Below are 230,686 nucleotides of genomic sequence, written 5' to 3'. Positions count from 1 at the left end.
TATCGCCGGCTTTATCGGCAAATACGAAGTTCTGGGCCGGGCAGGTATAGGTAGTGAGGGCAGCCAGGTAATCCTCGTAATTACGGGCCTTATTTAGCCTGTTAAAGGCAGCCAGTTCATTAGAAGGGTCCAGTGCTTTCCAGCGCATGGCCAGAAACGTTTGCCCCACCGTTTTATCGGGGAAAGTGTTGTCAAAGAGTACCGGGCCAAAAACGGTGTAGGCAACGGTATCATGTATGGTAGCACCGCCTCTTACTTTGATGTCTTCCACACGCAGATCGGCCTTGCGATAGCTACCATTGTACAAATATTCTGAGATGCCGTTGCGGAACTGCATACGGTAGAAATCTTTTACATCTTCTTCTCCGTTGGTAACACCCCAGGCAATGTGGTCGTTAAAACCAATGATGACGCCGGGAGCGCCGGGGAGTGAGGCCCCATACACATTCATAGCAGGTGTATGTATCTGTACTTCATACCAGAGAGAGGGCAGTGATAATCCCAGGTGCGGATCACTGCAGAGGATGGGAGCGCCTGAGCGGGTTTTGCTGCCGGCTACGGCCCAGTTATTACTGCCGTTGGCCGGGTCAGGCTTATCCATTTTAAATTTCATGAAAGCAGCATCTGCAGCCACTATGCTGTCTGGCGGCGCAGTGGCCTTTGCAGAAGCAGCGGCAAAGGCGGTGCCTTTGGGTATGATCGGGTCGGTGGCGTCATGAAAGTCCGGGTAGAGCAGGTTGAAGTCGGCCATAGAAAACAGGCGACGTGCATTGGTATATTCCAGGTCATCACAGAATCCTGCCAGGTCATGCGCCATGTATTTCAGCAACAGCGCGGATTTGATCACATCCCAATGCTCTGGCTTATAGTCCAGGATCTTATATTCTACCGGGTAGGTGGCAGGCGTAAGCGTGGCGATGTAGGCGTTGATTCCCGCGGCATACGCAGTTACGGCTGTTTTAGTATCCGGGTCGGCCATCATTTGTTTAACGGTGCCTTCTGCAGCATACACCATTCCCAGGCGGCGTTGTCTGCGGTCATACTGCACCAGTTTAGGTCCCAGTATTTCAGATAAACGGCCAGCGGCGGCATAGGTCTGTAATTCCATTTGCCATAGCCTGTCACGGGCGGTTACATATCCCTGCACGTAATATGCATCTGCTTCATTTTCCGCGAAAATATGCGGCACCATACGATCATCATACCATACTTCCGTTTTGCCGCTTAATCCTGGCAATACCAGTTTCTCCTTAGGAAATTCACCTATCGGCTCTGCATTCTGCCAGAAGCCCGTCTGCGGACTTAACAGGTTTCCCAGTGGTGGTATTTGTCCCAGCTTATGGCTGAAAGCGTAAGAAAGTGATAAGGTAATGGCGGCGGTAACAATTGCGGGAATGATTCTCATATTACGTATCGGATGTAATATGTAAAATACATCAAATTTGATTCAAAACCGCTTATGCCTGCAATACTTTTATCAGCCGGTCTACTTCTGTTGCGGTATTAAAACTATGCAGTACAATACGCAGCCGCTCAGATCCTTTAGGTACCGTAGGATGCAGTATAGGCCGCACATCCAGCCCTGCCGACTGCAACGCGCCGGCTATTTTCCGGGTATGGTCATTACCTCTCGTAAGCACGGCCTGTATAGGTGTGTTTCCCGCCAGTAATTCAACATGATGCAGGCCGGTCTGGAATTGCCGGATCAGTGCCGATAATTTCTCTCTTTCTGCCTGCATATAGGGGAATGCGGCATAACCGGCCTCTATAGCTGCCAGTGCCGCCGGCGGGAGTGCTGTTGTATATATAAAGGATCGGGAGAAGTTGATCAGGTAGTCGCGTAATGTCTCCGATCCAAGTACCACGGCACCATGACAACCGACTGCTTTTCCGAAAGTATGTATGCGTGCAAAACAGGCCCCGGTCAACTCCAGCTGCTGTACCAGCCCTTCTCCCCTGTTTCCGATGATGCCGGTAGCATGGGCCTCATCTACTATCAGATGTGCGCCATATTGCCCGCAAAGTGCTGCAATGGCTGCCAGCGGCGCCAGGTCTCCATCCATAGAATACACTGATTCTACGGCAACAAATATATTCCCGGTCGCATTCTTCAGTTTTTTCTCCAGGTCAGTGATATCGCTGTGCAGAAAAGAAAAAGACTGCGCCGCGGATAACCGCACCCCATCGCGGATAGAAGCATGTATCAGCTGATCGTAGATGATGGTATCCCCTTTCCGGCCCAGACAGGAAAATACACCGAGATTGGCATCATAGCCGGAATTATATATCAGCCCTGCATCTGCCTGGTGAAAGTTGGCCAGATCTTTTTCTACAGACATTACCCACTCATAATTACCCGCCAGCAACCTGGATCCGGCGCTGCCATGGGCAGGATGCCTTTCTTCCATGAGGGTATGAATATAGGCACGTACTTCCGCATTCCTGGCGAGTCCCAGGTAGTCGTTGGAACAAAAATCCACTTTATCTCCCGGCAAACGTAATTCCCGGAAAGCCTGCTGCTCCCTGCGTTCATCCAACAACCGCGTTAAAAAAGAGGTACTGTCCTGCATCATAGATCTGTCTTTAGCGATGCACAATTTAAACTTTGCCGTTATCTTCGCAAAAAAGCTACCAGCTAACTGTTATTTTCAAATGAGCAAAGTATCAATACTCGGACTAAAATTGCCTACTGACCCCCGATGGGTTAACCTGGCAGCTATTTCATTGCAGGACATTCTCACGGACCACGCCTATTGCGAGCAAAAGGCGGCATCTTCTGCCATTTCGCTGATTCAGCGCAACCCGGAAAGAACAAGAATGGTGGAAGAACTGGCACCCATTGTTACAGAAGAATGGGGCCACTTCCGGCAAGTACTTGCTGAAATGAAAAAACGAGGCTTGTCACTCGGCCGGCAACGAAAAGATGAATACGTAAACGCCCTGATGGATAACCGCGTAAAAGGTGGCCATGCAGATGACAGCTTCCTCGACGCACTCCTCATATTCGCATTAATTGAAGCCCGCAGTTGCGAACGCTTTCGCCTGTTGAGTGAAGGTTTGGAAGATGAATACATGCGCGAATTCTATCGCAAATTCATGATCTCAGAAGCAGGTCACTATCGACTGTTTATTGATCTCGCCAACGAATATTTTCCGGAAGATAAAGTCAGGAACCGCTGGCAGGAATGGCTGAAGATGGAAGCAGAAATACTACAAAATATTGACGTACGCGGAGACAGAATGCATTGAGACAGCTATTAGCTGTTAGCTTTTAGCTGTTAGAAAATGCAGCAAAGATCATTATGTGTTAATCTCCGCTGCATTTTCTAACAGCTAAAAGCTAACGGCTAACAGCTAAAAGTTGAACCCCATATTTACATAGAACTTAAGTTGTCCCGACTGATCGCTATACATCACAGTGGCTTCAATAGGACCTAAACGGCTGCTGTAACCCGCTCCCAGCCCATAACCGCTGAGGTATTTGTAACGGTTTCCTCCAGTTAATTCACCATCGTAAATCGCAGCGCCTATTCGTGGTATTGCAAATAAATTCCGGATAAATTCATATTGCCACGCCACCTGTACTGCTCCTATTTTCGGAGTGATCACCTCTCCTTCGTACAACCCCACGAAAGGCACCTGGTTGCGCGCCACGTTACTCATACCACCCACTACATAACCATTCACCACCGACTCATTATAATGCAGATTATAACCAACATTACCATCCAGCTCCAGAGCCGATTTGCGCCCTATCGGGATATAATACTTCATGTTCAGAATAAACCGCTGATAGTTATTGAAACGAACACCTAAACTATCCAGGTTCTGCTCTACTCCACCAAAACTTACTTTAATACCTGAATGCTGGTTGTAAATTAATCCGGCCTCAAAATCCAGCAACAACCCCTTGGTAGGATATATTTTCTGATTCAGGGAATTAATGCCGTAAGATAAATAAGTATTCAGCTGATTGGTACTGCCGCGTACATCCTGAAAATTGGAAAACTGCGGTTTGAATTTGATGTACTCCCAGCGCGTACCCGCACCAATAGACATATTCCGGCTAATCGTGTACTGCATATCCATATTCGCATTGGCATATTTGCTCCGATAGGGCTGCAGCCTGTTGAAATCATCGTCATAAAAAGTAAGTCCATTATTTTCATAATAGGTACTTAACCCAAATCCAAAATTACGGCTGCGTCCCAGGTACTTGAAGTATTCAGCTTCCAGGCGGGGATTTTCGCTGATGGCCACCGTTACAAACGAACGGGAATTGGGAACAATGAAATTCCGTTGCGTCAAATTCACAATCGCATTGGCGCCGGTGAAAGTGTTATAGTTCAGCGCCACCTTCACATAGGTGAGCGGATTTTCTTCCACCGTAATATCCATCCTGCTTTTACCATATCCTTCCGGCACCAGGTTGTAGGTAATCAGTTTATAAAATCGGGTACCATAAACCTTCAGGATAGCATTTCTCAACTGTGCAGGTGTATAGCATCCATTGGGCTTCAGGTGTAATCGTTGTAAAAAAAATTTCTGATCAGAATGCACCAGCCCACTTACGTGTATGCTGCTAAGTTCTATGTCTGTAGGAAATGGTAATCGGTTAACCACAAATGGTCCCTCCGGATACAATGCGTTCAGTGAATCGGCCAGGTGTTTAAAAACAGGATACAACTCCCTGCCCTTGCTCCGTCCGGCTTCAATAATTGAATCCACACTTCCGAAACTCGCAGCAGAATAGTTTTCCAGCTCCTTGTTCATCGGTATATAAATATCACAATGTTTGATCGCTTTTTTAAAGTCGTCTGCATCCTTATAAAAACCAAGCTGGTAAAGAATATCGAAAGGCGTCAACAGTTGATCTGCCTTGCGTAGGCCACCACTCACATTGGCGCCAATCACAATGTCGGCCCCCATATCTTTGGCCGTGATCACAGGGAAGTTACGCACTACACCACCGTCTACCAGTTTACGATCACCGATTTTTACAGCAGTAAAAACAGATGGAATGGCCATACTGGCGCGGAGACTGGTCACAATCTCCCCGCTGTCGAGCGTTACAATTTCGCCGGTGGCCACATCAGTGGCAATACATTTGAAAGGGATATTAAAGTCCTGGAAGTTTTTCACATCCTTTACCGGCCAGCAGAGATTGGCCAGCTCCAGCCACAACGCTTCTCCGGAAATAACGCCGGAAGCCAGTTTGGGCTTGCCGTATTCGAAAGGAATTTCAATGATGTATTTGTTGTACTCTCTTTTTTCTTCGTAGGAGATGTCGGTGAGCACCGGCTGGTTGGAAAACAAACTATTCCAGTTGAGTTTGCGGGCAGCGGTTTCAATTTGTTTACCCGAATACCCCATGGCATACAGGCCACCTACAATGCTGCCCATACTGGTGCCGGTAACCAGGTCTACTTTGAGTCCTGCACTATCAATAGCTTCCAGGATACCAATATGCGCCAATCCGCGTGCACCGCCACCGCTGAGTGTCACGCCTATTTTTGGTCTGTTACTGATGGTTTGCTGAGCCTCCACTGTATAGTGGCAAATGATAGTAGCTAACAACAATAAACCTATAATCCTGCTGATGTATACGGATAGTCCCTGCTTCATTTTAAATAATTGGCCCTTATTAAAGATAAGGCTTTATCTACATTAAAGGATTAGGCGCTCCGGAGATTTTTAGACAGACATTTGTTCTCATTGTAAATATTTGCTATCTTATTCCCCTTAAAAGCGGAAGGCGGAAAGCAGAACGCAAAAAAGCGGGTTGCATCCGTTGGGCTAAACCCTACCGGCTACAAGCGAACAGCTAAAAACACGTTATTATTAATGCGCCAAGGCTCAGTGCCGAAAGCCAAAATCTTACAATTAAAAACAAAACGCAGTCTAAAAGCTAACAGCTTAAAGCTAACAGCTATAACGCTACATTTATGAAAAACTCGCTCCCCTCGCAAAACATCTGGCAGGTAATCATGGCCTCGTCGGCAGGCACGCTCATTGAATGGTACGATTTCTACATCTTTGGCAGTTTATCCGCCATCATTGCGGAAAAGTTCTTTCCTCCCAGCAACCCACAACTCGCCTACATTGCTACATTGGCCACTTTTGCAGTAGGATTTATTGTACGCCCTTTTGGCGCCATTGTATTTGGCCGCCTGGGAGATATGGTAGGACGTAAATACACGTTCCTCCTCACACTCCTCATTATGGGCGGATCCACTTTCGCTATTGGCCTTATTCCCAGCTATCATACCATTGGTATACTGGCCCCCATATTAGTACTGATACTCCGGTTGGCCCAGGGCCTTGCCCTCGGTGGTGAATACGGCGGCGCAGCTACCTATGTGGCGGAACACTCGCCAGACAACCGCCGTGGCTATTATACCAGCTTTATACAAACAACCGCTACGCTCGGACTTTTTGTGTCTCTGGGTGTGATCCTGCTTACCCGCATGCTCATGACGCCGGAAGATTTCAACAACTACGGCTGGCGTATTCCTTTCCTGCTCTCTGTGCTGTTGGTGATCATGTCGTATTACATACGGATACGCCTGCACGAATCGCCCCTCTTTGCACAAATGAAGAAAGAAGGGAAAACATCCACCAATCCCATTAAAGAAAGCTTTGCCAATAAAGAAAACCTGAAACTCGTGCTGATTGCATTGTTTGGCGCCGCCATGGGACAGGGTGTGGTATGGTACACCGGTCAGTTCTATGCGCTCTCCTTTCTGCAGAAAACCATGAACATAGAATTTGTGCAATCCAATATTATCATTGCCATTGCACTCCTCCTGGGTACACCGTTCTTCATTTACTTCGGCTCCCTGTCTGATCGCATCGGACGTAAAAAGATCATGCTCACCGGCATGCTGCTGGCGGCACTGGCCTACTACCCGATCTACCAGGTGATGGATAACATCGGCAATATTAAACTGAAACAGGAACAGACAGATCTGTTTAAAATTGAAAGCAACTTCGCTAAAAACGAGGCAGGGCAAATGGTCAGCAAAACCACCCGTGTACACAGCTACACCGATGGCAGCACCCTGAAAGAAACCGGCGATAAAAAAGAACTGACCGTAAGCCGGCTTAACATCACCTACCTGGTGTTACTTATCTTTATACAGGTACTTTTTGTAACCATGGTATACGCACCTATCGCGGCTTTCCTGGTAGAACTGTTTCCTACACGCATCCGGTATACTTCGATGTCACTCCCCTACCATATTGGTAATGGTGTATTTGGTGGCTTGTTGCCCACCATTTCCACCATTCTGGTCACCCAAACCGGTAACCACCTGGCAGGACTGATCTATCCGATCAGCATCGCAGTAATCTGCTTTATTGTAGGTATTATTTATCTGAAAGATAAAAGAGGTATTCCGCTGTAAGCTGAAAGCAACACATAAAAAGAGAGAGGCGGTACCCATAATGGATACCGCCTCTCTCTTTTATACGTTATCTGCTATTTAAAATGTGCCAGCAAGTCGTCGAGCTTCAGCTCCGGATGCTCCGCCATCAACTGTTTCACCCTTGCGGCGTAGGTATGTAAAAACTGTTGGTGCTGACTGCTTTCCCGGTTAAAGGGCCGGTGATGCGCGGCACGGTTGATGTCTGCGATCTGGTGCAGCAACCCCTGACTACCTTCGCTGATACAGGCTTTAATCACCTGTTCCCATACATAATTGATGGCCAGTTCATTCGGATGTACCAGGTCTTCTTTATAAAAACGATAATCGCGTAAATCATCTATCACCAGCTCATAGGCCGGGAAATAAAAGAGGCGGTTAAATTTATTAACAAGATGGTGCACTGCCTGCAGTAATACCGCTTTGCTGAGGTTATTTTCCACTACCCCATCCCGGATATATCGCACCGGGCTAACGGTGAAGAGTATATTAATTTTCTTATTACGGAAAAATAAACGGTGCATCACGTTGTCCAGCGCCGTCACTACTTCATCTACCGTCAGCAGGCGTTTGTAAAAATTTCCGGCCGGCACTTTATGGCAGTTACCCACCAGGCGGCTGTTTTCTTTTAACACATATGCATGTGCAGATCCCAGCGTTAGTATCAGCCAGTCGGCCTGATCGATAGACTGCACCGCTGCTGCCTGCATACGGTTGATATTCTCAAGGGCAGCTTCGGGCGTAAGGCCAGAAAAACGGCTATGATGATCCCAGCTGTTCCAGGAATCGTTATGTTGAAATAAGTCTTCCCGGGTATATACTTTCCCATCCAGGTAACTGGTCAATGCCCCGGTAATACTCAGTGGATTATATAAAATGCCATGTGGATTAATGAGGGTGTTAAACCGGTGTTCCTGCAACTTTTCGCCTATTTCTTCCGCAAAACAGGAACCCATCAGCAACAACTCCTGCTTATATTGAATAGCAGTGGAGAGTGGAGCTACCGGAAAACTCAAATGAAATTGCATGTATTACAGTTAATCTTTAAAAACGGCATCTGCCACTCGCTGTGCACCGCGTAATGCTGTCATATCCAGGGTGAGCGGCTCTTTCCGCTGATGACAGAAAGCAATCAGGTTTTCAGTGGCCAGGTTACCTACCAGTTCATCTTTCGCCATCGGACAACCGCCAATACCTTTAATGGAGCTATCAAAGCGCTTGCAACCCTGTTCGTAGGCTGCCCGTACTTTTTCTTCCCAGTTGTAGGGCGCTGCGTGAAAATGTGCGCCGAATTCCACATCCGGATAAGCGGGAATCAGGTGTTTAAACAAACCGGTAATGGTGGCTGGTTCTGCTACTCCTACTGTATCAGCGAGGGAGATAATGCCTATTTCCATCTTCACCATTTCTTCTACCCATTGCAATACAATTTCATGGCTGTACGGATCTCCGTAAGGATTACCGAACCCCATAGAAATGTATACTACCAGTTCTTTCCTGTTTTTAATACAGAGTTCCTGCATGGAGTGTACCTGTTCCAGTGACTCTGCAATGGTTTTATTCGTATTTCTTAACTGAAATGTTTCTGAAATCGAGAAAGGAAAACCCAGGTAATTGATTTCATCAAATACCACGGCTTCTTCCGCGCCGCGCATATTTGCTACAATTGCCAGCAACTTGCTTTTAGTGCCGGATAACTGCAGCCGGGGTAATACGTCTTTCGTATCGGCCATTTGCGGAATGGCTTTGGGAGATACAAAACTTCCAAAATCAATCGTATCAAAACCAACTTTTAACAAAGCATCCAGGTACTTCACCTTCTCATCAGTGCTGATCATCCGGTGCCATCCCTGCATCGCATCACGCGGGCATTCAATTAATTTTAGCATAACAAACCATTTGCGGAAGTACGCGGGTTATTTCTTACCCAGGGTAATACTGAGTAAGAAATAAATCCGCATAGTCCTTATATATTTACTGTTCTTTGTTTCAGTGCTTCGTAAAGAATAATTCCTGCGGCCACCGATACGTTAAATGATTCGAAGTTACCGGCCATGGGTATACGAAACAGTACATCGGAAGCTTTAATCAGTGCAGGGTATACGCCTTTATCTTCCGATCCCATAATAATGGCTACCGGCTCTTTCAGATCGCAGTCGTACAATTTGATGTCGGTTTCCATTTCACTCGCCAGTACTTTAATACCGTTGAGGTGCAGGGTATCAATGGCTTTATTCAGGCTGTTAACGCGGCAAACGGAAATCTTTTCCAGGGCGCCTGCGGAGGATTTTACGGCTTCTTCATTCAGTGCGGCAATACCTTTATCGGGGATAATGATGGCCTGCGCGCCGCAACACACCGCGCTGCGGGCAATGGCGCCTATATTACGTACATCTGTAATACCATCCAGGATCAGGAACAGGGGTGTTTCTCCCTGGTCTATCACATGAGATATTACATCCTGTAAATCCAGGTAGGTAACATTCCCCGCAATGCCTACCACTCCCTGGTGGTTGGCCTGGGTAAGCCCGTTGAGCTTTTCTACCGGTACATAGTTGACCGGAATATTATTCGCCAGGGCCATTTCCCGTATTTGCGGGATGATTTCGCCCGTGGCAGTGCGCAGCATAAAAATGCGCTCAATGGACTTGCCGGAGCTCAAAGCCTCCAGCATCGGCTGCCGGCCAATAATCATGGTAGATTGCTTTGGCCGCTGCGTTGCATATTTTTTAGGGCCGCTTTGCCCTTCTCTTCTTTCACCCTTGAAAGCGTTAAATTTCCTTTCCATGTGCTGCAAAGGTAACGCGTTTATTTGTTTAATAAGCCTTCATAGCCCATGAGCTTCACTTTTTGTATAGCCGCTACCGATAAGGAATCAGTGATTTCAAAATCTTTTACCATACGATAGGCTTCTTCAAAAGGCACTTTTTTAACAAATAACTGCTCCGTATCTTCCGGTTCCGCCTCCCGCTGCTCCAGCCCTCTGGCCAGAAATACCACTCCCTCTTCGTCAGAAACGGAGTTGGACAGGTCCATTCTCGTAATGACTTCCCAATGTGTGGCCACCAGCCCGGTTTCTTCCAGCAATTCCCTTTTGGCACTGTCCAGCGGATCTTCTCCCAATGGGCCGCCGCCTTCCGGGATTTCCCAGCTAAACCGCTGCAATGGGAAACGATACTGCCCTACCAGGTAAATATTCATCTCCTCATCCAGTGCTACCACCCCTATGGCCTGGTTTTTAAAATGTACCACGCCATAAATGCCGGCACCACCCACAGGATTCAGTCCTTCATGATGCCATACGCTGATCCAGTTATTATCGTATCTCGTTTCCCTGGAATGAATGGTCCAGGGGTTCTTCGTTGTGTCCATATAGAATAAAATTACGAATTAAGAATTACGAATAACAGATTTGTGGGTAGATAGCCAAATGTTAATCATCTGCTGTTGTCTATCCACAAATCTGTCATTCGTAATTTCTAATTCGTAATTCCTTTAGAGTGACTTATAATAGTAATAAGAATTTGTATCCTTTATGAACCCTTCTTTTTCATAAAGTGCCTGTGCAATTGTGTTGGCAATATAGGTCTGCAACATCAGCCAGGCGGCGCCCGTTTTTTTGCCGTGTGCGGTAGCAGCATCTATCAGGGCTTTGCCGGCACCTTTACCACGATGTTCTTCCAGCACATATAAATCATTCAATAACCAACCTCTTTTCATACCCAAAGAAGTAAATATCGGGTACAGTTGTGTGAAGCCGACAATTTCATCTCCTTCCAGCACCACGAATATTTCGCTGTCTTTTTTTTCAATTCTTTCGGTAATAAAAGCGAGTGCTCCCTTGAAATCCGGGGCCTGATCGTAATAACTGCGGTAAGCCTCAAACAATACCGCCACTTCATTGGTATGTAACTCCGTTGCCTGAATAACTTCCATAAGATAATATTTTATTGAATGCCTGCTCAATTTAACTCATTTCCCCAACAAAAGAAAAGATGCTCTGTCCGGTGAAAACCGGGGTGAACATCTGACTATTAACTTCTACCTTAAAAAATATAGCTATTACTATTTTGTAGTCATGGCAAGACTTTTCTTATTCTTATTGATGGCATTATTTACCAGGTATACGCCGCCGATGGTGATCAATGAACAGATCCCTGTCAGCCACGTAAGTTGCTCATGTAAAATCAACCAGCCCAGCAACACCGCTACCACGGGATTGATGTAAGCATAGATGGATACCTGCGCCGGCGGCAGATTGTTCAGCGCAAATACATAGGCAGAATAGGAAAATACGGATCCTACCAATACCAGGTACAGCAGGCTTTCCCACAGCTCTGTCGTGAACGTACTTACTTCTATATGTTGTCCCAGGAAGAAAGTAGCTACTATCAACATAATGATGCCGCTAAAAAACATCTGGAAGCCGGCACCATACAGGTAATTTACGCCCAGCGCCCATTTGGCAGTAAGTACGGAGCCCAGTGCCCAGAATATACAGGACCCAAAGGCGATGAGGATACCAAACTGGAAATCCGGATTCATCAGGCTGGACAGATAATTATAAAAGATGCCCGCCACGCCGCCAAAGCCAAGGATCATTCCAATGATCAGCTGTAAGCTGAGCCGCGTACGCTGCACCAGGAAATAGCTGGCAATGGTGATCCAGATAGGAATGGTGGCTGCAATGATCGCCCCTAATCCGCTGGGAATATATTTCATGGCCCAGGTGAGTAAACCATTACCGCCACAAAGCATCAGCGTGCCTATGATAAACAACTTCGACAACACCATCTTCTCCGGTAACTTATATCCCTTCAGTAAAAAGAAGCCTGTAATTAAAAATCCGGCTGCTCCCTGTCTTATGCCTGCCAGCATCACGCCATGCATGTGCCTCACCCCTACACTGGAAGCCAGATAAGTGGTTCCCCAGAAAATACTTACAATGGCAAGCGCGATGTAAGCATTTTTATTTTGTTTACGCATAAGTATATTTATTCACTATTTTTTCTGCGAGCACTTTCATGGCGTCATACACCATGGTTACATCTTTCCCGCTGGTTCTCCAGTTTACCAGCGCAGCGCGTATGGCTTGCCGCCCATCGTATACCGTAGCCGTCATACACACTACCCCGGATGCATTCAGGATCTCCAGGTACTCTTCCACTGCCGCTGCTTCTTCTGCTGCGGCTACATTCAGGGTAAAACAAACTACACAGAGTCTTACCGGCGCCAGTAGCACAAAATTCGGATCATCGCTGAGCAAAGTCCCCAGCTGTCTGGCCAGCGTAATATTATTTTCTACCATCCAGCGGTAGCCTTCTTTGCCGTAGGCCATCAATGAAAACCATGCCGGTAAGGCGCGCTGCCGCCGCGAGTTTTCAGGAATGTGGTTAATGAAGTTGAATTGTGCCGCCGGGTCACCGAGATAGGCAGCACCGGCATTCTGAAATACCATCGTTTGCAATTGCGGATGCCGGCAAAAAATCATCGCAGCATCGTAGGGAACATTCAACCACTTATGTGCATCAATGGTGATACTGTCTGCCTGCTCCCATCCATTCAACAAATGTTTCCATTGATCACTGCAAGCGGCAAAGCCACCAAAAGCAGCATCCACATGCAACCAGAAGCCATACTCATCACGCAGCTTCACCAACTCGGCGATGTCGTCAAAATCTACCGTATTCACCGTGCCGGCATTGGCTACATAAATAAAAGGGCCCTTGTTCTCCTGCAAATACTTTTTTAATGCCGGTATGTCCACACATTCGCGAGACTCGGGCACGGCTATACGTACCAGGTTATTCCGTCCCAATCCCAGCATAGACATGGCCTTGCTGATACTGGAATGCGGGGTACCGGACAATACTTTCAATCCGGATAATGCCGCCATACCATCAGCTGCAATATCCACCCCCAGCTGTTGTCCCAGCCACTGCCGGCCCACAGCAAGTCCAGTAAAGTTGGACATAGTGGCGCCGGTAACAAAGCAGCCCAGGAACTCATCCGGCAATCCAAACAATTCTTTTAATAAAGCAATGGTTTCCGTTTCTATGTAAAAAGCAACTGAACTTTTATCTGATGAATTCAAATCCATAGCAGAAGTCAGCCAATCCCCCATCAGGGAAGCAGGCGTTACTCCTCCTGTTACAAAGCCCCAGTAACGTGGCCCCGCAGCAGCGGTAATACCATGACCATACCGTTGCCGGAACATTTCCAATGCAGCGCCCCCACCGATTCCCGCATCAGGAATCGACACCTCACAATTAATCTCTACCTGTTTATCAGCTGCCAGCTTATCTATAGAGGATAAAAACCTACTGCTAAAGTCTTTGGTTAACTGTAATAGCTGATCTGTATGTTTCAGATCGTCCTGCAATTTCAAATCCATGGTTACACGATGTTGATATGTTATCGATTGTAATTCAGGGTCAAAATTGAGACAATTATTGGTGTTAAAACAGATGCAGTTTTGTAAATTTTGAGGATATCAGATTGGGGACATTTTTCTGACGTGGAAAAAACAGTACGACTAGAGCAACCCGGTGAACAAGTCTACTCTTTCATGTTCTATCAGCCAGCGTTTACGCCAGATACCGCCGGCATAGCCGGTCAGCGTGCCATTGGCGCCTATCACCCGGTGACAGGGCACAATGATAGCCAGCCTGTTTTTTCCATTGGTGGTACCTACCGCACGAATACTTTTAGGATTATGAATCCGGCGGGCCAGCTGCTGATAAGAAATCGTTTGTCCGAATGGAATAGCTAACAGCTGTTGCCACACAGACTGCTGAAATTCGGTGCCTTCCTGTGAAAGCGGGAGGTCAAATACTTTACGGTCGCCAGCAAAGTATTCATACAGCTGCTGTGCACAATCGAGCAATAATGCAGGTGCCTGCGGAAAATCAACCGCCGGCTCCTCCGTGAAAGATACCGCATTAATAAATTGAGCAGTTCCGCTGATTAATAGCGGACCAACGGGGGTGTCTATACGTAGATGATATACTCCTTCTTCCATGCTAATAATCTATTGGGGTAATAAAGACCTCCACAAATAAAAAGTGGCATATGCCGCATGCTCCTTCCATGGCCGGGTGTATTCCTGTAATGCAGTCATGGAAGGTTTGCTTTCCAAATCTAATCTATTTTTTATAGCATTCTGCAAACCAACATCTTCCAACAGCACAGATTGTGGGAAACGACGGTATTTCATCAGCGCATAATTGGCCGACCAATTCCCAATTCCTTTGATGGCTACCAGCCTTTCCAATGCGGCCTCATAACTCATGGCATCCAGCACCGCTTCGGTCAGGTAACCATTTGCCATTTGCTTAGCCGTTTCTACCAGGTACAATGCCTTGCTACGGGAAAACTGCATCGGCGCCAATTCCTCAGGCGCCAAAGCCGCTATCACCGCCGGATGCGGATATAAATAAAAATCAGTATCGTTTACCACGGCATGATAACCAAAGTTGGTAATAAAACGTTGACGGAGTGTATAAGCAAAAGCGAGGTTGATCTGTTGACCTATGATAGGCCAGCTGATAGCTTCAAACAGATCGGGCATCCCTATCAGCCGCAGGCCATGGTATTCCTGCGCCAATCCCTTTAACAGCGGGTCTGTTTCCGTATAATCGTAAAAAGATTGCAGGCTGGCATCCAGGTGCAACCAGTGCGTAATAAATTTCTTAATGGGTTCTTCTGCTACAGCTACTCCCAATGGCGCCAGTACCGTCACTTCCAGGTGATCGGGTTTCCGGCCGGGTGCAATTTCCACCACCACTGGTTCCCCTTCTGATAACAGCATCCGCTGCACTTTTCCATTACGGATATAGTGTAAACATTCCCTGTCTGATCTTCCCAGGAAGCGCAGACACTCCTCAAAAGAAAAGTGCTGCGCCTCACGAATGGGAATTAATATTTTCTGCAAAGCCATACACAAAATTAAGCAATGCAAATCGGAGACAACTGCGATTTCTTGCTGTTTTTTGTCTTGCCCGCAATTATCCTATCGGCTGAGCCCTCGATGTAATGGCGATCCGGTTCCACGCATTGATCATCACAATGGCGAGTGTAATTTGTGCTACTTCTTCCGGTGTAAATACTGCCAGCGCAGCATTGTATACATCATCCGGTACATGGGTGGTGCTCACCAGTGTTACCGATTCAGTGAGGGCCAGCGCTGCACGTTCTTTGTCGGTATAGTAAGGCGCTTCATGCCAGGCATTCAACCCATAAATGCGTTGCTCGGTTTCCCCCATTTTGCGGGCATCTTTGGTGTGCATGTTCAAACAAAAAGCACAACCGTTGATCTGGGAGGCACGGATTTTTATGAGTTCAGATAACGTCTTATCGAGACCAATAGAATTAATAAAATCCTGTAACCCCAATAAGGCTTTCAACGCTCCCGGTACGAGCTTGTAAATGTCCATTCTTGCTTCCATAATAGTAGGTGTTTATTAAGTGAATGTTTTAATAGAAAAATTGTTCGCGGATGATCTTACCATCTTTTACATGATACACACATAGTTCGTTTCTCGTTCGCCGGCCGATGTTGACGATGGTAACATCCATCAGCAGCTGCAGCGCAAAATAGTCGTCTGCTACTATGGGCTCCGATATTTCCAGCAGATGCCGCTCCAGGATATTGTCCAGGAACAGCTGTTCTTTAGCCATGATAGCTGGCAGTCCTGTGGTAATACGGCCGTCGGGTTCTATGTTTACCGCATCCTCATGAAAAAGAGTGGCCTGCGCCTCCGGAAATTTCCACTCCCGGCAAAGTTGAGCCAATGTATAAGCGATCCGTTTAACAACTGTCATGATAGTGATTTGTGGATACAAAATAACAGCAAAAAACACCACCAAAACAGATACAGAATTATGAATATTAAAGCATAACAGATTACCTTTAGGGAGATGAAAAAGAATAACGGGTTTATATACCTGAAACTGGCGGAAAAAATTCAGCAAATGATCAGCGGCGGCGTATATACCGTAGGTGACAAGCTTCCTTCTGTGCGGTCGTTACACCAGGAACACGGTATCAGCATCAGTACTGCGTTACAGGTATACACCCACCTGGAAAAAAAGGGCTGGGTGGAAGCAAGAGAAAAATCAGGATACTTTGTTCATTATGCACATAATATCCGGCCAAAACTACCACCGGTATCAGATCCGCTGCCCAAGGCGGGCAAAGTACAGATCAACGAAAAGCTGGCCATGTTCCGGAAAACAAGCCAGTCGCAGAAAACCATTTCATTGATAGGCGCCTCCCCGGATACCTCCCTGCTGCCTTCTGTGAAGCTAAAGAAAGCGCTCCAGCTCTGTGCCCGCGAGCTCGATACTTCGTATATCCCTTATGGTGATATCACCGGCCACGAGCCTTTCCGGCGCCACATAGCCAGACACTGTCTCAACTGGGGACGTGCAGTATCTCCTAATGAAATCATCGTCACCAATGGCGCTATTGAAGCAGCAGTACTCTGCTTGCGTGCAGTGGCCAAAGCTGGCGATACCATTGCCATAGAATCACCTACCTTTTTCGGCCTGCTGCTGGGCATTGAAAGCCTGGGTATGAAAGCACTGGAAATACCTACCGACCCGGTGACCGGCGTTAGCCTGGATAAACTCGAAGATGCCTTTAAACAAAAGAAAGTACAGGCCTGCCTGTTCGTCACCAACTACAATAATCCCCTGGGCAGCTGTATGCCTGATAACAATAAAGAACAACTGGCAAAACTATTACAGCAATACCAGGTACCCTTAATAGAAGACGATGTATATGGAGATCTGCATTTTGCGCCGGAACGGCCCAGAACAGTTAAATCGTATGATGAAGAAGGACTGGTGCTGTATTGTTCTTCCTGGTCCAAATCCATTGCTGCCGGTTTGCGCATTGGCTGGGTGATTGGAGGACGCTACCATGAAAAAATTGCGCAACTTAAATTCATGACCTCCGCCAGCACAGGCTTGTTACCACAACTGGTGCTGACAAAATTCCTGGATCAGCAACGACTGGATCTTCATCTTAAATCACTGCGACAGGCACTCAACATGCAAACCATGCAGATCACGAAGGCCATACAGGAATATTTTCCGGGAGAGACACAACTGACCCGCCCCAACGGAGGCATCAGTTTATGGGTCGTGCTACCCCCTAAAGTCAATACCTGGCAGCTCCATGAAGCAGCGGTGTCACAAGGCATTACCTTCACACCCGGCTCCCTGTTTTCCAGCCAGGACCGGTATCATAACTGTATCCGGCTTACTAATTCCAACCCCTGGAATGATGACCAGGAATGGGCAGTTCAGACACTCGGTCGCCTTATTGGCAAACAGCTAAAATGACTTCTCCCGAAAAAAAATAAAATAAAAACAGATGCCAAATTTGTACTTTTGACCAGATCAGATTTGCATTGCCATGATAAAAACCGCCGATCACCTGTACCTGCAGGTAGCTGATAACATAGAACAGCTCATAGAAAAAGATGTGATGAAAATAGGGGAAAAACTACCTTCTGTGCGCATGCTCAGCAAGCAGCAGGGGATCAGTTTAACCACCGCTTTCCAGGCATATTATCACCTGGAATCAAAGGGCCTCATTGAATCCAGACCTAAGTCCGGCTATTATATCCGATTCGCCTCCCGGCGCATGCCCGCTATGCCCAATACCTGCGCACCGGTAAAAAAAGCCAGTGAAGCAACGGTGAGTGATATGGTGATGGAAGTATTCAGTCACCACAGAAACCCCAACATCCTGAATTTTTCTGTGGCTACTCCACCGCCAGAGCTGCTGCCTGCCGCTAAAATGGCGAAAGCCGTGGTACATGCACTCCGCAACCTGCCCAATAACGGGATCGGCTATGAAGAGTTGCAGGGCAATGCGCTGTTACGCGGCCAAATTGCGCGGATGTCATTAGCCTGGGGCGGCGCTTTTACAGCAGATGATGTGGTAACAACCAGCGGTTGTATGGATGCACTCACTTTGTGCCTCACGGCCGTTACACAACCCGGCGATACCATTGCGATCGAAAGTCCCGCTTATTACGGCTCCATGCAGCTGGCGGAAAGCCTGGGGCTGAGAGTGCTGGAAGTGCCTACTCACCCTATTTATGGAGTAGACCTCGAGTACCTCGACAAAGCCATTCCCCGTCATAAAATCAAAGCCTGCCTTTTTGTAACCAACTACAACAACCCGCTGGGTTCCTGTATGCCAGACAAAAATAAAAAGGTGCTGGTAGACATGATGGTGAAATACGATATTGCCCTGATAGAAGATGATATATACGGAGACCTTTATTTCTCCAAACAACGTCCTGCCAACTGCAAAACATTTGATAAATACGGGCATGTATTACTCTGCAATTCTTTTTCCAAATCACTGGCGCCGGGCTATCGCGTAGGATGGACGATGCCTGGAAAATACAAGGAAAAGGTATTGCTGATGAAACAAAATCACTCCATTGCATGTGCTTCGCTGCCACAGGCGGCGGTAGGACATTTCCTGGAAATTGGCCGCTACGAATTTCACCTGCGCAATTTGCGGAAAATGCTGCATACCCAATGTTTACGGTACTCTCAGGCGATCAACGAATATTTTCCGGAAGGTACCCGCATCTCCAGACCGCAGGGAGGTTGTGTACTGTGGATAGAGCTGGACGAATCCATCAATACATTTGAATTGTTCCAGCAGGCCCTGAAACATAAGATCAGCTTCTGTCCCGGCAGAATTTTTTCGCTACAGAACAAATACAATAACTGTTTACGTATCAGTTTTGGTAATGCCTGGAGCAAACAGGTAGATGATGGATTAAAAACATTGGGGAAACTGATCAAAAAAATGAGTGCATAAAATAAAAGGACCGGAATATGATTATTCCGGCCGCTGCTTTACCTACAACTTATATTTTATGTTTTAAAAAGTTGCTGCCAGATACCTGTATAGCAAGCGGCATCCGGCAGGCAACCAATGGGATTAACATCCTAAACAACCGTTAACTGTAAATCAACAAAGAAATTCTTTTTGAGGTCCTTGCTGCTGGTGCAGCATTTACACAATGCTGCACACGGCAACGCCCAGGATCATTTATCAACCAATCAACGGATGTACCATAAGTCCACCGTCTACATTATATTCTCCGCCTGTAATAAATGAGGCTTCATCGGAAGCCAGGAAGGTGACCATGTTGGCGATATCTTCCGCTTTGCCTAACCGGCCTAAGGGAGTGATATTGCCCAGATGTGTTTTAAAAACATCCGGCATACCTACCTTTTCCAGTAACGGCGTGGCGATGATGCCAGGGTTCACGGTGTTTACCCGTATTTTCCGGCTGGCCAGCTCTCTCGATAAAGTTCTGCCCAATGAATTCAATGCTGCTTTGCTGGCAGATACTACGGCTGCATTTGGCGTGCCTGAATAAGCATTCAGGGCCGACAGCAGCGTAATAGAACCTCCATCGTTAATGAGCGGTAATAAGTGCTGTATGGTGAAAAAGGCGCCTTTGAAATTAACGTTCATTAATTCATCGTATAAGTCTGTTGTAACCGTTTCAAACGGTGCCAGTTTCGCCACACCCGCATTTATAAACAAGGCATCAATTTTTCCAAAACGTCCCTGTATATATTCCGCTAACCGCTTCGCATCATTCAAATCCGACTGATCTGCCTTAAAACCTTCTGCAGGGTGCCCGAGTGCATGTACGGCATCCCGTACTGCATCAGGATTACGACCTGTTATCAATACCTTTGCTCCCTTTGCTAAAAAAGATGTGGCTGTTGCGAAACCTATACCGCTGTTACCTCCTGTGATAACAACTATTTTATCCTTCAATGATGACATGAATAATCTGTTTTGAGAAATTAGGCGATTAATGGATGTACGCTAAGGCCGCCATCTACATTGTATTCTGCGCCGGTGATAAAAGAGGCATCGTCTGACGCCAGGAAGGATACCAGTTTGGCGATTTCCTCAGGACGACCAATTCTGCCTACTGGTAACTTTTGTGCCAGGTGTTCTGCATTAATGGCCTCTTTTGGCACCCCTGCTTTTTCCAGGATAGGTGTATCTACCGGTCCGGGATTTACTATATTCACCCTGATCTTTCTGCCGGATAATTCTCTAGATAAAGTACGGCCCAGTGAGTTCAAACCCGCTTTGCTCGCGCTGTACACCGCTGCTCCCGGCATACCGGAATGTGCGTTTACAGATGATAAAAGGATAATGGTGCCTCCATCGTTAATTAACGGGAGTAAGTGCTGTACCGTAAAAAATGCGCCCTTCAGATTAATGTCCATTATCCTGTCGAAGTCTGCTTCAGTTACATCTGCCACATTCGCAAATGCACCAATACCAGCGTTTACAAACAGGATATCTATCTTACCATAACGGTCACGCACATACTCCGCCAATTTTTTTGAGTCTTCTATCTTTCCCTGGTCCGCAATAAAACTATCTACGTCCTTTCCAAGTGTAGCCACTGCCTGCTGTATGGCATCCGGCTTACGCCCTGTGATTAATACCTTTGCGCCTTTCGCCAAAAAATCTGCTGCTGTTGCATATCCTATACCGCTGTTACCGCCCGTGATGACAGCGGTTTTGTGTTGTAATAGTTCCATCCTATTGATTTATTTAAGTTTATCAATGTAATAACTCCAAAAAAAAGAGAAAATCTTCTCTATCAATTCATTAATTTAAACATTTCAATGTATTAACCTATAAAAAAAGCCGTTGGTAAACCCGCCCGGTAGTCCCTCAGCTTAATTGTAAAAAGAACATCGACAATTGCTTCATCATCTCTTTATTGAGCGTTAATTCCACAATTCTGCCATTTTTTGAAGAATTCAGCACACCACTTTCAACCAGGATCTTCACATGGTGCGATACAGTGGGTTGCGATAAACACGTAAACTCACATACATCACCACAAATCAGCTTGCCCTTCTTAACAACCTCCATTAAAATAGATAATCGGTGCTTGTCGGCGATGGCATTTGCTGCTTTTTCTATAACTGCTAAATCCATAGAACAAAAGTAATACTATTTTCCAAATATCGAAATATTTCAATGAATTTTTTTTTGAAGCTCGCTTTTTCGCCCCTCTTTCCGGTAAGCCAACGGCGTTACCCCGTAATATTTCTTAAACAAACGGCTTAGGTGGCTTTCATCCGTAAACCCCGGCTCATCGGCGATTTCCCCAATGGTAAGGTCGCTGTAAGACACCCGTAACTGCACCAGGCCCAGCTTATAATAAATAATGAACTGCTGCCGGCTCTCCCCCGGCTGCTTTTTAAAGAACTCCCCGATATAGTTCTGGGAAAGATTGAATTTTGACGAAAGGACCTCCTCCCTCAGCATCTCCCGTTCTCCGACATATTCCCGGTAATAATTCAAAAGGCGTGTACAAATTCCGGGCTTCCATAACCTGCAAAATTACAGTAATCCCCCCGGATTATACCTGTTGCGTCCCATTCACCACCAATAACTTTGTACCATAAAAAATATACAGATGAAATTACTGGAATCAATTAGCGCAGCATCACTACCTCTTGCCAACAGAGTAGTGATGGCGCCTATGAGCAGAAGAAGAGCTACCAACGGTGTGCCACATGATATTGTAGCAACTTATTACAGTCAACGTGCCAGTGCAGGACTGGTGATTGCAGAAAGCACCGTGATCAGTGCCAATGGTATGGGATACGCCGATCTGCCAGCCATCTACAATGATGCACAAATAGCCGGATGGAAAAAAGTAACGGATGCAGTACATGCAAAAAACGGAAAAATATTTCTGCAGCTGGTACATTGCGGTAGATTGGGTCACCCGCTCAATCTCCCTGGTGGTGGCCCATTGGTGGCTCCCTCCGCAGTAACAGCAACAGGCAGTGTAGACACCGCGCAGGGACCGCAGCTCATGCCAACGCCGGAAGCGATGAGCACTGCTGCTGTGGAAGAAATGATTGCATTACATGTACAGGCCACAAAAAATGCGTTGACAGCAGGCTTCGATGGTGTTGAAATACACGCCGCGCATGGTTATCTTATTGAACAGTTTATGCATCCACTTACCAACCAACGTTTTGATAAATATGGCGGCAGTATAGAAAAGCGTAGCCGCTTTGTATTAGACATCGTAAAAGGCTGCATAGAAGTCGCTGGCCCCGACCGGGTAGGCATCCGTTTTTCTCCTTTTGCGGCATTGAATGGCCTGACATTATATAAAGAAGAAATTGCCACACATCTGTACCTGACCTCAAAACTAAACAGCATGGATATACGATATATTCATCTCTCTGATCAGTCAACAAATGGCAGTGTACCTATCCCCGGAAATTACATCAGTTTGGTACGACAACAGTTTAATAATTGGTTAATTTTAGGTGGTGGTTTCACCGCCGACCGCGCAGAAAAAACACTGCAACGCAACGAAGCAGATCTTATTGCATTCGGAAGGCCATTTATCTCCAATCCTGATCTGGTGGAGCGTTTCAGAGATCAATATCCATTAGCCGCGGCAGACAAAAGTACTTTCTATGAAGGTGGCCCCTCCGGACTCATTGACTATCCCTTCATGACGACTTTACAATAGTTGTACTCCGCATATTTTTATATTATCTTTATAGCTTACATGTGTTGGACAGCCAACAGCCGTATAATCAAATATGCCAAACAAACTATTGCTATGAAAGCCATGAAAAATCAACTTTTATTACCTATCGCGCTTTTTACTTTCGCGGCCTGCCATGAAAGTAAAATACCGGAAGAAAAAATGGAGACTGCCGCTGCGCCACCACAACCAACCGTATCCGCGGCAGGCGCTGAAAAAATTTCGCATCCTTGCGCTATTCTTTATTCACCTGATAGTGCCCAACTGGCAAAACTAAAAAAAGAAAACGGGGAAGAAGCTTTTTTTACCATCGCCGATGACAACTCCAACTACATGGCCGATGCACGTATTTTCCTGGAAGGGAAAGGTGTAAAAATAATGGAACCTACCGGCGGCAAAATGCACTTTCTGTCTAAAACCGGCAATGCTACCACCATTGACTTAAGCGATCCTAAATATAACTGGGAAGCATGGATATATGATGGTAACAAACTCAGTAAAATAGATTTGACGGATATCGAAAATGAGTATAAAAAATATATGAGGTAAGCTTTTAGCCATTAGCTGTTAGCTGTTAGTAAATGCAGCGGAGATTATCATTTGTTGATCTTTGCTGCATTTACTAACAGCTAACAGCTAATGGCTAAAAGCTTACCGCCTCCGGCGGTTTGCCTGAAAATATAAATCGGTGATCTTTATTGGTAACACTTACCAGCTTCTCCTTTGATATCAAAAATGCTTCGCGGTTAAATTGTAACCTGCCTAATCCTTCTCCCGGTGCAATGTGCAGCTTGTTCACATCCGGCGGCAATGGATAATCAAAAAATGCCGTATCATACATACTGTGCAATATATTCAAATGCCGGTAAGAAGGTTGATCCAGCAACACCTCAAATCCATCCTTGGTTTCTTTCACTGCTGGCATCGCGTCCATAGCGGGATGCGCAGAAAAATCAAAAACAAGATAAGGTACATGCTGATAGTTAAATGCAAACACCAGCAATATTTTCCCGGACGCCACCTTGGTATCCTGCGATGCCTGAATAATATATTTCGGCGCCGGTTTATCTGAAGTCAGATAAAGCGTATCGTGCTCCTGTTGCCAGGTACCTTTTGTAAACTGGTCCACCGCGCCATAGCTGATAGAATAAATAAAGCGGTGATTCTCAAACAAACAAAACTCTTCTGCTACTTCCATCTGGTTGGCACTATAGCAGCCGATGGTTAAGGTATTGCTTTTACTCATATCAACATTTTGTGCAAAGATCCGCACTGCCGGTAATAGCAGCAATGCCAGCAGCAACAGGTTGCCATATGCCATGTATGTTTTACCGCGCATCATTTTGCAGTTGCGATTTACTATACTCCCGTGTAAAATCATCTGCACGGAAAAGCTTGGATACCCATGCCTGCGACACATTATCAGACACCGATACTGATTTCGGGAATGGCGTTACTACATCATACCACCAGCTATTGATGATATATGTGGAACTATCAACCTGGAAAGGACCTTTAATTTCATTCCCATTCCAGATGATAACACGCTTAGGAATATTATCCGGCCCCTTGTCTGCCGCATAAGACTGGGTCCACAACACATATTTTGCGCCCAGTGGATTGATCAGTCCTCCTTTTCCAGGTTGATTGTCTTTAATCGTAAACGGCATGGGCATACCGTTACCAACCGCCACCTCGTGATTGCCGGGTTTAATCTTTACTCTCCGGTATTCATGCGGCGCAAGCTCCAGCTTAATATTCCCATCTAATACAACTTTCAGTGGCTCATTAGTGGGATTGTCGATGTAATATTTTTTCCCGGTATCAAATACATCACAGGCACATAAGGATGCTGCTAGCAAAATAGCCAGGAGGGCTATCTTTCTGTATTTATGCTTCATGCTATTCTTGTTTTAACCGCAGCTTGCGAAGAAACTGCTTGATGCCGGCAATGAGTGCAACTGCACCTATCACTGCTATCACAGCCGGAAACAGCCAGGTACCAGCCATATCGTAGCAAAGTTTTTCAATACTGGTCATTCGCATACTGCCACCACTCGCCTCCCAGGCTACCATTTCCCGGTAGCGCATAATCGCAAAGGTAAAAAGTGCGCCACTGATAATGATCGTCCATATCAGCGTGGGCCAGGGGCTTTTAGACATGCTGTTAACGTATTCATAATCGCTGTCATGATGCGTTACTTTTTTCCGGGGTTGTTGTTCTTGTTCCATCAGGTATGTTTATTTATCAGGTCGAACAATTTTGGAGATCCTGCCGGGTGAATCATCTTCCTTATGCGGTACTATGGAAAAGAAATTATACTGCTTCAGGCTTTGAAGAGAAATGGTGACAGGTGTTTCACTGAACGAAGTCGTTTCTTTTTTCAGATCATTCCAGAAGCCGGATTCAAATTCGTTGATAAAGTGGTCGGGGGTACTCACCCTGCTGGCATTGCCCTGCACGAGAACGATGTTATCGCCATCTATTTTAATGACTTTAAACAGTGCATACACATTATTGGTAGTAGTGGCGCTGTTTTCATTGCGTACCAGGGTACCACCCGTGCTGGCGTAAAAAATATCACCGGGGTGCGGGTCGGCTACGTAAGTTGCCAACTCTTTGTCGCTGGTCGACTTTCTATGTTTGGCGAACTGGGCAACCACCGCCAGCACAAGAATGAAAGCTGGAATCACGATCATACCTCTCCACATGCGAAGGGGTGTTTTGGTCGTTGCCTTCAACTCTTTATATTTCGCTGTAATTTCGGGCGTCCACTTGGCTGCCGGGATTCTTTCTCCGTTATCACAAAATGCTACACCATATTTCAGAGAAGGCATCATAGGTCCTACAAACCATACGTATCGCTGCAATACAGCGATGGTAACACCATCGCCGCCACTATTGGGTAAAGGGCATGCTAATCCCGGATAATGTTTTCGGGTATGTTCTACGGATCTGATCTGGTAAACAATAAACATAAGTGTGCGGGTTTGTTTGTTACGGTTTTTCTATATAGTTCCACCCGGTAAGGCTACATTACATTCAAGGCCGGGCTTAAAGGGTACTACCAATCAATTGCAATATTCAGGAATTGTTAACGAACCAGCAACTATTCCCCCATCATTTTTTTAATAGGCATATGCATCCCATACTGCCTTAGCTACTTTTGCAATGGTAGCATCCCGTTCCTGCTCAGTAGCTTCGGCGTCTGACACAAATACGGTAATGGCTATATGATTTCCATTCGGCAGGGTAATAATGCCCACATCATTGTGTGCGGCTGTCTGCCCATTGATTGTCCAGGCTGTACCGGTTTTATGTGCCACCACGGTACCGGCGGGTAATAATCCTTTCAGTCTTTTAGCGCCGGGGCCGGAAGTCGTCATCAGGTGCAGTAAATAGTTCCTGCTGCTGTCTGACAATACCGGTGTGCTGTAAAACTTCTCTAATAGCTGCGTCATGGCCATTGGTGTGCACCAGTTTTTATACTGTACCATCGGCAGCTCCTTTTGTACCTGCGCTTCTTCTGTAGTAGCGATATTGATCTGTTTTACACCCAATCCGTGAATATATCCGTTGACCTTTGCCGGACCTCCCAGTAACTTAAAAAAGATATCACAGGCACTGCCATCGCTTTCACAGATGTTATATTCCAACAGCTCTTTGATGGTTAATGTGACGTTACCTTCCGGATATTTTTCCCGGATGGGACTATGCCCGGAAGTAGTCAGGTCTGATTTGAGGATTTTCACGGGTTGATCGAGGCGCATTTTGTGCGCATCTACCTGCTGCAAAATAGCAATGGCTACCGGGAACTTGTACACACTCTGCATCGGAAACCGTTCATCGCGGTTAAACGATATCGTATCTTTTGTTCCCAGTACCCGGGCGTATACCCCAACCTTTCCTGATATATTTCCGGCAATAGTGGCAATTTGTTGCCGGAGGGATTGCTGTGCGGAAGCCGCAGGAAGAAAACCACCAAAACAAGCCACCATGGCCCATGTAAATATTGAATTCCTTTTCATCATATGGTCATTAATAAATATATACTCCCTAATATAAAGCATAATTCAGCAGTCGACTTCAATTTTACATTTAGAATTTCATCTTCTTAATATTATTTTAGGCTCCAAATACAGACGAAATTGAGCAAACCGATACTTGTTATAAAATTTGGGACGGCATCCATCACCCATCAGAACGGTGACCTGGATGAAACGGTGATTGCCGGCATTGCACGGCAGGTGGCAGCTTTACATGCAGATCATCATATTGTGTTGGTATCATCCGGAGCAGTAGCTGCCGGGAAACAGTTTTTGCGCCATTACAATGGCACCATCAGCGAGCGTAAAGCCGCTGCAGCTGTGGGTAATCCGCTGCTACTGAATAAATACAGCCGTTACTTTGCACCCTATAATATTGCCGTGGCACAGAGTCTGTGCGAACGACAGCACTTTTCCGACCGGGACCAGTTCCTCCAGCTAAAGCGCACCTATGAAGAGTTGTGGGCCAGCAATATCATTCCTATTGCCAACGAAAACGATGTGGTGAGCAGCCTGGAGCTCAAGTTCTCCGACAACGATGAACTGGCCACCCTCATTGCAGTAGGCTTTGGCGCCTCCCTGTTGTTGTTCAGCACCTCCGTAGCGGGTGTATTGGACAGATCCGGCCAGGTAGTACCACAGATAGATGTGATTGACAAAGCAGCCCTGGGCTTGGCCGATAAAGAAAAATCCAGTCTTGGCCTGGGTGGCATGGTCTCCAAGCTCACCTTTGCCCGCCTGGCCACCAGGATGGGTATCAGGGTAGTGATATTTGGTATCCGTACGGAAGATGGTATACTCAATGCCATTGCAGGCAAAACAGGTACCTTATGCCTCCCGCAGCCCTGCAGCATGCCTGCCCGCAAGAAATGGCTGGCCAGTGGCAGCCTCGTAACCGGCAGAATACAAATAGATGCCGGTGCACAGCAAGCCCTGGAAAAGCGACATAGCCTGCTGGCTGTAGGCGTGCAATCCGTACTCGAAAAATTTGAATGCGGGGAAGTCATAGAAATCGTGAATGAAGATAATATCGCCATCGCCGTAGGCAGAGCGAAAATATCTTCTGATGTACTCGATACCAAACACAAAGCACAGAACACCGAAGTGGCCCACGCCGATGATATTGTGCTGCTGTAGTGTATCATGCTCCCCGGGAATTTTTCCCCGGCTTTAAAAAGTAAATAATATCATGGAGACTATACAACCCTTACTGGAAAAGGCGCAACAGGCAGGCGTATCTATACGTACCTTGCCTGATGCACAAAAAGAGGCCCTGCTGCGCCGACTGGCGGCAGTGATCCTGATACAGTCAGAAAACATTACCGCCGAAAACAAAAAAGACCTGGACCGTATGCCGGATGAAGATCCGAAAAAAGACAGGCTCCTGCTCACCGCCGCACGTATCCGTGATCTGGCCTCCAGCCTGGAAGATATTGCAAGCCTGCCGGATCCCGCCAATGTACTGGTCCTGGAAAGGAAGCTGGACAATGGTTTACTGGTACAAAAGAAAACCGTTCCACTCGGCGTAGTAGGGGTGATTTATGAATCGAGACCAAATGTAACCGTAGATGTGGCGGCGCTTTGTATCCGCTCCGGCAACGTTTGTGTGCTGCGCGGTGGCACCGATGCCTTTCATACCAACACCATCCTGGTACAACTGATACAGGAGGTATTAAAGGAGTTTAAGGTAGATGAACATGTGGTGCAACTGCTGCCTACAGACCGTAACCTGGTGACGGAAATGCTGACAGCCGTAAAATATATCGACATCATTATTCCCCGTGGCTCTGAACAACTGATAGAATTTGTACGGGCCAATTCCAGGGTACCGGTGATTGAAACCGGTGCAGGAGTATGTCATACCTACGTGGAAAAAACAGCTGACCTCTCCAAGGCAGCCAACATTGTTACCAATGCCAAAGTATCCCGCCCTTCTGTATGTAATGCGCTGGACACGGTACTGGTAGATGAAGCCGTGGCAGCGGATTTCCTCGCATTGCTGGCGCCACAGCTGCTGCCCTACGCGGTAGACGTATATGCGGACCCGTTAGCCTTTAAACTGCTGCAACAAAATAATTATCCGCATCTTTTTGTTGCGCAACCTGAAGATTTCGGTCGCGAGTTTTTATCCCTTAAATGTTCGGTAAAAATAGTGTCCGGTACATCGGAAGCACTGTCACATATACAAACCTATTCTTCCCGTCACTCAGAGGCGATCATTTCCCGCGATACGGCGGTGAGTGAACGTTTCCTCAACGAAGTAGATGCGGCGGCGGTATACGTGAACGCCTCTACGCGATTCACTGATGGAGGTGTATTTGGCCTGGGCGCAGAAATAGGTATTTCCACCCAGAAACTGCATGCCCGTGGCCCTTTTGCACTCGAGAAACTGGTAACGGAAAAGTGGTTTGTGCATGGCGATGGACAGACACGATGAAGCTGAAAGCAGAAAGCAGAAAGCGATTGTAGCGGATATATAAGCAGGCATTTGTAATTAACTATCCGCCTATATATCCGCTACAATCGCTTTTTGCTTTATGCTTACGCAATAGTAATCTGCTCATTCAAATACACATCCTGAATAGCATTCAGCAAAGCCGCTCCTTCTGCCATAGGGCGCTGGAAGGCTTTACGGCCGGAAATCAGCCCCATGCCACCTGCCCTCTTATTAATAACAGCAGTGCGTACAGCTTCTGCCAGATCAGCATCCCCTTCAGAAGCGCCACCGGAATTAATCAATCCCATACGTCCCATATAACAATTGGCTACCTGGTAGCGGCAAAGGTCAATAGGATTGTCGGAAGTCAGCTCGGTGTAAATGCGTTCATCCAGTTTACCATAGGAAGAGGTACCTGTATTCAGGGCTTTATAGCCACCATTGACTACCGGCAGTTTCTGTTTGATAATATCTGCCTGAATGGTAACGCCGAGGTGGTTGGCCTGCCCTGTAAGATCAGCAGACAAATGATAATCCACATCTTTCTTAAACGCATCATTCCGAAGGTAGCACCAGAGAATGGTTGCCATGCCCAGTTCATGCGCTCTTTCAAATGCCTGGGATACTTCTACGATCTGCCGGTCCGACTGCTCAGAACCGAAATAAATGGTAGCTCCTACTGCCACAGCGCCTATGTTCCAGGCTTCTTCTACTGTACCATACATCACCTGGTCGGCCCGGTTGGGATAGGTGAGCAATTCATTATGATTGAGTTTTACAATAAAGGGAATACGATGCGCATAGTTGCGCGATACAGAAGATAACACGCCAAAAGTGGAAGCCACGGCATTACAACCGCCTTCTACCGCCAGCTTGACAATATTTTCCGGATCGAAATACGCGGGGTATTTCGCGAAAGATGCGCCGGCACTGTGTTCTACACCCTGATCTACCGGTAGTATAGACATGTAGCCAGTACCTGCCAGCCGCCCATGGTTAAACAACTGTCCCAAACTACGCAATACCTGCGGGTTACGACTGGAGGGCTGGTAAATTTTATTCACCGTATCAGGCCCTGGCAGATGCAACAGGTCTTTGCTGATAGTTTTACTTTGATGTTGCAGCAGCGTATCACTTTCTTTTCCTAATAATTCGCTGATTTTTTCCAAGGATAACATAAGCATKACTTTTTTGGTACAACTAATTTAAGGATTTAATACCGCACTGACCGGAACATGAAAAGTTAATATCTTAATAAGGTGTTGGTCCCTTAGGGCGCGGTTTGTCTTCCCGCTCTTCCGTTACCATTTCTGTGCCTTCAAATGCACCACCGGAACCATCATGGATAATGGGCTCTTCTTTTATCACTTCTTCTTTTGTGACCGGCTTTTCTTCGTTGGGTTTAATACTCTTTTCCATAATAACAAATGTAATGATAACTTACAAAACAGTAATTGATGACCGGACGAAAAAATAATCAGAATTTGACTTTCACAATAAATACTATAACTTTGAAAGCAGTGACTATACAATACTATGTCACTAAACTACGAACACCCAAGAAAACAGACAGGCACCCGGCAAGATAACCTCAGAAGATCATTAGTGTTAAAAGGATCAGACATTTAAAGCTATAGCGTAAACCTACAACAATAAGCATCTTTCATTCACGTTTAAAGACCGGCCTGACCTTATCGCTACTAAAACACTGTTACGGAAAATGGATTTATTGAAAAAGATTCCTGGTATTTCACGATTAATTAATGCAGGTACTTCTTATGCAGAAAACAATGAAGAACGAAAAGGCGTTGTCATAGTCAACTGCCTTAGCTTAAGCACGGCTGCACTGGTGTTGTCTATCGGACTCACGTTTGTTTACCTGCTCAAATCAAACCTCATCCTCATTCCTGTAATACTGGAATTCCTGGCCTTTTCCAGTCTTATTTATTTCAACCATATCGGCAAAATAAAACAGGTACGTGTAGCCATATACGTTTTACAGTGTATCTGTGCTACTTACTTCGGTATGATCCTTGGACCCGTTATCGAAATACAATTACTGATTGTTTTCCTGATCATGGCTTCTTACCTGATCACAGACAGTACTCGTATGCGGCGGATCTACCTGGGCGTATCCATTGCCATGCTGGCGTTAACCGAAATCAACTTCTACTATAGCATCATTCCATATATCCACCTGTCTACCAATGTAAGCTTCCTTTTCCGCTGGCTGGCAATGACAGGTATCCTGACGTTAATTCTGCAGGTGATCAATTTTTATGACCTGAAGAACAAATCGTATCAACAGCAACTGGAAAAATCTGATCAGTCCAAATCCATATTTGTAAAACAGATCAGTCATGAAATTCGTACGCCCCTTAACGGTATATTTGGTATTGTACAGTTATTAAAAGAAGATATTGCCCAACATCCGGAAGATGAGCGGCTTAGCACCTATGTCAATGATCTGATAGAAGCCTGTTATGATGCCCGGTTAATTGTAAATAATGTACTTGATCTGGCAGAAATAGAAAGAGGAAAAATGCACAACCTGCATGCAACTTCATTTGAGTTGGAAGCGTTGCTAAACAAAATCATCAACGTACACAAGTATGTAGCGGCCTCCAGGGAGGTGACCATTACACTGGATATTGATCCGGAGTTGCCGGGTGTAATTGTGGGTGACGAAGTGAAGATCAAGCAGATACTGAATAACCTGCTTTCCAATGCCATTAAATTTACAGAAAGAAAAACCACTATCCAGGTAAAAGCGGCAAAGCAACAGAACAAGTGGTTGCTATCAGTGCTGGATAACGGAAAAGGTATCAGCGAAGAAAAGCTGGAAAAAATCTTTGAGCCTTTCGTCAAAACGGAGGACAGGGAAATTGAAAGTACAGGGCTGGGATTGTACATTACCCATCAACTGGCCGAACTGTTGAAAGGCAGTATTTCCGTAAAAAGCAGCCGTAAAAACGGTACGGAGTTTATCTTGTCCCTTCCGTTACAGACGGGTACACTGGTAAAAGAAAAGCCACCGGTAGCCAATGTTGACCTGCATGGACTGAAAGCGCTGGTGATAGAAGATAACCTGATGTCACAAAAGATACTGGTGAAGTTATTGGAGGGCATGGGGGCCAACACCGCAGCGGCACCCGACGGACAAAAAGGATTAGCAATAGCAAAGGATTTTCTGCCGGATATTATTTTTGTAGATGCCAATATGCCGGTAATGAATGGAGATGAAACAATTGTAGGTTTGCGTAAAGATCCACGTTTTTTGAAGACGTTGATTATTGCGGTAACGGCTGATGGGTTTAGCGAGGACGGACAAACAATGATCCGGGCAGGTGCTAATGAGCTTATCCCAAAACCTATTGCTTTTGCGGAAGTAAGGGCTTTGCTGCATAAGCATTTAGCCTCCTACCCGGTAATAGAACATTAATCGTTATCTTTTACTTTATAACGTAGCGTGTCTTTCTCATACCAGGACTTATGTCCTGCTATCAGCATTCCAAGATGATAGATAAAATTCTCCACCATCGGCTTAAAATCGCCGAAATGGGCGGGGAGGTTATCTCTCAGCCGGATAAACTCCGCTACATCCTGATCATGAATAGCAATGGCTTTCATATAAGCCTGCTCCAGTGTTATCTTTTCCTCTGCTTCGATAACAAGTATCAGGTTCATCACATCTTTACCACGCTCTTTTTTTACACTGAAATAATCATTGCACCAGGCAAGGATGCGGCAAACCAATGCGGAAATACGTTGAATATGCGGATGATAAAAAATATCATCCGGCAATGCATCGCCTATCTGCAGTTCCACCAGGTCGATTAACGGATACACCAGTACGGCTTTTTCTCTTATGGCCATGTAATCCGCCACCGACGGATATTGCATGGTTGCTTTATAAGGTGCCTCTAACTGCATTCCTTCGAATCCGCGGTCAATGCTCTCCGTATAACGATTCATCCAGTAATCAGGCATTAATACCAGCATTTCGTTCCGTTGCAGTCTTAACTGGTTAAACAGTTCATTGTCCGATGCTTCCAGCGGATACCCCTTCAAAATAGCCGCAGCACGCTCTCTCAGCGCCTGCAGCTGGCTCATACTGCAATCTTCATAATAATCATCGTTTGACAATCCCCATAACAGAAAACGGCAGATGGGGGTGAGTTGCTGAAAATCTGCCACCGGGTACATGCGTGCACCCATATGTCCTACATTGGTTTCCCAATACTTGTACTTCTTTTGCTTGGTTTGGAAGTCGTAGGGCAAACTACCATACTCATTGGTGAGCCATTCTTTAGTCGCCACCTCTATACGGTCGGCGTGCTCATTTTTGAGGTCGGGGAAGGGATACTTTAATCTCGGAATAGACGAAATGATTGTCGACATAACAATTTGTTTTTAAAAGTGAATAAATAAATGAATAAGTGCGTGTTATCTAATATATAAATTACATCTAAAGCGTCTCGAATGGCTCATATTTTTGTCAATTTTAGCTAACGGATGTGAATAACTCACTATTAACCCAACAGTGATTTGTATATATTTGTCCCCCGGAATGACTAAAAGATTCAATATGACCCAGATCGCTATTATCCGTCACGGCACCACTTCCTGGAATAAAGCAGGCAAACTGCAAGGCCATTCAGACATCCCGCTGGATGAAGAAGGCGTGCAGCAGGCCATAAAACTGGGACAGCGGCTCACCGGCGAAACCTGGGACCTTGTTTACTCCAGTCACCTGATCCGTGCCCGGCAAACAGCTGCGATCATTGCGCAGGAATTAGGAATAGAAACGGTAACAGAAGACAAACGACTGGGCGAAGCAGGTGGCGGTCTCATCGAAGGCACCACCGAAGAAGAACGCGTCAGTAAATGGGGGACCTCCTGGAAACTCCTGGACCTGGGCATGGAAAACAATGCATCAGTAGTAGCACGTGGTCGTTCCTTTATGCAGGATCTGCTGATAGAAAATTCCGGTAAAAAAATACTGCTGATCAGTCACGGCAGCTTTATCCGCCAGTTACTGGATGCCTTGTTACCTGCTATGCATCCTACACCCGCCATGAAAAACACCTCTATCACAAGACTTCAATTCTCCGACGAAAACTGGCATTGCGAACTGTTTAACTGCGTGCGCCACCTCGAATAACACTACGACTTAAAAATTACGGATTGGAAAGAAAATTGTAAACGTGGATATCTACCCACAAATCCGCAATTCGTAATTTGTAATTCGTAATTCGTAATTACCTTTGCCGTTCATGAAGCTATTACTTATAGAAGATGAACCAGCTGTAGTATCTGTGATTACGCGCGGTCTTTCCGAAGCGGGCTACGAAGTGAGCGTGGCGCCGGATGGCAGCAGCGGCCTGCAAATGGCACTCAACAACCCATCATTCAGATTGATTATACTGGACGTAATGCTCCCGGGCATGAACGGTATAGAAGTGTGCCGCTCCCTGCGTCAGGCAAAACAGGAAGTGCCCATACTCATGCTCACCGCACTGGGCACCACAGAAAATATTGTGATGGGACTCGACAGCGGCGCAGATGACTACCTGGTAAAGCCATTTAAACTACAGGAGCTGGAAGCCCGCATCCGCAGCCTGCTACGGAGAAAAACAAATATCGATATACCCGTTACCGTTACATCAGCAGCCGTGCTCACCCTGGCAGATCTGGAACTGGACATGGACACCAAATCCGCCAGCAGACAGGGAAGAAACATTTCTCTCACCGCCACAGAATACCGGCTACTGGAGTTCCTGCTGAGGAATCCGAGGAAAGTACTATCCAGACTGGAAATACTGGAGCAGGTATGGGGCATCGAATTTAATATGAACACCAAAGTAGTGGATGTATATATTAACTATCTCCGGAAAAAAATTAATAAACATAACGCCACAGAACTGATACATACCGTAGTGGGACTGGGCTACATGATCCGGGAAAATAAGACCGATGAAGATACGCACTAAGATATTAATGGTATTTGCAGGTTTAACCATCTCCACTATCCTCATTATGAGTATACTGGTATACTATTTTGCCAACCAGCACTCCTTCGAGGATTTCTACAAACGCCTGGAAATACGTGCCTATCTTACTGCCAAAGCTACACTCCCCTATTACGAATCTGACTCCGTTATCTACAATGAAATACGGGAAGAACACCTGGAAAAACTACCTTCGGAAAAAGAATATTTCCTCCAGGTAGGTACCGATGGTACGGTACATAAAGATGAACACCTTTCCCTCCCTAACAGCTTCTATGAGCAGGTACGCCTTGAAAACAAGGCCACCTACCGGGAAGGCGACCGCTTCTATGAAGGGGTGCTATACAAAAGCAAACAGGGGCTGTATATTGTTATTGTATCAGCCATTAATAAATACAGTGTGGAATACCTGGGCTGGCTGCGCAAAATATTAATCATCTGCTCCGTTGCCTCCAGCGTAATACTGGTGGCAGCCGGTATTTTCTTCTCCAAATATATTCTGAAGCCGATACGGCATATGATGATACAAGTAAAAAGTATCAGTTCCCGCAACCTACACCTGCGGCTAAGCGTAGATGACAGTGGCGATGAAATCAATGACCTCGCCGGCACTTTTAATAATATGCTGGACCGACTGGAAACAGCCTTCGAAACACAAAACAATTTCGTCAGCAACGCTTCGCATGAGCTGAGCACCCCGCTCACCGCCATTATTGGTGAAGCCGAACTGGCACTCAATAAAGAACGGACACCGGAAAAATATATCTATTCCCTGGGAAACATTCTCCATGAAGCAGGCAGACTGGAACATATCACTAAAAGTCTCCTTCACCTGGCGCAAACAGGCTTTGATGGCAAAAAGCAGGACTGGAGCCTGATACGCAGCGATGAATTATTGTTCACCGTAAAACATACCATCGACAAACTACATCCCGGCAACCTGGTAGAAATAGATTATAGCCTGTTTCCGGAAGAAGAAGACAAATTGCAGATACCCGGAAATGAGCAACTGCTGGAGCTTGCGCTCAGTAACATTGTGATCAATGCCATAAAATATTCCAACAATCAACCGGTATCTATTGCACTGGCTGCCACTGAAAAGAAAAATATCATTATCGTCAAAGATCAGGGCATTGGTATTCCGCCGGAAGACCTGCCATACATCTTCTCCCCCTTTTTCCGTGCCTCCAATACCTCCCGCTTTAAGGGCTATGGTATTGGTTTGCCGCTGGCCATGAATATTATCCGTATGCATAAAGGAGATATCATTGTAAACAGCCAGGTAAACCACGGAACCGAGATCAGGGTGGAGTTGCCATTGTAGCGCCTGCTTTTCTTACCAAATTCTTACCACATTCTTACCACCTTTTAACGCCGCTCTTACTGGTTACTTATCTGGCAGCAATAATTTTGTTGTTATAAAAGATACCAGACATGAAAAATATACTCATACCAACAGACTTCTCTCTTCGCTCCCTCAGTTATGTGCACAGCATTGTAGCACAACATCCGTACGAGCAGGTTAATATTATATTAATGCATGCGCTGCAGATGCCTGACTCGTTGTTTGACCTTATTACGTATACCCGCAACAGCCGGCACCTGGAACTGATTTCAAACGACTTCCAGGATGGTTGTGAAATTATCCGTAATAAATATTCTTCTGCCATTAACCAGTTGAAGATTGAATTCTTCCATGGCAGTACCCGCGCAGCATTACGCAACTTCCTGCTGGCACAAAACATAGACCTGATCATTCAGCCTGCAGATCATGAATACAATGCACCTTCTAAAAGAAGTTATGATCCGGAAAAGCTGATCAGTAAATGTAATTATCCAAAGATGAAAATCCAGCTGCAACGCCGGAAGTTTGTGTCGGATAAATCCACCATATCAGCACTTTTGCTGGCCACAGAATAAAAGCAATTTTATGCTACTGAAAGAAAATATCCCCTTAAAATATGTATTTGGTAAGATCCGGTTTGAAATCCTGTTAGTGACTGTTTATTCACTAACGATTAACATTCTTTATTACCAATATGATTTCACCAACCTGGTGATTCCTATATCCGTACCCATGGTATTGGGTACCGTACTCTCGCTACTCCTTGCGTTCCGCTCTAATCAGGCATACGATCGCTGGTGGGAAGCAAGAACAATATGGGGCGCCATTGTAAACGACTCGCGTTCACTAACACGACAGGTTTTAAGCTTGATGGATGCAGCTTATCAATCGGAAGACCTGACAATTTTCCAGGAACGCTTTGTAAAGCGACAGGCAGCATGGTGCCATAGTTTGGGACAATCGTTACGAAAGACAGATCCGCTCAAAGGTGTAGACAGATTATTATCAAGACGGGAGCTTAGTTATGTGATGAAGTATGATAACGTACCGGCTGCCTTGTTGCTCTTACATGGAAAAGACCTGAAGTATGCATTGGAACAGGGATGGATTAATCAATATCAGCAGGTAGCGCTGGATCAGACACTATCCCGGCTCTGTGATGCCATGGGTAAATGCGAACGCATTAAAAATACCGTGTTCCCGGCTACTTACAGTTTGTATACACATTTCACCCTCATATTCTTTATACTGTTATTGCCGTTTGCCTTAATAGATGTGCTGGGCTTCATGGAAATACCTTTGGTAGTAGCCATCGCCTCATCATTCCTGCTCATTGAAAAAATGGCGATCAATTTGCAGGATCCATTTGAAAATAAACCTACAGATACACCGGTGACGACTATTGCCAGGAATATTGAAAAAGACCTCCGGCAAATGTTGCATGAGCAATATAGCCTACCGGAAGAGCCGGTGAAAACACCAGCTTACTACGTTCTTTAATGTTGATTTGTGTTTAAGGCTACTTCCTTCAAAAAGGGCCGTAATTTATAGCGTAAGACAACAGCTCCGGTATCCACCGGAGCTTTTTACATATTAGCCAGCTCCTTCCGGGAAAGCCATACCCATTTACGGATAGTACGGCGGATGTATCTTGGATGCAGATCTATTTCTTCGCGGGTATGCTCAAACTGTGCTTTTGCTTCTGCGGTTCTGCCCTGCTTTTTTAACAGCAGCCCGTAATAATACATGGCTTCCAGCGAATGATGTACCTGTATTACTTTCTGATAAGCTTCTTCCGCCCTGGCAGGTTGTCCTGTAGATTCCAGCGCGCGTGCATACAACAGCTCATCTTCTGCTTTACTCATTCTCACGCCTTTTGTGGCATTTACTTTATCGAAATTACTGATGCATGCTGCATAGTTGCCATTCAGAAAATGTAGCCGCGCCAGCTGCAGCAGAATGCCCGGGTCTTTGGTAAAAGCATTCGCACATTCCTGGGTCAGAGCAATGGCTTTATCGTATTGCTTTTGCTGCGCATAAGCATCTGCCAGTTGTAATTTATTGGTAACTGTATCGGATATACGTACTTTTCGCTCCCATTCTTTAATACGGCCATTCGGCCAGATAGTCCGCAACAGGCGCTCTCCGAATTCGCCACTGCTGATCTCCGGTAATATCTCCCTGAACAGGTAAACTGCTACCCCCACCAGTGGAATAAACACAATAAAATATAACCATTCTCTTCTGCCAGCTTTTAACGCATGTATCACACATACAATCTGCAAAATAATAACAAGATAATAATAGTTACTCCAGAAAGGGAACATAGTGCTGTCGGTAATCAGGGTTAAGAGAAACTGATTTGGCCGCAAAATAAGAAAATATCCTAATTTGCGGGATTGATTAAAAAAGTAGCCACTTTGAAGAAATTTTTTAAAATCGCAGGATATTCCCTGTTAACCATTTTCCTGCTGATAGGTGTATATCTGTTGTCGGCGTATACCCTTTCCCGTATGAGCACCAGCCGGGAAGCTGTTGATGATGCAGATATTACCATTTATATTCTCACTAACGGGGTACATACTGATCTTGTAGTACCTGTGCGTACCCCGCAAATGGACTGGAGCACGCGCATTCCTTTCCGGAATACCACCGCCAACGATACCACCGCCACCCTGCTGGCCTTTGGCTGGGGCGATAAAGGCTTCTATCTCGAAACACCCACCTGGAACGATCTGAAAGCCAGTACCGCATTTAAAGCGGCCTTTAACCTGAGTACTTCTGCTATTCATGCTACCTATTATCATGGTTTGCGTGAAAATGAAAGCTGTCACGCCATCATGATAAGTAAATCCCAATATGCCCGCCTGATTACTTATATCAACAATAGCTTCCGGACAGGAGCAGATGGAATGCCGGTGAATATCATCACAAAAGCAAATTATGATAACAACGATGCTTTCTATGAAGCCAAAGGCAGCTATAACCTTTTCCATACCTGCAATACCTGGGCAAACAGTGGTTTAAAAAGCTGCGGACAAAAAGCTTGCAGGTGGACGATTTTTGAAACCGGTATTTTTTATCAGTACAAAAAGTAATCGTTACTCAGGCATCGTAAAATATCTCAATTAACAGCGTTCCTTTTTCATCCCGCCATTTAATCCATCCCTGTGTAGTGTCTTTTTGGATCAGGAGCCAATCCCCTTCTATTTTAACGATTTCGTTCAGTGCATCCGTGCCGGTATCCACAGGTACCAGCTTTGCATGAATAGACGGCTTTTCCCGCATGGGGTTACTTTTAGCATCAAAGTCAACACAACAGGCATTTACAATATTCTCCTGCACGGATTGGGAGAAAAAGTTGCTATCCTTGCAGCTGATATATTTGATGATATTTTTCTCTTCATGAACAACTACCTTATATAAGCCATTTTCCTTTCCCAGGCAGCGGAATACAAGCAGCCAATTCTCGGGTTTCATGGCATAAGGGGCGATGGAACTATCTGAAAAATAGTCGTCATACACTGCTGTTTTCCAGATGGAGCCATCACTGTTCAGGAACTGTAAGTGCCTTACAGAATCACCCTTTAACCGGACGAAATCGCAGTGAGCAGCTGCTGACGGTGCGACAACATCTGGCATCGGAATCGTGGCTTTTTGTGGCTGGTGGGACTCCGTACAGGCTGTACATAGTAACAACCCCGCTAAAAAAAATCTCATCATTATATTTACTTTTCCAATATCCATATTGTAAGAACAATACAAAGTAACAGTATAATTAGTCCAATTAATTTATTTTGATATCCTTCGTCGTCCAATACTTCGGGGAATGACCTTTTGCGGCCTGTAAAGAGCCAGCGAATAAATGCACCCGGGATATTCAAAACATATGAGAGGATGATTTCTGCAATTATCTCCAGTATTATTTGCATAGGGTTAGTTTATTTTTTCTTGTAGCTCTCTTTTCCTGATCGTTATTCTACATTACTTTCCGGTAGCCATCATCTTACCATTCACATACTCCTCTTCTTTCCTTAATAATCCTCTACTATTATAATATCTCCATAACCCCGTCCTTATTGGTTCATAATGGGTGGCTGCCCTTGGCCCGCTACGAATGCCTGTCGCCGGATCTACTGCCCAGGCATCTACTGTATCCAATTTAACAGCATCCATATAGCTACCGCTAAAAACAATATTACCAGTGGATTTCGAGTAACGTTCCATATACATCGCTCCTTTGCAGCTTTTCAATAAAATCCTCAGGTAGTACGCTTCGCCTTCGCTGAGGGTAACAGTATCAGGGCTAAGCTCTAAACGCATTCCTTTACCAATGGCATCAATCATGATAAATTGCGTGCAATCTTTACCTTTAGTTTGCGCATTTAAAATATGGAAGCAAGAGAGCAAAATGATAAACAGTGATAACTTTTTGGATTTATTGGAATGCAGCATGAATAAATATCTATAGCCGATAAAAGTAATAATTATTTTTTCTGCATATGGGGTTTCCTCTTCAATCCCTCTCCTGTCGTGACTATGTAGATGCCAGTACTTATCATGTCTGAATGCACAGGCCAGCATTACCTGATGCGCTTCCTTCGTGCCTCCTGTCGACAACAATAGGTCTTTATTTTGCCTCTCCGGTACGGTAATATTTTCCCAAGGCAACTTATTAAAAAGCAACTGTTTTAAACGCTTACACATTACTCATTTATTAATATAATAATTATCCATTTTCTGATTTTATGGTTAAATAAACATTACTTATCTTAACATACGATTAACATCCAGCTTAGCTTACTTGATTAGATTTATCCTGCAACAAAGCATATCGATATGCATAGAACAAATGACACCCAAGCACAGATMCAAAGCGTTTTTTTGAAATATTAGATTGTTTAATGGATACTTTTTTCCATGTTTGTTTATATTCCCAGGAAGCCGTAATTCAAAATGTAACCCTCGTAATAATCGTTTATGAAACCTGATAACTATACACTGAAAGAAATATTGCTTACACCGGTATTTGCGGGCACAAAAGGCTTATTGAAAATAGAAGAAAAACGTCCCGTCATTGTTGCTAATGGAGTTGCCCTCCTGATGATTTCCCTGGTCATAGGCGTTGGATCCTATTTTTATATGCTGAAGAATTCTATATTTTTTCTCATTGGTGTGCCGCTTGAAGTTATCTGTTTTTCTACGGTGATCAGATTAAATTATTGCAGGCAGTACTTTCAGGCAACGTTATTCATGTTGGTCATAAATGTCATCTTTGTCACCTATTGGAGTATTGTACTGGGAGCTGGTATATCAACAGAGATGTTAATGATATTTATTTCACTTATTATATTCCATCTGAGTGGGTCATTATTTTTACATAAAGAGCGGGGACTGATATACGCTTGCCTGGCCGGATCAGGGCTATTAATGATTGGTGTATTGGTAAATGCCTCCTACCACCTGATTAAACCACTTAATTTAAATCCCGGTATAGCGCTTACGATGAGAAGCTATACTACTGTTGCGTTATTCCTGTTAATTGTATTTGTGATGTCTACTTATGTATCACAAATCAAATACCTGCTGATATCGGAAAGAAAGTTAAAAGAGATCTCTGAGAGAAAGAGCGTTTTCCTGAGAGAAACTTTCCATGAATTAAGAACTCCGCTGAACGCCATATTTGGTAATGCTCAATTGTTCCACAGAAGAAAAGATAAATACAGTGATTCGGAAAAACTGGAAATAGAGCAATTATTTGCATCCTGCTACCTGGCCAGAAACCTGATCAATAATGTACTTGACATGTCGCGTATAGATTCCGGCAAATTCTATAGTATCATCAAAGAGCCGGTTAATTTAAAGGAATGCATTGCACATTGTGTAACGATGAACAGTTACATTGCAGGCTCGAGAGGAATCGTCATTAAAAACTCATTTGATGATCAATTGCCTGCAGTTATTAATAGTGATCAACTAATTCTGACGAAGATTATTAATAATGTTTTATCCAATGCAGTAAAATTTGCTCCTGGCTATAGCAATGTAGTATTCAGCGCGCAGAAAAAGGACCAACGGATTATATTCAGCATTCAAAACAAGGGAGTCATTGACAGTAAAATCAGCAGCAAAATTTTCGATCCTTTTGTTTCCGGAAGAAATCAGTTCGTTGAAGGAACAGGACTTGGGTTGGGCATTACAAAGCACCTGGTAGAACTTTTTGCCGGAGCTATCCGGTTAGAAACAGACGAACCCAACCAGTTTACCACCATCATAATTGAAATACCTTTAGAAGTAAGCACCGAAAAAATCGCGCTTCAGGAACCCATTCAGTTCAGAAAAAACTGCTTCTCCGGCTCTTCTGTATTGATTATTGAAGATGAGCTTTTAAGTGCTACACTATTGACTAAAATACTGACAGAAATGGGGGCCAGCTTCACGCTGTGTGCTGATTGGGAAAGTGCTGCCGATGCCATTAAACTTGAGAAACCGGATGCTATTATTTCAGACTTAAATTTACCTGGCATGTGTGGCAAGGAATTGCTGCAACAGCTGCGTAACAGTCCTGAACTAAAAGGCATTCCTGTTTTAATTGTATCAGGAGATGCCTTTAGTTCAGTAAAAGAAGAAATGCTGACAGCAGGTGCAGATGCCTTCATCTCAAAACCTGTTCATTTCAAAGAATTGTATGTAGAATTATCGAAACACCTGCCTCAACATCATGCACTTTTATAACGACCGGTATCTATTACCGCCCAATCATCGTATCCTCTGACCATTCTGTACAAACCATCCAGATACAGGTCCAAACGGGTATTAATCCCTTTGCTCCAAAATGGAATCCTGCTAAGGCACTGGTCAAGCTTTTGCAGATACGCGGTATGATAATCTTCCACGTATTGAACCGCTGCCTCATAAGTCAGGTTCAATTCTCTTTGCGCAATAAAAATCAGATTAAACCCAATGGTATCAAGGTTTTTCTCACGTTCAGCGGAATGTAAATCATTCGAAAAACAGCCCAATAAATTCAGGATAAGCTCCACTTCTTTCACTACTTCATGCTCATAAACTTCAGCTGGCAATTTTAATCTTTCAAAAATAGCCACTAAAGGAAACATGATGTAAAAGCCACCAAAAGGTCGTATTTCAAAATACTTTGCTATTGATGGAACATAATTATTCAACTGCATGTCGATTTCAAAGAAACACTCGTTTAAATAATCAATCATATGCCGGCAAAGCTGACGATAAAGATAGGGGGTACTGATAGCGCGGAATCGCTCCATAACATTCACCAGTCCTAAACTCAGACTGTTATCTGATGGCTCCCGCTTGTCCTCTAAAATGTTGATGAACTCATGTAACATAGATTTCATTTCCATAGCGGCCTCCGCTCCAGCTGAACCTCTGTCACAGGTATCATCCACCGTGAATAACCAGGTGAGCAAATCACCTGCAAGACAAAGCTGATCAAATGTCGCATTGGGATACTCCCTCGCGGCTTGCAAACCAAACTGGGCTTTGGTGTACCAACCCATTGGCTTAAACTGTGGGGCCAGATCATAACGCTGTACCCACTTCAATGTGTTCAATTGTACTTCCTCGAAAAATGCATTAATTGCAGGTTGACCTGGTAATGTACAGGCATACGCATTCATTGACATAACTGTAGTTTTTAGTTGTTAGAAAAAAAGGGACTGATAAGTAATATTTCGGAATAGGAATGTTGCATTACATAAGTAGTGATAAAGCGCACTAATATATCTACGATATATTATATGTTACATACGTAAAAAATCGCCAGAAGGTGCAGTAATACGGGCATTTAATGCAATCAATTGGGTACAATCTAAATAAAGTTGGGTACAATTCAGCTAAAATGGACAAACTATTTTTCACGAACAAAGCGGCTGCCTTCGATGTTCTTAAAGGATTCCAGTCAATATTTACCGGCTGAAATACAAGGGTGAATTTCTACCGCACTTCCCTCCGGGTATCTCTTTAATCGAATACTATTTATTTATAATAGATAAACCATATGGAAAACTTAGTAAAAGAACAGCTGGACTATTTTAATAGCAATGTCACCAAACCCATTGAATTCAGGATCGCGCAATTAAATAAATTATACGACCTCCTGATCGCCAACGAAGCCATGTTCACCGCCGCTATTTATAAAGACTATAGCAAATCCCCGTTTGAAACATTTCAAACCGAATTCGCCGCTGTACTGGAAGAAATAAAGGTAGCCATCAAAGACCTGGATAAATGGGCTGCCATAAAACCCGTAGCCACCAACACCCGGAATCAGCCTGCCAACAGCTATATCATCCCTGAACCGCTGGGGGTAAGTCTTATTATTGGCCCCTGGAATTACCCCTACCAGTTGTCTCTGGCGCCCGTAGTGGCTGCCATGGCCGCAGGATGCACCATTGTGCTTAAACCCAGTGAACTGACAGTCAACTGCAGCGCCGCCATGGCCCAGATCATCAACACCCATTTTGAAGCCCGCTATTTTAAAGTGGTAGAAGGAGGAATACCGGAAACCACCGCGCTGCTGGAACAGCAATTTGATATTATTTTCTTTACCGGCAGCGTCCCCGTAGGAAAAATAGTATACCAGGCCGCCGCTAAACATCTTACGCCGGTAGTATTGGAACTCGGTGGCAAAAGTCCCGTCATCGTCATGCCCGACAGCGACCTCGATATATCGGTAAAAAGATTGGTCTGGGCCAAATACCTGAATGCCGGCCAAACCTGCATCTCTCCCGATTATGTATATGTCCATAAAAGTATAGCCGATAATTTCCTGGAAAAAGTAGCCAACGAAATAGCCAAATCTGACTATAAACTAACAAATGACAATTATGTAAACATCATTAACGAGCGCAACACCGCAAGGGTGGCAGCATTGATTAATCCAGATAAAATATACGTAGGTGGTAGTTACGATGTAAGTAAACGCTTTATTGAACCCACCGTACTACACCATATCACCTGGGAGGATAAAGTAATGCAGGACGAAATATTTGGCCCCATCATGGCTGTGATGACCTTTGAAGACCTGGACACCATCATAAAAGAAATCAAGGCACGCCCTAAGCCCCTGGCGCTATATTTATTTACGAAAGATGAAAACATCACCAAAAAAGTGCTCAGCGAAATATCCTTTGGCGGAGGCTGCGTAAATGAAGCCATCATGCATATCGCCAATGGCCACCTTCCCTTTGGTGGCGTAGGCGCCAGTGGCATCGGCAACTACCACGGCGAGGCCGGCTTCAGGGCATTTTCCCACTATAAAGGAATCCTCGACAAGGCCCTCGTAGCGGATCCCGAAACCAAATATTCTCCTCATACCCCTGAAAAACTACAACAGATGAGAGCAGGTATTTAAACCAGGGAAAGTATTACTTCAAAAAAATTATCTTTATCCATCCGGCAAAACCGGGTGGTCTGCTTTATGAAAAAACTACTGCCTGCCATCTTATTACTACTAAGCGCCCATGCCGCTTTCTGTAAAACATATCTTATTCATAGCGAAAAAGAATTCAACGATATCAGCCGGCAAATAAAAGCCGGAGATGATATAATGATTGCAAATGGTACCTATCCCCCCTGGGCCCTTGTCATTAATACCAACGGCAGCACCGACCAACCCGTTACCATTATGGCGGAAACAGCCGGTAAAGTAATATTCACCGGAGATGCAGCCCAGCCCATTTTCAAACTAACCGGCAGCTACACCATACTCAGTGGCATTACTTTCGTAGCCTGTAATATATTAAAGGCAGATAAACAGGCAGGCATACTCGCAGAATTGAACAACACCCAACACTGTCGTATCACTGCATGCGTATTCAGTCAGAATGTGGCTAAAGCTCAGTTTATGCCGTTAGTGGTTGTTTCGGGCCATGGCGAATACAACCAGGTAGACCACTGCACCTTTACCGGCAATATAGATAACCAGGAATTACAGGTGAAAATTACCAAAGACGCTTTTCCGGAATATACCCTGATAGAAAATAATGAATTCAGGGATAAAAATAAAGTCTCCTGGAAAGTAGTCAATGGAGGAGAATGCGTACAAATAGGCCAGGACCCGGTTTTACTGGGTACACTTCAACCCAAAAGCATGGTCCGCTATAACCACTTTATACGCTGTAGTGGCGAGGCGGAAGTGATCAGCAATAAGAGCAGCAATAATATATACCTCCTGAATTACTTCGAAGACTGCGATGGCGAATTAGTGATGCGGGGCGGACATGATTGCATCATCGACAGCAACATCATTAAAGGTGGCAATAGCGGTATTCGTGTAAACGGCACCGGGCATCAGATCTCCCATAACGAGATCAGTCACGTGAAAACAGGCATCCGGCTCATGTATGGTATGGCGGCCGGCAAAAGTGAAATAGGATTTTATATTGCCGCCAGCGACTGTGTAATTAAATTCAACCACATTGAAAATACCGTAACAGGTATTCTAATCGGGGATAGCAAGAACGCCGACTGGACCGGCAAATTTGATACCACCCGCTATCCTTCGAGGGTGATGCAGGATGTAGCACCTTATAACAATACCCTCTCGGATAATACTTTTATAGCAACACAAACGAACGTGGTCACACAGTAAGCCTATTTTACAATACGGTACCATAGATGCATTCGCGCTTAACAATGAGATTATATCGCGAACAAATGAGATGCTTTAATGAATTAGCGTAGACATAACGGGCTATTTTTGTCTCCACTCAATCATAAAGATGAAATTAAAATTTTTAACGGCAGTTATCATCACTGTTTTAAACGCGGCAGCGCCATCCATAGCACAGCAGGCACCCGCAAATATTCCGGGCGATTTTGCGGATCCGTCCATTATCCGGCAGGGGAATAACTATTACGCAATCGGTACTTCCAGTGAATGGGGCCCTCACTTCCCGATTTTTAAGTCCAAAAACCTGCAACAATGGGAACAAACAGGCTTTTTATTTGATACGCCTCCCTCCTGGACCGTTGCTTCCTTCTGGGCACCAGAGTATTTCTTTCACCACAATACCTACTACGTTTATTATACGGCTAAACGAAAAAGTGATGGCGTTTCCTGCATCGGCGTGGCCACATCTGCATTTCCCGATCATGGATTCAAAGATCATGGCGTGCTGATTGCATATGGCCATGAGTCTATCGATGCATTTGTATTCAACGACAGCGGACAACTATACATCACCTGGAAAGCTTATGGTCTGGATAAAAGACCTATTGAAATCCTGGGCAGCAAACTATCCGATGATGGACTTTCCCTCACCGGCGATCCTTTCACACTCCTCAAAGATGAGCAGCGCATGGGTATAGAAGGGCAAAGCATCCTGAAAAAAGATAAGTACTATTACCTCTTTTACTCCGCAGGCAATTGTTGTGGCGTATCCTGCACCTATAATGTACGTGTGGCCCGCGCCTTCTCTATCACAGGACCTTATGAGGATGATGCAGCCAACCCCGTGCTGTCGGACGGCCGCGACTGGAAATGCCCCGGTCATGGCACCTTTGTACAGGATACGAAAGGCAATTACCGGTATCTATATCATGCCTACAATAAAGCCAGTAATGTATTTACAGGGAGAGAAGGCATCATAGCGGCCCTATCCTGGGATGCCCAAAAGTGGCCGGTGTTCAGCCATATTTCCAGTTCCCTGAAAAGCCAGCCAAACACATCTTTCCATTATGATTTTTCAAAATCCACGAAAAAAATCTGCTGGCAATGGGACTTTAGAAACATGCAACCCGATTTCAAACAGGCAGATGGAAAGTTATACCTGTCCGGAAAATACAGCGGCAACAATCCTGCTGGCGTAGCACTTACGGTGCGACCATTCAGCGCATCCTATGAAATCAGTACGGCGATATTAAATAATAATCCCGCAGCCAAAGGGTTGATCATATATGGCGATGCCACAGCTGCCCTCGGCATTGCGGTACGGGAAGATAAAGTGGAATGCTGGATATCGAAAGATGGAAAAAGAACCGTGCTTAACGAACAGAAAATTCAACACACGCAACTGCCGGTATACCTGAAGATGATCGTATCCCCTGATTTTACCTGCAAGATGTACTGGAAACAAGGTACTAACTGGAATGAACTAACGCCGGACCAACAACCTTACCCCATCGGCTTTCTGCCGCAATGGGACCGCAGCCCGAGACCAGGTCTCAACTATATGGGCAGTGGAAAAGAGCATGCAGCATTCAGTTTCTTCGAGATCAAATATGCTACGCCATAACACCCGATATTCAACGATAGCTGGGGTTAATCAAACTGATTAGCTCCGGCTTACTCACCTTATACTCCAGCATCGTTGGTCCCTGCCCCAACACATAGTCGCCGAAATTAAACGTTACGAAGTCCTTGCTAACATTAAAGTCAATCCGGCTTACCCCATAAAATGCCCATGGGTCATCATTCTGCATATTACGACGCAAAGAGACAAATTCCTTATCCAGTAAGCTTATCATGAGACTGGAATCGCCACTGTTTTTTATATTAAAGTAGTCGTTAACCGAAATTACTTTCCTGGCTTGCTTGTCATAGTTAATGGATACCAGGTAACTAACAGGATGAACGGCACCGGCAGTAAACGTAGAAAACCCGAACCTGATGCTGACGATATAATTATCCTGATAAAAATTAACCGGGAACACAGAAAATTCATTGTGCTGCAATGATTCGTAGGCTGTTTCCGGATCCGGAGGATCTTCATGGGTTGTTCTGGTGACCGATTGTTTAAACGCAGTAAAGACTGTGTCAATGGCCTTGGTGAGCAATTGCCTGTAGGCAGCCATAGACTCATCGGTAGGATAGGCATACCTGATATCAACGACCAGATATAAAGAGCTGTCAGTATACCGCAAACTGTCTATACCGATACCTGCGGGGATCACTGTATCTGCCTCAATACCTCGATAATCAGATGCTTCTTCAATGCTATCCTGAATCTTGACAGTATCCCGTTTATCTTCTGACAACTTTTTCGCAGCAGGATGTTGGGTATTACAACCGAATAACCCAATAGAAATTGTTAATAAAAGAATATGTTTCATAGGTCGGTAGATGGGGTAAAAATATTGTTTTTTTATAGTATATTACAGCATACTATTCCCCGTTTCCTATATTCATCTTATGACATCCTCGCTAGCATATCATGACCAGGAACAGAAAATCCTTGCCGGATTGCAATCAGGTGGCCCGCAACGGCGCATTTATGAAGAACAATTGTATGACCAGTTCCATTATCTGATTGGAGAAGGCATGCGAAAATACAGTCTCCCTGAAGAGGAAAGTGCCAGCGCCTATTCTGACGCCATTATCAGTGTAATCGACAATATCATTCATGCCCGCTTTGAAGGCCGGTCTTCCCTAAAATCATACACCTACCAGATATTTCTTAATAAATGTGTTGACATAAAACGAAAAACAACGACTAATAAAGGGAGGGTACACCAAACTTACAGCATAGACTCACTGCTCACGATGTTGCCGGATAATGCCCGCAACATTGTACAGCAACTGATAGACAACAGCAACCGTTCCCTGTTACAAAAAAGCCTGGCAGACCTGGGTGAAAAGTGCAGGCAGCTATTGTTGCTGTTTGAAGATGGTTACAGTGATAAAGAAATTGCTACTGAATTGCAATATAATTCTGCTGATGTAGTAAAAGTAAGCAGGCGTAGGTGCATGGAAAAACTAAAAGAAAAAATGCTACCGCTCAACCGGTTTTATGAATGAAACATTGCACTATATTGACGATTATTTCTCCGGCGCTCTATCGGCCGCGGAGAAGCAGACGTTTGAACAACGCTGTGTTGCAGACCCCGACTTTGCAAAAGAAATCACATTTTACCTGAGTGCACGGGAGGCTTTACAGCAACAATTGTATGAACAAAAAAAACAATTGTTCACGGAGCGCCATGCACAACTGGTCAGCACAACCGCTACACCTGAAAAAAACCGTGGCAAACCATACTATTATATCACCGCTGCTGCCGCCGCCTGTCTTTTATTCCTGCTGGGATGGTTCTTTATTTTTAAAGCGCCTTCTCCCCGACAGCTCGCCGGACAATATATACAAACGGACCTGCAACAGTTGAGCGTTACTATGCATAGTGGCAGCGACAGTCTTCAAAGCGGTATAGCAGCTTATAATAACAAAGACTATGACGGTGCCGAAAAAATATTTCAATCACTTACCCAACAGGAAGCCATCGCCCCGGATGCTACCAGGTATCTGGGCCTTGTTTACCTGATCAGTAATAAATACGACAAAGCAGTGGCTACATTTGATACGTTAATAAAGTATCCATTGTATGCCAACCCGGGCCCATTTTACAAAGCCCTTGCACTCATGAGACGTAACAGCCCCGGAGACCAGCAGCAGGCAAAACTGTTGCTGGAAGAAGTACGAGACAGGAAATTGCCCGGCAACAAACAAGCCATTCAATGGCTTAAAAAAATGTAAACATGAAACCTCTTCAGTTGAACCCTATGCACCTGTGTTATGCAGGTCTGCTTTTCGTTTTACTACAAGCTTGTAATGGTGGCGCTAATCAGCAAAAATCAGACTCCACCAGGAAAGAACAAACGTATCCGGAGCAAAATAAAGCGACACCACCGCATAAAACTGATAGTCCTTATAAAGCTCCCGAATACAAACCGAACGAACTGGTGATCTACTTTAGAAAAACGCCTACACCGGCCGACATCATCGCACTCAAAACCCGTATTAACGCTTATATTGGCAACGGTTCAGACAGTATCCGGATTCAACGTTGTAATAGTTGTACGGCAGTAGTGGAATTATGGCAGGCCCCCGATATACACACATTTGTTCATGCTGACGGTGTAAAAGGCGGTGCCAGCACCGGCGGAGGCTCCAAAGGTGTGGGAGAAGATTCACTGGCTTATTACACCCAGAATTACCATGTAGACATCCCAATGGAACCATATACACCTGCCGATATCAAAAGGAAACTACCTCCGGCTGCCAATAACGGCGGCGATAACATTATCGTGGCTTTGCTGGATACCGGCGTAGATACTACCATCAGCTTTGCCAGCTACCTTTGGACCAACCCTGCTGTGGATCGAAACTGTTACACAGATGACCTCCATGGCTGGAATTTTGTGGACCACAACGCCAATATCCAGGATAATAATCCATCGGCTCACGGTACTATCATCAGCCAGTTTATCATCAATGAATTCCAACGGCGACCAGGTAATAACCTGCAGCTCATGGTGCTGAAAACACATGATAGCAATGGCAATGGCAATTTATTTGACATCATTTGTGCCCTGAATTATGCCGCCAGCAAACATGCTAACGTCATCAATGCGAGCTGGGGATTCTATAGTAACTATAGTTTTCCATCTCCCTACTACCCTATTGATTCCCTCATTACAAAAGATCTGGCAACACGCGGCATCCTGTTTATAACAGCCGCCGGCAACAGAATAGAGGCAGAAGATAATAAAGCCAAACTAAGTGGTATTAAGGAAACAGATTTAAGGGATCTGAAAGACCATCATTTTTTCCCAGCCTGCCTTGGTGGCACTAATAATAACATCCTGGTAGTAACTACCGTTAACGACACTACGGTAAGTCCTACGCAAAATTATTCGGACAGCCTGGTGGATCTGGGTGTGAAAGCAGATCTGGCAGCAGACGGCTTTTTGAAGTTCAAAGTACCCCTCACATTAAATGAGGCGTATATCTCCGGCTCTTCTTTCGCTACTGCTATCGCTACAGGTAAGATAGGCGCCATCTGCAAGCAAGCATTATACAAGAAAGATCTTACTAAAACATCATTCATCACCGCTCTTGGTACTGCCGTCCAAACAGCACCCAGGCTAATTGCTAAAAAACAGGTCCGTGAAGGACGATATATAAGACCCAGATAAAGTATGCGCGATGGCATGCATGTAATCATCACCAGAAAAATATTATACAGGCAACTGCTGATACTTTGCTGCCTGTTGAGCCCTTTCTATGCGTCTTCCCAATGCCCTGCACCGGCGGTGTTCATTGATCGTATTACTGCTATTGAACAGAATAATGATACCAGCAACGAAACAAAAATACAACAACTGGACTCGCTGCTAAAACTTTGCCGGCAATGTCATCCCGTCAAAGACAGCGTATATGCACGGATTGTACATCGCCTGGGAAATCTTTACCGCCTGCAGGGCGACTGGGTAAAAGCTATTCGCTATACCAGGGAGGCCATAGATGTTAACAGCCATAGTAAAGGTGCGCAACCATCCTTTCTGGCCAACAGCTATTTCAACCTCGGTTTGTTCTATAATACGTTGTACCTATACCCTGAGTCGCTTCATTATTTTGATAGCTGTATCCTCATTGGTGTAAAGTACCCGGAGAAAACAGCCATTGCCATGCTGGCATTTGAAAGAAAAGCTTTTTCACTTTACGGCACTGGAGACTATCAGAAAAGCATTGAAACCGCCGATATGGGCATAGAAGTAGCTGCACGCAAACAGGACACCCTGTCTGAAGTGGCATTGCTGGCGCAGAAAGCACAATCACAGGTGGCACTCAACGATACGGTAGCTGCCACACGAAACATCCGTAGCGCCTTACAAATATTACCTGCCAATGCTCCTCCTGAACACCAGGCCACCTGTTTTACCATCTATGCCGGTATCCTGGGCAAGGAAAAAAAATTCAAAGCCGCGATTGCTTTTTATCAACAGGCATTCCAGGTAAATCAACGGCTGGAGCGCTGGGACCAATGTGCCCTGAATATGCTGGACATGGGTTATCTGTGCAACGATGAAATGAAAGATGCAGTTGGGGCTATCCGCTATTACCAGCAAGGCATACAGCTGGCCGTAAAATCAGGCGACCCATATGTGCTGGCCGGCGTATATAATAACCTCGGCTCCGCCTACTGGCGGCTACATCAGTACCCAAAAGCACTGCGTTACTATCAGAAAGGACTGAATGCACTACCAGTGCATTTCACGGATACCACCCTGCAAAGCAATCCTGATGATCAAATGCTAAAAGGGATTGCCAACGATTATTATGTATCCACGCTGTTAGCCAATAAGGGAGAATCCTTGCTGGCAATGTACCACACCTCAAAAGACAGCATGTGGCTGCATGATGCCCTACGCGCATTTCTGGCCGCGGATAAAGCAGTTGACCTGATGCGCTGGAAACAATATGGCGATCCTTCCCGGTTATTCTGGCGAAACCAAACCCGGAAAATGTATGAACAGGCCATTGAAACCTGCTACCTGCTCCAGAACACTACCGCAGCGTTTCATTTCTTTGAAAAAAGCCGGGCCGTATTACTGAATGATAAACTAAATGAATTAGGCGCCAGGAAGTATTTGTCAACTGCAGACATTTCCAACGAACAAACATTGCGTATACATATTATCTCATTGCAGCAACAACTGGATTTGATCAAACCCAATACGCCTGCGTATCAGCAAACTTATACACAACTACTCAACGCCCGTGACGCATTGGAAAGAGCCATCAAAGACCTGGAAAAAAAATACCCCGCTTATTATCAATATAAATATGACACGGTAGTTTATACAGTATCGGATATACGAAAATATTTATCGGCTCATGGAAAATCACTGGCGGAATATTTCACCACAGACAGTTCCGTATATATGTTGTCTATTTCTGCCACTGAATGCAAACTGCTGAAAACAGTCTTTAACAGCCGGGATGTACTGGAGCTTATGCAACTATGCACCACTGCTTCTATGCGGGAACAGCAATACCAGCGCTATCACCTGCTGGCATATCAGCTATATAAACAACTGTTTAAACCATTACAACTCTCAGATAGCAGCATCATCATATCTCCGGATGAATACCTGCTTCCGTTTGAAGTACTACAATCAGACCCTGCTGACCCAATGAGCTTCCTGGTGAAACGTTATGCCTTCAGCTATACTTATGCCGCCCGTTCTTTAATGAAAATACCGCCGGAAAGTGCTGCAGGCAGCCATGGCTTCCTGGGTATTGCACCCGTAAACTATGCTCCGCACCTACAGCTGACCGCGCTTACAGGGGCAGACCTTTCTCTGCAAAACATCCGGCAATATTATCATACGCCGCTTTGCCTTTCAGCAGCAACCGCCACACGCCAGCAATTTCTCACTCATTTGCCCGGGAGTCGCATCGTACAACTGTATTCACATGCCAGTGCCGGCAACCAGGATAAAGAGCCAGTCCTATACCTCGCAGATTCTGCCCTTTACCTCTCAGAACTCCAGCTGGTGCAGGACTCCGTTACTGCCCTCATTATCCTGTCGGCCTGCGAAGCCGGCATCGGCCAGCATGCCAGAGGAGAAGGGGTACTAAGCCTGGCACGGGGCTTCACCCTTACCGGAATTCCTGCAATTATTACTACGCTGTGGCAGATTGACAATAAAGCCACTTACGAATTAACAGAGCAATTTCATCGCCTGCTGAGTCAGGGGCTACCCAAAGACATAGCCTTGCAGCGAGCCAAGCTGCAATTCCTGGCAGATCATGATAACAGTAACCAGCCCCCTTATTTCTGGGCTGCCAGCATCCTGCTGGGAGATACGACCCCTTTACAGGAACCATCCCATACAAAAGACACCCCCATCTCCCTTTTTATATCTGCCGGAATCCTCCTGCTCCTGTTTGCATACCTGTTATACCGGAAACTAAAATAAACCGCTTTCATTTGTTTCCCTCCCCCATTTACATCGCGACTAATAAGGTTAGATTATAATGATGTATGCATTCATATTATTCATCTAACAATAATAAAGTCATGAGACAACTATTATCCATATGGATATTATCGGCGGTACTGCTGATTACCACAGGCAGTTGTAAAAAAGATGCTGCCACGAAACCCGGAACTAAACCAACCTCCTTAAAAAATACCATATGGACCGGAGAATACCAGGACCCCAACAAACCTCCGTTTCCCTATAGTATGGAATTCACTACTGATAACACCGTAGTTCTTCGCAATGCTTATGGTGAACATACCGGTACCTACCGGTTTGAACCGCCCACCATTGTGCTTGATTTTCCTGATATGACGGCCACATTTAGTGCCCAGGTAGTAAACAGCGAGCGGTTCACTCAATTTAAAAACACCGCAGCACAGGACTGGCATTTCCTCAGCGGCACACTTAATAAAACCACCGGCCAAATATTAGATAATACCACCTGGATCGGCAACTATACACCCGGCGGAACTTATGGTGATTTTCAACTGGACTTAAAACCGCTTTTAAAAGCCAGCAAAGTATTTAAAACCAATCTGCAAAACGGTACCTATGTAAGAAAAGCAGGTACCCTGAATATTCAATGGACCGCGCCTAACAATACATACAGAGAGTTTTGTGTATTGTCTGCCGATACTATAAAAGGCTTGCTAGTGAGCGATGCCAATTGGAATACGTTTACACTCACCAAACACTAATTTTTTTCATCTCATTCAACACTATAAAACAATAGATATGAAAAAGCTCATCAAATCAATTTACCTGGTAGCCATCAGCTGCCTGTTAATATTTACCGGTTGTAAAAAAGGAGACGATGGACCAGCCGGAGCAACAGGCCCGGTGGGACCAGCCGGACCTGCAGGACCAGTGGGCACGGCCAATATCATCTATTCTTCCTGGATGGATACGAATCCCTGGACTAACTCCACTACCTCTCTTGGAGCGGGGAAAAAAACCTACTATTTTGATATCGCCGCACCTAAAATTACAGCCGATATTATTGACAAAGGAACGGTGTTAGTATATGTTAAGTTCATTTCTGATCCGGATGGCGTCGGGATCGCCAAATTACTGCCGAGTATTTATTATAACATAGGAGGAGCAGATATTCAATATCGCTTTCAATACGGTTTATTCCTCAATAAAATAAGAGTGATCTGCGATATAATACCAAATGGACTTCCTTCAAGCAATAACAAAATCAGGTACATTATTATTCCCGGTGGTGTACCCAATGCACGCACCGCCGATTATACCAAAATGAGTTATAGCGAAGTTTGCCAGCTTTATAATATAGGTGAGTGAACACCCAGCTAAAGGGCCGGTCATATTGAAGTATCTAAAAAGGGGCTACCTTTTTAGATACTTCAATATGACCGGCCCTCTGCAAATCACTCCGATCCAAAAACTTCTTCCTATCATTCCTCACTTTCTTTTTTTGAAAATAACATCATCAATAACCCAAATAACGCGAAGAGGGCCCCACACCATAGATTGAGACCTCCTTCTCCATGAAAAAACTGATATGCCAGTAGCAGACATCCGGCCAGAAAAAAGAAAAGACCGATGACAAAACGGAGGTCCAGGAATCTGTTCATATATTTCATTAATAGAAAATGATGTTCTTCATTACCTGGCAGTTGAAGCAGGCAAGATAGCCAGATCATCCCTGTAAGAGGTTAACAATTCTATCTAAAACATTAATTATATTTGCACAAATCCATTTTTATACACAAAATTCTATCAATAATATTACGATACAGGTCATGAAAGCGAGATTAATGGATACCGGTTTAGGTGCAGACAGGCAACTTCGTGTTAAGTATGTAGACAAATCCTACCTTGATTCCCACTTTCATTTTCATGATGCCTGCGAAATGGTATTGATTGAAGAGGGATATGGGAAGAGAATTGTAGGAGATCATGTAGATGATTTTGAAGAAGGAGACCTGGTACTCATGGGCCCTAATCTGCCGCATATCTGGCAGAACGACAATATCTTTTTCCAGCAGCACCGGCATTTGCGGGTCAAAGCCACGGTACTTTATTTCGCGCCTTCCATGGTATTGAACCTGGTAGCAGGTACAGAAGCAGCGCAGGCCGTAGAACGATTGTTCACCAACGCCTGTCGTGGCCTTCGCTTCAGAGGCCATGCACATGCCCTGCTGGTAAAAAAGATAGGCGCCATCGTAGCATCGGAAGGACTCAAAAAGATTTCCCACTTCCTGAATATGATAGACTTCCTTTCAGAATCGGCAGATTATGATTATCTCGCCAGCAATGCCTATCAAAATGCGCTCACCAGTAAGGATGCCGGCCGGTTTAATGATGTATATCAATATGTGATCACCAACTTCCACCAGGAAATTACCCTGGATACAATTGCCGGAATAGCCAAAATGTCTCCCACGGCTTTCTGCCGTTACTTCAAAGCGCGCACACAAAAGTCATTTGTGCACTTTTTACAGGAAATCCGTGTATCCCATGCATGCAAATTACTCCGGCAGAATGAACTCCCCATTATGCAGATATGCTTTGAAAGTGGCTACAATAACCTGGTCAACTTTAATAAGTGTTTCAGGAATATAACTTCCATGAGTCCTTCAGAATATAGAAAAAGTATTCAAAAGGGGAATAGCGATCAACACAACTAAATCAACCACGTTTTCTTATCTTAATGAAAAATTGAGGGAATGAATATATCTGCTACTTTGCTCTCACTTCAACAAGGAACAAACATACCATCTCTCCGGACACACTTTAAACGGGTGCCATTGGTAGCCATATGGTTGCTAACAGTTGTTTGTGCCACAGCAAAGCAGAGAGATGATTCCACCATAGTAAATACCCAGGTGCCTGTTAGTGACACCACCCATCTGAGCTTTGTAAAGCGTGCACAAAAAGCGGGGCTAAAACTCAACCAACAGTACATTAGTACGTTTGCCGAAGAAAGAATTGCGCTGAAGCAGGAGAAAATAATGGACGCGACAAAAAAGACGATGGAAAAGGCAAAGAGATATTTGCGGAGCGGAATCGACACAAGTGGTATCAGGACTGAGCTGGAAAATATTAAAAAATGGTCGGCCATTGCAGGCGATGGAATTTTCACCAACGGAGGAACCGCACATTCATACAGGAATCTCACTACTTCATATAATCTACTGCTCGTATTACAGAAAAAGCCACGAACTTAAAAAACGTAATCGATAAACATCATAGTGCCCTTGTCAACTTCCGGTACAATATAGATTCCCTTTCCACAGACCCTTCCATCGTTCAATTTCCTGATGATTCGGCAAGATTAATCAGTTACATCAAAAAAATTGCCATCCTGGCAAATGGTATCGGACCGGTGGATAGCTTGAGAGAACTGGTCTTGGCAGCTGGCTATTACTTATCCGCATATCTATCATCACAATAGGCGTATTGTTTGCTTTTGCCGCCGCAGGTATACCGATGGACAAGATCGCTATTATACTGGGCGCATTAGGCGTAGGTATTGGTTTTGGCCTTCAAACACTTGTAAACAATCTCGTGAGTGGGCTCATTATTGCTTTTGAGAAACCGGTAAACGTTGGGGATATTGTAGAAGTCAACGGGCAAACCGGTGCGATGAAATCCATTGGTTTCAGAAGCAGCATCATTGCCACCTGGGATGGACCCGATATGGTGATTCCCAACGGAGATCTCCTCAACTCCCGGCTGCTTAACTGGACGCTTGGAGGCAACAAACGGCGTATGACCCTGGTGGTGGGCGTGTCGTATAACACGGATCTGGAAAAAGCAAAAAGTATATTGATGGAGATTTTAAACACCGAAGAACGGATAATTCATGCACCGGCACCTATCGTGCTGTTCAAGGATTTTAACAACAGTTCCATTGATATCAACTTGTTTTTCTGGGTGCGTCACTTCAGAGACGGTGTCAGTACCAAAAGCGATGTTATTGCTGCTATCACTACAGCATTTAGAAAAAATAAAATAGAAATTCCGTTTCCTCAGCAGGATGTACATATTTTCAGAACAGATAATGAATCTGAAACGCAATAAACCGGATAAGCTGCGTTACTCAGGCAATAGAAGATCTTTCCCCTAGTTGCTGATCCATCAATGAATATAGGTCATTAGCCTGATACGGTTTTATAAGGCACTCATTAGCGCCTGCCTTTAAAATATCTTCTTTTTCCTGGGTAAATACCCTGCCGGTAACCACTATTACCGGTAACTTGCTGTATTGGGGGTCAGCACGAAGCAGCTGCAGCATCTCTACGGCGCCCATTACCGGCATATCGGAATCTGTTATCACCATATCAGGATGTTCTTCATGAATGATCCGCAATGCTTCCTTTCCATCTTCTGCGCATAACACCTCTGCCCCATTTTTCTTTACAGTGGATTTTAGAAGATACAGGCTCATAGGGTTATCTTCCACAACAAGTATCTTATACCCCTTGAAGTTATATTTATTTACAGGCCTGGAGATGACTTCTGCTTCTGAAATAACCAGCGGGAAATAAAATGAGAAAATGGTATTGGCATCATCGCATCTGGCTTCAATCTTTCCTCCCAATTTCTCCAGCAGGGACTTGGTGATAAACAGCCCTAATCCGGTACCTTCAATTCTATTGCGCTTCACGCCTGAAAAAGGTTTAAAGAGATTATCCAGTTCCTGGGGAGCAATAACGCCCGGATTGGTGATATCACAATAAATTCTATAATTTTCAGCGTATACTTTTATATGGATAGTGCCTTGTTTACAGGTATATTTAATAGCGTTGGAAAGCAGATTATTGAAAATCTTTGTGAGTGATAATTTATCGAAGCTGATATATTCGGGGAGATCATTCCCAAAATTCAACTGGATCTTCTTCTCCTCATAGTTGGCTGTTTCCTGGGGAATTTTAACCAGTTCGGAGATGCTACTTTTCAGGGGAATTTTCTCAAATAAATTATCGATTTCATATCCTGCTTCTATCTTGGAAAGATCCAGTACATCATTGACAATGCGTAGTGTCTGAAATGCGGCAGCATAGAGGCAGTCAATTCTTTTCAGGGTATCCGGATTCTGAATTGTTTCTTTATCCTCATAAAGTAACTGCGCCATACCAAATACAGCATTGAGCGGAGTTCTCAGCTCATGAGATGTTTCACGTACATAAATGCTTTTAGATAAATTTGCCTTCTCCAAGGCTTCATTCTTTATTGAAATGATGCGTAATAAGGCTCTGTAATAATCTTCGTAAAGTAAAATAACGATGGCATTCAAAGTAATGCCAATAGGAAATACCACTGCTCTGACAGAGAACTTATTATCCTTAACCATCTGGAAAGGATGAATAAAATCCAGTCGCTGGTTCAGTTCTATACCAATCAGTGAAATGGCGGTAATAGAAATACAGATAATTCTTTCATGCCTTTTTTCAAATAGCAGAAAAGATAAGCCTACCATGAAAAAGCCTACCTGTTGCACACCGGCATCACCATCCAGTTTTACGCCGAAGTAAACGATGGCGATGTTGTGAATTAAATAAAAAAGTAAAGCAGCTAAGGAGTAATGATGATTTCTGTTCAGGGCCACTACCCAGGCAAATACACCTGCTTCAATGAAACCGGCAAACACAATATTAATGTCAGGAATAAAACAAAAGTAAAAAAGTAAAGTTCCGGAGACAGCAAAGAAAGCCGTAATAAAAGAGATGATGTTAATCGTCTTCACATTTCGCTGCTGATGGTCTGAAAGTGCTGCTGTGACACCAATACTAAATACCGGCTTATTTAAAACGGTTTTGGCTACTTTAATGGCTTTTTCAAAATGTGGTGTAACGAAATCGATGAGGGAATTGGTGGGGGGCTGCATGGATTTAAATTTATGTATATAAAAAAAATCTACTCCTAACCGCCTAGGAGTAGATAAAGTAATAAAAAAAATCCATCTATCCTGTTAATACGATGTTAATAGAAACGGTTTAATGCTCTCAAACTGCTCTGCGTACCTATACGTTTTCTCTGACCAGAGTTTATTCCCCAGGATCATCTGCTTTAAATTATCCATGTAAAGCTGGTAATGGTAGCTATGCGTTTCTCCGAAATCGGGTGGCGTGTCACACAATGCTATAAATGCCTTCATTTCATCATTGTGGATCTGCGCTGCCATGTTGTAGGCATCTTTCAGGTTCTTCTTATACTCATCTTTAATCACCAGCACCAGGTTCATGTACTCGTTGTCCTGGTACTCCTTTGCGGCGGAATAATAATCATTTGCCCAGGCCATGATCCGGGTGGCGAGTTTCCTTAAGCGGAAGTTGTGTGGATGGCTATAAATATGATGAGGTAATATCACGCCGGCAGACAGTTCCACCCAGCCCATCAGTTGAAATAGCCCTACCAGGTCTTCCCGCAGAATCATGTAATAATCTACCGTGGGGTAGTGTCCGGTGGCATTGAAGTAAGAGCTGGCAATGATGGAATCAAAAAACTTCTTTACATCATGTATATAACGGTTCAGCCATTCCGGCGAAGAGATCGCCAGTAACTCAGCGCGCAATATTTCAAACTGGTGCAGCACATCATTCTCCGGCTTAATAGCATGGCCTTCCAGCGTTAAAATGGCTTCTTCGCAGTAGCCTTGAATTTCATGGGCATTTTTCCCAAATCCGTGTAAATCATCAAAAACAAAAAAAAGCAAAATGTGACGCCCCGCTGCTTCTAACATTTGCCGGGATGCCCGCGGGAAAAAAAGACAGGTCAATTCCCCGAATGCAGACTTTTTAAATGACTCCTTTAAGTTGTCCGGCAAGGAGCGGTATTCATCTGTCCATTCTTTTACTTTTGTTTCCATGTGGCCGGAGAAGCCGCCATCAATGGGTTCAAATGGGCAATAGAGGGGCTCAAGACTTAGTGCAGTCATGTCATTTACTGTTACCATAGTAAATTGGATTTTAAATTGGTTAGGAAAATAATAGTAAACTTCTGTTACTGAATTCTGAAGACGGTTGAGGATATAGTACTTCGCATATAATTCGAGTTCTGAAGTAATTTATTCCAATTCCTTGTCCATTTTAGCTTTTTTTTGATGGCACTTCACCTGAAAAGGCTTACCAATACGTAAATAAAATACATCTAAAAGAATACGTATATTTTTAATTGAATATGTAATAATTGTAATTTGCGGGCGGGTAATGGATGGGACGAGTGTGACGTAAATTAAATTACAAATAACCCGTGCATTTGATTTGCAGAAGGAATGCCCTGTAAAGAGAGGAAAAACTAAAATAAGCAAATGGAAAATACCCGCACACCAAATGAAATGCTGCAGCTCATTAAAGAATATATGAACACGCCGGGATATGTTCATTGCCCGGAGCCTATACCGATTGAAGAATCAACTTCCTATATCATTACGCAGCCTGTTCACGTACTGGTATCATTGGTGGAGCAGCTTATTGCCGCAAATGACATTGCATCAATGGAAATGATAGCAGAATTTTTCAGAGGAGAAGGGCATTTTTACGGGCATGTCCCACACGATGACACCTTGCTGGAATTGATGATGCGATATGCCATCACGCTTCCTGACCAACCGGGCATTTTTACTGATGCTAATTTCATCCGGTACCTAAAGACATTATATGATCTTATCTTTCATCAGGTACATTTCGATGATGAGTATCCGGAAGGTCTGCGGACGCTTTATTTCCAGATGAATCTCCGGATCATGGATACATCACTTATTCCGCTTAGTAATATTACCACGCAAGGAATGGATTGGTCTTACAGTCAGTGCATTTATTTTATCGAAATGAAATCCTGGTGTTACACAGAGCGGCAACCAGCATTTCTGGAGTTATGGGCGAAATACCAGGAACACCTGGCATTAAATAACGAGGCTATTGTAGCAGAAGATTGGCAGAAAAGCTATGATCATATTATGGAGATAGAAACGGAGGAAGAATAGCGCCATCCTCGCCAGCACATCAAATGCTGGCGGGACGTCCTATCGCCTTTTGAATGAATGGCACTACCGTCACATTCACCAGGTACTTTGCAATAAATACCGCCTGTTTAAGCTTGTTATCGCTAAACATACTCAGCATCGTCTTTAACGCGCCAGGCCGATGCATCCATCTGGTATTGAACATCGTGTCCTTTCCGATTTTAGCGAACCTGGTAAACATTTGCTTTTCATAATGGGCAATAGCCGCTCTGGTATCTGTGAAAGAAGAATCCGTGAGTGCCTCACTGAGTTGCAATGCATCTAACATGGCCATATTTACGCCTTCTCCTGCAAAGGGAGGCATCCAGTGAGCAGCATCGCCCAGGAGGGTAATATTCGGTTTGGCTTCCCATTTTTGATCTAAGGGCATGCAATATTGCGGACGTGGAATGAAAAGTGTGTCTTCACTTTCAAACAATTCCCACCACACATCGCTCCATTCAGCAAACTCCTTTTTAAACCACGCTAATACCTGTTTGTGATCTTTGAAGTCAATCCCACTGTTTTTAGCCCAGTGTTCTTCTGATTTAAAACTGAGGGCAAATCCAAAACTACCGTCTCCTTTTGAGCTAACGATCAGCGTCTTTTCATTACCATAGGCGAATATTTTCCCGCCTTTTAATAACTGGTGAATAACAGGGGCTGTTTTGGCGGCATCTTTAATAGCGCCTTCCAGCATGGTGATACCTACCCATAGTGGCTTGATATCCGTTACATAGTGCCTTATCTTTGAGTTGGCGCCGTCTGCACCAATAACCAGGTCCACAATGGCTGTATTCCCATTTGCCAACACTATTTTCCATTGATCCTGTATAGGGCTGACTGCCAGGATATGACTATCCCACTCAACGGTATCCGGCTGTAACGAATGGAGTAAAATTTCCCGCAACGGCCCGCGGTCTATTTCCGGGCGGTGCCCTTTGTCACCAAAATTCTCCGTGCGTCCTTCGCTATGCTGATCTGAGTAAATTTTCGCCTCATGATCTATCACTCTGACCATTTCTGCTCCCGGGCGATAACTGGCTTTAAATTCCTCCATCAAACCAGCTTTTGCCAAAGCGGCCAATCCTGATTCCGTATGCAGATCAAGGGCGCCACCCTGAATTCTTACGTCTTTATTAAGATCCCTTTCGTACACTTTTACATCTGCACCTTTAAGCTGTAAAAGGCGTGCTAACGTCAGGCCACCGGGCCCTCCGCCAATAATTGCTATCTTTTTCTGTTGAATGTTCATGCCTGATTTGTTTTGACAATACAAAACTACTCCTTAGGCAAGGCTGATAATAGTATAAATCGGCCGTTTGAGTTTTTGAATAACTCCTTAGGCACCACCCCGGAGAACTTCTTTATCTCTTTAATAAAATGAGTTTGGTCGGTAAAGTCCTGCTCTGGAAAAAGCCGGCCTTCTTTGATATGGTTCAATGATGCCCGGAAGCGTAAAATATTACAGAATGCTTTTAAAGAAATGCCGAATTGCCCATTAAAGTAACGGTTGATCTGTCTGCTGCTCCAAAATACCTTTTCCGATAATTCTTTTACCGATAAAGCACCATTGGAAGTATAGATCAGGTCAAATAAATTTTTCTTCCTGCTGTCGATCTCGGGTTTAATTAAGGTGAGCATTTTGGCAACAACCTTACCACATAAGCTGTCAAAATCAGCCAGATCTTCTTTTGTAATATCCCAGAAGTTATCCGGCAGGATCTGGGCGCCATTTAATGCAGCAGCCACTTTGAAATTAAGCAGGTATTCGATGGCCAATAATTTAAAGCTGATAGCAAACATCACCTGCTTGGCGGGAATGGCGTGCTGTCCCGGTTCGGTATCTAGCCCTCTCAGTATAGCACGAAAAGATTCTTCATCGGAGTAAGAAAAAATAATATCAAACCTTCCGTCAGGTAAAACAACAATCTCTTTTTGCTGCCCCGCAGCATTTTCTAGCATCCAAAAACTTTCCACAAAGTCAAACAGCGGTGGAGAAGGTTTTTGGATTTTGAAGATGATATTGGTTTCCAACAGTAATGATCTTTGTCTTTTATAAAGATAGACAAATAAGCGTGTCTGGAAATTTATTCCAGGCTACAGCAACCAGGAGAAGTGTACAACACTTTCTTCTTTTGTAAAGTTGGTCCGGCGGTAAAAGTCCAGGGCCGCATCATCATCACTGTGCGCCGGAACATACACTTCTTCAAAACCTCTTTCCTTACAGTATCCTGTTAAGAAACTGATAAGTGCCTTACCAATCCCTTTCCGCTGAAAATCGATCAAAACCGCCAGATCATATATATAGGCCAACGGCTTTTCAACATAATACTGATGAAGTGTATAGGCAGTCAATCCCCCCAGGACCGTATTGTTCGCAATGGCCACTGCCACCAAAAAATCTGGGTTGCCCAATATGCGCTCCAGATAATTCCTATCGGGCTTAACGAAAGCCGGCATTTCAAAAACTTCTTCAAAAACATTTAACAACGCCACAAAATCATCAACATCCTGATGCGATAGCATTTTAACGGTTATATTCATTTATTGTGATAATTTTAAAAGGACCCGGTGATAGTCAGATCCCAATTATATGCGTTAAATCCCATAAATGCAAAAAGGGATGATCATAAGATCATCCCTCTTGCGAATCGTCAGGGTTTATTAATGATTGCAGGGAGGATACGGGTTGCTCGCCGTTGCCTCCGGCCTGCATAGTTTATCATTTACATCAAAAGCAGAACCGGCAGCACAGGTGTAATCTCTTCTTTGGAATCCTCCTCCGGCCATTTTTATGCAGAAAATATAGTCATGACAATTATCCGGATTAGGGAACCTGCCACTCGCCGAACAGGTAAACTCGGATATCAAAGGAGTAAAGACAGCCGGACCTGCCACCGGCCTGGTGTCCAACGACAAAAATGTATTAACAAAAGCACTACTGGTAACCGGCATTAATACTGGTTGATCGGTTAAAGAAGGAGTAGATATTGCCGATTGCGCACTTGCTACAGTAGTAATGGCAAACATGATGACAGCGAATAATAGGGTGTGTTTTTTCATAATAGGTATTTTGTTTATTACTAAATGGAAAGCCGGTATAAGAATTACAAATTAAGAATTGCCACTGCGGCACAGTATCAGTAATCTGCTTAAAATATCGTAATTTATTGGCCGGCTATATTGAAAATATAAAAGCCCGATGCTATTTAGAACATTGAACAATACTCACTCATGGTAAAGAAAATTTTAATCCTGGCAACAGGAATACTGTTACAGTTACTTTCTTCGTTTGCTGCCAACACTGAAAACGGGAAGAACCAGGAAATCAACCTGATTCCCATCCCCGTTAAAGTTGAAAACCGGACTGGCTCTTTCAATATTACCTCCGCCACCAAACTGGTAGCTGACGCATCTCTGAAAGGTATTACCGATCTGTTTGCAGCAGTATTACACGCACCCACCGGGTATCAATTGCGCCAGGCAGAAAGTGATAACAGCGGCATCCATTTTACAATCAACAGTACCTACAACCAAACGCTGGGCAATGAAGGATATATACTGGATGTAACCCCCACCAGGATCGACATCTCAGCCAATAAACCCGCTGGTCTTTTTTATGCGATGCAATCACTGATACAATTGCTGCCCAAAGAGGTGGAAAGCAGCGTGAAGGTAGAACAGGAAGATTGGACCGTTCCCTGTGTAAAAATTACAGACTACCCCCGGTTCGGCTGGCGGGGACTGATGCTGGATGTAAGCCGTCATTATTTCCCGAAAGAATCGGTAAAGAAATACATAGATCAACTTGCTAAATACAAAATGAATGTTTTCCACTGGCATCTTACAGATGACCAGGGCTGGAGAATTGAAATTAAAAGTCTGCCTGAATTAACCGACATCGGAGCGTGGCGTGCACCAAGAATGGGTACCTGGTGGACACGTGCCCCCAGGGCTAAAAATGAACCGGCTAGCTATGGTGGCTTCTATACACAGGAAGATGTTAAGGAAATTGTGAAATATGCACAAGATAGGTTTGTAACCATTATACCGGAAATAGACGTGCCTGGCCATAGCTTAGCTGCTTTAGCTGCCTACCCTAACCTGTCCTGCACGGGAGGACCATTTAACGTTAATGTTGGCAATGTCTTTTATACGAAAGAAGACAACGCACTATGTCCGGGAAATGAACAAAGCTTTGCATTTATGGATAAGGTGCTAACGGAGCTGGCTACCCTATTTCCCGCACAATATATCCATATCGGAGGAGATGAATGCTATAAGGGCTTTTGGAAAAATTGTCCAAAGTGCAAAAAAAGAATGACGGACGAAAAACTCAAAACCGTTGAAGAACTCCAGAGCTATTTCATTAAACGCATGGAAAAGATGGTTATTTCCAAAGGAAAAAAAATGATCGGCTGGGATGAAATACTGGAAGGCGGACTGGCTCCTGAGGCGACTGTCATGTCGTGGCGTGGTATCCAGGGAGGCGTTAATGCCGCGAAAATGAATCATCCGGTTATCATGACACCCGATCACAATTGTTACCTGGATCTTTACCAGGGAGATCCTGCAGGCGAACCTCCTACCTATTCTATGCTCACCTTACGCACTTGTTATAACTTTGAGCCAGTTCCGGAGGAACTAACTGATCACTCTCTGATTCTGGGAGGACAGGGCAATCTGTGGACAGAATCTGTGCCCACCTACCGCCATGCAGAATACATGACCTGGCCCCGTGCGTTTGCTTTATCGGAAGTATTCTGGTCTCAAAAAACATCCAGGAACTGGGACAGCTTTATTCATCGCATGGAAGCTAACTTAGCCCGTTATGATGTGGCTAATGTGAACTATGCACGCTCTGTATATGACGCGGCCATCAGGCCCATAAAGAAATCGGCAGATAAACCCATGCAAATTACCCTCGTCAAAGAACTGGATGATCTGGATATTTACTATACATTTGATGGTACTTTTCCGGATCGCTTTTCTTCAAAATATACAGATACACTCGATATCCCAAAAGGGGCAGATACCTTTCGGATGATCACTTACCGCAACAACCAACCTGTTGGGAAAATGATTACTGCAAGTATTAAAGAGATAGAAAAACGATCAGGTTCAAAATAGTAAAACACACTCCATTTTATTTCATCCTAAACACTGGTAAGTATGTCGGAAAATCAAACAACTGCACCATCTAACGATCGTTCAAGAAGAGATTTTATCAGGCACGCTGCCATTGGCATAGGCACTTTTATAATTGGGATGTCCCGTCCCCTGTCTTCCTTTTCCGTGGGTGCCAGAGCGCCATTGGTCGCGGCTCCTGTTAAAGCCTTTTCAATTGATTTTAACTGGGGAGAAGGTGGGCTCAATAGCTTCGCCAAACCAGGCCTATGGGCTGATGCGGATCCGGAAGAACATGTAAACTGGTATGCCGGTTTAGGCTGCAATGTTATACAGTCATTTGCCGTTTCCTGTAACGGCTATGCATGGTATAAAGGTGGCATTGTACCTGAACAACCTGGGTTGAAATACGATTTTTTAACAGAACAGGTAAAACTGGCGCATCAAAAAAACATAAAGGTATTCGGATATTTCTGCGCAGGCGCCAATACAAAATGGGGACTGGATCATCCGGAGCTGAGTTATGGAATTCCTGCAGATCCCCATATTCCGTACACCACCACGTACATTGATTACCTCTGTGCTTCCATTGAAGACGCCATTAAAGTAACCGGCATAGATGGTATTTTTATCGACTGGTTATGGAATCCGGGAACTACAATGGAACCATACCCTCCTTTGAAATGGATGGACTGCGAGCAGGTAATGTACCAGGAGCTCATGCAGCAGCCATTTCCAGGAAAAGAGAAATTAACACCTGAAAATGTATTGCAATTTCGCCGTAAAGCCATTGACAGATGCTGGAAGAAAATTAAAGCAACCGCCAATAAAGCAAACCCCGAATGTATTATCTGGTTAACTTCCTGTCAGCTTACCAGCAGGGACATTGCCGGGTCTGACCTGCTAAAGGAAGTAGACTGGATATTGAATGAAGCCGGTGATATTAAAACGACAATAGCTGTGCGTAACACGCTGGGGAAGCATGCCCGTATGGTTACCTGCCTCGCTAAATGGAATACGCAGGATCCTTTAACCATTGTACCCGCCGCCATCAAACAACAGGTTGGCCTCTACGGTTTTGCCAAACCCATCATTGGAGCTATGATGCACCCGGTAGATTACTACCTGAAAACAGCTATTCATGATCTGAAAGATGACGAAAAAAACATCGCGGTGCTGGCGCGTAGTTATAATAACCTGCCATTTTCGTATGTTAAAAAATAAGGCATCACCTGAACAAAGGCCTTTCATGAAAAAGGCCAAACAACAATATGAAAAGCCTGTAGATGAGTCTGCAGGCTTTTCATATTGTTGTTTGGCCTGTAAATTAAAAGACATTTTAATCAATCTTTATGCTGTCAATTGCTTTCTCCATAGCATGTTCCTTTACTCCCGGCACTTTTAACCCTTCAGCACGGAATACCGTCAGATCCGTCATACCTAGAAAGCCAAGAAAAGCATTCAAATAAGGAGCAACAAAGTCGTTGGCTTTACCAGGTCCTTCTGAATAAACGCCACCGGAAGACATGGCCACATACACTTTTTTTCCTGTTACCTTTCCAACAGGACCATTTTCTCCATACCCAAAAGTGATTCCGGCCCTGGTAATATGATCAATCCAGGCCTTTAGCGATGTATGGATGGTAAAGTTGTACAGCGGCGCACCAATTACGATGATATCTGCTGCCATTAACTGTTTAACCACCTCGTCAGAAAAGCGAATGGATTCTTTTTCTTCTTCGGTCAGCTGATCTCCGGGAATAAAGAATGTACGAAGCACAGTGGGGTTAAGATGTGGAATGTCGATATCGACCAGGTTTAATTCTTCAAGTGTACTGCCAGGATACTTTTCCTGAATTTTTTCAATGATAGCCTGACCCAGCTTAATGCTGTACGATCCTTTACCTTGTAGGCTTGAGATTAAATGAAGGATGCGTTTCATAAAAATTACGTATTTAACAATATGACCAATTTTAAATTCCGAGATCACCCGATTTCCTTTTGTGTTACCAATGAAAGGTTTCTTTGGCTCGAATTATCAAAGGCAAAATTATGGCTGCCAGGTAGTCGGAAGTTCGGACTTACCTGAAGGGAAGCGGTTACATTGAGGTAATGTAATTACCTTTGGGGCTATGGAAATGATAATAAATGAGCCGCTTCCAGGCAAGGAAGAATGCGCAGGCTCGCTCAAAAACGTCCTCGATGCGTTGTATGTTCTTAATGGAAAATGGAGACTGGCTTTGATACTGTCTCTGGTGCAGTCATCAAAGCGCTTTAACGAGATTCAGCATGAACTCACTGGCATCTCCTCCAGGATATTAGCTAAAGAGCTAAAAGATCTGGAATTGAATGACTTTATCACACGAAAAGTATATCCGACTACCCCGGTAACTATCATTTATGAAGCCACCGGGTATAGCCGGACATTAAAAAATGTGATAGGTGAACTAAGTGCCTGGGGCGGACAGCACAGGGAAAAAATTAAGCAAAGCATGCGGAAACAATCCTTCCTGCATGTCTAATGCTTAAGTTCAGCTATACGTACTACTAAATCGGCCAACCGGTTAGAATATCCAAACTCGTTATCATACCAGCCCACCACCTTAACTAAATCGCCTACAATGGAGGTCAGTAAAGCATCGAAAGTGCAGGAGTAAGGACTATCAATAATATCTACAGATACAATAGGGGCCTCAGTATACTTCAGCACTCCTTTCATGAAAGTGTCAGCGGCTTCTTTAAACCTGGCATTAATTTCATCTACACTTTGGGGCTGTTTCTTCAGGATACAGGTAAAATCGGTAAGCGAACCATTTAAAACAGGCACACGTATACCTGCCCCTCCCATTTTGCCGGCTAAATGCGGGAATATAGTGGTGATTGCTTTGGCAGCGCCGGTAGATGTAGGGATTATAGATGCCGATGCTGCACGCGCTCTGCGAAGATCTCTATGTGGTGCATCGTGCAGGTTCTGATCTCCGGTCATGGAATGCACGGTGGTAATATAGGCGTCTACGATCCCCCAGTTATCATCCAACACTTTTACCATAGGCGCTACATTGTTAGTAGTACACGAGGCATTGGACAATACAGGTGAGGTAAGATCTATTAAATGATCGTTCACCCCCAATACTACGGTAGGAATATCTTTATCCGGCGATGGCGCTGATACAATCACCTGTTTGGCGCCCGCCTGCAAATGCTGTTCCGCAGCGGCTTTAGATGTGAATTTACCGGTAGATTCAATCACTATATCAATCCCCAGCTCGGCCCACGGTAACTTTAATGGATCACGCTCTGCTAAAACACGGATTGATTTTCCATCGATAATCAGCGCATCCGCAGTAGCACTTACTTCGCCTTTGTATGGTCCATGTACAGAATCATAAGTGTAAAGGTGTGCCAATGTTGGCGTATCCGCCAGGTCATTTATTGCTATTACTTCAATTCCTTTTTTTTGCAATAACATGCGCAAACTTATTCTGCCAATACGCCCAAAACCATTAATCGCTATCCTCATGTTGATGTAGTTATAGCCGGTAAAATTATCTGATAATGCGCAAATAACAAAAGTTAACCTCATTGTTATTGCAACTGGAATGAAATAAGTTGCCAATTCTTTAATTTTACCGGCTATATCTTCTATCGGATTAACACAACACTACCTTGCTTAAAGAATATTTCCCCTCAATAAACCTTTGCCGTTGAATAAAATAGCCGTTTTAAGCGTCCGGAAATGAAATACAGGTATATAAATACATATAACTGATAAAGCCGGGCAAACAGGCTATTTAATACTTTTCATATTATTTTACTTTCCAGGTTCATAGGTAAGTTGCACAACACCCGATTTAAAAACGTTGGTTTCAATCAGCCTTAAACTGATTCTTTTTTTCAAGTCTTCAAACAATGGTTTACCAGTTCCCAGAACTACCGGATGCACTGATACTTTATATATATCAATAAGACCGGAGCTTATAAATGTCTTGATAAGACTTGCCCCACCATATAGCCAAATATCTTTACCTCCTTGCTGCTTGATTTCCGAAACCTGCTTAACCAGGTCAGAACTTATAAATGTAGCATTGCCATCTTGCCTGGTTTGACTTGAAAAAACAAATTTATTTTTTGAATGTATTCCTTGCCACATCTGTTTTTCGGCGGGAGGGGTAGTTGTATCAGGTTGGAAATTCCCCCAGGCGTCATAGCTCACTCTACCGTAAAATATTGTATCGATACTTGATATAAAACCACCAAAATCCATGTCATCATCCATAATGCACCAATCAACTTCTCCATTGGGCCCTTCAATAAATCCATCTAAGGTTACAGCTAAATTCAAAATTATTTTTCTCATTTGAAATACTTTTTAGCAAAAATAAATATCAGATCATGTTTATCTTTTGGAAAAAAGCGACAAAATTAAAATTGAGAAGGAGTAAACCCTGTGTGTTGCTTTATATCATTGGTAAGATGTGCGTGATCATAAAACCCACATTCAAAAGCTATATCTGATAAGCTTTTCTTTTGGCTCACATCGCTAATCATAGAAAAAGCTGACTGGAAGCGAATAATCTTTACATATTCCTTAGGAGTTAAACCAATTTGAGTTTTAAAGACACGCTCTAATTGCCTGACAGTTGTAAAGTTTCGCTTAGAAATTTCATAAATGCTTAAATTTCCTTTAGAAATATGAATATCACTTAAGACAGACTGGAGCGACTGATTGATACTTCTTTTCCTATCCAAAAAATATCCGTTGAGATAAGCATTGGGGGCATTATTTATCTTTCCAATATCAAATGAATGCCGCAAATCAAATTCAAAAGTATGATTAGTCAACTCATTTTGCGGTGCATAGTTATAAAATGACGAAAACGATGCCGGCTTTAGACACACTCCTAATAGATGTGTGTTCCCATCAATAAAACTATCCTTGAAAGAAGTCATTGCTCCTACCACGTATGTTTTTCCATGTTCCATAGTAGCTAACCCATTATCCGTTTTACAGGGTCCTCCCAGATTTATAACTACACCGGGACATCCATCAGGAAAAATTCGTTCCCATTGGTTGTCGCTATCATCGCCTTTTAACTCCCAAAAAGAATGGATATAGGCTGCTAATTCTACACAAGGTTTAGCCTCATTATGCGTCATTACTAAAACTAATTTGGTCGTTTATAATCTATGCGATTCTTTCCTTTTTTTAAGGCAGGCCGGTATTTTCTTGTACAACAGCCGATAAATCTCCTGATTAACAAGTTACATATAACGGTTGGGATTTTCCACCATGTCGGTATTTCATCAGTAACTTGACTTTTGTGTTTAAAATGAAAAAGCGACACAAAATCCATTATTGAATTTTGTGTCGCTTTGCTGCGTATGTGTAAAAAACCTTTACAACAGCTGCTGTAACAGCCCTGATAACTTTCATTACCTGGGCTTTAAAGTTTATTTACACTACTTTATAGTAATTTTCCCTACGGCCACTTTAGACTTACTCAACGCCCTGTCAGTTTTTCCAACCAGGTACATATCATTTCCAATAATAACTCCTAACCGGGGCATAGCAGTAGGAATGTCACTGTTGGAGAAAAATACCTTTCTGTCAACTTTTCCGGAAGTTTCGTCAATATTCAAGACGAAACAATCAGATTTAGAAAAGCGGTAAACCGACTTTGCTTTCTGGCCAGCCTGGGTAACGGAAATGTTTTTGCGGTTATCATTAAACAGCAATTGAATACTTCCATTCGCCTGAAGAGCGCCAAAGCCGGAATAAAAAGGTCTGCCCTGATCCCTGAAGTAACTCATGGTGACTAATGTTCCCCCGGAAGGTCCATTTGCGGAACCCACTACTATTTCTTCACGTTGTTTTTTAGGTACTATCTGTAACCATCCAATGTTGCCAGAAGCATCTACCTTACACATCATCAGGTCGCCTGAGAGGTAGATGGAGCTGGTGGTTGATCTCCACTGACCAGGCATATTATTAACACCGGAAGAATAAACCTGGGAAGTGGTTACATAATGATCGTACCGTTCGGCAAGAATAACAAGTCCGTTGTCAGCAGTATAAAAGATTTTCCGGAATTGCATGTACTTCGAAAAACCTTCTCCTTCCTCCTGCATTTTCTTCAGTTCCTCTTTCTTCTTTTTATCTTCCTTACTGTCTTCCTTATCGTCATCCTCATCAGTGTTGTCCTGATCGCCTGATAACATCGAATTGTTAATTTGCTTATCGCTGGTTGATACTACTTTCCCGTCCGCCACATTGATCCTTTGCACCAGTAATCCATCGATCGTTTTACCTTTTTTTACGTTGCTGTAAAATGCCGCCAGAACCAGGTCTTTATTTTTCTCCTGCACTAATTTGGTGTTGGAGAGCCATTTTCCATTGATACCTGTATTGACCTCCGCTTTCTGCTTTCCTTTGTCGTTGTAAATACGAATATTGTAGTTCGTAAAGTCCAGGAATTTCTCTTTTTTCTTTTTGCCTTCCTCATACTCATACATACGCCCTACCAGTACCACGTTACGATCATTCGTATATAAGACATCTTCCAGTTGATATTTTTTGGGCTCAAACTCATTCCGGATGATAAGAGGTTTGGCCGTAGCTTTGAGCTGCTGATCCAGCTCCTGGATCTTGTATTCGTTTCTTTCCGTTCCTTCCAGACTGCTTACAATCAGAATTTTTGTGCTATCCACATTGTAGTCAATCTTGAAATTAACATCATCACTCTTCTCATTTAGTTGAAAGACGGTCACCGTTTTCCAGTCTCCGGTGAGTTCCCCGGAATTCTTATCCACTGCAGAAGCATAAATAGTAAGCGTTTTATCCCGCTTGCTATAATCAGATGCAAACAGGAACAACTTATCCTGACAGGCAAAAAACTGTTCAAATTCTTTACCTCTCAATTCCTTGTTAAAGTCGTTGCGATAAACTTCCGCTAAATTCTTATCCACCTTTACGAGTGTACCGGATTCTCTGAAGCTGGCGCCAACTACAAAGTAACTTTTCATGGCCATATGGCCCTCCTGAAGATAAGCGCCGGTGTTGTCTGCAAATATTACTTTCAGATCAGTACTGCCTTTACGAAGCTTAAATTCATCCCCCCAGTTAATAGCCGTTTTTTGGGCCAGGGCAACAACGCCAGGAACTGTTAAGCACAGGAATAGGAAAACACGTTTCATTAAAACTATTTTTGGTATAAGGATCACAATAGTAAAACAATAGTATTTATGAATGCACTTTTTTGTTTAATAATAAACTCCTAAATCGTTTCAAAATTGCGCGGAAATGTCGCTGTTAAAGGATCTACACCGAAAGTTGTCATGTACAACCAATTTTTCCATCATGTTACCTGGTTTACTACTCAGCATGCACTTCACCAGGTGCCCAGCTACGATGGCGGCCAGTAAAGGCCCGTGTATCGTCTTCCTCTCATTTATTAGTGCCCTGAGTTTTGTGCAATGATCTGATTCTCAGTTTTTTTATTGGAATCTCTTGCAAAAAGTAACCATACCCTCAAATTGAGGTATCCCTGATTGTTTCATTTTCATGACCGCCTGTACAGGAAAATGAACCATTTTCCCATTTCAACGTTATTCCTCATCTAACTCGTCACATAACTGCCACACACAAACTCAAAGTGCCATGTCCACGAAACTACTCGTATGGAACCTCCAGGGTTTTACCATGAATAAGATGTCTCCTCAACTAAATGACTGGGTGTCCCTTGGAACCGGAGCCAAAAGAGTTAAGTACCAATACTCCGCGCAAAAAGTAAAGTACATTCTCTCCAATGTCGGGAAATATAAGCCTGATATATTTGCAGTAATAGAAGTAATAAGCGGCCAGGGCCCCAGAGGTAGCCTGATTAATACGAATGGTGAATTGGGATGCATTGAGTTATTAAAGCAGCTGAAAGTAAAAGATCCAAACTGGTATTTAATACCTCCTTTAAGATTGGTGAACAAGGTACAGGTAGATGAGAAAGACGGGTATGCCGAATTGGTCAGTGAAAAAAGTTATACAGAAGGGATCGCCATATTTTTCCTGGGTAACAAACTTGATTTTGTAGGGCCGTATATCTGGCCCCTGACAGACCCGAAAAATATTAATCCGGATACCGTCGCCCAACCAATAGGGCCTGCAGGCCCCTACCCGGGCGACTGGCAGAAGGGGTTGCCGCCTAACAATCACTTCGCAGGCCAGTATAAATTTCTCGGTAAAGACCTCAAAGAAATACAATTTCCCTCCATATCTTCCCGGTGTCCATTCCTCGTACAATTCAGAGAACAGAACAAACCAAAAAGACTGATTACTTTAATTACCCTGCACTTCCCGCCTAATAATACTTCAACGGAGGCATTCGCTAAACTGACATCGTATATTAAGGAGTATAAAATGGCGAAAGATGAAATAATGTTGGTGGCAGGTGATTTCAACATTAAAAAATCCTACTTGTACGGCCAGGGATTTGTAGGAGACGCAGGGCTTTTGGCCATGTTCACGAAGAAGACTTTCCCCAACGGCAGTACGATGAACATGTCTGCAAAGGAAGCTACACCAACTTGCTACTTAAAGCCAAATGAGCTTTTAGATAATGTCCTTTTCAGGCCCGGCTCTAAAGAATTAATTCCGCTGATGACGCTGGATGCACAAATTGCAAATAGAGTGGAGGAGGACTCCCTCTTGACGACACCAATGAGTGAAATAATGGACATTGACGATGAAGAAGAACGGGATGAAGTTTTCAGACATCCCCTGAATTTTGGATATCTCGGCCCCAGCCCKGGCACCAGCGATCATCTTGCGCTGTATGTAGAAATTTGAAGCACCCTTTTCCTATCCTTTAAATGAATTCCATGTCGTTAACAAGCATTGCTCAAACGCTGTATGACGAAGCGGTAAAAACCGGCATGATTGTATTAGACGATTCCCTGCTCAACAGCGGCTCCGCATTTGCCACCCTTGTGCGGGATGATCTGTTGCGAAGGGAGGGTAATATCCTGTTACAGGCAAATCCCGCAGATATTCCACAGCATCCGGGCGGCAATAGTTTTAGTTTTCCGGTCGCATTGCCGGTCAATGTCACTGATTCCTTTCTACATCTCATCGCTAATACTGCTACCGTTGTTTTTACACAAGTAGATGATGCCTGCCAGGTACAGCTAACAGTGAACTTAACACAAACAACGGCTGGTAGCAGCAACTGGGTATTCAGTAATAGTTTTCCCAGGTTATTGGGATGGCCGTTTGATTTCATGTCATTCGTAAACCCTCAGTTTATTTTTATTTATGGCAGCTTCGATCTGTCGCCAGGCACTTTCCAGGGTCTTAATTTTTATGCCGGTTTTACTTTAACGAATGTACTCGGACCAGTTGCGCAGTTATTAACCATGTTTGGTAATGGTTCACCTCAAACATCCGTTTTCCAGGGATTGATCACACAAACTAAAAATGGTCCTTTATTTAATCTGAACGGCGCAATTGAAGATATTCCCCCGCTTAACCTGCAGGCACTAACGGTGTCTCAACCAGTTGTTACAATGGGCATGAGTTACGAAACAGGACCAGATAACCAGGTCGCTCCCTGGGGAGAAATAATGCTGGCTGCTAACACCACTTTTGGAGATGGAAATGATGTATTGGAAGCTACTTTCATCCTGGATTATGATACTTCCAACACGAATATTACGTTGCTGATAGCACCTGCCCCGGGCTCCCTGGCCACCAGCATCAATCAGATGGGTGAATGGATGGCAGGTAAGAACTGGGACAAATTTTTCGAAAAATATCCTGCGAATATACTGCAACCATATCTGCAAACCTTCGGCATCCAGTCTTATGCACTCGATGTCAGCCTGGGAGATTTCTCCGTGATGAGTACCAGTCTGGCAGTAGGCACCCTGAGCGCCTGGGAGATCATTCCCAATAAGCTCGTCATGGATAACTTTTCCGTGATGTGGTTACTGATTGATCCGTTTGGGGAGTTTAGTAACTCAAATATTGCATTGGTCGGCAACCTCACCCTGTATGGTCAGAATGGTAAAAAAATCCTTTTTAAAGGAGATATCGAACTACCCGGACTTCAGCTGGCAATGGGCCTTTACACAGACGAGGAAATGACAGCGGCCGACTGGCTGCAAACTATCATATCTGCCTTTGGCGGAGGCACCATATCACCTGCCATCACCCAGGCGCTCTCTATATTCTCCATGCAATCCATGTTTTTTAATATGGATGTGCCGAATAAAACAATGGAGTACAATTTGAATGGCGCCATCGCCGTAGGCAGTGCGGCTGTTAATTTTAAAGTAACATTGATGATCGATATCAGCGATGGAATTAAATACGACATCACCGTCACTTTTATCCTGAACGATCGTGAAATAATAGGGGAAATCACCAATGATAATGATAAAAAAGACATCATCATTTCATGCACCTGGAAAGACGAGGTAAACACCGTGGGTTTACAGGTCCTGGCCGATGCCCTTGGATTTGATAACCTGGAAATACCGGCTGCTCTTGCGCTGGAGCTGAAAGCAGTAACCTTGTCCTATAACATCAGTTCCGGCATCTTCGCCATCGCTGCCGATGCAGCCGCATATGGCAAAGCAGACCTGCTGATATTTAAACCGGTGGACAGTGATCAATTCGTCTTTTTCGGAGGACTGAATATCGACAGGACCATTGATCTTTCCAATATTCCATTAATAGGAAAACCCTTGTCGGCCATAGAACGGGTACAGGTAGAACGCATGCAGGTGATGATCACTTCTGCTATCATCACCCAAAAACAGGTAGATGAACTGAACGGCATTATCAGCGATTTATCACAGCATCTGGGCGGCGCGCTGCCCACCATTCCTTCACAGGGAATGGCGTCTACTGTGGATCTTGAAATGAGTATTAATGTAGGTGGTTATATCATCCCGGTAAGCACCGGTGTTGGCGGGCAATCGGATTCCGGCCAGCCGCCTTCGCAAACCACTACCACCGGCAAACCTACCGGCAACGCCACCGTACCCGTTACCACCACCCCTGCAAAACAATCGGATGGCACTACCTGGCTGAATATACAAAAGGCAGTAGGCCCGCTGATGTTCCGCCGCATAGGTATCAAATTCGCCGATCCGGTGTTATGGTTCCTCCTGGATGCATCCTTCGAAGCAGGTGGGTTAACCATCGACCTGAATGGCGCCGGCATTGGTTCTCCATTGGATAGTTTTAGTCCGGACTTTACCATCAACGGCATTGGCATTGACTATAAAACAGCCGGATTTGAACTGGGCGGTACGTTGATGAAAATACCACCCACCGGAGATGTGGAATGGCAGTTTGCCGGTGGCGCCATAGCCCGCATCGCCAACTTCTCCTTATCTGCGATGGGCAGTTATGCCAATGTATATACAGATAGTACCCATACCACCACCAAACCTTCTATGTTCCTGTTTGCACAGGTAACAGGAACGTTGGGTGGTGTGCCTGCATTCTTTGTTACGGGCTTAGCCGCCGGTTTTGGCTACAACTCCGCCCTGCGTATACCCGGCCTCGGTGAACTCAATAATTTCCCATTGGTAGCAGGCGCACAGAATCCGGCGAAGATAGGTGGCAACAACGCTTCACCGGATGCAGCATTGAGCATATTAATGGGAACAAACGGTGGTACCCCCTGGATTAATGATAACATCGGGCAATACTGGTTGGCCGCGGGCCTGCAATTTACTTCGTTTGAACTGGTCTTTACCAACGCATTACTGATAGCGCAATTCGGCAATCATTTTCAGTTTGCATTATTAGGACTCTCCCGTGCGAGATTTCCTATTACCGGTCCTGTTACCTACGGCTATGTCGAGTTACAGATAGAGGTTGTGGTAGATCCCACCGAAGGCGTCATCGCCTTATCGGCGGTGTTGAGTGCTAATTCTTATGTGCTGGATCCATCCTGTAAACTCACCGGCGGTTTTGCTTTTTATGCCTGGTTCTCCCCCAGTGATCACGCAGGCGACTTCGTCATTACGGTGGGTGGCTATCATCCTGCTTTCGATCCTCCCAACTATTATCCGGCCATTGCCCGCGTAGGTTTCAGTTGGGCGATGGATGCAACCATCAGTATTACCGGCGCCGCCTATTTTGCATTAACTCCTGCGGCAATCATGGCCGGCGGTGAACTAAGCGTCACCTTCCAGGACGGTGATCTGAAAGCATGGTTCAAAGCCTGGGCAAATTTGCTGATCTACTGGAACCCATTCCATTTCGATGTAGCCATTGGAATCACTGTAGGCGCTTCTTACCGCATGAATCTACTGTTCACCCATGTGACCGTAGAAGCTTCGCTGGGAGCCATGTTGCACCTGTATGGCCCTGAAACGGGAGGCACCGTCAGGGTCAACTGGACGGTCATCTCCTTTACTATTTCTTTTGGCGCAAACTCCAGTGGCAATCCAGGCCCTATCAGCTGGAACGATTTCCTCCAACAGCTGCCTGCCGGTAATAGTGTGTTAAAGATCCTCCCAATCAATGGACTTGCTGCCAATGGTAATACAGATCTCAACAGCGGCGCGGCCTGGGTGGTAAGACCTTCCGCATTCAGTTTTTCTATCTCTTCTGCCCTGCCTAACTCCAGTCTGACGCTGAACTCCAATGGTACTATCCTGCAACAGGGCGATAATATTAACATCCGCGCCATGCAGGATAACCGCAAAAACGGTAACCCTGCCCAGGGAAAGAATTTGCCTTCCATCCTGAACCTCATCGTCCGCAAGGAAGGAGTGGAACTCAACGTTCTCGATGAAGCCAGCGCATGGCAGATCACAGCCAGAGAAGAAAACCTGCCTCGGGCAATGTGGGGAGTAGGACCGCAGGATCAGATGCCGGAAAAAGATCAGCAGTTGTTGTACCATCAGCTCACCGGTTACCAGCTCAACGCGCCGCCCACAATTTTTGGCGCTTCACCGGGTCAGATCGATGCAGTGAAAAATCTGACGGATGTCATTTTAATCGCCGGCGTGATGCCCGTCAACACACAGGAACAACCAGTGGGTATCCCAGCGGAGAAGGAAGATAATACGATCTCCATCATCAGCCAGGATATCGCGTCCAAAGATACCACGGCTATACGCAATGCCTTGTTTGATACCCTGCAGCAATTAGGAATTGATGCAGGCACAAATGATAGTATGTTACAATACGCCACGGATGCACCCAGCATTTTTTCCGCCATTCCATTGATCATTAAAACCACCAGCTATGCATAAGGTAACCGATATCGATGGACTGGGATACCTGCAATTCTACGACAATGAATTACCGGGTTTACCCGCAGGGCATTACGAAGTAGAAGTCAGTATCTCCCTGCCTGCTGCAGATACCGATAACTATCAGCAATCCAATAAACAGGCATTTGATGTACAGGCGCCGCAATTCAGTATCGATACACAGGAGATCCATGCGATGTTTCCAGGCAATAATGCCAATGGAGATTTCAGCCAGGTGCTGCCGGTGATCAGCTTCCTGAACACCACCCTGCCCTGGGAGCGACTGATTACAAAAGACAATACCATTCCCTGGATGGCCTTACTGGTGTTCAGTGAAAATGAACTCAACATTAACCCGCAGACCAAGTCACCAGTGGTGACCACCACCGTAGCAGAATTACTGCGTCCCACAGACGGGATTTTAAAACCAATGATCGACCGCACCTTCTTATCCGATGATATATTATCCGGTGCGGTGAACACCATCATTATTTCTACCGCGGTATTTCAGGCAGTAACACCACGATTAAACGAGCTGTCTACCTTAGCACGCTGGAGCATCATTGATCCTACCAGTCAGGCGATCAATAATGAACAACTCAATAATAGTTTCGCAGAAGTGATGGCCAACAGGTTCCCGCAATCCAGTAATATCAGCGATGGCGCAGGCGCTATGAACTATGTACAGCTGGTTTCTCTGGAAGGCCTAACAGACTATCTGACAGACGATCCTGAGTGGCCGGTGCAAATAGCTGCGGTGCAGTTGGTAAGCCTGGCTTCCTGGAGTTTTACCAGTGCCGTGCAACCGGGCCAGACTTTCGCAGAATTGGCCACCGCGCTCATCACATCCGCCGGTGATAATCCAGATAATTTACTACTGCGCATTCCTGTTATGGAAGATGGGAGTGCTGCCGCCAATCGTATCAATGATGGATACACTGCTTTAAGTTACCAGACCATCACCGGCACGGCTAGTTTTTGCTGGTATCGTGGTCCGTTTACGCCATTCCCTGCAGTGCGTTTACCGGGTGATATCATCGGGTATCTGCAACCTGCCGCTGCTATGATCTACGATGAGCCCACGGGTATTTTCGATAACAGCTATAGCGCCGCATGGACCATAGGCAGGGCCATGGCATTGGCAGATCCCGTGTTGGTGGGTACCTTACAGCAGATGAGAAATAAGGTCATTCAACTGAATGCGCGGATCATTGAACGATCTTTCATGCCGCATTTGTCGCATATACGGGATGCCGCCGGTTTAATAATGCCGGGTATCTCCAGGAAGTTGTTCCTGGAAAAATTACCGCAGCTACAAAACGACCTGGCGCTCGCCTTTGATGCACCTTTAAAAACCGCTCCCCTATCTTCCAGAAATACAAATGCACTTTTCCCCGCTGCAACTATCCCTATTGATCCGGCAGAAAAATTTACCTGGTTCCTGCAGCAACCGTCCATACAGGAAGTAATCGCCGCACAACTGGAGGAAGAGATCACACCCGCCGCCGGTTGGCTGGCTAAGTTAGCATTACTGGAAGGCGTACCATTTAATCACCTGGTACCGGATCAGCGCATGTTACCGGTGGAAAGTGTCCGCTTCTTTTTTATAGATGACAACTGGATTGAAATGTTGCTGCAGGGCGCACTCAGCGCAGGCATCTTCAGTAAAACAGATCAGCAGATCCATCAATGGCTGGCGCCCATATTGCTGACACGCATAAAACAAAAAGCGGCTAAACGAAGAAAAGAATTATTGAAAGTAAAAACGGAAGATGATATGTCGCCCGCATTGCCTGTAGCTGGTATGATCCTCCGGTCCGCATTGCTGACCAGCTGGCCATCTATCCAGGTAGAAGCGACAAAAAAAGAGGAAAAAGTAGACATCGCGCGTATGGAAAATCTCGCCCCTAATATGCTCTTGCTGTTATGGAAAGATATACCGGAACAGGTAACCATCAGTCAACCTGATCAGGGATTAAGTTATGGAGTAGAAGATAACTGGAAGATCGCATTACGCAGTCTTGATAGCAGCAACTTAGGTGCGCCACTGCAGTTGCCTTTGTTCCCCGGAACAGGAGATCTCCGGCAGTTCATGCGCCCGGTAACCAACGATATCGGCAAACTGGTGCTGAACCTAGTGCCACAAAACGAAAATGATAATAGTTGCCTCATCCCGGCTTTGACAACCGCCCTGTCGCAAACCTCCTCCTTAACGTCTTCTCAATTCACCATCGAGATGGTGAAAACGCCGGAACAAATTATATTCAACGCATCCCTCACGGGTAAAAAAAATAACCATGAACTTTAATAACCCATTACTCGTGCCGATTGATGCAAAAGCATTCGTGGTAAACAGAAACGTATTATCCTTAACAGGCATCAATATTAAGCAATGGCAATACGCCTACCCTGCCCTGAAAACATATTCCTCACCGGAACCAAAAGCATTTACAGGAGGGGTGATCATACCACAAACCGGCATTGTGGTGCACTGGACCCTACCCGATATTATCAGGAATGGAACACAGGGAGATGATGGGACCATGAATTTTCCGCTGGTGCCCAATCGCTGGCTGGTGGTGCGTTATAGCGGCCCTCTGTCTAATCGTAAAACCACCGCATGGGTAGTGGAAAGTGATGCGCTGGGTAATAACGATCCAATCACCGGCGGTTCGCCATTTCTGAATCCAGACACAGATCAGATCGAAATAACTTTTGTGGGACAGGTAGTGCCGCTGGATGCCTATGAGGAAACATCTCCTCCTCCATCACTATTTCTCACCGCTGTTGCTCCCGGCAATAATATGTTTGCGTCTTATCAGCCTTATTGCTGGAATGTATTCAGCATTTTTGATCCATTGGATAATGTACCATCTACGGATGATATCAGTTATTTTGTGGGCGGATGGTATAGCGATCCCGCGGCAGATATCACCGGTAGCTGGCAGGATGGAAGCAGCTTTCAGACATTCATGGACGATGCCGGCTGGCAGTTGGCAATACCTGCTGATGAGGTGGCCAGCTGGAGCATCTACCAGGGATTTGTATGGGGCATTAAATGGGATATCAACGGACCTGCACCTACCAACATCCCGGACGGAAGTCAGGTGAAAGTGGCGATAGGCAATACCGCCGCCGATGCATTAGCTGCCATGATCAATCATCAAACCACTGATCAAACTTACACAAACCTCATCGATGCTTTCCAGCAGGCGCTATTGCCATTGTTAGATCAGCCCAATTCGTCCATTGAAATACAACAACAATTAAAAGCAGCTGCTTATGGATATACCTACGGCGGATATGGCTGGGATATTGTGAATGCTGCTACTTCCGGTGATATAGCCCCGGCGCTGGATCCGGCGGAAGCAATAAAGGAAGCGGAATGGCTGGCTGCTTTAAACCAGGCACAGGTAACATATGAGCAGGCACTTATTGTGTTGAATAACCTGCAGTATGATCTTTTTCAAACCTGGTGGAAATATAATTTTGCGGTCACCAACAAGCTGATCAACCCTTATCCACAAGGCACTTCCAAACAACAGTTCCAGGATGCACTGAACCCCAATCTCCCATCCAGTTTGATATCGAAGGTTTACCAGCAGTTGCAGGAGGTAGCACAATTGCAAACGGCCATTCCTTTTGGTGTTACGCAGGAAGAGCTGCAGGCCGCTATACTGAACTATGCGGCGGGCAAAGATCTGCCGGATACAAGAACGTTGAAACAATATGCAAAGCGCCCGTTTGCCCACGCATATGATCCGGTAGTATTGTTACAGGGGATAAAAAATGATTTGCCTTTGTCTCCCACAGAACCGCTGGTATGCCGCTTCATGAGCCAGCTCGTAACAGGCATCAGTTATAATGGCGAAGATATTACCGTGGAAATGCTGCAAAACACCATTCCCATTCCTCCAGATATCAATCGGGTACCGTCACAGATGGAAAATCTGTTGCAGGAATGTTTTTTCTTAGATCCCCTCAACGCTACTATGATCACACAGGCTGCGCTGGGTACCACTGATCCCGCTACTATTGACGCAGTGTACCAGGATATGCTGGACGGAAAAAATGTACTGGGCATTTGTCCTGATCTTTCTTTAACCGCCTGGACACAACCCTGGCAGCCATTGGTGATGTTATGGGATATCAATTGGTATCCCATCAACCACGATAATGGTGGACAGCCTTTATGGAGTTTTGATGGTAACGAGTATACCTGGGATGGAGAAGGTTTTGATCCGCTAAGTAAAACAGAAGAGTATCAGGGGATGATCTTCATGACCCCACAAGCCTCCTTTAATTTCCGCGCGCAATTGCAAAGAATGATCGATGAATATCCCAACAATGCTTATCTCCCTGAGCTGAATGATTTTATTTCCCAGGTAGATGGATGGGACTTTCTTTCCCAGTCTTTTGTGGGCCTTACACCTTATATGAAACTGCGTGTACCTACACCGAATGTATCACCCAGCGTAGACAAAAAGGAATATTTTGATCATATCACGATGCAGGATCTCGTTGGCAACAATGCCAACTATGTTCCTTTCCCTGGAAGCCCTCAGCCACCAAGGTTTGGCGACTTTGGCCCTTCCGGTTTTCAACCCTGGAGAGCAGGACAGTTCACCGTGCAACGCCTCTCTATTGTCGATAAATTTGGACAGATCTGTGATGTAACTACCTTGCAGAGCAGCCTGAAAACAGGCCCTATCCTGGCGCCGGCATTAACACCGCAACACGCAGTGTTACCCGATGAAAGTTATCGTTTTGGACAGTTGTCACCGCGACTGCTGCAACCTGCCAGGCTAAACCTGGATTTTGTGGCGGCAGATAGTGATGCGCATATCTTAGGACTCACGCCCGGTACTAATCCCATATGTGCATGGCTGCTGCATAATTTCCTGGATCAGAGTATTGCCTGTTATGATGCCCCGGGAAATATCATCGGCGCGGTGAGCCTGGTGTATAATGAACAGGCGCAGCGGGTGGTCCATTGGCAACCTGCGGTGGGCAGTATATATCAAACCATCACGGATCTGATCAATACACCTGCTTTGAATCACCTGGGCCTGATGCTGCAAAATATGCAACAGATAGGAGCAGCCGCCTTTACCGCTATGTTAGCCACACTGGATAAAGCAGCCATCAATATTGATGGAGCACATACTTCTACAGATACCAGCCTGATGTTATTAGCGGGAAAACCGGTGGCAATGGTGCGACTGCGGGTACAGTTTGAACTGAATGCCGTCATAGATACCGATCCATCCTGGCGCTTCACTTTTCAACCGGACATCAGCCTGGTGCCTACCTGGAAATTCAATGTCCGTTTGGGTGAAACGGTACAACGCACAGATGGATTGATCGGCTATTTTATTGGTGCCGGTTATGATGTTTTTTATACCGACAGTGTTCCGGGCGGAACACTGTCCGGTAGCTATATACAGGCCATTGGTAATGGTGATTCCCTGAAACTGTCTTTCGATGATGAGCCTGCGTTTCTCAGTCTGCTGATGGATCCGCGTACCCTCGTGCATGCTACCACTGGTATACTACCGGTAATCGATGTAGCTATTCCGCAGGAATTTGTTACGCCTGCATTTGCCAACATGGACCTTAGCTTTCACATAGGACCTTTATTGAGTGTACTGGTCAGTCCTGCTGTTCCGGCGCCTGATACAGATAATGCGGCCATTGTATTTCCGCCGCCCGCACTAAAGAAAGGCACCTGGAGCTGGCAGCAATTATCTGCTGATCAATGGCGCATGTATAACATAACACCGGCAGATGGCACTGCGCAGTTTAGTAACGTTCCACTTGTAATAAGGGAAGGCCTCCTGACTTTAAAGGGTGCGGTGACGAAGTGATACCTGATTTTTCACCTATAAAAAATATCGTCATGAAAGCACCCGACTTAAAAAGCACATTGCTTGATTACGCCATCAACACTACCCCTGATCCGTTGCAAGCCAGTCCCCAGAATGGTAACCCGGTGTATGCGGCACTCGTCCTGGTAGTATCCAACGGCAGTGACAGGGCTATAAGTTTAGACAGTTTAAGGGTAACCATCCCGCCGGAGCTGACAGATCACCTGGAATCAATCTTGTACAACGCTGATCCGCAGCGGGTCTGGAGTATTACCCCCGCCAGCCCGGGCGTATTCAACATTACACCCGTTTCCGGTAAACCGGTGACCATTACCACGGAGGGCATTGTGTTTCAATTTTTCAATATCCGCGTTAATGAACAGGTAGGTACGGTGCAAATCGGGATCACAGAACTAGCTGCTACGGACGAGGCAGGGTTAAAAGACCGTAATCTGAATATCCCCCTCACCAAATTCCCTTATGGTTTTTTCTTCAGCAACTTCACGCCACAGGTGCCTTTAGTGCAGGAGGATCAAACGGTCACGCTTACCTGGGAAGGCTCTAACCAGGCGAAATACATCATGTATTATAACGATAAAGAGGAAGATGTTACCAATGTACGCAAGTGGACTTCTCCGCCATTAACAGGTGATATTACTTTCCTGTTACGCGCAGTAGTGGTCTCCCAGGGAGAAACGGTGATAAAAGATCTCACTACTACCGTCATTGTTGCCAACCCGCAGATCCAGGCATCATCGCTGCAGGTAAATGGTCTTACCAATTTAATGGGAGGTGTAAAGCTGGGAACACCAACTGCTTCACTCACCGTATTAGGTCTCAGTAATCTAACAGGAGGAGCTGTCATTGGAAAGGATATCAATTCCCAGACATCCGTGAAAGGTTCACTGAACATAGGTTCAAATGGAAGCCTGAATGTTTACGGACCATTTTATTCGAACGTTATGGCAAGGTTCGACTCACTGACTGTAAGTAGGACTGCTTACATAAATGACCTGCGAATTACCGGCAGATCTGGCAATTGGAACATCATTGTGAATGAGGAGGATGCGCTGGTTTTTTCGTTCGGGGATAAACCTCTCTTAATGCTTTCCGGAAACGGGGTCATCACGTCAATGACATATGGCCCGGATAATAAGTTGCTAAAAACGCAGGTGCTCAATGGCTACAGTAGTGAAACGAATGCTACCAGGGTAGACGGTGAATAAATTGCACGCATTTTTTCATCTATAAAAAATATCGTCATGAAAACACCCGACTCAATAACCACATTGCTTGATTACGCCATTAACACTACGCCGGACCCGTTACAGGCCAGTCCTCAGAATGGTAATACGGTGTATGCGGCACTTATCCTGGTAGTATCCAACGGCGGTAACACCGCCGTTAGCCTGGAAAGCATACAGGTGACCATTCCACCGGATTTGACGGATAACCTGGAACCGATCCTGTACAATGCCGATCCGCAGCGGGTCTGGAGTATTACACCCGCCAGCCCGGGCGTATTCAATATTCTGCCCGTTTCTGGTAAGCCGGTGACTATCACTACGGAGGGCGTTGTGTTCCAGTTTTTCAATATTGCCGTTAGCCAGGTAGTAGGTACCGTGCAAATAGGTATCATTGAAACAGCTTCCTCTTCAGCTGCAGGATCAGACGACCGTTTTTTGAATATTCCCGTCACCAAATTCCCTTATGGCTTTTTCTTCAGCAACTTCACCCCGCAGATACCATTGGTACAGGATAATCAAACCGTTACACTTACCTGGGAAGGCTCCAGCCAGGCGAAATACGTGATGTATTACAACACTGAAGTGGAAGATGTTACCAATGTACGTAAGTGGACATCCAAACCCATTACGAATGATGTTACTTTCCTGTTACGTGCCATTGTGGTTTCCCAGGGAGAAACGGTGATAAAGGATCTTACCACTACCGTCATTGTTGCTAACCCGCAGATCCAGGCAGACACGCTGCAGGTGACCGGTAATGCGCAGTTGTTGGGAAATGTAAACCTGGGGGCACCAGGTACAACACTTAAAGTAACAGGTAACAGCAATCTGCCAGGGGATGTTACCATTGGAAAGGATATGGCTTCCCAGCTAACGTTGAATGCAAGAACAGTTGTAAATGGGGAAATCAATATTCTCGCACCATTAATTGTTGATGCCGCAACGAATTTTTTCTCATTAAAAGTAAGTAATAATATGGAAGTCCTGAATGCAACAATTTCCCATCTTACTGCTCCTAAGGTTTTAACTGATGTGCTTACGATAAGTGGTGCCTGGCAAATATCCATGGATAAGCAGAACGTTGCCTTGGTTTTTAGTTTGATGAATAGACCAATGGTGATTATTTCTCAGCACGGGGTTATTACGTCACTGACATATGGTCCGGATAATGAGTTGCTAAAAACGCAGGTGCTCAATGGTTAAGTAGCGGAACGGATGCTACCAGGGTGGGAAGGTGAATAAATAACACGCAATTTTTCACCTATAAAAAATATCATCATGAAAACACCCGACTCAACAACCACGTTGCTTGATTACGCCATTAACACTACGCCGGATCCGTTACAGGCCAGTCCTCCGGGTGGCAATACGGTGTATGCGGCACTTATCCTGGTAGTATCCAACAGCAGTAACGCCGCCGTTAGCCTGGAAAGCATACAGGTAACCATTCCACCGGATTTGACAGATCACCTGGAATCGATCTTGTACAATGCCGATCCGCAGCGGGTCTGGAGTATTACACCCGCCAGCCCGGGCGTATTCAATATTCTGCCCGTTTCTGGTAAGCCGGTGACTATCACTACGGAGGGCGTTGTGTTTCAGTTTTTCAACATCGCCGTTAGCCCGGTGGTGGGTACCGTACAAATAGGTATCATTGAAACAGCTTCTTCTTCAGTCGCAGGGTTAGACGACCGCTTTTTGAATATTCCCGTCACCAAATTTCCATACGGCTTTTTCTTCAGCAACTTCACGCCACAGATACCGCTGGTACAGGATAATCAAACGGTCACACTTACCTGGGAAGGTTCCAGCCAGGCGAAATACGTCCTGTATTACAACAATGAAGTGGTGGATGTTACCAACGTCCGTAAGTGGACAACTAAACCCATTACGAATGATGTTACATTCCTGTTACGCGCCGTATTGGTTTCCCTGGGAGAAACAGTGATAAAAGACCTTACCACCACTGTCATTGTTGCTACCCCGCAGATCCAGGCAGACACGCTGCAGGTAAGCGGTAATACGCAGTTGTTGGGAAATGTAAACCTGGGGGCCAACAGCAGTTCACAACTGAACGTTACAGGAGATGCTGTTATCAGTGGCAATGCGCAGTTGTCGGGAAATGCAAACCTGGGATCCGACAGTAGTTCCCGGCTGAACGTTAAAGGAGATACGGCTATCAGCGGCCGCCTGAATGCCAACAGCATTAATATCGCAGCAGACGGCCAGATCAATAACCTGAATGTCGAAAATATATTAACGGTAGATTATCTGGCAAAACTGAGATTGATTGACGCCGACACAGTTAATACCAACGCGCTGAAGGTGACGCAGTCTTTCATTACCAATATGGTTTGTGTGGGTCTGTGGTTTATTATTATGGATAATCAAGGTAACCTGGCATTTCAGTATTTGGCTGAAACTATTGTCTCCTTTTCATCGAACGGAAAAATCACTGTAACACCTTTCAATCCGTCCGATAGTACTGAAACTACTGCCGGAACGAAGAAAGATTAAAATGAAGAAGCGGCGGACAGCTTACTAACGCACCACAGGTACCAGTGAATCGTTTCAACGCTTCACAAGGATGTAAAGTAAAAAGCGATACAAAATCCAATCATGAATTTTGTATCGCTTTTTGCAGAAATTCAGAGGTCCGGTTGATTCCCTGATACCAATGTTAACGTTAATTCAACGCCAACCCAATCCGGGGGCCACATGCTCTAAAATAGAAGACAGTATATGTACATTGTAATCAACGCCTAATGTATTGGGTATCGTCAAAAGGATGGTATCTGCCTCCTGGATAGCTTCGTCCTCAGCTAACTCCTTTATGAGTTGATCTGGCTCTGCAGCATAGCTTCTTCCGAAAATGGCGCGTTTATCCGCTTCAATCATTCCGATTTTATCAACCTGATTGGTGTCCTTCCCAAAGAAATACCGATCCTGATCGTTTACCAATGCGAAAATAGACCGGCTCACCGAAACCCTCGGTTCACGATTGTGTCCCGCTTTTTTCCAGGCATCTTTGTACAACCTGATCTGCTCGGCTTGCTGTATATGGAAAGGTTTGCCGCTTTCATCAAACTTCAGCGTAGAACTTTGAAGGTACATTCCATTTTCAGCCGCCCAAACAGCCGTAGCATTAGAAGCGGCTCCCCACCAAATACGTTCCCGCAGTCCTTCGGAATATGGCTCCAGGCGTAGCAAGCCTGGTGGATTCGGAAACATCGGGTACGGATTAGGCTGGGCAAATCCAACACCCTTTAACTTATCCAGGAATTCCAACGCTTTGCGGCGTCCCATATCTGCGTCAGTTTCTCCTTCCGCCAGTTCATATCCAAAATAGCGCCACCCATCGATTACCTGTTCCGGCGACCCTCTGCTGATTCCCAATTGCAATCGCCCCTCCGAAATTAAATCCGCAGCTCCGGCATCTTCCACCATATACAGTGGATTTTCATAACGCATATCAATTACACCTGTTCCAATCTCTATTTTGCTTGTTTTGGCACCGATAGCCGAAAGCAAAGGAAATGGTGATGCCAACTGAGCGGCAAAATGATGCACACGAAAATAGGCGCCGTCTAAACCAATTTCTTCGGCAGCAACAGCCAAATCAATAGATTGAAGCAATGTGTCACTCCCTGTTCGGGTCTTATAGGCTGGATGGTCAGACCAATGCCCGAACGATAAAAATCCTATTTTCTTCATAACTTCTTTTTCGTACGGAAAAATAGTCCTTTATTATCTATTTTCTGGCTGCTAAAACAATTTCTTTCACAGGGTACCCCTTCAGGAATAAAATTAACAGTGCAGATATAAAACAAAAAGCCTTCAGATGTTATCTGAAGGCTTTCGTCTTTAAGTTACGGCCCGCTGCTATCACTGTTTCAGGTAATGAAGCGCTATACATCCTGATTTAAGCACCCGCGAGTCCGCTAGTGTTAAATGTAGCTGATGGGGAAGAATGGTACCATCTAACAACCGCCTCCCCTGACCCGCAATGACAGGATGAACAAGAAAATAATATTCATCCACCAGCCCAAGCCTTATCAATTCCCCAGGCAGACTCACACCACCAATTGAAATATTTTTTCCTGGTTCCTGCTTCAGTTGCAGGATTTCTGCTGCGAGGTGCTCACGAATAACCCTCGGGTTACCTTCAAAGTTGTCTGATGACCGGGAACAAACAACTTTCTCAATGGCGTCAAATGTTTGCGCAAATTCATTCATCGCTTTCGTCCCGGATTGTTTTTTTGCAAAGTCAGGCCAGAAAGGAACCATCAGCTCATACGTCTTACGTCCGTAGATGATCAGGTCAACATCCCGCATGAGGTCCGTGAAATACTCATGGATCTCTTCGCTGCCACTCATTTGGGTATGATCGCAGCAACCATCTGTAGTCAGATTGATACCATAGATTATATTTCTCATTGGATCGGTTTTAATCTTTGATTTTCCTATGCTGATTTGCTCAGATACAGGTCAAAAATAAAATAATGCATCCACCAAAATGAGGGCCATCCGCGACAAGAAAAGGGCCATTTAAGCCCAAAGCTGCGGCGTCATCTGATATAGATCATCTTACGATGATCCATCGCAACGGAGAGGGAGGGATTTTAATCGAACACCTGGTAGCATTTGGGGATAGTCTAAAATATCAGGCGCCTAAAAAGCCATGTTTTGTCGGAATTCACCCCCAAAGTTGTCGTTATCCCCCAGTGTCAAATCCTGAAACGGTTGTCATCTTTGTATGGTCAATAAGTTCAAACCAATTTAAATAACGTTTTATGAAAAAAGTATTTAAAAGATCTGATGTCCTCAAACAGGTATTAATAATTACTGCACTTTTTTTCACCGTATTTCAGTCTAACGGGCAACAGCTTTACCCTGCCGACAGTGGCTACGTACCTGTTAATGGCATTAAAGTTTATTACGAAGTATATGGTAAGGGCGAGCCTATCGTTTTACTGCACGGTGCCTTTATGACCATTGGAATGAACTGGGGACAATTAATACCTGAATTGTCAAAAACAAGAAAAGTAATTGCCATCGAATTACAGGGACATGGACACACACCGTTTTCAGACAGAAAATTAGACTATGCTACCCTGGCCAGTGATGTGGAAGGAGTAATGAATTACTTAAAAGTGGACAGTGCAGCCGTTACAGGTTATAGTTTTGGTGGCTGCGTGGCTTACCAGTTGGCCATACAAAGCCCTAAGCGGGTAACAAAATTAGTGATCATTTCATCTACTTATAAAACTAATGGCTGGATGCCCGAAGTAACTAATGCGTTTAAAAATATGAAGCCTGAATTATTTGCGAACAGTCCCATGAAAACAGCATATGATGCAGTAGCACCAGACAAAACAAAATGGACAAAGTTCCTGGAGCAGATGATTGCTTATAACCATGTAACATTCAACCTGGGTGAAACAAATATTGCGAAAATCGCTTCGCCTGTATTACTGATTTCGGGCGACAATGATGGCCTGGATAAAATTGAATTGATAAAAACATATCAGCTGCTGGGAGGTGCTATATGTGCTGATTTTGGAGCAATGCCAAAATCGCAACTGGCCATTGTTCCTGCACAGGGGCACGTTAGCCTGATGATGCAGACCAAAACAATATTGGGATATCTGGATAGTTTTTTAAAGTAACCATCATCATATCCTTTTTTCAATATGCTCTAAATGCCCATACACTCCCGTTTGCCATTCTCAAATCCCCATCTGACTATATAATGATGGGGGTTATTCTTCCTTAGAACATTAAGCGGAGGGGATATTATACTTATCCCTGTAGGCAATAGGTGTAAGATCGGTGATTTTCTTAAATGCATCCCGGAAACTCTGGGTATCGGTATATCCGACTGCCACCATTACCTCCGAAACAGACCTACGCCCTGTTTCCAAAAGTTTCTTAGCCGCTTCTATCTTGATGCGCTGTAGATACTCAGCAACCGTAAGATGGGTTGCCTTCAGGAACCTACGCTCAAAAGTTCTTTTTGCTATGTGATATTTTCCGGCCAGATCAGTAACGGTTATTTTGTCTGTAAAATTTTGTTCAATATAAGCCTGGATTTCCTTGATCAGTTCATCATCGTGCTTTTTAAACCCTTTAAACACTACAAACGGGGTTTGATTCACTTTGTTGATGTCCACTACGAAATGCTTGGCAACTTGTATGGCTGTCTGCCTGTCCGTAAACTTTTCTATAAGATATAAAAGCAGGCTCCAGTAGGCATTGTTGCCTCCACTTGAGTAAAGCCCTTTGTCAGCCGTAAAAATTTTATCCTCCACCAACTGAACTGCGGGGTAATAACTTCTAAATTCGTTCGCATAATCCCAGTGTGTGCTGCATTGCTTATTTTTAAGTATTCCACTAAAGGCCAGTAAAAATGCGCCTACACAAAAGCTGGCGACTTCTGCACCATTTTTATACTGATCGGCTATCCAGCCAGCATAATCCTTATTTAAATACGTTGCGCTAATCATATCGCCCGACATAGGCGGAATCACAATCAGATCATGTCGTTGCTCTTTATAAATCTGCCCATCCGGCCTGATGGTAAACAACCCATCGTTCAATTGCACATCCTCTCCCAGCCCAACCAGGGAAATCCTAAATAATTCAGGCTTCCCCATCTGTTTTAGTAAACTGTTGGTATACGTAAACACATCATGGGTATCGGTAATAGCTGCTAAAACCGCACGCTTTATTGTGAGTATAGATATCTGGATCATTCAGCAAAAATAGAAATTATAATTGTCGCATTCACCTTCTATAGTATGTCGCATTTACCCATCACCACCTTTGTGAAATGCATTTACCTTTGTTAAACAATTAAATCAATTAATTCTTTATTCATTATGATTGGCACGAATACCTACCTGCATTTTATGGGCAATGCCCAGGAAGCATTTAATTTTTACAAATCAGTTTTCGGTGGTGAATTCAAAAATATTCAGCATTATAAAAGCCTGGACAGCGGGAAAAAAATGTCGCCCGAAGACCGGGAAAAACTCATCCACATTACATTACAGATTTCAGATAATATCAGTATGATGGCCTCTGATGTACTGGATTCAATGGAAATGCCTTTTAATGCAGGAAACAATTTCCACATCTGTATGCATACGGAAAATGAACAGGAAGCCGATCGGTTGTTTGGGGCACTTTCTGCAGCAGGAAAAATAGACATGCCGTTAAACAAAACATTCTGGGGAGCCTACTTCGGAATGTGTCGTGATAAATTTGGCATTCAATGGATGATCAATTTCGACAATCAGCAGCCCAGATAGCGCTTTAAACAATTAAAATAAAAAATGCAAACACTAATGAAAATGATCATAAAAATAATAGTTGTCTTAATTGCCATTGTTGCTGTATCCCTGGTTATTGCCATGTTTTCCAAAAACAAGTATACATTAACGCGTGAAATTATCATCAACCGATCTACCGATACAGTTTTTGATTACATCAAATACTTAAAGAACCAACCTGAATACAACAAATGGTTGTTGCTGGACCCAAATACAAAAATTAACTATAAAGGTGAACCTGATGGATTCCCAGGTGCTATACTAACCTTTGAAAGCAGCAACAGTAAAACAGGTAAAGGTGAATTTGAAACTAAAAAAATAACAGCCGGCGAAAGGGTTGATTTTGAGATTCGCTTTCTGGCTTTTACAGCCAATGGATATATGGCCGTGAAAGCCCTGTCGCCAAATTCAACAAAACTGACCTGGGTATATAACAGTGGGATGAACTGGCCAGTTAATTTCCTGCTTCTGTTTATGGATATGGATAAAATTATCGGTACCGACATTGCAGAAAGCCTGAACAACATGAAACACCGGCTGGAATCGTAACATATTTTCAATATTCAAAAATTAGCTTTAATAGAAAAGGTCAGATGATATCTTCAGCAATAGATATCATCTGACCTTTTCCATTCATGGAATGAATCGAATACGCAGTATCATTATTTAATTCAAAGATCTGTATTCGTTAGGGGTATAACCTACACGGCTCTTGAATAAACGGCTAAAGTGCTGGGGATATTTAAAGCCTAATTCATAGGCGATCTCGTTGATCGTCTTACTGCTATCAAAGATCTTGTCCTTGGCAATATCAATGATTTTATTCTGAATGTATTCCTGTGCAGATTTGCCTGTTTCTTTTTTGATCAGGTCACCAAAATAATTTGCTGACAAATGAAGCTCATCTGCAAAGTAGGCGACCGAAGGCAGCCCAACATTATAAGGTTTTTCGGATACGAAATAGCCATTCAACGACGCTTCAAACTTCTCCAATATTCCCTTATTAACATTTTCCCGGGTGATAAACTGACGATCATAAAACCGGTCACAGTAGTTCAGGAACAGTTCAATATTGGAAGCTATCAATTTTTTACTATGCTTATCAACCGTTTGACTTAATTCATAATAAGGGCGACGTGGTGAAATGCCCCGCTAATACCCTTCACTGGCATGGAGCAAGCGCAGATTCAAAATTTGTACAGATCGCTATTACAGGCAGACAAAACGGGCCGACAGTTTGGCTGGAGCGTGTGAGTGACAACACTTATTATTCCGGACTGAAGTAATAATATTCGGATCAGGTTTTCAACCTGGGGAATATCTTTTTTCGATATTCTCTAAATGCTCATACACTCGTATTTGTCATTCTCAAATACCTACTGCACTATCTTTGAATATTATATAATGCTCCATACACTCCCTTTAGCCAATCTTCAATCTGCCCCGAAAACCCGTTCCCCGAATTGTGTTATATTTATAGTAATCAAAATAATCTCCCATGGCAAAACAAATGTCTGTCATTTCTTTTACGGGAAAACTCGGCAATCTCATAGGGTATAAGCGCAATGGCAACTACTTCCTGCGCTCCATGCCTCAAAGCGTGCAGCAAACGGCTGCTACCCGCCGCGCATCCCGGCGCTTTGGCATCGCCAGCAGGAAAGGCGCTTTTATCCGTAAAGCTTTCTACCCCAACCTGGATATCCATTGTGACTGTGCCCACATCAATCGACTCAACAGCGTGCTCATTGCTGCCGGCGATCATCACGAAGCCATCACAGGCTTCCGCTTCAATCAGCATACCGGAGTAGATCGTTTCTTTACGGTGCCTCCCCGGCTTTTACCTAACGGGATATTAAATATTCCCGCACAAACCATCGCAAGTTATAACGGCATTACTGCGCTGGAAGTAAAAGTGATCGCCACGCGTATTGATTTCACATCACGTCAGGTGGCAGGTAGCGAAACGGTTACGCTGATGATAGCCCCCGATACCACTTTCCAGGAAACAAATGTTTCACTCGATGTACCCGGAAAGGGGCCACTGGTAGTAGTTTTCCAGGTAAGAGCAATGTACAAAGACGACCCATCGCGCAACAGGCAATGCATGGCCGCCGATATTATTGCGGTGGCAACGCCACAAGTACCCAAATATGCGAATAAACGTACTTACCCCAAGCGGACGAAATTGCTTCCCAAACTTGCCTATACTTACACATATCCAGCTGTCATTCAACTGGAATAAAGCGATCTTGCCTCCGGAGATATTTTGATAAATAAACCTTTTATGCCTGCTTCCTTTGAATAGTATATTTCTTTCCGCAGCTACAGCCTGGTACTGAAGCAGCCCTGCTATGGCCAGTTCTGTCCTCCATCCTTCTGCTGATTCAATTTCATCCCGATTACACATCCGGAACTCATCCCCGCATCAAGTCCACCTCTACTGCGCTGCTACTGTATGTACTAAGCGGGTGCTAAGTATAGCCTGGACGGAGCCTAGATAATGAAAAGGTAATGCCGACTATAATGATGGGGGCTCTTAATGCACTATATCTTAAAAGCATATTTAGAAATAACCAACCGGGACTGAGATAAATAAAAATAGGAAGCCGCCGAAATTGGCGGCTTCCTATTTTTAAGCATTAGTCATACTATTATTGTAGTAATACTTTTCCTGAATAAACTTCTTTTTTAAGGGTAATCACCTGAATGAAATACAGACCAGTAGCTGTCCGGTTTAAAAACCTGAAGCTATTCTTCTTTAAAGTTTCCCGTTGCACTTCCTTGCCATCGAGACTTCTTACAATTACCAGGCTACCGGTAAGGTCCTTATCACCAACGGCCAACCAAACTTCGCCACTGGTAGGATTAGGAAATAATTTCAGCTGCTTTAGCATCATCTCCGGCGACACCTTTTCTCCTTTTGATAGCAAAGCAGTACGCGCCAGGCAATCATTAACAGTTACATTTACCGGTCTGCGATCCGGATACTCGCACGAAAATGAAGAGGTTACATAGTAAGTCGTATTTTCGGATGGGCTAACCTTATAATAATTTCCAGTATATAATAAGTTGCCTCCGGAAAGGGCATCGTACCAACGAATATTCAAAAGTGGCGCTGTTGGCACAAAAGCGTGCAAAGTAACGCTATCCCCGTGGCAAATACTCACATTATCGTTATCCACGCTGGGATAAGCTCCCCATGCATCCAGTACAAATTGTTGATGTATGCTATCCGATTTACAACCTGTTACCGCGTCTACTGCCTGAACATAGATGTCGGATTGTACCGGAATAGTATACAAAAAGACAGGTGTAACAATGGTATTGCTATTGGTAACAACATAGGAAGTATCTAAAAGCAAAATATTATTGGCAGTGTATATATTCCGGACATTGTAACTAAGCCCTGACTGGTAATTTGATACAGGAAGTGACAAACTGCCACGGTTGCCGCAGACAAATCCTTCCGGAACAGTATAAATAGGATCAGGCAGCTTTGTTACAATTACTTTTACGGGTTTACGGTATGGATACTCGCAGACAGAAGCTGCTGTAACATAATAGGTGGCAGTCTGGTTGGGGCTTAGCGTGTAGAAATTACCAATATGCAATAAATTCCCTCCTGTTGGAGCATCGTACCAACGAATAGGCCAAAAAGAGGAAGTGGGCGTATAAGCATGTAAAGTAACGTTGTTTCCCTTGCAAACAGTTAAGCTGTCACTATCTACAGTAGGTAATTCAGCAGAACCTCCCCGGATAAATGCCTGATGAACAGTATCTGACTTACAGCCACTGAATGCCTGTATTGCCTGCACATAAATATCAGTTTGATAAGTGATGTTATTTATAAAATATGGAAGGTTAATCGTTGCATTATTGATAACTGCGAAGGACGTATCCAGGAGAGTACTAAAAGCCTGCCCATATTTTACTCTTACACTGTAATTAATTCCTGGTTGGTAATTAGACACCACAATTGACACCTGGCCACATCCTATTCCTTGCGGAACAGTGTATATCGGGTTAGCAGGCCTGGGATTCACAATTACTTTCACCGCTTTGCGAAGGCTTGTACAACCATTTAAACTTGCTTGTGCATAGTACGTAGTAGTAGTTTCAGGGCTCACTACATAATTGTTTCCGGTAGATAACAAAGTTCCTCCAACAGGTGCATTATACCAACTTATACTTGCGCCTGTTACTCCTGTAGCTGTTAATGTAGTGATCCCTCCCGCACAAATAGCTGTACTGTCTACCGCAGTTGGTGCAGGAACTGCAGGATTACGGTAGGCATAATAAAGATGAAACGCATCAAGTAATCCTACCAAGCTACTGCTCAGTGTTATCTTAACACGGTCAAAAGTATTAACAGGTTTGAGCATAATTTCAGCCCTTGTGTTATTTTGTAGCAGACGTAAATTACTGCTGTCTACTACATGTATATCATTATTTGCAGTGGCCCCATTAAATGTTTGTACAGTAACACCGCCGAAAAGGTTGAGGGAAAGTAAAGCATTACCACTGCCAATACCAATAGTTAATGAGTCACAACCTGCCGTACTTGACGTTGGGAATATAAGGGTCTGATAAACAGTTGTACCCAGCAAACCAATTGTAATATTGAAAGTGGAATAATCATTCTTATTGGTGTTGTTTACAGGATTATCAGGATTACTGACTCCACAGAGTAAACAGAGCCCGGTAACACCATTGGTTTGGCTATTGGCATAAATTTGCGCATGTAGCATGTTGGATGACAAGGATAGCAAAAGCATAGTGATCCATGTCATTTTTCGGATGAAGTAAAATTTAGGGTTCATAATTCTGTTTTTAGTGATTGATAGAATTTAGTAGTAGATAATAGTTGTTTAGGATAGATTTATGGTAGATTAATAATCCAAATTTATGCATAAGTACTGCTATAAGAGGGACGGGCTAACTATGGGGAAATATTTCTATTGGGATGTATAAAATACAATTCACCATATTAACTGCTTTTCTATTCAGGAATTAAACGGTGACATTTTGCTTAACTAAAAGCAGTGTATTGGCGCAAGGAGTACTTATAAAAAATATCGTGACTTAATGAATATAAAATTATAGTTCATTAAGCATATTGTCACAGCAGTAAAAATAAATGAGCACAATCATCTACAAAACTGCTCAAGTAATTTCTTAATAACTGCAATGGTCCACCTGGTATTATTGCGTAACTATACCCGGGCGGATGTATTTATCGATAATATAGACGGTGATTGGCCTCAACTCACGACCAAAGACCACCGGGTGCTCTCCTCCTGAGGTATAGAATTCAAATTTCCCGGCAATTTTAGAGTACCAGACCTTTCCTATAGCCTGGTAGGTAATGGTGTCCGGCCTCGTTATCTTCCTTAAATTTTTCAACCTCATGGTATCTAACGCTATAATCCTTGCATTAGATATTTTCTGGTTACAGGCGATTGGTTCGTAATGATCTTCCCGCCAATACATGCAGTACCCCGAGCGCGGCGTCTGATTTCTATCTTTCCACCACCACATACCTCCTGTACCCAGTACCAGCGACAACATCACCGCGGCGACCAATGTTTTGGCAGATTTCCCCTTTACCTTTTCCTGCTTACCGGTTTCCGCTGGGCTAACACCTCCACTTTCCTTTTCAATTGAACCAACAAACCTGACCGGAATTATTGGAATTTCCGGAATTACCGGATTTCCGGCTGGTGTATCAACGCCCGTTGCGGAGGAATTAGCGGAGGAATCCGGTACCGTTACCGGGTCTCCTGTTGCCGGGCTGGGATCATTTAACGCCGGGTCTTCCTTTATATCCTCATCACCGGAAACCGTTTTCCCTAATTCCCAGGGCCTGCCAGAAAAGTCAATTAGCCAGGCCAGGAGCTCGATATTCTTCTCATCCGTACTGCCGGATTTCTCTTTCAGATAATTCACCAAAGGTCTGAATTTATCCGTCTCGCATCGCTGAATAATAGCATAACAGTTTCTTGCATCATTCAAATCCCCACAGAAATCCCTAATGATCTTTTCATCCCGCTTGTTTACATCTTTCGTGCACCTCTTCAGGCATTCATCTTTGAGTTTCGCGGGTGTGAGGTGCATCAGGCCGTGAGGTAGCGTATTGTTTACCTTCTTTCGTTCATACGCCTGCATAATCATTTGCTGGTAGTCAGGAAAAAGTGTCGCCATAAGTGAGATTATAGAACTGAATAATCGGAATTAAACCCGCATTCCCGGAATCACAAACGGAATACAGGGAATTACCGGAATTATTGGAATTGCTTGTTAATCAACCTCTTACCTCGATCTATCTTTGTTTTGCAATCGGGTAATACCTCCTTAGCTAAGAGGTACTCTGTACAGAACCGATTCACCCGGACAAAGAAAGCGGAAGCCGGTTACCGGCTTGGGAAGCGATCATCAGCTTCCGTGATCCACGTCCACCCTTCCCAAAAAAAGCAAGAAGCGCTTCTTCACTGACTCAAACTCCGCTGCCGGCTGCCCGGCAACCGGCAGCCTATTTCTAAAACATTCAAAAATTAAAACTATGTTTCACATCATATTTAGCTTTTTACTGGCATTCTTATGCCCCAGCCATCCTAATAACGGTAATCATAATAATGGCGAACAGGTCACTACCTTGGATACCGGTGGCGAAACCGGAACAATTCCTCCAAGAAAACCCTAACATATAATCTACGTGAGGCAAGAAGGTTCTTGCCTCACTTTTTTTGTTACCCATTAATAATAATTCATCGAAATTGAGAAATTCGATACTTTTAAGAGAAATAATCCCAGTGCGCCCCTCAAGCATCATCCTGACCATAGTCCTCGGAAGTCTTTTCGCCTGTACATCTAACAGGGAGTCCCCGCAGCCGGTTTCTGAACCTACGCTGAAAAAGGGAGAATCATTTTTCAATAGAAATAACGACTCTGCCTTTTATTATTTTAATCTCGTTGCAACGGGTGCTAAAGACAGTTTGGATATTGCAATGGCCTATACTTATATGGGTATCATCCAGGCATATGAGGGAGACCATTACGGGGGACAGGAAAGCCTGTTGAAATCCCTTACTTATCTCAATGAACACAACAAGAAACACCAGGGATGCCTGGGCTCCAACTACCATGAGCTGGGCAATATCTGTCTTAATCTTAAAAACTATGAAGCTGCTATCGACTACTTTCACAAAGCGCTCAAATATATAAACGATCCTGACTTCGAGGCCATTGCCTTAAACAGTATCGCCATTACTTATCAGAAGAAAGGCGACTATGATGAAGCCATAGACTTATACAAATCCCTTCTGGCTAAGAGTAAAGACAAGAAAAAAGAATATGCCCGGATACTTTCCAACTATGCCAATGCTAAATGGCTGAAAGATGCTGCCTATCCCGCCGGACCGGAGCTTCAACACGCATTGCAAATCCGTAAGGATTCAAACGACATCAGGGGACTCAATGCCAGCTATGCTCATCTGTCGGACTATTATTCGCTCTCCTCGCCTGATTCGGCGCTTTATTATGCCAGGAAGAGATACGAAGTCGCCAGGGAAATAAATAGCCCGGACGACCAGGTGGAAGCGCTTTCAAAACTTATTACACTTAGCCCCACCAATCTACTGAAACCTTATTTTATCCGTTACCAACACCTGACAGATAGCATCCAAACAGCAAAGAACGCAGCCAAAAACCAATTCGCATTAATCCGGTACGAAGCCGCAAAAAGTAAAGCAGACAATCTTCAGCTGCAAAAGGATAATGCACAAAAGAAAACACAACTGGTCGTCCAATGGTTCATTCTGGCACTAACCATCCTGTTTTTCATTATCTCCGGAGTTGTTTTAATCCTTCGGTACCACAGGCGCCGGCAACAGATAGAATTTGCATCCCGACAGGCGATACAGGAACATCAGCTTAAAACCTCCCAGAAAGTGCATGACGTAGTAGCAAATGGCTTGTACCGCATCATGGCAGATCTCGAGTATAAAGCGTCTGTAGACAAGGAGGAACTGATAGATAAGATTGATGTACTGTATGAGCGATCCCGCGATATCTCGTACGAAAACCCCACCATCTCAAAGGTTCCTTTTCATGTTAAAATTGACGATCTGCTGGAGTCCTTTGGATCCGAGCGTGTCAAAGTCCTGATCTTCGGCAACGGTCCTATGCTCTGGAACGGTATCAATGTGCAGATACAGCATGAAGTTGAACATATTCTGCTGGAATTGATGATTAATATGAAAAAACATAGCCAGGCTGATTCCGTGATGATAAAGTTCGAGTGTCAAAACAACCAGGTTCAAATGCTCTATACCGATAATGGCATAGGTATTTCCCCGCAAGTTAAGTATGGGAACGGGCTGCAGAATACGGGAAACCGTATTAAAAAAATTGGCGGGCAATATACATTTGAGCATCCTGCTAAAGGATTAAAAATTCATATTTCTTTCCCAATAGCTTAATCCTCATGATTACAAAGGTACTTATTGCCGAAGATCACGAAAGCGCCAATATTTCCGTGCAAAAAACGCTGGAAGAACTAGCCATCATGGATATAGCATACGCCTATTATTGCGATGATGCTTTGAATAAAATAATACAAGCCGTTAAAGCAGAAAGCTCTTTCGATCTCCTTATTACAGATTTGTCTTTCGATCCGGATGGTCAGAAGCAGGTACTATCTGGTGGTATGGATCTGATTGCCGCCGCCAGGGAAGTACAGCCCGACCTGAATATCCTGGTCTTCTCGGCTGAAAACAGGCCGGCAGCCATTGACCAGCTTTACAGCAAATATGAGATTGATGGATTTGTGCGCAAAGCCAGGAACGATGCCAGGGAGCTTAAAGAGGCCATCAATGAAATAGCCCAACACCGGCGCTACTTTCCGCGTCATATCAGACAGTTGATCAACAAAAAGAACACCTACTCATTTTCGGATTTTGATATCACGATCATAACGCTGCTCTCGCAGGGAATGCTGCAGAAAGACATACCTGCACATCTTCAGCGTAACGGGATAAAACCATCTGGCTTAAGTAGCATAGAAAAAAAACTCAATCAGATGAAAGATGCACTGGGCTTTACCAAAAACGAGCAACTGGTGATTTACTTCAAGGATTTAGGTGTTATATAAACATCTCAAAAAAATATTCAACAGAAAAAGTCTGATTACGGTTTCCCATAAAAAAAGGCGATGAATGAAATATATTTTTGTTTCATAAACTAAAAATAACACCATGAAACAAAAGTATTATGTAAACAACAACGCCCAGCTCAACGGCGATCATGAAGTTCACCTCGGTACCTGTCCCTACGTTTCTATAATGTATAGCCGAATGTATTTGGGAGAATTTGAATCTTGCCAGGAAGCCGTTCGCAGAGCAAAGAAACATTATCCACGATCGAATGGCTGCTTTACTTGTTGTAAGCCCTGCCATACAAGTTAAATGATCATGTCAATTCTTTTGTAACCCCATGTCTTCTGAATCGATCGAGCCATGAAACTCCTATATGCCTGGCTGCTTATAAGTTATGCTCACTGCAACCCAACAACGGTGTATGTCTGCGATAGCAAAAATGCTACAAAGTATCATTATAATCCGAATTGCCGTGGACTAAGCAATTGTAAGCATCGAATCATCAGCATTCCCCTTGAAAAAGCAATGGAGACCAGAACCCTTTGTAAGTGGGAACAATAAATTGGCAGCKACCGGAAGTATATTTCAATAAACTCCAACCTCTGTTATTATGACAACTCCAAACAATGCGCCGTATAAATATTTACAGTTTAAAGGAGACCAATTTTATAGCAGATATATCCAGGAAGATATTCCTGCAAAATCGCCTCCGGCAAAACCTCCCGGGCAAAGTTTCCTGAACGCCAAATCTCATGGCAGTTATGGCGCCCTTTTATTTCATCCCAACTGGAAAGCTAAACGAAAAGAAATACTGCAACGCGACATGCATCAGTGCGTACATTGCCGCAGCGACAAAGATCTGCAGGTACATCACCGGCAATACCACTTTATAGCAAACGAGCAGAAGTTCCGCCTTCCCTGGGATTACCCCGGCCATTTACTCATCACGCTATGCGAATCCTGTCATAACAAAGGGCATAATAAATATAAAGTGCCGACCATCACTATTTAATAAAATATGTATGAGCTTATTCGACATTTTCAACCGGCAACGCCAGAATGGGCACACCCATACAATGGCAATTGAAAACGTGATACCTGATATTCCGGAAACTACTTTCATTGAAAAGGATGCACCGGAAAAAGAGCAACCTGAAGGAAAATCTGTTACGCCGCTCAATGGTGGCATACATCTTTTATACGATTTCCTCGACAAAAATTATGAATCCAAAGGATATAATGATGCTTTGATAAACCCGGACGCAACGCATCTGGACCAAAATGTGATCGCGTTGAAGAATGACCTGGAAAGATCTATCCGAAAGGTAAAAACGTTTTACGAAGACTTTATCCGGCAAATCAATTTCCACATCTCGAGCCGGAGCAGAAGCGGAATGATAGATACGGTGGAAGAGCTTACCATCAAGAAGGAAATTGCCGAAAGCCATATCAATCAGGTCAAAGAGATCGAAGAGCAGGCGAAGGTTAACGAGGGTGTCGKGCATGGCATCATTATCAGCTATACGCGCGGATTCAGGAATGGCCTTGCAGCAATTTCCAGTCATATCATTCTGAACAAAAACTTTTAAAATTGAGCGTTATGAAACATCTATGGATCCGTTTCGGTTGCTTCATAACCGGATACAACTACAACATCCTGCGAAACTGCAGCGAAGCCGCCTTTAAATCCGTGAAGAAGTATACCGCAGCCATGATGATCGTTTGCATCCTTTGGTTTTTTATTGGTTTTACTTTTGCGCATCGTTACCTGTCACTCAGCCTGCCGGGTTGCATGATTGCGGGGATTCTCTCCATCATCATCATTGTACAGATTGAAAAGCAGATCATCTTATCCATCAATCCGGGTCGGCTGCTGCTAATTTTCAGAGGCTGTTTGGCTTTCATGATGTCTATTCTGGGCGCTGTGATCATCGATCAGATATTGTTCGAAAAAGATATTGAGATCGCGAAGATTTCCTACGTCTCAGAAAAAGTAGACAGGATATTACCCTCAAAAACGGAAGAATTAAGAAAACAGATTGCCACACTGGACACAACGATTAATAAAAAAGAACGGGAAAAAGATAATTACATCGGGGATATCAGTAAACACCCAACCACAACAGCCACCACCACCCAAACCGCAACGAAACGGGTGCCTGTGCAAACAGTAAGCTCCTCTGGCAGGGATACGACTGTTTTGAAAACAGTAAGTGACGTTACTGTTGCCTCCACACTGGTATCCAACCCCAAAATAGCATTACTGCCATCCCTTGACTCTACCATTGGTGCTATACGGCAACAAAAATCCATAAAGGAAAACGAATTACTCGACATCAAGCCTGCACTTGAAAAGGAAATGAAAGCCAGTACAGGATTTTTGGATGAGTTAACAATCATGAAGCAGATGTTATCCACATCTTACGTTGCATTGTGCTTCTGGATCCTGTGGGTTTTGTTTTTCCTGTTTATAGAGATGCTGGTACTATTCAGTAAGATGGGCGACAGGTCAAATGATTACGAAAAGGTGGTACTGCACCATATGAACTTACAGAAGCGAAGGCTTGATGCGCTTGGAAAAGGATTTGAATGATAAAATTTCTGACAACATCAATATCAAAAAAATTCCTATGGATTTTAAAGATGAAATCAAACTCTTCGGCGACAAAGTCGAAAAGCTCAAAAACCAGATTCAGACAGAAGAAGCTACTAAGAATGCTTTTATCATGCCCTTCATTAAAGTCCTGGGCTACGATGTATTTGACCCATTTGAAGTAATGCCGGAGTTCATTGCGGATATCGGAATTAAGAAGGGCGAAAAAGTTGATTATGCGATCATGAAAGAAGGCAAGCCCTCTATACTCATTGAATGCAAGCATTGGGCAGAAAGCCTGGATCCGCACAATTCTCAGCTTTTCCGGTATTTCCATACAACAACCGCAAAATTCGGCCTATTGTCTAATGGAATAATTTACCGGTTTTATACAGATCTTACGGAGCAGAATAAAATGGATGATAAGCCATTCTTTGAATTTAATGTTACAGATATAAAAGATAACCAGGTCGAAGAATTAAAGAAATTTCATAAATCATATTTCAACCTGGAAAACATTCAAACTACTGCGAGTGAGCTAAAATATATGAATGAGCTTAAAACGCTGATAAATATTGAGTTTCAAACCCCGTCTGAAGGGTTGATTAAACTCTTTACCAAACAGATATACAGGGGGATGTTAACTTCAAAAATTGTGGAGCAGTTCGGCGCACTTACTAAGAAGTCAATACAACAATACATCAATGACCTGATAACTGAAAGGCTTAAATCTGCGCTGAAAAAGGAAAATGAGGCTGAGCCGACTGATCCTGAGAAGGAAATCGCAAAAACAAATACAGAGGAAAAGGGCTTATTGATTGAAACTACCGAAGAGGAAAAAGAAGGTTACATGATTGTAAAAACAATTCTGCGACAAAAAATAAAGCCGGCCAGAATAGCCTACCGGGACGCTCAGTCCTATTTCGCCATACTACTGGATAATAATAACCGAAAAACAATATGCAGATTGTATTTTAACGGCTCGCGAAAATACATTGGCACTTTTGATGAGCAAAAAAAAGAAACGAGGACAGAGATTCTAACTGTCGATGACATCTTCAAATTCGAAGAAATACTTCATAAGACGGTTGATTGGTATGATTCAGAAAAAGTTCAGGCATAAACATGCCAGCGCATATAGCAGCGTACTAATCATATTAGCGCCTCAAATATTCGATGAAATAAATTATTTCAGATAATGTTCACTATTGCTCCCACCACAGTTATTAATCAAATTCAAATGTTATTATGTTGATCAAAAAATGTTCATCCATGAAAAAAGTAATTTTAATTTTGGTAATTATTACCCCATTTTATTCGGCCTGTTCTCAAACAGCGAAACCCGATACAGACCTAAAAGAACAAAAAAGCAAAGCAGAGCTTTTCTCAAACAAATCTGGTTCTCTGATACAAAAACAATTTATGGATGTTGGCTCGCTGGGAGGTTGCCAGATTCAAGTGGCCCAATTTACCGACTTGATTGGCGGAGAAACTACCAAGGCATTGCGTTTTGAATATGCTTATTCCGGAACATATTCATCTGATACCAAAATAGGCATGCTTGATATGGATGAAGTTGATGCACTCATTAAATCTTTGAACATTATAAAAGACAAGATAATACCGACGACACCAGAAGTATACACCGAAATTCAATATAAAAGCCGTGGCGGCTTCCAGGCAGGATGCTTTTATTCACAAAAACAATGGTCCACCTTTTTAAAACTAGAGCGATTTGATGAGAAGTCCTATGTCTTTATGAAGGATGGGGATATTATTCAATTGTTGTCACTATTGAATAATGCAAAGGCCAAACTCTAAATTTCCAGTTTCAATAATGAAACGCCGTGATTTAAGTGAATAACTTTAGTTCGTTACGCTATATATCCAACTGAATTTAGCCACATGGACTTTGTACCAAAATATAATATCATATGTTTGTAACATAAATGGAAATGGGATATGGAGTACAATTGAAAGCACCTGGAGAATTAAGTGATACGGGAGAAACTAACAGGATAAAGTTTCTTTTTTTAAATTTATACTATCATTTATCTGCAATGCTATCAAATGGCAACCTTCAATCGGCTATTTTGACACTTTCTTTGATTGATCTTTTTTTTGACAACCCTTACAATMAGATTTTTTTATATTTTTAATTGAACATTAAAAAGCATGAAATGTATTTACAACGATTTTTTTTTATACTTCTTATCATTTGGGGGATCAGTAGTTGCGGGGTCAGTAAAAAAGCACAACACCAGGAAACCTCCTTTGATCAAGGTATCGGGCAGATAAAGCACCTGGTAGTTATCTATATGGAAAACCGCAGTTTCGATAATCTATATGGAGAGTTCAAAGGAGCAAACGGTATTAAAAATGCTAAAAAAGGCAACTTTGTGCAAGTTGACGAGAATGGAAAGCCTTATAAGTACCTGCCTGAGATCCCGCGTAACAACTCTTTCCCTACCAACCTCCCAAATGAACTTTTTAATATAGACCAATACGTTCCGTCCGACAAGGCAACGCCGGATGCTACTCACCGTTTTTTTCATAACCAATTGCAAATAGACGGGGGAAAGATGGATAAATTTGCGGCATGTAATGACTCTAAGGGACTGGCAATGGGCTATTATAACACTAAAAAAATACCTTTGTTTCCGATAGCCCAAAAATATACACTGTGTGATAATTTTTTTCAGAGTGTATTTGGCGGCTCCTATTTTAACCATGTTTACCTGATTTCTGCTGCCGCGCCAGTTTGGCCGGATGCTCCGGAATCATTGATCGCAAAATTCGATGCCGATGGAAAGATGATAAAGGATGGCATAGTTACCCCTGACGGCTATGTTGTCAATCATGTTCTTTCCCGAAACACACCTTACCCTCCCCATTCGGATACTTCCAGATTATTGCCCTCTCAGACGATGCCGACTATTGGCGACAGGCTGAGCGAAAAAGATATATCCTGGGCATGGTATTCCGAGGGATGGGACGACGCGGTGGCAGGAAAGAAGAATAATTTTGCTTATAACCATGAACCTTTCCTGTATTTTTCCCGGTATGAAAACGGGACAGAAGGCCGAAAACACATGAAAGATCAAAATGATTTCATTAAAGCAGCGAAAGAAGGTACCCTTCCCAGCGTTTCCTTTGTGAAACCCGGCGGAGGCAATGACGAACATCCGGGCGGTTCTGCTGTATATTCTTCAGAACAACTGGCAGTAAACCTGATCAATGCAGTATTAGATGGCCCCAATGCAAAGGACGCATTGGTTATCCTGACCTACGATGAGTTTGGTGGCTTTTTCGATCACGTTGCCCCCCCGGTTATTGACAGATGGGGCCCCGGGAGTCGTATTCCTGCAATTATTATCGGACCATTTGCCAAAAAAGACCATGTAGATCACACACAATATGAGACAGTCAGCATTCTTTCTTTTATAGAGCATAGATGGGGAATAGCACCACTGGCTGAACGGGATAAAAATGCGAACCCATTCAGGAATGCGCTGATATTTAAATAAACCACTGCTATCAGGAGGAGGAATATGTTATGTACAAGAAGATCGGAATAGTAGCACTGTTGCTTACAGGGCTATTTATTGTAAGCTTTACCTCCGTTAATTCGAATCATACAGCACAAACACAATCGAGTCCGCGTGAACGAAAAATTCAAAAAGAAGTTTTAAGTCAGATCACATCCTTCCACGATTATGTAAAAGATACCTTATTGTTGGAGGTTAGTAAAGATCAGATTGATGAACGAAAAGTTCAGCAAGCCTTTTTAAAATCAAGATTGCTGTTCAAAAAATTTGAATGGGCAGCAGCGTATTTTACTGCCGACCTGACGAATAGATTAAATGGCCCTCCTGTACAAGAGATCGAGAATGCTGATTTATTAGACCCTTCTTTAGCCCGTGCTATTGATCCAATGGGCTTGCAGGTGATAGAGCAATTGGTCTTTCCGAAGTACGATACCGCCGAAAAAAAAGAACTGATCAGCGAAACCAGGCATTTAATAACAAATACGGATTATCTGATTTCTTATTATTCTGATCATCAGCTGGCGGATTGGCGAATATTGGATGCTGCCAAGTTAGAGGTATTCAGGATAATCACGTTGGGAATTACCGGATTTGATAATCCTCTTTCTTTAAACAGTATGGAAGAATCATCTGCATGCTTAAATAGCCTGCGGGATATCCTTTTTTTCTATATAAATAAAAAGAACAAAACGACTTTATCACAGGATCTGAATGCCTCGATAGCATACCTTAATCACAACACTAATTTTGACTCCTTCGACAGAGCGACATTTATTACACGCTTCGGGAATAAGATCAGTACCGGGATAGCAGAACTGGAGCAGGACTTACCAGGCCGCAAAATTACATATAACCGAATGCTTAGGCAGGAGGTAAGAACATTATTTGATTCCGGTGCATTTAATGCAGACGCATTTTCTCCCGGCCCTGAATTTCAGGTAACAGATGCTAAAGTGGGGTTAGGTAAAAGACTTTTTTATGATGAATCGCTATCCGGTAACGGCACAAGAAGCTGTGCTTCCTGCCACAACCCGGATTTGGCATTTACGGATGGACTGGCTAAGCATACAGATATTCATGTTCCTTCAAAACTGGTGACCAGGAATGTACCAACGTTACTCAACGCTGCGTTACAGTCAAATTATTTCTATGATTTGAGGGCGTTAACGTTGGAGGATCAGGTGCGTGATGTAATCAGTAATAAACAGGAGATGGATGGTTCGATGAGCGCGATCATAAAATATGTTTCTACAGATACATCATATCAGTCGTTATTCGCAAGGACTTTTTCTACAAAAAGGGAAAAAGGAATCAGATCGGATCAGGTGACAAATGCGCTTGCCGCCTATATTCGCAGCCTGACCAAACTCAATAGCCGGTTTGATGAGTATATGCGAGGTAATGAAGATGCCCTGTCAAACCAGGAATTGAAAGGCTTTAATTTATTTATGGGGAAAGCGAAATGTGCCACCTGTCATTTCGCACCTCTGTTTAATGGAGTTACTCCCCCAAAGTACGTTGAAAGTGAAACGGAAGTATTGGGAGTCCCTGCGTCCCTGACAGATTCCACGCTGGACCCGGATCCAGGTTACTACGGCGTGATTGGTGTTGATTCCTATAAATATGCTTTTAAGGTTCCCACTATCCGGAATATCAATAAAACGGCGCCTTATATGCACAATGGCGTATATCGGACTTTAGAGCAGGTAATGGAATTCTATAATAATGGGGGAGCTATAGGGTTAGGAATACATCTTTCCAATCAAACGCTTTCTAAAGAAAAGCTTCACCTCAATGAAAAAGAAAAAGAGGATATCATTGCTTTTATGAAGAGCTTAGAAAGTAAGTAAAGAACAGCAAATTGATGTGGAGGAATTTAAAACTAAAAAAGCGACACAAAATCCAATCATGAATTTTGTATCGCTTTTTGCGGAGAGTCAGGGATCACAGTCGAACACCTCATTCCCCTCATAACCTTCCTGAATAATTTAAAGATATTTTAATCAACTATTCATGTATAATAATAAAATTATGTAACTAAATACTTCTCATAATTTTTAACACTTTGACAACTAAAGTAGTTTTATCTATCCAGGATGATTCTTTTATAGTGCTTTTTTTAATCCTTCCCATTTTACAACCCATGAACCATCTTTAGGAAAGCCTGGAGCATTACCTGCAGGTGCACCATCCCAACCGGCAGCCATCATGGCTATAGCATAGAGCAAACCGCCATTGCCTGGGAAATAAGGAAAAGGGCCCCCACCATCAACCAAACCATGTTCTTCCAAACGAAAGCCGGGGTAGTTGAGCAAATAATCTATTGCTTTCTCGCCTTGTCCAAGTTTTGCTGCACACATAGCGAGCATAGGAAAGTCCCATCCCCAGGTATGACTGAATTTCCAGGTTTCACCAACTTTTTTTAATGTCCTTTCCATCGTGGGTACATCTACGCCATCACCTGGCAACATACCGTATGCACCAATCAAGGCCGGATGTTCAAAGGTGTAGTTCTTCCACATGTCATTGATGTTTTCCCAGGAAACATACAGCCCATCCTTAACAGGGAGTAGAGAAAGTTTCGCAAGTACATCAGCATATTTTGTGCTTACAGGCATTTTCAATCTTTTACGCCATTCTTGCGCAATTTTTAACCCTGTGCGCCAATAGCTAAGTTCAAATGTAGGGTTGATGGTGGTGCGAGGATCTGCATTTTCCGATACTACCTGTAATGGGTAACCTAGTATATACCGGTTTTGATCTTTATTGTAATGCGCATATGAAGCCATAAAATCAGCCGATTGCAACACCACATCCTTCCATTTATTGAGGGTTTTTGCATTGGGATGAGACCTGTAATCCAGTTCGGCAAAGAATATGGGGTGTGGTTGCTGCCAGATCAATAAGGCAGTGATTTCCAAGGGCCATTCCCAACGAGCCTGATCACCAATGGTTTTGGGCCATCTGGCACCATCGTAACCTTGTCTTTTTGCCCTCGCTACAGATGATTCCAGATGATCTCCGTACGCCTTCATACTTGGATCAAGCAGCGGCCATCTGTCCCAAAGAGCATAATGCGTACCGTGCCACCAGATCATTTCATAATGATATTTACCATACCAGCCATTATTTACCAGGCCACTTTCCTGTGGTGGCAGAGAACCTGCTTCATTAATTGCCATAACATATTGCGAGAGCACAATACGCCTTTCCAGTTCTTTCCACCTCGGATCTTTACTTTCAGAAAGATCTATTGCTCCACCACTTTTCCAGAATTTTTCCCATTTCTTAATGCTCTCATTACTGGTCTGCTGGAAAGTTGGCAAGTCAGATTTTATAGGCCTTTTGGAAAAAGAAAGGCTGATTTCTGCCTGGTCTTTACCTCCGAATTGAAGTTCATATCTGTGCGCTTTCCTCTCTTTTATCGTTCCTCCATTTTTCCATTGCATCCGTACATCGTATTCTGTATCGTCCAGCTTTCTATGGAAATCTGTATGCTCACTAGAAAATACGGCTTCTGTAGTATGTTTACCTGGATTGTTCCAGTCTGCACCATTTCCAAATTCAGCCATTGAAGCATAAGGAAATTCAAGAAACGCACCGATCAGACCATCATTCAAATTGTCTGCTTCAATTTTGATGGCTATGGCGTCTTGTGTAGGATGGCCAACGGTTGTTACTTTTATCTTCCGCCCTTCGAGTTCAAATGTACTCGTGGCTATTCCTGTCCAGAGATCTATTTTTTGAACTGGATTTTGCAGATCGTTTAGCACGGCCATGGTTCCATCTTTTCTTTTTAGGATGAGGCCTAATCTTCCCAGATGAATACGTTGCGGATTGCCCCTCATCCAGTTAGACAGTTTTTCCTGCTCCTTGTTTTGGATGTCGTACCTGACCATACGACCTTGTGCATTCCATTCCTGTCCTCTAAAATCGGCAGGTGTTTCTGTGGTGGGTAAGGGAAACTTGTGCCAACCCCAATTGGACATGGTATTGCCGGATTGCGTAAAGGTTTGCATACCGGTAATATCGAAACCATAAGCGAACTCACCGTTTCCCACCTGACTTGGCCCTTTTAAGTTTATGTCAGTGATCGTAATGTTATGTCTGGTTACGACAGCTTTACGGTCAATTTTTGAAGGTTGCGACTGGTATGACTGGAAGGCATAGGAATTTTGAATGGCAAAAATTGAAAAAGCAAAAATCTGGAGTGCTATCAATAGTCTGAATTTGTTCATAGCCGGTTATTCGTATCTGGTTAGCGCGAATTCTAAAGATAGACATATTGATTTGGATTTGCATCCTGTACTAACCTGAGTGAGACTCAGGAACCAATGCTCTTTAAGTGAAAAAAATCCAAATAATCACTGTCACCTAAATGGGGTACTTACATGGATACTACAAATATTATTGAAGGCTTCCATAGGCAGCTTCGTGCAGTTACAAAATCCAAAGGCGCCTTCCAGTCGGAAGACGCCCTCATGAAACTCTTATTCCTTGTCCAGGAAAATATATGTGCCAGGTGGAACAAGCCTGTACACAACTGGAATGAGACATTGGCGCAATTATCAATTATATGTAGCGAACGTTTGAAACTTAATCTTTAATCACTGTGACACACTTTATGTAATACTACCGATGTGTGTCAATGATAATGATAGAAAAGCGGAACTCATTGACACACAGAAATAAAGAAGCTCTGTCAGCCTATTGCTTACAGAGCTTCTAGTGCCCATTAGTGGAGCATTATCGAACTATTTGTGTTTCCAGTCAAACTAGTCTCAGTCTCAAATGTAACAGAGTCCCCCAAGGCTATCATGCAATTCATATACAGCAGTTCTAAACTCTTAGCATATCAACCACCGGGATTAACTATTTGCACAATATCTCCACCTGCTGAAACAGCTTGTACCAAGCCTACTGCTGAACCACCTAAGGAAATGCCAGCACCTATACCAACTGCAATTACTTCATCAGAAAGCTCACCGCCAGATCTTACTACACCACCAAGATTGGATAATATATCTTGGAAATAGCTTAAAAAGTCCTCCTTGTTATATATATCGGCAGTCAGCGAAAGGGCGAATATAAATGTATCCGTAACGGCAGTGATAACATTACGCATCTCCAAATTATCTATTCTTCCACCAAACCAATCTTTCATGGTTGCATAAACAAAGGCTGTTATTCTTAGCCGGTATGCCGTCGTATTTTGATGATCCTTTTCTATTGGGATCGTGAGCAAAGGGATGACAATCTCGAATCCACGAACCAATTGATCTAGTTCACTAACTCGACTTGAGCGGCCCATAGATGTTGCTAACGATAACAAGGCTAATGGCATGGAAGCAATTGAAGCAATCGCAGCCCCTCCTTGGGAATAAGTTTTCTTCAAGTCATCCAGCACATTCAATGGCAATGAAGAACGATGGCCGTCAAACAACGTCTTAAAAAGGTTGGGCGAACTCAAGCCAGCATCACCAAGAGCAAATGGCGCTTCTCCCGTTACTATTCTATGCCCGTAGGTATACGGGATGGCAATAATAAACGAGACCGCATTTAGGATGGTTAAATCCTCATTATCACCAAATAATGATGCGATCCTTCTGTACAATGCACTTAAAAATGGTGGTAAAACTTTACCATTCATTAATGAAGGAATACTTTGTACCATTTCCTTTACAAAATCAATGATCCCCATCATGACCTTTTTCATAGGAACAATGAAAAGTTTAATGAGATCTTTGATAATTGCATGAAAATATTTCACATCTTTAGAAAGCGCATGCGACAGATCTTCAAACAATACATTTAACTGTGGGATTATACCTTCAATAGCAGGCTTAACTGTATTATTGACAAAATTCTGGAACTGGCGAGTACCAACCGAAGCTGAGGAACCACCTTCAAAGAGCTGGTTATTGGCTATCAACGAGAAGATCCAGTTGCCAGCCGCCGAATCAAAAGGATTATGAATTGACTTCACTTTATTTAGACTCTGTGATGCAATATTTGAAGGTAAAGGTGCATTGAAAACCAAGGATTCAATCTTACCAAACTCTTCATTCAAAAATTGCTGGAGATCACTCAATCTTTTTTCTACTGCGTCGGCACTATATGTGATCCCATTCTTTAAAAGCATAGAAATTATCTTATAGGTTCTCCAAACATCGTTAAAGCCTAATATATTTCCTAACCAACGTAAAGCATCACCTATTGCAATTTTGACTAAGCTTAATACCCAATCAATCCCCTTCATGACTTCTGACAAAGTATCAAGGACGAAATGATAAACATCACCGGCTATATTAATGATTAATTTCAAAGTGCTTCCTACTTTCTCAATAATAGTTGTAACGGCATCTACAACATCTTCAGCCACTTTCTTAACGGCTCTCCACAGGTTCTTGAAGAACCCACGAGCCAGGTGGCTATCATGCACCGCTTTTAAGTAATCACTTTCTGTAAATAATTGCCAGGTGCCGCGCTCAAGTTTGATTCCTATTTTAAAATCCGGGATATCTTGTAGGTGTAGTTTGCCAGTTTCCCTTGTGCCATTGTTTGTTAGCGATACAAACAAGTCCCCTTTTCTTACCGCACCAATTTTGGCATAAGCAGCAACACCGGTAAGTGTACGTAGGCAGTCGACTACATTATTAATGGTTGCTGGTGGATGGTAACCAGTTAAAATACTGTCCCCATTAGCATCCTTAGCATTTCTTAAATCATCTGCCGTCTGAATTTTGGATAAACCCTGGATGACCTTTCCGTGTGGAAAAATATTGATTGTCTTATCAATGAAATTGGCGTTTAGATAAAATATGGGCGCTAATACTTCGTCTGTGAATTGAACGATACTAATAAACCCCCGGTTATCTGTTTTTACAGTCACCGGATGATCAACATCCATGTTGTAGGTTTCTCCATTTATCTCAACATATAGCCATTCAGAGGAAGCAAGTGAAAATGATTGGCCAGCTAGAATATTGCCATCCTGGTCTGTTAATTTGATGAGGGTTGTATAAGATGGTACCTCCAATAAGTAAGGGTCATTTTCTTGCTTAATTGTCCTGGTGAACCAAAAGCCAGATGTAGGGCACTCCCAATTATGGACAAAGTTTCTATTCTTGTCAACATAATAAATCTCATTCGTAAACTTCACTTTGTTCCGTATAGTAGACAAGTGAGCGATTTTTTTATCAAACAGCTCTTCTTCATCCCAGGTATATGTGTCACCATTCTTCGTGCCACTGATGTAATAAAGATTACCGCTTTTAGTGATAGCCCACACAGAAATCCTTTTAGCATCTTCCGTTACATACAACTCTTGTATATCCTTTACTTTATCATTTACACGTTGAAATTGATTGATCTTGCATCCTTGAAAGAAAAATATACCTTCGGCAGTTCCAACATAGAGATCAGATGACATCATCTTAGGATCAGTTGGTGCGCCTTGGGTAATGAACATGCAGTTGTAATGCAAATTCAAGTAAGGCGTTGCAACCGGGATGTTGGAAGTACTGAAATCATATGTATAACTACCGCCAGATTGATCTGGAATGGTAATACATACCAGGCTATTCGTATCGCCAAGTTTATACAAAAAGAAATTAGCTTTCTGACCAAAAGCATATCCCACCTCTACTTGTATCATATTTTGCGGCCAGCCAGGTACATCTAACTGTATGGCCGATTGCGCAGTATCGCTCACTTGGTAATACACAATGTTACCACCAATGTGTCCATCTAATACAACCAATGCATGCTTATTCATATCGGTTGTGCCGATACGAATATTCCTTACTTCGAAATAGGCATTAATACCATTTACTTTTTTAGCTTTTTGAAAGAAGTTTTTCCAATCATAGGCAGTCGGTATATTCTCTGCTACGAATATATCGGTATACGAACTCCCTCTTCGGGCAAGTGCCATGGCTATTGAAATCGTGCCATCTCGATTTTCAGACAGGTCAAAGGTGACTACCCTATCATAGTCGTACAAACCTTTCACGAGCTCGTAAGCAGCATATCCTCCAGCCATGCCATCCTTATAATGGAATAGGTGGAAGACGCCTTTACTATCAATGTCAAAAAGCATCACGTGGCCTTGCTGGTCTTGCGTAATCAGTAATTGATCTGTTGGCTCAATTGGCCATGCCTTCGAATGGCTATTCATGAGTTCACAGGATACTAATACCTCCACATGCTTTACTTTGGGAATCCCTTTTGCGGGGAGGGAAATGATGTCGTTCAAATGAGTGTTCATGGTTATCATAATTATGAGGTTATTATGTGTTTATATTATTTTGAGGAGCATCCTTAGATGTTGCAGTTTTTGTTATATACGACATCTGTTTACCTGCAATTAAACATTACGGTATGCGTATTACATTCTCTATATGAAGTATTATTAAAAAACAGATGCACACATCTATCAAGAAGAAACTATCAACTTTTCATACTTGTATGAGCAAGGATGTATATGGGCGGAGATGGCTCACTTTATTTGCTATTGACTTGTCGAAAAGTTCCTTAAGGTGTGTTCTTTCGAAAACTGATATGCTGATTATTTGGAGCATTTTAAAGAAGAGTTCAATCTTCCATCAACGTTTATATAACATTGCGATTTTAGAGGCATTCAGATCAATATTATTCGTGAGGATCAGCCAAAACACAATACAGACAATATTTTCAACGAACTTATTATAGTAACATCAAAACACTAGTGCTATTGTATAAATGCTATGAGTAGTGCCCGGCTAAAATAGGATAATGTAATTATTTAAAAAATTTAAATAAAATGAACAAAAGATACGGTAAAACGTTTCAGGCGGGAAAATTGTTTATTCAATAAGCAGCTAATTTACATATTGTGGATCGTGGTGGCAATCTCACGAGCCTTATTACAGATTGAGATTGAGCTTGCACCGGCCAGGTCCACAATTAATTGCTGATCCGTGAACAGTTGGAATTCGGAATGACGCGAGCAAAGCTGTAGACAATACATAGAAAAGAAATGAAAAAGCCTGTAGATTTAATATCTACAGGCTTTAAGCACCTTTTAAAAATGTTATTTGCGGAGAGTCAGGGATTCGAACCCCGGGACCTGTTACAGTCAACAGTTTTCAAGACTGCCGCAATCGACCGCTCTGCCAACTCTCCAGGCTGCGAAAGTATAAAAGGAAATGTTTCTAAAAAAATTTGTTTTACTTTTTTTTATTGAAAAATTTCGTTACCAAGCCATTCCCTGACTGGTATCCCCGGCCGGTTCTTTTTACGTATAGCCGTTATAGGTAGATATTTCTATTATATGTGGCTTCCTTCCACGATTATTTTATGCAGCTTTTTCGTAAATTTAAAGATGAACATATTCTTTGAAGGACCGGTATTATGGTCACAGATAGACGCGAACATGCACCTGCGGCATTCGGCCTATGCCGACTTTGCCGCCCAGGCACGGTTAAGCATGCTGGATAAAATAGGCCTCGATGCTATCCATTTCGTACAACTACAGATAGGCCCTATCCTCTTCCGCGAAGAACTCTTCTATCACCGGGAAATTAGCGCCAACGACAAAGTACAGGTCACCTGCGAAATGACAAAGTGCAAAGCCGATGCCTCCCGCTGGTCTATTAAACATGAAATTTTCCGGGGAGATGGTACCAAATCCGCTACCGTACTCGTAGACGGTGCATGGATTGATACCCGTAAGCGTAAGCTCACAGGCCTCCCGGCAGACTTGCTCGAAAAATTCAAAGCCATTCCACGTAGCGAAGACTTTATAGAAGAAGCCGTCTAAGGCCCCCGGCTACCTCCTGGTAAGCGGCTTGCTGTCGTGCGAAAACGCCTGCCTGCCTGTTTCCAACTCCTTAATAAATGGTAGCTTGTTTTGTAAAAATACGCGGGACGACTGCTCCAGGTAATTGTCCAGCTGGAAGAATTTAGCTGCCCTGGTAGCTCCCAACAGCTTATTCATCCGCCTGAAATAGCGCATTTGTAACCGTCCGAATTCAAGGTCGTTGTTAATGATTTGCCTGGTAAGCGAATTCATTTTACGCTCATCTAGAGAAGAAAACTCTTCATTATACATCCTCAGTAAAGCAATACGCTCCGCTAACCAGGGGCTTTTCTCCGTTTCATACTCCAGGAAGGTGGACTGAAACGCCTGCATTTCTACCGGAGATATCTCCAATAAATCATCCAGGAGCGACTCTTTATTCTTGCCAAAGATTTGTGTCACCAGGTCCTCATCCTGTATAACAACCGCCGCAATAGGGGCGCTCTGAGCACACAACCGCCAGGCGGCACCCAGGATCACCAACAAACATACAAACTTTTTCATGCGCTGAAATTTTAGGATTAATGGCAGGTTCAGCCACTGGCCCAATGCAATCAGGGGTTACGAACACCAGCTCAAAAGGGGTGTAGATGCAGATTTAAGTCACCAAGCAGGTGTAGTGCCCACTACATTTATATGGCAGTGAATCCACCGTTATAGTTAAACAACCAGCTTCCTTAAATAGTTGCAGATTACAAAAAAATGCCCCGGCACTTGGGTGCCGGGGCTATCCTTGTGGTAATAATGTGTGGTGGAATCAATTCATAGATTGATGATTGGCTTCCATAAAGGCATCATACGCCTCTTTTGTCCAGTGCTTATAGTCTTCCAGGTCAATTCCTAACCGCTCATCACGCGCTACTTCCTTGAATTCGCGGCTGTCCCAATAACCCTTTGCCAATGACTGGATGTTCTCCGAAACCGCTGCCGGCGCTTCTTCATAATCAGCAGGATAACTTTTATAGTTACCGATGGCCAGTTCCTGAATTTCTTGTTTTACGGTGTCCTTGCTTAGCTTTGCCATGGTTAAAATTTTTAGTTACCAGGCATAAAACAAAAATGATTCCTCTTTGGTGCCATCACCCACCCTTTTATGATTTCTTTATCTTAAAATTATGTTAACACACCCTATGGCTGTGAATAAGTCACCAGGTCTATTCCTACCCCATTAGGGTCCTGTATTGCGAAATGCCGGTCTCCCCAGGGCTCATTACGTATATCGATCACAATATGCGCTCCTTTGGCTTTTAACTGCCGATAAAGCTCGTCTACATGCGCTACCTCTATGGTCAGGTATACCCCTTTCCCATTAAAGGCAGACCTGAACAAAGGCTGTTGAGAAGCATGTTCCGGCAACAAAAAACTAATAGCAGCAGACTTATCCGGGGTATGCAACAACAGGTAAAAGTCGTTTTCAAACGTAACCCCAAAGCCTAATATATCTGTATAAAACTTTTTACTCTCCGCTATTTTCGAAGTAATGATGCCCGCGTTCATTTTCATCTTAACCGGTTTTGTTTGTGAATAAAGATGGGATAAAAAAAAAGAAAAAGTCAGTAATAACAACCATCGTTTCATTTCCCTGAAATTTTATGACAGCAAAGTTATTATCCGCGCAGGCGCCAACATTGTAAAAATCGGACAAAGTTATTTTTCGAAGACCTGGGAGGGCGTAAGGCCGTACAAACGCTTAAACGCTTTAATGAAATGAGCCTGGTCATAGTAGCCGGCATCCAGGTACAACCTGTTTTTCAGCACTTCCGGAGAGGATTGTAAAATCTGCTGAAACCGGACTACGTTACTGAAAGCTTTGGGGGTGTCGCCTATATATTCCGCAAACAAACGTCGCAACTGCCGCGCACTGATACCCTGGGGTACCTCCTTTTCTATGCTCACCGCACCGGATGTACGCAGGATAAGATCTATAGATTCATAAAACCTGCTGTCTGCATGAATATCAGTTTTTGAGAGAAGTACCAGGAAGTGCTTATCCAGCATCGATTTTATGGCCGTTACCGTTGGATTTCCAGGTAGCCCCTCTCTCGGAAAATGGTATCCCACAGGAGCTACATCTTCTAAAAGGGCCTCCTGGTGGGCCAGTTCAGCAGCATTTACTTTGTACAACTGCGGAAACATGCCAGGCAGAAAACGGATGCCTGCATAGTTGAACGTGGGTCCCAGCGGGAATTCCGTATAGGTATCGCTGAAACCCATTACAACAGGATGCTGCGGGTCATGCAGCTCAAAAAAGATATCTATACAGCCATCAGCCACCACGCGGTAATGATAAGGCGCCGTTAATGGATGTTCGGTTTTCAGCTGCCAGTAACAATAAATAAAATCCTGCAGCCTTATATCCGGTAAAAACTCCCGATACACCACCTCCCCTGCCGCCTGCTTCACGCAGGGCTGAACAGGGGAATAAAGCGCTCTTATGTTGTGTATCCGTTGCATTAAATGATCACCTATCTGCTGCAATTATAACAAAATCGCTTTAATATATGCCTTTCCCCAATTCCCCCATTTACCAATGCTTTTACTAACAGCTATATTCAGCTCTTTGTTATTCACCACTTTCCCCTTTACAGGCGGCTTGATAGCATCTTCTTTAATATCATCTACCAGTACTTTGGTCGCAAACCAGGTAATATGCTCATGTGGCAACGCTACCCCCAGTATCATCCCCGGCAGCCCGCTGAAGGACTCCGGCCCCCCCGGCGTTACAATCGCATCGGTATAAAATGCTACCACATAAATAGAGTCCATGATAATGGCGTTGGCACGCCGGCAATCAAATCCGGCGATTTTGCGGGTTTCATTCGTAATCTTCCAACGGATGGGGCGGATAGAATCCTTCACCATAAACAACTGCTCAAACACTTTCTTCTGTGAAATGCTTTGCATACTGTCCAGCTTTGAATACACTACATTGGTTTCCGCCGGCCCCTCACCCCAGAAAGGATTCTTATTGACCGTTTCATTTTCCCGTCCCGGCTTATACAAAGTAGTATTGTTGGCAAACGAATAATCGAAGTAGGTGACCTGGTATTGGTCCATTCCTTTTTTCAGACCATCCGTCCAGGAATCTTCTTCTCCATTGGTCATCTGGTTCATCCTGGCATGCATGTTCAATCGCTTCTCATATTCAATACGTCCCTGCTGCAGAAAAATAGTATGCTGCGCCTGCATAGATACAGCAGGCACGAAGAGGAGGGTGAGTAAACTTATTTTCTTACAAATGTTTTTCATAACAACTATTCTTTGGGCGCTGCAGCACCTAATTTGTTAAAATTCCAGATAAATGACAACAGGCCATAACGGCCTATGGTGCTATAGGTCGACTGCGTAATCCTGTTGGTAGATACAGATCTGTCAAACCCTATATTCTGATTCAGGATATCGCTCATGGAAAAATTGATCTCCACCAACTCCTTTTTGCCAAACTTTTTCGCAACAGATGCGTTGACGATAGCCACGTTATTATTGCTGGTAAATACCGGTGTTCTTTGGCGGATCATGCAGTTCATATCTGCATGCAACTGAAATTTCAGCGGCAGGTAGATATCCGTGTTAGGATTGATATTAAAAGTCCAGTAGTTAGTTCGCAGGGTATTTTGCACAGAAGATACACTGCTATTGTAATTGGCGCTGGCATCCAGGTACACCTCATATTTCTTTTCCTTCTGTTTGGACGCAAAGAAATTTAATCCAATATTCCCGGATTTTGTCACGTTATATACATCGTTCACATAATTCACATTCCTGTTCATACCTCCATTCACACCGGTACCTATTCTCAAATCTATCGGCGCAATCTTCCAGTTAAAATTTGAATAGAGCCTGGCGTAACTATTACCATTTACGTTGACCGCCTGCGTGGTTCTTTTCCCATTTTCAGCCAATACACTACGCTCGCTGATAGCATTGCTGGTTGTAGAGTAACTCAAACCTACCCATATACCCCTGTTCGTCATTACCTTATAGTCAGAGAAGTTGACATTAAAGTTATTATTAAAAGAAGGCTTCAGATTAGGGTTCCCTATCACCACATTCACAGGATCATCATTCACCAGGATGGGCTGCAACTGGTTAATACCCGGCTGTTGCGTATAGCCGTTATAGCTAATTGACAAGCGGCGCTGCGTGGTCATATTGTACCGGAAAATAGCCCTTGGATACCAGTTAACGAAACTACGGTCCCGCTGACGATCACTGAACATATCCTTCTGTTGAAAGCTGGTCAGCCCCACATTACCGCCCAGGTTGATACGCAGCTTTTTCTTCGTATAGGCGTAACTCAAACCTCCTTTGTGGGTGAGTATATTAAAAGCATAATCATTGCTGTACAACGAATCCATGGCTACATATTTCCCTTCACTGTTCTGGTTGAAGGAAAGCCTGTTGGAATGACTGTTGTCTATATTGACACCATAGTTAAACGCCAGTGAAGATGATTTTGACAATGGTTCTGTATAAGTAATATTACTATTGATGCTAATAGCTTCGTTATTCGTTATTTTACGCTGATCCGTATTCTGTATGGAATCTACCTGTCCCATTTTATAGAAGTTCGTCCTGGCATCCAGTAAGCCTTCCGCATTGGTGCGACTATAATTTTCTGCAAAGAATACAGAAACGGTACGTCCCTTCTTTTTAAACTTCTTACGCCATAAAATACTGGAGTTGATGCCACCGATATCTGATACGGAAGAGGTTTTTCGCTGGCTGTTGTTGACCATGTCTTTATTGACCAATACTTCAGCGGAGTTAAACATCGTTGATATTTTATGATCCAGGCTACCGTCTACCATTAACTTGACGGAAGAACTGGAGTCAAGTTGGTTTTCATAACTGCCACTAAGCCGGTTACGTAGAATACTGTTTTTGAATTGCTCAGAAGAATTATTGTAGTAGGTGGTGTCTTTCAGGATATCCTGTGAAACGGTATTCTTACTGCCATCTACAAACAATTTCATGATCTTGTAGTTGGCATTTACATTTTGCTGGTCCCTGTTCCATTTATTACCATAGTGCAAACCACCGGTTTGCACCAGCGGGTACCCGTTATCCTGGTATCGTCCACTCCAACTGTCGAGGTCATCACCCTGGCTGCTCATTTCAAAGTCGCCATCGTCATTAACGGATATATCGCCATTGCCGGATCCGAACTTCTCACGGTCGCCCCAGCTCAAACCGATCTTGCCGGTGTTGGACACAATCCCAAAGGCAGCCAGCTTTTGTTTTCCTCTGAATACATTTACCATGGCCTCACTATTATGAAAACCCTGATCTCCTGCGCCTGTGGCCAGTTTACCGAAATAACCCCGTTTCTTATCTTCTTTCAGCTGAATATTAATTGTCTTTGATTTTTCCCCATCATCAATCCCTGTAAAATTAGACTGATCACTTTTCTTATCGTATAGCTGCACTTTATCTACCATGTCTGCCCGCAGGTTTTTGGTGACCAGCGTGGGGTCATCTCCAAAAAACTCATCTCCATCTACCAGTACTTTCTTCACAGTTTCCCCCTCCGTGGTAATCTTCCCTTTACTATCTACCTGGAAACCCGGTAGTTTTTTCAGCAGATCTTCCACAGACGCATTGGCCTCCGTTTTGAAGCTGGCTGCATTAAATTCGGTGGTATCTCCTTTCATTTTGATGGCGGCCACCTTTTGCTGGATAACGACTTCCTGTAACAACCGGGATCGCTGCGTAAGCATAATTTTATCCAGGTGCACCAGGGAAGTGTCAGATAACGTTAAAGACTCTACGTAGTCAGCAAAGGCAGGATAGCTAATCAGCAACACATACTTACCAGCGGGAATGCCCTTTAGTTCAAAGCGACCTTTTTCATCACTTCGTGTAAACTTGACTAGTATAGAATCTTTGGCATTGAGAAGGGCGATTACCGAGTGTGATAATTGAACGCGATTAAGTGTGTCTACCACATTTCCTTTTACAGCAGCCTGCTGTGCCAGACAGAGTTGCGTTGTGAGCAGACAAAGGATAAATCCTATTATTTTTTTCATTGTGGGTAAATACAGGTTGTTGGGTACAGATGCAATGCCGTTAAAATTCCATAATAAAATCTGAACTTTTATCGCTGTGTGTGATAAACATCTGTTAAATGATAACCTAGTTATCATGTAGAGAAAGAAGGGATTAACAAATCTCTCTGCTTTTACATGGCACTGGAAATTCAATCACGTCATTTTACCGAAGCTCAAATTCACTTTTCAAACGTATGTCAGCAGATGAAGCGCCAATCATTATTTCAAACATACCCGGGTCAGCCATCCATTGCAGGCTGTTATTGAAATAAGAAAGTTTTTCTTTATCCACGGTAAAATGAATCGTTTTATTTTCTCCGGGTTCCAGCCGGATCTTTTTAAAGTCTTTTAATTCCTTTACGGGCCTTGCTATCGTAGCTGCTTTATCCCGGAGATATAACTGCACAGTTTCTTCGCCGGCATAAGCGCCGGTGTTAGTGAGGGTAAATGAAACGTCCATTTTGTCTTTAAGACCAAATGTTGTCTTATCCAATTTCAGGTTATCATATTTAAAGGTCGTATAGCTCAACCCATATCCAAAAGGAAACAACGGATCGTTGGCCAGATCCAGGTAGTTGGAATGAAACTTTTCAGTAGGACCATCCCCCTGGGGGCGGCCTGTATTTTTGTGATTGTAATAAATGGGGATCTGCCCAACATTGCGGGGAAAGCTCATCGTCAATTTCCCTGACGGATTATAATGACCGAAAAGTACATCGGCCACTGCATTGCCAGCCTCTATACCCGGGAACCATACCTCCAGCAAGGCCGTAGCCAGATCATTTTCAGTGGTCAGTGTTAATGGACGACCACTCATTAATACCACTACCAGGGGCTTACCGGTTTGCGCCAATGCACGTAATAATTGCTGCTGACTTCCCGGCAATCCGATGTCCGATCTGCTGGCTGCTTCGCCGCTCATCTCCGAGGCTTCTCCAACCACGGCCACAACTACATCGGCTTTATTGGCCGCAGCTACTGCTTCCGTCCGGAGTTGCTCCGCTGATGTGGGATCAATATCAATCCGCTCACCAAATACATTTACTTTCTTGGCAAAAACGCTGTCATCACTGATATTAGCGCCTTTGGCGAATAATATTTCTGCACTGTTACCTACTGCACTTTTTATACCCTCCAGTATAGGCACGGCTGCCTGCGGATCGCCATTCACCGCCCAGGTGCCCAGCATATTATTTTTGTTATTGGCCAGCGGTCCTATCAGCGCAATAGTGCCCGATTTCTTCAACGGAAGTACCTCTTGACTATTTTTCAGCAATACGCAGGAACGGGCCCCCAACTCCCTGGCAGCCTTTTTCTTATCTGCACTTAAAATTTCGTGTCCCGCGCGGTTGTCATCACAGTAACGGTAAGGATCTTCAAACAATCCAAGTTTGTATTTGGCCTCCAGTATACGACGGCAGGCATCATCAATCTGTCGTTGCGTGACTTTGTGCTGCTGCAGCGATGGCGGCAATGTGGTGAGATAACCCTCTCCTACCATATCCATATCTACCCCGGCATTCAATGCCAGCGCTGATACCGTTTGCAGGTTTCCCATACCATGTGCCATCATTTCATTGATAGCGGTATAATCTGTTACCACAAAACCCTTAAATCTCCACTGTTTCCGCAGCAGGTCTGTCATCAGCCATTTATTGGCTGTAGCGGGAATGCCGTCTATTTCATTGAATGATGTCATTACACTACCGGCGCCTGCGTCAATAGCCGCTTTGTACGGAGGAAGGTAATATTCATACATTTTAATGCGGCTCATATCAGTGGTATTGTAATCCCTTCCGGCTTCTGCTGCACCATATAAGGCAAAATGTTTCACACAGGCCATAACGGTATTATTAGCGGCAAGATCATCCCCCTGGTATCCCCGCACCATGGCCGCAGCGATTTTTGAACCCAGGTAAACATCTTCTCCCGAACCTTCAGCTACCCGTCCCCAACGTGGATCACGGGCAATATCCACCATAGGCGAATATACCCAGCATAATCCATCGGCACTGGCTTCTATCCCTGCCAGGCGTGCACTATGTTCAATCAATGCCATATCCCAACTACAGGATAAACCAAGTGGAATAGGGAAAGTGGTTTTATATCCGTGGATTACATCTGATCCAAACAACAATGGAATTTTGAGCCGACTCTTGCTGACGGCCAATTGCTGCGCTCTGCGGGTTTTTTCCACACCAATTACCCCAAATAAGCCACCTACCTGACCTTTACTGATCTTTGTTTCTACATCTGCACTCACCACGGCGCCAGTAGCCACACCTCCACCAGGTGTAAGCAGGTTCAGCTGACCAATCTTTTCTTCCAGGGTCATCTTACTCATCAGCCCACTAATGAAAGCATTCATTTTGGCGGTTGTTGCCGGTATTTGTGCATGAAGTGGTAATAAACCGATGATACCAGCTATCAGAAGAGAAAAAAAAGGGGGTTTCATACGAGCATATTTAGATGGCAAAAAAAAATTTTGTATTACCTGGCCACGGTTATAAATGTACGAAGACCACGGTAATGCTGTGGCCACTGATCTTATTTTTCTTCATCCGGAGGTACATATTAAATAACTGGCACAGCATATGGTGCTAACCGACAGCATTTCTAATTTTCCATGTAAACGTTATTAACGTATTTTTAGTGTAATCCTATTATAACCCTTTACAGAAAACTCAATACAAAAGTTAAGACCTATTTCTACCGGGCAACACGGAACGCTCGTTTTTACATCATTGTTAAACGCCTGTATATGATAGCACCTGTTTACAACAGCTCTTAAGGCCAACAGATAATGTATTATTCACCTGGAAAAAACCCAAACAACCTGCTCCTCAACAGCAGCAGCCATGTTATTGCCTTTACATTTTAATTTCTACTTATGAAAAAAACGTTAACCGGCATTGAACGCAATTTGTATGCCCACAAGAAAATGCGCGCAGCCATCCTTCTTTTTTTGTCGCTCTTCCTGATCCTGCTACAGACGACTGCAGCACAGTCGCAGGACATAAAAATCAGTGGTAAGGTTACAGGAGGCAGCTCCGGTTCTCCCTTACCTGGTGTGACGATCGCGGTAAAAGGCACCACTCGTGGAACAGTCACCAGGGACGATGGTACCTACAGCATTTTAGCTCCGTCGAATGCTACGTTGGTAGCCACGTTCATTGGATATGCCAATAAAGAAGTACCTGTTGGCAATCAAACGGTCATCGATATTGCCCTGTCTGAATCTGTCACCCAGGTAGAACAGGTAGTGGTAGTAGGTTATGGCGTACAACGCAAAGTGGATATTACCGGGGCCATTACGCAGGTTAAAGGAGAAGAAATATCCAAACAACCTGCACCGAACGCCATCAGCGGTTTACAGGGAAAAGTAGCCGGCGTGCAGATCACCAACAGCGGCAAGCCCGGCGCAGCACCTAATATTAAAATCCGGGGAGCCGGTACCATCTATGGCAGCCCTAATCCACTATATGTGATAGACGGTGTCTGGTATGATGATATCAGCTTTTTAAATCCGGGAGATATCGAAAATATGAGTATCCTGAAAGATGCATCCAGTGAAGCCATTTATGGTATCCGGGCCGCCAATGGTGTAGTGCTCATCACCACCAAAAAAGGAAAAGCAGGCAAACCGGCAGTTAATTACAATGGGTTTGTCGGATTTCAGCGCGTTACCAACAAAGTAAAAATGGCCAATGGCCATGAATACGCCATCCTMGTCAATGAACTAAGTAAACAAAATAATCAACCCAACCTGCTGAATCCGGATGAATTCGGCGAAGGCACCAACTGGTATAACCAGGAGCTGCGAAATGCCATGATCACCAATCACCAGCTATCTATCAGTGGGGGTACCGAAAAATCTACTTATAGTTTGTCTGTGGGGTACCTTAAACAGGAAGGCATCGTAAAAACAAATGATTTTACCAGGGTAACTGCAAGACTACAAAACGATTTCCAGGTATTTGAGCCGTTGAGAATAGGTTATACCGTGACTGCCGCAGTATATAATTCCAATGATGTGCCCGATGCCATTTTCGGGCAACTATATAATTCCGCCCCCATAGTGCCGGTGCATAATCCGGATGGCTCCTATGGTGATCCCAGTAAATATAATCTTGGTAGTGGCGCGGCCAACAACCCACAGGCAACACTGGACTTCTATGATCAAACCTCGAAAAGACATGTAGTTACAGGAAGTGTGTATGCAGATCTGCGCTTCGCGAAACATTTTACTTTTCATACTAGCGCAGGTGGCGAATATGGCGATAGTATTATCCGCAATTACACACCGGTGTATGCCGCTACCGTTGTGCAGCGGAATAATGTCAGTACATTAATGCGTACAGCTACCGACCGTACCAACTGGATCGTGGAAAATACATTGACATACGAAAACAAATTCGGTGATCATGATTTGCGTGTACTCGCCGGTCAGTCGGCCCAGCAATACAAACTCTATAAACTCATTGCTTCCGCGCAGAATGTACCCAATAACAGCGAAGGAGACCGCTATCTGCGACTCGGAAATGCCGATGGAAGAGAGGTGAAAGATGAAGGGGATCTTTACACAGTGGCTTCCTATTTTGGCCGTTTGAATTATGCGTACAAAAATAAATACTTGTTAACAGCCTCCATTCGTGCAGATGGCTCTTCCAAATTCTTCGGTGACCAGCGATGGGGATATTTCCCATCCATAGGTGCAGGATGGGTGATCAGCCAGGAACCTTTTCTGAAAAATACAAACATCTTTGATAACCTGAAACTGCGTGCCAGCTGGGGTAAAATCGGGAATGCATCTATTCCTTCCAACGTTTCTGTGCTGAGGGTAGCCCAGGACCCTTACCTGACGGCCATTTTCGGTGGCATCATCAACACAGGCGCCAGTATCAATTCTGTGGTAGCGCCGGTGACATACTGGGAAAGAGCAGTAGGTACCGATGTTGGCCTGGAAGCCAGCGTATTACAGAACAGGTTATATGTGGAAGCCGGCTTTTATAACCGGGAAACACAACGGGCCATCTTTAATGTACCCTTCCCCGGATCGGTAGGTACCCAATCCAGCACCATCATTACCAATCAGGCCAATATCCAGAACCGGGGTTGGGAATTTACGGTGAACTGGAAAGATGAACCTGGCAATAAAGACTTCAGTTATTCGATCGGCGCCAACCTGGGTATCAACAACAATAAGGTGCTGTCTGTGGAAAGTGGTAATAATCCTATTTATGGCGGCGGTGGCGCTGCTACCGGAGGAGCGCTGGGAACACGTACCCTTGTAGGTCAGCCCATAGGCCAGTTTTTTGGTTACCAGGTAGATGGAATTTTTCAGACCGATGCGGAAGCCGCAGCCTCTGCCCAGCCGAAAGCCAAGGCAGGAGACTTTAAATACCGCGATGTGAGCGGCTCACATGGCACACCGGATGGAAAAATAGATTTTAATGATCGTGTAGCACTGGGTAATCCAAATCCGAAATATACCTATGGCATCAATACTTATTTTTCTTATAAACAGTTTGATCTGGCAGTTGACTTCCAGGGGGTGGCAGATGTAGACGTATATAACGCCAACATCGGACTACGTTTTGGAAATGAAAACTTCACAAAGGATTTTTATGATAAACGCTGGCACGGGGAAGGTACCTCCAACACCTATCCTTCCGCCTTCATCGGTGGCAGGCAAAACTATCTGCCCAGCTCCTTCTTTGTAGAAAGCGGCGGTTATTTCAGGATCAGGAACATACAACTTGGTTATCGTTTTCCAACTGAGCTGATCAACAGATGGAAGATGAAAAATCTCCGGCTGTACCTGAATGCACAAAATGCTTTCAACTTTTTTAAGTATCGCGGATTTTCACCTGAAATTGGTGGCACACCTAACAACGTTGGCATCGACAACAGTGTGTACCCATTATACGCTACCTATAATTTCGGTGTAAACGTCACATTCTAATCAAATCACTACGATCATGAAAAATAACCACATATATTACCAATTGCGTATAGCCGTTTACTTGATGCCGGTCCTGTTAGCGATGACAGCCGGTTGCGGAAAAAGTTTCCTCGATGTGCCTCCACAAGGCCAGCAGCCAAGCCAACAATTCTGGCAGTCAGAAGCAGATGCTACCAAAGGCGTGAACGCCATATATGCCAATCTCCGTGAATGGAAACAGGTAGGCTTCGCCGCGCTCGCCATCGAAAGTCTGGGTGCCGATGATACAGAAAAAGGCAGCACACCTTCTGATGCCAGCTTCCTTACCAACTTCGACAATTTCAGCGCCTCTCCCACAGAAGGACAGATCCTGGAGTTCTGGCAGGGACAGTACCAGGAAGTCAATTTCTGCAACCAGGTGATCGACAATATTCCCAACATCAAGATGGACGCAGCCCTGAGAACCCGCTACCTCGCCGAGGCCAAGTTCGTAAGGGCCTACGCCAATTTCCGGCTGGTACGCGCATTTGGTGATGTTCCGCTACGGTTACATCTTCCAAAAACACCGGATGATTACAATATCGCCAGAACACCCGCAACAGAAGTATGGACGGCTATTGAACAAGACCTCACGGAAGCTGCAACAGCGCTGCCTGTCAGCTATCCGGCTGCTGATAAAGGACGTGCTACCAAAGGTGCAGCATTATCGCTACACGCTAAAGTAGCGATGTACCAAAAGAAATGGTCAGATGTACTTAACTATACTAACCAGGTGATGCAACTGGGATATACATTATTCCCGAATTATGAACAATTATTCCGCATTCCAAATGAAAACGCACCTGAATCTGTTTTTGAAATACAGGCACAATTGATTCCCGGTAATGCAGATGCCTCCAATTCTCAATACTCCCAGATACAGGGGGTAAAAGAACAGGTAGGCGGCGGCTGGGGTTTTAATGTGCCCACCGTCAACCTCGTCAACGCCTATGAACCTGGTGATCCCAGGCGCGATGCCACCATCATTTTTCGTGGCGAAATCACGCCGGAAAAAGATACAGTTTCACCTACCGGTGTAAATCCCCGGTTTAACCAGAAATCATACGTGCCTTTTAAACTTTTCGTTAGCGGCTATAAAGAAGGAGCCGATCAGAACATCCGCGTCATCCGTTATGCAGAAGTACTACTGATGAACGCTGAAGCCGCCAATGAACTGGGAAATGCCACGCAGGCCCTTTCTTCGCTCAATGCAGTAAGACTACGCGCCAGAAACGGTTTAACCGGTATATTACCTGATATAACCGTAACAGAAAAAGTAGCCTTGCGCAATGCTATCTGGCAGGAAAGACGAGTGGAACTCGCCATGGAAAACGATCGCTATTTTGATGTGATCCGTCAGGGACGTGCACCACAGGTATTCGGACCACTGGGTTTCGTAACCGGTAAAAATGAAGTATGGCCGGTTCCACAAAATGAAATAGATGTGAGCGCAGGCAAACTGACACAAAATCCCGGATATTAACGACTATAAACTGTAAAGAATGCAATCATTAAAATATATGATCCTGTTGTGCCTGTTCGCGTATCACGCGCAGGCACAACAGCAAACACCCAACAGGTCTGCCATCCGGCAGGGCCTTTCTGATACGGCATTGCTGGAACTGGTACAACAGCAAACCTTCCGTTACTTCTGGGACTTCGGTCATCCCGTTTCTGGTATGACACGGGACCGCAGCAGCAAGGCATATGATCGTGGCGATGATGTAGTGACCACCGGTGGCACCGGCTTTGGTGTAATGGCCATCGTAGTAGCCACCTCGCGTCAATGGATTACCCGGGAAGCAGCGCTGAACAGACTCCTGACTATCATCGATTTTTTACGGAAAGCAGATCACTATCACGGCGCATTTCCTCATTGGCTCAACGGCCGTACAGGAAAAACCATCCCCTTCAGCAGGAAAGATGATGGCGGCGACCTCGTAGAAACTTCCTTTCTGTTTGAAGGACTTTTAACCGCACGGCAGTACTTTGACCGCAATACACCCCGCGAAAAAGAACTGCGTGATAAAATCAACTGGACCTGGCAGGAAGCAGAGTGGGACTGGTATACGCGTGATGGACGAAGTGTATTGTACTGGCATTGGAGTCCTAACAACGGATGGAGTATGAACCATGAAATCAGGGGATGGAACGAATCCCTCATGACATATGTGCTGGCAGCATCTTCACCCACCTATCCCGTGAAAGCAAGTGTGTATCATCAGGGGTGGGCCAGCGGCAGATCTTTCCTCAACGGCAGAGAATTTTTCGGAATAAGGTTGCCGCTCGGGTCTGATTTTGGCGGCCCGCTTTTCTTTTCACATTATTCCTTCCTGGGACTTGATCCCCGCGGGTTAAAAGACCGTTACGCCGACTATTGGGAACAGAATAGCAACCATACGCGGATCAACCGCGAATACTGCATACGTAATCCAAAGGGGTTTAAAGGCTATAGCGCTGATTGCTGGGGACTCACCGCCAGCGACACCTATGATGGTTACAATGCACACTCACCGGAAAACGACTTCGGTACCATTACTCCCTCTGCTGCCTTATCTGCATTTCCCTACACACCGGAATATTCCATGCAGGCCCTGAAATACTTTTATTACAAGCTGGGAAAAAAAATATGGAGCCAATATGGATTCACAGATGCTTTTAATGAAACACAGCAATGGTACGCCTCTTCACACCTGGCCATTGACCAGGGGCCTATCATTGTGATGATAGAGAATTACCGCAGCGGTTTATTGTGGCAGCTTTTTATGAGCTGCCCGGAAATACAAACCGGATTAAAAAAACTGGATTTTACGAGTCCGCAATTAAAATAAGTATATGAGAGCATACCTTCTGCTATTGGTAATATGTCTGCTATCACAGGAACGGCTACACGCACAAACCACCTATTGTAACCCGATGAATATTGACTATGGATACTGCCCCATTCCCAATTTTACGGAATGGGGCAAACACAGGGCTACCGCCGATCCTGTCATAGTGACCTATAAAGGCGACTATTATCTTTTTTCTACCAATCAATGGGGCTACTGGTGGAGCGAAGACCTTACGCAGTGGCATTTCATTGCCCGCAAATTCCTGCAGCCCTGGCATCATGTATATGATGAATTGTGCGCGCCGGCCGTTTGGGTGACCGGCGACACTATGATGGTATTTGGCTCCACCTATACCAGTGATTTCCCTATCTGGATGAGCACCAACCCCAAAGGCAATCAATGGAAAACGGCGGTAGACTCATTCGCAGCAGGTGGCTGGGATCCCGATTTTTTCCTGGATGATGATGGAAGACTGTACCAATACAACGGTAGCAGTAACAGCTATCCGCTTTATGGAGGAGAAGTGGATAAACAAACGCTGCAACTGAAAGGCGCCAGAAAAGAGTTATACCTCCTGAACGATGAACGGTACGGCTGGCAACGATTTGGCGAATATATGGACAACACTTTCCTGGACCCGTTTATAGAGGGCGCCTGGATGACCAAACATAATGGAAAATATTACCTGCAATATGGAGCACCCGGAACAGAATTCAGTGGCTACGCCGATGGTGTGGTAGTGAGCGATCATCCGCTCGGGCCTTTTATCCCCCAGGCGCATAATCCTTTTTCCTTTAAACCAGGAGGATTTGCCCGTGGCGCCGGCCACGGCAGCACTTTCCAGGATACCAAAGGCAACTGGTGGCATGTATCTACTACCGTGATAGCTGTAAAAAACAGTTTTGAAAGAAGGCTGGGCCTATGGCCTGCAGGTTTTGATAAAGACGATGTGCTATATAGCAACACCGCCTTCGGAGATTATCCACACCGTATTCCACGCGATACTAACGTGAACGGACATACTGACTTCCGCATGGATCCCTCCTTTACCGGCTGGATGTTGCTGAATTACAATAAACCTGTAACCGTATCTTCCACGCTCGGAGGCTATCTTCCCAACAATGCGGTGGACGAAAACATTAAAACCTATTGGAGCGCGGTTAMCAGCAACAAGGGCGAATGGATACAAAGCGATCTGGGTACCGTAAGTACTGTAAACGCCATACAAATCAACTACGCCGATCAGGATGCTCCTTTCATGGGCAAACAACTGGATATCTATCATCAGTATATACTCCGTTATTCAACAGATGGAAAAAGATGGCAGGTGCTGGCAGATAAAAGTCATAATAAAACGGATGTGCCACACGACTACATTGCTTTACCAGAGCCGGTAAAAGCCAGGTATGTCCGATTGGAAAACATACATATGCCGGGTGGAAAATTTGCGATCAGCGGACTGCGGGTATTTGGTAACGGCAACGGCCAAACGCCGGACACCGTAAAGTCATTCATGGTACTACGCACAGAGAAGGATAAACGCAGTGCCTGGATTAAATGGCAACCGGTAGACAATGCCTATGCTTACAACATCTACTTCGGCACTGCACCGGATAAATTATATGGTTGTATCATGGTGCATAATGCCAATGAATATTACTTCAAAGGAATGGATAAACTGCAGCCTTACTATTATTCCATTGTGGCGATCAATGAAAACGGTATTTCGGCGGGTAGTAAGGTGGTCAAAGCGGAATAGTCATATCCCTGCTTTGGCATTGCATTACAAATTCAAAATGCGTAAATTTCGGAATCCGTAAATAATTGTATCTTATTCTATATCCTTTCCCGTTATGCAGCAGGAACACTCACTCAGAAGTAGTCATTGGTTTGCCCGTGGAGGCAAAGACGGTTTTATTTACCGCGCCTGGCTGAAAAAGCAGGGCATCCCCGCTTATGAGCTGGAAGGAAAACCCATTATCGGCATTTGTAATACCTGGTCGGAGCTCACACCTTGTAATTCACATTTCAGGGAGCTGGCGGAAGCCGTAAAGCGTGGCGTACTGGAGGCTGGCGGTTATCCGCTGGAGTTCCCGGTGATGTCGCTCGGTGAAACGTTGATTAAGCCCACAGCGATGCTATACCGCAACCTGGTAAGTATGGATGTGGAAGAATCCATCCGCGCCAACCCGCTGGATGGGGTGGTATTATTATGCGGTTGTGATAAAACCACGCCGGCGTTGGTCATGGGCGCCTGCAGTGTGAATATACCCACGATTGTTGTTTCCGGCGGTGCTATGCTCACCGGCAGACACCGGGGGCACCAGATCGGCACCAGTGATATCTGGCGGTTCAGTGACGATGTAAGGGCAGGTCGGATGACCAACGAAGAACTGATGCTGGCAGAAGCCGGCATGTGCCGCAGCGACGGCCACTGCGCGGTAATGGGTACCGCCTCCACGATGGCCTGTATGGTAGAATCTCTCGGACTGTCCCTGCCACAAAACGCCGCTATTCCCGCACCGGATGCTGCACGTAAAGTGCTGGCTCAACTCTCCGGCGCTGAAATCGTGAAAATGGTACGCGAAAACAGGCGTTTGTCAGATATCCTTACCAGGGAAGCCTTTGAAAATGCGATCCGCGTAAATGCTGCCATAGGTGGCTCTACCAACTTTGTCATTCACCTGCTGGCCATAGCAGGACGCATCGGGGTAGCACTGAACCTGCAGGACATGGATACCTTTTCCGCCAACATCCCGCTGATTGCTAACCTCCAACCATCAGGGAGTTATTTTATGGAAGATCTTTACTATGCAGGCGGACTTCCGGCTGTGATCAACATCCTGCTCGATCATCTGCACAAGGATTGTATCACTGCCAACGGCAAAACCATCAGCGCCAATTATGCACATGCAGTCAGCTATAATAAAGAAGTTATTTCCCCGCTGGACAATCCCTTCAACGCTGTTTCCGGTATCGTGGTGTTAAAAGGAAACATCTGCGAACAGGGTGCGGTGATTAAACCTTCCGCTGCCAGCCCGCATCTGATGCAACATACCGGCAAAGCTGTCGTGTTTGAAGACATTGACGATTATAAAAAACGGATCGATGATCCTGCACTGGAAGTAGATGAAAACAGTATCCTGGTACTTAAAAATGTAGGCCCTAAAGGCTACCCCGGTATGCCGGAAGTAGGCAACCTGGGCTTGCCCGCCAAACTGTTGGCGAAAGGCGTTACCGACATGGTACGCATCTCCGACGGACGCATGAGCGGCACCGGGTTTGGCACCGTTGTACTGCACGTATCGCCGGAAGCAGCTACCGGTGGCACCCTCGCCGTTATCCGCGATGGAGATATGATTACCCTGGACGTGCATAACCGCCGCCTCCATGCAGATATTACACCGGCGGAAATTGACAGCAGAAAAGCATCCTGGAAAGCGGTATATCCACAATCTACCCGCGGGTATGTGCAGCTGTACCAGCAGCATGTAGAACAAGCCCATTTGGGTGCGGACCTTGATTTCCTGAAAGGTAGCTCCGGCAGCGAAGTCACCAGGGATTCCCATTAATAAAACGCGCAAATCACCCGTTATGCAATTCGAACATAAAGTAGCTATCGTTACCGGCGCAGGCCAGGGAATAGGATTTGAAATATGCAAACAGCTGGTACAAAGAGGCGCCATCGTAATACTGAATGATATCGATGAAACGCTGGCCAATAACGCCGCCGATGCTATCACCAGCGATAAAGGCATTTGCATTGCCATGCCGGGCGATTCCAGCGATGTAAACTTTATACAGCAAATGGTCAGGGTGGCTGTTACCCGCTATGGCAGCATCGATATTGTCATTGCCAACGCAGGCATCACCCTGTTTGGCGATTTCTTTACTTATACACCCGCTGCTTTTTCCAGGGTCATGCAGGTAAACCTGGGTGGTTCTTTTTTCCTCGCACAAACGGCGGCCAACCGGATGAAACAACAGGAACAGGGCGGCGCCATCCTGTTCATGTCTTCCGTTACCGGCCACCAGGCCCATAAAGACCTGGCCGCCTACGGCATGAGTAAAGCCGCGCTCGAAATGCTCGCTAAAAATTTAGTGATAGAACTATCTCCCTATAAAATTACCGTGAACACCATTGCACCCGGCGCTACACTCACAGAACGTACGCTCGATGATCCTGCGTATGAAAAAACCTGGTCTGCATTAACACCGATGGGGCGACCGGCACTTACACTCGACATTGCCAATGCGGCCCTTTTCCTGGTATCAGATATGGCCCGGCATATTACCGGCCAAAGCCTGATCATTGATGGCGGCTGGACGAGTATCAGTCCCTCACCTTTCTGAGGAGTAGAAAGGGAGAAAGCGAAAAGCTATTGTTGCGAAGATACCAGCGAATATTTTTATCAGCAGCACATTCATATAGGCACTGCCGTTAGTGTTTCCTTGCTAACAGGCAGCTACTACTATTCAGGAAGCCACCCTCCTACTAGTCCCTGTCCGCAATCAGCTCCAGCAGCTCTTTCGCATTTAACCTGCCTGACTGATCACTGCCTTCGAGCAGTTGATCGGCCAGATCTCTTTTGCTATTATGCAGCTCAATAATTTTCTCTTCAATCGTATGTTGTGCTACTAACCTGTAAATAGTTACCGGCCTGGTTTGCCCGATACGATGTGCGCGGTCAGAGGCCTGCTCTTCAATAGCCGGGTTCCACCACGGATCCATATGAATCACATAATCCGCCGCAGTTAAGTTAAGCCCCAGTCCACCTGCTTTGAGGCTGATCAGGAACAACTGCCCTTTGCCTGCCTGGAAATCTTTCACCAGCTTATCCCGCTGCGACATCGGCGTGCTGCCATCAAGATAGAGATAAGTAACGCCCATGGCATTCAATGCTTCCCTCACGAGGTCCAGGTGTTTTACAAACTGGCTGAATACCAGCGCCCGGTGGTTATTGGAGATCAGCTCTTCCACAATTTCCCGGAACACGGCTAATTTAGAAGAAGCGATATCTGTTTCTGCATCCACCATCTGCGGGTTGCACGCGGCCATTCTCAGGCGGCTGATCTCTGCCAGTGCACGGATATGTTGTTGGGCCATACTGCCCTCCTGCGCCTTGATATTTTCCAGGGCTTTGCGGCGCAAGGCCTCGTAAAAGGCCGCTTCGTCCGGCGACAAACTCACCAGCTTCACGATCTCTGTTTTGGGTGGCAGCTCATCCAGCACACCGGTTTTGGTACGGCGCAGGATAAATGGCGCGATCAGCTTTTTCAAATGCTGCTTCACCGTACTTTCCGGATTGCGTACAGACGGGAATACAAACTGTTTATTAAAATGATCCAGTGTACCGAGTAAGCCGGGATTCAGGAAATTAAACAGGTTCCAGATCTCTCCCATATGATTTTGTATAGGCGTACCCGTTAGCATGAGTTTAAACCCTGCCTGCAGCGACATGGCGGCTTTGGACGTTTTTGTCTGGAAGTTTTTAATGGTATGCGCTTCGTCCAGCACGATGGTAGGCCATTTCACAGAAGACAACAACTGCTCTTCTGCCTGAAGCAAACCATAGGTAGTGATGACCACATCAAAAGAACCGGCGCCTTTTACCAGCGCAGCCCTGTTACCATTGTGCAGGTATATTACATTCAATGAAGGAGCAAACCTGTTTATTTCATTGCTCCAGTTGCTCACCACAGAAGCGGGACAGATCACCAGCGCAGCACCTTCCTGCCCCCGGTGCAGGAGCAGCGAAATGGCCTGGATGGTTTTACCCAATCCCATATCATCAGCCAGGCAAGCACCGGCTCCCCAGGCCGCCAGGTGGGTCATCCAGCGGTAGCCCTCTTCCTGGTAGGGCCGCAGCGTTGTTTGCAGGGTAACTGGTACCGGCGCCACCAATTCCATGGCAGTACTGCGTTTGAGGGAGAAGGCTTTCCAGGCAGCATCTGTGGTAACGCTACCTGCCTGCTCCAGCAATTCGTCCAGCACCGTTGCCGCAAAAGGTTGTATGCTTACGGTATTACGATCTATTTTCGCAACGCTGGACATTTCGTTCAGGCGCCTGCGTAAGTCGGCCGTTAGCGCCAGGTATTCGCCGTTCTGTAAGGCAATAAATCTTTTCTTAACAGTACGGGTGGTATCCAGTAAGTCTTTCAGTGCCAGCACAGTGGTTTCATCTACCTTCAGCTCTCCATCGCACATAAACCAGTGGTCCTTTTCTTTCAGTGAAATACTCAGGTGAGAAAAGCCGGCCTGGTGCCTGATTTTATAACGCTCGCCTTCCGGCCATTCTGCCCTTACCAGCTCCGGATGTTCTTTAATGATTTCCAGTAGTTGTAAGCAGTCCAGCGGATCTTCAAAAATGATGGTATCATCGGAAAGATCCTGTGCAATAGCTCCCTGGATAAGGTTCATCAACGCAGTGATATTACTTTTCTCTTTGGCCAGGTCCCGGATGGCCTGCCAGCGTTCTCCGTTACTGATGCCGATGATATTATGTGCACCCGTGCCTGGTTTGCAATAAGGCGGATCCATCGTAAATGGCTTTACATATATTCCTGCTTTCAGACCTTCTCCAAGTGGCAGCAACTGTATTACGATACGGCTGTCGCCCGGGCGCTTATTGATGTTGGCTGCAATATCTCCCATATCCGCATGGATAGTCAGATGTGCACCAATGCTTTTTAATACCTGTATCAGTTTATCTTTTCCTGCGGCCGGCACCATGGGTATCTGTTGCAGTGTTTGCAACAACCGCCGCTGCTGGGCAGTAAGACTGATCACTTTCAGCCGGGTATTGGTTTCTTTTACAAACACCGTTTCACTGATATAGTCGGCTATGTTGGCACTAAACGTATATCCATGACCGTTTTTGTTCACACTCAGCTCCGGTTGTGCTTTTACTATTTCCACAGAAATAGTGGGATCATCTGCGGAAAATAAAAGCGGATGCCCCGCAATTTCCTGCCATACGGTTTCTGCGAAAGAAAACGATTCGCCATCATAGTTATAGTAATGATCTTTTTGTACAGTATTGCCTATACGAAAATCCTGATCGGTCATGGCTTCCGCCTTTCCATCTTTCAGCTTCTTCAATGCCACATTTCTGCCGGCGCTCCAGGTGTTTGCTCCCTGCGAAGTTTGCAGTACCGGTTGTATTTTATAGTGATCAAAATCTATCAGGTAGATTAACCGGGAGGCCACCACATTCTTTTCTTTTTTGGTAAGATGGCTGTCTGCCCCCAGTAATGTATTCAAAAGCCGCTCCCAGTCGGGTGTTTGTTCCATCTGTGAAAATACCGGCGGATGGCCGGTGATGGCAGCAGCTTCCTGGAACTGACTTTCATAACCTGCGTAATCATCTCCCTTAAATAAATATAAATATTCGTAGGTCAGTAGCCGGTAGTGGCGTTCCATGCCCAGGCTCAGCAGGTGCCCCGCCTGTGGGCTGAAGGTGCGTAATAATCTGCTTTTCGGGTGCATTAGCTGCAAACACAATATCGCCAGGTAGCTTAACAATTTGCTTTCCGCCCCTTCCAGTAAAATCAATAACAGGTTATCCGCTTTTTCTTTACGCCCTGCGTGAAAATGCAGGAGACAAATGGCCGGAGTAAAAGCGGGTAACAGCTTTCGTTCGTAAGCGGCCACTATTTTTGTGATCAGCGGGTTCACCTTTTCACCAGGCAATACCGCCAATGTGAATGCATAATAAAAAGAAAATACCGGGGATAAAGGCAGGATATTTTTCTTATCGTACTGCCGTTGCCGTTTGATTCCTTTTTCAAACTGCGCAAGGGCTTTTTCCGGTTCACCACCATACAATAATATGACCGCCTGCGCATAAAAATCATCGGCAGATGTATCTGCCGCAGGCAAATTAAAATGTCCCTGCAGAATAGGCAACTCGGGAAAACCGACCGCATATTGCTGACGAAATGCTTCCAGCTCAGCTACCGGCGGCATTTTCAGCAGGTTATACTTCAATGCATAGGAAGCCATACTGTTTACACTTGCCTGGCTAAAAAAGGGCAACAGCTCCGCATATGCCTGGAAGTACAACAGGTAGGATAAGTACGGCTGGTATTCATCCAGTTCCAGCTCGAGCTTTTTCACAGGGGCTGATAATAAAAAGCGGTCGCCGGTAAAATAAGCGGTGAGTAGTTGTTGCAGGTCCTGCAAACGTGCACTCAAGCTATAAAAAACATGAATGGCATGGCGGGATCTGCCCTTCAGGACAACATATTGCGGCCGGCCTATATTTTTCGGAAATAGTAAAAAGTTCAGTTCCGGTATCAATGCGTAGTTACCCGTTACATTTTTGACGGCCAGCCCGGTCGTCACCAGGTGCTTTAGTATCACGCTGATCTCCGTGCCCTTCACTTCCCTGACCCGGTTTACTGCGTCTGTAATGGTGAATGTTTCCAGTGGATACAGGTACACAGACATCACATCCATCACCAGCCGGGTATGGCTTTCCTGTGATTCATATTGCTGCAGGTAGTAGCTTTCGTTTACCATGGCTGCAAATTTAGCGGATTATGGGGAGTGGGGCGGTTTTTAAATAATGGCGTTGGAATTTATACCGGATTTCCCCCGGCATCCTAAAATTATTTTTCCAGCGCGGCAACCTTTTCCCTGTTTTTTGCGAATAAGGATGCGTACCGGATTGCCAAACCTTGCTGACCAACGGCAGGCAATTGCGTATTTATCTTTCATTTTCAAAAAATTTTAATCAGCATGAACTGCGTAACAAACACCTTATTCTCATGGATAGCTGTGGCCGGCATTGTGGTTTTCAGCGCCTGCGGCGGAAATGACAACAATAACCCGGATAAACCAACACCTAAACCCGTTGTACAAATCACTACCAGCGCCACAGTTGGCGCACATATCTCTGATGTGGATGGTAATTCTCTCTATTATTTCTCCAACGATTTCAACGGCGCCAACAACTGCAGTGGCGGATGCGCAGCGGTATGGCCTATTTATTACGCCGGCGACAACCTGGCACAGGCCGCACTGGGCACCGGTTTAGATATCAAGGATTTCAGCACCATTACAACTACTGACGGCAAAAAACAAACTACCTACAAAGGATGGCCGCTGTACTACTATGCGCCAAACGTAAATGGTACTAATGTCCGTGAGGCTGCTGGTGAAACAAAAGGTGAAGCGGTAAATAACGTGTGGTTTGTAGCCAAAACAGACTACTCCATACAACTGGTAAATGCTCAACTGGTAGGTGCTGATGGTAAAAAATACCTGGCGGACCATACAGAAGGTACCGGCAAAACCCTCTACTTCACCGATGGTAAGGGCATTACACTCTATGCTTTCAGTATTGATAAATTCAATGTCAATAAATTCACCAAAGCAGATTTCTCTAATAATGCGGTGTGGCCTATTTATGAAACAGATCAGATCGTTGTGCCTTCTATACTCGACAAAACACTGTTTGGCAGCATCACCGTATTTGGTAAAAAACAATTGACCTACAAAGGCTGGCCACTGTACTACTTCGGACAGGACACAGGTGTAAGAGGCGCCAACAAAGGCGTTAGCTTCCCGGCGCCGGGGGTCTGGCCTGTTGTTACCAAAGATGTAGCAGCAGCTCCGCAGCCATAATAATCAGCACAGTACCGGCTTTATCCAAAGCCGGTACTGTTGATAACATTTTATGCTTAATCTTGCATCGTACTTATCTGCTCCAACGATGCTGAACGACATCTCACATTTCCTGGATGAATTAAAACAACACGAAAAACTCGCTATCCGCATTAGTTCCCATGAAATGGGATTTTTAACGAAAGAAGTGAAAGAACGGTTCAGACAACCCCATCGCAAAACGCATTACTTCTTCATGTTCCTGCTGAAAGGAAGCGCTACCCACCTGGTTGATCTGCAAAAAAACGCCCTCCATCCGCAGCACCTCTTATTCGTGTTGCCTCACCAGATCCACCAGCTGCCCCCGGCCAGTCAGGGGCCCTCTGAAGCGATGGAATACTTTAAGCTCAGCTTTGATCAGCATTGTTTGTCGATGTTACCAAAGGCATTTCCATTCCTCGTAAATCCCCTCCACCGGCAACATATTATTTTTTCACCTGCTGCCGCAGAAAGACTGGAGTGGATTTTTAAGATGCTGGCGCAACACCTGTCCGTTAAACACACCCCTGCCCAGCTCATTCTTACCCACCTGGATACCCTGCTCACAGAAATCAATCATGCCTATTTCCTGCAGGATCCGGAACAAGGAAGAATGGATGATAAACTCAAAAAATATATTGCCTTCAAACTGATGGTAGAAAAGGATCTCCCGGAACAGCCACCTGTGGCTACCATTGCCAGGCAACTGGGCATCAATACCACCGCATTGTACAATATAGTGACCCGATATGCGGGGGTTTCTCCCAAAACTTTTGTGAACAACCGCCTGATACTGGAAGCACAGCGGAAGCTATATTATGCGGAAGGATCCGTTAAAGAAATCGCTTTTGATCTTGGATTCAATGATCCGGATTACTTTTCCCGGTTATTCCGGAAGGTGACGGGTAAAACTGTTTCTGCCTTTACGGCCGAAATAAAGGATTTGTCCGGTAGTTAAGATGATCCGTCCAGTCTCCCCCAGGTTGGGTCAACGATCTTTGTGCTGTTAAAAACAACAGATCATGAAAACACTTACAAGAGAACTCGGAAAAGGTGGACCATCCGTAGCTGCAATAGGACTGGGCTGCATGGGTATGTCCGGTGTATACGGACATACAGCAGATAGCACTTCCATCGCCACCATTGAAAGAGCGTTGGAGCTGGGAGCCAACTTCCTCGACACCGCAGATTTTTACGGGATGGGACATAATGAAGAACTGATTGCCAAAGCGATCCACGGCAAAAGAGATAAAGCATTTCTGAGTGTTAAAACGGGCGTCCAGCGTGTACCAGGGAAAAACGGGCAGCATGGTTTTGGTCCGGTGAATGCCAGCCCGGATTATTTGCGCAATGCCGTATTGTATAGCTTGCAGCGACTGAAGACAGATTACATTGATTTGTACACGCCGGCCAGGGTAGATCCGAAGGTACCGATAGAAGAAACCGTGGGGGCACTGGCGGACCTGGTAAAGGAAGGTATTATCCGTTATGTGGGCCTGTCGGAAGCATCCGCTGCTACGATCAACAGGGCACACCAGGTGCATCCCATTGCTGCGTTGCAAATAGAGTATTCGTTGTGGAGCAGGGATATTGAAGCCGAAGTATTACCCACCCTGCGCACCAACGGCATAGCTCTGGTAGCCTACTCACCGTTAAGCAGGGGATTGCTGAGCGGCACTATACGTACACCGGAAGATTTAAAGGATTACCGGGTACATATGCCGCGTTTCCAGGGAGATAATTTTAACAAAAACCTTTTACTCGTAGAAAAAGTACAGGAGCTGGCGCAACAAAAGGGATGTACTCCTTCGCAGCTGGCAATAGCCTGGGTATTGGCACAGGGAGAAGATATCATMACCATACCAGGTACCACAAGAATAACTAATCTGGAACAAAATATTGCTTCGCAGGAAGTAAAGTTATCTGCTGCCGAGCTGGCGGCCATGGAAGCTATTTTCCCTGCAGGAGTTGCCTCCGGAGCACGTTATGGAGTGCAGCAAATGCAGTCGTTAAATGGATGACGCATGCACCGATAAAATAAAACGCTTCAATTAAGAAAATGAGGCTAATCTCTTCTGCTTTCAACAGTATATACAAAGCTGTCGGCCCTGTAATAGCCCAGGTTGTATTCAATGGGGCGTTCGCCCTGGTCGTATACAAACCGTTTCCTGAAAAGAATAGGGCTGCCAGCTTCCAGTTCCAGTTTGGAGGCAATAAATTTATCGGCCGTTTTAGCGCTGATTTCTTCTTTGGATAAAGTGGCGATCGTCATGTAATCTTTCTCGAGGATATCGTACAGCGGCCGTTTAAAATCCTCTTCTCCTGTTAATCCTACGCGGGGATGGAAATAAGAGATGAAATAAACGAAAGGTCCTTCCGCTTTGCCTCTCAGGCGTTCCAGCTTCAACACTTTTTTGGAGGGACCGATTTCAAAAAAGTTAGCAATCGTTTCATCCGGCAATACCCAGGTAACATGCAGCTCGAAATTTTTTATAGAAATTCCGCGGGCTGTCATTTCCTGCGTAAAGCTTAACCAGTTCTTTGATTTAGAGCTGATGGCTGCTTCTGCTACTTTTGTACCTACTCCCTTTTTCCGGGTCAGTAACCCTTCGTATACGAGTTTATTTAAAGCATGACGCAATGTAGATCGGGAAATAGCCAGTTGTTTTGCTAACTGTACTTCATTAGGTAAAAATTTTCCACCGGCGTATTGTGGATCTTTGATCATGTTTCGCAACAGGTTTTCAGCCTGAATATGAAGGGGTAGAGGATTTTTATGATCTATACTCAAATTCATGCCTGCAAAGCAACTGGAAAATAACTAGAAAAACAATTTTCAGCCCCCTTATTTTAGTATATATGTATGGTCATAGAAAAAAATGACATCGATGTCATTTTTTCAAATTAAATAAACAATTGGCATTTACAGGTGTTATAATCAACTAATTAATGCAATAAAGGAATATTCCACACTTGTGAAAAACTTTTCTTGCATTAATAATTTAATGTTTCTATGTTTGTACATAATATCCGGGGCCACATTATGAAAAATTTGATTCCCATAATCGCAGGTATTACCCTTCCTGTTTTCTTCACGGAAAACACGCATGCTCAAAATAATCAACAAACGGTCCTCGAGGCGTCTATTCTTAGAAACAGCCAACCGGATACCGTACAGTCCCAGGCATTCCAATACCTTCCAGTTACCGGCAATAAGGGCCTCTTTTTTTTTGCCCTCAGTGATAAAACGATTTTGCAAGGCATGGACGGGACTTTGGAGTTACCATATCCGGGTATTTATCAGCACGCAGGCAACCATATATGGTCTGGTAACCGAATGATACAAACCCTCATAAAAAATGGATGTACACCCGAAGCTGTTGATGAACTTAAACCCGTGACGGATTACGTCATTGCTCATCAGGACTTCTACGAATGGCACAACGTTAAGACAGGCACACCTAAAGGTTCAGGAAATTTCAGAGGAGAAACAGGCGTATTACCCAATGCTATCACCCAACAAAAAAATGGGCGGTAAATAACAGAATAGTAAACAATTACGGCTGTTCATTTATTATTCAACCAGATCTATCTGAATTAAAAACTTGTTATTACAAAAAACTTGTTATTACTATGATTCAACGCTAAATCAACTTGTAAAGGTGGGGTTTCCATGTGCACTGTAATCCCACGCACATTATCAACTAAACGAACGATTTACCGGCTATTATTCCATCATCTCTAAAGACTTGTTATGAAAACAAAACTTGTTTATGTGCTTGCATGTATACTACTCTCCATGCATGCTATGGCCCAGATTAAAATAAGTGGCAAGGTCACCAATGCTGCGGACGGGAGCGAGATCCCTAATACTACGGTGGCCATTAAGGGTACCGTAAAAGGTACCATAGCAGACGCCAAAGGCTTCTACACAGTAACAGTACCCGATGTTAATGCAGTCCTCATATTTTCCTTTACAGGATTTGCTACGAAAGAAGTGAAAGTAGGTAACCAAACTGTTATCAACGTAGTATTATCGGAACAGGCCAATACACTGAATGATCTCGTGGTGATTGGTTATGGTTCCGTAAAAAAATCCGATCTGACCGGCGCTGTCACCTCTCTCAAGGCAGAACAGATCATGGATGCACCAGTACCCAACATTTCACAGGCATTGCAGGGTAAAGTGCCCGGCGTGGATGTAAACGTTAACAGCAGTGCTCCGGGACAGGCAGCAAAAGTACGTATCAGGGGTATCGGCTCTGTCAACTCCTCCCTCGATCCACTCTACGTAGTAGATGGTGTGGCGGGTGTAGATGGTAACGCCATCAACCCCAATGATATCGCCTCCCTTGAAGTATTGAAAGATGCATCTTCCACCGCCATCTATGGCGCCAGAGGTGCGAACGGTGTGATCATGATCACCACCAAACGCGGTAAACCCGGTCCTACCCAGGTAAGCTATCAGGGCGACCTGAACGTAAGCACCCTGTCCAGGCACCTTAAAACACTGAATTCAGATGAATTTGTAAAAGTATATAACGAAGCATTTGTCAATGCCACCAAATTTGACCCGGCACATGGTACCTGGGCTCCTCCGGCGGCGCTCAATCATCAGAATTTCCCATTGCTGTTTGATGCCAACGATAAACCCATTTATAATACCAACTGGGAAAAAGAAGTATACAAACCAGCCGTGTCTACCAGCCACCAGCTGAACTTCCAGGGTGGCAACGAAAAAATGCTCTACAGCGCATCACTTGGCTTCCTGAATCAGAATGGTTTAATGACAGAATCCTGGTTCAGAAGATATTCTGCCAGGCTCACTTTCGACAATGATGTAAAAGACTGGCTGAAAGTAGGCGGTAGCCTGAATATCATTTCCAGCAAACAACGAATGATTTCCGATGGTAACGGTTCGCTGAACGTAGCCAGGATGGTAACGGAAGAAGTACCTATTGTACCTGTAAGATATCCTGACGGTACCTGGGCTGGTAATAATGATATTGCCGGTCTGGAAGGAGGTCCCAACCCGGTACATATTGCGCAGAACCGGTATACACTGAACAATCAGCAACATACACTGGGTAATGTTTACCTGCTGTTCCACATTACCAAAGAGCTGGATTTTAAAACAGATTTTGGTTATGACCTGGTCAGCAACAAAGCCAACTACTACTCTGCCGGTGACTTGCCTCACCTGTCGCAGGATCAGGGTGGTGTAGCCAGAATTACCAATGACTACAATAAATACTGGCAGTCAGAAAGCTATTTTACCTATAACAAACAGTTCAAAAATAACAGCTCTTTAAATGCAGTAGCCGGTCTCTCCTTCCTCAAATATTCAGGAGAAAATGACCTCGTGGAAACGCAGAACTTCCTGTCTGATTATTTCCAGTGGAATAGTCTGGCAGCAGGATCTGTACGTTCCAATGCCACCTCGCTGACTACCCCCTGGGACATGAACTCCTATTATGGACGTGTTAACTACAGCCTGCACAATAAATACCTGTTTACCGCTACCGGCAGATATGATGGTTCTTCCAAATTCAGTCCGGGTAAACAATTTGCGTTCTTCCCCTCTGTTGCCGCTGCATGGCGTGTGTCAGAAGAAGAATGGCTAAAACACAGCAAATTTATCAACAACTTAAAAATCCGCGCCAGCTACGGGCTTACCGGTAACCAGGAAATCGGTCAGTTCCAGAACTTTGCACAGTACAGACCAGACCAAACGGTGTTAAGTGGCGCCAATCAACCCACATTAGTGCCCGGCTATATCGGTAACCCAAATCTTAAATGGGAAAAATCCAACCAGGTGGATGCAGGTATAGAACTCTCTGTTTTACAAAGCCGTATTAACCTGAGCGTAGATTACTATAACCGCACTACCAAAGACCTGTTACTGGCAGCGCCTATTCCATGGTCGGCCGGTATGTTCAATGCGAATGTGTACAAGAACGTAGGATCTGTGAGAAACAGAGGTTTTGAAGTAAGTCTGAATACCGTGAATATTCAAAACTCCAACTTTACCTGGACCACTAATTTCATTTTCGCTTCCAACAAAAACAAAATATTAAACCTCAATGACGGTAATGCAGACATCTTCCCCGGACCAAACTTCCTGGGTCAGACCAACGTATTGCGGGTAGGTCAACCTATTGGTTCCTTCTATGGCATGACCAGGCTGGGTACCTACGGCTCTGATGAAGCAGCAGAAGCAGCCAAACATTCCCTGCTGCCAGGCGACAGAAAGTATATTTATGACGCCAATGGTAATCCATCCTATAGCATCATAGGCCGGGCCTATCCTAAGTGGACTGGTACTTTTAGTACTAATTTCAAATACAAAGGATGGGATCTTACCTGTGATATACGCTTTGTACAAGGTGTGAATACAGCTGCTACCTTTAAACATTCTACAGAAGACCGTCAAACACTGGCGAACAGTCTGGCTACCGTGCTAAATGCGTGGACACCTAATAACCAGAACACCTCCATTGCACAGGTGCGCAGCTATAAATTCACACAGGATTCTCACTTTGATACCTGGTGGGTAGAAGATGGTTCTTACATCCGTGGCCAGAACTTTACACTCGGCTATACATTCCCGGATGCTTTCATGCAAAGAAGTCATATCACAAAATTCCGTATTTACGCCAGCGTGCAAAACCTTTTCCTGATCACCAAATACACTGGTTACGATCCGGAAGTAGATACATTTAACAGCACCTATGGCGCCAACATCGGCTTCTCTCAGAACATTGACTTCTTCCCTTATCCACGCCCACGCGTGTGGAACATGGGTGTAAATCTTAACTTTTAGCAGCGTTGCGTTTAACCATTGATGTGATATCATTTTAGTGAATTAAAAAATCTGAAAATGAAAACGACAAAACATATATTAATCGCGTTGCTGGTGTTGCTCAGTTGCTCCTGCAAAAAATTCCTGGAAGAAAAACCAACTAACTTCCTCACGCCGGATGCTGACCTTACCAGCCCCAAAGTGGCCACCGCTTTTACAAATGGTTGTTATCAGAATCTCCCGGGTTTAATCTGGGGCCAACCTTCTTCTTACGGAGGCAACACCTACAACCTGATGGAGTTTATGACCGGTAAGGCCAACAGTGATCTTGGGCAAACAGGTTTTATCAACTTCCAGAATCTCAGCTACAATATCACCTCGTTTTATGTAGACACCTGGTGGCAACGTTTATACCTCGGCGTAGGCGCGTGTAACCTGGCCATTCAGAACATTCCGAAGGCCATACAACCCGCTGCCACTACTACTAACCAGCTGGCTGCCGCCAGAACACTGCGTGCACTGTATTACTTTTACCTGGTAAGACTGTATGGCGCTGTTCCTAAGGTAACAGTGGTACCCACCGTACCTACCCCCGATAATCTGAATCTGTCACGTACGCCTGCCAAAGCCATCTACGACAGTATCATTATTCCGGACCTGGTAGAAGCGGCAAAATCAACACTGCCATGGAAAGACAATACCGGCCGTGTGACCATGAGCTTAGTACAAACGCTGCTGGCTGATGTATATCTTACTTATGCAGGTGCGGCTATCAATGGCGGCAATCAGTATTACGCTCTGTCGGCAGCAGCTTCCAAAGCGGTAATCGCCAACAGTGGCGCCACGCTTTTCAATACTTATACGGATATGATTAATCCGCAGAATAAAAACATCGGCGAATTCATTTTCCAGGTGCAGTATGCAGCCTCTGTACCTTCAACCAATCCGCTGACACCCCTCACCATTCCCAACTACGCAGGCATCTCCAAATATTCTGATGAATATGGATCCGTATATCCCACCCCTCAGTTTATAAAGTCATTCCCTGCAGGAGATAAACGCGCACAGGAGAGACAATTTTTCTATACCAAGTATAGAAAAATGAACAGCACCGATACGGTTACTTTCAAGAATACGTACATCTACAAATTCTTTGATTCACTGGCGGTGGTAAATACTGCTAAGTCTGATCTTAACTTTACCATTTATCGCCTCGCCGATGTATACCTGATGTATGCAGAAGCGTCTAACCGTGCAGAAGGCGGCCCTAATGCCGATGCCCTTAAATATGTGAAGGCGATCCGCGATCGTGCCAACCTGGGGCCTTTACCTGCGGGCATGTCTCAAACCGCTTTTGAACAGGAAGTATGGCTGCAGCGGTACTTCGAATTGTGCTTTGAAAATAAAATGTGGTTCGATATGATCCGAACCCGGAAAGTACATAATGATGTTACCGGCAACTGGGATAACTTCATCGGACATACCACCGTGTTTAATGCCACTTTTGCGGAAAAGAATTTGTTGTTCCCCGTTCCTAAACAGGAATTGGATGTGAACCCAAATCTTTTACCCAATAATCCCGGCTTCTAGTAGAAGCGGAAAGCAGAAGGCATAAAGCCAAAAGCTATTGAAGCGAATGACCTGGGCGAATATTATTTTCCGCTCAGGTCATTCGCTTCAATAGCTTTATGCTTTATGCTTTGTGCCTTCTGCCTTTTGCCTACCGCACCTCAAATACCGTCAATACGGCCGAATGATCGGAAGCCCATACATCATCGATTTCCGGTGCTGTTCTGATGATTTTGGAAGATACCGCCTTAATGCGCGGCCCTTTATAGTAAATAAAATCTATCCTGGAAGTTTGCAGATGTCCGTAAATAGCGGCAAAGGTACCAGCAGGATGTGCGACTTCATCCGGTTGAAGTTCGCGGTAACTGTCGAAGTAGCCCTTTCTCAGCATCAGCTTCGATACAGGTAATTCCACCGGGCCATATCCATAATGCAGAAATGCCGCTCTGCCGGTCCAGTCCAGGTGACTGCCGGAATTAAAATCCCCGGCCAGGATAACAGGTAATGTAGTATCAGCCTGCCAAACCGGGTCTATGTCCTGTTCCATATTTTTACGTGCATCCGTTTCCGCCAGTTCACTATCTTCTGCTACCCAATCAGCGGTATTGTATCCGGGTGTGGGATAAAAATCAGTATACTCATGTTTATAGGCATATCGCAACCACCAGTTGCCCATCAGTATTTTCCGGTTGCCGGGTAACTGAATGGTAGCAGTATTCGATTTAAATTTATCATTGGAGGGATGTGCGACCAGCGGATACCGGCTGAAAAGAGCCAGGTTAGCGCCCGGAGCAGATGTTTGCAACTGGAATCCCAGGGAGTCCCTCAACATTTGCTGGGTGCCATAAGCTTCCTGCATGGAAATAATATCCGCATTTGTTTTAACGAGTAATTCTTTGATCCGGTTTTGCCCGTTGTTCCCCACATGTACACCACCATGCCAGATATTCCATTGCAATAACCTCACGATATGCGGATTAGTAGCGGAGGATGCCACCACTGTTTTCACAATATTGGAAGGCGCTTCTTCCGGTGTGTACTTAATCCCATTCAATGAAAAAGAAGCCACTGCTGCATGCAGGGTATCTCCGGGCGCAGCATCGGCCTTCACATCGAAGGTTACCAGGAAATAATTCACCCCGTCTTTCAGGGTATATCCATCTGCCGGAGGCAAAGTAAAAATCATTTTCCGGACCGGTGTTTTTCCAGCGCCAAACAGCTCTTTGTCAGCGACAGTACGGGGCGTTTGCCCCGCCTCATAAACATGCACGGCGGCCACATCTTTGATAGTGGAGGCATGCGATAAGTCCAGTTGCAACGCTGTTAACTTCAGCGGAGCAGTGGTACCGTTCACCACTATACGTAGTTTTAGTACCGCATCGCCTTTGCTGCCCTGATCGGCATCCCATTCACTTTGAATGGTCACGGCATTAAATAGTTGTTGTTTGGTAGAGGGTATTACAAATAGCGGGTTATCATTTTTCACCAGAACGGCCAGCGGCAGTTTCCCCTTGTATTTTTTACGGGTATTCCGCATATGATATGCCTGATGACCTTTTCCCACGAGGTTCAGACAAACATCATCAGCCATATCATCAAAAGTATAGTATCCTTTCAGTGCGTTGAAATTGGGGTGGCGGGTGGTAAGCGGCTGGTACATCCACTGCCGCAGCGTTGCCGGAGCAAGGGCAGTGGTCCAGATGCGGACCTCATCAATGGTGCCACCAAAGGTGCTGGAGTCCTGGTCATTAGTGCCGATGGCACCGGGCAGGATATCCACTGCTACTTTTGCGCTGCCTGCTTCTTTACCATCAATATATAACCTGGTTTCATTACCATCACAGGTAGCGGCTACGTGGTGCCATTTGTTATCCAGTACTTCCGGCGCCGTAATATTCGCCTTGGCACAATGCAAATGCCCGTTTTTAAGCATCAGGGGGAGATTGTCGATGTTGGGGTATTCTGCATACTCCCCTCCTCCTATAATCGCTTCCTTATTTTTCCAGTTGTTGTCATCCCCTTTAATCCAGGCTTCCAGTGTCCATTGCCGGCGGATAATGTCCATGCCTATGCAGGGATTATTATCGTTGCCATCCAGCAGTAATGCATTATTCCGGGACTGCGCATTGGAAAGGATACCTGAAAACAGGCAGATACCGACGAAGAATAGTTTTTTCCAGCAACGGAAAAACAGGTTGACTTTCATTGTTCACTATTTTCACAAGTATAAAATAATTCAGCGATAAATGGAGAAATTAACAGGCCCGGCGCTAAAACAAACAGCGGCGCTCCTTTAAAGAGCTGCCGCTGTTAATACTTACTTATACTTACTGTGCCGGATTGTCCAGCAGCGGGCGGGGATCGAAGATTACCAGGAATTTACTGATTTTGTTATCTGCCAGTTCATACAAGCCGCTGCAGAAAATGGTTTTGTCGCCCATGTTAACGTCATAATAGAGACTCACATCCTGGCCGTCTGCAAATGCTTTTTTAACCGTGTACTTAAATTTCATGCGTGACATATCCGTCAGGTAGGTGTCTGCTCCGTTACGGCTTCCCAGCACGCCGGTGAAAGTAAAATCATCCTGCAGATATTGCCGGGCCGCTGTAAAATCTTCATCGTTCAAAGCCTTAATAAAAGCCAGTACCGTTTCTTTTGCGTTGGTGGTTGTTGCTACACTCATGTTTTTAAATTTAAAGTTTCTATCGTGTTGTAAAATTCGCGCGATTCCGGGAGATTCACCTGTGACGTTCGTCACAAAGCATTCCTTATCCTCTTCTGGCACGGATACGGCTCAACGTTTCCCGGGCTACGCCCAGGTAGGAAGACAACTGTGTTAACGACACCCGTTGTACTACCTCCGGGAAATGTTCCTCCATGTACTCGTATCGTTCCAGTCCTGTCATGAGTTTATATATGGCGGCATGCTGTTCCTGCCTGGCCGCAATCCCCTGCAGGCATTTCCTGCCCAGCGTTTCAATATCCGGGTCTTTGATGGCCGCAGCATACAATAGCTGCTTATCAAACCGCACCGCTGTTAGCGCTTCCATTGCCTGAATAGCATGCGCGGATATTTCGCCCCGGGCAAAACTGTTGATATTGGTGGCGATATCATTTTCAAAAAAGAAAGCGGTGTTGATATCTTTTCCGTCTTTATCGTAAAAAGCCCTGCAACAGCCTTTGCTGATATAAAACAGCGACTGGCATACCTTACCGGTTTCCAGCAGGTATTCATCTTTTTTGAATTCCACGATGCTGAGTGCCGGATACAGCACTTCCCAGTTTTTATCTGTATAAAGGGTGAGCGAATAAATGTAATCCAATACATTTTTCGCCGCTATGTTATTAAGGTCAAACATCCGGTCATAGGATTTAAAACAGGAAGGTAGTATTGAAAAAATTATCTTCCTAATGTAAATCAACTAAATAGAAAACTGTATTACTTCTAAATGGTTATTTTTTTGCATATGCCGGTATCATTATCTCGATAAAAAGAGATCATCATTTTTTTTGTACCATTGTGATACTAAACATCCTACTATGAAATATTTTGTAACCCTGCTCTTTGCAGCAATTCCGTTTGTTGTGCATGCGCAACAGAACCCTCCCATTTACGAAGTCACTGGTAAAATAGGTATTGGTACATCCACCCCTACACAAAAGCTCGAGGTAGCGGGCAATATTCTGGCTAATAATGGCGCACTGACAAGTATCCGGGTGGATTCTGTCAGCCAGATCGGCGGATATCTTTCGTTGGTTAATCCATTCAAAACCGCGCTTGGACAAGGCCAGCGATGGAGTATTTACAATATGACCGGCCCTGGCTATGGTAACAGTCTTCAATTCTGGAACTATGATAGTAAAGAATGTGCGGCAGGTGGTATGTGTGCCAACAGATTTACTATTATGGACGATGGCAAGGTAGGTATCAATACTTCCAAACCACAAACAGAACTGGCTGTTCGCGGTACTATTACCGCCATGAGAGTAAAAGTAACCACGACAGGTTGGGCAGATTTTGTTTTTGATGAACACTATGTATTACCATCACTGGCGGAACTGGAAAAACAGATTTTAAAAGATAAACACCTGCCAGGAATACCTGCCACAGCGGAAGTTGAAAAAGATGGACTGGATCTTGGCGACATGCAACAAAAACACATGCAGAAAATTGAAGAGCTTACCCTGTATGTTATTCAGCGCCTCTTCTGTAGTTGCATTACTGTAGTAACGTCATCAATGCTTTATAATAATTTTCATACCCATTTTCCGCAGTACTCAGAAACAGATAGGGCTCAATCATTTCCAGTTCCATCAGGTAAAACTCGCCATCTTTAATAAGTCCATCTACCCTTACATATAAAGAGCCTTTCCCGAAATGATCTACATAGGCTTCGGCTTTATGAATAAACACATCGGTGGTTGCCGCCGTGCTGATGGAGCCTCCATGATAATGTTGTACCCTGAAATCACCTTGTTTGGGTGTTTTTAACACCGTGTGGCTAAACACTCCCCCGAAAAAAACAAATGACCACTCTCCTTCCTCAATCTCGTTCAGATAAGGCTGTACCAGGTAATCTTCTGTTTGCAATAAAGCAGTCAGCTGATCACGTTTTTCTTCGATTGCCTCCACAGTAAGCAGCATCGTATTTTTGGCACCAGCGCTTACGCAGGGCTTCACTACAATTTTATCGGTATTCCACAGCGAAAAAAAAGACTTCCAGTCTGGGGTTTCACCCTTTTCAATCAGCTTGCTGGGGATAATAGGTAATCCGGCGGCGGCTATTTCAAGGAGGTATTTTTTGTTGCTGTTCCATGCAATCATTTCAGCGGAATTCAACAACTGCACACCAGCTTGCTCCGTGGCCTTTAACCAGGCATAGAATGTATCAATCTGATCATGATAATCCCAGGGTGATTTTATGATGGCCACATCATATTCCTGCCAGTTTATTTCCGGCGCATTCCAGACAACAGAAGTAATGTCGAGGCCCTTCTCCTGTAGAAATTTCAGCAATTGTTCATCTTCATTCACGGTGACGCCTGCAGTATATCGTGCTTGTTGCTGATAGGTCACCAGCGCTATTCTTTTATTCATAGTTTCCGGCTTTATGTATTTGAGACAATCGGTTTGGTCTGCGAAAATACTTCAAAGACAGATGACTTCTTAATTATAATCTGGCTCCTTTTCTTAAATAACAAACGCTGTAAAGCAATGATGACTCATTGCTTTACAGCGTTTGTTATTTAATTACGCTCCTCAGTATCCCGGATTCTGCAACAGCAGCGGTTCATTGCGGTCTATTTCCGTTTGTGGAATAGGCCAGAATTCGTAATTATCCTGGTATTTTGTTTTAATAGTAGGTTGTAATGGATTAGGCACAAACCCATTTAGTTTTTGTGTGGCAATCCCCCATCTTCTCAAGTCGAAATAACGCAGTCCTTCCAGTGCAAACTCCACGCGTCTTTCATGCCGGATACGGGTACGCATATCCGTTTGAGATAATCCTGCGGGAAGATCCGGCATATTGCTCCGGTTCCTGACCAGTTTGATGGCCGCATACACGGAACCATCCGGCCCGGCTGCTTCATTCTGTGCTTCTGCATACATCAGCAGGATATCTGCATAACGCAGCAATACAAAATCATTGTCATCGATAGTACCGTAGTCAGGATCTACCAGACTGGGATCCAGCCATTTTTTCACAGCATAGTAACCGGTTGTCCAACTGTCTTTTCCAGGCGTGGCAACCGACAGGGCACCGGTAAAGGGCCATCCCTGCGCTTTGGTATCGCCGGGGAAAAAGAAGGTGAGCCTCATGCGGGGATCCCTGTTTTCATAAGGTTTGCCTTTAACATATACAGCGGAAGAAGCCGTGTCTTTACCATCTGCTGCTTCATATTCATTGATCAGGTCCTGTGTACCCTGTTCACCCTTCCAGCGCTGCAGGTTTACCGCAATAGCCACATCCTGGTGCAGGATATTCGGGCGCTGGTATCTTACGGAAAACAGGATTTCTTTACTGTTGTTCTGATCTGGTTTATAAAAATTGCCGGCATAGCTGCTATTAAGACTGAATTTATTAGCTGTCATGATTTCCTTTGCCAGCGCTGCTGCTTCGGCATATTTTTTCTGGAACAACAGCACCCTTACCTTATAGCCCTGTGCAGTGGCTTTCACGGCATGTCCATCACCATAAGCAACATCGGGCAGTGCGGCGATAGCAGCATCCAGATCCGTCAACACCAGTTTCAACACATCTTCTCTGCTGGATTTGGCGCGGGAAGAGGTATAATCTACGGTAAACGGATCCTCGGTGATAATAACGGTATTACCATAGAGCTGTGCCAGCCAGAAGTAGTTAAATGCCCGGAGGAAATAGGCTTCCCCTTTATAAAGGGTGAGCTTATCACCGGTGATAACTTTGCCAACATTGGCCAGGAATGAATTGGCGGCAGCGATGGCCTGATAGCTGTTTACATAATAGGCATTTACAAAATCGCCGGATTGCGGGGTAATACCCGAAATGAGTGCATTGTTCCCACCACCATAATTATATTGTCCGTAAGAATCATCTGTGAAGTTATCCCAGGCAAAAACGGAAAACTGTGAGGTAGCATAACCACCACCACTTGCATAGAGATAGTTATATAAACCAGTGAGTGCCTGGTCTGCATCCGCTGGTGTTTTCCAGAACAACGAAGAAGCCAGTTTATCAGGTGGCATCACGTCCAGCACTTTCTTACATCCGCTGAATATCATGACTGCTGCACCTGCAATTAAAAGTAAGTATTGCTGATATTTTTTCATAACTGAATCATTTAACAGGAAGAAATTAAAACTGCACCATGGCGCCGAAAGTGTACGTTTTCGTTTGTGGATAGGTAACATAGCTACCGTCTCCTACGCGTTCCGGATCAAGGCCCGGGAATTTGCTGATGGTAAATACGTTATCAGCCGTAAAGAATACCCGCAGCGATTTGATACCTGCCCTGGCAATTTTCGCAGCAGGCAGATTATAGCCCAGCTGCACATTCCTGAGCCTTATAAAAGAAGCGTCTTTCAGATAGTAGGTAGAAGCATAATACTGTACCGGTTGATATCCATCTGCTACATAAATTTTAGGCATGGTGGTGCTGGGATGCTCCGGTGTCCAGCGGTTACGCCAGTCGGTGGTGGGAACGGATCCTTGTCTGAAAGGCTCTATCCCCCATCCGTTTACATAGATTTTTTGTCCTTCGGATGCATATAATTGCGCACTCAGATCAAAGTTTTTCCAGGAAGCGCCGAGGTTCACCGCATATTGGAAGGAAGGATACTTTCCTTTTGTATAGGTACGGTCTTTGTCATCAATCACACCATCGCCGTTCACGTCTTTTATTTTCAGATCACCTGGAGTAGCTGCCACCGGCTGCTTAGGCGATTTTGCAATTTCATCTGCACTCTGGAAAATGCCATCCCACTGATACATGTAATATTCATCCAGGGCATGTCCTTCTTCCCGTATAGTATGATCATCGATCTGTCTTTTACCAAATTCCTCCAATACATTTTTATAACGCTGCAAATTGGCGCCTATATACCAGGTGAAATTCTTCCCGATCCGGTCGTTGTATTGTACATTTAATTCAAACCCTTTATTTCTCACGGCGCCATTGTTCACAGTGGGCGCCGCTAAACCCAGCCATAACGGCACCTGGGAATTGCGCAGGATATCAAAGGTGTATTTATTAAACCAGTCACCGGTAAACGTAAGTTTGTTATCAAAGGCGGTCAGGTTAATACCCAGATCGAGTACCCGGGTAGTTTCCCAGGTAAGTCCCGGATCTATCAGCTGCCTGCCGTTAAAGCCGGTGCTAACACTGGAACCAAATACATAAGGTCTGTTGTCCAGGGTGGACTGATAAGGATAGGTACCGATGTTCTGATTCCCTAACTGTCCCCAGGAAGCGCGTAATTTAAGATCGTTGATCCAGGAAGCCTGTTTCAGGAATGATTCTTCCGACATTCTCCATGCGCCGGAAAAGGAATAAAACAAGCCCCAGCGCGTATCTGACGGAAGTCTTGATGTACCATCATATCTAACGCTGGCGCCAAACAGGTATTTATCTTTATAATCGTAGTTGGCGTTACCATAAAATGAACGGATGGCCCATTGACCAGAGGTACCATTATTGGCCTGCCCTTCTGAAGGTCCGGCATTCAGTTCTCTCAACTGGTTCGTKGGAAACTGTGTGCGGCTGGCATTCAGGGTGTMAGCCTTATTCTGCTCCTGTTGAAAACCTGCCAGGGCAGAAAGATTGTGTACACCAAATTTCTTCTTATAAGTAAACTGGGAATAATATACAGTATAAATATAACCGCTATTGCCTACGCTGAGCCCTGGCGTGCCATCATCCAGCAACCCCGCAGGACTCATATCACTATAGTAGTAAGTAGGTACAGTAGGTCTGAAATCGTTGCTTTTGTAGTTATCGTAGTTCATACCGGCCCTGTTCTCCCATTTCAATCCATCTATGATATCCACATCGAGCGACAAATTACCCTGTGCATAGTAATCACTGGTTCTCACCCTCACATCTTCACCCACGATGGCTACCGGGTTCTTATTGCCCAATTCATTGGAATAGCCTTTTTTGATCCACTTTCCATCGCTGGAAGCCGGATAGAGTGGTGACTGTGCCAGCGCGGAGAGGAACATATCCCCTGCGCCGTTTTCAGGATATTTTCTGTCGGCATACCGCATCTGTACATTGGTACCGATAGTCACTCTTTTATTCACCCTGGAGCTGAGGCCCAGATCAAGCGTATATTTTTTGTAGTCGAACCCGATCAATACACCGGGCTGATTGCTGATGCCTAAGCCCAAACTGTAGTTGGTATTATCTTTCCCACCACTCATGTTCAGATAATGGTTCTGCGTGTAAGCAGTGCGGAATATATCATTCAGCCAGTTGTGGTTGGGATATTTCACACGGTCTGTTGCATTCTTATACAGGTCTATCTGTTGCTGGGTATAGATCGGTGCCAACCCGGAGTTAGCCCTGGCCTCATTGGAGAGTTGCATATACTCCGCAGAATTGGAAATAATGTCTGGCAGTTTTGCGGCTTTGGAAATACCCAGATTATAACCGTAGGTAAGCGAGAAGCCATTCTTCCCCTTTTTTGTTTTAACGACAATCACGCCATTAGCGCCGCGGGAACCATAGATGGCGGCCGAGGCGGCGTCTTTCAGTACGKAAACGGATTCAATGTCGTTGGGGTTTAATGCACTCAGGCTACCGGGTAGTCCGTCAATCACCACCAGTGGATCGTTGCCGGCGCCGCTGAAAGTACTGATCCCCCTGATACGCAGCTGTACGTTTTCATTTCCGGGTTCACCGGAGCCCTGTGTTACCTGTAAGCCTGGCAGCTGCCCCTGAAGCAGCGAAGCAGGATTGGTAGCCACACGTTTATTCAAATCAGCGCCTGAGATGGTGGCCACGGCACTGGTGAGTTTATGTTTTTCCTGAGTACCGTATCCCACCACTACCACTTCATTCAGGCCGGCTACATCTTCTTTCAGGATAATTGTCAGAGCAGTTTGATCGGTCACGGTGATTTCCTGTTTAAGAAAGCCGATGGCGGATATCACCAGGACGGCATTATCCGGCACCTGCAGTGAGAACAGACCCTCTGCGGTAGTTAAGGCGCCTGTGGTAGTGCCTTTTACCTGCACCGTGATATTGGGCAAAGGCTGTCCTTTTTCATCCAGTACTTTACCGGTGATTTTCTTTGTCCGGATCTGGTCAGCGGCATTTTTAAACACTACCATGTTATTATCCATGATAGCGTAGTGCAGTCCTGTTTGATGGGATATTTCATTCAGCACGGTCCGGATATCTGCCTTTTCCATGGTCAGACTAAGTTTCGGCAATTTTTCTATGGCAGTATTGCTATAGTAAAAAGTATACCCCGATTTTCTTTCGAGATAGTGGAAAACCTTTTCTACATCTGCCTTTACAAAGGAAACGGAAATGGTGTTTTGCGAGTATCCTGATGCGGATGCCTGGAGAAATAACCCGAACAACACGCCGGTGAATTTAAACATTAGCAATAGTTTTCTTCCATAACATGGCAGCTCAAACGTTGTTTGCTTCGTTGGTATTTTCATAACCTGGAAAATTCTTATTAAGACTCAATAAATGTGGAATGCTTTAGTGGTCAATGGCTGGAAATATCCGGCATAGTAAACCCGCTAGGGAGGTCGCTCCCCAATAATGATCCTGTTATTCATATTGGTAGGTTTAGTTAATCGTTATTATATCATCCTGGATGGAATATTTGAATGGTTGAATTTCCTGTAAGATGTTTAATAGTTTTTCTATGGGCACATTGTCGGCCCGGCCAGAGAATCTTAATGCCGCCAGTTGCGGATCGCGGATAAGGATCTTTACACCGTACCAGCGTTCAAGTCTTTGCACAATAGCGGACAATGTTTCATTTTGAAATATCAGTTGATTGTTTACCCAGGCTGTTTCCAATACCCGGCTGCTGTCTGTGGATGAAATGGGGGATAATGGCTGACGTTCAATAACGATGTTTCCTTTTGTCGTAGCCGTATTCACGGCATTTCCCTTAATGTCTTTTTCTGCAGACACTTTTCTGAGCAATACCTTTTCGTTGGGTGCTATCCGGAATACCTGTTGTCCTTCTTTTACCACTACTTCTACTGCCCCGGAGATCACCGCTGTTTCCTCAAAATCTTCCTCTTTATAAGAACGTATATTAAAAGAAGTTCCCAGCACCCGAACATCCATTTTTTCCGCATGTATGATAAAAGGGCGGCTGGCAGCGTGTTTGATATCGAAATAAGCTTCTCCTGTAAGATATACTTCTCTGAAGGCTTTGTCCATTTTTTCCGGATACCGTAAAGTACTGCCGGCGTTGAGCAGAATAGTGCTGCCATCTGCCATGCGGATCCTCGTTTTCATACCGGCGTCTGTTGTTACTATCTTATATCCTGCAAAGGGCGACTGTTTGTAATAGTATGTCAGTAATGCGCCGGCACAACCGACAACGACTAATAGCGATACAAGCCATTTGCGGGCTGTAAAGCGCCGTCTTTCAGCCACCGGGCCTGCAGGTGCCTGCTCCCTGCTTTCCTCTTCTATAAAACTGCTTACCCTGTTTACCAGCCTATCCGCATCATCCTCGTCAAAAGCAGACACCTTTCTGAATGAAAGCTGCTCCATCTGGCCGGCCTTCAGCCAGTCGCCGGGATGTTGCAATAACAATTCATCCAGTTCCGCTTTTTCCGCGGCGGAAATTTCTCCGCTCCAGTGCAGGGCCAATAGCTCCGATAACCGTTTGGGCATTTACAGAAAGTATAGTTTTTTGATTAATTCTCTAATAAGACAACTCAAAAAGAGAAAACAATTAAGCAGGATAAAAAAAATTATGAGTAGGAATATTTGATGGTAGGTCCCAGTGCTGACCATATTTTCTTCAGGGCAATGGTCATCTGTACATTTACGGTGGCTTTTGAGAGGTCGAGCAAGGCGGCTACCTGCTCATAGGTGAAGCCTTCTTCTTTTACAAGCACGAAAATCTGCCGGCAACGCGGGGGCAAAGACTGAATGGCGGAACGGATATGGTCCAGTTGCTCCTTGCTTATGAGTATGTCTTCCGGACTTTGGGCGCCCTGGCGGCTTACCTGTACTTCCCAGGCAGCATAGTGGGTAGTTCTGCGACCATTACTTTTGAGGTAATTAAGGGCGGTATTTTTTATAGCTTTAAAAAGATAGTATTGCAAATTATCAGGAGGGGTAATATCCGCTCTTTGTTGCCATATTTTGATAAACACATCTGCTACCACTTCTTCTGCTTCTGCTTCATTTCCAACGATACTACACGCAAAATACTTTAATGAAGGGCTGAAAGCCTTCATCATCTGCTTAAATGCGGCAAGATCTCCCAGCGCCCAAAAAGAAGAATAGTCCTGTTCTTTGCTGCTCATGGTCATGAATAGCCTAAAATAAGATTTCTTTTGATAGGAGATGAACACCAGATTACCCATTTTCAATAGTAAATTACCTGTAAATTCGCGTCATTTATAACCGTTTATATGCCAACAAACAGTGTAAAGCTTACTTATGGCTTCCGCCAACGCCTTCTCCTCCCCTTTGCCAGGTGCATCTATTGAATGCCTGCGATCTCTTTTTCAAAATCCATATTTACGGCTCCCGGTTTATCATCTTCCAGAATTTTCTGCGCAGCAATTTTACAAACCGGCTGCAGCGCGGAAAAATGATCCTTATTTTTCACTTCATAAAAATGGGTATACTTATTTTGTCCTGCCGCTGCCTTCTTTTTCATGGCACGTAACTCCTCAATATTACCCTGTCCATCTCCTTCAAAAACATATACCGGCGTTTGTAAAGACGAAAGCCAGGAAGCCGGTGACCTGAGGAGGGATTCTTTGCTATCCTGCGTATTGAAGGTACAGGACTCCGGTCCATAGCTATCATAGGATTGTACTGGACCAAAGCTGAATACCGCCCTGAATCTTTTGCTGCATTCTGCTGCCAGCAATACCTTGGTGCCACCGGTACTATGGCCACCCAGGTAAATACGATTCGAATCTATGCCGGGCTGTTTAGCAAGAAAATCAGCGGCCGCCAGTATATCATCAATTTCTCCAAAACCCGATTCATCATACCCGGGATTCCGGTTACCACCTCTCTGAGCCGGATACATCATCACAATACCCGCTTTCCTGAATGCGCCGGCTGTCTGATCATTCTCCGGATCTGCTTCCTCCCACACCCCACCAATATCATTTCCAAAGCCTCCGCTAATCCATATAATGGCCGGATGCAATTTCCCACTGTCCGGTATTTTGCCAAGATAGGCTTCCATGTTACCAATATCAGACGGATAGGTTACAATGGAAAACAGTTCCTTCGGCGGTTGGGGTACGGGCACGTCCATTTTGTTGTGCTGCGTCAATTTGGTAACAAATCCTTTCCGGGAATCCGCAAAAGCAGGCAAGGTTTCCTGGGCAGCCTCCGTGGTTTTGCCACCGTTGCTGTTATTACAGGAAAGAAAACAGGCTGATAAAAACAGTAGCAGCAAAGGCTGGTAAACTTTTTTCATGGGTAATGATTATGGTGAAAAAATCCCACTCAAGATAGTTCATCGTTGCGGTAATAATTACGGGTGTGCTTCCACCCCTGCCCTACTCCACAATAATAGCTTTGATTAATACTTTTTTTTGAATACATTTATTGGTTCCTAAATCGGTTTAGCAAGCACATACAGTGTGTGTAAGACACTCAATAAGGTACTTATATATTTGAGATAGCCACAAAAACTATTTACCAGGCATGAACAAGCAAGTTATCAAGGGATTCCACATTTTATGGTTACTACTGTTTGCGGCAACGGCTAACAGCCAGACTAAAACGGCTTATACGAAGTATGTAAATACTTTTATTGGCACCGCACCACTGACAGATCCAAAAATTTTAGGGTATGAATTACCTCAGGGCTGGAGATCATGGGCCGGACTTACTTTTCCCGGCAGCTCCCTTCCCAATGCCATGGTGCAGTTAAGCCCTGTAACAGCCTATGGATCCGGCGCAGGATACCAGTATGAGGATAATTTTATTTTTGGCTTTACACATACCAACAAAGGGCACTGGAATCTTTGTAATATTCCTATACTGCCTGCTTCAAATCCCGGTGAAAAATTTGGCTCACACTTTTCCCATAAAAAAGAAAGTTCAGCACCCGGATTTTACCAGGTGTACCTGGATGATTATAATGTGAACGTAAACCTTACTTCTACCTTAAGATGCGGCTACCACCAATATGAATATAAAAATAATAGTGACCGGCAAATTCTTTTTGACCTGGCCAGAGCCAACAACAGGGTCAACGGATGGGATATTGAAAAAGCGGGCAACAATGCCGTACAGGGCTATCAGCAGGCGGGAGAAAGAATTTATTTTTATGCACTCCTGAACACGGACATTGCAAAATTAGAACTGAAAAACAAAGGCAACAACGACGGTTATGCCATGGTGCATTTAGTGGATGGCAGTACCGGACCTGTGGAACTGAAAATAGGTATATCGTTCGTAAGTGTAGCCAATGCAAAGGAAAACCTGGAGAAGGAGATCGGGCGCAAATCTTTTGCCGACATCCGCAACGAAGCCACGAAGAAATGGGAGACGCTGTTATCATCCATACAGGTAAAAGGAGGCACAGAGAAACAAAAAGTAATGCTCTATTCCTGTTTGTACCGGTCATTCTTATGGCCTGCATTACGCAGCGATGTAAACGGCGCATTTACCGATGCCAGGCATAACGTAGTGAAAGCTGATTTCAACTATTACACAGAGCCTTCGCTGTGGGATACCTATCGGAATAAAGATGTGTTATTGGGCCTGATCACCCCACAGGTAACATTGGATGTGATTAAGTCCATGAAAGATGTGGGAGATAAAAAAGGATTTATCCCTACTTTTTTCCATGGCGATCACGGCGCCTCCTCTATTGCAGGTGCCTACCTGAGAGGTATTGATAATTTTGATATCAAAGGTACTTATGAAATACTGCTGAAGAACGCCAATGTAGAAGGCGGTGCACGACCATTCATCAGGGAGTATATTGAAAAAGGTTTTATTTCAGATCCGGATGTAACGAATCCTCATGTAGAAACAAAAGGGAAAGCAGGGGTGTCTAAAACACTGGAGTATGCCTATGATGATTACTCCGTTGCTCAAATCGCCAAAAAGCTGGGAGATACGGCCAACTACAGAATACTCATGGCCAGATCCCAAAACTATAAAAATGTATTTGATCCATCTACCCGGTTTATGCGGGGCCGGCTGGAAAATGGTTCCTGGATTACCCCTTTTAATCCGCAATATCCCTATTACGAATACATGTACAGGGAAGCCAACGCCTGGCAGGTATCTTTCTTTGCGCCGCACGACATGCCCGGTTTAGTGGCCTTATATGGTGGTGCAAAAGTATTTGAATCCAAACTGGACTCCCTGTTCACCATTCCCTGGAATCCCCGATATATCGCCCGGAATGTAGAAACAATGATAGGTCAGTATTGCCATGGTAATCAGCCGGATCATGAAGCCCCTTTTGCTTACTACTTTGTTGGGAAACCGGAAAAATCACAGCATATCCTGGATACCATCTTAAATACTTTATACGGTATCGGCAACGATGGCATTGCGCTCTGCGGCATGGATGATGCAGGTGAAATGTCTTCCTGGTATGTATTCAGCGCATTAGGATTGTATCCCTTCTCTGCTACTGATCCGGAATATATTGTGACGGTACCACTTTTTGATGAAGTAAAATGGAAAACAGCGAGCGGTAAATTGCTCACCATATCGAAACCAGGAAAAGGCAGAAACTTAACGGGGATCAACGTGAACGGGCAACAGCTTAGCGGGTATTTTGTACCAAATGATTTATTTAAGAATGGAGGTAAGATAGAAATCAGTACGAAGTAATACCATACAGCACAGCACTCACCAGTACTATACCGGTGAGTGCTGTAAAAGATCTTTTAAAAGGCTATCTTCCTTTAATAAGACGTACGAGCCAGATAAGAATGATGGACCCAATCAATGCAACGATCAGGGAGCCAATGAAGCCATTCCCCATATGGATGCCCAGTTTGCCGAATACCCAGCCTCCCAGCCAGCCACCAACAACGCCAACAAGGATGTCTACAATCACACCAAACCCTTCACCACGCATTAATTTACCGGCAAGCCATCCTGCAATGCCACCGATTAGTAAAGTCCATAACATAAAAAGAGATTTTTGAGACGAGATGAATGTAACAATAAATTTACATATTCACCATTCTTTCTAAGGGGATGCCATGTTATTAGCTATTATTTTTACACCTTAATAGGACCGGGTAAGTATGTTTGGCAACACTGGACTATCCATTTTATTCCACCTGGACTACTTAGCTCTTCCCGTTTAGTCGTAATTTTGTGCGGAAAAAAAAATAAGTTATCGATGATAAATTTCTCCATTCAACCCATTTTAGAAAATGATACCGCCCTGATGTTACCCTTAACAGCAGCCGACTTTGACGCGCTGTATGCGGTAGCCGCTGACGAAGCAATATGGCAACAGCATCCCAATAAAGACCGCTGGAAAAGAGAAGTCTTCCTGACTTATTTTGATGGCGCCATACGCAGCCAGGGCGCATTTAAAATTATAGATAAAAAATCAGGAGAAATAGCAGGCAGCACCCGTTTCTACGACTATAATGAGCAGGAGAAAAGTATACTGATAGGCTATACTTTTTATGGTACCAGATTTTGGGGAACTGGCATCAACAGCATCGTCAAAAAATTGATGCTGGACTACATCTTCCAATATGTAGATAAAGTTCATTTCCACATTGGCGCCGAAAACATCCGTTCCCAGATCGCTATTGGCAGACTAGGTGCCAACAAAATAGCGGAGGAAAACATCGCCTACTACGGGGAAGCTCCCAAATTGAATTTTGTGTATGAAATCAGGAAGGATACCTACCTTCCATTGTTACATTGATGACAGAAAAATACTGCTGCAGGACATTAAAATTCCATTAAATTAATGACCGCGCAAATGTGACTGAAACAAAAGCCGTAATATTGCCTGAATGATACTTACTATTTACAACAAAATCTGAGAGACTAAACCATCATCTTTAAGTAAATTTTTGTAACCCACAGTAGACCCAAATCACTGTACAGGATTGGATTTCACCAACAGAAAAAAGATTGATTCATTTAGCAGGCATATATGCCTACCGGCTTTCTTTATTGCTTACTGAACATTTCCTTTCGTTAATTAATTCCTGACACCGGCTATCCAGCTAGCCGTGCCGATATCTCTTTTTTTCATGCAGGCACGATCGTATTCTAAAAAACCAAAAATCTCAATCAATGAAAAATCAAGCAGCATTATTTTTTACCTGCCTTCTGGCAGCAACTTTGGCCATTTCATGCCAAAAGGATAATAAACAAAGTGGTAGTGAAAAACCCAATGTTCCTGACGCTGTTTTAGCACAAATAAAAGCGAAAGGATTCAGCACCAGAAATGTACATGCAGTAAACGATGGCTACCTTGTGGAAGGAGATATTTTCCTGAGTACAAAGGACCTTTCAAAGAAAGATGTTACCCGTAAGGTAAGAGTAGCCAAAACAGAACAATACAACACCGATAACACAGTATATGGCTTACCACGTGTTATCAAAGTAAAGGTCAGTAACCTGGGCACCGCGTTTGTGCAGGGAACCGACCTGGCGATTCAACGTTATAATGCCCTGAATCTCCGGATACAGTTTCAACGCATCACCAGCGGTACAGCTGATATCACTATTAAAGGCTTTTATGAAGGCCCCAGCGGTGGTTATATCACGCTAGGCTCGTCTGGTTTCCCTACTGATAACGGAGATCCGTACAACCTTGTGCAAATGAACACACACCCTGATGCATATGGCAGCAATCCCAATGTACAATATGTAGGGTCCGTTATTCAGCATGAAATAGGACATTGCATTGGTATGCGTCATACAGATTACATGGACCGCTCTTACAGCTGCGGTGGCGATCCGATAGATGAAGGCGATGGCGGCGTTGGCGCTGTCTATATTCCGGGAACACCAAGTTCACCCGATGCAGATTCATGGATGCTTGCCTGTTCCAACGGTGGCAACCGTACGTTTAATAGCAATGATATCATTGCGTTGAACTACCTCTATCAATAAACCACACGGAGAGATGCATTGAAAAAATATTATCAACGTAAAGGTTACACTTCTCAGATCGTGCTGGTGTAACCTTTTTCTATTTCCATGTAAAAAGGAATGATTATAAAGATATATCCCTCACACCTGTGTTATCACTGCGGCAATATAGCATTATAGAACAATTCCGCCTATAACGTAAAAGCGCCATTTTGTATGTTGCAACAATTTAAAATCCATGCCGCCCAAAATATATTTATGCACAAAATGCAAGACTAAAGCAGTGATCATCAATATATCATTGTTAAAAACTTTATAAAGAAATGAAGACAATTTTTTCTTCCAACAAAAAATTTTACATTTAGAACTCGAAATACTATCCAGGTAGTAACATATCTCGTTAACACGGAACATGCAGTTGATTTTTGTTATGCCCGGCACGCCACCAAGCGCAGGATCAACTAATTATTGAAAACTTTTATTGTAAAAAATCACAACGAAATGAAACCCAGACCTGATAATCATTAATATTGTGGTGTTCTATTTATCTATTTGCTTTCCATCCAACACTTAGTTAACTAAGTAAGCTGGATTACATTCTTTTTTGCATTTATTGTTTAACTCATTTAATTTTTAAATTAGGTAGAAATGCCTGTGCATCATAAAAAGAGGTGAAATGCATTTATAGTATATTTTCCCTGTTCTCTAATCGGGAACATCGCCAATAAACTCAACAATAAAGCGTTTACTGACAAACAAAAAACAATTGCTTCCGCCGGAATTGTTTTTGTACCTGAACATAACATTGAATCATATTCCTGTTGCTGAAAAGTGATGGTTATAACCTGTTTTAAACCGTTAATTAGTTGTTGTTATCAAAGGCGATTCAACACTCAAAATGACCTTGGTTTCTATTTAATCAGTGACAACTTCCCAAATAGATGTCAACAATGATAAAAGATATGAATTCCTCTTTGTATGAATGCCAGCAATAACAAAAAACATCATTCTTAAACTTAATTCAGACTTAACTTTTTTATCACTTTTTAGAATTACCGTATTACACTATTATAGTCACTTGTGTCAAATTTTTAGATATGTTTTCCCTTCCTGCTAACCAAAGAGCCATCTGGTTTGAACAGAAGCTATTTCTGCAATCCGCCATATACAATGTATGTGTGTATACGCACATACACGGAAGTATAGATGTTACTTTATTCGAAAAATCCATCTATATACTGATTGCGCAAAATGATGTACTCCGTTCCGGATTTGAAGAGATAGACGGCATACCCCGGCTTTTGATAAAACCAACTGTTGCTGCTGATGCCTCCATCTTTTCTTTCCTGGATTTTTCAAACCATGAAAATAGCCAGAAAGCCTGCCAGGATTGGATGAACAGGCAATCGGTTTCGCCTCTGCCATTCACCGAAAACAAGCTGTATACGTTTGCATTACTAAAACAGTCCCCTACCTCCTATTGCTGGTATGTTAAAATGCACCATACAATTGTGGATGGCTGGAGCATTCCACTAATGGTCAGTAAACTATCGGCCATATATGAAACGCTGTCAGAAGGTAAACCTGTTTCTTCGGATACCACGTTTTCCTATCTCGACTATGTGCAGGCAGACCAGGCGTATACACACTCGTCCGCATTCACACAGGATAAAACATACTGGGAACAGCGGTTTTCAACAGTGCCGCCCGAACTCTCCGCAGGCATCCGGGATACAAAAAAAGAAGAGTTCCTGATCAGCAGCATCCGGAAATCAGTGTCGATAGACAAACAGTTTTACGAAAGCATACGTTTGCTGGCCTCCCTGAATAATGTAACCACCTTCCATGTTTTCCTGGGCATATTTTACACCTATTTCTCACGGATCAGCCGCAACAATGATCTCGTTATCGGTGTGCCTGTACGGAACAGGGACAATGCCGCATTCCTGGAAACCCTGGGCCTGTTTGTAGGCGTACTGCCTTTCCGGATGAGTTATGCCTCCTCCCTTACCTTTGAGGAGCTACTGCCTCAAATCCGGGATGCTTTCCGGCAGGACATGGTGCATCAGCAATTCCCGATTGATGAAATCATCAGGATAGCAAAATCCAAACAACCGGATTTGCATTCGCTTTTCGACATTACCATCTCTTTCGAAAAAGTAAACTATAATACCCGGTTTAATAACTTCGAAACAGCAACCGCCGTAGTGTCACATCATGCGGAAAAATCACCACTGGCCATATTTATACGKGAATCACAGACAGAAGATGTCACCGTAAATTTTGATTTTAATATTGGCCACTGGGATGAATATTATACAGATCAGTTCCTGGAGCAATTCCAGTCACTGCTTACTACCCTCGTCCAGTCACCCACCCAAACTATTGACCAGGTGCCGGTGATAACATCCGCTGCAAAAGCTGCGTTGCTTAATCAGCAATACGGAACCACAACATACCCGGGGACAATAGTGGCGCAATTCGAAAAAACGGCTGCCACATACCCGGAAAATATGGCCGTTGTATTTGAAACCCAACAGCTCACTTATGCCAGTCTGAACGCACAAGCCAATACGTTGGCACATTATCTCCGGAATACTTATAAAGTAAAGCCCAACGAAATAGTCGCCTTCCTCATCCCCAAGTCAGCGAATGCGATGATTACCATCCTTGGCATTCTTAAATCAGGGGCGGCCTATCTCCCTATCGATCCTGCTTATCCGCAAGAACGTATAAAATTTATGCTGGAAAATTCCGGCACTAAATTATTGCTGACCGAAAGCAATATGGATGCACCAACATTCGATGGCGATTTTCTTTACATCGACAAACAGGCATATTCCGGAGAAAGTACCCTTAATCCACTCCCGGTAAATACACCCGATGATACCAGCTACATCATATACACCAGTGGCTCTACCGGACAGCCAAAGGGTACGGTGATCAAACATGCAGGAGCATTGAATACGGTGATGGAATATTTAAAGGAGATTAATATAAAGTCTGATGAAAATTTCCTGCAATTTGCCTCGTTGTCTTTTGATGGCTCCGTTCTGGAAACATTCATGCCATTATATGCCGGCGCCACCATATACCCGGCATCAAAGGATATCATTGCTGATTTCGATCGCTTCTCTAATTTCCTGAGCAAAAACGATATTGCAGCGCTAATAATACCTCCTTCCTACCTGCGTAATCTTAATAAAGCATCATTAGCTAAAGTAAGGGTGCTGATCAGCGCCGGCGAACCCGCCATACCACGGCTGGAATTAAACCTCCGGGACGAACAGGAATACGTCAATGCCTATGGCCCCACAGAGTGTAGTATATGCACGACCATTTTTAAGGAAACAAAAAATATCAGCAGAAATGTACCTGTCGGAAAGCCTATCGGCAACATGCAGGTTTATATCCTGGATGAGCAACAGCAACTGATGCCTGCTGGTGTTCCGGGCGAAATTTATATTGCCGGAATAGGCCTGGCAAAAGGCTATTTAAATAATGCGGCATTAACAGCCACTAAATTTATCCCTTCTCCTTTTGAAAAGGATACATTACTGTATCGCAGCGGAGACATCGGACGCTGGCTGTCTGACGGCAATATCGAATACCTGGGAAGAGCAGATGACCAGGTGAAAATAAGAGGCCATCGCATAGAACCCGGTGAAATTGAAATAGCGCTCACCCTTCATACGGCAATACAAAATGTGGCGGTGGTGATAAAAGAACTAAGCCGGAATGAAAAAGCACTGTATGCTTTTGTAGTCACCAAAGATAACACGACAACAGACGCACTGTACACGTTTCTCAGAAAAACGCTGCCGCACTTCATGATACCGGACAGGATCTTCATCGTGAAAAACATTCCGCTCACCATCAATGGGAAAGTGGACAAAAGAGCCTTGCTGGATACTGTGATAACCGAATCTGATAAGGTATACATAGCCCCCAAAACCGCGCATGAAAAATTAGTCGCCAGCATATGGCAGGATTTACTGGGCATACCACATCTGAGCATTACCGACAACTTTTTCCAGTTAGGCGGACATAGCTTAAAAGTAGGGCAGTTTATTAACATCGTATATAAGCATACCAGTATCCGGCTTGTCTTCAGTGAGGTATTCCGTGCTGCCGTATTAAGAGATGTAGCCACACTCCTGGACAACAAACAATCTGTTACCACGCGGGAACTGGTAAAGATCCCCGAAAGAGATTACTACCCGCAATCTTCTTCTCAAAAACGCCTATACCTGTTGCAACAGCTCGAAGGTGCAGGGAACAGCTATAATATGCCAAGCGCGTACCAGGTACAGGGAAGGATCAATATCGAACGCCTGGAAAAATGCTTTACGGATTTGATAGCACGGCACGAGGCACTGAGAACGGCCTTTGAAATGAGAGATGGCATGCCCGTGCAAATCATACAAGCCGTTATGCCTTTCCGCGTTGGTTATACAAAAGCAGCGGCAACAGCACAAACAGAGCTGATACAATCCTTCATCCGGCCGTTTGACCTGTCGGCGCCACCATTGCTGAGAGCTCATGTATATGATTTCGGTGATGCAAAACAACTGCTCGTCTTCGATATGCATCATATCATCTCTGATGGTATTTCTGATGCGGTATTTATGGAAGAACTCGAATTACTTTATAACGGGGAAAGTCTCGAACCTTTAACCATTCAGTATAAAGACTTTTCGGTATGGCAAAATAATATGCTCGCTTCGGAGAGCATGCAGGAGGAGCAAAACTATTGGCTGCAGCAGTTTTCACAGGAACCGCCTGTACTCTCTTTACAGACTGACTACCCAAGACCGGCAACAAAATCCTTTAACGGGAACCGAATAACGCTGGCATTACCGGAAAACATCTCCCGGCAACTACATACGCGTAGCATACAATTGAGTTGTACCATCAACCAGTTATTACTGGCAGCTTTCAATGTATTGCTTTATAAGTATTCCGGTAATGAAGATATCGTAGTCGGCACGCCGGTAGCCGGTCGTACCCGGACAGAACTGGATAATGTATTGGGCGTATTTATCAATACCCTGGCACTGAGATCCTATCCTTCCGGCCAAAAAACTTTTAAAGCTTTCCTCGCCGAAGTAAAGCAAACCAGCATAGACGCCTTAAAAAATCAGGAGTATCCTTTTGAACTCCTGATAGAACAGTTGGAGTTCAAAAGAGATGTGAGCCGCAATCCCCTGTTCGACGTCATGTTTGCTTTCCGGTATGACGAAGGTGAAGAGCTGCAACTGGCAGACGCCATCCTCACCCCTGTAGAAGATATTTGTGGTACCAGTAAGTTTGACCTGTTGCTGGAAGGCGTTAAAACCGGATCCAATATTGAATTAGATCTTGAATACAGTACCGATCTTTTCAATGAGGCAACTGCTCAGGCCCTCCTGCAGCACTATGTAAATCTGTTACAGCAGGTCAGCATATCGCCCGACAAAAAACTGGCAGACATCAACATCCTCACAATAGAAGAAAAACGACGGCTGCTGACGGGAAACAACAATATGTCCGCCCGCTATCCAACAGATAAATGTTTGCATCAGCTGTTTGAAGAACAGGCTAACAAATTTCCGGATGCACCGGCATTGGTATGGAACAATCATCAAATGACCTATGCAGCACTGAATACAAAAGCCAACCAGGTAGCTGCTGCTATCAGGGCCAAACTGCCAACCGCTAAAAATCCTATTATAGCAGTGCTGCTGGACAGAAGCCCCGATATGATCGCTGCCCTGCTGGGAATATTAAAGGCAGGTGGCGCTTATCTTCCCATGGATCCCGATTATCCGGCAGACCGTATCAGCTATATGCTGGAAGATAGCGCCTCCCCGTTATTAATCACACAGACGATCATTGATCCTGCATTCAACTACGCCGGCTCTGTTATTTTCATGGATCAACTGGAAGATAAAATAACCTTCACGCCTGTTGATGTGCAACCGCAGGACCTTGCCTATATCATTTACACCTCCGGATCTACCGGTCAGCCTAAAGGCGTAATGATTGAACACCGGAATGTGGTCAGGCTTTTATTCAATGATAAAAACCTGTTCGACTTCTCTGAAAAAGATACCTGGACACTTTTCCATTCCTATTGTTTCGATTTCTCTGTCTGGGAAATGTATGGCGCTTTGCTCTATGGCGGCAAGCTGGTCATCGTTCCGAAAATCATTGCACAAAATGCCAATGACTTCTTACAGTTATTACAACAACAACAGGTAACCGTACTTAATCAAACACCCGGCGCATTCTATCACCTGCTGGCAGCGGCCCTGGAACAACCAGCGGCGGGCCTCAGCGTACGCTATGTGATATTCGGGGGCGAGGCACTCAAGCCCGGAAAGCTGAAAGGATGGCCCGAAAAATACCCCGCCTGCAAGCTGATTAACATGTATGGCATCACCGAAACAACCGTGCATGTTACGTATAAAGAGATCACACAAAAAGAAATCCATCTCAATACCAGCAATATCGGAAAACCTATCCCTACCCTTTCCTTACTGGTATTGGACAAGGATCAACAGCTGGTGGCGCAGGGAGTGGCAGGAGAATTATGTGTGGGAGGCGCAGGACTGGCCAGGGGCTATCTCAACAGAGAAGCACTCACCGCAGAACGATTTATTGATCACCCATATATTGGGGGAGAAAAATTATACCGCACCGGCGATCTCGCCAAAATGTTGCCGGGTGGCGACTTTGAATACCTGGGCAGAATAGATCACCAGGTAAAAATAAGGGGCTTCCGAATAGAGCTGGGAGAGATAGAAAACAAACTGTTATTACACGATGCCGTAAAAGACACGCTGGTAATAGACAGGGAAGATCCTGCCGGCGATAAATATTTATGCGCCTATGTGATCAGTGAGGAGCAGATAACAACAGCGGACCTGAGAAAGCACCTGGCGGCTTTTCTGCCAGACTACATGGTTCCCGCCTTCTTTATGGTGATGACCCATTTCCCACTGACCGGCAACGGTAAAATCGACAGAAAGAAATTACCTGTTCCCGAGGAAACAGACCTTTCTTCTGCTGGTTACGAAGCACCGGTAACGCCTACAGAAATACAACTGGCAGCATTGTGGACGAAGCTATTGAACGTTTCAAGAGTAGGCTTGCATGACCATTTCTTTGAACTCGGTGGCCACTCACTGAAGGCGGTGAATGCAGTAGCCGGAATTTTTAAAACATTCCAGGTAAGCCTGCCATTGAACCTGTTCTTTAAAAACCCTACTGTAAAAGAACAGGCTGCCTATATCGATACCCACCAAAAAGAGCTGGTAGAACAGATTCAACCTGCCCCGGTTCAGCCGTTTTATGCCCAGTCCTCTTCTCAGAAACGCTTATACCTGCTGCACCAGATCGAAGGTTCAGAAAACAGTTATAATATACCAAGTGCTTTCAGGGTAAAGGGTAGAATCGATATCCAACGCCTGGAAAAATGCTTTACGGATTTGATTGCACGACATGAAGCACTGAGAACAGCCTTTGAAATGAGAGATGGCATGCCCGTGCAAATCATACAAGCCGCTATGCCTTTCCACATTGGCTATACAAAAGCTGCAGCAACAGCCCAAACGCAGCTGATACAATCATTCATCCGCCCATTTGACCTCTCAGCGCCGCCATTGCTGAGAGCCCATGTATATGATTTCAGCGATGCAGACCAACTGTTCCTCTTCGATATGCATCACATCATCTCTGATGGTATTTCTGCTGCCGTATTTATGGAAGAACTGATGCTGCTTTATAACGGAGGAAGTCTTGAGCCTTTAACCATTCAGTATAAAGACTTTGCGGTATGGCAAAATAATATCCTTGCTTCCGACAGTATCCAGGACCAGCAAGACTATTGGCTACAGCAGTTTGCAGAGGAAGCGCCTGTGCTCTCTTTACAAACTGATTACCCAAGACCGGCATTGAAATCCTTTAATGGGAAAAGAATACAGCTTGCATTGCCGGAACACCTCTCCCGGCAATTGCATACACACAGCACACAACTGGATTGTACCGTCAACCAGTTACTACTGGCGGCTTTCAAGGTATTACTATATAAGTATTCCGGAAATGAAGATATCGTAGTTGGCACGCCGGTAGCCGGCCGTACCAGGGCCGAACTGGATAAAGTATTGGGCGTATTTATCAATACCCTGGTGCTGAGATCCTATCCTTCCGGCCAAAAAACGTTTAAAGCCTTCCTCGCCGAAGTAAAACAAACCAGCGTAGACGCCTTAAAAAATCAGGAATATCCTTTTGAGTTCCTGATAGAACAACTGGAGTTGAAAAGAGATATGAGCCGCAATCCGCTGTTCGATATCATGTTTGCTTTCCGGCATGAGGAAGAAGAACAGTTGAAGCTGGCAGACGCCATACTCACCCCCGTAGAAGACATTTACGATACCAGTAAGTTTGACTTGTTACTGGAAGGTGTTAAAACCGGGCCACATATTGGATTAAGTCTGGAATACAGTACAGATCTTTTCCATGAGGCAACTATTCACGCACTCCTGCAGCACTATGTAAACCTGTTACAGCAGATCAGCGCATCACCCGACAAAAAACTGGCGGACATCAACATCCTTACCGCCGTAGAAGAACAGTGGCTGCTGATGGGTAATGACAATACATTCGCCCACTATCCTACAGATAAATGTTTGCATCAGCTGTTTGAAGAACAGGCGAACAAATTTCCGGATGCAACTGCATTAGTGTGGGACAACCATCAAATGAGCTATGCAGTACTGAATACAAAAGCCAACCAGGTAGCTGCTGCTATCAGGGCCCAACTGCCAACAGCTAAAAATCCTATTATAGCAGTGCTGCTGGACAGAAGCCCCGATATGATCGCTGCCCTGCTGGGAATATTAAAGGCAGGTGGCGCTTATCTTCCCATGGATCCCGATTATCCGGCAGACCGTATCAGCTATATGCTGGAAGATAGCGGCACCCCGTTATTAATCACACAGACGACCATTGATCCTGCATTCAACTACGCCGGCACTGTTATTTTCATGGATCAACTGGAAGAAGGAGTAGCCTTCACGCCTGTTGATGTGCAGCCGCAGGATCTTGCCTATATCATTTACACTTCCGGATCTACCGGTCAGCCTAAAGGCGTAATGATTGAACACCGGAATGTGGTCAGGCTTTTATTCAATGATAAAAACCTGTTCGACTTCTCCGAAAAAGATACCTGGACACTTTTCCATTCCTATTGTTTCGATTTCTCTGTCTGGGAAATGTATGGCGCCTTGCTCTATGGTGGCAAGCTGGTCATTGTTCCGAAAATCATTGCACAAAATGCCAATGACTTCTTACAGTTATTACAACAACAACAGGTAACCGTACTCAATCAAACACCAGGCGCATTCTATCACCTGCTGGCAGCAGCCATGGAACGACCAGCGGCGAACCTCAGCGTGCGCTATGTGATATTCGGAGGCGAGGCACTCAAGCCCGGAATGCTCAAGGAATGGCACGAAAAATACCCCGCCTGCAGGCTGATTAACATGTATGGCATCACCGAAACAACCGTGCATGTTACGTATAAAGAGATCACTCAAAAAGAAATCCATCTCAATACCAGCAATATCGGCAAACCTATCCCGACCCTTTCCTTATTGGTATTGGACAAGGATAAACAGCTGGTGGCGCAGGGAGTGGCAGGAGAATTATGTGTGGGAGGCGCAGGACTGGCCAGGGGGTATCTCAACAGAACAGCACTCACCACTGAACGATTTATAGATCATCCATACATTGCCGGAGAAAAATTATACCGTACCGGCGACCTGGCCAAAATGTTGCCGGGTGGCGATTTTGAATACCTCGGCAGAATAGATCACCAGGTAAAAATAAGGGGCTTCCGCATAGAGCTGGGAGAGATAGAAAACAAACTGTTGTTACACGATGCCGTAAAAGACACGCTGGTAATAGACAGGGAAGATCCTGCCGGTGATAAATACTTATGCGCCTATGTGATCAGCGCCGAAAAGCTAACAGCGGCAGACCTGAGAAAACACCTGGCGGCTTTTCTGCCAGACTATATGGTTCCTGCCTTCTTTATAGTGATGACCCATTTCCCACTGACCGGCAACGGAAAAATCGACAGAAAACAATTACCTGTTCCTGAAAAAACAGACCTCTCTTCCGCTGTTTACGAAGCACCGGTAACGCCTACGGAAATACAACTGGCAGCGTTATGGATGAAACTATTGAACGTTCCAAGAGTAGGTCTGCACGACCATTTCTTTGAACTGGGAGGCCAGTCGCTGAAAGCTGCACAGCTGACAGCGCTTATCCACAAACACTTCCAGGTGGAAGTATCTATCCGGCAAATATTTACCTCACCACATTTGTCGGAGCTGGCAGCACGTATCCTGGAGAGTGCACCTTCTTCACACCATGTGATTGAACGGGCGCCGGAACAATCCTGGTATCCGGCATCTGCTGCTGAAAAAAGATTGTATATACTCAACCAGATAGATGGTCCTGGCATTTCTTACAACATTCCGGCAGTATATGCAATCACCGGAAATCCGGATCAGAAAAAGCTGGTCAATGCTATACGCTTACTGATAAACAGGCACGAAATACTTCGGACTTCCTTTGACATCAGAAAGGGCGAAGTCATTCAGATCATCCACGATGATGTAGTGGTGGATCTACCGCTGCACTATTGTGAAGAAGAAGAGCTGGAAGACTTTATCCGCGACTTCATACAACCTTTTGACCTCTCGCAGGCACCCTTATTCAGAACAAGCCTGGTAAAAACCAGTACCGGTCAATACCATTTCCTGTTCGACCTGCACCACGTGGTGGCAGATGCAGTGGGAATGGATAATTTGCTGAAAGAGCTGGCTGCAGGCTATAGTGGCACATCGCTTCCGCCACTGCCTATTCAGACCAGGGATTTTGCGGTATGGCAGAAAAAATGGCTGCAATCATCTGCAGCACTGTCCCAGCAGGCATTCTGGAAATCACAGTTCAGCGCAGCCACCGCCTTACTCAATATGCCGGTAGATTTTGTACGGCCGCCTGTAAAATCTTATGAAGGCGAACTTTTCCGGTTCACTGTGCCGGCACATATTGCCACCGCCGTGAAGGAAATAAGCAGATCCGGCGGCGCCACCACTTTTATGGTGATGCTCGCGGCTTACAATATCCTGCTTTCCAAATATAGCGGGCAGGAAGACATTATTGTAGGCACCCCGGTTGCCGGTCGCTCAAATGCAGACCTGCAGGACCTGATAGGCATGTTTGTGAATACGCTGCCGCTCCGGAACTTCCCCGCAGCCGAAAAGCAATTCGGTGATTTTGTCCTGGAAATAAAAGAAAACTCCCTCCGGGCATTCCAGTACCAGGATTATCCATTTGAAGCATTGCTGGATGATATGGATATCAAACGTGACATGAGCCGCAACCCACTGTTCGACTACATGTTTACTTACCAGAACGATAACAACCACGAACTGCAGTTCTCAGACCTGTTACTGACGCAGGTGGCCATTCAGCATAATGTAGCCAAAATGGATCTGTCGCTGCAAATCAGTGACGGAGAAGACGGGCAATTTGATGCCGGCATAGAATACGCCACCAAACTGTTTTCCAGGCAAACCATTAAACGGCTGGCCGGTCACTTCATTCAAATCCTTGAACAGGTATCCGCTGATCCGCGGATCAGACTTAGCGATATTGACATCACTACCGCAAAAGAAAAAGAGCACCTCTTACAATTCAACAACACGGCGATGAAGGTGAGCCTGCCCGGAAGCGAAGAAGCAAAAGATATCTGTTCCCTGTTTGAAAACAGTGTATCACGTTTCCCGGATGCCATCGCAGTAGCCACAGAAAAAGCCTCCATCACTTACCGCGACCTGGATGAAAAAGTAAACCACCTCGCTGCGCTATTAGTCGCCGAAGGTGGCGGCACAGATAAAATAGTAGGGGTGTTCATGGATCGATCCGTGGACATGATAGCGGGTATATTGGCGATTCTTAAAGCCGGTGCGGCCTATCTGCCCATCGATACTGATTATCCTGCTGAACGGATCAGGTATATGCTGGAAGACAGTAACGCATTGCTGGTACTTACACAACGGAAATTTGCAGATAGCCTCTCTTTTGCAGACAACAAAATTTTCCTCGACGACCTGCCGGCAGTTGCGGTTACACCATTAACCGAAAAGATACACCGTCCTGCCAACAGCCTGGCTTATGTGATCTATACATCAGGCTCCACAGGAAAACCCAAAGGTGTGCAGATCGAGCACCATTCATTTTATAATTCCGTATTGTCAAATGCTGCCAACTACAACCCTGGCTTCAGCGCTGCAGACGTTTGTTTAAGCCTGAGTAATATTTCGTTTGACGCCAGCATACTGGAAATATTCATCCCACTGGTAAATGGCGCCAAACTGGTGATTGTAAACAGAGAACACGTATACGATGTTCAGTCACTCACGAATGTAATAGTGAACAGTAATGTTACGTTCTGTTATGTTCCCCCTTCTTTGCTGCAACCGCTTTATAAGGCACTTAAAAGTCATGCGCCCATTTCTCTGAACAAGCTATTTGTGGGCGTAGAGCCTATAAAAGATACAATGCTGCAACAGTATATTTCACTGAATGAAAACATGCAGATCATTAACGGCTACGGCCCTACGGAAGCAGCCATTGCCTGCTCCTGGTACGGGTTTAAACCAGGGAACCCCAGAGGCATCAACATACCGATCGGTAAACCGATCTATAATACCCGGATTTATATCGTGAATAACGATATGCAGCTCATGCCCATAGGTGTGCCCGGGGAATTGTGTATTGCGGGAACAGGACTGGCCAGAGGCTATCTGAATAACCCGGAGCTGACTACGCAAAAGTTTGTAGACAATCCATTTGAACCAGGTAAAAAGCTGTACAAAACGGGAGACCTTGCCAAATGGCTGCCGGATGGCAATATCGCTTTCATTGGCAGAAAAGATCACCAGGTAAAGATCCGCGGATTCCGGATTGAACTGGGTGAAATAGAAAGTAAGCTGATGACACATCCTGATATTAAACAGGCATTGGTCGTAGATAAAACAGATCACAGCGGTAATAAATTCCTCTGCGCTTATGTGGTAAGTGCCACCGCACCGGATCATGCAGCATTACGGGCGCATCTGTCTACAGAACTCCCGGCTTACATGATGCCGGCATTTTTCATTACCCTGGAAAAATTCCCCTTAACCAGCAATGAAAAGATCGACAGAAAGGCCCTTCCGGAGCCCGATATCGCCCGGAAAATGCCCGGCACAGATGTAATACCACCCGAAGATGCGACAGAAGAAAAGATGCTGGAAATATGGACCGCTGTGTTGGAAACAGATAACATCAGTACGACGGATAATTTTTTTGAAATCGGAGGCAACAGTCTTAAGATCATCCATATGCTGGGACTGATCCAGGAATCATTTGGCAATCCGTTAAAAGTCAGTGACCTGTTCGACAAACCGACCATCAAAGAACAGGCAGCAATTATTTCCATGCACCTGAATAAAGTTTCCAGGCAAACATCTAAAACAAAAAGAGTAGAATTCTAAATCAATTATCATGACAACAATCAAGCAAATCGCCGTTATAGGCGCTGGCATTATGGGACAGGGTGTTGCCTATCAGTTTGCAAAATATGATTACGATATTACGCTGACTGATATTTCAGAAGAAGCACTGGCAAAAGCCAAAAAGGAAATCCGCAACATTGAACGACTGGACAAAATGCTGCATAAGTCGGCCGCCACAGTGAATGTACTGGATAAAATAACCTTTACCACCGATCTGGGTGCAGTAGCTGCCGCAGATTTTATCATAGAGAATATAACAGAAAACATCTCTCTCAAAGAAAATCTGTATCAACAACTAAAAAATATAGTGAGTGATCACGCCTTGTTAGCCGTAAACACTTCCGCAGTATCAGTAACAAGACTGGCTGCTTTCTTAAAAAATCCGCAACAGGTAATGGGCATCCATTTCATGAATCCGGTTCACCTGAAGCCAACCGTGGAGGTTATCAGAGGGCATCATACTACGCCGGCCACCATTGAAGCCACCCAGGCATTGTTGCACACCGTAAAAATGACGGGCGTAGTGGTAAACGACATGCCCGGATTTATCTCCAACCGCGTATTGATGCTAACCATCAATGAAGCCATTTTTKCCCTGCAGGATGGCGTAGCTACTATTCCTGACATTGATAAAATATTCAAGGAATGTTTTGGTCATAAAATGGGTCCGCTCGAAACAGCCGATCTGATTGGGCTGGATACCATTCTTTATACGCTGGATGTACTCCTCGCCAGCTATAACGACTCCAAGTTCCGGCCCGCTCCCCTGTTGAGAAAAATGGTGGATGCAGGGCTGCATGGCAGAAAAAGCAAAGAAGGATTCTACAAATACGACCTGAACTAAACGAACAGGCGTTTCAAATTATATCACTCATAAAATCATAACAACATGGACGTTACCACACAAGCAGGCATTAAAGCAACTATCAGGGAATTTCTTCAGCAACGTGTTGGACAGGAAATCAGCTTCTCTGAAACAGACGATGTTTTTACACTGGGCCTTACTTCTTTATTCGCACTGGAATTAGTCGTATTCCTGGAAAAAACCTTCGATATCACCGTAGAGAATGAAGACCTGGATCTGCAAAATTTCAATACGGTCAATCACCTCGAAGCATTTATTCTAAAAAAGAAAGGACAGCTATAGATGAATCCGGAATTAACAGTTACCCAACAAGCGCTCAAAGAAGAGTTCAGCCACTTTGTAGAAGCGGAACTGCAGCCTTATGCCAACGACTACGACAAACAGGGAGCCATTCCGATGGCACTGATTCAAAAGTTGGGTGCACAGGGTTACCTGGGCGCTACCATTCCCACCTACTATGGTGGCAGGGGCATGGACCAGCTATCATACGGGTTGCTGAATGAAGAAATAGGCAAAGCCTGTTCCTCCACACGCAGCCTGATAACCGTTCATTCCTCATTAACAGCGGAAACGTTGTTACGATGCGGTAGCAAGGCGCAAAAAGAAAAGTGGCTGCCACTGCTGGCAACAGGCACCAAACTGGCTGCTTTCGGCCTTTCTGAGCCAACAGCAGGCAGTGATACGGCCAGCATCAAAACATCCTACCTGGAAACAGCGGACGGCTATCTGTTGAATGGCGTAAAGAAGTGGATCACTTTTGCACAGATAGCAGACCTGCTTGTTATCATCGCCACCGGAGAACAAGGTATTACTGCATTCCTGGTAGAACGTAACACGCCAGGACTCACCATACAACCGATAGACGGTATCCTGGGAACCAGGGCTTCTATGCTCGGGGAAATACAGTTAAAGAATTGTATGGTGCCCGCAGAAAACATATTGGGTAAAAAAGGCTGGGGGCTACCACAGGTAGTCAACACCGCTTTGGACAATGGCCGGTACAGTGTCGCCTGCGGATCTTTGGGTATTGCCCGCGCCTGCCTGGAAGACAGTATCCATTATGCCAAAAACCGCGTTCAGTTTGGGCAACTGTTAAAAGATCATCAGTTGATCAAACAAAAGATTACCAATATGGTAACAGAAGTAAAGGCCGCCACCCTGCTGTGCAGAAATGCCGGTTACCTGCGGGATAAAAAAGATCCCAACAGCATTATACAAACGTCCATAGCTAAATATTACGCTTCCCGGATCGCCAACACTATTGCCGGTGATGCCGTGCAATTACATGGTGCGCTGGGATGCCACGATAGTATGTCTGTTCAACGATATTTCCGCGATGCCAAAGTCATGGAGATCATCGAAGGCACTACGGAAATACAACAGATATTAATTGCAGATCACAGCATCGCCAGTTTAAGTTCTATTTTATAATTCAGTATTATGATAGGCATTCAGTCCATAAAAACATATACCCCCGGCACGCCGGTATCTATTCACAGTCTGCAGGAGAAAGCCGCATTCGATGAAAACGAATTATCCTACTTTTCTACCTGTGGCATCGATACCGTGTACGATTCCGGCAACATCAGCAGCTATGAGCTGGCCAAAGGAGCCACTGAAAAACTGTTGCAGGAAACCGGCACCACTGCAACTGATATAGACCTGATCATTTATGTGCAGAGCAGGATGCCGGAACACTTTATCAGTTCGGAAGCAACCAGACTGCAACATGAAATAAAAGCAGACAACGCCCTCAGCTTTGCCATCACCAACCTGGGATGCGCCGATAGCTCTATGGCATTGAAGCTGGCCAAAGACTACCTGGTGGCCAACAGAAAAGCCAATCATGTACTCATCTGCTATGGTAACAAACTCTTTTCCCAATACCGCTTCCGCAACCCGGTGACCATTATGGGCGATGGCGGTGTGGCAGCATTGATCAGCAAAACAGCCGATCATAAAATTGCCGACATCAGTATCCAGACAAATGGCAAGTACTGGGACCTGTTCAAGCTGGAATACAAAAATAAAAGCGCTGATCAGTATAAAGAAGCATGTAGTGACACCCGGAAATATGGATTTGAACTGGCCATCGAAAGCAAAAACCGGTTTAAGGAAATCAATGATGCCCTACTAAAAAGCAATCAACTGGTGAAAGAAGATATCCATCATTTTTTACTGCAGAATATTTCTTCACGCGCCTACGAATATTATCAATCGGCTTTTGATATCCGGATCTCCCCTATCTGTGCCATCAATCTTGCACAGTACGGACACCTGGGAGCCGGCGATATTTTTCTCAATTACCAGACAGGCACCGAATCGGGCATTTTTCAGAAAGGGGAGAAAGTCCTGATCATGAATAACAGCCCCGTAGCGGCGTGGAGTTCCATACTCATTGAAGTGTAAACAACAATAACTAAAGCATTATGAGAAACACCGTTAACCATACTGAAAATATTCTCCCGAAAAAAAATCACAAAAAAACCATCAAGTGCGTGGTATGGGATCTCGACCATACCATGTGGCACGGCATACTTTTAGAAAATGATGAGCTGACCTTAAGGAAAGATATCCCGGAGATCCTGGCAACGCTCGACAGCTGGGGCATTATCAATTCCATCGCCAGCAAAAATAATTATGATGATGCCATCAGCAAACTGGAGGCCTTTGGTATCCGGCAATATTTCCTGTACCCCAAAATTAGCTGGGACCTGAAATCCAACTCCCTCCAAAAAATAAAAGAAGAACTGAATATCGGCATGGATAGCATCATTTTTATCGATGACCAGCCTTTCGAACGCGATGAAGTAGCCTTTGTGCACGAACAGGTTACCTGTTTGGATGTGGATAGCATAGAACACCTGCTTCAGATGTGTAAACCCCGTTTCATTACGCCCGAATCATCGCTGAGAAGAAAAATGTATCTCGATGATGATATCCGGAACCAGGAAGAACAGGAAATTGGTAACAACAAACAATTCCTGGAATCACTGCAACTCACGTTTGCCATCGCGCCGGCTACTGTAGATGATTTACAACGGGTAGAAGAACTTACTTTACGAACCAACCAGTTAAATGCTACCGGCTATTCCTATTCGTATGAAGAGCTGGAAGCCCTGGTAGCCTCTCCCGATCATCATCTTTTTGTGGCGGAGTTAACCGATAAATATGGCTCCTACGGAAAAATAGGGGTCGCCATGGTGGAGTGCAACAATAATACCTGGACGCTGAAGCTGCTGCTCATGTCCTGCAGGGTAATGTCCCGCGGCGTGGGTGGTGTGTTGCTGAACTATATTATCAATCTGGCGAAGAAAAACGGCTGCGTTCTGCAAGCAGAATTTCTGCCTACGGATAGAAACCGGGTGATGTACATCACCTACAAATTTGCCGGTTTCACTGAAGCCGGCAAGCTGGATAATGGTGGTATTTTGTTAGCCCATCCGGCAAATGCGATCGTTGATTACCCCGACTATATTCACCTTTCAATTGCTGAATAATGAAAGATATTGCCATCATAGGTATGGCGGGAAGATTTCCCGAAGCCAACAACATATTGGAGCTACGCCGTAACCTGGTAGCCGGTCGCGACAGTGTCAGAGATTTTTCCGTAGCCAGAAAATCGGCGACCACCATGGCGCCGGGAAAAAATTTCATGGGCATTGGTTTTATGGAAGATGTTGACAAATTCGACTATAAATTTTTCAACATCTCCAAAGGAGAAGCCGAGTATATGGATCCTCATCAGCGTTTACTGATGGAGGTAGTGTATGAAACAATAGAGAGCGCGGGGTATAATCCCGATTCGCTCCATGATACGGATACCGCCGTCTTTATTGGCGATACAGAACAGGAATATTCCCGGCTGGCAGATCATTTCGATCCTACCATTATAACGGGTAATACCAACGCTACTACCGCCGGCAGAATCTCCCGTTTCTTCCATTTCAGGGGCAATGCTGCCATGCTGGATACCGCCTGTTCCTCTTCCCTGCTGGCAGTACATATGGCCTGCAATGAACTGCTCATTGGCGACGCCAGCTATGCGCTGGCTGCCGGGGTACGCCTGATTCTGTTCCCCGCAGAAAAAAGTGACAGCACGGACCTCGGCATTATGTCCGCCGATGGAAAAACCAGGAGCTTTTCTGCCAATGCAGGAGGCGCCGGCGCCGGTGAAGCAATAGGATGTGTTTTACTAAAACGGTTGGATAAAGCGCTGGCAGATAACGATATTATTTATGCCGTTATTAAAGGCAGTGCCGCCAACCAGGATGCGCAACTATCCGGCAGTCTCACGGCACCCAGCAGCCAGGCCCAGTCAGAAGTCATCAAAAAAACATGGGAAAAAGGAAAGATCGACCCGATGACCGTTTCCTATATTGAAGCGCATGGCAGTGGCACCAAACTGGGAGATCCTATCGAAATTGCCGGTATCGATCTCGCGTTTAAAGGCATTACCGATGATAAACATTTCTGCGCCGTTTCTGCCATTAAAAGCAACATAGGACACACCGGTAGCGCTGCTGGCATTTCCGGCCTGATAAAGACGGTACTTTCCCTTCAGCATAAAGAGCTGTACCCTTCCATCCATTTCGATAAGCCTAACCCCTTCATCGATTTTAAACATTCAGTGACCTATGTAAACAACGCATTTAAAACCTGGGATGCTCCCTTTCCCAGAAGAGCAGGCGTCAGTTCATTTGGTCTCAGTGGTACCAACTGTCATGTACTATTGGAAGAAGCACCGGTCATCACAAAGGTGCAGGATACACCAGGGACCTTCATCTTCAACTTCTCTGCCAGGTCAGCTAATAGTCTGCAACAGTATATCCACAGTTTCTCCAGTTACCTAATGCAGCCGGACAGCGCGCCTTTGGCAGATATCAGCTTCACTTTAAACAGTGGCCGCAAGCATTATCAGCACCGGGTTTCTGTGACGGCGTCCACTAAAGAAGAACTAATACAACAGCTGCGCAACAGTAGCGCCAGCAACGCAAAAGAAGCGGTAAAAAAAGTAATTTTCCTCTTCTCCGGAGATGCCCCCGTCAGCGATGCATTGCTGAAAAACATCACGGACAGTCAACCCGGCCTGCGTAAATATGTGGCAGCATGCGCTGAACATTATACAGTTGCCAATGCCGCCATTAACCGCTTTGTATTACAATATGCCCTGTACCGGTTTGCAGAAGAAAAAGGCATGGTTATCACAGATTTGCTGGGAATAGGAACCGGCGACCTGGTAGTGGCAGTGGCACTCAACGAAATGTCGCTGGAAGAGGCCATCGGGCAATGTACTCCGGATGAAAATACTGTTCCCGATCTGACGCAAAAGCTGGTGGCCCTCGTAGAAAGAGAAACAGCAGAAAACCGGGTGCTGTTCATAGAATTAGGACCAGCCGGATGTTTATCACGCGGCTTACAACAGCTGCATTATCCTGATAAAGAATTCCTTTATCATGTTGCTACAGTGGAAACATCTCCCCTTGACATTATTCAAACATTGTACAGCCAGCAATTTCCCATCAACTGGGAAAAATATTATGCCGGATCTGATCATAGAAAAGTAAATCTGCCTGCCTACCATTTCGAAAAAATGCGTTGCTGGCTGAAAGAAATAATACCTGCAGCAGATTATGCTGCTACTGGCTTAAAAGAAGAGAACACCGCTCCCGTTGCTGCCAGCGAACCAGAAACATCACCGGAAACATTATCGGCTATTGTTCCGGATAACTGGTCAGAAACCGAAAAGAAAATTGCCGCCATCTGGATAACTGTTTTAAAACTGGAAGAGCTGTCCCTGGATGATGACTTCTTCAGACTGGGAGGTCATTCCTTATTGGCCACCAAAGTAATATCTACCATAGAAAAGGAATTTGGTATAAAACTGATCTTCAAAGACATTTTCACTTTTGCCACCGTCAGGTCATTGGCAAAAGGCGTGGATGGATTATTGGCCGATGGCACACAGCAGGGAAGTTACCAGGCCATACAACCAGCAGTGGCACAGGAATATTACCCGCTTTCGGAAGCACAGCGGCGCTTATGGCTGATACAGCAGGCAAATGAAAATACGCTGGCTTACAACCTGCCCTCCGCCCTGCTGATAGAAGGTACCCCTGATGTGCAGAAACTGGAGGCTGTATTTAATACACTCTGTAACAGACATGAAAGTTTACGCACCAGCTTTCACGAAAGAAATGCGAAGCCGGTACAAATAGTCCACCCGGAAATAACTTTTTCCTTACAGCAGATCACCCATAGCAAGGATCCGGAAACAGTGTGGAACAGCTTTCTGCAACCTTTCATCCTCACGCAGGCGCCGCTTTTCAGAGCCGGCCTCGCTACACTGGCACCCAATAAATACCTGCTGCTGTTCGACATGCATCACATTATATCTGATGGTGTATCTATGAGCGTATTCATCGATGAACTGGTGAAGTTATATCATGGAGAAACACTCTCTCCTTTAAAAATCCAATACAAAGATTTTGTGGTGTGGCAACAACAGCTGTTTGATAATGGCACGCTGTTGCAGCAGGAAAACTTCTGGTTACAACAATTTGCCGATGGCCTGCCCATACTGCAATTACCAACTGACAAACCAAGACCAGCTGCACAATCCTTTACCGGCGACAACCTCCGCTTTGAACTTTCTACCGCACAGGTACAAGGTATCCAGGCGTTGGCCTCAGCTACCGGCACCACGCCTTTCATGGTGCTGCTGGCTGTTTATAATGTGCTGCTGCATAAATATACCGGTCAGGAAGATATCATCATCGGTTCTCCTATTGCCGGCCGTTCGCACAATGACCTGGAAAACGTGGTGGGCATGTTTGTAAACACACTCGTGCTGAGAAACCAACCCGCCAGTCATAAAACTTTTACGCAGTTGCTCGAAGCGGTAAAAGAAAATTCGCTCAACGCCTATGAGCACCAGGACTATCCTTTCGCCTTATTGGTGGAAAAATTGAACGCAAAAAAAGATCCGTCCCGCAACCCATTATTCGATGTGGTATTTGTGCTCCAGAATATAGAAATCCCCGCCATACAACTGGGTAGTGATCTGACCATTTCCGGCTACCCGATGCAAACCGGTACCGCGCAGTTCGACCTGGTGATGGAGATCAATGAACAACCCGGTAGCTGGCCGGTGAAACTGGAATACAACACGGCCCTCTTTGAAGAAGAAACCATACTGCTGATGAAAGAACGTATCCTGGCGCTGCTCGATAATATCCTGGCTGATCCTGCGCGTACCATCGGTGAATGCTCCTTCAGGATTGCAGCAGAAACAATCCATGCGCCTGACAACCTGGATTTTGCCTTTAATTTTTAATTGGATTACCGAAAAACATTTCAAATAAAAAATATTACTGCCATGAACAAGGCCCTTCAACATAAAATTGCAACTGATTACTGGCTGGACAAAACCGGAAGGCTGGAACTATCAGAAATAACTGCTACTACACCGAATCCCGCTAAGTCCGGTCGCCTCTCCCGGTCGTTTTTGCTCGATGATGCCGTGGCAGCAACGCTCAGAAAAATATGTAATGACCAGGACGCAGCCATTTATGCTTTCTTTTCCGTTGCTATATATATCTTCATCCACAAATACACCGCTGCAGAAGAGATACTGATGGCCGGTCCGGCTCCCAAACTACCCGGGGAAGAGCCAACCTCCGCTCCGTTATTTTTAGCCACGGCTATCCATAAAGACAGCACCATCAGGCACCTGCTGCAAGCCTTCCAGGAAGAGCTGAAAGAAGCCTACCGTCATAAAGACTATTCCTTTGAGAAATTCTCAGAGAAATATGATACGCTGGTTGGGCCAACAGAATACCTCTTTAATTATGCTTTTTCCTATCTGCCATTAACCGGCGCAAATGAATACCAGGAAGCGTCTAAACTATCTTTTACTATTGATAGAAGATCAGCGTCTTTTAACCTGTCTATTCAACATACCCATCATTATGCGTCCTGGTTTGTTGCGCAGATAGGAGAACATTTGCAGCATATACTTCACTTTATTGTCAACAACCCATCTGCCTCTGTAGCAGCAGTACCGCTTTTGTCGGCCGCAGAAAAACAGCTGTTAACCGAAAAGTTCAATGATAACATGATTGACTTTCCGGAAAAAGATCTGACCATCCTTGCATTATTTGAAAAACAGGCGCAGCGCCATCCCGAACAAGTGGCTGTTGAGTTTGCGGGCAGGCAGATCACCTATCATACACTGCAGCAACGGGCGTTGGAACTGGCCATACAGCTGAAGGCAAAAGGAATTGGTGCAAGAGATATAGTAGCACTGGTTTGCGACCGGTCGGAACATATGATCACCGGCATGCTGGGAATTTTAAAAGCCGGCGCCGCCTACCTGCCGGTAGATGCTGATTTCCCGGACGAACGCATTCAGTACATCCTGAAAGATAGTTCCGCGAAACTGATCCTTACCACTAAAAATGTTCTAAACGAAAAACAGGAATATTTTAAGCAGGATGCACACCCCATATTATTGCTGGATGAAATGACAGGTCATGGCGACCTCGTTGATTTCTCCACCAGCAACGATCCTGGTGATCCTGCCTATATCATATACACCTCTGGTTCCACCGGCCAACCAAAAGGAATTGTGGTAAAGCAAAGCGGTGTTACCAATTTTGTGCTGGCCTATAAATGTGTTTTCGAAAAAGGCTTTAATACCACCGATCGTGTATTGGCGCTTTCAAATATTTCCTTTGATGCCAGTATAGCAGAAATATTTGTGGCACTGACCAGTGGGTCTACACTTGTGGTACTGGATAAAGCAAGACTATTTGATGCTGCCCGCCTGGCTGCCTTCCTGGTCAACGAAAACATCACCTACGCCTACATACCACCGGTGTTGCTGAAGGATCTTTATACCCATCTGCAGGAACAGACCACACCTATTCCCCTGAGGAAGATGTTTGTAGGAGTGGAACCTATCAAAGATACCCTGCTGTATGACTACAATACCTTAATACCGGAGCTGGACATCATTAACGCTTACGGCCCTACGGAAACAACCGTTATTTCCAGCGTGCTGCGTTATAAAGCAGTTCCTCCGACAGGTGAAAATGTTTCTATCGGGCAACCTATCCCCAACTACCGCATCTACATCCTCAATGATGAGCTGGAGTTGTTGCCGGTAGGCGTACCCGGTGAAATATGTGTGGCTGGCCCCGGCGTAACACAGGGCTATCTGAACAATGAAGAACTGACCGCCGCCAAATTCGTAGCTGATCCTTATCGCAAAGGGCAACAAATGTACCGTTCCGGTGACCTGGCCAAATGGACGCCGGAAGGTGATATCGTGTTTATTGGCAGAAAAGATAACCAGGTCAAGATCCGCGGCTACAGGATAGAGCTGGAAGAAATAGCAGCGGCCTTACAAAGCCACCCTGCAATAAAGGAAGCAGTGGTAAGTGCCTTCGAAGACGAGATGGAAGTCAAATATCTATGCGCCCATATCGTGCCCTCCGCCGATATCGCGATTACTGATATCGTCACTTATTTATCGCTCCGGCTGCCGGCGTATATGATCCCGTCCAGGTTTATGATGCTGGACAAAATGCCCGTTACCAGCAATGGAAAAACAGACCGGCGCAAATTGCCGCGGCCTGAAAATGAGCAACGGGTACTGGGAAAAGAAGATGAGCCAGCTACCGCACTGGAAGAAAAACTGGTAGCTATCTGGAAAGAAATTTTAAATACCACACAAATAGGTGTCAACGATAACTTCTTCGCCTTAGGCGGCCATTCCTTAAAGGCTGCTAAGCTGATTACAGTTATCCTACAGGATCTTCAGGTAGAAGTGCCACTGCGGCAGGTGTTCTCCAGCGGCACTATCAAACAGCTGGCTACCTATATACAACAGGCCAGCAAAGCAGTACAGTTTGACATTCCTGTTGCGCCACCATCCGCTGCCTATCCTGCCTCTTTTGCACAACAGGGCATCTACCTGAGCTACCTGCTGAATAAAGCGGCCACCAACTACAACATGCCCACCGTATTCCGCGTGGAAGGACAGATAGATATTGCAAAACTGGAAACCGCACTTAAAACGGTCATCAAACGACAAGCCGTACTAAGAACCGGCTTTAGTTTTTCAGAAGAACACATCATGCAGCATGTCGCTGAAAACGTTTCTTTTGAAATTCCTGTTAAACAGGATAAGGACCCTGACATACACCAGTATGTGACCAATTTTGTACAACCTTTTGATCTGAGCAAACCACCGTTGCTGCGGGCATTGTTTATAGAAAAGGAGGTGGAATCCGGTCTCCTGCTGATGGACATGCACCATATTATTTCCGATGGTATATCCATGAATATTTTCATGCAGGAGCTGATGGCGGCTTATCATTCAGACGCATTGCCTCCGCTGAAAATTCAATATAAAGACTACGCTGCCTGGCTGGCCACTTACAGTAAAACCAAGGCCTTTGACGATAACAAACAATACTGGCTGGAAACATTTACCAACCGGCAGATCGCACTGGACCTGCCACTGGATTATCCGCGCTCCAATGATAAAAACCTCGAAGGTGGTCTTCATTTCGCCCCTATCGACCAGGAAACAGCTTCCAGGCTGAAGCAGATAGTCAATACAGAAGGAAGTACCATTTTCCTGCTTACAATGGCCGCGTATCACCTGTTACTGGCTACATATACCGGCCAAAAGAACATCATTGTAGGTACTGCGGTAGCAGGCCGTGTGCATCGCGACCTCGACCCGATGATCGGCATGTTTGTAAATACCCTGCCCATCAGATGCGCGGTGGATATGCAACAGCCATTTACACAACTAATGGAACAGCTGAGAGATACGTTCTTCTCCGCCCTGGATCATCAGCTGTACCCGATGGAAGAGCTGGTGGAAGAACTGCAGCTGGTGAGAGATGTAAACAAAAATCCGCTGTTCGATACCATGTTCGGCTATCACAGCATAGAAATGCAGTCCTGGGCCAACGGCAACCTGTCTTTAACTCCGCTGGCAATGGACATGAAAGAGGCCAGCGTAAAGTTCGATCTGTCAGCATCTATCCTGGAAGCCAATGGAGAAATGCAGGTGCTTTTCAACTACTCAAAAAGCCTGTTTAAAACGTCTACCATCGAAAAAATGGCAGCACATTACCTGACCATCCTGAAAACAGTAGCCTCCACTCCCGCTGTACGACTGGATGCTATTAATCTCGACAGGGAAGGTGACCACGAAAATTCGTTTTCTTACGAAAACAAACAACAGCTGTTCCAATACCTGGGTATAGATGAAAACACTTACGAAGCAGCCTATCCGCTTAACACCACCCAACGGGATATTTATTTCACCTGCATAATAAACCCGGAAGGATTTACCCTCCGACCACTGGCGTATTTTGAGATTGAAGAAGAGATAACAGTACCACTTTGGGAAGAAGCCATCAAAGCGGTCACCCGGCAGGAAGACAGTCTCCGCTCCACCGTCATCACAAAAGATGCGGAAGTTTTCCAGGGCGTGAGAAAAGAGATGATTCCCCCCTTCCGCTATGCTGATATCAGTGGAGAAGTAAAAGACGCCGAAGATATTTATCCGTTGATAAAAAAATATTGCGATGAAAACCAGGACATCCACCAACCACATTTTAAACACTACCTCTTCAGGATCAGTCATGATCATTATGTGACAGCCGTAAGTGCACATCATATTTTCACCGATGGTACCTCCTTCAAATTGTTGATTGAAAAAATTGACAAAGCTTATCATTTACTGAAGGAAGGAAAAGTCAGTGAAGAAACGCACATACCATATGGACACGATGTTTTTGATCACCTGGCCCGGTTTGATACGCCGGCCATCGAAAATTTCTGGCGCCGGCAATTATCGGAGGTACAGCCATTATCCTATTCCGGCACATTGCCCGGAAGAAATGCCATCATTGCGGATGTACTCACCATCGCCGGCGAAGAGGCTTCCCATGTAATCAGCTATTGCAAAAAACATGGTATAAAACCACATATATTCTTTAAGGCCATCTTCACGCTGCTGGCAAAATACTACTGCACTGCCGATCATGATTTCTGTATCAGAGAAAATATAGCCGGACGTAGCAGGCAGCAAATGAATACGCTGGGAGTGTATTCGCACGTTTTCCCATTGCTCATAACACAGCAGTCCTTTAACGAAACAACTTCCTTCGATGAATTCTGTGCCTACCTGCAACAACAGAAAAGAGATGCGAATCCTTACCGCCACATTTCCCTGGCACTGCAAAACCATATCATCGGAGATGAGCCATTATCCTTCTTCTACAACTATCAGCACTTTGTAAACGCTGATACCAAAACCAGGATGGGTACCTTGAAAAGGGTATACAACATTCTTGATAACCACGTGGAACTGAGGGTACTGGAGCAGGAAACCTCCTTTGAATTAAAGATCGATTATGACGAAAAAATATTTAACGGAGAAAATTATCTGAGCCGGGCACATCATATACTCCAACAGGTACTGACGCAAAATAAACCACTGCGGGAACTACAGTATGTAACAGAATCCGAGTTGGAACAGCTCAGCACTTTTGGATATAACCCCGGCGATAAAGCAGAAAAAAATATCCTCGAACTGTTTGAAGTACATGCAAAGGCGAAGCCGGAGCATATCGCGATCGTTTTCAAAGATAAAAATATCACCTATGCGGAACTGGATCGTTTATCCAACAACGTAGCCGCCCATTTGCAGACATTAGGCGCTCAAACGGAAGATATCATCGGTATTATGGTAGAACGTTCAGAGTGGATGGTGGTGAGTATGCTGGGGGTATTAAAATCAGGAGCTGCCTATCTTCCTGTGGATCCGGAATATCCACTGGACAGAATTGAATACCTGTTGAGCGATAGTAACGCTAAAATGATGCTGACCGATGCTGCCGGAAAAAGCACTTACCCATCAGGGATATTGATCGAAGAAATCGCGCAACAATCTGCCATACCTGTAAAAAAAGCCATCAGCCCCACACAGCTGGCCTATGTGATCTACACTTCCGGTACTACCGGCAGGCCGAAGGGAGTAATGGTGGAACATAAGGCGTTAAGCAATATTGCGGAAGCCTGGCGCGTAGCCTATGAGCTGGATACGTTTGAAGTTCGTATGCTGCAAATGGCCAGTTTCTCTTTTGATGTATTTACCGGCGATGTGGTGCGCACCATCACCAATGGTGACCGCATGATTATCTGCCCTTCTGAAACACGCCTGGACCCTAAATCGCTGTATGACCTGCTATCATCACATCAGATCAACTTCTTCGAGTCTACTCCGGCCCTGATAGCACCGCTGATGGATTACGCGCATGAGCATAAAAAGGATATCAGCTTCTTAAGACTGTTAATACTTGGTTCAGATACCTGCCTGCTCACCTACTTCAGAAAGCTGATGGAGAGATATGCTCCCGGCATCAGGGTGCTCAACAGCTACGGCGTTACAGAAACATGTGTTGATTCCGGCTTCTACGAAACTTCGCTGGAATTACTGCCTGCTACCGGTAACACCCCCATTGGTAAACCGCTGTTAAACTATACCTATCATGTTTGTAATACTTCGCATCAGTTAGTACCCGCGGGATTACCAGGCGAACTATGGATAGGAGGACACAGCGTAGCAAGAGGCTACCTGAACAGACCAGACATCACCGCCGAAAAATTTATTACCAACCCACACACCGGTGAACGGGTATACAAAACAGGCGATATCGTACGCTGGCTCCCCGATGGTAATATTGAATTTTTAGGAAGAAAAGATGACCAGGTAAAAGTACGGGGATACAGAATAGAATTACAGGAAATTGAAAGCATCCTTTTGCGCGAGCCACAGGTAAAAGAAGTGGTGGTCACCGTATTCGGTCAGGAAAATGAAAAAGAACTGGTATGCTGGTATGCCAGCCAATCCGGAGAAGAACTAAGCGGTTTGAAAGATGCTTTAAAACAGCAACTCCCTGACTATATGGTGCCGGCTCATTTTATTTTACTGGAACATCTTCCGGTAACGCCTAACGGCAAAATTGATAAAAAAGCCCTGCAGGATCCGCTGAAATATATAGATAGTCGCCGTATCATTACAGAAGCCCCGGCCACCGAAACGGAAAGCACCTTGCTGGGTATCTGGCAGGATATTTTAAAGAGAACCAACATTGGCGTACTTGATCATTTCTTCGAGTTGGGTGGTCAGTCCCTGAGAGCGATGGTACTGGTTTCGCGGATACAGAAAACCTTTGCGGTAGATATCTCTTTAAAAGATATTTTCCTATATCCTACTATCCGCTCGCTGGCCAACCAGGTAAACAATTCCTTATCCAGCCGTTTTGTATCTATTCCCAGGATTAGCCCGCAAGCGCACTACCCGCTCTCTTCCGCCCAAAAAAGGGTGTTTGTAATTAACCACTTCAAAGGAGCGGAAATCAGTCATAATATGTGGAACGGTTGCTGGATAGAAGGTGACCTCGATGTACCAGGACTGGAAAAGGCTTTTCAGTCATTAATCAACAGGCATGAAACCTTACGCACCTCCTTCTCCATGGTAAACGGAGAACCAGTGCAGATTATACACGACAAAATTGATTTTCATTTAAAACATACCCAGGGTAAAGAAGAAGATGCTCCTGCCGAGGTAGCCACCTTCATCCGGAAATTTGAACTGAGCGAAGCACCGCTCCTCCGGGCAGCCATATACGAAGTGAACCCGGAAAAATACCTGTTGCTGTTCGACATGCACCATATCATTGGTGATGAGGTGTCGATGGGAACATTTCTCCGGGAACTATGGGAAACATATGATGGCGCCACGTTACCGGAACCTGCTGTGCAATACAAAGACTACGTAGCCTGGCAGCAATCCCCGTCTGTTACGGGTGTTATTTCGCGACAAAAGCAATACTGGATCCAGCAATTTGAAGGTGAACTGCCGGTGATGGAATTGCCTTTCGATTTTCCAAGGCCATTGTCCCAAACATTTGAAGGCAGTGATTATTCCTTTAAAGTCGATGAGGCCACAGCCGCCCGGGCACTTCAGTTTGCCAGCGAAAAAGGCGTTACCCTCAATATGTTGCTGCTGGCGGTATATAATATTCTCCTGTCAAAATATACTTCACTGGAAGATATTATCGTAGGCACACCGGTGGCTGGACGCACACATGCGGACCTGGAGCCGGTAATTGGCATGTTTGTGAACACACTCGCCATCCGGAGTTATCCTGCAGCAGAGAAAATGTTTGAACAGTTTTTGGAAGAAATAAAAATGACGGCGCTTTCTGCCTACGAAAACCAGGACTATCCGTTTGAAGAATTGGTGGAAGCACTGCAACTCAAAAGGGATCCAAGCCGCACACCGCTATTTGATACGCTGTTCCAGTTTATCAGCAAACAAAACAGCGAAGAAAACTATACGCTGAAATTTGCACCCTTCCCCTTAAATATCAGTGTGGCTAAGTTTGACCTTACCTTCCTGGCTGTGCAGAACGGGGAAGATATTGACTTCGTGCTGAACTATAATAAAGGGTTGTTTGAAGCAGCTTCTATTCAAAGACTGGCCAAACATTTCTATAATATCCTTGTACAGATTATAGATCAGCCAGCCATTCCATTGCAGCAGATTTCTTTGTTAGATGAAGAAGAAATCCAGGTGCTCAAAGCATTTGGAGGCAGCCCAGAGAAAAATGTGCCAGCTGTCACCATACCGGATGTATGGTACGAACAGGCTTTACAACAAAAAACACAAACAGCGGTCACCAGTAGCAATGGCAGCTTAACTTTTGAAGAGCTGGACCAGCAATCCACCGCACTCGCCATTTATTTACAGGAAGTTTACAACGTACAGCCGGGAGATAAAATAGCTTTAATGCTCCAAAGAACCCTGGATATGCCCGTCACGTTGCTCGCCATTCTGAAAACCGGCGCCGCGTATGTGCCGGTGGATCCACATTTCCCGGCACAACGCATCGAATACATACTTGGCAACAGCGGATGCAATATGATCGTTGCAGATAAAGATTTTAATTTCTCATTGCCGGTATTTAATATTTATGCCGAACGGCAGCCAACCGGACAACAGGAACTGAAAGAGATATCCATTACTCCTGCTGACCTGGCCTACATCATCTATACTTCCGGTTCTACAGGTGTTCCCAAAGGAGCTATGCTGGAACATGGAAATGTAACAGGTTTCACAAGAAACTTCGGACCTGTTTATGGCATCTTACCTGGCGATAAAATTCTGGCTATCAGCAATATCACTTTTGATCTTTCTGTGCTGGAAATACTATGCAGCCTGCTTTCCGGGGTATGTGTGGTGCTCGCCAACGATGAGGAAATAAATGATTTCCCCAAAATCGAAGCAATGATCCGGGAACACCAGGTAAACGTATTACAAATGACGCCTTCCCGCTTTTCCTTATTCCTGCAAACAGTAGGTCTGGGGATCATAGGCGGCATCAAAACGGTGATTACCGGAGGTGAACCAGTGCATGTGGAATTGCTCAATGCACTGAGGCGGCATAAGAACACCCGTATTTTTACCAGTTGCGGTCCCACGGAAACATGTATCTACAGCACTACTGATGAAGTAAAAGATAATAAGATCACCATTGGAAAACCACTATTGAATGAACAGATCCTCATCATAGGCAACCATGGACAAATGCAACCGATCAATGTGGTAGGAGAAATATATGTGGCAGGATCAGGCGTTGGAAGAGGCTATTGCAACCAGGAGGCGCTCACCAATGAAAAATACTTCCGTGATGAAAAACTATCTTCCGAAAGAATTTATAAATCCGGAGATATAGGAAGATGGCTGGCAGATGGTCGTATCGAATGTCTCGGACGGAAAGATACCCAGATAAAACTACGGGGCTACCGCATTGAACTGGGTGAAATTGAAAATGCACTCAGCAAAATGGAAGGCATTGGCATGACAGCCGCCATTGTCACCAATATCAAAGGAGAAAAACAAATCGCTGCATTTTATGAATCTGACAGGGAATATGGCTACTCTACTATCCGTACCTTCCTGGCAGATCGTCTGCCCAGCTATATGTTGCCGCTTTTCTGCATTTACGTGCCGAAGATGCCGCTGACCACCAATGGTAAAATAGATAAAAAAGCATTGGAACAACTGGCACAACAACAGGAAGCCACAGACAAACCTTTCGAAGAACCAATAGGKCCCCTTCAAAAAACGTTGGCCGCCATCTGGAGCGAGGTCCTCCGCATCGATCGCATTGGCACCACCGATAACTTCTTTGAAATAGGTGGTAACTCCATCCGGTTAATCCAGGTATTGAACAGGATTAAAAAAGAACTGGAGATCAACATTCCATTAACCACCGCATTTACCTACCCTACCATTAAGGCGCTGGCAGATAAAATAAAAATGCTCAGTGAATTCGGCAGCGTATCCGCGGAAGAATTTTACTCCGTGGTAAATGCAGGAAAACCACAAACGATCTTTTGCTTCCCTCCTGCTATCGGCTACTCTTTCATCTACACAGCGCTCGCAGAGTATTTTCCAAATCACACCATCTGTTGTTTTCATTTCCATGAACATGAAGACAGATTAGAGCAATACATGGCCGTGATGAATGAAATGCAGCCAGATCTGCCATTGATACTGATGGGCTATTCTGCCGGCGGAAACTTTGCTTTCGAATTAGCAAAAGAACTGGAAGCAAAAGGAAGAGAAGTAGCGGATGTTATTCTTATAGATAGCTTCAAACGCTGGGCGCCGAAGGAAAAAACACCGGAAGAAATAGAAGCCACCGTGCAGGCTTATTATGACATTGTAGACTGGTCCATATTTTCAGTAGACCCGGATTACCTGGAAACGCTGAAGAAAAATACCATGAGCAAAATTGCCGGCTATTGTAAATATATGAATGGCAAAACAGATCCTGGTACCGTCAATGCCCGGATACATATTGTAAAATCCAAACAGGAATGGAGTACTCCCGAAACAAACCGTGACTGGGAAGAAAGCTCCACCAGTGGTTTTTATATTCACCAGGGGGAAGGCTTACATCCTGAAATGTTTAACCCGGAGTATTTGTCGCACAATGCCGGGCTCATTTACAACATCACCCAACAGGTAAGCAGCCAACATTTAGTGCAGCAGCCTTCATTTAGTTAATATTTATGTGGCGGGGGTTAGGCCCCCGCCATTACTATTCCCCCCTCCACAAACAATCCTGCTTTCTTGTATTTCCATTGCTGATAAAAAATATTATTTTTACGATCAACTATCACACGGCAAAAGTCAATCAAATCAGCACTATCATTATGGAAAACAACGTTAAAAAAGTATGGTTCATCACAGGCGCATCTGGCGGCTTTGGAAAATCATTTGCAGAATACGCCATTCAACAGGGCTACCAGGTAGTAGTTACCGCACGGCGTCTCGATAAACTGGAAAGCATCAAAATGCTGGCTCCGGATCAGGTAGAAGCAATCAGGATGGATGTTAACAACAACGATGAAATAGCGGCCGCCGTAAAAGCGGTTATCGCTCGCTTTGGTCGTGTGGATGTACTCATCAACAACGCCGGCTATAGCATTGTAGGCGCCGTAGAAGAAACACCGGAAGCAGAGTTGCGTGCACTGATGGACACCAACTTTTTTGGCGCGGTAAGTGTAACCAACGCCCTGCTGCCCCTGTTCAGACAGCAGCAATCAGGTGCTATCGTTAACATCAGCAGTATGGGCGGACAACTATCCTTTCCCGGATTTGCGGCTTATTCTGCCTCTAAATTTGCACTGGAAGGCCTCTCAGAAGCTTTAGCTGGCGAGATGGCTCCCCTGGGAATTAAAGTAATGATTGTAGAGCCGGGTCAATTCAAAACAGAACTGGCTGGTGCAGCCATGAAACACATGCCGGAAATAGCGGCCTACGAAAGTACTGTTGGGCCTACAAGAAATTTCGCCAAAACGATGCATGGCACACAGGAAGGAGATCCAGCAAAAGCAGCAGCGGCTATCGACAAAGCCTTGTCTGCTCCCAACACACCGCTGAGATTACAATTAGGTGAAGATGCCGTTGTTGCCATTAAACAACACAGCGAAAACCTTTTAAAAGATCTGGCCGAGTGGGAACAGCTGGCAGCGGATACGAAATTAAATGCTTAAATAAAGCGCGTATGTACAATAGTACAAAAAGAGAAAAAGCGACATATCGCTTTTTCTCTTTTCTTATTAATAGATATCAGAATTTATCCCAGAAAAGCCTGGTTGTTAATTTATCTCCACCAATACTGGCAGATGCTGCGGCATAGTTACCGGCATTCAAATTTTTCTCCGCAATCGGGTAGATATAACGCCTGGGAATATCATTGTAGGTAAGGTCTACAGGAACATTGAAAACAGGATAATCATATCTCCGCCACGCCAGCCAACCTTCTACTCCGCGGTTATAAAATGCCAGGTATTGCTGTGTTCCTATCTTCTTTTTATAATCACCAGGCGCCTTATCATAAGCAACATTCGCCTGGTTGATATAAGAGTTATATTCTGCATCCGTACATCCCCAATAAGCAAGAGAGGCCTTCACCCCATTATTATAATGCGTGATGGCTGTGCCGGGCACATTAAATCCTCTTTCTTTTGCTTCCGCCAGTAAAAACTCTGTTTCACTGTTATCAAATAAAAGTGCTTCAAAATCAGCGGCGGTAGTAGCCGGGTTAAAATGCGAGTAGGCGCCATAGGTATTAGCGGAACCATATACTCCACCAAGGTAGCCGGCATCTTTCAGGGTAAAAAATGCTTTTCTTCTCGGATCCTGCAAATTATTCATAATGTCAACAATCGTATTGGCTGGTACCCAATCCGTACGTCCGCCCTGAATAACATCTGCCCATACAGGATTATTATTCGGAGGGGCGATCATGTATTTTAACCGGGCGTTATCTGCGGCAGCTAATATTAATCCGCCTTTGTCTGCAGCAGCAGATTCTATTATTGTTTTGGCTTTTGTCTGGTCAACATCTGCCAGCTGCAATCCAAGCCTTAATTTAAGACTGTTGCCAAATTTAATCCAGGCAGATACGGATCCGTTATAAATAATATCATTATTATTATCAAAGCCTGCTCCTTTGGCATCCAGCCCGCTGATGTCCGCATCCAGTCTTTTCAGTAAATCAGCAAAAATAACTTCCTGTTTGTCGTAAGAAGGTAACATGTTGCTGTTCTTCAATGCCTGTGTATACGGGATGTCACCAAAAGTGCTCACCAGTATAGAATAAGTATATACCTGTAACATATCGATGATCAGCAGCTGATTGCTGACTTGTACCTTATCCGGATTTATTTCTCCCGGAATCAGCATTTTAGCTTCTTCCAGGTCTTTCAACACATCGCGGTACATGGGATCCCAGAAGGTATCCGGCACCTTTCTTTCCTGCAGCCGGTACTGGCTCTCCGTTGGATAGGTCGTTTGTGCCCAGTACTGCGCCATCAAACGAAATACATTGTTGAATACACTACTATTGGTCATCGCATCTACAAGACTCTTTTGCGCAGCAGTAACCAACGTGGCGCCCGGCACTATAGCTGCGCCTTTGGTGGGTGTGTTGAGATCTGTTTTGGTACAGGACAACAGCACTATTGTACATAACCCAAAAAATATGGTTGCTTTCTTCATGTTGCTAATTTTTAGAATCTAAACTTCAGGTTAAAACCAAATGTCCGGGAAGTAGGATAGCTGCCACCCATAAAGCCCTGCAGATTGCCTGCTCCTAAATTATCTTCAGGATCGGCATAAGGAATATTTTTATGAATAATCCACAGATTGCGGGCGATGAGCGCCACATCAATTCCTTTAAACAGGTGTGTTTTTGATACCAATGTTTCCGGTAAAGAATAATTAATGGCTACTTCTCTCAGTTTAATATAACTGGCATCATATATAAATTCTGAGTGCGGGCTTGAATTGTTACCCAATCCTCTCTGCCCTGTGTAAGGCACTCTTTTCGTATTAGGCTTACTTTTACCATTGGCATCTACTGTAACCCCCTGGTAGATAACACCACCATCAGGTCCTGTATCACGTACAGATTTACCCAATTCATTCAGCCCCGTTGTATTGGGATATAAGCCGGCACCGGTGCCATAAAACATATCCAGCGAGAATAACTGGCCGCCCTGGCGCATGTCCACGAGGAAGCTCAGACTGAGATCTTTATATTTAAAGCTATTGGTAATACCACCAATCCAGTCTGGATTAGGATTACCAATAACGCCATTACCACCTGTTTTATAATAGCCGTTATCTCCTACTACGCGTTGTCCGCTTGCAGGATCAATAACAAAGTCAGTTCCCCTGATAACACCATATGGCTCGTTTAAAGAGGCGTTGAGGGAAATGCCGCTCTGGTAGGTACCGCCGCCCAGCAATACATTGTCTATTCCTGCTGGCAGCGAAAGCACTTTATTCCGGTTACGTGCCCAGTTGAGGTTTACCGTCCAGGAAAAATCGCGGGTTTTGATTGGAGTCGCGTTTACGGTAACCTCTATACCTTTATTTTCCACGTTACCGGCATTCACTACTTTACTGGTATAACCTGCAGCAGTTGATACCGGTGTGGCAAGGATCTGGTTTACGGTATTGGTTTTATAATAGGTGATGTCGAAGCCGAGGCGATTGCGGAAAAAAGACAGTTCAAGCCCGGCTTCTGCACTCTTTGTGCGCTCCGGTTGCAGATCAGGATTATTAAGCCTGCCGGCAACAGAGAACAGCAGCGCGTTACCAAAAGGAGCAGGCTTATCATAGGTGGTAAGCACGTTTAAAGGCGGAGCATCGCTGCCTACCTCCGCATAATTCAGTCTTATTTTACCCAGACTAAGCCAGGGTACATTTTTAAGTAGTTGTGAAAATACAAAGCCACCAGATACAGAAGGATAGTAGTAAGTATTATTACTCGCCGGTAAAGTGGAAGAACGGTCCCTGCGTACAGTGGCATCCAGGAACAACATTTCTTTAAATCCAAGGTTAACACCCGCAAAAATACCATCTACCTGTGCTTCACTTAAAACCTCCGTGGGAGCCTGTATCGGGTTTTTGGAATTGTCGAGCGTATACAAATCCGGCGCAGACAGTCCCCCGTTAGTCACCGCATAAATAGAGCTTATCTTGGTTCTGCGGATATTGCTACCCAACAATCCTTTAACATTGAGATCCTTGGTAATATTCTTATTTGCGCTTAACAGGAGGTCGTAGTTATACTCACTAAACATGCGATTGAAGCGGCTATAGGAAGAAACGCCCTTGCTGCCAACGGCTACTCTTTCGTCCTGCATTTCGCTGTAGGAATCCAGTGAAATACGTCCCAAAACATCCAGCCAACTGGTAACTTTATAATTTAATGCGGCATTTCCGAAATAGCGGTAACGTTCATCCGTTTCAAAATTTTTATACCTGGTCCAATAGGGATTGTTCTCGTATAAGGGACTGGGATCGGTAATGCTTTTCCTGTTCCAGGTAGTATTTTTACCGGTATTGAAATAAGCTGCTTTCAGATCCATCATATCTACATTCAATGCATAAAACTGGCGGAAGCTGCGCATGATGTTATTGGGATCATAGCCGGTACCATACCTTCCTTTCCCATTGGTAAAAGTGTAATTGATACTGCCGGAAGCGGTCAGCCGGTCAGAAATTTTATATGAGGCACCAAAGTTCACCATATCCTTACCCAGTTTACTGTTGGGTAGTATACCCTTTTCTGATGTTTTGGTATATCCCAGTTTGAAATACCCATTATCTCCTCCTCCATCTATTAAGATGCTATTGTTAGTGGTAAGTGGGTGTTCATAAAAGCTATTAGGGTCATGTTCCGGGGCCACAAAGGGCTGCGGTTTGCCATAAGTAGGAGAACCCTTGTAAAAAGACCGCCAGTCATATACCATTAAAGATGCATTATAAGGGGCGCCATAAGAAGCATCTTCTGTCATCGGTGATATCAGGTCTTTTATACCATCTCCATTTACATCTTCATAAAAAAAATATCCATCCGGAGAACCATAAACAACACTCTGAGGATCATAATACCCTTCCCCGAACTGTTTCTGATAAACGGGTAAGGTGCTTTTGTCTACAGCACCAAAGGTGACGCCTGTATTTATAGTAATCCCCAAACCTTTCCGTCCTTTTTTGGTGGTGATCATAATAACGCCATTGGCTGCACGTGAACCATACAGCGCTGTTGCAGCGGCGCCTTTAAGCACGTTTACTGACTCCACATCGTCCTGGTTAATATCGGCGGCAGCATTGCCATAATCGTATCCGCCACGACCCAGTACCTGCGAACCTGAATTCTTATTTGAATTATCTACCGGCACCCCGTCAATTACAAACAACGCCTGGTTGTTAAAGGAAATAGATTTGCTACCTCTCAGCACAATGTTGGAAGAGCCTCCCATGGTGTTATTCTGACTCACCTGGAGTCCTGCAACTTTTCCGGAGAGGGAGTTGACAATATTGCTGGTTCTTGCCCTGTTCAGTTCTTCTCCACTCACTACCTGGGCAGAATAAGCCAGTTCATTTTTCTTCCTTTTCACATTCATGGCAGTTACTACAAGCTCTCCCAGATTTTTGGAGTCGGCAAGTAGCGTAATGGCTATGTTGAGCATACTGCCTACCACTATTTCACGTGGCTGGTAGCCAATACTATGCACTTGCAATACGGCATCATTACCCGGCACAATGATGGAAAACCTGCCATCGTTGTCTGCCAGTACACCAGCAGCATTATTTTTTATCCTGATAGTGGCGAAGGAAACCGGGGCCCCGTCTTCTCCTGTAACTTTTCCCGAGACCTGGTGCTGCTGCGCATACACCAGGGTGGTACTCATTAGAAGTATTGCAATACAATACATAACCTTTTTCATACGTGTCGTATTTTTGTTTTGGTTTTTAAAAAGGTCGCCTCACTGTTGAGACGATCGCTTATACATTTTAAGTCCGTGGTATTACTAATATCAAACTATCTGCACGGGAGCGTATTCCCATCCCTGGATAGCGCCAATAACATCTCATCCGGATAACTATCCTGACAGATGAGTTACCAGTAAAAATGAGGCGCTGTATGTACTTTTTGAATTTGTAGCCAATGCCCGCCGGGATAACCGTTTTTCGTATCCTATTCGCGCGCACACGTTACCCCTACCTGAGTGTTGGCAGGTACTGTAATGGTTGTTTAAATGGCGCGGAGCCACGTTTCACAAATACGTTTGCTGTCGAATCGTTAAATGGATCATCTCCTTCCGGATTTTCTGAGGTCTGGCCTATAACGGTACAATGTTATTTTGTTATAGAACACAATAACCCTGTTATCTTTCCGGATAAACCTGTCATAAAATGATTTTAAATAGTGTCATAGAATACCCGTTGACTGTAAGGTAGCAGTCATCAGAAATGGAAATCGCATAAACAGGTAAGTCTATTTTTCTTGTTGCCTGCAGGATAGAGAAAAAGGTGGCTTACTTTGGCTGAAATGGTTTGATATAGCACGGATGACTTCATAACGAAGGTTACATTTCTTCTCATCTGCACAATAGCTACGTGCTAATTTGTTGTATACCAAATATACCGTGAATACTTCAACAGTTATACGTCAAAATTGATTACTAGTTTGCAGATATTAACTTTAGGAAGATAACATCCATTTATGCAGATATCTTTTGTTGGATATAGATTTGAGCATCCGCTTAAATCTGAGCAATAAACCAGATAGGGATAGGCTATTGTTTTTCGTCTATATAATTTGGGGGCGTATAGGTTACCCTGGCGAAGTTTTTTGTGAGAAGTTCTGTTTTCACAATTTCGCCACCTTTAAATTTTAATTTCTTATCTCTCCAAATTTCGTTTTTCCGGTAAAACTGTCCGTCAATCTTTAAAAACTGGTGGTCTTTCTCTGTAACATGATAAGCATAATCCAGTTCAGTATCCATGCGAAGCTCACCCTCCAGGCATTTGTCACTAAACCAAAGATTGATCTGGAAAGTGTAGTCGGTATTGTTCGTAAACTGATAATCGCGGTAATTATAAAATACGGTCGCTCCGCTTCCGAAGGGCAGCACTCTCCCATCGTCTGGAAATGGATCAAATGAATGATGATACCGTTCGGTAACCGTTAATGGGCTATGAATCACCAGCCAGTGAATTAAATTTGAAATCTGGCAAATACCACCGCCGATTCCAGCCCTTGCTTCTCCAAATGACAGCTCCATTCCCGGTAAGTAGCCTTTTCTTTTGGTGGGCCGGCCAACAAGTTTGCAAAATGAAAAGGTTTGGCCTGGCCTGATGATGATGCCATCAATTTTCCTGGTGGCAATATTTAAATTAGTGACCTTGTTTATTTGTAATTGCCGGTCACTATCACCAAGCTTTTTCAATAAAACAGATTGATGTTTTTTTACTCTATATGGTAATTTCTCCCTGCTAAACTCCCCCACATACGCTTTATTGTCAAAATACCAGTCTGCATAACGTCTTACCCTTCTGGCCCAAACCGCTAAAAAATATAAGATGGGATGTCTTTGGCTAAGGAGTTTTCTTTCTTTCATAAGGGTGCTGAATTGCTTTAAAAGTTCATCTTCAATAATCGCTCATATTACGGGGCTTCAAACAGGGTCTCCATTTTTACAACCATGGTACTGTCACCCGGCCTGCAATATACGATTGTGTTGCAAAACTATCCTTCCTGAAAATGAGTACCACCTCTTTTCCAGCGTCCATAAAGAAGGTAATATACGGGCTGAATGGCCCATCTTTGTCCAAATCGATGATAAAAAGCAGTACTATTGTACTATAAAATCCATGAGCTAATTGTATGATCAGAAGGAAAAAAGAGCACTGGTTCAGAATGCTTTTTATATGGAACGGTTCCGTATTACCGCGATTACTACCTCGTTTAATACTATTATTTATATTATCATTCGTGATAGTATATCTCCATGGAACTATTTTCTCCTTTAAGGTCCCGCTGAATCCCGCGCCCTTTACCCTGTTTGGATTCGTGCTGGCACTATTTCTTGGCTTTCGTAACAATGCCAGCTATGAGCGTTTTTGGGAAGGACGTAAGCTTTGGGGAGCGTTACTAAATATCACGCGGTCTTTAACCCGGCAAGCTTTAACCCTGGTAAATTCCACATCTGAGGAGGGCGCCACTGTAGAATTTGTACAATTACTCAGTGCATTCAATTATGCGCTGAAACATCACCTGAGAGGAACAGATGCCCTGCCGGATTTAGAAAAGCGCCTTAATGAAAAGCAATTTAAATTAGTAGCCGATACACAGTTCAAATACATCATCATCACGAAACTGTTGGCAGAATGGGTGCAAAAAGCAAGGATGGAAAACAGAATTGACTCCATCCAGCAAGCCCGTTTTGATGAAAATATTGATAAACTGGAAGAGGTAGCGGGCGGCTGTGAAAGAATTATGTCCACCCCCATTCCGTATAGCTATAGCGTACTACTGCACCGCACCATTTATATTTACTGCTTCCTGCTGCCATTTGGATTAGTAGACAGCCTGGGATGGTTTACACCATTTATTGTGTCGTTCATTGCGTACACATTTGTTGCGTTTGAAGCCATTGCGGATGAAATTGAAGAACCCTTTGGTATGGAAACCAATGATCTCGCGCTTGATAATATGTGCGAGATGATTGACCGCACCATATTTGAATTAATCAATATCACTATAGCAGCATCTAAGGACTCTGACCAGCAACAAATCATCCACTAAAGGATTTTATATGAATGTAATGGAATAGCCCTGGCAATCGGTGTTCCGTGTTCTTAAGATCCGGGGGTAAACCCCTTAATCTTTTATTAACCTGATTTAATGGAAGATTTGAGTATCCGGACTTATCTTTAAAACCGTTACATACTACATTCAGGTAATTCATTTCATCAACAGCGCAGTTATGAGACTTTTTATTCCGGTCCTTTCCGTGTTTCTTTTTACGGGCCTCGCACAGCAAGCCTATTCACAGAAGGAGAACCCAAAACTTAACTCCTTACAGGTTATCGGGTCACACAATAGTTATAAAAACGCCATCGAACCGGCTTTGTACAACTTTATAAAGGCCCGGGACTCCGCCAATCAATTGAGTGCACTTCAATATGAACATATCCCCATTACGGAACAGTTAAATCTGGGCCTTAGAAACCTCGAAGTAGATGTATATGCCGACAGCAAAGGCGGCAAATACGCACATCCTAAAGGACTGGAACTGGTTACACCGGATCAGCCCTATGACACCGCGGGCCTGATGAAAGAGCCCGGGTTTAAAGTGATCCACATACCCGATATCGACTTTAGAACCTCCACACCAACTTTTAAGCGATACTTACAGGAATTGAAGGCCTGGTCTGATGCCAACCCCGGTCACATTCCGGTTTTCATTACACTTGAACCAAAAGATGGAGGAACCAATCGTTTCGGTACAACACCGGAAGCCTTTACCCCCGAATTATTTGATGAACTGGATGCCGTTATCAGATCCGTTCTGGGCGACAACAAACTCATTACCCCGGACCTCGTACGCGGCAAATATAAAACACTGGAAGCTGCAGTATTAAACGGTAACTGGCCATCCCTCAAAGATGCCAGGGGGCGGTTTTTCTTCATGCTGGATGATAGCGGTCAAAAAAGGGATCTGTACATAAAAGACCATCCTTCTTTAAAAGGAAGGGTAATATTTGCAAATGCAAAGCCAGGGACACCGGAAGCAGCAGCTATGTTCAGAAACAATCCTGAAGATACTGAAATACCCTCCCTGGTCAGCAAAGGCTACATCATTCGTACACGCGCCGATGCAGATACCAAAGAAGCCCGTGCTAATGACTATAGCCGTTTTAATAAAGCGCAGCAATCCGGCGCACAAATCATTACAACCGACTATTATAAACCAAGCAGGTTCTTTAACTCCCCTTACCAGGTAAAATTTGAGGATGGATCGTACTCAAGGATAAAGTGAGTCAAAGACAGTAAAAATAACCAGCGATGTGTATCAGCATTGCCCTAAAAGCAAAAGCCAGTAGGTTAATATCTACTGGCTTTTGCTTTAGTCATGTTATCTGCCGGGATTGGGTGATGACAGCAAACCTGAAAAAAAATTTGTGTAGTTAAATAACTACGCTTATATTCGTAGCCACATAACTACATAACAAATATAAGACGAGATGCTTTCCAGGCCATCGCAGATCCCACCAGAAGGGCTATCCTGCTATTGGCTGCTTCTCAATCAATGACGGTCGGGGGCTATTGTGTCAAACTGTGACACAGCAAGCCCCATCGTTCCCAGACATCTGCAAAACTTACCGAATGTGAATGGTGTAAACGAGTGCAAAACGGCAGAGAAATTTATGATCACTTTAATGCAAAAAAAATGAAAGACGCACCTGACTTTATCGAGCTATTCCGCAAAATGTGGGATGATATCTTTAACAAATTAGAAAGTGTAATGAAAAATTATAAATCAAAAAAATAAAAGCGATGGAACAAAAAACAAAAATCCATGCCGAAGAAGGCAAGCAGGATTTAATTATTACAAGGGAATTTGATCTGCCATTGGAGTTGCTTTTCAAAGCACATGCCGAGCCTGAAATTATTGAGCACTGGATGTCGCACAAAAACGGCGCAACGAAAGTGATAAAACAGGAAAATAAAAAATTCGGTATATGGCAACTTGAAACAATTGACCTTAAAGGAAACAAAATCTATGGCGCCAGTGGCGTAACACTTGATTTTATCCCAAACCAAAAAATTACACGGACCTTTGAAATGGAAAATGCCCCTTTTCCTGTTCAATTGGAATTTATCGAATTTGAAAAACTTACAGACAGCACCAGTAAACTTACAATGCAAATGGTATTTAAATCTGTTGACATCAGGAATCAACTACTTAAAATGCCTTTTGCCCAGGGAATAAATATGGCACACGACCGCATACAAGAGCTGCTCCAGGAAAAATAGCAGACAGAAAAGGATAAACACTTTTCTACTTTGTATATTTATACATAATAGCACCCATTTACGTCATCTACTCCTAATTAAAAAATACTTCGTTATGAAAAAAAATATCATTTGCTGGTTTGAAATTTATGTAAAAGACATTTACAGAGCCAGAGACTTTTATACAAAAGTATTGAATGAAAAAATAAATAACGTGGTGGAAACACCAGGCGGACCAGGCATTCCAAAATTTAAAATTGCCACCTTTGCTACAGGGAAAGACAGCAGCATTGTGAGCGGCTCATTGATAGAAATGGAAGGCACGAAAACCGGAGATGAAAAAGCAGTAAACACGATCGTATATTTTCCTACAGATGATTGCACTGCGAGTGAAAAAAAAGTAATAGAAGCCGGCGGTAAAATTTTAAAATCCAAATTCCCGGTGGATGCACCTGGCTATTGCAGTGTATGTATTGACACCGAAGGCAATCCCATCGGCTTTTTCTCATTGGATAAATAGTGGTTCGCTTTCCTCAGACCAACTGCCCAAAAGGAGCAATGCTGTTATTAATTAAATCACCAACAGCGGTATCTCTGAGCATATGGTGAAACAGAAGGAAGACATGGGTGTGAAAGTAACGTTGGTGTAAATACATCAGGATGGCAATCTATGTTTTATTGTCAGGCTAGTGCCCTGTGGACCAGCTCACCCTTACACTCACCTCGTGGTTAGTACCAAACTGCACCTGTACTACCGCCACATAATTTCCTCCTGTGACAGTAAAATTAATTTGTTTCCACACCGGGCTGTTAACAGGATAGGAATAAGAAACACCAGTGGTAGTAGAAGATTGTACTGCTCCGCCAAATTCCTGTATAACATACGAATTGGGCGAATCCAGATCAAACGTATTCAAACTGGGTGAAGTTCCGCCAGACGGACTCCACATCACGTTGGTTGTTTGGTAATACGTACCGGCGATTTCGTTATTAAATACCGTTACTACCATAGGCCCGGGGGGCCTTGTATGAATATTAAACGACTGCGATCCCGCCGCAAATGAAAATAAAAAGCAAGCTAAAAATCCAGTTACAAAGAATAGTGCTCTTTTCATAAAATTGGGTTTAAAGTAACGTTCTTTTAAATGATTAAAGTGGTAACAAACATAGACTGCCATATGCTGATGTTTTTATCCTAATCGTAAAATAAGCTTTGTTCAGGGCTACAGGGAATATGGATGAATTAACGCTCCGTTAATAAATAGTATTTACGCACACTGGTTCCTCCTGTTTTACAATATTGGGATTTGAATGCCGGCTAGCTGTCAACTTCAAACTATTTCGGTAAATGACAATGATTTTGGGATGACAGCATCCTACAACAATTATTGCTGAAATGAAATATAAAATGTTGATCCATGTCCAGGCTGGCTTTCAAACCAGATATGTCCTCCATGTGCTTCAACGATCTGCCGGCATATATAGAGGCCCAGGCCAAAAGAGGGCTCCCCTGATGTCCCTTTTCGCTTAATAGTACTTTCAAATGGTTCAAATATTCTGGTCGCCATTTCGGGTGGAATACCGATGCCATTGTCACGCACCGATATGGTAATACTGCCTGGTTTATTTTCAGATACTTTGGATGTTTCTTCCACCATGATCTCAATAGTTGCCCCTTCATGGCTGAATTTGATAGCATTTCCCACCAGGTTATCAACGACCCGGGAAAGCTTCCTTTTGTCTGCCAGCATAAAAGTAGCATTGGCTTTCGGAAGAATCAGTGTCTGCTTTTTTTCCGCAGCGCGATAGGCCAATAACTTTGCCGATTCCTCTAGCAGCGCAATTACATCTATCATTTCTTTCTCAAGGGGTTGGTTCCCGATATCGAAATCTGTTTCCAGTAACTCCGTAATTAATTGTAAACATCCCTTACTGGCCTGATCGATCAGGGCCATCCATTCTTTCTCCCAGGTCGACGGTGGGCTATCCAGCATCATATCTGCGAAAGCGCTGACAGCCCCTATCGGATTCCGTAAGTCATGCGCTACCACCCTTATAAGCCGTACATAGTTCTTATTACTGGCCTCAAGTGCTGCTGTGATGGTGGTCAGTTGCTTATATTGTCCTTCTAATCTGGCATGCACACGCTCCTTTCTTCTTTTGTTCTGCCAAAGCAAATAAATGATGATCCCTGCTAGGATACATGCAATGCCCACCAGCCACAATAAACGGGTGGCATAGACTTTCTCTTCCCGTATTATTTCAAGCTGCTGACTCTTCAGTGCATAGCTAATATAATCAATACCCGACTGGTTGTCTGTTTCCCTTTTTTCCCGGTATAAAACCACCAGTGCTGCACTATACTCATAAGCTTTTTGATCATTCTTCCTGGTAGTATAAAACTCATACAGCTTGTTATCCAGATCTAACTCATAACTTCTGTATTTTTTTTCTTTTGTAATATTTAATGCCTGCTCGTAGAAGTTCACGGCTTTAGCAGAATCAGTACCAGCATATAAATCCGCAAGTTCTATCAGCACATCGATACTCATAAAGTATAGTTTTTCACGCAGTCCTCCCGACAGCACATGCTGTAGCAGCTGGATACCATTTGCAGTATCCCTCTTCTCAAGATACCTGTTAGCCTGCAATTGCCCCACTGCCAGCAGTACGCGGATATCATGGTATTTTTGAGCGATCCTGATTGCTTTATCGATGTATTGGTCTACTGAGTCAGCCGCAAACTGTTTCGGATATTGAAGAATGAAATTGTAAATGACGAGCGACATGATGGAGTCATTTCTTAGTGTGGCGCCAAGATCCATGGCTCTCCTGAAATGATTCAACGCCTTCTCACTATTACCATTGGTATTATAAACCATTGCAATATTCATCAGTACCTGCACCAGATTGGAAGAATCGCCGATGGCGTCGTATTGTTTATAGGCATCGCCATAGTAGCGCAGGGCGAGCTCATTGTTCCCTTTTATGTCAAAATATATAGCCAGGTTATTGGTGGCGTCCGCTACCCCTTTGGGATAATCGATTCTGTAAGCTATTTCCCGGGCCCTATTCCCATAGATGAGTGTGGTATCTGCATCCTGCTCATATGATAGCATACTTAATTTATTCAGTACATCCACGTATTGGACACTGTCGGTAATAGTAGGAAGCGCTTTCCTGAGAGAATGAACAAATTCTTCCTGGCTGTGTGCAGTACAGGATAGCATCAACAACAAAACAAGGCAGGCAAATATTTTCAATATCAGATTGTTTCCAACAAATTAGTTTATATAATGAATAACTCAAAAAAACAATGTATAACCTGGGAGGGATGTTTAGTTTTGGACCGACTTGTCAAAACAAATCTTTCCATTTGTACCAAAGCAATGGCGGTAATTGAATGAAAACGGGGAGAATATCTTTTTTCAATATTTTCTAATATGCCCATACACTCCCGTTCGCCATTCTCAAATCCCCACTGCACTAGCTTTGAATATTATACAATACGCCATACACTCCCTTTAGATAATCTTCAATCTATCCCGCAAACACGTTTCCCGGATTATGTATATTTATAGTAATCAAAATAATCTCCCATGGCAACACAAATGTCTGTCCTCCCTTTTACGGGAAAACTCGGCAATCTCATTGGGTACAAGCGCAATGGCAAATACTTCCTGCGCTCCATGCCTGAAAGCGTGCAGCAAACGGCTGCTACCCGCCGCGCATCCCGGCGCTTTGGCATCGCCAGCAGGAAAGGCGCTTTTATCCGTAAGGCTTTCTACCCCCACCTGGACATCCATTGTGACGGCGCCCACATCAATCGGCTCAACAGGCTGCTCATTGCTGCCGGCGATCATCACGAGGCGCTGACTGGCTTCCGCTTCCATCAACATACCGGCGTAGATCGTTTTTTCACAGTGGCACCCCGGCTTCTCCGTAACGGGATATTAAATATTCCCGCACAAACCATCACCGGGTATCAAGGTATTGCTGCCCTGGAAGTAAAAGTGATCGCCACGCGTATTGATTTTACATCACGTCAGGTGGCGGGTAGCGAAACGGTTACGCTCATGATAGACCCCGATACCACTTTCCAGGAAACAAATGTTTCGCTGGAGGTACCTGGGCAGGGTTCACTGGTAGTGGTTTTCCAGGTAAGAGCCATGTACAAAGACGGCCTATCGCACAGCAGGCAATATATGGCCGCTGATATTATTGCGGTGGCAGCCCCACAGGTACCCAAATACGCTCATAAACGTATTTATCCAAAGCGGAAAGTATTGCTTCCCGACCTTACCTATACATACGCATATCCAGCTGTCATTCAACTGGAATAAAGCCATTTTGCCCCGGAGATATTTTGATGAATAATCCCTTTATACCTGCTTCCTTTTAATAGTACATCTCTTTCCGCAGCTACAGTTGGTACTGAAGCAGCCCTCCTATGGCCGTTTCTTCGCCCCATCCATTTGCTGATGCAATTCCATCCCGGTTATACATCCGGAACTCATCCCCGCATCAAGTCCACCTCTCCTGCACTACTTCTATAGGTACTTAGCGGGTCCTAAGCATAGCCTGGACGGAGCCTACATAATGAAAAGATAATGCTGACTATATGATGTGGGCCTTAATGCACTATGTCTTAAAAGCGTATTTAGCGACAACCAAGATAAAATCTCTTCTAAAATATCAAAACACCTGTTTTCCAATAGATGAGAAAAAAAATGCACAGGTATCAAAAATGAAAGTATCTTCGCTGGCAAAGCTGCCACCAGCATGGTAAATACCGAAAAAAGTAACATGGCTACACAAGTAGATCTCTATGGAGAGAAATTTAAGACAAATCCATATTACAGTAAATCATGGTGCATCGGAACCAACAAAATTGGTAAATAATAATCTACCAATTCAACAATGACATCTACATGGATAAAAATGTGAATCAACCTTTAGTTACTGTTTTTATGGCCGCCTTTAACGGGGAAGCTTATATTGAAAAGGCCATACAAAGTGTCCTCAATCAGAGCTTTACCGATTTTGAGCTATTAATTATTAATGACGGCTCTACGGATCGTACACTTGACATCGTTCGTAAATTTACTGATCCCCGGATTCGCTTAGTTCACAATGACGGCAATAAAGGTCTTACTTTCACCCGTAACCGTGGAATTGAAGAGGCAAAAGGGCAATACATGGCAATTCTGGATTGTGACGATTTAGCCATGCCTGACCGTCTTAAAGCGCAAACCAGTTTCTTAAATTCGAATCCTGAAATCGCCATATGTGGCGGACAAGCCATCACTATTGATGAATCCGGCAAACAGATTGGTAACTTAAATGTGATGGCCGGAAATAAGAATATGTCTCCCGAATTGGTGTTTCACAATATCTTTATCAATTCGACCTTAATGATCAAAAGATCAGCCATGCTGGAGGCAGGTGGATATAGAGATTATTCCCCCGCGGAGGATTATGATCTTTCTTACAGCATCTCTTTACATCATCCGGTAGCCAACCTTAACGAGGTCCTCGTCGCCTACCGCCTTCACGGCAATAACATATCAAAGGTTCAGAATGAGAAAGCAATCAACGCAGAACTCCGTATCATCGAAAACATCCATACCAACCTGGGTATTCCTAAAGATGAAAATTTAATTCGGATTCATCATGATTACTTCTCTTATCGGTTTTTATCCAGAAGCTCAAAAGAATTCCTACAGGTTTTTGAGGCCTTAAAACAGGGTAATTCTAAATCCAGGAATTATTCCATCCATGTATTCAATAAAATACTCTTCAAAAAATGGTTTTTACATTTAAGACATACAAAGGAAAAAAGAATTCTTCCCCTATATTTTAAAAGTAGATTATTTGAATGGCAATTTGTTACTTTTAAGGAATTGCGTAAAGTATTCAAGCAAGCTTTTTTTCGTAATCTCTTCTTAAGACAACATTAATATTAATTACCTTCCCACGATCCACTTTGCCTTACTGGTTGTAACTAGCTTAGCGATAAAAAACTAACCGCATACATCAACAAAACCCTTAGAATAGGTATAGCGCTGTTCGGGCAAATTTTTAGTCCCATCAGGCAGGATCACACTTTTTCTTTAAGCGCCACTCTTTAGGATCGCCATGAGCTATTACCCTTTGATAAACGCATCTAAGAAATAAAAAAGCCTGTAGATATTAAATCTACAGGCTTTAATCACCTTTTAACAATGTTATTTGCGGAGAGTCAGGGATCACAATCGAACACTTAATACCTGTATTGACAGTCTTAAAATTGTGTAGGGTTATATCACCCTGACCGGAATGCAAAAGCTAACTTTGAAGAGTTCTCCCTTGGGTTGCTCCGTATAAAGTTCAAAATAGGGCTTATCGTCAGGAATATAGTTGTTATTGGGAAACCATTGACCATAAATCCAATCCCAGGCTTTTGGAAAATCTTTTGAGGATAGCTCAAATTCACAGATCAAATATTTCCCTTCTTCTATATTCATTTTTCCTATGATACCGCTTGTTTCAGTTTCCGGGGGAATAGATATGCACAAGGTCATCCTTTGTTTATCATTAAGCGCAACTTTTGGGTTATCATGATAAAGAATCAGGTACTTAAAATCATTTTTAATCAATTCTCTAGACGCAGCCCAGGCAAATAGTTCATCCCGGCTTTTTTGATATGATTCATTATTCCCTATGTAGGAACCAAAGTTTCTGATGTAAGCCACCGTCATTGTTGGAAGCTTTTTCACCTCAACATTTTTAATAATTTCCATATTACCTGTCCATTTTATTGTATTGGACTCCGGACAAAAATATAGGGTAATGCTATCTTTGATATGTTGATTCCTGCTATTCGTTTGACTGATATTGCTTTTTTGCATACTCACTTTTCTAAAAGAAGACGGGGGCGTTTTGAAATGCTTTTTGAAGTGCCGCGAAAAAACTGAAAGATCTGAAAAACCGCATTGAATAGCAATGTCTATCAACTTCTTCCCGGGCTGGGACATGATAAACGACGCCGATTTTTCTAAGCGAAGTCTCATTATAAAATGAAATGGGGATTCGCCGATACAGGCTAAGAATATTCTATGAAAATGGAATTTGGAAAAATTAGAGACAGCCGCCAGCTCCTCCAGTGAAAGAGATTTTTCCAGATTCTCATCTATATAATCTACAACTTTGTTGATATTTTCTATGTAGAAATTATGTTTTTTTTGCACGTGTCTTACAGATTTTGTTCTTTTTACTTTCAGCCAGTGTATTAACAAACAGGTAGTGAGGCCCAATTTCCGGCGTCAATGCAGGCCAGAAATTCATCAAGGACCAAGTTACAAAGAGGTCAATAATTTCTCTAATAAAAAAGAAGGGAATCAGTTAAAGTTTCACGATTTCGCCGAACTAAAACTATGAACTCTGGGGTATTTTAAGGTAATTCCTTAAAACGAAAAAGCCTGTAGATATTAAATCTACAGGCTTCAATCACCTTTTAACAATGTTATTTGCGGAGAGTCAGGGACACCATATACCGACCAAATGCATCTCAACAAAGACTTCCAACACTTCTTAGATATTACCGGATGGATCTTATTGTATTATGAAAAAGTAAATGACCTCTGCACCTTACCATATCTTGATCCGCTTATCTTCGTCCAGGTACATCCGCTCTCCGGATCGTACATTAAAAGCTGAGTAAAAAGCGGGGATGCTCATTAGTGGGCCATTTACACGCCATATGGGTGGAGAATGGGGATCGTTATTAACCCAGTAGCGCAGGTATTCGTCTTTCATTTTCACCCGCCAGATCCTGGCCACTGAAAGGAAAAATCGCTGATCAGGTGTAAAGCCTCCGATCCTCGTTGTATCCTGTCCTTGTTTGGTCATTTTAAAAGCATCATATGCTACGGCAATTCCGCTGATATCCGCTGTGTTTTCTCCTACTGTAAGCGCACCTTTTATATGAATGCTATCTAGTACGGTGAACGTACTGTACAGGTCAATGACCTGTTGTGTTTTGGCCTTAAACTTCTTATAGTCTTCAGGTGTCCACCAGTTTTTTACGTTACCATCTTTATCAAACTGGGCCCCCTGATCGTCAAATGTATGCGTCATTTCATGCCCGATCACCATGCCGATGCCACCATAGTTAAGCGCGTCATCAGCGTTGTTGTCAAAGTAAGGAGGCTGCAGAATTCCGGCGGGGAACACAATCTCATTGGCGGAAGGATTGTTATAAGCTGTAACTGTGGAAGGTGTAGTGAACCACTCAGTCTTGTCAACCGGCTTCCCCAATTTGGCAAGGTTGTATTGGAAGTTGTTCGCAGCCGCCGATACCACATTCTCAAAATATTTATTCCTCACAATATTTACATTGTTGTATTCGCGCCACTTATCCGGGTATCCGATCTTTTTGGTGATAGCAAATAATTTCACCTTGGCTTTTTGCCTGGTGCTGTCACTCATCCAGTCCAGCTTGTCCACCCTATTGGAGAACGCCTTCTGCAGGTTATTCACAAGCTCCAGCATCCGTGTTTTGGCCGACTCCGGGAAATATACCTTCGTATATAATTGTCCCAATGCCTGGCCGAGATAGTTGTCTACCACGCTTGACATGGTCTCGCCGCGTGTTTTTTGCACGGTCTGTCCCGTAAGGACTTTATTATATTCAAAGGATGAATTCACAAAGGGTTTGCTGAGGCAGTCTGCATAGGTACTGATATAATTTACGCTCAGGTATACTTTCCAATCCTCGAGCGGGATCGATTTGAGGAGCGTGTTCAATTTGTCATAATAACCTGGTTGAGCTATATCCAGTGAATCTATGGTAGCACCCAGATGTTGGAAAAAAGTTGTCCAACCTATATTGGGTTGTTGCTTATTTAAAGCCGCCAGCCCTACTTTATGGAAATTAGCTTTTATATCCCGCAGCTCAACATTGGTTTTATGTGATGTGGCTAGCTGCTTTTGGATATTGTAAACAAGGGCTGCATTTTTTTGCGCTAACGCAGTATTGCTTCCTGTCAGCGTAAAAAGATCTGCGAGGTATTTTTTATATGCCTGCTGTATAGCAACGGTGGCTGTGTCAGTCTTGAAGTAATAATCCCTGTCAGGCATGCCGATACCAGTTTGATAAATATGCCCCATATTCATGCTACTGTTTTCCTGATCGGGCGAAACTTGAAAATCAATAAGGGAGATGTTTGACAATTTGATTTCTTCCGCTATGAATGTAAGCATATCAGCAATACTGGTGATGGTATTGATCCGCTGCAACCCGGCTTTGAGTGGCTCAAAGCCACGCTGATTGATGGTACTGGTATCCATTCCGGAAGCAAAAAAATCACCGATCTTTTGTTCTAGACTGCCGGGGGGATTACTACTTTTTGATACGCTATCTAGGATACCCTGTAACCTGAGACGTTGCTGATAGTTCATAAACCGGTATGCCCCTACGCCCGACTGGCTGGGGGGTATTTGTGCGGTATCATACCATTTTAAATTTACATAATTATAAAAATTATCGCCCGGCCGAATGGTCGAGTCGATTCCCTCAATAGCAACGAAGGGTTTTTCATTTGTTCGCGGTTGGCAGGCAACAAAAGAAACTAAGAAAACGGATAGTAAAAACCAGTTTTTCATATAGATTAGATTGGTTGCGAAATGATGTTGAATGATTAATAAAGATATCGTTTCTATCTAATACTTTTTCAAATAGATCCTACTGAAGATGCTGGAATCTTTATAGAATTGAGGAAGAATGTATTTGATCAGTAATAAAATGGATAGCTGTTATTATTTTACATCCTTAAACCAGGTAAGATGCTATTATATTTGGGAAATAAGGTAAGGACTATCTTTTTAAGCTCCACTCAAAAGTAAAACCAGTAGTTATAGCTAAAGTAATAGCTTCCAAAGTAAATTGTCCCTCGCTTGCCAGATTTATTATAAGATTGTCTTTGCCCAATGTTGCGTAAAATATCGGCATCAACAATTGATTTTTTATGGCTAATATAATTAAGGTGAACAGCAAATACTTTAACCATCTTGTTGGTGAAAGTTTATCCCAAATTAGGATGGCCATTATCATGCAAGCCATAACAGGTTCAATAAAGCTGATATATGAAGGTATGAGCACTTCAGGACCATAAGGCAATTTACACCATTCGCCTGTAGGAGCAAGGTGAGCGATCGGGTTCATTACCGGCTTCCAGGCTGCTGTAATTAATGGACTCGCAACAAACATGAAAATAGCAGCTATGGCAGCTGCAGCCCAAAATTTAAGAAAAAAATTAGTTAGCCTGGGAGCAGAGAAAACTATTAATCCACACATTACAGCTATCGCCAGTAAGTTTGGGATGTTGTTTATCAACATATAGCCTATCGAATTGCTGCAATAGCCATTCATAAATGGCCCCCTAAAAAGGCTTTCTGTTAACATAGCCTCAACAATAAACAGCATGGCCCATTTTTTTGCAATAACTCCTTCCACTTTCTTATCTGCCAATTCCCAAAAAAACATCAAACCCAGGACTGAAACCAGGCGAGTGAAGAATTTGTAAGGTGCGGTAATAACTGTAAAATCAGGAAAGGCTATATTCATGCATTGGAGCATTACAATATGAACACTTAGCGAAAGCACCAGGCTAATGATAACTCCTGTACTAAATTTCAACCAGTTAATATTGTATTGTTGCATAAAGTTAAGGATGGTTTTATTCAACTGTATTTGGCTAAGGAGTAGTATTGACCACTCTAAAAAACACTTTACCGATTATTGCCGAATGTATGTCATTAAAAGAAATTACATCAAATCTTAAGAAGTGTTTTGCGACTTAAAGTTATAAGATAAGATTTGTTTTTGCTTTTGATGACGTACAGTTATTGTCAAACAGTCGTTTATTATTATGTTGGTTAACCCAATCCTGAGAAGAAATTTGTAATATCTTTTGAAAGTAATTCTGGCTGTTCCATCGCAGCAAAGTGCCCACCAGCAGGCATTGTTGTCCAATATCGGATATTAAAACCTCTTTCAATATATGACCGGGGTGGAGTGGGCAATTCTTTTGGAAACTTAGCAAAGCCAACTGGCACTGTTACATACTCATTCTCTTTAAATACCAATGGTTTTTTACTGTTTTCGTTATAAATCCGCATAGAGGAATGTATGGTTTGCGTTATCCAGTATAAGGTGATATTGGCAAGCAGCTCATCTTTGGTAAAACTATTTTCAATATTTCCATTATTATCACTCCAGCCTTTGAATTTTTCAACGATCCATGCACATAATCCAACAGGGGAATCATTTAGCCCGTATGCAGCTGTCAATGGTTTCGTAGCATGTATATAAGCATATGCACCCTCCCTGGCAGACCACTCCGCTCCGGCTTTCTGAAAAGCTAATACTTCCTCAGAAAGCTGTTCGCTATCCGCTATATAGGGCTTATAAGAGCCAGAGATATAGTTGAGGTGCAAACCAATAATATTAGATGAATATTTTAAAGACAACCATGTGCTGATCCCCGAACCAATATCACCACCTTGTGCTCCATAACGTTGATACCCAAGTTCCATCATTAACTGATGCCAAATGTCGGCAACAAATTCGCTGTTGCAACCGGGATGAATAATTTTACCAGAAAAACCAAATCCTGGAATAGACGGGATAACCAGGTCAAAAGAAAAGTAAGGGTCTTCAGTCAATAAGGGTATAAGTTTCATCATTTCCAGAAATGACCCTGGCCATCCATGGGTTATTATCAATGGTACTGATTGCTTACCCTTTCCTTTGATATGCATAAAATGAATCTGGTTCCCACCAATATCAGCCATGAAATTGGGATAAGAATTGATTTCAGTTTCAACTTTTCGCCAATCAAATGTATTCTGCCAGTACTTTGTCAATTCTTTCAAGTAAGAAAGATCAGTACCATAATTCCAATCTGATCCTGTTATCTGATCTGGCCATCGGGTTAGATTTAACCTTAATTTTAGATCATTTAGAACTTGTTGTGGAACATTGACTGAAAATGGTTTAATCATATTGATAGATGTTGACATCTCTATAAATGAATGATTTATTTTTGTGATGAAAGGTAACGAAATACCGATTAAGGATAAGCTGCTCTTCCTAATTAATTCTCGTCTGGTTAGACGATTCATTGCCATAAATTCAATCAGGAATTGATAGTTTTCAGCGGTAAAATCATGACCTTTCCCCTAAAAACGGTAGCGTGTAAATTATTTTGGACACTCCTGATTTTATATCCTTCTTTGTGCAACATCGGAATAATGTATCTCCAATTAGAACCATCCGACCAGGCCCCATGTACCAATATAATGGTTAAATTTTTCGATTTTCTTCTTTCACTTATAGTTCGTTTATAGTAGCATATCTCTTTCATCAGACCATTTTCATCAAATTCTCAATTTTCATTTAGCGGCTTGGGAAAGCAAACTTACGCCCCATAACCACCAGCGAAATCACGATAACCATTAATAGGAAACTTGTCCACGGTATTGCACCGGGACCTGTATAATCCAAAATCAGCCCACCGATAAATGCTCCGGAAAAAACCCCTATGTTATAAACAGTAACAGTTATAGAGCTTCCTATTTCAGGAGGCCCCTTAGTAGCATTGATAGTTGCGGTCTGCAATAGAGAGGGTAGGCCTCCGAAGGAAATGCCCCAGAATACGATACATGTATAGAAAACAAAATAAAAATGACCTGCCAAAGAAATGATGAATAATGCGCTCACCCCGAGAAGTAGGGATGATAATAATGTTGATCTCATATGAGCATCAATAAATCTTGTAGTAACTAGAATTCCTGACACCGCTCCGATACCGAATAATCCTAAAGCAAGACCTGCATTATCTTTAATTCCATTAGTGACCATGATTGGCGACAGATAAGTGTAGGCTACATATATCGCAAGTGAGGCTGTAAATGTTGTGGTCATAACCAGAAACACACCTGGGATCTTGAATGTCTTAACTGGTACGCTCATCTTCTTTTCATCAGCTTTAAGGCCAGGAATTTTCCATGCTATCCACACAATGAGCATAAATATCAATGCAGACAAGGCTGCAAAAGTGCCTCGCCATCCGATGATCTGACCTAAAAAAGCTCCTACAGGCAATCCAACGGAAAGCGCAATCGTACTACCAGCCATTACCATTGATATGGCCTTCCCTGTATTCTTTTCATTTACCAATCTCGCCGCATAACCAGCTATGAGTGGCCATAGGATGCCGCCAAAACCTCCTGCCAATATTCGCATAACCACGGTAAGCCAATAGTTTTGTGAAAAAGCTGTAATGACATTTGATAAAAAAAAGCCAAAAATAACAGTCAGCAGCAAAGGCTTGCGTGAGAAGCCGCTTGTTAATGCAGTGGCTGGAAAAGCTGTTAAGACTGTACCTAGCGCATAATATGAAACCAGTCCTCCGATGCTTGATTCACGAACTTGTAGATCATTCGCCATACCAGGCAGTACTCCTGCTGGTAGAAGTTCTGTTATGATAGCCGAAAAAGCAACCGTTGTGAAAGCTAACAGCGAAAAAAAAGGAAATTTTTCTCCTGACATTTTTTAGTTATTACAATTCAAACCAATCACCAGGTTCTTTAACCATAATACCTGTGTCTAAATCTGTTAAGCTGACCCTCAGTCGCTCTACTGGGTTTGGAGTCTCGATATAGATAGGAGGTTTATGCATGGTATCATAATGTATTGGAACCACAAAGTCAGCCCTAAGGATATTTGCGGCTACAGCAGCCTGCTCTGGGGTCATTACTGCCTCAATTGAGCTCATTGGCCTAAGCGGTGGAAAATCTACAATTGGCGCATTTATTGGCAGGAATGCAACATTAAAGGAACCAAATCTGTGAAAAATCCTCCACCACAAGCCATGATACAAGGTATCTCCGGCATGAATGATTCTAAATCCCCCGCACTCTACAACCCAGCTAAGCTGGGGATCTCCGAAGCCATCAACAGCAGGCACCGAAAAAATCCGAAACGGCCCGACTTTTCTTTCTTCCCACTCCCCGATTATTTCAGTCCTGAGCTTGTACTTTTTGAATTCGATCTCCGCATACTTTGTCAGTGCCATATCCGCATCGTTGCCCATGGCCGTAACCGGCCTAAAAACCGGCGCATCTGTGCTAAGCGCCACATCTAATGCCCCAGGGTCTGCGTGGTCATCGTGTAAATGCGTTAATAACGCGACTGAGGCTGCGCCTGTTTTAGAAGATGCAGGAAACCGTTCCTCAGGATTACGTATCACCGCCAATTGAGAAATATCTTGAACATAATCTATCAAAAGCGTTTCTCCTGCGCACTCAATTTCCAGTCCAGCCCAACCCAGCCTACGCATCCTAACTTTTTCTTTATTGCCCATAATTTTTTCACCTTTTTATTGACAAGGCAAATTTGCAGGTAAAAAAGAGACCATTGATAGGCAGATATTCCTTAAGAGTTAGCAATTCTTCCTGCGCTGGATAAATGGAAATACTATAGGAATTTGAGTGGGGTTTACTTGTGCTGCAATGCGGATTTATCACGATATTGAACGGGAGATATACCTTCCCTATTGCGAAAAAACCGACTAAATGTCTGAATATCGTTATAGCCCAATTGATGGGCAATTTCCTTGATTGAGAAGTTGCTGTAATTAATCTGCCTTCTTGCGTGAATCATAATCCTATCGTGAATAATTTCACGTGGAGTACGTTTTAAGATAGCAGAAAATAAATTAGCCAGTGTTTTGTAGTGCCCCCCAAAAGTTAGACACTTCTTGGGGGCATTTTTTATGAATAAAAGGATAAAATACAGCTTAAAGCAAAAGTTAGCTGCAATCATCGCCGTAGAAAAGGGGAATGAATCTATACGTTCAGCAGCTAGCCGTCTTGGTTGC

167 protein-coding genes, 1 tRNA gene and 2 pseudogenes (1 of these 170 cut by a window edge) are annotated in these 230,686 nt (G+C 44.3%); 86 read left to right on the top strand and 84 right to left on the bottom strand.

From position 1 onward, the window contains the following. Together AC1DCV_RS31655 and AC1DCV_RS31650 are read right to left on the bottom strand one after the other, a co-directional pair. Positions 1 to 1,405 carry the 5' portion of a penicillin acylase family protein gene (locus AC1DCV_RS31655; protein WP_477026929.1) on the bottom strand. Its footprint begins 1,022 nt before the window's first position, so 1,405 of the gene's 2,427 nt are visible here — the first part of the coding sequence; the start codon lies at positions 1,403 to 1,405; its stop codon lies beyond the left edge, outside the window. A 52-nt stretch (positions 1,406 to 1,457) separates the two neighbouring features. Further along, positions 1,458 to 2,573: an aminotransferase class I/II-fold pyridoxal phosphate-dependent enzyme gene (locus AC1DCV_RS31650; protein WP_477026928.1), complete on the bottom strand. Its 1,116-nt coding sequence runs from the start codon at positions 2,571 to 2,573 to the stop codon at positions 1,458 to 1,460. Between the two features lie 79 nt (positions 2,574 to 2,652). On the opposite strand from AC1DCV_RS31650, the gene AC1DCV_RS31645 reads away from it, so the two are divergent. Further along, the gene (locus tag AC1DCV_RS31645) at positions 2,653 to 3,249 is read left to right on the top strand and encodes a MiaE family protein (RefSeq protein WP_134643393.1); all 597 of its coding nucleotides are present in this window, start codon (positions 2,653 to 2,655) and stop codon (positions 3,247 to 3,249) included. Positions 3,250 to 3,354: 105 nt separating this feature from the next. Here AC1DCV_RS31645 and AC1DCV_RS31640 read toward each other — a convergent pair whose 3' ends face one another. Then, positions 3,355 to 5,625 carry a patatin-like phospholipase family protein gene (locus tag AC1DCV_RS31640; RefSeq protein ID WP_477026927.1) on the bottom strand — a complete coding sequence of 757 codons (2,271 nt, stop codon included), beginning with the start codon at positions 5,623 to 5,625 and terminating at the stop codon, positions 3,355 to 3,357. Positions 5,626 to 5,945: 320 nt separating this feature from the next. On the opposite strand from AC1DCV_RS31640, the gene AC1DCV_RS31635 reads away from it, so the two are divergent. Further along, positions 5,946 to 7,406: an MFS transporter gene (locus AC1DCV_RS31635; protein ID WP_477026926.1), complete on the top strand. Its 1,461-nt coding sequence runs from the start codon at positions 5,946 to 5,948 to the stop codon at positions 7,404 to 7,406. A gap of 74 nt (positions 7,407 to 7,480) precedes the next feature. Here AC1DCV_RS31635 and AC1DCV_RS31630 read toward each other — a convergent pair whose 3' ends face one another. The 11 genes from AC1DCV_RS31630 to AC1DCV_RS31580 all read right to left on the bottom strand — a co-directional run bounded on the left by AC1DCV_RS31630 (position 7,481) and on the right by AC1DCV_RS31580 (position 16,247). Then, positions 7,481 to 8,452 carry a GSCFA domain-containing protein gene (locus tag AC1DCV_RS31630; RefSeq protein ID WP_477026925.1) on the bottom strand — a complete coding sequence of 324 codons (972 nt, stop codon included), beginning with the start codon at positions 8,450 to 8,452 and terminating at the stop codon, positions 7,481 to 7,483. 9 nt (positions 8,453 to 8,461) lie between these two features. Further along, on the bottom strand, positions 8,462 to 9,313 hold the full coding sequence (locus AC1DCV_RS31625; protein WP_477026924.1) for a hydroxymethylglutaryl-CoA lyase: 852 nt from the start codon (positions 9,311 to 9,313) through the stop codon (positions 8,462 to 8,464). Positions 9,314 to 9,390: 77 nt separating this feature from the next. After that, on the bottom strand, positions 9,391 to 10,212 hold the full coding sequence (rlmB, locus tag AC1DCV_RS31620) for a 23S rRNA (guanosine(2251)-2'-O)-methyltransferase RlmB (protein ID WP_477026923.1): 822 nt from the start codon (positions 10,210 to 10,212) through the stop codon (positions 9,391 to 9,393). Between the two features lie 20 nt (positions 10,213 to 10,232). Beyond that, on the bottom strand, positions 10,233 to 10,796 hold the full coding sequence (locus tag AC1DCV_RS31615; protein WP_477026922.1) for an NUDIX domain-containing protein: 564 nt from the start codon (positions 10,794 to 10,796) through the stop codon (positions 10,233 to 10,235). A 123-nt stretch (positions 10,797 to 10,919) separates the two neighbouring features. Further along, positions 10,920 to 11,360, bottom strand: coding sequence for a GNAT family N-acetyltransferase (locus AC1DCV_RS31610; RefSeq protein WP_477026921.1), 441 nt, complete (start codon positions 11,358 to 11,360; stop codon positions 10,920 to 10,922). Positions 11,361 to 11,489: 129 nt separating this feature from the next. Continuing rightward, positions 11,490 to 12,410 carry an EamA family transporter gene (locus tag AC1DCV_RS31605; RefSeq protein WP_477026920.1) on the bottom strand — a complete coding sequence of 307 codons (921 nt, stop codon included), beginning with the start codon at positions 12,408 to 12,410 and terminating at the stop codon, positions 11,490 to 11,492. Beyond that, on the bottom strand, positions 12,403 to 13,818 hold the full coding sequence (locus AC1DCV_RS31600; RefSeq protein ID WP_477026919.1) for a pyridoxal phosphate-dependent decarboxylase family protein: 1,416 nt from the start codon (positions 13,816 to 13,818) through the stop codon (positions 12,403 to 12,405). Before AC1DCV_RS31600 ends, AC1DCV_RS31605 begins: the two co-directional genes overlap by 8 nt. 141 nt (positions 13,819 to 13,959) lie before the next feature. Further along, on the bottom strand, positions 13,960 to 14,445 hold the full coding sequence (locus AC1DCV_RS31595) for a methylated-DNA--[protein]-cysteine S-methyltransferase (protein ID WP_441575392.1): 486 nt from the start codon (positions 14,443 to 14,445) through the stop codon (positions 13,960 to 13,962). A gap of 9 nt (positions 14,446 to 14,454) precedes the next feature. Continuing rightward, positions 14,455 to 15,363 carry a DNA-3-methyladenine glycosylase family protein gene (locus AC1DCV_RS31590; protein WP_477026918.1) on the bottom strand — a complete coding sequence of 303 codons (909 nt, stop codon included), beginning with the start codon at positions 15,361 to 15,363 and terminating at the stop codon, positions 14,455 to 14,457. A gap of 67 nt (positions 15,364 to 15,430) precedes the next feature. Next, positions 15,431 to 15,871 (bottom strand): carboxymuconolactone decarboxylase family protein, encoded by a 441-nt coding sequence (locus AC1DCV_RS31585; RefSeq protein WP_477026917.1) that lies wholly within the window; start codon positions 15,869 to 15,871, stop codon positions 15,431 to 15,433. 28 nt (positions 15,872 to 15,899) lie between these two features. Further along, positions 15,900 to 16,247 (bottom strand): SnoaL-like domain-containing protein, encoded by a 348-nt coding sequence (locus AC1DCV_RS31580; RefSeq protein WP_477026916.1) that lies wholly within the window; start codon positions 16,245 to 16,247, stop codon positions 15,900 to 15,902. A gap of 96 nt (positions 16,248 to 16,343) precedes the next feature. Between AC1DCV_RS31580 and AC1DCV_RS31575 the strand changes: the two genes are divergently transcribed. Then, complete coding sequence (locus AC1DCV_RS31575) at positions 16,344 to 17,774, top strand: aminotransferase-like domain-containing protein (protein ID WP_477026915.1); 1,431 nt, start codon at positions 16,344 to 16,346, stop codon at positions 17,772 to 17,774. 73 nt (positions 17,775 to 17,847) lie between these two features. After that, positions 17,848 to 19,278, top strand: a complete 1,431-nt coding sequence (locus AC1DCV_RS31570) for an aminotransferase-like domain-containing protein (RefSeq protein ID WP_477026914.1) — start codon at positions 17,848 to 17,850, stop codon at positions 19,276 to 19,278. A 237-nt stretch (positions 19,279 to 19,515) separates the two neighbouring features. Here the strand turns inward: AC1DCV_RS31570 and AC1DCV_RS31565 are convergent, their stop codons facing one another. From AC1DCV_RS31565 to AC1DCV_RS31550, 4 genes are all read right to left on the bottom strand, one after another. After that, positions 19,516 to 20,265: an SDR family oxidoreductase gene (locus tag AC1DCV_RS31565; RefSeq protein WP_477026913.1), complete on the bottom strand. Its 750-nt coding sequence runs from the start codon at positions 20,263 to 20,265 to the stop codon at positions 19,516 to 19,518. 20 nt (positions 20,266 to 20,285) lie between these two features. Next, on the bottom strand, positions 20,286 to 21,041 hold the full coding sequence (locus AC1DCV_RS31560; protein WP_477026912.1) for a glucose 1-dehydrogenase: 756 nt from the start codon (positions 21,039 to 21,041) through the stop codon (positions 20,286 to 20,288). 136 nt (positions 21,042 to 21,177) lie between these two features. Then, positions 21,178 to 21,447: an ArsR/SmtB family transcription factor gene (locus AC1DCV_RS31555; RefSeq protein WP_134643411.1), complete on the bottom strand. Its 270-nt coding sequence runs from the start codon at positions 21,445 to 21,447 to the stop codon at positions 21,178 to 21,180. Between the two features lie 39 nt (positions 21,448 to 21,486). Further along, positions 21,487 to 21,816, bottom strand: coding sequence for a helix-turn-helix domain-containing protein (locus AC1DCV_RS31550; RefSeq protein WP_477026911.1), 330 nt, complete (start codon positions 21,814 to 21,816; stop codon positions 21,487 to 21,489). A gap of 115 nt (positions 21,817 to 21,931) precedes the next feature. Between AC1DCV_RS31550 and AC1DCV_RS31545 the strand changes: the two genes are divergently transcribed. Both AC1DCV_RS31545 and AC1DCV_RS31540 read left to right on the top strand, forming a co-directional pair. Continuing rightward, complete coding sequence (locus AC1DCV_RS31545; protein ID WP_477026910.1) at positions 21,932 to 23,011, top strand: alkene reductase; 1,080 nt, start codon at positions 21,932 to 21,934, stop codon at positions 23,009 to 23,011. Between the two features lie 93 nt (positions 23,012 to 23,104). After that, the gene (locus AC1DCV_RS31540; RefSeq protein ID WP_477026909.1) at positions 23,105 to 23,578 is read left to right on the top strand and encodes a hypothetical protein; all 474 of its coding nucleotides are present in this window, start codon (positions 23,105 to 23,107) and stop codon (positions 23,576 to 23,578) included. Between the two features lie 94 nt (positions 23,579 to 23,672). Here AC1DCV_RS31540 and AC1DCV_RS31535 read toward each other — a convergent pair whose 3' ends face one another. From AC1DCV_RS31535 to bla, 5 genes are all read right to left on the bottom strand, one after another. Further along, entirely contained in the window at positions 23,673 to 24,371 is a 699-nt protein-coding gene (locus AC1DCV_RS31535) for a hypothetical protein (RefSeq protein WP_477026908.1), read from the bottom strand. Beyond that, the gene (locus AC1DCV_RS31530) at positions 24,358 to 24,930 is read right to left on the bottom strand and encodes a hypothetical protein (protein ID WP_477026907.1); all 573 of its coding nucleotides are present in this window, start codon (positions 24,928 to 24,930) and stop codon (positions 24,358 to 24,360) included. Before AC1DCV_RS31530 ends, AC1DCV_RS31535 begins: the two co-directional genes overlap by 14 nt. Position 24,931: 1 nt before the next feature. Further along, the gene (locus AC1DCV_RS31525; protein WP_477026906.1) at positions 24,932 to 25,261 is read right to left on the bottom strand and encodes a hypothetical protein; all 330 of its coding nucleotides are present in this window, start codon (positions 25,259 to 25,261) and stop codon (positions 24,932 to 24,934) included. A gap of 9 nt (positions 25,262 to 25,270) precedes the next feature. Next, positions 25,271 to 26,008, bottom strand: a complete 738-nt coding sequence (locus tag AC1DCV_RS31520; RefSeq protein ID WP_477026905.1) for a hypothetical protein — start codon at positions 26,006 to 26,008, stop codon at positions 25,271 to 25,273. Between the two features lie 150 nt (positions 26,009 to 26,158). Then, entirely contained in the window at positions 26,159 to 27,061 is a 903-nt protein-coding gene (gene bla, locus AC1DCV_RS31515) for a class A beta-lactamase (protein WP_477026904.1), read from the bottom strand. A 117-nt stretch (positions 27,062 to 27,178) separates the two neighbouring features. Here bla and proB point away from each other — a divergent pair, with 117 nt between their 5' ends. Together proB and AC1DCV_RS31505 are read left to right on the top strand one after the other, a co-directional pair. Continuing rightward, positions 27,179 to 28,213: a glutamate 5-kinase gene (gene proB, locus AC1DCV_RS31510; RefSeq protein ID WP_477026903.1), complete on the top strand. Its 1,035-nt coding sequence runs from the start codon at positions 27,179 to 27,181 to the stop codon at positions 28,211 to 28,213. A 52-nt stretch (positions 28,214 to 28,265) separates the two neighbouring features. Next, positions 28,266 to 29,513, top strand: a complete 1,248-nt coding sequence (locus tag AC1DCV_RS31505) for a glutamate-5-semialdehyde dehydrogenase (protein ID WP_477026902.1) — start codon at positions 28,266 to 28,268, stop codon at positions 29,511 to 29,513. 104 nt (positions 29,514 to 29,617) lie between these two features. Here AC1DCV_RS31505 and AC1DCV_RS31500 read toward each other — a convergent pair whose 3' ends face one another. Both AC1DCV_RS31500 and AC1DCV_RS31495 read right to left on the bottom strand, forming a co-directional pair. Beyond that, complete coding sequence (locus AC1DCV_RS31500; protein ID WP_477026901.1) at positions 29,618 to 30,691, bottom strand: class I fructose-bisphosphate aldolase; 1,074 nt, start codon at positions 30,689 to 30,691, stop codon at positions 29,618 to 29,620. A 73-nt stretch (positions 30,692 to 30,764) separates the two neighbouring features. Continuing rightward, complete coding sequence (locus tag AC1DCV_RS31495) at positions 30,765 to 30,932, bottom strand: hypothetical protein (protein ID WP_441575411.1); 168 nt, start codon at positions 30,930 to 30,932, stop codon at positions 30,765 to 30,767. A gap of 301 nt (positions 30,933 to 31,233) precedes the next feature. On the opposite strand from AC1DCV_RS31495, the gene AC1DCV_RS31490 reads away from it, so the two are divergent. After that, complete coding sequence (locus tag AC1DCV_RS31490) at positions 31,234 to 32,955, top strand: ATP-binding response regulator (RefSeq protein WP_477026900.1); 1,722 nt, start codon at positions 31,234 to 31,236, stop codon at positions 32,953 to 32,955. On the opposite strand, the gene AC1DCV_RS31485 is transcribed toward AC1DCV_RS31490, so the two are convergent. Next, positions 32,952 to 33,914, bottom strand: coding sequence for a terpene synthase family protein (locus AC1DCV_RS31485; protein ID WP_477026899.1), 963 nt, complete (start codon positions 33,912 to 33,914; stop codon positions 32,952 to 32,954). The two genes, AC1DCV_RS31490 and AC1DCV_RS31485, sit on opposite strands and share 4 nt — an antisense overlap. 187 nt (positions 33,915 to 34,101) lie before the next feature. On the opposite strand from AC1DCV_RS31485, the gene AC1DCV_RS31480 reads away from it, so the two are divergent. The 5 genes from AC1DCV_RS31480 (at position 34,102) to AC1DCV_RS31460 (ending at position 38,369) form a co-directional block, all read left to right on the top strand. After that, on the top strand, positions 34,102 to 34,677 hold the full coding sequence (locus AC1DCV_RS31480) for a histidine phosphatase family protein (RefSeq protein ID WP_477026898.1): 576 nt from the start codon (positions 34,102 to 34,104) through the stop codon (positions 34,675 to 34,677). Positions 34,678 to 34,789: 112 nt separating this feature from the next. Then, a complete protein-coding gene (locus AC1DCV_RS31475) occupies positions 34,790 to 35,506 on the top strand; it encodes a response regulator transcription factor (RefSeq protein WP_477026897.1) in 717 nt (238 codons plus the stop codon). After that, the gene (locus AC1DCV_RS31470) at positions 35,490 to 36,848 is read left to right on the top strand and encodes a HAMP domain-containing sensor histidine kinase (RefSeq protein ID WP_477026896.1); all 1,359 of its coding nucleotides are present in this window, start codon (positions 35,490 to 35,492) and stop codon (positions 36,846 to 36,848) included. Before AC1DCV_RS31475 ends, AC1DCV_RS31470 begins: the two co-directional genes overlap by 17 nt. Before the next feature lie 110 nt (positions 36,849 to 36,958). Beyond that, on the top strand, positions 36,959 to 37,444 hold the full coding sequence (locus tag AC1DCV_RS31465) for a hypothetical protein (RefSeq protein ID WP_477026895.1): 486 nt from the start codon (positions 36,959 to 36,961) through the stop codon (positions 37,442 to 37,444). 10 nt (positions 37,445 to 37,454) lie between these two features. Then, on the top strand, positions 37,455 to 38,369 hold the full coding sequence (locus AC1DCV_RS31460) for a bestrophin family protein (protein WP_477026894.1): 915 nt from the start codon (positions 37,455 to 37,457) through the stop codon (positions 38,367 to 38,369). Positions 38,370 to 38,455: 86 nt separating this feature from the next. On the opposite strand, the gene AC1DCV_RS31455 is transcribed toward AC1DCV_RS31460, so the two are convergent. Continuing rightward, complete coding sequence (locus AC1DCV_RS31455; protein ID WP_477026893.1) at positions 38,456 to 39,241, bottom strand: tetratricopeptide repeat protein; 786 nt, start codon at positions 39,239 to 39,241, stop codon at positions 38,456 to 38,458. A gap of 48 nt (positions 39,242 to 39,289) precedes the next feature. Here AC1DCV_RS31455 and AC1DCV_RS31450 point away from each other — a divergent pair, with 48 nt between their 5' ends. Continuing rightward, positions 39,290 to 39,967, top strand: a complete 678-nt coding sequence (locus AC1DCV_RS31450) for a TIGR02117 family protein (protein WP_477026892.1) — start codon at positions 39,290 to 39,292, stop codon at positions 39,965 to 39,967. Positions 39,968 to 39,974: 7 nt separating this feature from the next. Here the strand turns inward: AC1DCV_RS31450 and AC1DCV_RS31445 are convergent, their stop codons facing one another. Together AC1DCV_RS31445 and AC1DCV_RS31440 are read right to left on the bottom strand one after the other, a co-directional pair. Continuing rightward, the gene (locus AC1DCV_RS31445; protein ID WP_477026891.1) at positions 39,975 to 40,511 is read right to left on the bottom strand and encodes a hypothetical protein; all 537 of its coding nucleotides are present in this window, start codon (positions 40,509 to 40,511) and stop codon (positions 39,975 to 39,977) included. Positions 40,512 to 40,853: 342 nt separating this feature from the next. After that, the gene (locus AC1DCV_RS31440) at positions 40,854 to 41,576 is read right to left on the bottom strand and encodes a hypothetical protein (RefSeq protein ID WP_477026890.1); all 723 of its coding nucleotides are present in this window, start codon (positions 41,574 to 41,576) and stop codon (positions 40,854 to 40,856) included. A 273-nt stretch (positions 41,577 to 41,849) separates the two neighbouring features. Between AC1DCV_RS31440 and AC1DCV_RS31435 the strand changes: the two genes are divergently transcribed. After that, entirely contained in the window at positions 41,850 to 43,604 is a 1,755-nt protein-coding gene (locus AC1DCV_RS31435; RefSeq protein WP_477026889.1) for a hybrid sensor histidine kinase/response regulator, read from the top strand. Here the strand turns inward: AC1DCV_RS31435 and AC1DCV_RS31430 are convergent. Then, positions 43,589 to 44,527 carry a terpene synthase family protein gene (locus AC1DCV_RS31430; RefSeq protein WP_477026888.1) on the bottom strand — a complete coding sequence of 313 codons (939 nt, stop codon included), beginning with the start codon at positions 44,525 to 44,527 and terminating at the stop codon, positions 43,589 to 43,591. The two genes, AC1DCV_RS31435 and AC1DCV_RS31430, sit on opposite strands and share 16 nt — an antisense overlap. 380 nt (positions 44,528 to 44,907) lie before the next feature. Here AC1DCV_RS31430 and AC1DCV_RS31425 point away from each other — a divergent pair, with 380 nt between their 5' ends. The 3 genes from AC1DCV_RS31425 (at position 44,908) to AC1DCV_RS31415 (ending at position 49,147) form a co-directional block, all read left to right on the top strand. Beyond that, the gene (locus AC1DCV_RS31425) at positions 44,908 to 46,263 is read left to right on the top strand and encodes an aldehyde dehydrogenase family protein (protein ID WP_477026887.1); all 1,356 of its coding nucleotides are present in this window, start codon (positions 44,908 to 44,910) and stop codon (positions 46,261 to 46,263) included. Positions 46,264 to 46,329: 66 nt separating this feature from the next. Beyond that, positions 46,330 to 47,502, top strand: a complete 1,173-nt coding sequence (locus AC1DCV_RS31420; RefSeq protein ID WP_477026886.1) for a chondroitinase-B domain-containing protein — start codon at positions 46,330 to 46,332, stop codon at positions 47,500 to 47,502. Between the two features lie 130 nt (positions 47,503 to 47,632). Beyond that, on the top strand, positions 47,633 to 49,147 hold the full coding sequence (locus tag AC1DCV_RS31415) for a glycoside hydrolase family 43 protein (protein ID WP_477026885.1): 1,515 nt from the start codon (positions 47,633 to 47,635) through the stop codon (positions 49,145 to 49,147). 10 nt (positions 49,148 to 49,157) lie between these two features. On the opposite strand, the gene AC1DCV_RS31410 is transcribed toward AC1DCV_RS31415, so the two are convergent. Beyond that, the gene (locus AC1DCV_RS31410; protein WP_477026884.1) at positions 49,158 to 49,964 is read right to left on the bottom strand and encodes a hypothetical protein; all 807 of its coding nucleotides are present in this window, start codon (positions 49,962 to 49,964) and stop codon (positions 49,158 to 49,160) included. Positions 49,965 to 50,043: 79 nt separating this feature from the next. Here AC1DCV_RS31410 and AC1DCV_RS31405 point away from each other — a divergent pair, with 79 nt between their 5' ends. The 6 genes from AC1DCV_RS31405 (at position 50,044) to AC1DCV_RS31380 (ending at position 56,982) form a co-directional block, all read left to right on the top strand. Next, positions 50,044 to 50,649 carry an RNA polymerase sigma factor gene (locus AC1DCV_RS31405; RefSeq protein WP_477026883.1) on the top strand — a complete coding sequence of 202 codons (606 nt, stop codon included), beginning with the start codon at positions 50,044 to 50,046 and terminating at the stop codon, positions 50,647 to 50,649. Further along, positions 50,642 to 51,379 carry a tetratricopeptide repeat protein gene (locus tag AC1DCV_RS31400; RefSeq protein WP_477026882.1) on the top strand — a complete coding sequence of 246 codons (738 nt, stop codon included), beginning with the start codon at positions 50,642 to 50,644 and terminating at the stop codon, positions 51,377 to 51,379. The genes AC1DCV_RS31405 and AC1DCV_RS31400 overlap by 8 nt, the downstream gene beginning before the upstream one ends. A gap of 2 nt (positions 51,380 to 51,381) precedes the next feature. Then, positions 51,382 to 52,821 (top strand): S8 family serine peptidase, encoded by a 1,440-nt coding sequence (locus AC1DCV_RS31395; RefSeq protein WP_477026881.1) that lies wholly within the window; start codon positions 51,382 to 51,384, stop codon positions 52,819 to 52,821. Between the two features lie 15 nt (positions 52,822 to 52,836). Continuing rightward, positions 52,837 to 55,611, top strand: a complete 2,775-nt coding sequence (locus AC1DCV_RS31390; protein WP_477026880.1) for a CHAT domain-containing protein — start codon at positions 52,837 to 52,839, stop codon at positions 55,609 to 55,611. Between the two features lie 101 nt (positions 55,612 to 55,712). After that, positions 55,713 to 56,375 carry a hypothetical protein gene (locus AC1DCV_RS31385; protein WP_477026879.1) on the top strand — a complete coding sequence of 221 codons (663 nt, stop codon included), beginning with the start codon at positions 55,713 to 55,715 and terminating at the stop codon, positions 56,373 to 56,375. A 37-nt stretch (positions 56,376 to 56,412) separates the two neighbouring features. Further along, the gene (locus AC1DCV_RS31380) at positions 56,413 to 56,982 is read left to right on the top strand and encodes a collagen-like triple helix repeat-containing protein (RefSeq protein ID WP_477026878.1); all 570 of its coding nucleotides are present in this window, start codon (positions 56,413 to 56,415) and stop codon (positions 56,980 to 56,982) included. A gap of 113 nt (positions 56,983 to 57,095) precedes the next feature. On the opposite strand, the gene AC1DCV_RS31375 is transcribed toward AC1DCV_RS31380, so the two are convergent. Further along, entirely contained in the window at positions 57,096 to 57,275 is a 180-nt protein-coding gene (locus AC1DCV_RS31375; RefSeq protein ID WP_477026877.1) for a hypothetical protein, read from the bottom strand. Between the two features lie 168 nt (positions 57,276 to 57,443). Here AC1DCV_RS31375 and AC1DCV_RS31370 point away from each other — a divergent pair, with 168 nt between their 5' ends. The 3 genes from AC1DCV_RS31370 to AC1DCV_RS31360 all read left to right on the top strand — a co-directional run bounded on the left by AC1DCV_RS31370 (position 57,444) and on the right by AC1DCV_RS31360 (position 59,727). Beyond that, entirely contained in the window at positions 57,444 to 58,331 is an 888-nt protein-coding gene (locus AC1DCV_RS31370; protein ID WP_477026876.1) for an AraC family transcriptional regulator, read from the top strand. 39 nt (positions 58,332 to 58,370) lie between these two features. Continuing rightward, positions 58,371 to 58,871 (top strand): hypothetical protein, encoded by a 501-nt coding sequence (locus AC1DCV_RS31365; protein WP_477026875.1) that lies wholly within the window; start codon positions 58,371 to 58,373, stop codon positions 58,869 to 58,871. Between the two features lie 262 nt (positions 58,872 to 59,133). Beyond that, positions 59,134 to 59,727: a mechanosensitive ion channel family protein gene (locus AC1DCV_RS31360; protein WP_477026874.1), complete on the top strand. Its 594-nt coding sequence runs from the start codon at positions 59,134 to 59,136 to the stop codon at positions 59,725 to 59,727. Positions 59,728 to 59,746: 19 nt separating this feature from the next. Here the strand turns inward: AC1DCV_RS31360 and AC1DCV_RS31355 are convergent, their stop codons facing one another. Continuing rightward, positions 59,747 to 61,534 (bottom strand): response regulator, encoded by a 1,788-nt coding sequence (locus AC1DCV_RS31355; protein ID WP_477026873.1) that lies wholly within the window; start codon positions 61,532 to 61,534, stop codon positions 59,747 to 59,749. 84 nt (positions 61,535 to 61,618) lie between these two features. After that, positions 61,619 to 62,602: a terpene synthase family protein gene (locus AC1DCV_RS31350; protein ID WP_477026872.1), complete on the bottom strand. Its 984-nt coding sequence runs from the start codon at positions 62,600 to 62,602 to the stop codon at positions 61,619 to 61,621. 354 nt (positions 62,603 to 62,956) lie between these two features. Between AC1DCV_RS31350 and AC1DCV_RS31345 the strand changes: the two genes are divergently transcribed. Beyond that, positions 62,957 to 63,631 (top strand): hypothetical protein, encoded by a 675-nt coding sequence (locus AC1DCV_RS31345; RefSeq protein ID WP_477026871.1) that lies wholly within the window; start codon positions 62,957 to 62,959, stop codon positions 63,629 to 63,631. Between the two features lie 121 nt (positions 63,632 to 63,752). Here AC1DCV_RS31345 and AC1DCV_RS31340 read toward each other — a convergent pair. From AC1DCV_RS31340 to AC1DCV_RS31325, 4 genes and pseudogenes are all read right to left on the bottom strand, one after another. Continuing rightward, positions 63,753 to 64,904, bottom strand: a pseudogene (locus AC1DCV_RS31340) (FAD-dependent oxidoreductase); the annotation flags it as partial. 26 nt (positions 64,905 to 64,930) lie between these two features. Continuing rightward, on the bottom strand, positions 64,931 to 65,686 hold the full coding sequence (locus AC1DCV_RS31335; RefSeq protein ID WP_477026870.1) for a DUF6597 domain-containing transcriptional factor: 756 nt from the start codon (positions 65,684 to 65,686) through the stop codon (positions 64,931 to 64,933). Between the two features lie 63 nt (positions 65,687 to 65,749). Then, positions 65,750 to 66,196, bottom strand: a complete 447-nt coding sequence (locus tag AC1DCV_RS31330) for a GNAT family N-acetyltransferase (RefSeq protein ID WP_477026869.1) — start codon at positions 66,194 to 66,196, stop codon at positions 65,750 to 65,752. A 120-nt stretch (positions 66,197 to 66,316) separates the two neighbouring features. Continuing rightward, positions 66,317 to 66,715, bottom strand: a complete 399-nt coding sequence (locus tag AC1DCV_RS31325; protein WP_477026868.1) for a carbohydrate-binding module family 14 protein — start codon at positions 66,713 to 66,715, stop codon at positions 66,317 to 66,319. A 171-nt stretch (positions 66,716 to 66,886) separates the two neighbouring features. Here AC1DCV_RS31325 and AC1DCV_RS31320 point away from each other — a divergent pair, with 171 nt between their 5' ends. Next, positions 66,887 to 68,782, top strand: a complete 1,896-nt coding sequence (locus AC1DCV_RS31320; protein ID WP_477026867.1) for a beta-N-acetylhexosaminidase — start codon at positions 66,887 to 66,889, stop codon at positions 68,780 to 68,782. A gap of 42 nt (positions 68,783 to 68,824) precedes the next feature. After that, positions 68,825 to 70,003, top strand: a complete 1,179-nt coding sequence (locus tag AC1DCV_RS31315) for an alpha-amylase family protein (protein WP_477026866.1) — start codon at positions 68,825 to 68,827, stop codon at positions 70,001 to 70,003. A gap of 115 nt (positions 70,004 to 70,118) precedes the next feature. Here the strand turns inward: AC1DCV_RS31315 and AC1DCV_RS31310 are convergent, their stop codons facing one another. Continuing rightward, positions 70,119 to 70,721, bottom strand: coding sequence for an FMN-dependent NADH-azoreductase (locus AC1DCV_RS31310; protein ID WP_477026865.1), 603 nt, complete (start codon positions 70,719 to 70,721; stop codon positions 70,119 to 70,121). Between the two features lie 190 nt (positions 70,722 to 70,911). Between AC1DCV_RS31310 and AC1DCV_RS31305 the strand changes: the two genes are divergently transcribed. After that, on the top strand, positions 70,912 to 71,301 hold the full coding sequence (locus AC1DCV_RS31305) for a winged helix-turn-helix transcriptional regulator (RefSeq protein ID WP_477026864.1): 390 nt from the start codon (positions 70,912 to 70,914) through the stop codon (positions 71,299 to 71,301). Here AC1DCV_RS31305 and gap read toward each other — a convergent pair. From gap to AC1DCV_RS31285, 4 genes are all read right to left on the bottom strand, one after another. Further along, a complete protein-coding gene (gene gap, locus AC1DCV_RS31300) occupies positions 71,298 to 72,299 on the bottom strand; it encodes a type I glyceraldehyde-3-phosphate dehydrogenase (RefSeq protein ID WP_477026863.1) in 1,002 nt (333 codons plus the stop codon). The two genes, AC1DCV_RS31305 and gap, sit on opposite strands and share 4 nt — an antisense overlap. 291 nt (positions 72,300 to 72,590) lie before the next feature. Beyond that, a complete protein-coding gene (locus AC1DCV_RS31295) occupies positions 72,591 to 73,136 on the bottom strand; it encodes a dihydrofolate reductase family protein (RefSeq protein ID WP_477026862.1) in 546 nt (181 codons plus the stop codon). Positions 73,137 to 73,201: 65 nt separating this feature from the next. Further along, positions 73,202 to 73,936 carry a DUF6597 domain-containing transcriptional factor gene (locus AC1DCV_RS31290; RefSeq protein WP_477026861.1) on the bottom strand — a complete coding sequence of 245 codons (735 nt, stop codon included), beginning with the start codon at positions 73,934 to 73,936 and terminating at the stop codon, positions 73,202 to 73,204. Positions 73,937 to 74,239: 303 nt separating this feature from the next. Continuing rightward, positions 74,240 to 75,973 (bottom strand): hypothetical protein, encoded by a 1,734-nt coding sequence (locus tag AC1DCV_RS31285; protein ID WP_477026860.1) that lies wholly within the window; start codon positions 75,971 to 75,973, stop codon positions 74,240 to 74,242. Between the two features lie 96 nt (positions 75,974 to 76,069). Here AC1DCV_RS31285 and AC1DCV_RS31280 point away from each other — a divergent pair, with 96 nt between their 5' ends. The 8 genes from AC1DCV_RS31280 (at position 76,070) to AC1DCV_RS31245 (ending at position 91,679) form a co-directional block, all read left to right on the top strand. Then, a complete protein-coding gene (locus AC1DCV_RS31280; protein WP_477026859.1) occupies positions 76,070 to 76,201 on the top strand; it encodes a hypothetical protein in 132 nt (43 codons plus the stop codon). Positions 76,202 to 76,436: 235 nt separating this feature from the next. After that, positions 76,437 to 77,618: an exonuclease/endonuclease/phosphatase family protein gene (locus AC1DCV_RS31275; RefSeq protein ID WP_477026858.1), complete on the top strand. Its 1,182-nt coding sequence runs from the start codon at positions 76,437 to 76,439 to the stop codon at positions 77,616 to 77,618. 32 nt (positions 77,619 to 77,650) lie between these two features. Next, positions 77,651 to 82,048: a DUF6603 domain-containing protein gene (locus tag AC1DCV_RS31270; protein WP_477026857.1), complete on the top strand. Its 4,398-nt coding sequence runs from the start codon at positions 77,651 to 77,653 to the stop codon at positions 82,046 to 82,048. Then, complete coding sequence (locus AC1DCV_RS31265) at positions 82,041 to 84,356, top strand: hypothetical protein (RefSeq protein ID WP_477026856.1); 2,316 nt, start codon at positions 82,041 to 82,043, stop codon at positions 84,354 to 84,356. The genes AC1DCV_RS31270 and AC1DCV_RS31265 overlap by 8 nt, the downstream gene beginning before the upstream one ends. Continuing rightward, complete coding sequence (locus AC1DCV_RS31260) at positions 84,346 to 87,915, top strand: hypothetical protein (protein WP_477026855.1); 3,570 nt, start codon at positions 84,346 to 84,348, stop codon at positions 87,913 to 87,915. The genes AC1DCV_RS31265 and AC1DCV_RS31260 overlap by 11 nt, the downstream gene beginning before the upstream one ends. Positions 87,916 to 87,947: 32 nt before the next feature. Beyond that, a complete protein-coding gene (locus AC1DCV_RS31255; RefSeq protein WP_477026854.1) occupies positions 87,948 to 89,141 on the top strand; it encodes a hypothetical protein in 1,194 nt (397 codons plus the stop codon). A 36-nt stretch (positions 89,142 to 89,177) separates the two neighbouring features. Beyond that, on the top strand, positions 89,178 to 90,365 hold the full coding sequence (locus tag AC1DCV_RS31250) for a hypothetical protein (RefSeq protein WP_477026853.1): 1,188 nt from the start codon (positions 89,178 to 89,180) through the stop codon (positions 90,363 to 90,365). A gap of 75 nt (positions 90,366 to 90,440) precedes the next feature. Continuing rightward, positions 90,441 to 91,679 carry a hypothetical protein gene (locus tag AC1DCV_RS31245; protein WP_477026852.1) on the top strand — a complete coding sequence of 413 codons (1,239 nt, stop codon included), beginning with the start codon at positions 90,441 to 90,443 and terminating at the stop codon, positions 91,677 to 91,679. 174 nt (positions 91,680 to 91,853) lie between these two features. Here AC1DCV_RS31245 and AC1DCV_RS31240 read toward each other — a convergent pair whose 3' ends face one another. After that, positions 91,854 to 92,876: an LLM class flavin-dependent oxidoreductase gene (locus AC1DCV_RS31240; RefSeq protein WP_477026851.1), complete on the bottom strand. Its 1,023-nt coding sequence runs from the start codon at positions 92,874 to 92,876 to the stop codon at positions 91,854 to 91,856. Positions 92,877 to 93,047: 171 nt separating this feature from the next. Next, positions 93,048 to 93,599: a dihydrofolate reductase family protein gene (locus AC1DCV_RS31235; RefSeq protein WP_477026850.1), complete on the bottom strand. Its 552-nt coding sequence runs from the start codon at positions 93,597 to 93,599 to the stop codon at positions 93,048 to 93,050. 356 nt (positions 93,600 to 93,955) lie between these two features. On the opposite strand from AC1DCV_RS31235, the gene AC1DCV_RS31230 reads away from it, so the two are divergent. After that, on the top strand, positions 93,956 to 94,831 hold the full coding sequence (locus AC1DCV_RS31230; RefSeq protein WP_477026849.1) for an alpha/beta fold hydrolase: 876 nt from the start codon (positions 93,956 to 93,958) through the stop codon (positions 94,829 to 94,831). Positions 94,832 to 94,942: 111 nt separating this feature from the next. On the opposite strand, the gene AC1DCV_RS31225 is transcribed toward AC1DCV_RS31230, so the two are convergent. Next, positions 94,943 to 95,917, bottom strand: a complete 975-nt coding sequence (locus AC1DCV_RS31225; protein WP_477026848.1) for a GlxA family transcriptional regulator — start codon at positions 95,915 to 95,917, stop codon at positions 94,943 to 94,945. Between the two features lie 126 nt (positions 95,918 to 96,043). Between AC1DCV_RS31225 and AC1DCV_RS31220 the strand changes: the two genes are divergently transcribed. Together AC1DCV_RS31220 and AC1DCV_RS31215 are read left to right on the top strand one after the other, a co-directional pair. Continuing rightward, positions 96,044 to 96,475 (top strand): VOC family protein, encoded by a 432-nt coding sequence (locus AC1DCV_RS31220; protein WP_477026847.1) that lies wholly within the window; start codon positions 96,044 to 96,046, stop codon positions 96,473 to 96,475. A 36-nt stretch (positions 96,476 to 96,511) separates the two neighbouring features. Then, positions 96,512 to 97,045: an SRPBCC family protein gene (locus tag AC1DCV_RS31215; protein WP_477026846.1), complete on the top strand. Its 534-nt coding sequence runs from the start codon at positions 96,512 to 96,514 to the stop codon at positions 97,043 to 97,045. A gap of 117 nt (positions 97,046 to 97,162) precedes the next feature. Here AC1DCV_RS31215 and AC1DCV_RS31210 read toward each other — a convergent pair whose 3' ends face one another. Further along, entirely contained in the window at positions 97,163 to 97,582 is a 420-nt protein-coding gene (locus AC1DCV_RS31210; RefSeq protein WP_477026845.1) for a helix-turn-helix domain-containing protein, read from the bottom strand. Between the two features lie 412 nt (positions 97,583 to 97,994). Between AC1DCV_RS31210 and AC1DCV_RS31205 the strand changes: the two genes are divergently transcribed. Continuing rightward, the gene (locus AC1DCV_RS31205; RefSeq protein WP_477026844.1) at positions 97,995 to 98,738 is read left to right on the top strand and encodes a hypothetical protein; all 744 of its coding nucleotides are present in this window, start codon (positions 97,995 to 97,997) and stop codon (positions 98,736 to 98,738) included. 409 nt (positions 98,739 to 99,147) lie between these two features. Here AC1DCV_RS31205 and AC1DCV_RS31200 read toward each other — a convergent pair whose 3' ends face one another. Both AC1DCV_RS31200 and AC1DCV_RS31195 read right to left on the bottom strand, forming a co-directional pair. Continuing rightward, entirely contained in the window at positions 99,148 to 101,316 is a 2,169-nt protein-coding gene (locus AC1DCV_RS31200) for an Ig-like domain-containing protein (protein ID WP_477026843.1), read from the bottom strand. Between the two features lie 382 nt (positions 101,317 to 101,698). Next, positions 101,699 to 102,697 (bottom strand): hypothetical protein, encoded by a 999-nt coding sequence (locus AC1DCV_RS31195; RefSeq protein WP_477026842.1) that lies wholly within the window; start codon positions 102,695 to 102,697, stop codon positions 101,699 to 101,701. Between the two features lie 608 nt (positions 102,698 to 103,305). Here AC1DCV_RS31195 and AC1DCV_RS31190 point away from each other — a divergent pair. The 9 genes from AC1DCV_RS31190 (at position 103,306) to AC1DCV_RS31150 (ending at position 113,639) form a co-directional block, all read left to right on the top strand. Next, positions 103,306 to 104,973 (top strand): tetratricopeptide repeat-containing sensor histidine kinase, encoded by a 1,668-nt coding sequence (locus AC1DCV_RS31190; RefSeq protein ID WP_477026841.1) that lies wholly within the window; start codon positions 103,306 to 103,308, stop codon positions 104,971 to 104,973. Positions 104,974 to 104,978: 5 nt separating this feature from the next. Further along, positions 104,979 to 105,644 carry a response regulator gene (locus AC1DCV_RS31185; protein WP_477026840.1) on the top strand — a complete coding sequence of 222 codons (666 nt, stop codon included), beginning with the start codon at positions 104,979 to 104,981 and terminating at the stop codon, positions 105,642 to 105,644. A 614-nt stretch (positions 105,645 to 106,258) separates the two neighbouring features. Further along, a complete protein-coding gene (locus AC1DCV_RS31180; RefSeq protein ID WP_477026839.1) occupies positions 106,259 to 106,660 on the top strand; it encodes an HNH endonuclease in 402 nt (133 codons plus the stop codon). A 10-nt stretch (positions 106,661 to 106,670) separates the two neighbouring features. Next, on the top strand, positions 106,671 to 107,237 hold the full coding sequence (locus AC1DCV_RS31175; RefSeq protein ID WP_477026838.1) for a hypothetical protein: 567 nt from the start codon (positions 106,671 to 106,673) through the stop codon (positions 107,235 to 107,237). Positions 107,238 to 107,248: 11 nt separating this feature from the next. Further along, positions 107,249 to 108,241: a DUF4407 domain-containing protein gene (locus AC1DCV_RS31170; protein ID WP_477026837.1), complete on the top strand. Its 993-nt coding sequence runs from the start codon at positions 107,249 to 107,251 to the stop codon at positions 108,239 to 108,241. A gap of 37 nt (positions 108,242 to 108,278) precedes the next feature. After that, on the top strand, positions 108,279 to 109,364 hold the full coding sequence (locus AC1DCV_RS31165; protein WP_477026836.1) for a type I restriction endonuclease: 1,086 nt from the start codon (positions 108,279 to 108,281) through the stop codon (positions 109,362 to 109,364). A gap of 149 nt (positions 109,365 to 109,513) precedes the next feature. Continuing rightward, positions 109,514 to 110,062 (top strand): hypothetical protein, encoded by a 549-nt coding sequence (locus AC1DCV_RS31160; RefSeq protein ID WP_477026835.1) that lies wholly within the window; start codon positions 109,514 to 109,516, stop codon positions 110,060 to 110,062. A 359-nt stretch (positions 110,063 to 110,421) separates the two neighbouring features. Further along, positions 110,422 to 111,768, top strand: a complete 1,347-nt coding sequence (locus AC1DCV_RS31155) for an alkaline phosphatase family protein (protein ID WP_477026834.1) — start codon at positions 110,422 to 110,424, stop codon at positions 111,766 to 111,768. Positions 111,769 to 111,797: 29 nt separating this feature from the next. After that, positions 111,798 to 113,639 carry a cytochrome-c peroxidase gene (locus AC1DCV_RS31150; protein ID WP_477026833.1) on the top strand — a complete coding sequence of 614 codons (1,842 nt, stop codon included), beginning with the start codon at positions 111,798 to 111,800 and terminating at the stop codon, positions 113,637 to 113,639. 255 nt (positions 113,640 to 113,894) lie between these two features. Here AC1DCV_RS31150 and AC1DCV_RS31145 read toward each other — a convergent pair whose 3' ends face one another. Next, complete coding sequence (locus AC1DCV_RS31145; protein ID WP_477026832.1) at positions 113,895 to 116,027, bottom strand: hypothetical protein; 2,133 nt, start codon at positions 116,025 to 116,027, stop codon at positions 113,895 to 113,897. Between the two features lie 153 nt (positions 116,028 to 116,180). Between AC1DCV_RS31145 and AC1DCV_RS31140 the strand changes: the two are divergent. Continuing rightward, positions 116,181 to 116,396: pseudogene (locus tag AC1DCV_RS31140) on the top strand (IS256 family transposase); the annotation flags it as partial. Positions 116,397 to 116,644: 248 nt separating this feature from the next. On the opposite strand, the gene AC1DCV_RS31135 reads toward AC1DCV_RS31140, so the two are convergent. Together AC1DCV_RS31135 and AC1DCV_RS31130 are read right to left on the bottom strand one after the other, a co-directional pair. Continuing rightward, complete coding sequence (locus AC1DCV_RS31135) at positions 116,645 to 120,058, bottom strand: hypothetical protein (protein WP_477026831.1); 3,414 nt, start codon at positions 120,056 to 120,058, stop codon at positions 116,645 to 116,647. An 811-nt stretch (positions 120,059 to 120,869) separates the two neighbouring features. Further along, a tRNA-Ser gene (locus AC1DCV_RS31130) sits at positions 120,870 to 120,954 on the bottom strand. 199 nt (positions 120,955 to 121,153) lie between these two features. Between AC1DCV_RS31130 and AC1DCV_RS31125 the strand changes: the two genes are divergently transcribed. Then, on the top strand, positions 121,154 to 121,591 hold the full coding sequence (locus tag AC1DCV_RS31125; RefSeq protein ID WP_477026830.1) for an acyl-CoA thioesterase: 438 nt from the start codon (positions 121,154 to 121,156) through the stop codon (positions 121,589 to 121,591). A gap of 9 nt (positions 121,592 to 121,600) precedes the next feature. On the opposite strand, the gene AC1DCV_RS31120 is transcribed toward AC1DCV_RS31125, so the two are convergent. The 7 genes from AC1DCV_RS31120 to bglX all read right to left on the bottom strand — a co-directional run bounded on the left by AC1DCV_RS31120 (position 121,601) and on the right by bglX (position 130,135). Next, positions 121,601 to 122,134: a hypothetical protein gene (locus tag AC1DCV_RS31120; protein WP_477026829.1), complete on the bottom strand. Its 534-nt coding sequence runs from the start codon at positions 122,132 to 122,134 to the stop codon at positions 121,601 to 121,603. A gap of 253 nt (positions 122,135 to 122,387) precedes the next feature. Then, positions 122,388 to 122,654, bottom strand: a complete 267-nt coding sequence (locus AC1DCV_RS31115) for a hypothetical protein (RefSeq protein WP_441578377.1) — start codon at positions 122,652 to 122,654, stop codon at positions 122,388 to 122,390. A 104-nt stretch (positions 122,655 to 122,758) separates the two neighbouring features. Beyond that, entirely contained in the window at positions 122,759 to 123,133 is a 375-nt protein-coding gene (locus tag AC1DCV_RS31110) for a VOC family protein (RefSeq protein WP_477026828.1), read from the bottom strand. A gap of 144 nt (positions 123,134 to 123,277) precedes the next feature. After that, a complete protein-coding gene (locus tag AC1DCV_RS31105; protein ID WP_477026827.1) occupies positions 123,278 to 124,084 on the bottom strand; it encodes an AraC family transcriptional regulator in 807 nt (268 codons plus the stop codon). A 24-nt stretch (positions 124,085 to 124,108) separates the two neighbouring features. Beyond that, on the bottom strand, positions 124,109 to 124,879 hold the full coding sequence (locus AC1DCV_RS31100) for a GLPGLI family protein (protein ID WP_477026826.1): 771 nt from the start codon (positions 124,877 to 124,879) through the stop codon (positions 124,109 to 124,111). Between the two features lie 5 nt (positions 124,880 to 124,884). Then, positions 124,885 to 127,659 carry an outer membrane beta-barrel protein gene (locus tag AC1DCV_RS31095; protein ID WP_477026825.1) on the bottom strand — a complete coding sequence of 925 codons (2,775 nt, stop codon included), beginning with the start codon at positions 127,657 to 127,659 and terminating at the stop codon, positions 124,885 to 124,887. Positions 127,660 to 127,843: 184 nt separating this feature from the next. Continuing rightward, complete coding sequence (bglX, locus tag AC1DCV_RS31090) at positions 127,844 to 130,135, bottom strand: beta-glucosidase BglX (RefSeq protein WP_477026824.1); 2,292 nt, start codon at positions 130,133 to 130,135, stop codon at positions 127,844 to 127,846. A 435-nt stretch (positions 130,136 to 130,570) separates the two neighbouring features. On the opposite strand from bglX, the gene AC1DCV_RS31085 reads away from it, so the two are divergent. From AC1DCV_RS31085 to AC1DCV_RS31060, 6 genes are all read left to right on the top strand, one after another. Further along, the gene (locus AC1DCV_RS31085) at positions 130,571 to 133,645 is read left to right on the top strand and encodes a SusC/RagA family TonB-linked outer membrane protein (RefSeq protein ID WP_477026823.1); all 3,075 of its coding nucleotides are present in this window, start codon (positions 130,571 to 130,573) and stop codon (positions 133,643 to 133,645) included. 16 nt (positions 133,646 to 133,661) lie between these two features. Further along, entirely contained in the window at positions 133,662 to 135,146 is a 1,485-nt protein-coding gene (locus AC1DCV_RS31080; protein ID WP_477026822.1) for a RagB/SusD family nutrient uptake outer membrane protein, read from the top strand. Between the two features lie 19 nt (positions 135,147 to 135,165). Beyond that, the gene (locus AC1DCV_RS31075; RefSeq protein ID WP_477026821.1) at positions 135,166 to 136,494 is read left to right on the top strand and encodes a glucoamylase family protein; all 1,329 of its coding nucleotides are present in this window, start codon (positions 135,166 to 135,168) and stop codon (positions 136,492 to 136,494) included. Between the two features lie 4 nt (positions 136,495 to 136,498). Next, a complete protein-coding gene (locus AC1DCV_RS31070; RefSeq protein ID WP_477026820.1) occupies positions 136,499 to 138,256 on the top strand; it encodes a family 43 glycosylhydrolase in 1,758 nt (585 codons plus the stop codon). A gap of 94 nt (positions 138,257 to 138,350) precedes the next feature. Further along, positions 138,351 to 140,069, top strand: coding sequence for an IlvD/Edd family dehydratase (locus AC1DCV_RS31065; protein ID WP_477026819.1), 1,719 nt, complete (start codon positions 138,351 to 138,353; stop codon positions 140,067 to 140,069). A gap of 22 nt (positions 140,070 to 140,091) precedes the next feature. After that, positions 140,092 to 140,850 (top strand): SDR family NAD(P)-dependent oxidoreductase, encoded by a 759-nt coding sequence (locus AC1DCV_RS31060; protein WP_477026818.1) that lies wholly within the window; start codon positions 140,092 to 140,094, stop codon positions 140,848 to 140,850. 142 nt (positions 140,851 to 140,992) lie between these two features. On the opposite strand, the gene AC1DCV_RS31055 is transcribed toward AC1DCV_RS31060, so the two are convergent. Then, complete coding sequence (locus tag AC1DCV_RS31055) at positions 140,993 to 145,021, bottom strand: DEAD/DEAH box helicase (protein ID WP_477026817.1); 4,029 nt, start codon at positions 145,019 to 145,021, stop codon at positions 140,993 to 140,995. Between the two features lie 39 nt (positions 145,022 to 145,060). Beyond that, positions 145,061 to 145,219, bottom strand: coding sequence for a hypothetical protein (locus AC1DCV_RS31050; RefSeq protein WP_477026816.1), 159 nt, complete (start codon positions 145,217 to 145,219; stop codon positions 145,061 to 145,063). A 21-nt stretch (positions 145,220 to 145,240) separates the two neighbouring features. Here AC1DCV_RS31050 and AC1DCV_RS31045 point away from each other — a divergent pair, with 21 nt between their 5' ends. The 3 genes from AC1DCV_RS31045 (at position 145,241) to AC1DCV_RS31035 (ending at position 148,167) form a co-directional block, all read left to right on the top strand. Continuing rightward, positions 145,241 to 146,128: a COG4315 family predicted lipoprotein gene (locus AC1DCV_RS31045; protein ID WP_477026815.1), complete on the top strand. Its 888-nt coding sequence runs from the start codon at positions 145,241 to 145,243 to the stop codon at positions 146,126 to 146,128. Positions 146,129 to 146,180: 52 nt separating this feature from the next. Further along, a complete protein-coding gene (locus AC1DCV_RS31040) occupies positions 146,181 to 147,104 on the top strand; it encodes a helix-turn-helix domain-containing protein (RefSeq protein WP_477026814.1) in 924 nt (307 codons plus the stop codon). Positions 147,105 to 147,168: 64 nt separating this feature from the next. Beyond that, positions 147,169 to 148,167, top strand: a complete 999-nt coding sequence (locus AC1DCV_RS31035; protein WP_477026813.1) for an aldo/keto reductase — start codon at positions 147,169 to 147,171, stop codon at positions 148,165 to 148,167. Positions 148,168 to 148,211: 44 nt separating this feature from the next. On the opposite strand, the gene AC1DCV_RS31030 is transcribed toward AC1DCV_RS31035, so the two are convergent. Next, a complete protein-coding gene (locus tag AC1DCV_RS31030; RefSeq protein WP_477026812.1) occupies positions 148,212 to 148,943 on the bottom strand; it encodes a GntR family transcriptional regulator in 732 nt (243 codons plus the stop codon). A 246-nt stretch (positions 148,944 to 149,189) separates the two neighbouring features. Here AC1DCV_RS31030 and AC1DCV_RS31025 point away from each other — a divergent pair, with 246 nt between their 5' ends. The 3 genes from AC1DCV_RS31025 (at position 149,190) to AC1DCV_RS31015 (ending at position 154,538) form a co-directional block, all read left to right on the top strand. Then, positions 149,190 to 149,684, top strand: a complete 495-nt coding sequence (locus AC1DCV_RS31025; RefSeq protein ID WP_477026811.1) for a hypothetical protein — start codon at positions 149,190 to 149,192, stop codon at positions 149,682 to 149,684. Positions 149,685 to 149,900: 216 nt separating this feature from the next. Further along, a complete protein-coding gene (locus tag AC1DCV_RS31020) occupies positions 149,901 to 152,969 on the top strand; it encodes a SusC/RagA family TonB-linked outer membrane protein (protein ID WP_477026810.1) in 3,069 nt (1,022 codons plus the stop codon). 57 nt (positions 152,970 to 153,026) lie between these two features. Next, positions 153,027 to 154,538 carry a RagB/SusD family nutrient uptake outer membrane protein gene (locus tag AC1DCV_RS31015; RefSeq protein WP_477026809.1) on the top strand — a complete coding sequence of 504 codons (1,512 nt, stop codon included), beginning with the start codon at positions 153,027 to 153,029 and terminating at the stop codon, positions 154,536 to 154,538. Between the two features lie 130 nt (positions 154,539 to 154,668). Here the strand turns inward: AC1DCV_RS31015 and AC1DCV_RS31010 are convergent, their stop codons facing one another. From AC1DCV_RS31010 to AC1DCV_RS31000, 3 genes are all read right to left on the bottom strand, one after another. Next, positions 154,669 to 156,723 (bottom strand): LamG-like jellyroll fold domain-containing protein, encoded by a 2,055-nt coding sequence (locus AC1DCV_RS31010; RefSeq protein ID WP_477026808.1) that lies wholly within the window; start codon positions 156,721 to 156,723, stop codon positions 154,669 to 154,671. Positions 156,724 to 156,844: 121 nt separating this feature from the next. Continuing rightward, entirely contained in the window at positions 156,845 to 157,201 is a 357-nt protein-coding gene (locus tag AC1DCV_RS31005) for a nuclear transport factor 2 family protein (protein ID WP_477026807.1), read from the bottom strand. Between the two features lie 85 nt (positions 157,202 to 157,286). Continuing rightward, the gene (locus AC1DCV_RS31000; protein WP_477026806.1) at positions 157,287 to 157,877 is read right to left on the bottom strand and encodes a Crp/Fnr family transcriptional regulator; all 591 of its coding nucleotides are present in this window, start codon (positions 157,875 to 157,877) and stop codon (positions 157,287 to 157,289) included. A 181-nt stretch (positions 157,878 to 158,058) separates the two neighbouring features. Between AC1DCV_RS31000 and AC1DCV_RS30995 the strand changes: the two genes are divergently transcribed. Continuing rightward, complete coding sequence (locus tag AC1DCV_RS30995; protein WP_477026805.1) at positions 158,059 to 158,856, top strand: hypothetical protein; 798 nt, start codon at positions 158,059 to 158,061, stop codon at positions 158,854 to 158,856. Here AC1DCV_RS30995 and AC1DCV_RS30990 read toward each other — a convergent pair. The 6 genes from AC1DCV_RS30990 to AC1DCV_RS30965 all read right to left on the bottom strand — a co-directional run bounded on the left by AC1DCV_RS30990 (position 158,738) and on the right by AC1DCV_RS30965 (position 167,656). Next, complete coding sequence (locus AC1DCV_RS30990) at positions 158,738 to 159,616, bottom strand: ATP-grasp domain-containing protein (protein WP_477026804.1); 879 nt, start codon at positions 159,614 to 159,616, stop codon at positions 158,738 to 158,740. The genes AC1DCV_RS30995 and AC1DCV_RS30990 overlap by 119 nt on opposite strands. Positions 159,617 to 159,778: 162 nt before the next feature. Continuing rightward, positions 159,779 to 161,329 carry a RagB/SusD family nutrient uptake outer membrane protein gene (locus tag AC1DCV_RS30985; RefSeq protein WP_477026803.1) on the bottom strand — a complete coding sequence of 517 codons (1,551 nt, stop codon included), beginning with the start codon at positions 161,327 to 161,329 and terminating at the stop codon, positions 159,779 to 159,781. A gap of 25 nt (positions 161,330 to 161,354) precedes the next feature. Beyond that, positions 161,355 to 164,609, bottom strand: a complete 3,255-nt coding sequence (locus tag AC1DCV_RS30980; RefSeq protein WP_477026802.1) for a SusC/RagA family TonB-linked outer membrane protein — start codon at positions 164,607 to 164,609, stop codon at positions 161,355 to 161,357. Positions 164,610 to 164,805: 196 nt separating this feature from the next. Further along, positions 164,806 to 165,876 carry a FecR family protein gene (locus AC1DCV_RS30975; protein ID WP_477026801.1) on the bottom strand — a complete coding sequence of 357 codons (1,071 nt, stop codon included), beginning with the start codon at positions 165,874 to 165,876 and terminating at the stop codon, positions 164,806 to 164,808. 80 nt (positions 165,877 to 165,956) lie between these two features. Beyond that, positions 165,957 to 166,517, bottom strand: coding sequence for an RNA polymerase sigma-70 factor (locus AC1DCV_RS30970; protein ID WP_477026800.1), 561 nt, complete (start codon positions 166,515 to 166,517; stop codon positions 165,957 to 165,959). A gap of 179 nt (positions 166,518 to 166,696) precedes the next feature. Then, a complete protein-coding gene (locus AC1DCV_RS30965; RefSeq protein ID WP_477026799.1) occupies positions 166,697 to 167,656 on the bottom strand; it encodes an alpha/beta hydrolase family protein in 960 nt (319 codons plus the stop codon). A gap of 230 nt (positions 167,657 to 167,886) precedes the next feature. Here AC1DCV_RS30965 and AC1DCV_RS30960 point away from each other — a divergent pair, with 230 nt between their 5' ends. Further along, positions 167,887 to 170,040, top strand: a complete 2,154-nt coding sequence (locus AC1DCV_RS30960) for a GH92 family glycosyl hydrolase (protein ID WP_477026798.1) — start codon at positions 167,887 to 167,889, stop codon at positions 170,038 to 170,040. Positions 170,041 to 170,104: 64 nt separating this feature from the next. On the opposite strand, the gene AC1DCV_RS30955 is transcribed toward AC1DCV_RS30960, so the two are convergent. Beyond that, a complete protein-coding gene (locus AC1DCV_RS30955) occupies positions 170,105 to 170,344 on the bottom strand; it encodes a GlsB/YeaQ/YmgE family stress response membrane protein (protein ID WP_477026797.1) in 240 nt (79 codons plus the stop codon). Between the two features lie 216 nt (positions 170,345 to 170,560). Between AC1DCV_RS30955 and AC1DCV_RS30950 the strand changes: the two genes are divergently transcribed. The 11 genes from AC1DCV_RS30950 to AC1DCV_RS30900 all read left to right on the top strand — a co-directional run bounded on the left by AC1DCV_RS30950 (position 170,561) and on the right by AC1DCV_RS30900 (position 205,929). Continuing rightward, positions 170,561 to 171,103 (top strand): GNAT family N-acetyltransferase, encoded by a 543-nt coding sequence (locus tag AC1DCV_RS30950; RefSeq protein ID WP_477026796.1) that lies wholly within the window; start codon positions 170,561 to 170,563, stop codon positions 171,101 to 171,103. A gap of 377 nt (positions 171,104 to 171,480) precedes the next feature. Then, positions 171,481 to 172,305, top strand: a complete 825-nt coding sequence (locus AC1DCV_RS30945) for a M57 family metalloprotease (RefSeq protein ID WP_477026795.1) — start codon at positions 171,481 to 171,483, stop codon at positions 172,303 to 172,305. A 1,076-nt stretch (positions 172,306 to 173,381) separates the two neighbouring features. Then, positions 173,382 to 185,879, top strand: coding sequence for a non-ribosomal peptide synthetase (locus AC1DCV_RS30940; RefSeq protein WP_477026794.1), 12,498 nt, complete (start codon positions 173,382 to 173,384; stop codon positions 185,877 to 185,879). Positions 185,880 to 185,889: 10 nt separating this feature from the next. Then, positions 185,890 to 186,744 carry a 3-hydroxyacyl-CoA dehydrogenase family protein gene (locus tag AC1DCV_RS30935; protein ID WP_477026793.1) on the top strand — a complete coding sequence of 285 codons (855 nt, stop codon included), beginning with the start codon at positions 185,890 to 185,892 and terminating at the stop codon, positions 186,742 to 186,744. Between the two features lie 45 nt (positions 186,745 to 186,789). Next, positions 186,790 to 187,047, top strand: coding sequence for an acyl carrier protein (locus tag AC1DCV_RS30930; protein WP_441571712.1), 258 nt, complete (start codon positions 186,790 to 186,792; stop codon positions 187,045 to 187,047). Continuing rightward, the gene (locus AC1DCV_RS30925; RefSeq protein ID WP_477026792.1) at positions 187,048 to 188,196 is read left to right on the top strand and encodes an acyl-CoA dehydrogenase family protein; all 1,149 of its coding nucleotides are present in this window, start codon (positions 187,048 to 187,050) and stop codon (positions 188,194 to 188,196) included. Between the two features lie 9 nt (positions 188,197 to 188,205). After that, the gene (locus AC1DCV_RS30920; RefSeq protein WP_477026791.1) at positions 188,206 to 189,174 is read left to right on the top strand and encodes a 3-oxoacyl-[acyl-carrier-protein] synthase III C-terminal domain-containing protein; all 969 of its coding nucleotides are present in this window, start codon (positions 188,206 to 188,208) and stop codon (positions 189,172 to 189,174) included. 20 nt (positions 189,175 to 189,194) lie between these two features. Then, positions 189,195 to 190,265 carry an HAD-IIIC family phosphatase gene (locus tag AC1DCV_RS30915; protein ID WP_477026790.1) on the top strand — a complete coding sequence of 357 codons (1,071 nt, stop codon included), beginning with the start codon at positions 189,195 to 189,197 and terminating at the stop codon, positions 190,263 to 190,265. Then, positions 190,265 to 194,101 (top strand): condensation domain-containing protein, encoded by a 3,837-nt coding sequence (locus AC1DCV_RS30910; protein WP_477026789.1) that lies wholly within the window; start codon positions 190,265 to 190,267, stop codon positions 194,099 to 194,101. The genes AC1DCV_RS30915 and AC1DCV_RS30910 overlap by 1 nt, the downstream gene beginning before the upstream one ends. Before the next feature lie 42 nt (positions 194,102 to 194,143). Then, positions 194,144 to 204,937, top strand: a complete 10,794-nt coding sequence (locus tag AC1DCV_RS30905; RefSeq protein WP_477026788.1) for an amino acid adenylation domain-containing protein — start codon at positions 194,144 to 194,146, stop codon at positions 204,935 to 204,937. Positions 204,938 to 205,086: 149 nt separating this feature from the next. Then, positions 205,087 to 205,929: an oxidoreductase gene (locus tag AC1DCV_RS30900; RefSeq protein ID WP_477026787.1), complete on the top strand. Its 843-nt coding sequence runs from the start codon at positions 205,087 to 205,089 to the stop codon at positions 205,927 to 205,929. A gap of 76 nt (positions 205,930 to 206,005) precedes the next feature. Here the strand turns inward: AC1DCV_RS30900 and AC1DCV_RS30895 are convergent, their stop codons facing one another. The 3 genes from AC1DCV_RS30895 to AC1DCV_RS30885 all read right to left on the bottom strand — a co-directional run bounded on the left by AC1DCV_RS30895 (position 206,006) and on the right by AC1DCV_RS30885 (position 212,361). Further along, positions 206,006 to 207,439, bottom strand: coding sequence for a SusD/RagB family nutrient-binding outer membrane lipoprotein (locus tag AC1DCV_RS30895; protein ID WP_477026786.1), 1,434 nt, complete (start codon positions 207,437 to 207,439; stop codon positions 206,006 to 206,008). A gap of 11 nt (positions 207,440 to 207,450) precedes the next feature. Further along, on the bottom strand, positions 207,451 to 210,684 hold the full coding sequence (locus AC1DCV_RS30890; protein ID WP_477026785.1) for a SusC/RagA family TonB-linked outer membrane protein: 3,234 nt from the start codon (positions 210,682 to 210,684) through the stop codon (positions 207,451 to 207,453). A gap of 852 nt (positions 210,685 to 211,536) precedes the next feature. Further along, complete coding sequence (locus AC1DCV_RS30885; RefSeq protein WP_477026784.1) at positions 211,537 to 212,361, bottom strand: VanW family protein; 825 nt, start codon at positions 212,359 to 212,361, stop codon at positions 211,537 to 211,539. Between the two features lie 266 nt (positions 212,362 to 212,627). Here AC1DCV_RS30885 and AC1DCV_RS30880 point away from each other — a divergent pair, with 266 nt between their 5' ends. The 4 genes from AC1DCV_RS30880 to AC1DCV_RS30865 all read left to right on the top strand — a co-directional run bounded on the left by AC1DCV_RS30880 (position 212,628) and on the right by AC1DCV_RS30865 (position 216,282). Further along, positions 212,628 to 213,548, top strand: coding sequence for a bestrophin family protein (locus AC1DCV_RS30880; protein WP_477026783.1), 921 nt, complete (start codon positions 212,628 to 212,630; stop codon positions 213,546 to 213,548). A 181-nt stretch (positions 213,549 to 213,729) separates the two neighbouring features. Then, a complete protein-coding gene (locus AC1DCV_RS30875) occupies positions 213,730 to 214,785 on the top strand; it encodes a phosphatidylinositol-specific phospholipase C1-like protein (protein WP_477026782.1) in 1,056 nt (351 codons plus the stop codon). A gap of 518 nt (positions 214,786 to 215,303) precedes the next feature. Beyond that, on the top strand, positions 215,304 to 215,783 hold the full coding sequence (locus AC1DCV_RS30870; RefSeq protein WP_477026781.1) for an SRPBCC family protein: 480 nt from the start codon (positions 215,304 to 215,306) through the stop codon (positions 215,781 to 215,783). A 94-nt stretch (positions 215,784 to 215,877) separates the two neighbouring features. Continuing rightward, positions 215,878 to 216,282: a VOC family protein gene (locus tag AC1DCV_RS30865; RefSeq protein ID WP_477026780.1), complete on the top strand. Its 405-nt coding sequence runs from the start codon at positions 215,878 to 215,880 to the stop codon at positions 216,280 to 216,282. Positions 216,283 to 216,448: 166 nt separating this feature from the next. Here the strand turns inward: AC1DCV_RS30865 and AC1DCV_RS30860 are convergent, their stop codons facing one another. After that, positions 216,449 to 216,877, bottom strand: a complete 429-nt coding sequence (locus AC1DCV_RS30860; RefSeq protein ID WP_477026779.1) for a hypothetical protein — start codon at positions 216,875 to 216,877, stop codon at positions 216,449 to 216,451. Positions 216,878 to 217,147: 270 nt separating this feature from the next. Next, complete coding sequence (locus AC1DCV_RS30855) at positions 217,148 to 219,025, bottom strand: ATP-binding protein (protein ID WP_477026778.1); 1,878 nt, start codon at positions 219,023 to 219,025, stop codon at positions 217,148 to 217,150. 336 nt (positions 219,026 to 219,361) lie between these two features. Between AC1DCV_RS30855 and AC1DCV_RS30850 the strand changes: the two genes are divergently transcribed. Together AC1DCV_RS30850 and AC1DCV_RS30845 are read left to right on the top strand one after the other, a co-directional pair. Beyond that, the gene (locus tag AC1DCV_RS30850) at positions 219,362 to 220,105 is read left to right on the top strand and encodes a hypothetical protein (RefSeq protein WP_477026777.1); all 744 of its coding nucleotides are present in this window, start codon (positions 219,362 to 219,364) and stop codon (positions 220,103 to 220,105) included. A 588-nt stretch (positions 220,106 to 220,693) separates the two neighbouring features. After that, the gene (locus tag AC1DCV_RS30845; RefSeq protein WP_477026776.1) at positions 220,694 to 221,722 is read left to right on the top strand and encodes a glycosyltransferase family 2 protein; all 1,029 of its coding nucleotides are present in this window, start codon (positions 220,694 to 220,696) and stop codon (positions 221,720 to 221,722) included. 339 nt (positions 221,723 to 222,061) lie between these two features. On the opposite strand, the gene AC1DCV_RS30840 is transcribed toward AC1DCV_RS30845, so the two are convergent. The 7 genes from AC1DCV_RS30840 to AC1DCV_RS30810 all read right to left on the bottom strand — a co-directional run. Further along, complete coding sequence (locus AC1DCV_RS30840; RefSeq protein ID WP_477026775.1) at positions 222,062 to 222,991, bottom strand: AraC family transcriptional regulator; 930 nt, start codon at positions 222,989 to 222,991, stop codon at positions 222,062 to 222,064. A gap of 400 nt (positions 222,992 to 223,391) precedes the next feature. Beyond that, a complete protein-coding gene (locus AC1DCV_RS30835) occupies positions 223,392 to 225,407 on the bottom strand; it encodes a M13 family metallopeptidase (RefSeq protein ID WP_477026774.1) in 2,016 nt (671 codons plus the stop codon). Positions 225,408 to 225,618: 211 nt separating this feature from the next. Continuing rightward, the gene (locus AC1DCV_RS30830) at positions 225,619 to 226,464 is read right to left on the bottom strand and encodes a hypothetical protein (protein ID WP_477026773.1); all 846 of its coding nucleotides are present in this window, start codon (positions 226,462 to 226,464) and stop codon (positions 225,619 to 225,621) included. Between the two features lie 215 nt (positions 226,465 to 226,679). Further along, complete coding sequence (locus tag AC1DCV_RS30825; protein WP_477026772.1) at positions 226,680 to 227,825, bottom strand: epoxide hydrolase family protein; 1,146 nt, start codon at positions 227,823 to 227,825, stop codon at positions 226,680 to 226,682. Between the two features lie 376 nt (positions 227,826 to 228,201). After that, complete coding sequence (locus AC1DCV_RS30820; RefSeq protein WP_477026771.1) at positions 228,202 to 229,356, bottom strand: MFS transporter; 1,155 nt, start codon at positions 229,354 to 229,356, stop codon at positions 228,202 to 228,204. Between the two features lie 10 nt (positions 229,357 to 229,366). Next, complete coding sequence (locus AC1DCV_RS30815; protein WP_477026770.1) at positions 229,367 to 230,170, bottom strand: MBL fold metallo-hydrolase; 804 nt, start codon at positions 230,168 to 230,170, stop codon at positions 229,367 to 229,369. Between the two features lie 134 nt (positions 230,171 to 230,304). Beyond that, positions 230,305 to 230,686, bottom strand: a 382-nt coding sequence (locus tag AC1DCV_RS30810) for a helix-turn-helix transcriptional regulator (RefSeq protein WP_477026769.1), incomplete at its 5' end; no start/stop codon positions are given.

It is taken from the genome of Chitinophaga sp. 10T418 (genome assembly GCF_056394125.1).
This window is presented reverse-complemented; position numbering and strand designations above follow the sequence as displayed.

Coding starts and splice junctions, on each gene's coding strand:
- AC1DCV_RS31650 (WP_477026928.1), bottom strand. CDS start 2,573: ATGATGCAGGACAGTACCTCTTTTTTAACGCGGTTGTTGGATGAACGC.
- AC1DCV_RS31645 (WP_134643393.1), top strand. CDS start 2,653: ATGAGCAAAGTATCAATACTCGGACTAAAATTGCCTACTGACCCCCGA.
- AC1DCV_RS31640 (WP_477026927.1), bottom strand. CDS start 5,625: ATGAAGCAGGGACTATCCGTATACATCAGCAGGATTATAGGTTTATTG.
- AC1DCV_RS31635 (WP_477026926.1), top strand. CDS start 5,946: ATGAAAAACTCGCTCCCCTCGCAAAACATCTGGCAGGTAATCATGGCC.
- AC1DCV_RS31630 (WP_477026925.1), bottom strand. CDS start 8,452: ATGCAATTTCATTTGAGTTTTCCGGTAGCTCCACTCTCCACTGCTATT.
- AC1DCV_RS31625 (WP_477026924.1), bottom strand. CDS start 9,313: ATGCTAAAATTAATTGAATGCCCGCGTGATGCGATGCAGGGATGGCAC.
- rlmB (WP_477026923.1), bottom strand. CDS start 10,212: ATGGAAAGGAAATTTAACGCTTTCAAGGGTGAAAGAAGAGAAGGGCAA.
- AC1DCV_RS31615 (WP_477026922.1), bottom strand. CDS start 10,796: ATGGACACAACGAAGAACCCCTGGACCATTCATTCCAGGGAAACGAGA.
- AC1DCV_RS31610 (WP_477026921.1), bottom strand. CDS start 11,360: ATGGAAGTTATTCAGGCAACGGAGTTACATACCAATGAAGTGGCGGTA.
- AC1DCV_RS31605 (WP_477026920.1), bottom strand. CDS start 12,410: ATGCGTAAACAAAATAAAAATGCTTACATCGCGCTTGCCATTGTAAGT.
- AC1DCV_RS31600 (WP_477026919.1), bottom strand. CDS start 13,818: ATGGATTTGAAATTGCAGGACGATCTGAAACATACAGATCAGCTATTA.
- AC1DCV_RS31595 (WP_441575392.1), bottom strand. CDS start 14,445: ATGGAAGAAGGAGTATATCATCTACGTATAGACACCCCCGTTGGTCCG.
- AC1DCV_RS31590 (WP_477026918.1), bottom strand. CDS start 15,363: ATGGCTTTGCAGAAAATATTAATTCCCATTCGTGAGGCGCAGCACTTT.
- AC1DCV_RS31585 (WP_477026917.1), bottom strand. CDS start 15,871: ATGGAAGCAAGAATGGACATTTACAAGCTCGTACCGGGAGCGTTGAAA.
- AC1DCV_RS31580 (WP_477026916.1), bottom strand. CDS start 16,247: ATGACAGTTGTTAAACGGATCGCTTATACATTGGCTCAACTTTGCCGG.
- AC1DCV_RS31575 (WP_477026915.1), top strand. CDS start 16,344: ATGAAAAAGAATAACGGGTTTATATACCTGAAACTGGCGGAAAAAATT.
- AC1DCV_RS31570 (WP_477026914.1), top strand. CDS start 17,848: ATGATAAAAACCGCCGATCACCTGTACCTGCAGGTAGCTGATAACATA.
- AC1DCV_RS31565 (WP_477026913.1), bottom strand. CDS start 20,265: ATGTCATCATTGAAGGATAAAATAGTTGTTATCACAGGAGGTAACAGC.
- AC1DCV_RS31560 (WP_477026912.1), bottom strand. CDS start 21,041: ATGGAACTATTACAACACAAAACCGCTGTCATCACGGGCGGTAACAGC.
- AC1DCV_RS31555 (WP_134643411.1), bottom strand. CDS start 21,447: ATGGATTTAGCAGTTATAGAAAAAGCAGCAAATGCCATCGCCGACAAG.
- AC1DCV_RS31545 (WP_477026910.1), top strand. CDS start 21,932: ATGAAATTACTGGAATCAATTAGCGCAGCATCACTACCTCTTGCCAAC.
- AC1DCV_RS31540 (WP_477026909.1), top strand. CDS start 23,105: ATGAAAGCCATGAAAAATCAACTTTTATTACCTATCGCGCTTTTTACT.
- AC1DCV_RS31535 (WP_477026908.1), bottom strand. CDS start 24,371: ATGATGCGCGGTAAAACATACATGGCATATGGCAACCTGTTGCTGCTG.
- AC1DCV_RS31530 (WP_477026907.1), bottom strand. CDS start 24,930: ATGAAGCATAAATACAGAAAGATAGCCCTCCTGGCTATTTTGCTAGCA.
- AC1DCV_RS31525 (WP_477026906.1), bottom strand. CDS start 25,261: ATGGAACAAGAACAACAACCCCGGAAAAAAGTAACGCATCATGACAGC.
- AC1DCV_RS31520 (WP_477026905.1), bottom strand. CDS start 26,008: ATGTTTATTGTTTACCAGATCAGATCCGTAGAACATACCCGAAAACAT.
- bla (WP_477026904.1), bottom strand. CDS start 27,061: ATGATGAAAAGGAATTCAATATTTACATGGGCCATGGTGGCTTGTTTT.
- AC1DCV_RS31505 (WP_477026902.1), top strand. CDS start 28,266: ATGGAGACTATACAACCCTTACTGGAAAAGGCGCAACAGGCAGGCGTA.
- AC1DCV_RS31500 (WP_477026901.1), bottom strand. CDS start 30,691: ATGTTATCCTTGGAAAAAATCAGCGAATTATTAGGAAAAGAAAGTGAT.
- AC1DCV_RS31495 (WP_441575411.1), bottom strand. CDS start 30,932: ATGGAAAAGAGTATTAAACCCAACGAAGAAAAGCCGGTCACAAAAGAA.
- AC1DCV_RS31490 (WP_477026900.1), top strand. CDS start 31,234: ATGGATTTATTGAAAAAGATTCCTGGTATTTCACGATTAATTAATGCA.
- AC1DCV_RS31485 (WP_477026899.1), bottom strand. CDS start 33,914: ATGTCGACAATCATTTCGTCTATTCCGAGATTAAAGTATCCCTTCCCC.
- AC1DCV_RS31480 (WP_477026898.1), top strand. CDS start 34,102: ATGACCCAGATCGCTATTATCCGTCACGGCACCACTTCCTGGAATAAA.
- AC1DCV_RS31475 (WP_477026897.1), top strand. CDS start 34,790: ATGAAGCTATTACTTATAGAAGATGAACCAGCTGTAGTATCTGTGATT.
- AC1DCV_RS31470 (WP_477026896.1), top strand. CDS start 35,490: ATGAAGATACGCACTAAGATATTAATGGTATTTGCAGGTTTAACCATC.
- AC1DCV_RS31465 (WP_477026895.1), top strand. CDS start 36,959: ATGAAAAATATACTCATACCAACAGACTTCTCTCTTCGCTCCCTCAGT.
- AC1DCV_RS31460 (WP_477026894.1), top strand. CDS start 37,455: ATGCTACTGAAAGAAAATATCCCCTTAAAATATGTATTTGGTAAGATC.
- AC1DCV_RS31445 (WP_477026891.1), bottom strand. CDS start 40,511: ATGCCAGATGTTGTCGCACCGTCAGCAGCTGCTCACTGCGATTTCGTC.
- AC1DCV_RS31440 (WP_477026890.1), bottom strand. CDS start 41,576: ATGTGTAAGCGTTTAAAACAGTTGCTTTTTAATAAGTTGCCTTGGGAA.
- AC1DCV_RS31435 (WP_477026889.1), top strand. CDS start 41,850: ATGAAACCTGATAACTATACACTGAAAGAAATATTGCTTACACCGGTA.
- AC1DCV_RS31430 (WP_477026888.1), bottom strand. CDS start 44,527: ATGAATGCGTATGCCTGTACATTACCAGGTCAACCTGCAATTAATGCA.
- AC1DCV_RS31425 (WP_477026887.1), top strand. CDS start 44,908: ATGGAAAACTTAGTAAAAGAACAGCTGGACTATTTTAATAGCAATGTC.
- AC1DCV_RS31420 (WP_477026886.1), top strand. CDS start 46,330: ATGAAAAAACTACTGCCTGCCATCTTATTACTACTAAGCGCCCATGCC.
- AC1DCV_RS31415 (WP_477026885.1), top strand. CDS start 47,633: ATGAAATTAAAATTTTTAACGGCAGTTATCATCACTGTTTTAAACGCG.
- AC1DCV_RS31410 (WP_477026884.1), bottom strand. CDS start 49,964: ATGAAACATATTCTTTTATTAACAATTTCTATTGGGTTATTCGGTTGT.
- AC1DCV_RS31405 (WP_477026883.1), top strand. CDS start 50,044: ATGACATCCTCGCTAGCATATCATGACCAGGAACAGAAAATCCTTGCC.
- AC1DCV_RS31400 (WP_477026882.1), top strand. CDS start 50,642: ATGAATGAAACATTGCACTATATTGACGATTATTTCTCCGGCGCTCTA.
- AC1DCV_RS31395 (WP_477026881.1), top strand. CDS start 51,382: ATGAAACCTCTTCAGTTGAACCCTATGCACCTGTGTTATGCAGGTCTG.
- AC1DCV_RS31390 (WP_477026880.1), top strand. CDS start 52,837: ATGCATGTAATCATCACCAGAAAAATATTATACAGGCAACTGCTGATA.
- AC1DCV_RS31385 (WP_477026879.1), top strand. CDS start 55,713: ATGAGACAACTATTATCCATATGGATATTATCGGCGGTACTGCTGATT.
- AC1DCV_RS31380 (WP_477026878.1), top strand. CDS start 56,413: ATGAAAAAGCTCATCAAATCAATTTACCTGGTAGCCATCAGCTGCCTG.
- AC1DCV_RS31375 (WP_477026877.1), bottom strand. CDS start 57,275: ATGAACAGATTCCTGGACCTCCGTTTTGTCATCGGTCTTTTCTTTTTT.
- AC1DCV_RS31370 (WP_477026876.1), top strand. CDS start 57,444: ATGAAAGCGAGATTAATGGATACCGGTTTAGGTGCAGACAGGCAACTT.
- AC1DCV_RS31365 (WP_477026875.1), top strand. CDS start 58,371: ATGAATATATCTGCTACTTTGCTCTCACTTCAACAAGGAACAAACATA.
- AC1DCV_RS31360 (WP_477026874.1), top strand. CDS start 59,134: ATGGACAAGATCGCTATTATACTGGGCGCATTAGGCGTAGGTATTGGT.
- AC1DCV_RS31355 (WP_477026873.1), bottom strand. CDS start 61,534: ATGCAGCCCCCCACCAATTCCCTCATCGATTTCGTTACACCACATTTT.
- AC1DCV_RS31350 (WP_477026872.1), bottom strand. CDS start 62,602: ATGGTAACAGTAAATGACATGACTGCACTAAGTCTTGAGCCCCTCTAT.
- AC1DCV_RS31345 (WP_477026871.1), top strand. CDS start 62,957: ATGGAAAATACCCGCACACCAAATGAAATGCTGCAGCTCATTAAAGAA.
- AC1DCV_RS31330 (WP_477026869.1), bottom strand. CDS start 66,196: ATGAATATAACCGTTAAAATGCTATCGCATCAGGATGTTGATGATTTT.
- AC1DCV_RS31325 (WP_477026868.1), bottom strand. CDS start 66,715: ATGAAAAAACACACCCTATTATTCGCTGTCATCATGTTTGCCATTACT.
- AC1DCV_RS31320 (WP_477026867.1), top strand. CDS start 66,887: ATGGTAAAGAAAATTTTAATCCTGGCAACAGGAATACTGTTACAGTTA.
- AC1DCV_RS31315 (WP_477026866.1), top strand. CDS start 68,825: ATGTCGGAAAATCAAACAACTGCACCATCTAACGATCGTTCAAGAAGA.
- AC1DCV_RS31310 (WP_477026865.1), bottom strand. CDS start 70,721: ATGAAACGCATCCTTCATTTAATCTCAAGCCTACAAGGTAAAGGATCG.
- AC1DCV_RS31305 (WP_477026864.1), top strand. CDS start 70,912: ATGGAAATGATAATAAATGAGCCGCTTCCAGGCAAGGAAGAATGCGCA.
- gap (WP_477026863.1), bottom strand. CDS start 72,299: ATGAGGATAGCGATTAATGGTTTTGGGCGTATTGGCAGAATAAGTTTG.
- AC1DCV_RS31295 (WP_477026862.1), bottom strand. CDS start 73,136: ATGAGAAAAATAATTTTGAATTTAGCTGTAACCTTAGATGGATTTATT.
- AC1DCV_RS31290 (WP_477026861.1), bottom strand. CDS start 73,936: ATGACGCATAATGAGGCTAAACCTTGTGTAGAATTAGCAGCCTATATC.
- AC1DCV_RS31285 (WP_477026860.1), bottom strand. CDS start 75,973: ATGAAACGTGTTTTCCTATTCCTGTGCTTAACAGTTCCTGGCGTTGTT.
- AC1DCV_RS31270 (WP_477026857.1), top strand. CDS start 77,651: ATGTCGTTAACAAGCATTGCTCAAACGCTGTATGACGAAGCGGTAAAA.
- AC1DCV_RS31265 (WP_477026856.1), top strand. CDS start 82,041: ATGCATAAGGTAACCGATATCGATGGACTGGGATACCTGCAATTCTAC.
- AC1DCV_RS31260 (WP_477026855.1), top strand. CDS start 84,346: ATGAACTTTAATAACCCATTACTCGTGCCGATTGATGCAAAAGCATTC.
- AC1DCV_RS31255 (WP_477026854.1), top strand. CDS start 87,948: ATGAAAGCACCCGACTTAAAAAGCACATTGCTTGATTACGCCATCAAC.
- AC1DCV_RS31250 (WP_477026853.1), top strand. CDS start 89,178: ATGAAAACACCCGACTCAATAACCACATTGCTTGATTACGCCATTAAC.
- AC1DCV_RS31245 (WP_477026852.1), top strand. CDS start 90,441: ATGAAAACACCCGACTCAACAACCACGTTGCTTGATTACGCCATTAAC.
- AC1DCV_RS31240 (WP_477026851.1), bottom strand. CDS start 92,876: ATGAAGAAAATAGGATTTTTATCGTTCGGGCATTGGTCTGACCATCCA.
- AC1DCV_RS31235 (WP_477026850.1), bottom strand. CDS start 93,599: ATGAGAAATATAATCTATGGTATCAATCTGACTACAGATGGTTGCTGC.
- AC1DCV_RS31230 (WP_477026849.1), top strand. CDS start 93,956: ATGAAAAAAGTATTTAAAAGATCTGATGTCCTCAAACAGGTATTAATA.
- AC1DCV_RS31225 (WP_477026848.1), bottom strand. CDS start 95,917: ATGATCCAGATATCTATACTCACAATAAAGCGTGCGGTTTTAGCAGCT.
- AC1DCV_RS31220 (WP_477026847.1), top strand. CDS start 96,044: ATGATTGGCACGAATACCTACCTGCATTTTATGGGCAATGCCCAGGAA.
- AC1DCV_RS31215 (WP_477026846.1), top strand. CDS start 96,512: ATGAAAATGATCATAAAAATAATAGTTGTCTTAATTGCCATTGTTGCT.
- AC1DCV_RS31205 (WP_477026844.1), top strand. CDS start 97,995: ATGGCAAAACAAATGTCTGTCATTTCTTTTACGGGAAAACTCGGCAAT.
- AC1DCV_RS31200 (WP_477026843.1), bottom strand. CDS start 101,316: ATGAACCCTAAATTTTACTTCATCCGAAAAATGACATGGATCACTATG.
- AC1DCV_RS31195 (WP_477026842.1), bottom strand. CDS start 102,697: ATGGCGACACTTTTTCCTGACTACCAGCAAATGATTATGCAGGCGTAT.
- AC1DCV_RS31185 (WP_477026840.1), top strand. CDS start 104,979: ATGATTACAAAGGTACTTATTGCCGAAGATCACGAAAGCGCCAATATT.
- AC1DCV_RS31180 (WP_477026839.1), top strand. CDS start 106,259: ATGACAACTCCAAACAATGCGCCGTATAAATATTTACAGTTTAAAGGA.
- AC1DCV_RS31170 (WP_477026837.1), top strand. CDS start 107,249: ATGAAACATCTATGGATCCGTTTCGGTTGCTTCATAACCGGATACAAC.
- AC1DCV_RS31165 (WP_477026836.1), top strand. CDS start 108,279: ATGGATTTTAAAGATGAAATCAAACTCTTCGGCGACAAAGTCGAAAAG.
- AC1DCV_RS31160 (WP_477026835.1), top strand. CDS start 109,514: ATGAAAAAAGTAATTTTAATTTTGGTAATTATTACCCCATTTTATTCG.
- AC1DCV_RS31155 (WP_477026834.1), top strand. CDS start 110,422: ATGTATTTACAACGATTTTTTTTTATACTTCTTATCATTTGGGGGATC.
- AC1DCV_RS31150 (WP_477026833.1), top strand. CDS start 111,798: ATGTACAAGAAGATCGGAATAGTAGCACTGTTGCTTACAGGGCTATTT.
- AC1DCV_RS31145 (WP_477026832.1), bottom strand. CDS start 116,027: ATGAACAAATTCAGACTATTGATAGCACTCCAGATTTTTGCTTTTTCA.
- AC1DCV_RS31135 (WP_477026831.1), bottom strand. CDS start 120,058: ATGAACACTCATTTGAACGACATCATTTCCCTCCCCGCAAAAGGGATT.
- AC1DCV_RS31125 (WP_477026830.1), top strand. CDS start 121,154: ATGAACATATTCTTTGAAGGACCGGTATTATGGTCACAGATAGACGCG.
- AC1DCV_RS31120 (WP_477026829.1), bottom strand. CDS start 122,134: ATGAAAAAGTTTGTATGTTTGTTGGTGATCCTGGGTGCCGCCTGGCGG.
- AC1DCV_RS31115 (WP_441578377.1), bottom strand. CDS start 122,654: ATGGCAAAGCTAAGCAAGGACACCGTAAAACAAGAAATTCAGGAACTG.
- AC1DCV_RS31110 (WP_477026828.1), bottom strand. CDS start 123,133: ATGAAAATGAACGCGGGCATCATTACTTCGAAAATAGCGGAGAGTAAA.
- AC1DCV_RS31105 (WP_477026827.1), bottom strand. CDS start 124,084: ATGCAACGGATACACAACATAAGAGCGCTTTATTCCCCTGTTCAGCCC.
- AC1DCV_RS31100 (WP_477026826.1), bottom strand. CDS start 124,879: ATGAAAAACATTTGTAAGAAAATAAGTTTACTCACCCTCCTCTTCGTG.
- AC1DCV_RS31095 (WP_477026825.1), bottom strand. CDS start 127,659: ATGAAAAAAATAATAGGATTTATCCTTTGTCTGCTCACAACGCAACTC.
- bglX (WP_477026824.1), bottom strand. CDS start 130,135: ATGAAACCCCCTTTTTTTTCTCTTCTGATAGCTGGTATCATCGGTTTA.
- AC1DCV_RS31080 (WP_477026822.1), top strand. CDS start 133,662: ATGAAAAATAACCACATATATTACCAATTGCGTATAGCCGTTTACTTG.
- AC1DCV_RS31075 (WP_477026821.1), top strand. CDS start 135,166: ATGCAATCATTAAAATATATGATCCTGTTGTGCCTGTTCGCGTATCAC.
- AC1DCV_RS31065 (WP_477026819.1), top strand. CDS start 138,351: ATGCAGCAGGAACACTCACTCAGAAGTAGTCATTGGTTTGCCCGTGGA.
- AC1DCV_RS31060 (WP_477026818.1), top strand. CDS start 140,092: ATGCAATTCGAACATAAAGTAGCTATCGTTACCGGCGCAGGCCAGGGA.
- AC1DCV_RS31055 (WP_477026817.1), bottom strand. CDS start 145,021: ATGGTAAACGAAAGCTACTACCTGCAGCAATATGAATCACAGGAAAGC.
- AC1DCV_RS31050 (WP_477026816.1), bottom strand. CDS start 145,219: ATGAAAGATAAATACGCAATTGCCTGCCGTTGGTCAGCAAGGTTTGGC.
- AC1DCV_RS31045 (WP_477026815.1), top strand. CDS start 145,241: ATGAACTGCGTAACAAACACCTTATTCTCATGGATAGCTGTGGCCGGC.
- AC1DCV_RS31040 (WP_477026814.1), top strand. CDS start 146,181: ATGCTTAATCTTGCATCGTACTTATCTGCTCCAACGATGCTGAACGAC.
- AC1DCV_RS31030 (WP_477026812.1), bottom strand. CDS start 148,943: ATGAATTTGAGTATAGATCATAAAAATCCTCTACCCCTTCATATTCAG.
- AC1DCV_RS31025 (WP_477026811.1), top strand. CDS start 149,190: ATGAAAAATTTGATTCCCATAATCGCAGGTATTACCCTTCCTGTTTTC.
- AC1DCV_RS31020 (WP_477026810.1), top strand. CDS start 149,901: ATGAAAACAAAACTTGTTTATGTGCTTGCATGTATACTACTCTCCATG.
- AC1DCV_RS31015 (WP_477026809.1), top strand. CDS start 153,027: ATGAAAACGACAAAACATATATTAATCGCGTTGCTGGTGTTGCTCAGT.
- AC1DCV_RS31010 (WP_477026808.1), bottom strand. CDS start 156,723: ATGAAAGTCAACCTGTTTTTCCGTTGCTGGAAAAAACTATTCTTCGTC.
- AC1DCV_RS31005 (WP_477026807.1), bottom strand. CDS start 157,201: ATGAGTGTAGCAACAACCACCAACGCAAAAGAAACGGTACTGGCTTTT.
- AC1DCV_RS31000 (WP_477026806.1), bottom strand. CDS start 157,877: ATGTTTGACCTTAATAACATAGCGGCGAAAAATGTATTGGATTACATT.
- AC1DCV_RS30995 (WP_477026805.1), top strand. CDS start 158,059: ATGAAATATTTTGTAACCCTGCTCTTTGCAGCAATTCCGTTTGTTGTG.
- AC1DCV_RS30990 (WP_477026804.1), bottom strand. CDS start 159,616: ATGAATAAAAGAATAGCGCTGGTGACCTATCAGCAACAAGCACGATAT.
- AC1DCV_RS30985 (WP_477026803.1), bottom strand. CDS start 161,329: ATGAAAAAATATCAGCAATACTTACTTTTAATTGCAGGTGCAGCAGTC.
- AC1DCV_RS30975 (WP_477026801.1), bottom strand. CDS start 165,876: ATGCCCAAACGGTTATCGGAGCTATTGGCCCTGCACTGGAGCGGAGAA.
- AC1DCV_RS30970 (WP_477026800.1), bottom strand. CDS start 166,517: ATGAGCAGCAAAGAACAGGACTATTCTTCTTTTTGGGCGCTGGGAGAT.
- AC1DCV_RS30965 (WP_477026799.1), bottom strand. CDS start 167,656: ATGAAAAAAGTTTACCAGCCTTTGCTGCTACTGTTTTTATCAGCCTGT.
- AC1DCV_RS30960 (WP_477026798.1), top strand. CDS start 167,887: ATGAACAAGCAAGTTATCAAGGGATTCCACATTTTATGGTTACTACTG.
- AC1DCV_RS30955 (WP_477026797.1), bottom strand. CDS start 170,344: ATGTTATGGACTTTACTAATCGGTGGCATTGCAGGATGGCTTGCCGGT.
- AC1DCV_RS30950 (WP_477026796.1), top strand. CDS start 170,561: ATGATAAATTTCTCCATTCAACCCATTTTAGAAAATGATACCGCCCTG.
- AC1DCV_RS30945 (WP_477026795.1), top strand. CDS start 171,481: ATGAAAAATCAAGCAGCATTATTTTTTACCTGCCTTCTGGCAGCAACT.
- AC1DCV_RS30930 (WP_441571712.1), top strand. CDS start 186,790: ATGGACGTTACCACACAAGCAGGCATTAAAGCAACTATCAGGGAATTT.
- AC1DCV_RS30925 (WP_477026792.1), top strand. CDS start 187,048: ATGAATCCGGAATTAACAGTTACCCAACAAGCGCTCAAAGAAGAGTTC.
- AC1DCV_RS30920 (WP_477026791.1), top strand. CDS start 188,206: ATGATAGGCATTCAGTCCATAAAAACATATACCCCCGGCACGCCGGTA.
- AC1DCV_RS30915 (WP_477026790.1), top strand. CDS start 189,195: ATGAGAAACACCGTTAACCATACTGAAAATATTCTCCCGAAAAAAAAT.
- AC1DCV_RS30910 (WP_477026789.1), top strand. CDS start 190,265: ATGAAAGATATTGCCATCATAGGTATGGCGGGAAGATTTCCCGAAGCC.
- AC1DCV_RS30900 (WP_477026787.1), top strand. CDS start 205,087: ATGGAAAACAACGTTAAAAAAGTATGGTTCATCACAGGCGCATCTGGC.
- AC1DCV_RS30895 (WP_477026786.1), bottom strand. CDS start 207,439: ATGAAGAAAGCAACCATATTTTTTGGGTTATGTACAATAGTGCTGTTG.
- AC1DCV_RS30890 (WP_477026785.1), bottom strand. CDS start 210,684: ATGAAAAAGGTTATGTATTGTATTGCAATACTTCTAATGAGTACCACC.
- AC1DCV_RS30885 (WP_477026784.1), bottom strand. CDS start 212,361: ATGAAAGAAAGAAAACTCCTTAGCCAAAGACATCCCATCTTATATTTT.
- AC1DCV_RS30880 (WP_477026783.1), top strand. CDS start 212,628: ATGATCAGAAGGAAAAAAGAGCACTGGTTCAGAATGCTTTTTATATGG.
- AC1DCV_RS30875 (WP_477026782.1), top strand. CDS start 213,730: ATGAGACTTTTTATTCCGGTCCTTTCCGTGTTTCTTTTTACGGGCCTC.
- AC1DCV_RS30870 (WP_477026781.1), top strand. CDS start 215,304: ATGGAACAAAAAACAAAAATCCATGCCGAAGAAGGCAAGCAGGATTTA.
- AC1DCV_RS30865 (WP_477026780.1), top strand. CDS start 215,878: ATGAAAAAAAATATCATTTGCTGGTTTGAAATTTATGTAAAAGACATT.
- AC1DCV_RS30860 (WP_477026779.1), bottom strand. CDS start 216,877: ATGAAAAGAGCACTATTCTTTGTAACTGGATTTTTAGCTTGCTTTTTA.
- AC1DCV_RS30850 (WP_477026777.1), top strand. CDS start 219,362: ATGGCAACACAAATGTCTGTCCTCCCTTTTACGGGAAAACTCGGCAAT.
- AC1DCV_RS30845 (WP_477026776.1), top strand. CDS start 220,694: ATGGATAAAAATGTGAATCAACCTTTAGTTACTGTTTTTATGGCCGCC.
- AC1DCV_RS30835 (WP_477026774.1), bottom strand. CDS start 225,407: ATGAAAAACTGGTTTTTACTATCCGTTTTCTTAGTTTCTTTTGTTGCC.
- AC1DCV_RS30830 (WP_477026773.1), bottom strand. CDS start 226,464: ATGCAACAATACAATATTAACTGGTTGAAATTTAGTACAGGAGTTATC.
- AC1DCV_RS30825 (WP_477026772.1), bottom strand. CDS start 227,825: ATGTCAACATCTATCAATATGATTAAACCATTTTCAGTCAATGTTCCA.
- AC1DCV_RS30820 (WP_477026771.1), bottom strand. CDS start 229,356: ATGTCAGGAGAAAAATTTCCTTTTTTTTCGCTGTTAGCTTTCACAACG.
- AC1DCV_RS30815 (WP_477026770.1), bottom strand. CDS start 230,170: ATGGGCAATAAAGAAAAAGTTAGGATGCGTAGGCTGGGTTGGGCTGGA.